Annotated in this window: 193 protein-coding genes, 3 tRNA genes, 5 pseudogenes and 1 riboswitch; of the genes and pseudogenes, 99 read left to right on the top strand and 102 right to left on the bottom strand. The window is 56.9% G+C overall.

Annotation, left to right across the window (positions count from 1 at the left end; all coding sequences use genetic code 11):
* Positions 1 to 201: 201 nt before the first annotated feature.
* A complete protein-coding gene (locus ACTG20_RS16070) occupies positions 202 to 606 on the top strand; it encodes a hypothetical protein (protein ID WP_005359258.1) in 405 nt (134 codons plus the stop codon).
* Positions 607 to 824: 218 nt separating this feature from the next.
* Positions 825 to 1,553: an MgtC/SapB family protein gene (locus ACTG20_RS16075; protein ID WP_064336900.1), complete on the top strand. Its 729-nt coding sequence runs from the start codon at positions 825 to 827 to the stop codon at positions 1,551 to 1,553.
* 91 nt (positions 1,554 to 1,644) lie between these two features.
* Here the strand turns inward: ACTG20_RS16075 and ACTG20_RS16080 are convergent, their stop codons facing one another.
* From ACTG20_RS16080 to grpE, 8 genes are all read right to left on the bottom strand, one after another.
* Entirely contained in the window at positions 1,645 to 2,655 is a 1,011-nt protein-coding gene (locus ACTG20_RS16080) for a substrate-binding domain-containing protein (RefSeq protein WP_194495909.1), read from the bottom strand.
* A 27-nt stretch (positions 2,656 to 2,682) separates the two neighbouring features.
* Positions 2,683 to 4,098: a glycoside hydrolase family 32 protein gene (locus ACTG20_RS16085; RefSeq protein ID WP_194495908.1), complete on the bottom strand. Its 1,416-nt coding sequence runs from the start codon at positions 4,096 to 4,098 to the stop codon at positions 2,683 to 2,685.
* Positions 4,098 to 5,462, bottom strand: a complete 1,365-nt coding sequence (locus tag ACTG20_RS16090; RefSeq protein WP_043818633.1) for a sucrose-specific PTS transporter subunit IIBC — start codon at positions 5,460 to 5,462, stop codon at positions 4,098 to 4,100. Before ACTG20_RS16090 ends, ACTG20_RS16085 begins: the two co-directional genes overlap by 1 nt.
* Positions 5,463 to 5,545: 83 nt before the next feature.
* The gene (locus ACTG20_RS16095) at positions 5,546 to 6,502 is read right to left on the bottom strand and encodes an aminoimidazole riboside kinase (protein ID WP_194495907.1); all 957 of its coding nucleotides are present in this window, start codon (positions 6,500 to 6,502) and stop codon (positions 5,546 to 5,548) included.
* A 115-nt stretch (positions 6,503 to 6,617) separates the two neighbouring features.
* Positions 6,618 to 8,123: a carbohydrate porin gene (locus ACTG20_RS16100; RefSeq protein WP_194495906.1), complete on the bottom strand. Its 1,506-nt coding sequence runs from the start codon at positions 8,121 to 8,123 to the stop codon at positions 6,618 to 6,620.
* A gap of 264 nt (positions 8,124 to 8,387) precedes the next feature.
* Entirely contained in the window at positions 8,388 to 9,530 is a 1,143-nt protein-coding gene (gene dnaJ / locus ACTG20_RS16105; RefSeq protein ID WP_194495905.1) for a molecular chaperone DnaJ, read from the bottom strand.
* A 101-nt stretch (positions 9,531 to 9,631) separates the two neighbouring features.
* Positions 9,632 to 11,560 (bottom strand): molecular chaperone DnaK, encoded by a 1,929-nt coding sequence (gene dnaK / locus ACTG20_RS16110; RefSeq protein WP_076492355.1) that lies wholly within the window; start codon positions 11,558 to 11,560, stop codon positions 9,632 to 9,634.
* Positions 11,561 to 11,857: 297 nt separating this feature from the next.
* A complete protein-coding gene (grpE, locus tag ACTG20_RS16115; protein WP_005338036.1) occupies positions 11,858 to 12,433 on the bottom strand; it encodes a nucleotide exchange factor GrpE in 576 nt (191 codons plus the stop codon).
* Positions 12,434 to 12,724: 291 nt separating this feature from the next.
* On the opposite strand from grpE, the gene nadK reads away from it, so the two are divergent.
* The 6 genes and pseudogenes from nadK (at position 12,725) to ACTG20_RS16145 (ending at position 21,471) form a co-directional block, all read left to right on the top strand.
* On the top strand, positions 12,725 to 13,609 hold the full coding sequence (gene nadK / locus ACTG20_RS16120) for an NAD(+) kinase (RefSeq protein WP_005338038.1): 885 nt from the start codon (positions 12,725 to 12,727) through the stop codon (positions 13,607 to 13,609).
* Positions 13,610 to 13,860: 251 nt separating this feature from the next.
* Positions 13,861 to 15,525: a DNA repair protein RecN gene (recN, locus tag ACTG20_RS16125; protein WP_439987803.1), complete on the top strand. Its 1,665-nt coding sequence runs from the start codon at positions 13,861 to 13,863 to the stop codon at positions 15,523 to 15,525.
* Positions 15,526 to 15,831: 306 nt separating this feature from the next.
* Positions 15,832 to 16,722: a manganese-dependent inorganic pyrophosphatase gene (locus tag ACTG20_RS16130; protein ID WP_194495903.1), complete on the top strand. Its 891-nt coding sequence runs from the start codon at positions 15,832 to 15,834 to the stop codon at positions 16,720 to 16,722.
* 249 nt (positions 16,723 to 16,971) lie between these two features.
* A complete protein-coding gene (gene macA / locus ACTG20_RS16135) occupies positions 16,972 to 18,135 on the top strand; it encodes a macrolide transporter subunit MacA (protein WP_194495902.1) in 1,164 nt (387 codons plus the stop codon).
* Positions 18,132 to 20,105, top strand: coding sequence for a MacB family efflux pump subunit (locus ACTG20_RS16140; protein WP_194495901.1), 1,974 nt, complete (start codon positions 18,132 to 18,134; stop codon positions 20,103 to 20,105). Before macA ends, ACTG20_RS16140 begins: the two co-directional genes overlap by 4 nt.
* A 2-nt stretch (positions 20,106 to 20,107) precedes the next feature.
* A pseudogene (locus ACTG20_RS16145) lies at positions 20,108 to 21,471 on the top strand (efflux transporter outer membrane subunit).
* A gap of 537 nt (positions 21,472 to 22,008) precedes the next feature.
* On the opposite strand, the gene ACTG20_RS16150 reads toward ACTG20_RS16145, so the two are convergent.
* The 37 genes from ACTG20_RS16150 to ACTG20_RS16330 form a co-directional block, all read right to left on the bottom strand.
* A complete protein-coding gene (locus ACTG20_RS16150) occupies positions 22,009 to 22,419 on the bottom strand; it encodes an H-NS family histone-like protein (protein WP_005344269.1) in 411 nt (136 codons plus the stop codon).
* 556 nt (positions 22,420 to 22,975) lie between these two features.
* Positions 22,976 to 24,631 carry a PglL family O-oligosaccharyltransferase gene (locus ACTG20_RS16155; RefSeq protein ID WP_234915330.1) on the bottom strand — a complete coding sequence of 552 codons (1,656 nt, stop codon included), beginning with the start codon at positions 24,629 to 24,631 and terminating at the stop codon, positions 22,976 to 22,978.
* Positions 24,632 to 24,809: 178 nt separating this feature from the next.
* Positions 24,810 to 26,921 carry a YjbH domain-containing protein gene (locus ACTG20_RS16160; protein WP_194495899.1) on the bottom strand — a complete coding sequence of 704 codons (2,112 nt, stop codon included), beginning with the start codon at positions 26,919 to 26,921 and terminating at the stop codon, positions 24,810 to 24,812.
* Entirely contained in the window at positions 26,921 to 27,667 is a 747-nt protein-coding gene (locus ACTG20_RS16165) for a capsule biosynthesis GfcC family protein (RefSeq protein WP_439987804.1), read from the bottom strand. The genes ACTG20_RS16160 and ACTG20_RS16165 overlap by 1 nt, the downstream gene beginning before the upstream one ends.
* Positions 27,664 to 28,308 (bottom strand): YjbF family lipoprotein, encoded by a 645-nt coding sequence (locus ACTG20_RS16170; RefSeq protein ID WP_439987805.1) that lies wholly within the window; start codon positions 28,306 to 28,308, stop codon positions 27,664 to 27,666. Before ACTG20_RS16170 ends, ACTG20_RS16165 begins: the two co-directional genes overlap by 4 nt.
* 57 nt (positions 28,309 to 28,365) lie before the next feature.
* Positions 28,366 to 28,629: a hypothetical protein gene (locus tag ACTG20_RS16175; RefSeq protein ID WP_042080343.1), complete on the bottom strand. Its 264-nt coding sequence runs from the start codon at positions 28,627 to 28,629 to the stop codon at positions 28,366 to 28,368.
* Between the two features lie 280 nt (positions 28,630 to 28,909).
* Entirely contained in the window at positions 28,910 to 31,084 is a 2,175-nt protein-coding gene (locus ACTG20_RS16180; protein ID WP_440008047.1) for a polysaccharide biosynthesis tyrosine autokinase, read from the bottom strand.
* Positions 31,085 to 31,146: 62 nt separating this feature from the next.
* A complete protein-coding gene (locus tag ACTG20_RS16185; protein WP_042018640.1) occupies positions 31,147 to 31,575 on the bottom strand; it encodes an arsenate reductase/protein-tyrosine-phosphatase family protein in 429 nt (142 codons plus the stop codon).
* Between the two features lie 233 nt (positions 31,576 to 31,808).
* Positions 31,809 to 32,924: a polysaccharide export protein gene (locus tag ACTG20_RS16190; RefSeq protein ID WP_439987807.1), complete on the bottom strand. Its 1,116-nt coding sequence runs from the start codon at positions 32,922 to 32,924 to the stop codon at positions 31,809 to 31,811.
* A 321-nt stretch (positions 32,925 to 33,245) separates the two neighbouring features.
* Positions 33,246 to 34,412 (bottom strand): nucleotide sugar dehydrogenase, encoded by a 1,167-nt coding sequence (locus ACTG20_RS16195; protein WP_346201129.1) that lies wholly within the window; start codon positions 34,410 to 34,412, stop codon positions 33,246 to 33,248.
* A gap of 110 nt (positions 34,413 to 34,522) precedes the next feature.
* Complete coding sequence (locus tag ACTG20_RS16200) at positions 34,523 to 35,701, bottom strand: hypothetical protein (protein ID WP_346201128.1); 1,179 nt, start codon at positions 35,699 to 35,701, stop codon at positions 34,523 to 34,525.
* Positions 35,702 to 35,703: 2 nt separating this feature from the next.
* Complete coding sequence (locus tag ACTG20_RS16205; protein ID WP_439987808.1) at positions 35,704 to 36,834, bottom strand: hypothetical protein; 1,131 nt, start codon at positions 36,832 to 36,834, stop codon at positions 35,704 to 35,706.
* Positions 36,831 to 37,916 carry a glycosyltransferase gene (locus ACTG20_RS16210; RefSeq protein ID WP_439987809.1) on the bottom strand — a complete coding sequence of 362 codons (1,086 nt, stop codon included), beginning with the start codon at positions 37,914 to 37,916 and terminating at the stop codon, positions 36,831 to 36,833. Before ACTG20_RS16210 ends, ACTG20_RS16205 begins: the two co-directional genes overlap by 4 nt.
* Positions 37,917 to 37,924: 8 nt before the next feature.
* Positions 37,925 to 39,337: a lipopolysaccharide biosynthesis protein gene (locus ACTG20_RS16215; RefSeq protein WP_439987811.1), complete on the bottom strand. Its 1,413-nt coding sequence runs from the start codon at positions 39,335 to 39,337 to the stop codon at positions 37,925 to 37,927.
* Positions 39,330 to 40,304: a glycosyltransferase gene (locus tag ACTG20_RS16220; RefSeq protein ID WP_439987812.1), complete on the bottom strand. Its 975-nt coding sequence runs from the start codon at positions 40,302 to 40,304 to the stop codon at positions 39,330 to 39,332. Before ACTG20_RS16220 ends, ACTG20_RS16215 begins: the two co-directional genes overlap by 8 nt.
* Positions 40,297 to 41,109 (bottom strand): glycosyltransferase, encoded by an 813-nt coding sequence (locus tag ACTG20_RS16225; protein ID WP_439987902.1) that lies wholly within the window; start codon positions 41,107 to 41,109, stop codon positions 40,297 to 40,299. The genes ACTG20_RS16220 and ACTG20_RS16225 overlap by 8 nt, the downstream gene beginning before the upstream one ends.
* A 2-nt stretch (positions 41,110 to 41,111) precedes the next feature.
* The gene (locus tag ACTG20_RS16230; RefSeq protein ID WP_227016188.1) at positions 41,112 to 42,134 is read right to left on the bottom strand and encodes an exopolysaccharide biosynthesis polyprenyl glycosylphosphotransferase; all 1,023 of its coding nucleotides are present in this window, start codon (positions 42,132 to 42,134) and stop codon (positions 41,112 to 41,114) included.
* Between the two features lie 771 nt (positions 42,135 to 42,905).
* A complete protein-coding gene (locus ACTG20_RS16235) occupies positions 42,906 to 44,891 on the bottom strand; it encodes a polysaccharide biosynthesis protein (RefSeq protein WP_439987814.1) in 1,986 nt (661 codons plus the stop codon).
* A complete protein-coding gene (locus ACTG20_RS16240; protein ID WP_439987904.1) occupies positions 44,888 to 45,913 on the bottom strand; it encodes an MraY family glycosyltransferase in 1,026 nt (341 codons plus the stop codon). The genes ACTG20_RS16235 and ACTG20_RS16240 overlap by 4 nt, the downstream gene beginning before the upstream one ends.
* Positions 45,913 to 46,863 carry a UDP-glucose 4-epimerase family protein gene (locus ACTG20_RS16245; RefSeq protein WP_439987906.1) on the bottom strand — a complete coding sequence of 317 codons (951 nt, stop codon included), beginning with the start codon at positions 46,861 to 46,863 and terminating at the stop codon, positions 45,913 to 45,915. Before ACTG20_RS16245 ends, ACTG20_RS16240 begins: the two co-directional genes overlap by 1 nt.
* Positions 46,864 to 46,882: 19 nt before the next feature.
* Positions 46,883 to 48,055, bottom strand: a complete 1,173-nt coding sequence (locus tag ACTG20_RS16250) for a glycosyltransferase family 4 protein (protein WP_429089278.1) — start codon at positions 48,053 to 48,055, stop codon at positions 46,883 to 46,885.
* On the bottom strand, positions 48,007 to 49,149 hold the full coding sequence (locus ACTG20_RS16255; protein ID WP_429089098.1) for a glycosyltransferase family 4 protein: 1,143 nt from the start codon (positions 49,147 to 49,149) through the stop codon (positions 48,007 to 48,009). Before ACTG20_RS16255 ends, ACTG20_RS16250 begins: the two co-directional genes overlap by 49 nt.
* Positions 49,146 to 50,126, bottom strand: a complete 981-nt coding sequence (locus ACTG20_RS16260) for a GDP-mannose 4,6-dehydratase (protein WP_429089097.1) — start codon at positions 50,124 to 50,126, stop codon at positions 49,146 to 49,148. Before ACTG20_RS16260 ends, ACTG20_RS16255 begins: the two co-directional genes overlap by 4 nt.
* Positions 50,086 to 51,120 carry a GDP-mannose 4,6-dehydratase gene (gene gmd, locus ACTG20_RS16265; protein WP_429089096.1) on the bottom strand — a complete coding sequence of 345 codons (1,035 nt, stop codon included), beginning with the start codon at positions 51,118 to 51,120 and terminating at the stop codon, positions 50,086 to 50,088. Before gmd ends, ACTG20_RS16260 begins: the two co-directional genes overlap by 41 nt.
* A 35-nt stretch (positions 51,121 to 51,155) precedes the next feature.
* Positions 51,156 to 52,499 carry a glycosyltransferase family 4 protein gene (locus tag ACTG20_RS16270; RefSeq protein ID WP_429213897.1) on the bottom strand — a complete coding sequence of 448 codons (1,344 nt, stop codon included), beginning with the start codon at positions 52,497 to 52,499 and terminating at the stop codon, positions 51,156 to 51,158.
* Between the two features lie 28 nt (positions 52,500 to 52,527).
* The gene (locus tag ACTG20_RS16275; RefSeq protein WP_439987815.1) at positions 52,528 to 53,754 is read right to left on the bottom strand and encodes a glycosyltransferase; all 1,227 of its coding nucleotides are present in this window, start codon (positions 53,752 to 53,754) and stop codon (positions 52,528 to 52,530) included.
* 34 nt (positions 53,755 to 53,788) lie between these two features.
* Positions 53,789 to 54,730, bottom strand: coding sequence for an FkbM family methyltransferase (locus ACTG20_RS16280; protein WP_439987816.1), 942 nt, complete (start codon positions 54,728 to 54,730; stop codon positions 53,789 to 53,791).
* Positions 54,727 to 55,950 (bottom strand): ABC transporter ATP-binding protein, encoded by a 1,224-nt coding sequence (locus tag ACTG20_RS16285; protein ID WP_429089092.1) that lies wholly within the window; start codon positions 55,948 to 55,950, stop codon positions 54,727 to 54,729. Before ACTG20_RS16285 ends, ACTG20_RS16280 begins: the two co-directional genes overlap by 4 nt.
* Positions 55,950 to 56,747, bottom strand: coding sequence for an ABC transporter permease (locus tag ACTG20_RS16290; RefSeq protein ID WP_429089091.1), 798 nt, complete (start codon positions 56,745 to 56,747; stop codon positions 55,950 to 55,952). The genes ACTG20_RS16285 and ACTG20_RS16290 overlap by 1 nt, the downstream gene beginning before the upstream one ends.
* Positions 56,748 to 56,751: 4 nt before the next feature.
* Positions 56,752 to 58,113, bottom strand: a complete 1,362-nt coding sequence (locus ACTG20_RS16295) for a phosphomannomutase CpsG (RefSeq protein WP_194495878.1) — start codon at positions 58,111 to 58,113, stop codon at positions 56,752 to 56,754.
* Between the two features lie 21 nt (positions 58,114 to 58,134).
* Positions 58,135 to 59,538 (bottom strand): mannose-1-phosphate guanylyltransferase/mannose-6-phosphate isomerase, encoded by a 1,404-nt coding sequence (locus ACTG20_RS16300; protein ID WP_194495877.1) that lies wholly within the window; start codon positions 59,536 to 59,538, stop codon positions 58,135 to 58,137.
* A gap of 38 nt (positions 59,539 to 59,576) precedes the next feature.
* A complete protein-coding gene (gene rfbC / locus ACTG20_RS16305) occupies positions 59,577 to 60,122 on the bottom strand; it encodes a dTDP-4-dehydrorhamnose 3,5-epimerase (RefSeq protein WP_194495876.1) in 546 nt (181 codons plus the stop codon).
* 60 nt (positions 60,123 to 60,182) lie between these two features.
* A complete protein-coding gene (gene rfbA / locus ACTG20_RS16310) occupies positions 60,183 to 61,061 on the bottom strand; it encodes a glucose-1-phosphate thymidylyltransferase RfbA (RefSeq protein WP_421298306.1) in 879 nt (292 codons plus the stop codon).
* Between the two features lie 113 nt (positions 61,062 to 61,174).
* The gene (rfbD, locus tag ACTG20_RS16315) at positions 61,175 to 62,062 is read right to left on the bottom strand and encodes a dTDP-4-dehydrorhamnose reductase (RefSeq protein ID WP_194495874.1); all 888 of its coding nucleotides are present in this window, start codon (positions 62,060 to 62,062) and stop codon (positions 61,175 to 61,177) included.
* Positions 62,062 to 63,168, bottom strand: a complete 1,107-nt coding sequence (rfbB, locus tag ACTG20_RS16320; RefSeq protein WP_194495873.1) for a dTDP-glucose 4,6-dehydratase — start codon at positions 63,166 to 63,168, stop codon at positions 62,062 to 62,064. The genes rfbD and rfbB overlap by 1 nt, the downstream gene beginning before the upstream one ends.
* Positions 63,169 to 63,749: 581 nt before the next feature.
* The gene (locus tag ACTG20_RS16325) at positions 63,750 to 66,899 is read right to left on the bottom strand and encodes an efflux RND transporter permease subunit (protein WP_058059856.1); all 3,150 of its coding nucleotides are present in this window, start codon (positions 66,897 to 66,899) and stop codon (positions 63,750 to 63,752) included.
* A gap of 17 nt (positions 66,900 to 66,916) precedes the next feature.
* Positions 66,917 to 68,110: an efflux RND transporter periplasmic adaptor subunit gene (locus ACTG20_RS16330; protein WP_194495872.1), complete on the bottom strand. Its 1,194-nt coding sequence runs from the start codon at positions 68,108 to 68,110 to the stop codon at positions 66,917 to 66,919.
* Positions 68,111 to 68,250: 140 nt separating this feature from the next.
* Between ACTG20_RS16330 and ACTG20_RS16335 the strand changes: the two genes are divergently transcribed.
* The 6 genes from ACTG20_RS16335 (at position 68,251) to ACTG20_RS16360 (ending at position 72,263) form a co-directional block, all read left to right on the top strand.
* Complete coding sequence (locus ACTG20_RS16335) at positions 68,251 to 68,889, top strand: TetR family transcriptional regulator (RefSeq protein ID WP_040065945.1); 639 nt, start codon at positions 68,251 to 68,253, stop codon at positions 68,887 to 68,889.
* A gap of 176 nt (positions 68,890 to 69,065) precedes the next feature.
* On the top strand, positions 69,066 to 69,545 hold the full coding sequence (locus tag ACTG20_RS16340; RefSeq protein WP_376787909.1) for a hypothetical protein: 480 nt from the start codon (positions 69,066 to 69,068) through the stop codon (positions 69,543 to 69,545).
* Between the two features lie 192 nt (positions 69,546 to 69,737).
* Positions 69,738 to 70,919 (top strand): dicarboxylate/amino acid:cation symporter, encoded by a 1,182-nt coding sequence (locus tag ACTG20_RS16345; protein WP_005359180.1) that lies wholly within the window; start codon positions 69,738 to 69,740, stop codon positions 70,917 to 70,919.
* Positions 70,920 to 71,142: 223 nt separating this feature from the next.
* The gene (locus ACTG20_RS16350; protein ID WP_144712327.1) at positions 71,143 to 71,457 is read left to right on the top strand and encodes a DUF134 domain-containing protein; all 315 of its coding nucleotides are present in this window, start codon (positions 71,143 to 71,145) and stop codon (positions 71,455 to 71,457) included.
* Positions 71,454 to 72,035: a NifB/NifX family molybdenum-iron cluster-binding protein gene (locus ACTG20_RS16355; RefSeq protein ID WP_194495870.1), complete on the top strand. Its 582-nt coding sequence runs from the start codon at positions 71,454 to 71,456 to the stop codon at positions 72,033 to 72,035. Before ACTG20_RS16350 ends, ACTG20_RS16355 begins: the two co-directional genes overlap by 4 nt.
* A 42-nt stretch (positions 72,036 to 72,077) precedes the next feature.
* Positions 72,078 to 72,263 carry a hypothetical protein gene (locus tag ACTG20_RS16360; RefSeq protein WP_005338109.1) on the top strand — a complete coding sequence of 62 codons (186 nt, stop codon included), beginning with the start codon at positions 72,078 to 72,080 and terminating at the stop codon, positions 72,261 to 72,263.
* 163 nt (positions 72,264 to 72,426) lie between these two features.
* Here the strand turns inward: ACTG20_RS16360 and ACTG20_RS16365 are convergent, their stop codons facing one another.
* The gene (locus ACTG20_RS16365; RefSeq protein ID WP_106842517.1) at positions 72,427 to 73,551 is read right to left on the bottom strand and encodes an HD-GYP domain-containing protein; all 1,125 of its coding nucleotides are present in this window, start codon (positions 73,549 to 73,551) and stop codon (positions 72,427 to 72,429) included.
* Positions 73,552 to 73,843: 292 nt separating this feature from the next.
* Between ACTG20_RS16365 and rimO the strand changes: the two genes are divergently transcribed.
* Positions 73,844 to 75,172 carry a 30S ribosomal protein S12 methylthiotransferase RimO gene (gene rimO / locus ACTG20_RS16370; RefSeq protein ID WP_005338111.1) on the top strand — a complete coding sequence of 443 codons (1,329 nt, stop codon included), beginning with the start codon at positions 73,844 to 73,846 and terminating at the stop codon, positions 75,170 to 75,172.
* An 80-nt stretch (positions 75,173 to 75,252) separates the two neighbouring features.
* Here the strand turns inward: rimO and ACTG20_RS16375 are convergent, their stop codons facing one another.
* Positions 75,253 to 75,834: a DUF1349 domain-containing protein gene (locus tag ACTG20_RS16375; protein WP_194495869.1), complete on the bottom strand. Its 582-nt coding sequence runs from the start codon at positions 75,832 to 75,834 to the stop codon at positions 75,253 to 75,255.
* 225 nt (positions 75,835 to 76,059) lie between these two features.
* Positions 76,060 to 76,437: a hypothetical protein gene (locus ACTG20_RS16380; protein WP_005350251.1), complete on the bottom strand. Its 378-nt coding sequence runs from the start codon at positions 76,435 to 76,437 to the stop codon at positions 76,060 to 76,062.
* A 91-nt stretch (positions 76,438 to 76,528) separates the two neighbouring features.
* Between ACTG20_RS16380 and ACTG20_RS16385 the strand changes: the two genes are divergently transcribed.
* The 3 genes from ACTG20_RS16385 (at position 76,529) to ACTG20_RS16395 (ending at position 79,357) form a co-directional block, all read left to right on the top strand.
* Entirely contained in the window at positions 76,529 to 76,783 is a 255-nt protein-coding gene (locus tag ACTG20_RS16385; protein WP_194495868.1) for a hypothetical protein, read from the top strand.
* 253 nt (positions 76,784 to 77,036) lie between these two features.
* Complete coding sequence (locus ACTG20_RS16390) at positions 77,037 to 77,552, top strand: REP-associated tyrosine transposase (RefSeq protein ID WP_194495867.1); 516 nt, start codon at positions 77,037 to 77,039, stop codon at positions 77,550 to 77,552.
* A gap of 338 nt (positions 77,553 to 77,890) precedes the next feature.
* Positions 77,891 to 79,357, top strand: a complete 1,467-nt coding sequence (locus ACTG20_RS16395) for a DUF5677 domain-containing protein (protein WP_194495866.1) — start codon at positions 77,891 to 77,893, stop codon at positions 79,355 to 79,357.
* Between the two features lie 320 nt (positions 79,358 to 79,677).
* On the opposite strand, the gene thrC is transcribed toward ACTG20_RS16395, so the two are convergent.
* From thrC to ACTG20_RS16415, 4 genes are all read right to left on the bottom strand, one after another.
* Positions 79,678 to 80,952, bottom strand: coding sequence for a threonine synthase (thrC, locus tag ACTG20_RS16400; protein ID WP_194495865.1), 1,275 nt, complete (start codon positions 80,950 to 80,952; stop codon positions 79,678 to 79,680).
* Positions 80,949 to 81,929, bottom strand: coding sequence for a homoserine kinase (gene thrB / locus ACTG20_RS16405; protein WP_194495864.1), 981 nt, complete (start codon positions 81,927 to 81,929; stop codon positions 80,949 to 80,951). The genes thrC and thrB overlap by 4 nt, the downstream gene beginning before the upstream one ends.
* Positions 81,930 to 81,931: 2 nt before the next feature.
* Positions 81,932 to 84,391, bottom strand: a complete 2,460-nt coding sequence (gene thrA / locus ACTG20_RS16410; RefSeq protein WP_194495863.1) for a bifunctional aspartate kinase/homoserine dehydrogenase I — start codon at positions 84,389 to 84,391, stop codon at positions 81,932 to 81,934.
* Between the two features lie 250 nt (positions 84,392 to 84,641).
* A complete protein-coding gene (locus tag ACTG20_RS16415) occupies positions 84,642 to 85,349 on the bottom strand; it encodes a tRNA/rRNA methyltransferase (protein ID WP_100654199.1) in 708 nt (235 codons plus the stop codon).
* Positions 85,350 to 85,555: 206 nt separating this feature from the next.
* Between ACTG20_RS16415 and aceK the strand changes: the two genes are divergently transcribed.
* Entirely contained in the window at positions 85,556 to 87,283 is a 1,728-nt protein-coding gene (gene aceK / locus ACTG20_RS16420; protein WP_194495862.1) for a bifunctional isocitrate dehydrogenase kinase/phosphatase, read from the top strand.
* A 78-nt stretch (positions 87,284 to 87,361) separates the two neighbouring features.
* Here the strand turns inward: aceK and tesB are convergent, their stop codons facing one another.
* Complete coding sequence (tesB, locus tag ACTG20_RS16425; RefSeq protein WP_019445657.1) at positions 87,362 to 88,228, bottom strand: acyl-CoA thioesterase II; 867 nt, start codon at positions 88,226 to 88,228, stop codon at positions 87,362 to 87,364.
* Between the two features lie 190 nt (positions 88,229 to 88,418).
* On the opposite strand from tesB, the gene ACTG20_RS16430 reads away from it, so the two are divergent.
* The gene (locus tag ACTG20_RS16430; RefSeq protein ID WP_194495861.1) at positions 88,419 to 89,147 is read left to right on the top strand and encodes a transporter substrate-binding domain-containing protein; all 729 of its coding nucleotides are present in this window, start codon (positions 88,419 to 88,421) and stop codon (positions 89,145 to 89,147) included.
* 153 nt (positions 89,148 to 89,300) lie between these two features.
* Here ACTG20_RS16430 and rluB read toward each other — a convergent pair whose 3' ends face one another.
* The 5 genes from rluB to rnm form a co-directional block, all read right to left on the bottom strand.
* A complete protein-coding gene (gene rluB, locus ACTG20_RS16435) occupies positions 89,301 to 90,224 on the bottom strand; it encodes a 23S rRNA pseudouridine(2605) synthase RluB (RefSeq protein WP_005347347.1) in 924 nt (307 codons plus the stop codon).
* 134 nt (positions 90,225 to 90,358) lie between these two features.
* Positions 90,359 to 90,931 carry an SMC-Scp complex subunit ScpB gene (scpB, locus tag ACTG20_RS16440; RefSeq protein WP_005350230.1) on the bottom strand — a complete coding sequence of 191 codons (573 nt, stop codon included), beginning with the start codon at positions 90,929 to 90,931 and terminating at the stop codon, positions 90,359 to 90,361.
* Positions 90,915 to 91,784, bottom strand: a complete 870-nt coding sequence (locus ACTG20_RS16445) for a segregation and condensation protein A (RefSeq protein WP_005347349.1) — start codon at positions 91,782 to 91,784, stop codon at positions 90,915 to 90,917. The genes scpB and ACTG20_RS16445 overlap by 17 nt, the downstream gene beginning before the upstream one ends.
* A complete protein-coding gene (locus ACTG20_RS16450; protein ID WP_005338129.1) occupies positions 91,777 to 92,397 on the bottom strand; it encodes an L-threonylcarbamoyladenylate synthase in 621 nt (206 codons plus the stop codon). Before ACTG20_RS16450 ends, ACTG20_RS16445 begins: the two co-directional genes overlap by 8 nt.
* A gap of 106 nt (positions 92,398 to 92,503) precedes the next feature.
* Positions 92,504 to 93,385 (bottom strand): RNase RNM, encoded by an 882-nt coding sequence (rnm, locus tag ACTG20_RS16455; protein WP_194495860.1) that lies wholly within the window; start codon positions 93,383 to 93,385, stop codon positions 92,504 to 92,506.
* Between the two features lie 435 nt (positions 93,386 to 93,820).
* On the opposite strand from rnm, the gene ACTG20_RS16460 reads away from it, so the two are divergent.
* The 7 genes from ACTG20_RS16460 (at position 93,821) to ACTG20_RS16490 (ending at position 102,930) form a co-directional block, all read left to right on the top strand.
* Entirely contained in the window at positions 93,821 to 95,455 is a 1,635-nt protein-coding gene (locus tag ACTG20_RS16460; RefSeq protein ID WP_194495859.1) for an anthranilate synthase component 1, read from the top strand.
* Complete coding sequence (locus ACTG20_RS16465; protein ID WP_005359135.1) at positions 95,448 to 96,047, top strand: aminodeoxychorismate/anthranilate synthase component II; 600 nt, start codon at positions 95,448 to 95,450, stop codon at positions 96,045 to 96,047. Before ACTG20_RS16460 ends, ACTG20_RS16465 begins: the two co-directional genes overlap by 8 nt.
* Positions 96,048 to 96,057: 10 nt before the next feature.
* On the top strand, positions 96,058 to 97,101 hold the full coding sequence (gene trpD, locus ACTG20_RS16470) for an anthranilate phosphoribosyltransferase (RefSeq protein WP_194495858.1): 1,044 nt from the start codon (positions 96,058 to 96,060) through the stop codon (positions 97,099 to 97,101).
* A complete protein-coding gene (gene trpCF / locus ACTG20_RS16475; RefSeq protein ID WP_194496048.1) occupies positions 97,101 to 98,597 on the top strand; it encodes a bifunctional indole-3-glycerol-phosphate synthase TrpC/phosphoribosylanthranilate isomerase TrpF in 1,497 nt (498 codons plus the stop codon). Before trpD ends, trpCF begins: the two co-directional genes overlap by 1 nt.
* A 47-nt stretch (positions 98,598 to 98,644) precedes the next feature.
* On the top strand, positions 98,645 to 99,853 hold the full coding sequence (gene trpB, locus ACTG20_RS16480) for a tryptophan synthase subunit beta (protein ID WP_194495857.1): 1,209 nt from the start codon (positions 98,645 to 98,647) through the stop codon (positions 99,851 to 99,853).
* A complete protein-coding gene (gene trpA / locus ACTG20_RS16485; RefSeq protein WP_194495856.1) occupies positions 99,850 to 100,656 on the top strand; it encodes a tryptophan synthase subunit alpha in 807 nt (268 codons plus the stop codon). Before trpB ends, trpA begins: the two co-directional genes overlap by 4 nt.
* Positions 100,657 to 101,316: 660 nt before the next feature.
* Positions 101,317 to 102,930, top strand: a complete 1,614-nt coding sequence (locus ACTG20_RS16490) for an anti-phage dCTP deaminase (RefSeq protein WP_194495855.1) — start codon at positions 101,317 to 101,319, stop codon at positions 102,928 to 102,930.
* Between the two features lie 67 nt (positions 102,931 to 102,997).
* Here the strand turns inward: ACTG20_RS16490 and ACTG20_RS16495 are convergent.
* Positions 102,998 to 103,188: pseudogene (locus ACTG20_RS16495) on the bottom strand (IS481 family transposase); the annotation flags it as partial.
* 119 nt (positions 103,189 to 103,307) lie between these two features.
* On the bottom strand, positions 103,308 to 103,841 hold the full coding sequence (locus tag ACTG20_RS16500) for a metal-dependent hydrolase (RefSeq protein ID WP_194495854.1): 534 nt from the start codon (positions 103,839 to 103,841) through the stop codon (positions 103,308 to 103,310).
* 348 nt (positions 103,842 to 104,189) lie between these two features.
* On the opposite strand from ACTG20_RS16500, the gene ACTG20_RS16505 reads away from it, so the two are divergent.
* A complete protein-coding gene (locus tag ACTG20_RS16505; RefSeq protein WP_194495853.1) occupies positions 104,190 to 104,966 on the top strand; it encodes a BPL-N domain-containing protein in 777 nt (258 codons plus the stop codon).
* A 183-nt stretch (positions 104,967 to 105,149) separates the two neighbouring features.
* On the opposite strand, the gene ACTG20_RS16510 is transcribed toward ACTG20_RS16505, so the two are convergent.
* A complete protein-coding gene (locus ACTG20_RS16510; RefSeq protein WP_005338159.1) occupies positions 105,150 to 105,299 on the bottom strand; it encodes a hypothetical protein in 150 nt (49 codons plus the stop codon).
* 443 nt (positions 105,300 to 105,742) lie between these two features.
* On the opposite strand from ACTG20_RS16510, the gene ACTG20_RS16515 reads away from it, so the two are divergent.
* On the top strand, positions 105,743 to 107,494 hold the full coding sequence (locus tag ACTG20_RS16515) for a hypothetical protein (protein ID WP_439987821.1): 1,752 nt from the start codon (positions 105,743 to 105,745) through the stop codon (positions 107,492 to 107,494).
* A 45-nt stretch (positions 107,495 to 107,539) separates the two neighbouring features.
* On the top strand, positions 107,540 to 107,842 hold the full coding sequence (locus ACTG20_RS16520) for a hypothetical protein (protein WP_234915321.1): 303 nt from the start codon (positions 107,540 to 107,542) through the stop codon (positions 107,840 to 107,842).
* A gap of 77 nt (positions 107,843 to 107,919) precedes the next feature.
* Here the strand turns inward: ACTG20_RS16520 and ACTG20_RS16525 are convergent.
* From ACTG20_RS16525 to ACTG20_RS16555, 7 genes and pseudogenes are all read right to left on the bottom strand, one after another.
* A pseudogene (locus ACTG20_RS16525) lies at positions 107,920 to 109,127 on the bottom strand (NupC/NupG family nucleoside CNT transporter).
* A 358-nt stretch (positions 109,128 to 109,485) separates the two neighbouring features.
* A complete protein-coding gene (arsC, locus tag ACTG20_RS16530) occupies positions 109,486 to 109,911 on the bottom strand; it encodes a glutaredoxin-dependent arsenate reductase (protein WP_160880705.1) in 426 nt (141 codons plus the stop codon).
* A 75-nt stretch (positions 109,912 to 109,986) separates the two neighbouring features.
* Positions 109,987 to 111,051 carry an ACR3 family arsenite efflux transporter gene (arsB, locus tag ACTG20_RS16535; protein WP_019445633.1) on the bottom strand — a complete coding sequence of 355 codons (1,065 nt, stop codon included), beginning with the start codon at positions 111,049 to 111,051 and terminating at the stop codon, positions 109,987 to 109,989.
* Positions 111,052 to 111,160: 109 nt separating this feature from the next.
* Positions 111,161 to 112,924 carry an arsenical pump-driving ATPase gene (arsA, locus tag ACTG20_RS16540; protein ID WP_194495852.1) on the bottom strand — a complete coding sequence of 588 codons (1,764 nt, stop codon included), beginning with the start codon at positions 112,922 to 112,924 and terminating at the stop codon, positions 111,161 to 111,163.
* A 27-nt stretch (positions 112,925 to 112,951) separates the two neighbouring features.
* On the bottom strand, positions 112,952 to 113,320 hold the full coding sequence (arsD, locus tag ACTG20_RS16545) for an arsenite efflux transporter metallochaperone ArsD (protein ID WP_005347398.1): 369 nt from the start codon (positions 113,318 to 113,320) through the stop codon (positions 112,952 to 112,954).
* Positions 113,321 to 113,324: 4 nt separating this feature from the next.
* Positions 113,325 to 113,693 carry an ArsR/SmtB family transcription factor gene (locus ACTG20_RS16550; protein ID WP_042054961.1) on the bottom strand — a complete coding sequence of 123 codons (369 nt, stop codon included), beginning with the start codon at positions 113,691 to 113,693 and terminating at the stop codon, positions 113,325 to 113,327.
* A gap of 254 nt (positions 113,694 to 113,947) precedes the next feature.
* A complete protein-coding gene (locus tag ACTG20_RS16555) occupies positions 113,948 to 114,346 on the bottom strand; it encodes an META domain-containing protein (RefSeq protein WP_139746412.1) in 399 nt (132 codons plus the stop codon).
* 157 nt (positions 114,347 to 114,503) lie between these two features.
* Between ACTG20_RS16555 and ACTG20_RS16560 the strand changes: the two genes are divergently transcribed.
* The gene (locus ACTG20_RS16560; protein WP_005359117.1) at positions 114,504 to 114,983 is read left to right on the top strand and encodes a hypothetical protein; all 480 of its coding nucleotides are present in this window, start codon (positions 114,504 to 114,506) and stop codon (positions 114,981 to 114,983) included.
* 1 nt (position 114,984) lies between these two features.
* Here the strand turns inward: ACTG20_RS16560 and ACTG20_RS16565 are convergent, their stop codons facing one another.
* Entirely contained in the window at positions 114,985 to 115,464 is a 480-nt protein-coding gene (locus ACTG20_RS16565) for a putative 4-hydroxy-4-methyl-2-oxoglutarate aldolase (RefSeq protein ID WP_194495851.1), read from the bottom strand.
* A 42-nt stretch (positions 115,465 to 115,506) separates the two neighbouring features.
* The gene (locus ACTG20_RS16570; protein ID WP_194495850.1) at positions 115,507 to 115,914 is read right to left on the bottom strand and encodes a DUF3293 domain-containing protein; all 408 of its coding nucleotides are present in this window, start codon (positions 115,912 to 115,914) and stop codon (positions 115,507 to 115,509) included.
* A 396-nt stretch (positions 115,915 to 116,310) separates the two neighbouring features.
* Here ACTG20_RS16570 and arcA point away from each other — a divergent pair, with 396 nt between their 5' ends.
* Positions 116,311 to 117,030, top strand: a complete 720-nt coding sequence (gene arcA, locus ACTG20_RS16575) for a two-component system response regulator ArcA (RefSeq protein ID WP_005338193.1) — start codon at positions 116,311 to 116,313, stop codon at positions 117,028 to 117,030.
* A 173-nt stretch (positions 117,031 to 117,203) separates the two neighbouring features.
* Here the strand turns inward: arcA and ACTG20_RS16580 are convergent.
* Together ACTG20_RS16580 and ACTG20_RS16585 are read right to left on the bottom strand one after the other, a co-directional pair.
* Positions 117,204 to 117,278, bottom strand: a tRNA-Gly gene (locus ACTG20_RS16580).
* Positions 117,279 to 117,293: 15 nt separating this feature from the next.
* A tRNA-Gly gene (locus ACTG20_RS16585) sits at positions 117,294 to 117,367 on the bottom strand.
* Positions 117,368 to 117,568: 201 nt separating this feature from the next.
* Between ACTG20_RS16585 and cydD the strand changes: the two genes are divergently transcribed.
* From cydD to ACTG20_RS16605, 4 genes are all read left to right on the top strand, one after another.
* Positions 117,569 to 119,338 (top strand): heme ABC transporter permease/ATP-binding protein CydD, encoded by a 1,770-nt coding sequence (cydD, locus tag ACTG20_RS16590; protein WP_194495849.1) that lies wholly within the window; start codon positions 117,569 to 117,571, stop codon positions 119,336 to 119,338.
* Positions 119,331 to 121,061: a heme ABC transporter ATP-binding protein/permease CydC gene (gene cydC, locus ACTG20_RS16595; protein ID WP_439987822.1), complete on the top strand. Its 1,731-nt coding sequence runs from the start codon at positions 119,331 to 119,333 to the stop codon at positions 121,059 to 121,061. Before cydD ends, cydC begins: the two co-directional genes overlap by 8 nt.
* Before the next feature lie 174 nt (positions 121,062 to 121,235).
* On the top strand, positions 121,236 to 121,607 hold the full coding sequence (rcsF, locus tag ACTG20_RS16600; RefSeq protein ID WP_013723982.1) for an Rcs stress response system protein RcsF: 372 nt from the start codon (positions 121,236 to 121,238) through the stop codon (positions 121,605 to 121,607).
* 9 nt (positions 121,608 to 121,616) lie between these two features.
* Positions 121,617 to 122,003, top strand: coding sequence for a DUF488 domain-containing protein (locus ACTG20_RS16605; RefSeq protein ID WP_194495847.1), 387 nt, complete (start codon positions 121,617 to 121,619; stop codon positions 122,001 to 122,003).
* A 160-nt stretch (positions 122,004 to 122,163) separates the two neighbouring features.
* On the opposite strand, the gene ACTG20_RS16610 is transcribed toward ACTG20_RS16605, so the two are convergent.
* Positions 122,164 to 123,162, bottom strand: coding sequence for an NAD-dependent epimerase/dehydratase family protein (locus ACTG20_RS16610; RefSeq protein WP_439987824.1), 999 nt, complete (start codon positions 123,160 to 123,162; stop codon positions 122,164 to 122,166).
* A gap of 213 nt (positions 123,163 to 123,375) precedes the next feature.
* Between ACTG20_RS16610 and tsaA the strand changes: the two genes are divergently transcribed.
* Positions 123,376 to 124,080 (top strand): tRNA (N6-threonylcarbamoyladenosine(37)-N6)-methyltransferase TrmO, encoded by a 705-nt coding sequence (gene tsaA, locus ACTG20_RS16615; protein WP_439987825.1) that lies wholly within the window; start codon positions 123,376 to 123,378, stop codon positions 124,078 to 124,080.
* Between the two features lie 288 nt (positions 124,081 to 124,368).
* The gene (locus tag ACTG20_RS16620) at positions 124,369 to 124,917 is read left to right on the top strand and encodes a cytochrome b (protein ID WP_265784195.1); all 549 of its coding nucleotides are present in this window, start codon (positions 124,369 to 124,371) and stop codon (positions 124,915 to 124,917) included.
* Between the two features lie 87 nt (positions 124,918 to 125,004).
* Here ACTG20_RS16620 and ACTG20_RS16625 read toward each other — a convergent pair whose 3' ends face one another.
* A complete protein-coding gene (locus ACTG20_RS16625) occupies positions 125,005 to 125,685 on the bottom strand; it encodes a bactofilin family protein (RefSeq protein ID WP_265784196.1) in 681 nt (226 codons plus the stop codon).
* A gap of 199 nt (positions 125,686 to 125,884) precedes the next feature.
* On the opposite strand from ACTG20_RS16625, the gene ACTG20_RS16630 reads away from it, so the two are divergent.
* The 6 genes from ACTG20_RS16630 (at position 125,885) to ACTG20_RS16655 (ending at position 130,320) form a co-directional block, all read left to right on the top strand.
* Positions 125,885 to 126,559: a response regulator transcription factor gene (locus ACTG20_RS16630; protein ID WP_041201856.1), complete on the top strand. Its 675-nt coding sequence runs from the start codon at positions 125,885 to 125,887 to the stop codon at positions 126,557 to 126,559.
* Positions 126,559 to 127,944 (top strand): ATP-binding protein, encoded by a 1,386-nt coding sequence (locus ACTG20_RS16635; protein ID WP_005338217.1) that lies wholly within the window; start codon positions 126,559 to 126,561, stop codon positions 127,942 to 127,944. The genes ACTG20_RS16630 and ACTG20_RS16635 overlap by 1 nt, the downstream gene beginning before the upstream one ends.
* 386 nt (positions 127,945 to 128,330) lie before the next feature.
* A complete protein-coding gene (locus ACTG20_RS16640; RefSeq protein ID WP_236290036.1) occupies positions 128,331 to 128,861 on the top strand; it encodes a hypothetical protein in 531 nt (176 codons plus the stop codon).
* A 251-nt stretch (positions 128,862 to 129,112) separates the two neighbouring features.
* Positions 129,113 to 129,394: a putative quinol monooxygenase gene (locus tag ACTG20_RS16645; RefSeq protein ID WP_194496460.1), complete on the top strand. Its 282-nt coding sequence runs from the start codon at positions 129,113 to 129,115 to the stop codon at positions 129,392 to 129,394.
* Between the two features lie 137 nt (positions 129,395 to 129,531).
* Positions 129,532 to 129,960 (top strand): N-acetyltransferase, encoded by a 429-nt coding sequence (locus tag ACTG20_RS16650; RefSeq protein ID WP_194496461.1) that lies wholly within the window; start codon positions 129,532 to 129,534, stop codon positions 129,958 to 129,960.
* Positions 129,961 to 130,071: 111 nt separating this feature from the next.
* Positions 130,072 to 130,320, top strand: a complete 249-nt coding sequence (locus ACTG20_RS16655) for a DUF3297 family protein (protein WP_005338226.1) — start codon at positions 130,072 to 130,074, stop codon at positions 130,318 to 130,320.
* Between the two features lie 127 nt (positions 130,321 to 130,447).
* Here ACTG20_RS16655 and ACTG20_RS16660 read toward each other — a convergent pair whose 3' ends face one another.
* Both ACTG20_RS16660 and puuR read right to left on the bottom strand, forming a co-directional pair.
* Entirely contained in the window at positions 130,448 to 131,725 is a 1,278-nt protein-coding gene (locus ACTG20_RS16660; RefSeq protein ID WP_439987827.1) for an NAD(P)/FAD-dependent oxidoreductase, read from the bottom strand.
* 45 nt (positions 131,726 to 131,770) lie between these two features.
* Complete coding sequence (puuR, locus tag ACTG20_RS16665) at positions 131,771 to 132,373, bottom strand: HTH-type transcriptional regulator PuuR (RefSeq protein ID WP_194496462.1); 603 nt, start codon at positions 132,371 to 132,373, stop codon at positions 131,771 to 131,773.
* Between the two features lie 416 nt (positions 132,374 to 132,789).
* Here puuR and ACTG20_RS16670 point away from each other — a divergent pair, with 416 nt between their 5' ends.
* The 7 genes from ACTG20_RS16670 to ACTG20_RS16700 all read left to right on the top strand — a co-directional run bounded on the left by ACTG20_RS16670 (position 132,790) and on the right by ACTG20_RS16700 (position 141,635).
* Entirely contained in the window at positions 132,790 to 134,253 is a 1,464-nt protein-coding gene (locus tag ACTG20_RS16670) for an NAD-dependent succinate-semialdehyde dehydrogenase (protein WP_194496463.1), read from the top strand.
* A 124-nt stretch (positions 134,254 to 134,377) separates the two neighbouring features.
* The gene (gene gabT / locus ACTG20_RS16675; RefSeq protein ID WP_194496464.1) at positions 134,378 to 135,667 is read left to right on the top strand and encodes a 4-aminobutyrate--2-oxoglutarate transaminase; all 1,290 of its coding nucleotides are present in this window, start codon (positions 134,378 to 134,380) and stop codon (positions 135,665 to 135,667) included.
* Positions 135,668 to 136,033: 366 nt separating this feature from the next.
* The gene (locus ACTG20_RS16680) at positions 136,034 to 137,383 is read left to right on the top strand and encodes an APC family permease (protein ID WP_005359067.1); all 1,350 of its coding nucleotides are present in this window, start codon (positions 136,034 to 136,036) and stop codon (positions 137,381 to 137,383) included.
* A 538-nt stretch (positions 137,384 to 137,921) separates the two neighbouring features.
* Positions 137,922 to 138,188: a hypothetical protein gene (locus tag ACTG20_RS16685; protein WP_021230505.1), complete on the top strand. Its 267-nt coding sequence runs from the start codon at positions 137,922 to 137,924 to the stop codon at positions 138,186 to 138,188.
* Positions 138,188 to 139,534 (top strand): APC family permease, encoded by a 1,347-nt coding sequence (locus ACTG20_RS16690; RefSeq protein ID WP_021230506.1) that lies wholly within the window; start codon positions 138,188 to 138,190, stop codon positions 139,532 to 139,534. Before ACTG20_RS16685 ends, ACTG20_RS16690 begins: the two co-directional genes overlap by 1 nt.
* A gap of 307 nt (positions 139,535 to 139,841) precedes the next feature.
* A complete protein-coding gene (locus ACTG20_RS16695) occupies positions 139,842 to 140,990 on the top strand; it encodes a sodium:phosphate symporter (RefSeq protein WP_005338243.1) in 1,149 nt (382 codons plus the stop codon).
* 174 nt (positions 140,991 to 141,164) lie between these two features.
* A complete protein-coding gene (locus ACTG20_RS16700; RefSeq protein WP_005338245.1) occupies positions 141,165 to 141,635 on the top strand; it encodes an FKBP-type peptidyl-prolyl cis-trans isomerase in 471 nt (156 codons plus the stop codon).
* 144 nt (positions 141,636 to 141,779) lie between these two features.
* Here the strand turns inward: ACTG20_RS16700 and ggt are convergent, their stop codons facing one another.
* Together ggt and rdgC are read right to left on the bottom strand one after the other, a co-directional pair.
* The gene (ggt, locus tag ACTG20_RS16705; RefSeq protein WP_194496465.1) at positions 141,780 to 143,561 is read right to left on the bottom strand and encodes a gamma-glutamyltransferase; all 1,782 of its coding nucleotides are present in this window, start codon (positions 143,559 to 143,561) and stop codon (positions 141,780 to 141,782) included.
* A 191-nt stretch (positions 143,562 to 143,752) separates the two neighbouring features.
* A complete protein-coding gene (gene rdgC, locus ACTG20_RS16710; protein WP_005347467.1) occupies positions 143,753 to 144,664 on the bottom strand; it encodes a recombination-associated protein RdgC in 912 nt (303 codons plus the stop codon).
* A gap of 177 nt (positions 144,665 to 144,841) precedes the next feature.
* Here rdgC and ACTG20_RS16715 point away from each other — a divergent pair, with 177 nt between their 5' ends.
* The 3 genes from ACTG20_RS16715 (at position 144,842) to ACTG20_RS16725 (ending at position 150,349) form a co-directional block, all read left to right on the top strand.
* The gene (locus ACTG20_RS16715) at positions 144,842 to 145,270 is read left to right on the top strand and encodes a GNAT family N-acetyltransferase (protein WP_005338252.1); all 429 of its coding nucleotides are present in this window, start codon (positions 144,842 to 144,844) and stop codon (positions 145,268 to 145,270) included.
* A gap of 103 nt (positions 145,271 to 145,373) precedes the next feature.
* Positions 145,374 to 146,600, top strand: coding sequence for an exonuclease SbcCD subunit D C-terminal domain-containing protein (locus ACTG20_RS16720; protein WP_194496466.1), 1,227 nt, complete (start codon positions 145,374 to 145,376; stop codon positions 146,598 to 146,600).
* Positions 146,597 to 150,349, top strand: a complete 3,753-nt coding sequence (locus tag ACTG20_RS16725) for an AAA family ATPase (protein WP_194496467.1) — start codon at positions 146,597 to 146,599, stop codon at positions 150,347 to 150,349. Before ACTG20_RS16720 ends, ACTG20_RS16725 begins: the two co-directional genes overlap by 4 nt.
* 72 nt (positions 150,350 to 150,421) lie before the next feature.
* Here the strand turns inward: ACTG20_RS16725 and ACTG20_RS16730 are convergent, their stop codons facing one another.
* Both ACTG20_RS16730 and ACTG20_RS16735 read right to left on the bottom strand, forming a co-directional pair.
* Complete coding sequence (locus ACTG20_RS16730; protein ID WP_194496468.1) at positions 150,422 to 151,186, bottom strand: DODA-type extradiol aromatic ring-opening family dioxygenase; 765 nt, start codon at positions 151,184 to 151,186, stop codon at positions 150,422 to 150,424.
* Positions 151,187 to 151,353: 167 nt separating this feature from the next.
* Positions 151,354 to 151,596: a hypothetical protein gene (locus ACTG20_RS16735; RefSeq protein ID WP_167572342.1), complete on the bottom strand. Its 243-nt coding sequence runs from the start codon at positions 151,594 to 151,596 to the stop codon at positions 151,354 to 151,356.
* Between the two features lie 308 nt (positions 151,597 to 151,904).
* On the opposite strand from ACTG20_RS16735, the gene pykF reads away from it, so the two are divergent.
* From pykF to ACTG20_RS16760, 5 genes are all read left to right on the top strand, one after another.
* Positions 151,905 to 153,317: a pyruvate kinase PykF gene (gene pykF / locus ACTG20_RS16740; RefSeq protein ID WP_031227651.1), complete on the top strand. Its 1,413-nt coding sequence runs from the start codon at positions 151,905 to 151,907 to the stop codon at positions 153,315 to 153,317.
* A gap of 150 nt (positions 153,318 to 153,467) precedes the next feature.
* Positions 153,468 to 156,797: a mechanosensitive channel MscK gene (mscK, locus tag ACTG20_RS16745; protein ID WP_194496469.1), complete on the top strand. Its 3,330-nt coding sequence runs from the start codon at positions 153,468 to 153,470 to the stop codon at positions 156,795 to 156,797.
* A gap of 348 nt (positions 156,798 to 157,145) precedes the next feature.
* A complete protein-coding gene (locus ACTG20_RS16750) occupies positions 157,146 to 157,550 on the top strand; it encodes a hypothetical protein (RefSeq protein ID WP_194496470.1) in 405 nt (134 codons plus the stop codon).
* A gap of 54 nt (positions 157,551 to 157,604) precedes the next feature.
* Positions 157,605 to 159,635 carry a M13 family metallopeptidase gene (locus ACTG20_RS16755; RefSeq protein WP_439987829.1) on the top strand — a complete coding sequence of 677 codons (2,031 nt, stop codon included), beginning with the start codon at positions 157,605 to 157,607 and terminating at the stop codon, positions 159,633 to 159,635.
* A 339-nt stretch (positions 159,636 to 159,974) separates the two neighbouring features.
* A complete protein-coding gene (locus tag ACTG20_RS16760; RefSeq protein ID WP_042083675.1) occupies positions 159,975 to 160,907 on the top strand; it encodes a GGDEF domain-containing protein in 933 nt (310 codons plus the stop codon).
* A gap of 98 nt (positions 160,908 to 161,005) precedes the next feature.
* On the opposite strand, the gene crr is transcribed toward ACTG20_RS16760, so the two are convergent.
* The 4 genes from crr to cysK all read right to left on the bottom strand — a co-directional run bounded on the left by crr (position 161,006) and on the right by cysK (position 164,998).
* Positions 161,006 to 161,515: a PTS glucose transporter subunit IIA gene (crr, locus tag ACTG20_RS16765; protein WP_005338264.1), complete on the bottom strand. Its 510-nt coding sequence runs from the start codon at positions 161,513 to 161,515 to the stop codon at positions 161,006 to 161,008.
* 42 nt (positions 161,516 to 161,557) lie between these two features.
* Positions 161,558 to 163,285 carry a phosphoenolpyruvate-protein phosphotransferase PtsI gene (gene ptsI, locus ACTG20_RS16770; RefSeq protein WP_019446785.1) on the bottom strand — a complete coding sequence of 576 codons (1,728 nt, stop codon included), beginning with the start codon at positions 163,283 to 163,285 and terminating at the stop codon, positions 161,558 to 161,560.
* Positions 163,286 to 163,331: 46 nt separating this feature from the next.
* Positions 163,332 to 163,589, bottom strand: coding sequence for an HPr family phosphocarrier protein (locus ACTG20_RS16775; RefSeq protein ID WP_005338266.1), 258 nt, complete (start codon positions 163,587 to 163,589; stop codon positions 163,332 to 163,334).
* A 440-nt stretch (positions 163,590 to 164,029) separates the two neighbouring features.
* Positions 164,030 to 164,998 carry a cysteine synthase A gene (gene cysK, locus ACTG20_RS16780; RefSeq protein WP_005338267.1) on the bottom strand — a complete coding sequence of 323 codons (969 nt, stop codon included), beginning with the start codon at positions 164,996 to 164,998 and terminating at the stop codon, positions 164,030 to 164,032.
* A 159-nt stretch (positions 164,999 to 165,157) separates the two neighbouring features.
* Between cysK and ACTG20_RS16785 the strand changes: the two genes are divergently transcribed.
* The 18 genes and pseudogenes from ACTG20_RS16785 to exeN all read left to right on the top strand — a co-directional run bounded on the left by ACTG20_RS16785 (position 165,158) and on the right by exeN (position 184,091).
* Positions 165,158 to 166,000 carry an AAA family ATPase gene (locus ACTG20_RS16785; RefSeq protein ID WP_194496472.1) on the top strand — a complete coding sequence of 281 codons (843 nt, stop codon included), beginning with the start codon at positions 165,158 to 165,160 and terminating at the stop codon, positions 165,998 to 166,000.
* 3 nt (positions 166,001 to 166,003) lie between these two features.
* Positions 166,004 to 167,167, top strand: a complete 1,164-nt coding sequence (locus tag ACTG20_RS16790) for a vWA domain-containing protein (RefSeq protein WP_194496473.1) — start codon at positions 166,004 to 166,006, stop codon at positions 167,165 to 167,167.
* A 54-nt stretch (positions 167,168 to 167,221) separates the two neighbouring features.
* The gene (locus ACTG20_RS16795; protein WP_194496474.1) at positions 167,222 to 168,343 is read left to right on the top strand and encodes a beta-ketoacyl-ACP synthase III; all 1,122 of its coding nucleotides are present in this window, start codon (positions 167,222 to 167,224) and stop codon (positions 168,341 to 168,343) included.
* Positions 168,344 to 168,392: 49 nt separating this feature from the next.
* Positions 168,393 to 169,838: an HD domain-containing phosphohydrolase gene (locus ACTG20_RS16800; protein ID WP_194496475.1), complete on the top strand. Its 1,446-nt coding sequence runs from the start codon at positions 168,393 to 168,395 to the stop codon at positions 169,836 to 169,838.
* A 327-nt stretch (positions 169,839 to 170,165) separates the two neighbouring features.
* A complete protein-coding gene (locus ACTG20_RS16805; RefSeq protein WP_194496476.1) occupies positions 170,166 to 171,734 on the top strand; it encodes an ExeA family protein in 1,569 nt (522 codons plus the stop codon).
* Positions 171,734 to 172,429, top strand: a complete 696-nt coding sequence (gene exeB, locus ACTG20_RS16810; protein WP_194496477.1) for a GspB family T2SS assembly factor variant ExeB — start codon at positions 171,734 to 171,736, stop codon at positions 172,427 to 172,429. Before ACTG20_RS16805 ends, exeB begins: the two co-directional genes overlap by 1 nt.
* Positions 172,430 to 172,656: 227 nt before the next feature.
* Entirely contained in the window at positions 172,657 to 173,490 is an 834-nt protein-coding gene (gene exeC, locus ACTG20_RS16815; RefSeq protein WP_129504515.1) for a GspC family type II secretion system variant ExeC, read from the top strand.
* A gap of 21 nt (positions 173,491 to 173,511) precedes the next feature.
* Positions 173,512 to 175,551, top strand: coding sequence for a GspD family T2SS secretin variant ExeD (exeD, locus tag ACTG20_RS16820; RefSeq protein WP_194496478.1), 2,040 nt, complete (start codon positions 173,512 to 173,514; stop codon positions 175,549 to 175,551).
* Entirely contained in the window at positions 175,551 to 177,056 is a 1,506-nt protein-coding gene (gene exeE, locus ACTG20_RS16825) for a GspE family T2SS ATPase variant ExeE (protein WP_005338295.1), read from the top strand. Before exeD ends, exeE begins: the two co-directional genes overlap by 1 nt.
* A gap of 1 nt (position 177,057) precedes the next feature.
* Positions 177,058 to 178,278, top strand: coding sequence for a GspF family T2SS innner membrane protein variant ExeF (gene exeF, locus ACTG20_RS16830; RefSeq protein WP_005338296.1), 1,221 nt, complete (start codon positions 177,058 to 177,060; stop codon positions 178,276 to 178,278).
* Positions 178,279 to 178,375: 97 nt separating this feature from the next.
* Positions 178,376 to 178,807, top strand: coding sequence for a GspG family T2SS major pseudopilin variant ExeG (exeG, locus tag ACTG20_RS16835; RefSeq protein ID WP_005338297.1), 432 nt, complete (start codon positions 178,376 to 178,378; stop codon positions 178,805 to 178,807).
* A 38-nt stretch (positions 178,808 to 178,845) separates the two neighbouring features.
* Complete coding sequence (gene exeH / locus ACTG20_RS16840; protein ID WP_194496479.1) at positions 178,846 to 179,418, top strand: GspH family T2SS minor pseudopilin variant ExeH; 573 nt, start codon at positions 178,846 to 178,848, stop codon at positions 179,416 to 179,418.
* The gene (gene exeI / locus ACTG20_RS16845; RefSeq protein ID WP_021229089.1) at positions 179,415 to 179,774 is read left to right on the top strand and encodes a GspI family T2SS minor pseudopilin variant ExeI; all 360 of its coding nucleotides are present in this window, start codon (positions 179,415 to 179,417) and stop codon (positions 179,772 to 179,774) included. The genes exeH and exeI overlap by 4 nt, the downstream gene beginning before the upstream one ends.
* Positions 179,771 to 180,418 (top strand): annotated as a pseudogene (gspJ, locus tag ACTG20_RS16850) (type II secretion system minor pseudopilin GspJ); the annotation flags it as partial. The gene exeI and the pseudogene gspJ, both read left to right, overlap by 4 nt.
* Before the next feature lie 112 nt (positions 180,419 to 180,530).
* A complete protein-coding gene (gene exeK, locus ACTG20_RS16855; protein ID WP_216951476.1) occupies positions 180,531 to 181,532 on the top strand; it encodes a GspK family T2SS minor pseudopilin variant ExeK in 1,002 nt (333 codons plus the stop codon).
* 122 nt (positions 181,533 to 181,654) lie between these two features.
* Complete coding sequence (exeL, locus tag ACTG20_RS16860; RefSeq protein WP_429032117.1) at positions 181,655 to 182,839, top strand: GspL family type II secretion system protein ExeL; 1,185 nt, start codon at positions 181,655 to 181,657, stop codon at positions 182,837 to 182,839.
* Positions 182,836 to 183,327: a GspM family type II secretion system protein ExeM gene (gene exeM / locus ACTG20_RS16865; protein ID WP_005338305.1), complete on the top strand. Its 492-nt coding sequence runs from the start codon at positions 182,836 to 182,838 to the stop codon at positions 183,325 to 183,327. Before exeL ends, exeM begins: the two co-directional genes overlap by 4 nt.
* A complete protein-coding gene (gene exeN / locus ACTG20_RS16870) occupies positions 183,324 to 184,091 on the top strand; it encodes a GspN family type II secretion system protein ExeN (protein WP_194496483.1) in 768 nt (255 codons plus the stop codon). Before exeM ends, exeN begins: the two co-directional genes overlap by 4 nt.
* 138 nt (positions 184,092 to 184,229) lie before the next feature.
* Here exeN and ACTG20_RS16875 read toward each other — a convergent pair.
* A tRNA-Ser gene (locus ACTG20_RS16875) sits at positions 184,230 to 184,317 on the bottom strand.
* A gap of 208 nt (positions 184,318 to 184,525) precedes the next feature.
* Here ACTG20_RS16875 and ACTG20_RS16880 point away from each other — a divergent pair.
* From ACTG20_RS16880 to ACTG20_RS16890, 3 genes are all read left to right on the top strand, one after another.
* Positions 184,526 to 185,182, top strand: coding sequence for a Bax inhibitor-1/YccA family protein (locus ACTG20_RS16880; protein WP_005338308.1), 657 nt, complete (start codon positions 184,526 to 184,528; stop codon positions 185,180 to 185,182).
* A gap of 164 nt (positions 185,183 to 185,346) precedes the next feature.
* Positions 185,347 to 187,500 (top strand): YccS family putative transporter, encoded by a 2,154-nt coding sequence (gene yccS, locus ACTG20_RS16885; RefSeq protein ID WP_194496484.1) that lies wholly within the window; start codon positions 185,347 to 185,349, stop codon positions 187,498 to 187,500.
* Between the two features lie 24 nt (positions 187,501 to 187,524).
* The gene (locus ACTG20_RS16890) at positions 187,525 to 187,875 is read left to right on the top strand and encodes a TusE/DsrC/DsvC family sulfur relay protein (protein ID WP_019446869.1); all 351 of its coding nucleotides are present in this window, start codon (positions 187,525 to 187,527) and stop codon (positions 187,873 to 187,875) included.
* A 113-nt stretch (positions 187,876 to 187,988) separates the two neighbouring features.
* Here ACTG20_RS16890 and ACTG20_RS16895 read toward each other — a convergent pair whose 3' ends face one another.
* Positions 187,989 to 188,903, bottom strand: a complete 915-nt coding sequence (locus ACTG20_RS16895; RefSeq protein ID WP_194496485.1) for a Gfo/Idh/MocA family protein — start codon at positions 188,901 to 188,903, stop codon at positions 187,989 to 187,991.
* 128 nt (positions 188,904 to 189,031) lie between these two features.
* Entirely contained in the window at positions 189,032 to 189,913 is an 882-nt protein-coding gene (locus tag ACTG20_RS16900; RefSeq protein WP_194496486.1) for a LysR family transcriptional regulator, read from the bottom strand.
* A gap of 105 nt (positions 189,914 to 190,018) precedes the next feature.
* On the opposite strand from ACTG20_RS16900, the gene ACTG20_RS16905 reads away from it, so the two are divergent.
* From ACTG20_RS16905 to ACTG20_RS16930, 6 genes are all read left to right on the top strand, one after another.
* Positions 190,019 to 190,627 carry a short chain dehydrogenase gene (locus ACTG20_RS16905; protein WP_194496487.1) on the top strand — a complete coding sequence of 203 codons (609 nt, stop codon included), beginning with the start codon at positions 190,019 to 190,021 and terminating at the stop codon, positions 190,625 to 190,627.
* A gap of 354 nt (positions 190,628 to 190,981) precedes the next feature.
* Positions 190,982 to 191,611, top strand: coding sequence for a hypothetical protein (locus ACTG20_RS16910; protein WP_194496488.1), 630 nt, complete (start codon positions 190,982 to 190,984; stop codon positions 191,609 to 191,611).
* A 287-nt stretch (positions 191,612 to 191,898) separates the two neighbouring features.
* Positions 191,899 to 193,398 carry a histidine-type phosphatase gene (locus ACTG20_RS16915; protein ID WP_194496489.1) on the top strand — a complete coding sequence of 500 codons (1,500 nt, stop codon included), beginning with the start codon at positions 191,899 to 191,901 and terminating at the stop codon, positions 193,396 to 193,398.
* 392 nt (positions 193,399 to 193,790) lie between these two features.
* Entirely contained in the window at positions 193,791 to 194,711 is a 921-nt protein-coding gene (locus ACTG20_RS16920; protein WP_194496490.1) for a hypothetical protein, read from the top strand.
* On the top strand, positions 194,708 to 195,160 hold the full coding sequence (locus ACTG20_RS16925) for a hypothetical protein (RefSeq protein WP_194496491.1): 453 nt from the start codon (positions 194,708 to 194,710) through the stop codon (positions 195,158 to 195,160). The genes ACTG20_RS16920 and ACTG20_RS16925 overlap by 4 nt, the downstream gene beginning before the upstream one ends.
* Positions 195,150 to 197,225: an AAA family ATPase gene (locus ACTG20_RS16930; RefSeq protein WP_194496492.1), complete on the top strand. Its 2,076-nt coding sequence runs from the start codon at positions 195,150 to 195,152 to the stop codon at positions 197,223 to 197,225. The genes ACTG20_RS16925 and ACTG20_RS16930 overlap by 11 nt, the downstream gene beginning before the upstream one ends.
* 59 nt (positions 197,226 to 197,284) lie before the next feature.
* On the opposite strand, the gene ACTG20_RS16935 is transcribed toward ACTG20_RS16930, so the two are convergent.
* From ACTG20_RS16935 to ACTG20_RS16945, 3 genes are all read right to left on the bottom strand, one after another.
* Positions 197,285 to 199,657, bottom strand: a complete 2,373-nt coding sequence (locus tag ACTG20_RS16935) for a YgiQ family radical SAM protein (protein WP_194496493.1) — start codon at positions 199,655 to 199,657, stop codon at positions 197,285 to 197,287.
* 185 nt (positions 199,658 to 199,842) lie between these two features.
* Positions 199,843 to 202,959 (bottom strand): efflux RND transporter permease subunit, encoded by a 3,117-nt coding sequence (locus ACTG20_RS16940; protein WP_194496494.1) that lies wholly within the window; start codon positions 202,957 to 202,959, stop codon positions 199,843 to 199,845.
* Positions 202,959 to 204,008: an efflux RND transporter periplasmic adaptor subunit gene (locus tag ACTG20_RS16945; RefSeq protein ID WP_219263352.1), complete on the bottom strand. Its 1,050-nt coding sequence runs from the start codon at positions 204,006 to 204,008 to the stop codon at positions 202,959 to 202,961. The genes ACTG20_RS16940 and ACTG20_RS16945 overlap by 1 nt, the downstream gene beginning before the upstream one ends.
* Positions 204,009 to 204,205: 197 nt before the next feature.
* Between ACTG20_RS16945 and ACTG20_RS16950 the strand changes: the two genes are divergently transcribed.
* Complete coding sequence (locus tag ACTG20_RS16950; RefSeq protein WP_194496496.1) at positions 204,206 to 205,744, top strand: sensor domain-containing diguanylate cyclase; 1,539 nt, start codon at positions 204,206 to 204,208, stop codon at positions 205,742 to 205,744.
* A gap of 46 nt (positions 205,745 to 205,790) precedes the next feature.
* Positions 205,791 to 206,666, top strand: a complete 876-nt coding sequence (locus ACTG20_RS16955) for a patatin-like phospholipase family protein (RefSeq protein ID WP_005338362.1) — start codon at positions 205,791 to 205,793, stop codon at positions 206,664 to 206,666.
* A 72-nt stretch (positions 206,667 to 206,738) separates the two neighbouring features.
* On the opposite strand, the gene ACTG20_RS16960 is transcribed toward ACTG20_RS16955, so the two are convergent.
* Together ACTG20_RS16960 and ACTG20_RS16965 are read right to left on the bottom strand one after the other, a co-directional pair.
* Complete coding sequence (locus ACTG20_RS16960) at positions 206,739 to 208,079, bottom strand: APC family permease (RefSeq protein ID WP_005338365.1); 1,341 nt, start codon at positions 208,077 to 208,079, stop codon at positions 206,739 to 206,741.
* 204 nt (positions 208,080 to 208,283) lie between these two features.
* The gene (locus ACTG20_RS16965) at positions 208,284 to 208,550 is read right to left on the bottom strand and encodes a helix-turn-helix domain-containing protein (protein ID WP_026456659.1); all 267 of its coding nucleotides are present in this window, start codon (positions 208,548 to 208,550) and stop codon (positions 208,284 to 208,286) included.
* Positions 208,551 to 208,809: 259 nt separating this feature from the next.
* Here ACTG20_RS16965 and ACTG20_RS16970 point away from each other — a divergent pair, with 259 nt between their 5' ends.
* From ACTG20_RS16970 to ACTG20_RS16985, 4 genes are all read left to right on the top strand, one after another.
* Positions 208,810 to 209,406, top strand: a complete 597-nt coding sequence (locus ACTG20_RS16970; RefSeq protein ID WP_194496497.1) for a hypothetical protein — start codon at positions 208,810 to 208,812, stop codon at positions 209,404 to 209,406.
* Positions 209,407 to 209,714: 308 nt separating this feature from the next.
* The gene (gene ompA / locus ACTG20_RS16975) at positions 209,715 to 210,734 is read left to right on the top strand and encodes a porin OmpA (RefSeq protein WP_115521314.1); all 1,020 of its coding nucleotides are present in this window, start codon (positions 209,715 to 209,717) and stop codon (positions 210,732 to 210,734) included.
* A gap of 307 nt (positions 210,735 to 211,041) precedes the next feature.
* A complete protein-coding gene (gene ompA, locus ACTG20_RS16980) occupies positions 211,042 to 212,040 on the top strand; it encodes a porin OmpA (RefSeq protein WP_194496498.1) in 999 nt (332 codons plus the stop codon).
* Positions 212,041 to 212,272: 232 nt separating this feature from the next.
* Positions 212,273 to 213,310: an OmpA family protein gene (locus ACTG20_RS16985; protein WP_194496499.1), complete on the top strand. Its 1,038-nt coding sequence runs from the start codon at positions 212,273 to 212,275 to the stop codon at positions 213,308 to 213,310.
* An 85-nt stretch (positions 213,311 to 213,395) separates the two neighbouring features.
* Here the strand turns inward: ACTG20_RS16985 and ACTG20_RS16990 are convergent, their stop codons facing one another.
* Positions 213,396 to 215,090, bottom strand: coding sequence for an NAD-dependent malic enzyme (locus ACTG20_RS16990; protein ID WP_005338379.1), 1,695 nt, complete (start codon positions 215,088 to 215,090; stop codon positions 213,396 to 213,398).
* Between the two features lie 69 nt (positions 215,091 to 215,159).
* On the bottom strand, positions 215,160 to 216,017 hold the full coding sequence (locus tag ACTG20_RS16995; protein WP_194496500.1) for a helix-turn-helix transcriptional regulator: 858 nt from the start codon (positions 216,015 to 216,017) through the stop codon (positions 215,160 to 215,162).
* Between the two features lie 120 nt (positions 216,018 to 216,137).
* Here ACTG20_RS16995 and ACTG20_RS17000 point away from each other — a divergent pair.
* Positions 216,138 to 217,516: pseudogene (locus ACTG20_RS17000) on the top strand (MATE family efflux transporter).
* 123 nt (positions 217,517 to 217,639) lie between these two features.
* Entirely contained in the window at positions 217,640 to 217,888 is a 249-nt protein-coding gene (locus ACTG20_RS17005; RefSeq protein WP_005338382.1) for a YciN family protein, read from the top strand.
* 33 nt (positions 217,889 to 217,921) lie between these two features.
* Here ACTG20_RS17005 and ACTG20_RS17010 read toward each other — a convergent pair whose 3' ends face one another.
* The gene (locus ACTG20_RS17010; RefSeq protein WP_005349944.1) at positions 217,922 to 219,043 is read right to left on the bottom strand and encodes a GGDEF domain-containing protein; all 1,122 of its coding nucleotides are present in this window, start codon (positions 219,041 to 219,043) and stop codon (positions 217,922 to 217,924) included.
* 246 nt (positions 219,044 to 219,289) lie between these two features.
* Here ACTG20_RS17010 and ACTG20_RS17015 point away from each other — a divergent pair, with 246 nt between their 5' ends.
* Both ACTG20_RS17015 and ACTG20_RS17020 read left to right on the top strand, forming a co-directional pair.
* On the top strand, positions 219,290 to 220,687 hold the full coding sequence (locus tag ACTG20_RS17015; protein ID WP_194496501.1) for a nucleobase:cation symporter-2 family protein: 1,398 nt from the start codon (positions 219,290 to 219,292) through the stop codon (positions 220,685 to 220,687).
* Positions 220,688 to 220,785: 98 nt separating this feature from the next.
* Positions 220,786 to 221,502, top strand: a complete 717-nt coding sequence (locus tag ACTG20_RS17020) for a lipoyl protein ligase domain-containing protein (protein WP_194496502.1) — start codon at positions 220,786 to 220,788, stop codon at positions 221,500 to 221,502.
* A gap of 114 nt (positions 221,503 to 221,616) precedes the next feature.
* Here ACTG20_RS17020 and ACTG20_RS17025 read toward each other — a convergent pair whose 3' ends face one another.
* Positions 221,617 to 222,993 carry an alanine/glycine:cation symporter family protein gene (locus ACTG20_RS17025; RefSeq protein WP_005338391.1) on the bottom strand — a complete coding sequence of 459 codons (1,377 nt, stop codon included), beginning with the start codon at positions 222,991 to 222,993 and terminating at the stop codon, positions 221,617 to 221,619.
* 109 nt (positions 222,994 to 223,102) lie between these two features.
* A riboswitch (glycine riboswitch) is annotated at positions 223,103 to 223,218 on the bottom strand.
* 507 nt (positions 223,219 to 223,725) lie between these two features.
* Between ACTG20_RS17025 and ACTG20_RS17030 the strand changes: the two genes are divergently transcribed.
* Positions 223,726 to 224,892 (top strand): type III PLP-dependent enzyme, encoded by a 1,167-nt coding sequence (locus ACTG20_RS17030; RefSeq protein ID WP_058056704.1) that lies wholly within the window; start codon positions 223,726 to 223,728, stop codon positions 224,890 to 224,892.
* Between the two features lie 88 nt (positions 224,893 to 224,980).
* On the opposite strand, the gene ACTG20_RS17035 is transcribed toward ACTG20_RS17030, so the two are convergent.
* Positions 224,981 to 225,949, bottom strand: coding sequence for a calcium/sodium antiporter (locus ACTG20_RS17035; protein WP_005343920.1), 969 nt, complete (start codon positions 225,947 to 225,949; stop codon positions 224,981 to 224,983).
* Positions 225,950 to 226,075: 126 nt separating this feature from the next.
* Complete coding sequence (locus ACTG20_RS17040) at positions 226,076 to 226,549, bottom strand: peroxiredoxin (RefSeq protein WP_179903355.1); 474 nt, start codon at positions 226,547 to 226,549, stop codon at positions 226,076 to 226,078.
* A gap of 155 nt (positions 226,550 to 226,704) precedes the next feature.
* Between ACTG20_RS17040 and ACTG20_RS17045 the strand changes: the two genes are divergently transcribed.
* Positions 226,705 to 227,631 (top strand): phenylacetate--CoA ligase family protein, encoded by a 927-nt coding sequence (locus tag ACTG20_RS17045; RefSeq protein ID WP_194496503.1) that lies wholly within the window; start codon positions 226,705 to 226,707, stop codon positions 227,629 to 227,631.
* A 91-nt stretch (positions 227,632 to 227,722) separates the two neighbouring features.
* Here ACTG20_RS17045 and yfcD read toward each other — a convergent pair whose 3' ends face one another.
* Positions 227,723 to 228,205 carry an NUDIX hydrolase YfcD gene (gene yfcD / locus ACTG20_RS17050; RefSeq protein ID WP_005338401.1) on the bottom strand — a complete coding sequence of 161 codons (483 nt, stop codon included), beginning with the start codon at positions 228,203 to 228,205 and terminating at the stop codon, positions 227,723 to 227,725.
* 203 nt (positions 228,206 to 228,408) lie between these two features.
* On the opposite strand from yfcD, the gene ACTG20_RS17055 reads away from it, so the two are divergent.
* A complete protein-coding gene (locus ACTG20_RS17055) occupies positions 228,409 to 228,627 on the top strand; it encodes a DUF1107 family protein (RefSeq protein ID WP_005338403.1) in 219 nt (72 codons plus the stop codon).
* Positions 228,628 to 228,679: 52 nt separating this feature from the next.
* Here ACTG20_RS17055 and ACTG20_RS17060 read toward each other — a convergent pair whose 3' ends face one another.
* The 3 genes from ACTG20_RS17060 to ACTG20_RS17070 form a co-directional block, all read right to left on the bottom strand.
* Positions 228,680 to 228,994: a DUF2845 domain-containing protein gene (locus tag ACTG20_RS17060; protein WP_005338404.1), complete on the bottom strand. Its 315-nt coding sequence runs from the start codon at positions 228,992 to 228,994 to the stop codon at positions 228,680 to 228,682.
* Positions 228,995 to 229,182: 188 nt separating this feature from the next.
* Positions 229,183 to 229,794 carry an FKBP-type peptidyl-prolyl cis-trans isomerase gene (locus ACTG20_RS17065; RefSeq protein WP_005338405.1) on the bottom strand — a complete coding sequence of 204 codons (612 nt, stop codon included), beginning with the start codon at positions 229,792 to 229,794 and terminating at the stop codon, positions 229,183 to 229,185.
* 150 nt (positions 229,795 to 229,944) lie between these two features.
* Complete coding sequence (locus tag ACTG20_RS17070; RefSeq protein WP_194496504.1) at positions 229,945 to 230,670, bottom strand: copper homeostasis protein CutC; 726 nt, start codon at positions 230,668 to 230,670, stop codon at positions 229,945 to 229,947.
* Positions 230,671 to 230,686 lie beyond the last annotated feature (16 nt).

The raw sequence follows: 230,686 nt of genomic DNA on the forward strand, positions 1-230,686 counted from the left end.
GACAGTTGTAGACCGACCCTCATCGTCGGTACCAAGGTCGCGAGCTAGCCGCAGGTCTTTCTCTGCCGCAACTCGCAACCCTGCGAGAAGCGGAAATCCACTCCCCTCTTCTCCCTTTTTACACTTGACGTCTGGCAACCAGAGGCCAATCGCCACGGTCGCCATGCCTGCATAGTTTCTGCTTCCCACAAGGAGGCTGCTATGCGTTTTATCTCAATCAAACCGGCTGCGGATCGCGCGGTAGCAACAGGTTCTGTTGCTACCCGTGCTCACCCCCTGTTGAGCCGGCTCGGCCGTGGCATGTTGCCACGCTGGCTGGGCGGCAAACAGCGTCAGCACCACTACCGGCTGCAGATCCGCTGTGAGGATCGCGCCGATATGGAGCAGGTGCTGGATATGGTGAACCACACGTTGCAACCAGCGGGGCTGCAACCGATGCAATCGATGAAGCCGGGTCGCGGCGGCGGGCGAGAGCTGGTGCTCAACCTGCAGTGCACCCCGCCCCAGCGCCGCTATCTGGTGCAGTTTGTTCATCAGGTCGGGGTGGCACATCCGGTGCGCTGGCAACTGCGCCCGCGCATCGACTGCGATCCCGAGCTCAACTGAACGCTCATCTGCGTTAACCACAGTGAAAGGGGCCAGCCACGCTGGCCCCGCTTGTTGCGTCCTCTCCGAGCGTCAGGGCATCTGATGATGCTCGCGCCCCGGGACGCCGCGTTTTTGTTTTTCTGCTGGCCAGCCGCGCAATCATCCCCTGATCCATCCGCCTCCCGGCGTTTCATCATGGATTGCGCCAAGCCAGCACTTATCGGAAGGAGTACGCCATGAAGATGTGGCAACAAATTGACATGATCTCCCTGCTCGACACCCTGGCCAGCCTGCTGCTCGCCTTTGTGCTCGGCAGTCTGGTCGGGCTGGAGCGCCAGTACCGCCAGCGTACCGCGGGTCTTCGCACCAACGTGCTGGTCGCCGTGGGGGCCGCCCTGTTCGTCAGTCTGGCCCAGCGCATCTATGACCTGCACGGCGGCAACTACAACGTGGTCCATGTGGTGGCCTATATCGTCTCCGGCATCGGCTTTCTCGGTGCCGGCGTCATCATGCGCGAATCAGGCAATATCCGCGGCATCAACACCGCCGCAACCCTCTGGGGTGTCGCTGCTGTCGGCGCCGCCTGTGGCGCCGGGCTGGCCATGGAGGCAATTCTGGGCGCCCTGTTCGTGCTGGCCGCCAACACTCTGCTGCGACCGCTGGTCAACCAGATCAACCGTCGCCCGGTGGACAATACCGACACCGAAGTGACCTACAAGGTGACGGCCCTGACCCAGCGCGAGCATCAAAAAGAGGTGCTGCACTGGCTCGAAGAGATGCTGGAGCAGGCCAACTACCCCTTGAGCGAACTCGATATCGAGCCGTTTGGCGCGGGGGATCTGGAGATCTCGGCGGTGCTGCTGGCTACCTCCATCGATGGCGACGAGCTGGATGCCCTGATGCAAAAGCTGGCCATCCACCCCCATATCAAGCAGGTGTTCTGGCGCACCAGTACCACCGACTGAGCTGCCGGTCAGAGGAACGAGCCATCCGCCCGCAGCAAAAAGCCCCGCCAGCAATGGTGGGGCTTTCTCATATGGGATGGGCGAAGAGTGGCTAGCGGCGACTGCGCCAGCGCACCCTGGGGGTGATCACCTGGGCAGTCTGTGCGGGAGGACTGCCCGCAATCAGTTGCTGCATCAGCTCGAAAGCGGCGTGGGCCAGCGCCGGACAATCCTGCGCCACCGAGTCGATGCGCATGGGAATGCAGTCGAGCAGGTCGTGATCGTCGAAGGTGCACAGGCGCATGCCTGTCTCCATCAACCCCGCCTCGTTGAGGTAGCGCAGTACCCCTTCCAGCAGGGTAAAGGAGGCGGTAAAGAGCCCCCTGGGGGGCGCTCCCAGCTCGGCCACCAGCTCAGCCATCAGCTGATAACCGGAGCTCGGCTGATAGTCGCGATGACGCACCCGGGCAGCATCGGCTTCAAAACCGGCGCGATGAAGCCCCAGTTCATAGCCCGCCAGCCGGTGACGGCTGGGGGAGAGATCCAGCAAACCGCCGAAGTAGTAGATCTCCTCGCCGCACTCGCTGGTCATGTCCCGCACCAGCTCGGCGGTGGCCTTGCAGGCATCGGAGATCACCATGGGCAGGCGCGACTCGCCAATATGGCGGTCGAGCTGTACCACCGGCAGGCGGTCGTGGATGCGGGCATAGATGTCATCGCTGTGGCCGCTGGAGGCGACAATCAGCCCATCCACCTGGCGGCTGATGAGGTTGTCCACCACCCGCTGCTCGAGAGCGGGATCATCCTCGGAACAGGCGATCAGCAGCTGGATGCCCGCCTCCCGGCAGTGCGCCTCGAGGGCGCGGGCGATGCGGGCAAAACCGAAGTTGGTGAGATCGGGGATCACCAGTCCCCAGGTGTAGCTGCGGGTCTCGCGCAGGGAGCGGGCATGAAAGCTCGGCAGGTAGTGACACTCCTCCGCCACCGCCTGAATGCGCTTGCGGGTATCGTCGGCAATCCGGTACTCCGCACTCTTCCCATTGAGCACCAGACTGGCGGTCGCCTTGGACACCCCCGCCAGTTCGGCGATCTGGGCAATCGTGATCCGTTTCTTCTTCTCCACCTGGCCTCCCGGCTAACTAGAACCGGGCTATTGTACTAGGCACGCCGACAGCGGCCAGTGATTGAGGCAAATTTTGCAGCCATCATCGCCGTTACCTGATGATAGTTGCGGCTTTTCCCCTGGGAAGTAGCGCGCCGACAGGCTGTGACGACCCTCATCGATGAAACACTCCAGACTGGAGCGATCACACAGCACGGTGATCCGCCCGCCAGCCCATGGGCTGCTGCGGGTCTCCCACGCTCCGCTCTGCCAGTTCTGGCGCCGCAAGATGAGGCGCCCCGGCTGCCACACCAGCTCGGCCACGGCGCCGAACCAGAGACTCCCCTCACCGCAGAGATCCAGATCGAGCCAGGCCGAGTCGATGGCCAACCCCGGAAACTCGCCAAGCGTCCCCTCGAAGCGGGTCAGCTCTCCCTTCAATGCCGCCAGCTCCGCCACCGGTCGCTGGCAGAGCCACTCATCCTGCCAGAACAACTCCCGCGGGCAGCTCATCTGGTGGATCCAGCCGTGAGCGACAGTAGGTTGGCTCATCTCGTTCTCCTCCGGCAGTCCCAGCCAGCCAAACAAGAGGCGGCGCCCCTGACTGTCTCGGGTGGTTTGCGGCGCATAGAACTCGAAGCCCCGATCCAGCTCGTGGAAAGCCCCGTGCTCGAAGCGCTCGCCGTCGAAGTTGCCAGAAAGCCAGCCGCACTGGTAGAGGTTGCGATAGTCCTCGCCTGCCGGGGCAATCCCCTGCGGGCAGCTGATCAGCACATGGCGCTCCCCCAGCGGGAAGAGATCCGGGCACTCCCACATATAGCCAAACTCACCCAGCCCCCCTCGCCCGCTACCGGCGATGGGGCCCACCCGCTGCCAGCTCTGCAGGGTGTCGCCGCGATAGAGCAGCACTTCCCCCTTGTCATCCAGGGTGCGGGCTCCCAGCACCATCAGCCACTGCTGGCCGTCGTGCCACACCTTGGGGTCGCGCACGTGGCCGCTGTAGCCTTCTGGCAGATCCAACACGGGCCCCAGCTTGGCAAAACCACCCTCACCGTCGGCGCGGGCCAGACACTGATAGGCGGTGCGGCTGCCATCCGGGTATTTGACATTGCCGGTGTAGATAAGGGTCAGACGCCCCTGCTCGTCGCTCACCGCAGAGCCCGAATAGCAGCCGTGGCTCTCATAGGCTTCGGTGGGCAACAGCGCCACCGGCTCGTGCTGCCAGTGCAACAGATCGGTGGAGGTGACATGGCCCCAACCCTTGTTGCGGTGCTCGCAGCCCAGCGGATTCCACTGGTAGAAGAGGTGGTAGCGCCCGTCGTGCTCGATGAAACCGTTGGGATCGTTGAGCAGCCCCACCGGGGCTGCCAGATGCCAGCGGGGCCGATGGGGATCGGCCGCCGCCTTGAGCTGTCCGGCCAGCAGCGACCGGACAATCTGGTTGAGAAGATCGCTTTCCTTCATCACTCCACCTTGTACTTGAGCAGGTAGGAAGCGGCGAAAGCGGCGCCAAAGGCGATCACCAGCCCAATGATGTAATGAATAAGGCTCATGGGCTGGACGATGGCCATGCCGGGAATACCGGTCAGCCCCACAGCCGTCATCCCCACCTTGGCCGCCACCACGTAGGCGCCGCCGCAGGCCCCGCCAAACAGACCGGCGAGGAAGGGTTTGATGTAACGCAGGTTCACCCCGAAGATCGCCGCTTCCGTGATACCCAGCAGGCAGGACATGGCAGCCGGTACGGTAATGGCCTTGATCTTCACGTCGCGAGTCTTGAAGTAGACCGCGAGGCAAGCCCCACCCTGTGCCACGTTGGCCATAGCCCAGATGGGCAGCAGGAAGTTGACGCCAATTTGCGGATTGGCCAGCAACCCCGCCTCGATGGCGTGGAAGCTGTGATGGATGCCGGTGATGACGATAAGCGAGTAAGTGCCACCAAATACCAGCCCCGCCAGCCAGCCTGCCTGCTCATAGAGGGCGCTCAGACCGAACGAGATGCCATCCCCCAGCACCCGACCCGCCGGGCCGATAAAGAGCAGCGCCACAAAGCCGGTGATGATGACGGTGAGGAACGGCGTGAGGATCAGATCCAGCGCATCCGGAATGCGCTTGCGCAGCTGTTTCTCCAGATGGGACATAAACCAGACCGCCAAGAGCACCGGGAAGACGGTGCCCTGATAGCCGATCATGGCGACATCGAGCCCGAAGAAATCCATGGTCTTGAAGCCACCGGCCACGCCCCAGGCGTTGGTTAGCGCCGGGTGGGTGAGGATGCCGCCAAGGGTCGCCCCGAGGTACGGATTGCCGCCAAACTCACGTGCTGCCGTAAAGCCGATGAGGATCGGCAGGATGATAAAGGCCGCCGAGCTGAACATGTCGAGCATCACAAACAGGGCGCTGTCGGCATTGGCCCAGCCGTAGGTGCGCACCATGCCGAGCAGCCCCATCAGCAGGCCCGAGGCGACGATGGCCGGAATGATCGGCACGAAGATGTTGGAGAGGGTTCGCGCCAACCGCTGGGCCACGTTGAGCTTGGCCGCCGCCATGTCGGTCAGCTCCGCCTTGCTGGCGGTGCCGGTACCGGTCAGCGCCACAAACTCCGCGTAGACCTTGTTGACCAGACCGGTGCCGAAGATCACCTGAATTTGGCCCGCGTTGCTAAAACACCCCTTTACCCCCTCCAGCTTGTCGATGGCGGCCTTGTTCACCTTGCTGTCATCGGCCAGCACCAGCCGCAGCCGGGTGGCGCAGTGAGCAGCGCTGACGATGTTCTCCTTGCCCCCGAGCAGGGGCACCAGATCCTTGGCTATCGCACTGATATTCATATTCTTCCTCTTATGACCCGCCACGCTGGCGGGCCCTTGTCACATGAGAGTAGGGGCTGTCGAGCCGGGCTTCTAGCCGCAGATCAACAGCCGCTTGCGCCTGATCGCAAAAAGGCATCCAGTTCGGTGCGGGTCGGCAGCGCCGTCATCGCCCCCTTGGCGGTGGTGGCGAGCGCCCCGCAGCCGTGGGCCTGAGCCAGGATGGCGGGTAGCTCGGCCAGAGTCGGCAGCGACGAGCGCCCGGCCAGCGCCGCCAGCAGACCGGCGACGAAGGCATCCCCCGCCCCCGTGGTATCGATGGGCGTCACTTTCTGCCCCACCCACTCCAGCAACTCGCCATCAAGGTGAGCCACCACCCCGGCCGCCCCTCTGGTCACCAGCATCAGCGCCGGGCCAGAGAGAGTTGCAAGCCCAGCGACCAGTTCATCCTCGCCGCTCAGCAGTTGCAGCTCCTCAATGGAGAGCTTGACCACATCCGCCTGTGCAATGGCCTGACGCACCAGCGGCAGCATCTCGGCGGGGTTGCCCCACACTTCGGGGCGCAGGTTGGGGTCGAAGCAGACCCGCCCGCCGGCCGCCTTGATGGCCGCCATGGCCTGCAGGCAGCTGGTGCGTACCGGCTCGTTGGCGAGCGCGATGGAGCAGGTGAGCAACCACTGACCGGCATCGAAGCGGGGCAACTCATTTGGGGTGAGGAACTGGTCGGCACTGGGGCGCACCATAAAGGTGAAGCTGCGCTCCCCCTCGTCATCCAGTTCTACCAGCACGGTCGAGGTGCGATGGTCAGGATCGAGCCGCAGCGCGGCCACATCCACCCCCTCCCCGCTCAGGGTGTCGGCCATAAAGCGGCCGAACGGGTCAGCACCAACCCGACCGATAAAGGCCGCATCGCCGCCCAGCCGTACCACGCCAACCGCCACATTGGCGGGCGCGCCACCCGGACACTTGAGGTAGTGCAACGCCCCTTCCGGGATCAAGTCCACCACCGCATCCCCCATTACCCACACACGATTCGTCACCTTGCTACTCCACTGCTGCATCGGATCCTCGGTCAAACCCGAACTCTGTTCTGTTGGCTGGCATTATCAGCTAAACCGTTTTAGCCAACCAACAGATCTCGGCACCGTCTGCCATTTTTGTGATCGGGATAACGAACTAGAACCAGGTTTCCATCTGTACGCCAAAGTTCCACTCGCCACCGGCGGTGAAGTTGCTCTGGCCCATGGCATCGTCGCTGGCGTAGTTGTCGAGCTCGGAGGACCAATCCATCCAGCTGGCGAACACCCGCAGTTCGGGCCGCTCGAAGAATCCGGCGGTCTGCGCCTTGAAGGTGGGGGCGAAGGTGAGCTTGGTGAAGTTGCCGTTCACCGCCTGACGTCCCTTGTAGCCCTTGGGATCGAGATCCATGTACTGCCAGGCTGCCTCGTAGACCAGCTCGACGTTCTGGCTCAGCACCTGCGCCACCCGGGTATTGACGGTGAGCCAGCGGTACTCGTCCCCTTTCACGTAGCGATCCTGACTCTGCTCGGCCAGTAGGGCTGGGGCAAAACGCCAGCGCGAGTTGAGATCGGTGGCGCCAAACACGGCGACCCGCACCGCATCGGCGTCCGGCAACAGCTCGCTGTCAGAGCCCAGCCCCTTGACCTCGGCCCCCAGCCCATGACCATACAACACCGCCGCCTTGGCAAAACCGGGGTTGATGCCGAAGAAGCTCTCGCCTTGGTAGGCCAGCAGGGTGTGTGCCCCCTTGTCCGCCGCCTCGCTGCCCGCCCCCTTGTCATTGATGCGGGCGTCATTGTCCTTGGCCGAGAGACCATTCACCATCCACTGCCAGTTGCCCACGCGGTTGTTCATGGTGAGGATGTAGCTCTCGATATCGGAGAGACCGCTGGCGCTGATATCGCCGTAATCGCGGCCATAGAGGGAGAAGTTGGCCTTCCAGCTATCGGCCAGCTGCACGTCATAGACACCGCCACCGGTACCGGCCAGGAACACCACGTCGGAGTCGAGCCAGTGGATGTCAAAGTTGTCCCGGTCAAAGCGCTTGCCCGCCCACAGCACCGCATTCTTGAACGGGCCGTCGAAGCTCGCCAGATTGCCGATCTCGGCAAACACCTGACGGGTATTGAGGCTTGAATCGCTGGCGGTCCAGTCGTTGCTGGTCTCCACCCCGTCCGCCAGCATCAGCTTGTAGCGGGCCCAGCTGCCATCCTCGAAGGTCTGTGTTTTCAACAGGTTGGCCTCCATATAGGTGTCATCCTCGTTGCCAAGGCGACCGACAGCCCCGCCCACGGATCCTGCCGGGGTGAGGTAGGGGCCGCCGCGCCCGCCATTGCCATTGCTGTTGACCAAGAGGCCCGAGCGGGCGTAGCCGTGAAACTCGAAACCCTGGGCGCCGGCGGTCTTCGCATCCACCTTCTGGCTTCGGTTGTCGGCCACCTGCGCCTGCTCGCTGGCCGCGCTCGCCTTCACTTCCGCCTGACTGGCACGGCTCTCTGCCGCCTCAGCTCTCGCTTCGGCCGCCTGCACCCGCGCCTCCAGCGCCGCCAGTCTGGCCTCGACACTCTCTCCTCCGACACTCCCCTGCGCCGCCCACAGCGGGCTGCTCATCCCCAATCCCAGCGCTACCGCCAGCGCCAACTTGCTCTTGAACATCATCATCTTCCTCACCTGTCATCTGTGGCCCGAACGGGCGCTGTTGTTATCGACAACCAGAGCATAGCTAAACCGCTTTAGCTAACTCAATATGACAACTAAACCGTTTCAGCAAACGTGTGAGCGGGATAACATTTGTACAGCAGGAATTGGTGGGAGTTGTGAGGAAGATCCCTCATCAGGATCCACTCAATAGGGCGGATCCTGGCTAAATGACGGGCAAAAAAAGAGCCGGCGCAGGGCCGGCTCTGTTTATTCGGGTGGCTGAAATCAGCGGGTCAGATCGTCGAAGAAGCGTTTCACCCCTTCGAAGAAGCCTTCCGATTTCGGCTTGTGGGTCTTGGCGGCGGCGCCGCTGAAGGATTCGTCCAGCTGGCGCAGCAGCTCTTTCTGCTGCTCGGTGAGGTTGACCGGGGTCTCGATCACCACCTTGCACATCAGATCCCCTACCTGACCGGAGCGCACGGACTTCACGCCCTTGCCACGCATGCGGAACATCTTGCCGGTCTGGGTCTCCGGAGTGACCTTGAGCTTGACGCGGCCATCCAGGGTCGGCACTTCAATCTCGCCACCCAGCGCAGCTGCGGTGAAGCTGATGGGCACTTCGCAGTAAAGGTTGTTGCCGTCACGCACGAAGATCTCGTGCTCTTTGACGTGCACCTGTACGTAGAGATCCCCTGCCGGAGCCCCTGCCTCCCCCGCTTCCCCTTCGCCGGAGAGACGGATGCGATCGCCGGTATCGACGCCCGCCGGAATTTTCACCGACAGGGTCTTGGTCCGCTGGTAGCGGCCTTCACCGTGGCACTTGCGGCACGGATCCTTGATGATCTTGCCGCGACCGTGACAGTGCGGGCACGCCTGCTGCACCGCGAAGAAGCCCTGACGCATCTGCACCTGGCCGGAGCCGTGGCAGGTCGGGCAAGTCTGGGCACTGCTGCCGGTGTGGGCACCGGAGCCGTTACAGACTTCGCAGTGAACCAGGGTCGGTACCTTGATCTCCTTGGAGACCCCGCGTACCGCCTCTTCCAGCGTCAGCTCCATGGTGTAACGCAGGTCGGAGCCACGGGCCGGGCCACGACGAGCACCACCACGGCCACCGCCGAAGATGTCACCGAATACGTCACCAAACATGTCGGCGAAGTCGGCACCGCCGCCAAAGCCACCGTGGCCACCGCCACCCTGGCTCGGGTCGACACCGGCATGGCCGTACTGGTCGTAACGGGCACGCAGGTTGGCATCGGTCAGGACCTCGTAGGCTTCCTTGACCTCTTTGAACTTCTCTTCGGATGCGGCATCACCCTGATTACGATCCGGGTGATACTTCATGGCCAGGCGCTTGTACGCCTTCTTGATCTCGCGATCGTCGGCATCTTTCGCCACACCCAGTACTTCGTAGAAATCGCGCTTCGACATACTCATCCTGTGGTTACGCAGACGGGCGTTGGTTACCCAACGCCCGTGAATTCATTGACCAAGCCGATGGGCGAAGCGGACTCCGCCCATCTGGGTAGGGCTTACTTCTTGTCGTCTTTCACTTCTTCGAACTCGGCGTCGACTACGTCGTCGTCAGCCTTGGCAGAAGAGGAGGACTGACCGGCATCAGCACCGGCTGCACCCTGGGCCTGAGCCTGCTGCTGGGCAATTTCCATCAGCTTCTGGGACGCTTCCAGCAGAGCCTGCTGTTTGGCTTCGATAGCAGCCTTGTCGTCACCCTTGATGGCCGCTTCCAGCTCGCTCAGAGCGGTTTCGATCTTGGTCTTGTCGTCGGCAGGCAGGGCTTCACCGGCTTCGGTGATCTGCTTGCGTACGGAGTGGACCAGACCATCAGCCTGGTTGCGAGCCTGTACCAGCTCTTCAAACTTCTTGTCTTCGGCCGCGTTGGCTTCGGCTTCGCGTACCATGCGCTCAATCTCGTCATCAGACAGACCAGAGGAGGCCTGGATGGTGATCTTCTGCTCTTTGTTGGTCTCTTTGTCTTTCGCAGAGACGTGCAGGATACCGTTGGCATCGATGTCGAAGGTCACTTCGATCTGCGGCAGACCACGCGGTGCCGGACGGATGCCTTCCAGGTTGAACTGGCCCAGAGACTTGTTGTCGCTGGCGCGCTTGCGCTCACCCTGCAGCACGTGAATGGTCACGGCAGACTGGTTATCTTCGGCAGTGGAGAACACCTGGGACTTCTTGGTCGGAATGGTGGTGTTCTTCTCGATGAGCGCAGTCATCACGCTGCCCATGGTTTCGATACCCAGAGAGAGCGGGGTCACGTCCAGCAGCAGTACGTCGGTCTTGTCACCGGACAGTACGGCACCCTGGATGGCAGCGCCCATGGCCACGGCTTCGTCCGGGTTGACGTCTTTACGCGGCTCTTTGCCAAAGAACTCGGCAACGGTCTTCTGAACCAGCGGCATACGGGTCTGACCACCAACCAGGATCACGTCGTCGATCTCACCAACGGCCAGACCGGAGTCTTTCAGGGCAACACGAACCGGCTCCAGAGAGTCCTTCACCATGTCTTCCACCAGGGATTCCAGCTTGGCGCGGGTCACCTTGATGTTCATGTGCTTCGGACCGGTGGCATCTGCAGTGATGTACGGCAGGTTGACGTCGGTCTGCTGGGCAGAAGAGAGCTCGATCTTGGCTTTCTCGGCGGCATCTTTCAGACGCTGCAGCGCCAGCTGGTCGTTGCGCAGGTCGATGCCCTGCTCACGCTTGAACTCGTCTACCAGATAGTTGATGACGCGGTTGTCGAAGTCTTCACCACCCAGGTGGGTGTTACCGTTGGTCGCCAGTACTTCGAAGGTGGTTTCGCCTTCCACTTCGTCGATCTCGATGATGGAGATATCGAAAGTACCGCCACCCAGGTCATATACGGCAACCTTGCGCTCGCCCTTGACCTTGTTCACGCCGTAAGCGAATGCAGCAGCAGTCGGTTCGTTGATGATGCGTTTTACATCCAGACCGGCGATGCGACCGGCATCCTTGGTAGCCTGACGCTGGGCGTCGTTGAAGTAGGCCGGAACAGTGATAACGGCTTCGGTTACCGGCTCACCCAGGTAGTCTTCAGCGGTCTTCTTCATCTTTTTCAGCACTTCGGCAGAGATCTGCGGCGGTGCCATTTTCTTGCCCTTCACTTCAACCCAGGCGTCGCCGTTGTCAGCTTTGGCGATGGCGTACGGCATGATTTTCAGGTCACGCTGCACTTCTTCATCTTCAAAACGACGACCGATCAGACGCTTGATGGCGAACAGGGTGTTTTTCGGGTTGGTGATGGCCTGACGCTTGGCCGGCTGACCAACCAGGATCTCGCCATCATCGGCATAGGCAATGATGGACGGAGTAGTACGATCGCCTTCTGCGTTCTCGATCACGCGAGCAGTGTCGCCATCCAGAATAGCGACGCAGGAGTTGGTAGTACCCAGGTCAATACCGATGATTTTACCCATTTGACGAATCTCCAAATACTTTGAATAAACTGGCGAGGAACTCGCCTTAATGCGTTAACGGCTAGGTGGGGGCTGCCAATCTGGCTTTCAAGCTCCCGGCATCAAATTTTTTGTGCCGCCGCGGCCTTGCTACCTATATGGGGTCGCCAGACGCAGCTTCAAGCCCCAACCCTAAAAAACCACACCCTTTGTCATTGTTGCGCGGTCACGTTGAGCCGTAAACCGGGCAAGATGAACAGGTGCTGCACTGCGAAACAAAAAGCCCGCCACAGGGCGGGCTCGGGCACCCACAGCCAATCAGTCGACCGCTTTGGCGATCATCACCATGGCAGGACGGATCACCCGACCGTTGAGGTCATAGCCCTTCTGCATCACGGCAATGACGGTGTTCGGGGCCACATCGGCACTCGGTACCATGCTCATCGCCTGATGGGCGTTGGGGTCAAACGGCTGGTTGATCGGGTCGAGCGCCACCAGACCAAACTTGGCCACGCCGCTCTGCATGGATTTCAGGGTCAGCTCGACACCTTCGATCATCGGCTTGAGGGCTTCGTTCTCCTTGTCGGCCAGTTCGATGGCACGCTCAAGGTTGTCCAGCACCGGCAGCAGTTCATTGGCGAACTTCTCCAGAGCGAATTTGTGCGCCTTCTCCACATCCAGCTCGGTACGACGGCGCAGGTTCTCCATCTCGGCGGCGGTACGCAGGGCGCGTTCACGCTCTTCCGCCGCTTTTTGGATGGCGGTTTCCAGCTGCGCTTCCAGTTCGGCAATGCGGGCCTGCTCGGCTGTCACTTCACTGTCTACATCGGTCGGCTCGACTGGCTGGGCTTCCACTTGCTCCATCGCTTCAACCTTTTGCTCTTCGTGGTTCATGACATCTCCAATTCCGGGGTTACTTATGAGGGCCCTGACGTCTGGTTGAGCGACCGGACGACAACAGACCGACTATGTTGGCGCTATTATGGGGATGCATCCCCGGCTTTCAAGGGGTAAAGGGCAATCTGGGTTGCTGAATAGCTGCAACCGTCGGTTTATCCGGGTTACCGCTCACCGTTTAACCATTAGCCTCAAGGGGATAGCCGGCCCCGTCACACGGGAGAGCGTCACAAGCGGAGCAAAGCACTGTATACTGGCCCGCAATACCCATCCCAGACCTGACTGACTATGGATTCTCCGTTCAAAACCATCGCCCTGATTGGCAAACCCCACCATGAGGGGGCTAACCAGACGCTGACCGGCCTGCATCAATACCTGACCGCCCGCGGCTTTCGGGTACTGGTGGAGAGCCGGGTCGCCCAGACCCTGAGCATCCTCGATGAAAACGTGATGGATCTGGTGCAACTGGGCCAGCAGGCCGATCTCGCCATCGTGGTCGGCGGCGACGGCAACATGCTGGGGGCGGCGCGGGTGCTGTCACGCTTCGATGTAGCAGTGATCGGGGTCAACCGGGGTAACCTCGGCTTTCTGACCGATCTCTCGCCGCAGGATTACCTGCTGCCACTGGAGCAGGTGCTCTCCGGCCACTACAAGAGCGAACACCGCTTCCTGCTGGAAGCCTCGGTCTATCGCCACGGCGAGCGCAAGTCGAGCAATCTGGCGGTCAACGAGGCGGTACTACACCCGGGCAAGATCGCCCATATGATCGAGTTCGAGGTCTATATCGATGGCAGCTTTATGTATAGCCAGCGCTCGGACGGCATCATTGTCGCCACTCCGACCGGCTCAACCGCCTACTCCCTGTCGGCAGGTGGCGCCATCCTCACCCCCAAGCTCAACGCCATCACGCTGGTGCCCATGTTCCCGCACACCCTGAGTAGTCGCCCCATCGTGCTCGATGCCGACAGCGAAGTGCGGCTGCTGGTCTCGCCGGACAATCAGGACGATGCCATGCAGGTGAGCTGTGACGGCCAGGTGACGCTGGCGGTCCACCCGGGGGACGAGATCCTCATCAAGAAGAGCCACCACCAGCTTCATCTGGTGCATCCCCTCGACTACAGCTACTTCCACGTGCTGCGCAACAAGCTCGGCTGGGGCAGCAAGCTGTTTTAATCGGCGCTGACCGACAACGGCATTGCCAGAGAAGGGCGCCAGAATTGGCGCCCTTCTCTTTTCTGTCGTGGCAACGTCCCCTGCACTCTCATACCCGTACCGCGTACCAATGGCCAGTACCGCATTTTCATAGCCATACCACACTGGCTCGGCTTTCCTGTGTTAAAAATAGCGGCGCCCTCTTTACTGTATATAAGACCAGTATATACTGGATGCATACACAGTAATGTTGACCTATACAGGATGAGACCATGCTGACCCAGCTGACCGTCAACAACTTCGCCATCGTCAAGTTTCTCGAACTCGATCTGCAACCGGGCATGACCTGCATCACAGGTGAGACCGGTGCCGGTAAATCCATCGCCATTGATGCTCTCGGTCTCTGTCTCGGAGAGCGGGCCGAAGCGGGCATGGTGCGACCCGATAGCGATAAAAGCGAGGTCAGCGCCCGCTTCCTGCTGGACAACAACCCGGCCGCCCGCGCCTGGCTCGCCAACAACGAGCTGGAAAACGAAGGTGAGTGCATCGTGCGGCGAGTCATCTCCGCCGAGGGGCGCTCACGCAGCTATATCAACGGCGTGCCCGTCCCCCTCACCCAGCTCAAGAATCTGGGCCAGCTACTGGTCAACGTGCACGGTCAACATGCCCACCAGATGCTGCTCAAACCCGACTACCAGCTCGCCCTGCTCGACGGCTATGCCGGTCACCATCTGCTGCTCGACGAGGTGCGCCAGCACTATCAGCAGTGGCGTCAACTGCAAAACGAGCTGAACCGGCTCAAGGCCGAACAGCAGCAGCGGGAAGCCCGCCGCCAGCTGATCGAGTATCAGGTGCAGGAGCTGGACGAATTCGCCCTGCAACCGGGGGAGTTCGAAGAGATAGAGGAGGAGCACCAGCGTCTCGCCAACGGCACAGAGCTGATGCAAGAGTGTGGGGCTTGCCTCGATCTGCTCTATGACAACGAAGAGACCACTATCGCTGGCCTGCTGCAATCAGCCGTCGATCGGGCCGAGGGGCTGGTCAGCATGGACAGCCGCCTCACCCCGGTACTGGAGATGCTGAACGAAGCACTGATCGGCGTGCAGGAGAGCCACAGCGAACTGCGTAGCTACCTCGATCGGCTAGAACTGGATCCCGAGCGTTTTAACGAGCTGGAGGCCCGCCTCTCCAAGGCGATCAATCTGGCCCGCAAGCACCATGTCAAACCGGCAGATCTGGCTCAGTACCATCAGGAGCTGGCCTCTGATCTTGCTCGCCTCAACTCCGATGAAGAGCGGTTAGAGGGGATGGAAGATGAGCTGGCCGAGGCCCGTCAGGCTTTTGTCCAGGCCGCCGAGGCCCTGAGCCAGAGCCGTCAGCGTTACGCCCAGGAGCTGAGCGCCAAGGTAACCAGCAGCATGCACGAACTGGCGATGCCCGATGGCCGCTTTGCCATCGAGGTGCGCCCCGATGCCCAGAGCAGCCTCTCTCCGCTGGGTATAGATCGGGTCGAATTTATGGTCACCACCAACCCAGGTCAGCCCATTCAGCCACTTGGCAAAGTGGCCTCAGGCGGTGAACTGTCGCGCATCAGTCTCGCCATCGTGGTGATTAGCGCCCGCAAGATCTCCACTCCGACCCTGATTTTCGATGAGGTGGATGTGGGGATCAGCGGCCCGACCGCCGCCGTGGTAGGTCGCCTGCTGCGCCAGCTCGGGGAGTCCACTCAGGTGATGGTGGTCACTCACTTGCCTCAGGTGGCAGGCAACGGCCACCAGCATATGGTGGTGAGCAAGCATACCGATGGCAAAACCACCGAAACCCAAATGAGTGCCCTTGATGAGGCTGCCCGTCTCAATGAGCTGGCACGCCTGCTCGGTGGCGACCAGATCACCGACAACACCCTGGCCAATGCCCGCGAGCTGCTGCGCCGCTAAATCAGGCGATAAGCCGATTTGCAGCGATGGCGACTGATAGCGCTGACAGAACATGCTGACTGCACAGGCACGAACGAGTGCCATAGCCTGCACAGTCAGCAATAGCCAATAGCCAATAGCCAATAGCCAATAGCCAATAGCCAACTGTGAGAACCGAACTCGCGTCAGGATTACCGACCCAGATCAATAAAATGGCGAGTTAGGCGAAGCTGGCAGCAACATGGGCGTGGATCCGGTTGCCTTCATGTGGCGGATTTCGCATAGTGTTGCCCCCCTTTATGGGTATCCAATTGTGAGGCTTTGTCTATGATCCACGTTTTTGGTCACAAGAATCCTGATAGCGACAGTATCTGCAGTGCGCTGGTTATCACCGACTGGCTCAATGGCCAGGGCCGTCAGGCCACCCCATGGCGTCTGGGTGACCTGCGCACCGAAACCCGTTTTATTCTGGAGCAGGCTGGCGTCAGCGAACCCGAGTTGCTGACCAAAGATCTGACCGGTGAAGATGTCTGGCTGGTGGATTTCAGTGATCTGGAACAGGGCCCCGCCACACTGGCACAAGCCAATGTATTGGGTCTGGTGGATCACCACCGTCTCGGTACCCTGGTCACCCAGTCTCCGCTGGATGCCTGGATCCGGGCCGTCGGCTGCACCTGCACCATCGCCTTCGATCTGCTGAGCCAGCAAGGCACCGTGACCCGCAGCCAGGCTCGCCTGATGCTGGGCGCCATCATGAGCGACACCCTCTGTCTCACCTCGCCGACCACCACCGAACAGGACAAGATCGCCTGTGAGCGTCTGGCACCGCTGGCCGAAGTATCGCTGGCCGAATTCGGCCAACAGCTGCTGATGGCGAAAACCGACCTGAGCGGCCTGACTCCGGCTCAACTGCTGCAGCAGGATGAGAAGGCATTCCAAGCCGAAGGTCTGAACTTCATCATGAGCCAGATTGAAGTGGGCAGCGAACAACAGCTTGCCGACAAGATCGAAACCCTGCAGCAGGAGATGGCCCTGCGCGTGGAGAGCGAAGGGCTCGACTTCTTCGTGCTGATGGTGACTGACCTGACGGCCGCAGCCAGCCGTATCTACTTTACCGAGCACGCCAAAGTACCGGCAGAGTCCAGCTACCACCCGGGCTTTGTCAGCCGCAAGAAGCAGGGTCTGCCCTGGGTGATGGATCTGCTGGCCAAGGCCTGATCTTCCCTCGCCATCACCTATTTCAAAGCCCTGCCTCTGCGCAGGGCTTTTTCATCGCCACCACCAGCCGCCCCCCCCCCCTCTTGCTGATCATGTTGCTCACGACTGCGGCCTCTCGCTTACTCCTTTCTCGGCTTATTGACAGTTAACGCCATAACTTTGCTTACATATTTGCGGCTGTTATTTATCAGGGCTTTGCTGCAGGATAATCGCCGCGCACAACCTTTTCCGTTTCCATTCAGGTGATCGATGAACATAACCCCCAAGCAGAGAACCCTGGCCATCACCATGTTGATCGCCGGGGTGCTCCTCGGCTGGCTACTCTGGCCCAGTCAACCACCCAAGGCGATGCTGACCGCTCAGGTGACCCGCGAGGATATTGCCCAAACTGTACTGGCCAGTGGTGTGCTGCAGGCCGTGGAGCAGGTGGATGTGGGGGCCCAGGTCTCCGGTCAGGTTACCAAGCTGGCCGTCGAGGCTGGTGATCAGGTCAAGCAGGGAGACCTGCTGGCCGAGATCGATCCCCTGATTGCCCAGAACAACCTCAAGACGGCCGAGGCGGAGCTTGCCAGCAACCGCGCCCAGCTCAAGATCAAGCAGGCGCAACTCAAACAGAACGAGCTCGCCTGGCGGCGCCAGCAGCAGATGTTCAAGCAGGAGGCGAGCTCACGGGCCGATCTGGAGAGTGCCGAGGCACTGCTGGCTGTCACCCGCGCCGAATTACAAAACAGCCAGGCCAATATCGACAACGCCCTGATCAAGGTTGATCGGGCCAAGACCGAGCTGGGCTACACCAAGATCCTGGCGCCGATGGATGGCACCGTTATCAGCATTGTGACACGTCAGGGCCAGACCCTGGCTGCCAGCCAGACGGTGCCGACCGTACTCAAGCTGGCCAACCTCGAGACCATGACGGTCAAGGCGCAGATCTCCGAAGCAGATGTCACCAAGGTAAAAGCCGGCATGCCGGTCTACTTCACCCTGATCGGCGATCCGGATACCCGCTATCAGGGTACGCTTCGCGCCGTGGAGTTAGCGCCTACCAACATCAACGATCAGGCCACCACAGGCACCACCACCAACAATGCGGCTGTCTACTACTACGCCCTGTTCGATGTGCCCAATCCCGACCATACCCTGCGGGTGGCAATGACTACCCAGGTGACCATAGTGCTCGGCGAGCGCAAGCAGGTGCTCACTGTGCCGCAAACCGCCCTCGGCAAGTCGCTGGGTGACAACGAGTATGAAGTCACCGTGATCAAGGACGATGAAACAACCGAAACCCGCCATATCAAGACTGGTATGAAGGACGAGATCCGCATTGAGGTGATCAGCGGGCTGAGTGAGAAGGAGGAGGTGCAGCTCAATCACGGAGCCCCCGCCGACAATGATGAGATGGCGGTGATGCTATGAGTGAGCCCCTGAACCAGCTGCCGTTGATCCAGCTGAAAGGGGTCGAGCGACGCTACCAGAGCGGCGACAGCGAAGTCACCGTGCTCCACCCTCTTGATCTCACTATCACGGCAGGAGAGATGATCGCCATTGTCGGCGCGTCCGGCTCCGGTAAGTCGACCTTGATGAACCTGCTGGGTTGTCTCGATAGCCCGAGCGGCGGCCAGTATCTGTTTCGCGGTCAGGACACCGCCACCATGGATGCGTTGGCGCTGGCCCGGCTGCGCTGCCACCACTTCGGCTTTATCTTTCAGCGCTACCACCTGCTGCCCCATCTCGATGCCGCCGCCAACGTGGAGATCCCAGCTGTCTATGCCGGTACCAGCCGCCCGGATCGCCAGGCGCGCGCGCGTCAGCTGCTGGACAGACTGGGGCTGGCCGATCGCAGCCACCATACCCCGGGCCAGCTCTCCGGCGGTCAGCAGCAGCGGGTCAGTATCGCCCGGGCGCTGGCCAATGGCGGCGAAGTGATCCTCGCCGATGAACCGACCGGCGCACTGGATAGCCAGAGCGGCAAGGAGGTGATGGCGATCCTCAAGGAGTTGCACGCTCAGGGCCACACCATCATTCTGGTCACCCACGATATGAACGTGGCCAGCCATGCCGACCGTATCATCACTCTCAAAGATGGTCGGATTGAACAAGATAGCGGCCCCTGCCAAACGGCCGTGTTGGCTCCGGCCACCGCCGTAGCCCCTAAAAAAATAGTGCCCACTAAAAGTGCCATGGGCCACGACTGGGATCGTTATCGGGAAGCGGGACGGATGGCGATGCATGCCATGCTCGCACACCGGATGCGCACCTTCCTCACCATGCTCGGCATCATCATCGGCATCGCCGCCGTAGTGAGCGTGGTCGCCCTTGGTCAAGGGGCACGCGCCAAGGTGATCGACCAGATCAATGCGATGGGCACCAACACCATCGAAATCTTCCCGGGCAAAGGATGGGGCGATGAGAAGATGGCCAGCATCCAGACCCTCAACAAGGGAGATCTCGATGCTCTGCTGGGGCAACCCTATCTTGCGGGCGCCAGCCCCGAGATCGGCAGCTCAGGCCAGTTGCGCTATCGCAACAAGACCAACAGCGGCAACGTGACCGGGGTCGGCAACGACTATTTCAAGGTAAAGGGGATGACGCTGGTCAGTGGTCGCTTACTGGAGTGGCAAGATATCCAGCAGCGTGCCGCCGTCGCCGTGGTGGACAAGAAGAGTATCACCAGCCTGCTTGGCAAGGAGGAGCCGGTCGGCAAGGTGGTACTGGTCGGCACCTTGCCGGTGCGGATTGTCGGTGTGGTTTCGCAGGAGACCGGCTTTGGCCCCACCAGCCAGTCAGTCAATATCTGGCTGCCCTACAGCGCGGTGATGAGTCGCCTCATCTCGCAGCACCACTTCAGCCAGATCACCATCCGGGTCAAAGACGGGGTACAACCGGCACTGGCCGAGCAGGCGGTGATCGAGCTGATCACCAAGCGCCACGGGGTGAAGGATTTCTTCACCTTCAGCAGCGACAGCATCATCAAATCGGTAGAGAAAACCACCGCTACCATGACCCTGATGGTCTCGGCCATCGCGGTGATCTCGCTGATCGTCGGCGGGGTGGGCGTGATGAACATCATGCTGGTGTCGGTGGTCGAACGCACCCGCGAGATCGGCATTCGCATGGCCGTGGGCGCCCGCCAGTCAGATATTTTGCAGCAGTTCCTGATTGAGGCTGTGATGGTGAGCCTGCTGGGGGGGATCTTCGGCGTTGGCCTCTCGCTAGGCATTGGCGCGCTCTTTTCACTGTTGGTGGACTCCATCAAGATGCAGTTCTCGCTCTTCTCCATCCTGATGGCCTTTGGCTGCTCGTCACTCATCGGGATCCTGTTTGGTTACCTGCCGGCACGCAATGCGGCGCGGCTCGACCCTGTTGTCGCACTGGCGAGGGAATAACAATGCACAAACTCTCCTGGCTGGCTCTCTCTATGGCCCTCAGCGGCTGCAGTCAGCACAGCACCTATCAAAGACCCGAGCTGACGATTGCCCCCACATGGCAACAGGCAGAGGGCACCCAACTGGCTACGCAGGCTGGCCCCTGGTGGCGGAAATTTCATGATCCCCAGCTCGACAAATTGGTCGAGGCGGTTCTGGCCGCTAACCCGGACATGCGTGTGGCGGCCCTCAAGCTCAAAAGCACCCGACTTGGGGCCGAGCAGGCCGATACCAACCTAACCCCCTCGGTCAATGGCACTATCGCAGCCAGTGGCAACAAGGATCTGAAAACCGGCAAAGACACCAACAGTCTGGGCCCCTCGCTGAGCCTCAGTTACGAAGTGGATTTGTGGGGCAAGCTTGCCTCGGTGCGAGATCAGGCAAGCTGGGAGGCGGCGGCAAGCGAGCAGGATCTCGCCAGCACCCGACTACTGCTGATCGGCAATACCCTGGAGCAGTATTGGCAGCTCGGCTATCTCGGCTCTGCCATCGCACTCGGAGAACAGCAGCTGGCCAACCTGACGCGAACCAAGCAGCTGACCCAAACCAAATACCAGGCTGGCGCCATCACCCGGCTGGATCTGGCGCAGGCACGCCAGCAACTGGCAGGAAAACAGGCTGAACTGGCCTCACTCAAGGCGCAGCGGGAGCAGGCTCGCAATGCCCTGCGTCTGTTGCTGGGCCGCAGCAGCGGGCCGCTGGAGTATGCACCCGCTTCCCTTGCAAAGCAGAGCATTCCTGAACTTGCGGTGGGTATTCCAGCCGATGTGCTGGCTCGCCGCCCCGATGTCAAAGCGGCCGAATTGCGGCTGCGCAAGACGCTGGCAAAGGGGGACGAGATCCGCACCAGCTTCTACCCCAGCCTGACCCTGACCGGCAGCGCCAGCACCGCATCCGATAGATTGGCGCAGGTGCTGCAAAATCCGGTAGGTACGCTGGGAGCCAGCCTCGCCCTCCCCTTCCTTGAATACAACCGCACCCAGCTCGCCATCGAAAGCTCAGAGCTGGATTACCAGATTGCTGAAACCGAGTTTCGCAAACAGCTCTACACCGCACTGGTGGAGGTGGAAGACAACTGGCCGCACGCCACTATGGCCAGCAGCGACTCGATTATCTGCAGGAACAACTGAGTTATGCCCAGGAGGCCGAACGACTGGCCAAGGCTCGCTTCCAGGCGGGTGCGACCGGCGTGCAAGCCTGGCTTGATGAGCAGAACCGACTGTGGGATGCCCAGCAGAGCCTGCTGGCCCAGCAAAAAGAGCAGCTCACCACCACAGCCAAAATCTATCGCGCCCTGGGTGGCAGCGATAGTGTGACGCCCCGATAGCGCTTCACCTGGCTATTCCCCACTCTGCCTACAGAGTGGGGAATATCATCGCCATAGACCATACCGAATTTCCTCTCCCACACTGCTGCCGAACTTCATTACCCATTATCAGGGGCAGTCATGGCAGCGCAGCCAATTACATGCATCGGCGACCCTGAATATCCCGGCCATACTTTGCGACTCTCTCTATCCCTCACGCCCCCTGATCGGAGATAACGGTTACCGGATATTCCATCAGCAGAGAGCTCGGCTCTTGCCAAGCGGCGCCCCGTGAATCATGAGAGACATATCCGAAGCGCATATCTGCACGACGCATACAAAAAGCGATATCACGCAGTTAATCCTGCACGACAAAATTAATCGCAAACAATGAGTGATATTGAGCAAAGTAACAGTGCTGTGAAACGACGGTAAAAAGGATACAAGCGAGGATGTTGATAACAGTTGGATGGAGAGGCGGATTGGATAACCACGAGTGAAAAGGCAAAAAATAATGCCGCCCAAGGGCGGCATTATTCAATCTCTGAACCTGACGAATTAGATCAGGAAATCGTTCAGGTCTTTACCCAGTGCTACTTGAGCAGCAATGGCTTTCGGCATACGGCCTTGACCGGTCCAGGTTTTTTCCTGACCATCTTCTTCGTACTTGTATTTAGCCGGACGCGGAGCACGCTTGCTCTTGGCAGCGCCAGTCGCAGCAGCCGGAGCAGCGGCAGTCGCCAGCAGCTCGCGAGGATCAATACCAGCCTGCTGCAGCATTTCGGTGAATTCATTCAGCTTGCGCTGACGCTCTTCCTGTTCAGCACGCTCCTGTTCAACAGAATCGGCGCGCTCTTGGTAAACCAGATCAAACTTCTCTTTAGCTTCCAGCAGTTGCTCAAACGGCAGCTCACGAATAGCCGCACGCAGACTGCGAATGTTCAGCAGAACTTTCAGAAACTCGTTCATTATTTCCTCACAAAAAAGTCGGTTACAGGGATAACTGTTTCAGAATAGCATGGACAATTCATAACTACATGCAATTTTTACTATCAGGGCATACTTGGAAAGAATATGAAAATAAACTTGCCAACAAACTCACGCTTTCACCCATTAAACCTATCTCGCCTAGACATCTCTTTTGATATCACCACCAAATCGAACATACACATCTGAAACTATTAATATGAGGTTCAGGGTAATTGCCATCAACATTTTTCAGAAAATACAACTAGTGCGTCAAACGATTCCTGAGCAGTACCTGCATAAAAAAATAGAACGATGCCTGCTCGCATCATGAGCAGATTAAGACCATGCGTCATATTACCCAATCGATCGCGACAGAGATTAAAGCCGTTTAAAAACAACAAGTTAAAACCAGTCCAATGAACATAAAAAGGCGCGCGACTAAAGGTGTGTTTCCCCTCTACCTTACCTTTTGCACGGAAACCACAGGTTCATTCCTACAGCTATAACGGGATAGAGACAAGCCGCTATGATTGCCTCATATCCCATTTTCCAGGCCTTAGTTGGCTGCTCCAGTAGGTAACGTATCCACACCACTGACCATTGGTTTAGAGGTTGCCTCAATCAGCAATGGTTCTTTTGGATACCAACGGAGCGCTTCGGCTCTTAAATTACGAGCCTCGTCAGGGCGCCCCAACGCATTCAATGCAACGACCATGTTCGCGTAGATATTTGCTCTGGGTGTATGGCGAACAAAATCTTGCCCCCATGCCAGGTAAGCTTCCAGTTCGGTCTTATTCTGAGTCTGTAAACCCACCATCAATCGTACCGCATTTACATCAAACTCAACCCGCGTCAACCAAGCCATTGGATTAATAATATCCAGCAACAATGATGGCTCCTTATACCCACCCCGTTCGTATTTGGTGACGACCCAGGCAGTATGAAGCGCAGTCAACATGAATGGTACGATAAACAAGGGGATGGAAACCGCCAGAAAGCGTAACAACAACTTATGGGGGTAACGGTATACGGCTATCCCTCTGGCAGCGTCTGCCCCACAGGTTTCATCGATATACCAGACCAACATCAATAAAAAAATCCAGTGAGCAATGGAGTGATAGAGGGGATATTCGACCTGGGTATGAAGTGTAATGGGTACGACTAATGCCAATAAGGCCAATCCATGCGACCAGGATTGACCCGCTACACGCCATATCACAGCGGCCCCCATCACCAAGAGCCCGATGACAGGCAAGATACCGCCTTCAACAGCCCAATAGAGCAACTCATTATGAGGATGATCAAGGTTGTACTCAATCTGTGGCATTGCCGGATTCAATAACTTATCTGCCATATAGTTATGCAGGAATACAGATTCGAAAGAACCATACCCCCATCCGGTAAAGGGATGTTGTGACAGCAGGTGCAATGCATACGACCAATAAATCGTACGATATCCCCCCGACTGATAGACAGAAAGACCCCGCTTGACCCCTTCCACACCATACAGAGATGCGAGTCCAAACAGCACGCCCAATAAGACACATGAAAGAGTCACCTTCAAAGCGTGGTTTCTCTTCAACCAGGGAAGCATCATCAGCAAAGCCAATATTCCACCCAATTGCCCAACTCTGGATTGAAGAACAATCAGCAACACCACTGAACCAACGATCACATAACCCTGAAGTGCCTTCAGCCATCGATGTTGGTTGAGGGTATTTAGCCAAGCAGCCAGAGACAAACCGGTGGCCATAAAACTGGCCATCACATTGGGTTGCTGAAAAATGCCATAGGGACGATTTGCTTTGGTGTCATAGCCAAGCCAATTGCCCGGTGTTAGCAGGTAATACTGCACCAGACCCAAAGTCATTTCGATAGCTATCGCGACCAGCATAAGCGTCAATAGCTGTTGACGCGCCTTCGGTGCAAGACGGAACTGATAGAGCGAGAAGAGAAATAATCCGCCGCCGACAAGACCACCGAGGCGAGGAAGTGCGTAATCACGCAAGGTGGCGTCAGACCACGCCATGGGTAGCAGCATCAATACAATCGCGCCCCCCCAAACTTGCAAGAGCCTGCTGGACACCAATTCGCCTTTCGACGTGATATGCCACAACCCCAGACAGATCATCAAAGAAGCAAATATCCATCCCCATGCGTTGAAAGGAAGATAGAGACCTGCCCCACCCGGGTTATGCATGAAAAAATGCATTCCAAGTCCCAGCCAAAGTATGCTTATCCCCCAGAAGAGAAAAAATACTCGCTTTTCCCGATGGGCTGATAGCACTGATGACCCGGTGGACGGAAATGTAGGCATAAAAAAAGCGCTCTGAAAAAATGGTGTTTCATACAACCATATTCAGAGCGCTTTACTCAAGCTATAGCATTAATTAGTCAGGAAATGACGCGTTGCTACTCAAACTGTAAAGACTGTATTTTCTGGCCAACATCTGGCCCCCATCTCTGGTCAATGGCATCCAGCCAATCGAGCCTTTGCTGGTTGTCGGGCGGAGCAGCATCAAGTCGAAGGGAATCGTCACATAGATACCTTTAGTGAAACTCCCCTCTCCATACTCATCAGCAGACACATCAGTCAGCGTTGCAAACACCCCTGCCACAACGCCGGATGAGAAGCGTTTGGACAGATCCAGTGTCGCCCCGACATCCCCTGCCAGATAACGGCCAATAGAGAGCTGGGCAGTCACATCATCAACATAGGGCAGTTGCCAATAACCGGTCACATGGCCTGTTGCCACATCGTAATCGGCCATCCGCAAGGTATTGTTCCAATCCCGTTGCTTGACCCAGTTCACATCAGCCGCAATCGCCCATGAACGACCAAAAGGACGATACAGCAGTTCGGCACCACCACCGGCGTACATCATCTCCAGATAACCGGCATAAGCCTGACCATACCACTCAGGTGAGAACTGCTCGAAATGGGTCGCTTGCAGGTTGTTAAGCAATACATCGGAGGAGCTGACATATTCCCGGATCCAGGTTCTCACCCTGGGCAAAGCATCCCCGTCCAGGGGTGGATTCTTGTAATTGAACTTGTCGTAGTTATCGGCCAGGTTCACAAATACCGTGCCCCCCAGCCAGTTCTTCTCGGTCACCCGCCAATCACCATTGAAGTTGAGACCAAGCTGATACATGTAGAAAGACTCCGGCCCCCCAACAGACTGGTTCAACACAGGATCCACGCTGTAACTCAGCGCCGAGCTGCGACTTTCATGACGAACTGGTGCCGACGGTGCATTGGCTGCGATGACATCCGACTTATAAGTAGTCTCTTGTCCCAATGGAAGGTCACTGTTTGCCAACCGTACAGAGTCCATGTCCACTACAGTCTCACGGATATCGAGCCCTTTCTTCTGCTCAACGATATGCAGAGAGTGAACCGAAGCGGGCAACGCATTCGCGGCCAATAATGACATTCGATCTTCGGCTTCATCTGGCTTGCGATACTTCAGCTGCTCACCGCTGACAAAAACACGATCGTCCTTGCCATACCAGACCAGATCACGATATCCGGCATTGCTTTTCGTCTGCGCACTGAGTGCAGCCCAATCGACATCATCCAGTTGGGCCGGACTCTTTTCCGGTTGATACTCAGGCCGGGGCTCATCCAGATGGGCCTGCTGCAACTCATTAAAGTTGGTCCGCATAGTAATACCCCACATCAGGGTATTCCCGCGCTGATAGCTGAGATGAGTATCCATATTATCGAAAATACGATACACGGCACCTATGTTGACAGGTGAGCTATGCGGCAAGGCTCCATAGCCGCCTTTGCTGTTACGGGCCGCATACTCGCGGCTGTAATCATTACCGTCATATTCCAGTTTCAGACGCAAAGGGCGCCATGGTGTCTGATACTCGATACCGCCAAATAAGGCCGCCGGGCCGTGGAACAGACTATCGACCTCAAATTTGCCGCCATTGCCCGCATAACCATCATTACGCTGGCACCAACTCTCTTTGTATTCACAGAAGGGGTTCTTGATATTGCCGCTCTCGGCCATATTCCCCCAGCCCATTCCAAGGGTGAAATCAAACGGGCCATAACGTTTACTGGCAACAACGTACTCGCTATCGAACAGGCCAGTCCCCATCAAGTCTCTGAAGCCCAATGATACTTGGGGTAAATAATCAGACTCTTGCCAAAGTCGGAATTTAAAATCCATCGACTTGTCTTTGTAAGTCTGATCCCCGCTGAACTGCTCGTAAGGGCTATACAGGCGAGTTCTGACATCGGTATAACGCAGCGTGGCCTCAAACCAGTCAAAGGGCTGCATGGAGATCGACCAGCGTCGATACTCTTCGTTATCCATGTAGTTGAAACTGAACTCGCCTTCTGCGGCCATTCTGGCGCTGGGCATCTGCAGCAGACCTGCCCCACCGAAATCACTTTGCGATGGGCCATAGGGATCATTCACCCCGGGTGCAGCAACACAAACGGTCGAGACGGCCAGGGCAATATATGAAAGTTTTGGAATCATTAATGAGGCACCCTGTTTGCAATTATCTCGGCGATCCGCTGATTTATTCCGGTAAATGAAGAGGGCAACAGGTCAGGATCAAACCCGACCAGCAGTGCAGCCCCTGCCATGGGTTCACGATGAAGCTTGTTCCAGACGGCAACGGGGACCATCTCGATATCACCGGTTGGCTGGATCAACAGCAGATGAGCCGAGTCGGCCCCCTCCAGCAGCGCATCACGCTTCCAATATTCATCAACACCTGCACCGGGAACCAGAGGCAACGTGGGGAGTGCCTCCATCAGGCCAAACATGGCAACCTGAGGCTGGCGGGCAGCAACAAACAGTCGGTAGCTACCTTCCAGGCGAGGGTTATCCTGCGGGGAGCGCTGGGCATTGTCAGGATCAACTATCACAGGCAAGCGGCCGGTAACGGTGATGCCTTCGAGTTGATGTGCAAGACGAGTAGCAGAAGAGGCACGTTGAGCCTCACCTTCGCTACGCCATATGCTCGCCAGACTCTCCAACTCACGGATCACCGCCGCCTGCTTGAGCTCAAACTCATGTTGACGGGCCGGCGTCGTAATCTGGGCAGAGCGCCAATAGATGGGGGATGGCAGCAGCTTGTTTCTCAGCAAGGCATCAAGGCGTGTCCCTTCACTCAAGGTGATGGGATCTTGAAGATGCCCCTGATAGTAAATGCTGACACTGGTATCCGCGAAGCAAGCTCCGGACAGCAATAAAAGAGATAGGGTCAGTTTTTTCATGACGAGAATGGCTTCAAAATGGTGAGTTCAATGACCGGCAGATCAGGGCCGAGATGTTGCTGGGTTTTTACTACCTGTCCATTAACCGGATCTCGCCAGAAAACGTTGGTCCAGGATTTCCCCCCGGGGAACATTGAAACCGTCTCTTCAAAACGCGTAGCTGAAATTCGGCGCGTCACCAGATCCAGCTCATCCTGTCCGGCACGGACCATCTTCCCTTCAAGACGGTAGCCGCTGAGATAGCGCTGTTCCCACTCTGACAAGGCACTCCAGTTGGCAGATGAAGTAGCAGCCATCGACAGTGGGTCGGCAGAACCACTCTCGCTCATGACCAGGTCATTTTCCATACCGACAGTTTTAATGACCCGACCGTGGCGGGTAATAATCATGACCCGATCGGCTGTCAGCCAAGAGAGTTCATCTCCATTGACATAAGCCAATACCACGAAGATCCGCGGGTTATCACCGATTTTCAGATAAGCGCTTGCATAAGGCAGTTTATTGACATGCTCGGCACTGACGGTCACATCATCAGCCCCCAACACGGCATATTTGATAGTTTCGCTCGTCACAGAAGCAGTATTTGAACAACCGGTGAGAGATAACAAACTAAGAAAAACAAGATTGCGCGATAAAGACATAGAGTGACCACAGTGACATATAAAAAAATAAGGCTGCCAAAGCAGCCCTATATCATATTAACGAGTACTGGTTGTGGTTCCGGTACCACGGCCGGCATCATCGTTGGAGTTGGCATTTGCAATGGCAACACCAGCAACAACCGCAGCACCTACACCAACGGCAACAATGGTGCCAGTCCCGATGGCAGCAGCACTGGCAGCACCAGCACCTGCGGCACCGGCAGAACCGGTGGATGCAGTAGCAGCAGCAGCTTCTTCAGCAGCCATCACACCATGAGAGAATGCCATGGCAGCAGCCAGAATCAGGGCGGTTTTTTTCATTTCATCTTTCCTTGTTTATTGTCTACTTGTGGCTCGGAGAAAATATGGCATGACAACAATGCTATTACCATATATCCCTTTACCAGCGCATTGCCATGTTCACAAAAAGTTAAGTAACTCATTGTAAACATAGATAATTACAAATATAGCATACCATCGGGACGCTATTATTGCACTGAAATACAGGTTGCATTCGAAAACTATTTTATGGTGGTCATAAAAAAGGTGCGCCATGAAGACGCACCCTGCATTCACCTATTGCGGTTATCCAAACAGAATGTCAGGCTTTTTCCTTGCTGCCATAACTGTATTGATAATATCCGTAGTTACCGTAATAACTGCTCGCCTTCTTCTCGACCGCGTTGAGCAAGATCCCCTTGATAGCGACCCCGTTTTGCTCGAAGCGGCGAATGGCCACCTCCACCTCTTTGACCGCAGTCTTGGCGAAGCGGGCAACCAGCAAGGATGCGCCCACATGCTGACCAACAATGGCAGCATCGGTGACCGCCAGGATGGGAGGGGAGTCAACGATGACAAAATCGTAGTGCTCGCTCGCCCAATCCAGCAGCGCTTTGAAACGAGGATGCATTAACAGCTCGGAAGGGTTGGGTGGCACAGCCCCACGACAGACAAAATCAAGGCCATCAAACCCGGTCTGACTCACAACGTGTGCCAGCTCTGTTTGACCCGCCAGATAGGCACTCAGGCCAGCGCCCATCTCCTGCCCCATAACCTTCTGCATATAGCCTTTGCGCAAGTCGGCATCGATAACCAGCACCTTCTTGCCGCCCAGAGCCAACGTGGCAGCGAAGTTGGTCGACACGAAGGTTTTGCCAAGACCCGGGCCGGGGCCCGAGATCATCACTATGTTGTTTTTGGCTTCCATCATGGCGAAATGGAGGCTGGTTCGCAGACTACGCAGTGACTCCATCGCCAGATCGGCCGGATTTCGCGCAGCCAGCAAGGCCTCGTTGAGAGGCATTGCCTGCCGCCGCTTCTTCTGCTGTTGCTCGATGGTGGCCTGCTCAGAGGAGTAGGGGATGGTGGCATAGACCGACAGCCCCATCTCTTCCAACTGTTCCGGGCTTTCCACACCACGGTGGAAGGCAGCGCGCACCAGGATCAACCCCACTGACAGCATGCCACCCAGCAGTGTCGCCAGTACCACGATCAGCGGTTTCTTAGGCTTGACGGCACGGGTTTCAACGGCGGCATCATCGATGATCCGCACATTGCCGATAGTGCCCGCCTTCATGATATTGAGCTCCTGCTGCTTGTTGAGCAGCTGGACGAAGATCTCCTGACCGACCTGTACATCACGGGTCAGACGCAAAATCTCCTGCTGGGTTTTTGGCAGACGCTTGATCGACTTGTTGATCGCATTTTTGGTATTCATCAAGGTCTGGCGCTTTTCCATCAGGGCGATGTAAGCGGGGTGCTGGCGGGTATAGCGTTGCTGCAACTCTGCTTCCCGGAAGGTCAGCTCATTGAGCTGCTTCTCGAGGCCCACCATGGTATCCAGTGCGGCTTTCGCTTCCAGCGACAGATCGACCGACTCATTCTGCTGGCGATAAACATTTAACTGCTCTTCAGAACGATTCAGCTCCTCTTTAACCTGAGGCAAATGTGTCTGCAAGAAATCCAGGCTCTTCTGGGCCTCTTCGGTCTTGCGTACCACATTCTGCTGCAGATAGTTCTGGCTGATGTTGTCGAGCACAGCACGAATGCGGCCCTTGTCATCCCCTTCCAGCGCCAGCGAGATGATCCCGGTATTTTTGCCCTTTTCACTGACCTGAAGATCGCGCTGCAACTCGGCAATCACATCCAGAGCCGGTTGCTTGACCAGCGTGAAGACCTGCCCCTCAGCGGCTGCCACATCAGACAACAGCAGGGTGACATCCTCTTTCTCAAGCAACTTGCCTACCTGACCTTCCAGCACCCGCCCCTCAACCTCAAGGGTAAAGTGTTTGTCTGCGTCGACCGTCAGCGTCAGCGGCGTCCCCAGCAATTCAGGCGCCACCTCAAAGCGGCTTACCGCCATCTTGGGATAGGGATGCCCCATCAGCCGTGACAGACCACGGCCAACCAGCGGGAAGAAATTAGGAGTCACTACGGTATCGAGGTGAAGCTCTTGTACCGTACGGCCAAGCACCATACGAGAAGTCAGCAGCTCAATTTCGGCGGCCGCATCGGGCTGTTCACCGCCCAATACATCAGCCATATCCCCGAGCAGCGCAGCACCACTGGCTTTTTTCTCCACCTGCAGCAAGGCGTTTGCCTTGAAGACCGGGGTCGCCAACAGAGCGTATGCAGCGCCAAGAACCATAAACAGAGCGGTGATCGTCACAATCCACCAACGGCCATCGATCAGGTAACCCAGCAGGCGCCCCAGATCGATCTCGTCATTCTCCACCGCGGCACTGCTCTGCCGGGACGAAACAGAAGAAGTCGTCATTAAACACAATCCATTTTTATTGTCAGATACAACCCAAACACCACCAGACGCTGCGGATGTCGTTACAGTTTTTTCGCCCACCCATCGGCGCTACGCACCAACAGCTGGTAAACATGTTCGTAAGCTTCCCGACTCAGACGATAGGGATCGGGCACTTCACTCTCCCCCTGCCAGTGGCCAAACAGCATGGTTTTGCCACGAGCCCCCGGGTCGATAGCCGTGACGGCAGAGATATGCCCTTTCTCCATCACCAGGATCAGATCGGCATCCTGACAGAGCTCGCGGGTCAGTTGGCGCGCCGAGTGTCCCTCAAGGGAAAGCCCATGCTGCTGTGCCACCTCGCTCGCGACCTTGTCGGCCGGCTTGTCAACCAGGGCACTGACCCCGGCAGAACTGACCTGACGGCCGGGCAAACGCTCACGAAGCAGTCGTTCACCGGTTGGGGAGCGGCAAATATTGCCCACACACACCACAAGAATTTTTTCAAACATATCGCTGTCGCTCTTTAAAAATAAAATCTGCAGCCACCGCCCCTCACTACGTGCATCTTCCTAAAGGAAGGCGGATAGAGGGCATACTGCCCTATCCTCCCCGTTTGTCACCGTATCAAGGCAACAAACAACCGGAAATAAGGGAGGCATCAGCCCCCCCCCTCAATGCCGTCTCCCTGAAGGAGTGCGGCTACACGTCAATCCAGCGGGAGAGGTTAAGCAACATCACGGTCTTACCAGTTGCGAACCCGCAGCATGCCTTCGGTCAGCTCATTAAAGCCGTTGATGGAGGGCACCAGCTGACTCAACACGCGATTCCAGCGCGTCACCGGCGCCGTGGTGACATAGACCACGTCGTAAGGTTGCAATGCAAACTCGGTCCCCATCACCAGCGCGGTGGCATCACTCAGGTCGAGCTGATAAATGGCGGCTTTCTCTTGGGCTTTCGCGGCGGGGCGCAATACGAAAATGCCGGTCGCATTGGCGGCATTCTGGTTAAGGCCCTCGGCACTGCTCAGTGCTTCGGTCAGGCTCATCCCCTCACGACCAATGGTCAGGGTCGATGCCTTGTTAACCTCACCCATCACAAAAACTTTCTGGGCATCGTTGCGCGGCACATAGAGCATGTCGCCGTCACGCATCAACTGATTGTGAGAGAGATCCCCATACTGCAGCAAATCCTGCATGGAGAGCGGGAACTCCTTGCCCTGGCGGGTCAACACCACATGGTGCCAATCTGCGGTCGGGGTCAGCCCGCCAGCCAGATTGAAGGCATCGAGCAGGGTCATCGGCACATTGGTGATAGGCTGGGCGCCCGGCTTGGTCACCTCACCGGAGATATAAACCTTCTGGGAGCGGAACGCCGCAATGCTCACATCCACCTGCGGGCTCTCGATAAACTGGGCCAGGCGCTTGGCGATATCGGTACGGATCTCCGCCACAGTTTTACCCACCACGGCCACCTTGCCGATATAGGGGTAGAAGATGGTGCCATCGGCATGCACCCAGTTGCCCGCTTCGCTGGCACTGCGGTAAGAACCGGCCGGAATGGTCAACTCGGGGTGATCCCACACGGTGACATTGAGGATGTCGCCCACACCAATCCGGTACTCGTAACGGCTGATCTCGCTATTGAGCTCGGGGTTGGCCTTGCCCACCACCGGCGCCTTGCGCAGTTGGCTGATCAACGCGGGGGTAACCGGATAGACATCTGCCAGCTGATCAACATCAACGGAACCTGTAGCCACCTCGGTTTTGCCACTGGTGGAAAGATTGGTACCGGGCACCACAGTGCATGCACTGAGCAGGGCCACGGCCGACAACAGAGGAATGAACTGAATCCTTTTCACTACCACACCTTATTAAGCTTGCCATCAAGAACTGAACGGAAAAATCGCCGTATGATAGCGGAAAACACGGAGAATTCTGAGATAAATTTACGGATAAAATCACAGCAACAATGGAACCGCTCAATATGAGCAGAACACTAACAACTCAATGGATATATACCCATCTTCAAGCACACTATCTTTAGTGCTGATATTAAAATCAGCCCTGATTTGCCAACAGATTGAATCAGATATGTGATTGAATCGTACCAACGTGATATTTAACGGCTTATTTACAATATAATGCGGTTCCCCCTGCTTGAGGGAACCGCTGTCGACATATTAGTCACTACCAAACAGATCGCGGGTATATACCTTGTCTGTTACATCGCTCAGCTCTTCAACCATACGGTTGGCCAATATCACATCACAACTCTCTTTGAATTGCGCCAGATCGGTCATGACTTTAGAGCGGAAAAACTCGGGCTCGTTCAAGGTGGGCTCATAAATAACCACTTCAATCCCTTTCGCCTTGATCCGCTTCATGACCCCTTGAATGGCAGAAGCACGGAAGTTATCGGACCCCGCCTTCATCACCAGTCGATAGACACCCACTCGTTTTGGATTCTTGCGGATCACCGAGTCGGCGACAAAATCCTTGCGCGTGGTATTAGAATCAACAATCGCCCGGATCAGGTTATTCGGTACCTTGTTGTAGTTGGCCAGCAGCTGCTTGGTATCTTTCGGCAAGCAGTAACCGCCATAACCAAATGAGGGATTGTTATAATGGCTGCCAATACGCGAGTCCAGACAAATACCATCGATAACCTGACGACTATCGAGGCCATGGTGCTGGGCATAGGTATCGAGCTCATTAAAAAAGGCAACCCGCATCGCCAGATAGGTATTGGCAAACAGCTTGATCGCCTCGGCCTCGGTGCTGTCGGTAAACAGCACAGGCACATCTTTCTTGATCGCCCCTTCCAATAGCAAATTGGCGAACACGTGAGCCCGCTCGGAACGTTCACCCACTACAATACGAGATGGATGCAGGTTGTCGTAAAGGGCGCGCCCTTCACGTAAAAACTCCGGCGAGAAAATAAGATTGTCACACCCCAACTCTTCACGCAGCCGAGCGGTAAAGCCAACCGGAATGGTGGATTTGATCACCATCACCGCATCGGGATTAATCGCCATCACATCCTTCACCACAGACTCCACCGTGCTGGTATTGAAGTAGTTGGTTTCAGGATCGTAATCGGTAGGCGTCGCAATAATAACGAAGTCTGCCCCTTGATAAGCCTCTTCTTTATTAAGGGTGGCACGCAGATTCAGATCTTGGCTGGCCAGATAGCTTTCAATCTCTTTATCGACGATAGGGGAACGGCGCTGATTGATCAGCTCAACCTTGCTGGCAATCACATCGACGGCCACCACTTCATGGTGTTGCGCCAGTAAAACAGCATTTGATAAACCGACATATCCCGTGCCAGCTATAGCAATTTTCACAATAAACCCCACGTATTACCATAAGTAGAAATTGGTAAAAAACATTATGAGACACTACAAAGTCACACGATTAAAATGAAACTATTGTACATAACTTTTAAATACCCCTGTCATACTTCTCTTAAAGCCAATCTTCTTGCACAATAAACATGCAATACAATAACGAATGACATAAGATACATAAATATATTATCAAATAAGTAATTCGTACAAGCTAAAAAAAGAACCATTGGGAACGTTAACCCTACTAAATTGATATAGAATGAGACAAGCAATACTATTGTAACAAAAAAGAACACCCCATTATCGAATAACATTTGCAAATATGCGTTGTGCAAAACCCTACCAAAAAGAGCTACTGAATTACCAGACCCATAACCTGCCAAAAAATAAGTGTAATCATGACTAAAAATATCAAATATAGATATTTGTGCCTTTATTCTCATTAATAGTGAGTTTATTTTAAATGAAACCATATTTGTTTCATAATCTGGTAGCAGCTGAATATCTAAAGTATGATATGTTATAAATAAAATTGTTGGATAGAAAAAAGCAAGAATCAGGTAAGTATAATTTAATTTAGTATGGCAACACCTAAGGTAATTAATATTTCCATTCTTTACTTTCAGATATAACATCAACATACACATTGATGTCACCGCCGTAAATGACTGAGATAAAAAAATCATAAAAACCACAAAGCTCGTAACAAATAGATAGCTTCGTGCCTTTAGATCTTTTTCGAAGAATAAAAACCATAAAATTACGACGCACACTAGAGCAAAATAATTTGCATCATAAAAATAACCACTAAATCGTGGAACTCCATATAACCCACTTGCGGAACCGATAAGGAAAAAATAAAAAAAACCAAAAATTAATGAAGATGTAATAAATGATACAGCTAAATCCCTAACATTAAATCTGCAACGTTCTAGATTTAGATTAAAAATAAATGGAAAAAAAACAAGAATAACTTTAAGCCACTTTCCGAGCGCTTGCCACATTGTGGCATTATTCATACTAGACAGTAAAGTGAGCACCATAATTAAAATTGCAAAGAGATAAAAAAATATTATTTTCCTTTCATTTAAAACCAACCGCCCTGAAAGGAACAAAATAATGAAAGACAAAAAAATAAGCACAACATTAATATTTAGCGATCCCAGTACTGTCATACTAGAGAGAAAAGAGCTAGTTAAGGCTGATAAGCCGATATCATTTTTAAAAACAAATACCATCATAAATAAAAATGATAAAATACCAAAAGAAACTATTAAATAGTCCATTTTTAATCTACGCTAATTATATGTATGATTTTATCCAAAAGCATTGAGGCTTTATATTTAGAGATATCAAAAAATGAATCAGAATAAAATTCGTGCGGCATCAACACATTCTTTTGGTCTTCAACACTTATATAATCAATTCGATATTTACAAGATATGCTTTTATTGGTTGTAAATACTCGCTTTCCTGTCGCAATTGACTGGTATATTTTGGCAGGACTTACTGTCTCCATAAAGCGAGTGTTTTTATATGGCAGTATAATAAATTCACCTGAAGCTATCAATGTAACAAGATGATTCATATCTGCTGTTGCTTGAGTGTAATGTATATTTTTATGCTCATATTTTAACCTTTGATTGGTTATCATAAGAATTCTGAGTTCATCATCAGCTAGAGAATAAATAATCTCATCATCAATATTCTCATGAATGCTACCGAAATAGACAAAATCATACTTAAATTGACTATTTGTATTTACGGTTGCGGAATAAAAAACGTCAGGAACAGGAGGTGGAACAATAAAAAAACGGCACCCGCGTTCCACTTCGTTAAGTATACTTAAAGTATCGTAGTCAGATATATTAACAATTTTTCCAGTATAGTTAGCATCGGCAGCTAATCTAGAAATAACGATTTCATTATCACAAAATACAAAGTCAGCTTTTTTTGATAGCTCTATTTCATATTTTCTATGCCTACCATGATAAGATTGTTGGAGTGAGTCATGAACACAATAATAAATTAACTTTCTGTATTTCTCAAAATGATACTTAAGTGACATTGATGGAGTAAATGTTATAGCAGATCGCTCACTTAGCCCACCCTCAACTTGATAAGTTACATAAAATGAATTTAATAAATCCATTGCCATGTTTAAAGATGGAAAATTATTTATCTTAATAACATTTGGCAAATCATTTCTCAGAGATACCACGCAGTTATTATTCACCTTACGCTCTGCTGCCCTCCGATATGAAAACCATCTTTTGAAAATTTTAATAGATGGCATATTCATATAGAATCTATGGTAAAACTTGGCATTCAAGCCCCTACTGCTCAATTCATTGAAAAGCATTTGATTAACATGTTGATAACCAGAATAATCTATGTCACTATAAATATCAAAACTCATGAACACTTCCCTTCATTTATTTTTTCAATAAGTGCTAACCATAAATCATCGACATAACTCATTTCGGTTTCTTTTGCTTTTATTAGTGCAGCCAGTGAGAACATACTGTATGTTGTTTCATTATCAGTAATTCTCTTGATTGCTGAGATGAATGAACTATTATCACCATATTTTACTGCATACCCATTTACACCATCATCAACTATCCATCTAAATGAGGGGTATGTGTCAAAACCAACTATTGGTAACCCTTGTGAGCGAGCTTCAATCAAGGTCTGGCCAAAACCTTCAAATGTTGAAGTTATAAGGAACACAGCATACTCAGAAAGTATTTTCTTAACGTCAGTAGCAGCACCTAAGTATCTAATACGCGTTGAGTTTTTTATTCGTTCCTTCAGCTGTAATACTTCACTTATTTCACCATCTCCATATATATCTAACGAGTAATTATCACCCAATTCTTCAACTATAGATATCATAGTGGAAAAATTTTTCTGCTTTTCTTCTATTCTTGCTATAGTAACCAGTTTTTTCCTTTCAGTTACTATGTTATCAGTTTTCTTTCTACAGATAGTATCTAGACGGCATCCTCTCGGGATGACATTTATCTGTTCAGATATATCATGATACAAGTCTATAAGATTGTTCTTATCACTCTCTGTGTACACAGTATATGCATATATTCTACGTTTAAATAATAGCATCCCGAGCCTTGCTGCTGGTGATGCAAAGACCCTGTCAAAACTGTTTGTTTGTACAACAATTGCTTTTATTTTTCTAAACAGAAATGGAACAGATAATAGTGCAGCAGGTGAGTATACTATTATCACATCAGGTCTAACTTTCATGAGATATAGAAAAAGATTAATCTTTCTTGCTATCTTCGAAAAGAACTTAACAGGACCATCATTTAACAAAAATCTCTTGTTCTCGTATTCATCACTACTATGAGCTTCACCATAAACGTCGCTATAAACCTCAATAAAATCATGCTTTTTAAATATTCGGTGAAACTGTCTTATTAAGACCTCAACGCCACCAACTCCAGTAGATTTGTACCCGTGATAAGATAATATTTTCAAAATTAACCTCACAACCTTTTACGATAATACATTACTCTGCTTCTAAATAAAGTCATAAATACAATAAAGTACGCAGAAGCCCCTAGGATTACAACCCCAAAAAGCTCAATCATTGAATGTAATACCGGATAATAGGTTTTTATTACAACGATCCCCACCCCCATAAAGAGTGATGAAATTATCGATGGAAAAATCGTGCCAAAGAGCTGCTTAAAATTAGACTTTAGTATATCCAGCAAAAAATAAAATACAAAAACAAAATTAATGACATTAGCAATGAAATAACACATAACAAAAGTGGAAACCGAAAAATTTGCACCAATCAGAAACGATGTCAAAAACAATAAAGCCCCAACAATTCCCATTTGACGCATTTTTCTTGCATACCCTAATGCCATAAAAGCAACACCTGTTGTTGTTACAACAGACTGCAAATAGCCGATGGGGGCAAGCCATGTTAACAACGGCGATACAGCCATCCAAGACTCACCAAAAAAATAATAAACGACTTCATCTTTTAAAATAAACAACCCCATCATCATGGGTGCAGTTATTGCAGAGATAATAAATACAACATCAAAAAACAATCTTTGACATTCATTAATATCACCTTGACTTCTGCTCATTTTAGGAAACAATGTCCTCGTAAATATCACAGAAAGACTTTGTAACGGGAAAAGCATTAACCTATATGCAAGGCTATATTCACCCAATGTTGTTGGTGAAAAGCACTTCCCAACGATTAAATTATCAAAATTTCTGGATATATAATTTACAATATTAAACGCAGTAACATTACCAGTAAATGAAACGACCTCTTTAAAATGAGAATATGAAAAACTAATGGATGGTTTCCATGGGCTAATAAATATTAATAGAATTGATGAGATCAGTGATATAGAAACCACTTGAGCGACAAGGCTATACACACCCACATTGTTTACTGCAAGTATTAAAGCAATAAAAAAACTACTTACATATGAAAAAACTTCTATCTTTGCTACTAACTCGAATTTTGACTCTCTTTCTAGCAGAGCTTGCTGTACACAGGTAATGCTAGCAATTGGAAAACTTAACGCTAGGGCAATAAGGACATAGATAATCTCTTTTACTTCATAAACATAAGAAATTATAGGTGAAAGCAATGACACGAAAATAAAGCACCCAATACCAACACTTAAGCTAACTACAAAGAGAGTATTATTTAGCTCTTCATTGATATTCTTTTTCTGAATGATCGCAGAGGATATTCCTATATCCCTGATTACAAGAGCAAAGTTCGTTATTGCTGTTGCAATAGCCATAATACCATATTCATTGACTGATATATATTTAGTCAAGATAAGCAAGCTAGCAACTTGAGTAATAACTTTTATAGATTGCGACAACCCGACCCATTTTATCGAAGATAATTCAATCATATTTATTTCGCATACGTCTCTTTATGGTCAACATCTCAGGAAAGAATGATATCAATGTTATTTTGATCCTTTTGAGATGACATGGCAATCTAAATGAATCGCGAATAAAACGCATTCTAAGAGAAAAAGGAATAAATAATGGATATATCAGTGATGCTGTATTAACAGCTCCTCCCAGCAAATCCTGAATATAATAGGAGAATTCTTTCTTCCCACCAGATATAGCATCAGCATTTAATTCTTTCAGCAATTCAAGATAGCATGTCATATAGCCATTCATATGTTCAATCGTCTTATCTTTTGTCATTATCGAACCAGGCCTTAATCTCCTAATAAAGAAAGCCTCTTTTACACTAAAGACACGCTGTGCTTCCTTAATTAAGGCTAAAGTTGTAAACAAATTATCCTCATGGAGAGTATCTGGTAAAAAACGTAAATTCTCATATACTTCCCTACGAGCAATATAACAGCATGGTGATACTATATACTTCCTCTCGGTTATTGAACGTTTAAAGAACTCTAAGCCTGTAACAACGTCTCTAGTCACAGGTCTTTCGTACAGGAAATCCCCTTTAACACTATTTTGACTTACCTGATATAATACTGTAGCCTCAAAAAATAACATATCTAGATTTTTTTTACTCATTAGACTAACACAAGATTCTAACGCTGTTGGATCAAGCAAGTCATCACTATCAAAAAAATATATGTATTCCCCAGATGATGCATCTATTCCTACATTCCTTGCAATTGAAACACCACTATTTTCTTGGTTTATTAACTTTACAGATTTAAAGCTAGACATATACCTGTTTATAATATCAGCGCTATTATCTGTAGATCCATCGTTAACAAATATAACTTCATAGTTTTTATATGATTGATTTAATATGCTTGCAATCGTTTCTTCAAGAAAATTTTCAACATTATATACAGGAACAATAATACTAACTAAAAAATCATGCATAAGTGCGACCGCCTCGAAGGTAATCATATATTTTGCCAACAAAATATGGCGGCAGCAGCCTAGCTATACTACGCACAAAGCACACTTTAAATGCATTAAATGCTGGTTGATTCAAATACTTAATTTTATGCCGCATTAATAAAAATTCACTTCTGACATACCTTAAACCAAGGCGCCTCTTAACCATATCTTGACCAACTCGAGCTTTCACTAAAGAAATGTCAAGATTTTCACAAATATAGTCTTTTGCTATTAGCCTTATCCATAGGTTATAATCCTCCATGAAATGATGGTCCCTATAACCGCCTACAGCTTCAATTATGTCACGTTTAAACATTACGCTCATATGATTAAATGGATTTCTGTACAACGCAACTTTCTTGATTGTGTAAAAGTCTAATGGAACTTTTTTAGATGCTGTAGTTTCACCATCAAACTCTGTCACATATCCCCCAAGAAGCGATAAGTTCTTATTCTCAAAAAATCTATCTAACTGTATTTTAAACCTATATTTTTCACATATATCATCTGTATCCATTCTAGCAATTAGATTATGTTTACAGTGCTGAATACCAATATTAAGTGCCTTGCCAAGCCCCACATTCTCAGCCAATCTAACAACATTAATTGGTAGTTTTTCTTGCCATTTCTTAATGACTAGCTCCAAACATTCCCCAACAGGACCATCAAACACAATAACTATATCATCAGGAGTTACCGTTTGTTCATATAAGCTGTTAAGGCAAAGTTCTAAATACTCTGCCTTCTCCTTAAAATAAAGAGACATTAACACTGAGAATTTCATTTTCACCGCCCCATCCCAAACAGCACAGTCTTGACTGTCAGCAGCAGGATCTTGATATCCAACATCAGGCTTTGATGCTTGATATAGAAGATATCGTATTTATGCTTCCACACGGCATCTTCAATAGATGCCCCGTAGGGGTATTTGACCTGGGCCAGGCCGGTAATGCCGGGCTTGACCGCATGACGGAAGCGATAGTACGGGATAACAGCTTCCAGCTCTTTTATAAATACTTCCCGCTCGGGTCTTGGGCCAACCAGAGACATTTCCCCTTTAAAGACGTTGATCAGTTGTGGTAGTTCATCAATACGGGTCTTGCGAATGAAACGGCCAACACGAGTGACTCGGGCGTCGTTCTTGCTTGCCCATTGAGCACCATTTTTTTCGGCATCGTTTCGCATAGAGCGGAACTTGATTACGTCGAATTCCTGGTTGAACAGGCCAACCCGGGCTTGACGATAAAAGATGGGACCAGGTGATTCCAGTTTGATGGCCAGCGCAGCAAGCAAGCCAATGGGAATGGCAACCAGACTGAGCGCAATGGCAGAGACCAGATCCAGCGCACGCTTGACAATGCGATTGGATGGACGGGAGAGGATGGAGAAAGATTTCATGTGCAGGAAGTAGCCGCTGTGCAGCAACTCCACTTCAGTGCGGCCGAAACGACGGTCCAGATAACTGACCAGCGGTTCAACGTAGGCGCCATATTTGGTGGCCAGCACCAGCATTGCGGCCAGTTCATCGGGAAGGTCACCACTCTTGTAATGCACAAGGGTTTTGCCTTTCAGGGCCGAGAGGTCTGTCACATTGAAGTTCAATGTGAACGGATAATCAGCAAGCACCCGTTCGATAAGCTTTTTGTCATTGTCACTGCAGTAAACATAAAGCTCATCACTTTTCATGTGAACCCGCTTAAGCTCATACACCAGATTACCAATATCCAGTGAATGGCTCTCGGCCGTCAACTGTTCATTCGCAGCAATCCCGAAGGCTGCACTACTGTCTATTTTATTATGCATTCCCATAAGCTCTCTTCATGTCTATACCCAGAGAAACAACCATCGAGGTTTGTCTCATCGGCATTCGACTGCCACGTCACGTAGATTTTGTGTTTCCCTCCGGCAGCTTGTCGAAACGAGCCGCAGCGAGAAACGAACAAAGAAAAGAGATTGATTTTTATTTGAAAGCGAAGGGCTGGACAGGAGGAGCTCGGCAAACTCGTCGAGTTGACGAGTCCGGCAGTAAAAACATTTCAATTACAATCGATTGCCAACCAGTGACAGACAGCCGAATAATCACATTCCGGCGTTGTCACACTCTCTATCCCGTGCCATGTATCTGGGGACTACTGACGGTCCCTCTTGTATCGATATCATCGCTATCGCTAAAGCGCCGAATTGACTACAAAGAAGTCAGTAACGGACTAAAAAACAATCCAATCTATAAAAAAAATAATGGCTACCGCCCCTGAGTTACAGCTCCCAGTGTGCATGCAGTCTTTTTTATATTGTTAAAAGAGTTAGTAAATGGCGTAGTGATTTACAATCATCAACCTCTGGCAAGAGGGGCGACAAAACCAGTCGCCACGCCAGCTATTCGCCATAGCCCCTACACTGTGCACCAATATTTCACGCCAAAATGTAGGATAATTCCGAAATAGCGGGGGGGGATTGTACCTATGGTTCATCGAAATGAGTAGCCAATCTAGTCCGCGACTGGCTCGATCGATTAAAAAACAAACAAATAGGTAGAGAAGCAAAAAAAAAGCGCCCAATAATGGGCGCCTATATAAAAACTCAGTGATTGGCAAGCAAAAAATCTATGTTATGTGAGGGCAATTTAACAACATTATCACTTGGTGGTAGCTGCTGCTTGGCCAGCCACACCAGATCACAAATACCATCCGTCGGTTCAAAGGCAGCCGGAGCATGCATCAGGATGTCGCGCACTTGCTGTTGATCAAAACGGTGACAAGCATCATCCAGTGAGGCCAGCAAGGGGCGCAGTCGCGACCAGGGCAGCCAACTCTCTTGTGCCACCATGATCCGGGGATGCTCGGTTCCTCTGGCATCATCACCAATCAGTAACTCTTCGTAGAGCTTTTCACCCGGCCGCAATCCCGTCACCTCGATGGCGATATCACCATCGGGCCGCTGCTCATCACGCAGTGTCAGGCCGCTGAGGCGTATCATGCGTTTGGCCAGCTCCATGATCCGTACCGGTTGACCCATATCGAGCACAAAGACATCGCCCCCCTCCCCCATGGCGCCAGCCTGGATCACCAGCTGGGCAGCTTCAGGTATCGTCATAAAGTAACGGATGATATCGGGGTGAGTCAGGGTGATGGGCCCACCTTTATCTATCTGCTGTCTGAATAACGGCACCACAGAGCCGGAAGATCCAAGAACATTGCCAAAACGCACCATACAAAAACGGGTGCTGTGCTTCTCGCGGGTCAAGGCTTGCAAGATCAACTCGGCCAGACGCTTGCTGGCCCCCATGGTGTTGGTTGGCCGCACGGCTTTATCGGTAGAGATCAGCACGAATGTTTCCACCCCTGCCTCAATGGCCGCCTGTGCCGCATAAAGAGTGCCGAATACGTTGTTACGTACCCCTTCAATGATGTTGAACTCAACCAGCGGGACATGTTTGTAAGCAGCCGTATGGTAGACGGTCTGGATCCTGAAACTCTGCATCACCGTCTTGAGACGATGCTGGCGCTGTACTGACCCCAGTAACGGCACCAGATCCGTTTCGATTTCTTCACGCTGACACTGCTCCCGCAGGTTCTTGTGCAGGACATAGAGGGCGTATTCGGATAGTTCGAACAGTACCAGAGTGGATGGCCGGCACCGCAAGATTTGGCGACAGAGCTCAGAACCAATAGAGCCACCGGCACCTGTCACCATGACCGCTTTGCCTGTGATATTGGCTTCCATCAAGGTGGCCACAGGCTCTACCGGATCTCTGCCCAACAGATCGTCGATGGAGACCTCATTGAGCTGATCTATGCGGGCAGAGCCATTGACCAGATCGGCCATCCCCGGGATAGAGAGCACTTCGCAAGAGAGGGGCTCAAGTGCATTAATCACCTCCTGACGGCGAGCCCGGGTGCTGCTCGGCATGGCCAGCAAGATCTTCTGCACCCCATGGTGGTCAATCAGGGTTGGCAGCTGAGCACTGTGATAAACGGTACAGCCCTGGATCACGCATCCCTGTTTGGCGGGATCGTCATCAATAAAGGCGACGGGATAAAACTCATTGCCTTGCAACAAGGCCATTTGCAGTTGTCGACCCGAAGAGCCCGCGCCATAGATCAATACCTGGGTACGAGCCAAACGGGTGGTATTAAGGAGCGCCCGGAAAAACAGCCGCACACCACCAACCAGTAACACCAAAAAGGAGAGATAGATAACCGAGACCGTTCTCGGCAGAAAGATATCGAAATAAAACGCAGAGAGAACAAAGAAGCAGGTTGAAAGAAATGCCCCTAGCGAGATTGTCCATAGCACCCGAAAGCTGACATATCGGAGCACTGCGCGATAAAGCCCAAGCCTTACAAACAGACCGATGCTGACAATGATAATTGCGCCAAGCAGTGCCCAGTGATGCGGGCTATCGATTGGCCAGTTGTGTTCAAGCCGGATCCAGTACGCTCCCCAATAGGTCATGGTGATCAGGATCATATCAACGGTGACAGATACGGCACGCTTGCTGGCTCGTGACAGGGAGCCCAGGCAAGTCAGTAGCCAGCTCCCACCGGGTAAAAGCCCATTTCTCATTCTGGTACTCCTGCATTCAGGTGATACGCAAGAAAAGCTAACGGCAAGTAGGCAATGACCAGACCGCTCACACCATCGAGCAGGCCCAATACAATCATGACAGCGATCGGCGCAAGCCAGAGGCTATTTATAAGAAGCACAGCCAAGGTCACGTTTCGATGACTTTGCCAACGTCTCGCCAGATATTGATAGCCATGAGTACGATGAGCCTCGCTCAGACGACATTTCAGACGAAAGCGATTCAGCAACGTCCAGGTCGCATCAACCACAAAGACTCCGAGCATGACAAGCCATGCCCATAGGAATTGAGGTGCAGAAGCAGCATCCAGCAGCATCAGGGAAGCCAGCATCAAGCCAAGAAATCCGCTGCCACCATCTCCCATAAAGATCCTGGCGGGTGGAAAATTCCAGCACAAGAAGCCCGCCGCCGAAATCCCCAGTAGAAGGATCAAACTGGCAGACGACCACTCCCCCCCAATCAGATAGTGAAATAACGTCATGAACAGACAGACGACAACGGCTTCACCTGCTGCCAAGCCATCGATGCCATCCATAAAGTTGTACAGGTTGATAAACCAGATCACCCCCAGCCAGGCCATCAGGTAACCAAACCAGGCCAGATCGAGCTGCCAACCAAAGAAGGTCAGCGCTGGCAAACCATCAACCGCAGAAACCACCAAAGCTGCCGCCATGCTCTGCACAATCAGGCGGGTTCGGGGCTTGAGAGAGATGTGGTCATCGATAAAACCAACCAAGGCAATCCCCAGCGCCGCAGCCCATATCAATGCGAAGCTGCTCTGGGATATGCCGGAGGGCAGTGGGATCAGGGTGACAAACAACGGGGCTGCCAGCAGAAAGGTCGCCACGATAGCCATGCCACCGCCTCTCGGGGTTGGCACCTGATGCGAACTGCGATGATTGGGTTGGTCAAGCAAGCGGGTCTGTGCGTAGCGCCTGAGCAGGCCGGTCATGGTGATTGAAAGAAAAAGACAAAACATCGACAACAAAACAAATGCCAGCATCAAGACGACTCACTATGGATTGACGCCATCAGAGATAGGGTCTGAGAGAGCGAATAGGGTGCCGACCATTGTAATCGGCTCTGAGCCTTGCGGGTATCCATTTCCAGAGAGCCATAAATCCGTTGTAGCTTGGCATCAATCCCCAAACAGCGTCCAAGCACTCTTATTACTCCTGGTGGGAGATAAAAGAGCCGACAGCTAACCCCTTCTGCTTCTGCTATCGCCGCCAATAACTGAGACGTCGACACTGCGACAGGATCTGCGACTAAAAAGACCTGATTCACTGCGGCAGGGTGCACCATCGCATGGGCAATAAAGTCACACAGATTAGGTAACGCCAACAGGCTACGCGCATTGGTCAAACGGGCAAAAGGGAGCGGGATCCCTTTGCGCACCCAGGTCATCATGCTGGCAAAGTTAGCCTTCACCCCTTCCCCGTAAATAAGAGGAGGACGGATGATGGTGACAGCCATACCACACTCTTTCGCGAGTGCCATCAGCCCCTGTTCCGCCTCATACTTCGAGCGTCCATAGGGATCTTCTGGCGGACTTTGCACATTCTCATCAAATGGCTTGCCTGGCTCGGTCTGCTCGCCATTCACTTTGATCGAACTGATAAAGATGAAGCGCTTCACCCCTGCCTCAGCAGCCTGCCGAGCAAGAGCGAGGGTGCCCTCTGTATTCACCGCTCGAAATGCAGCCAGCGGATCTGTCGCGGTATCCGACATTACATGCACCCTGGCAGCACAGTGAACAACCACATCCACATGCTGCAATTGGGCTATCCAGTTGGCATCCGCAGTCAGAGAGGGAGCATGAACATGGTAAGAAGCCAGCGGGTGACTTCGCACCGCACCTTTAACATTCACCCCCAGCGCCAGCAAGTGTTCACAGACCGCTTTGCCTACAAATCCGTTGGCACCTGTGACAAGAATTCTAGGTATGGACATACAATTTGAGATAGGCATTTCAAGATGAATAATAATTTGAGATAACTTTTTCATATAACGTCATATATTTATCAATCATGACGTCGGCAGTAAAGTTATGTTCAAATCTAGCCTTTGCATTTTTCCCCATACGCTCAGCTTCATCTTGATCATCCCATAACTTTTTCATTGCAGATGATAGAGCTTCACTATTTGCTGGCTCAACTGCCAAGCCGGTTTCACCATGCATATTTATATATGTAGTGCCTGTACCAATTTCGCAAGTAATCATTGGCTTCCCATACATTGATGCCTCTAACAAAGTCATACCAAACGCTTCAGAGCGCAGATGAGATGGGAATACCACAGCGTAACACAAGGTCAATAACGCATTTTTATCTTCGTCGGGCACAGGCCCGACAAAATGAATATTTTTAAGTTGCAGTTTTTCCGCCTGTTGTTTTAACTCCAGCTCACACGGCCCCTCACCGATGACCACCAAGGGATAATCTAGCTCTTTCAGTGCTTCCAACAGAAAAGACAACCCCTTATAATAACGCAAAAAGCCAATAAATAAATAAAACTTTTCTGGCAGTTGGGTTTTCCACTTGCTTAAGGTACTCAAAGCGGGTTGGCTATATGACTTTTCATCTAAACCATATGGAATAACTTCAATTTCTCGATCAAGTGATTGCAGCACCGAGCTGGTTTGTACGTAATTTGGTGCTGCAGCAACTACGGCATCCACCTTTTTGAGAAAATGCATCATTAAAGGTTGATAAAGCTGCAACAGATATTTTTGCTTGACGATATCGGAATGGTAGCTCACTACGCAGGGTTTATTCGGGCGAACCAGCTGGTGAACCAAATCCATATAAGGCCATGGAAAATGATAATGGATCACATCAGCCTGCGCTGCGAGCTCTTTAAACTGCGTTATCGCAGACCACGATAAGCCCGTTGAAGCCACATAAATATCTTGCTTTGCTGTGTGCACTGTGTGGTTGGCAATATCATATGTTTGCTTAGGATTTTTAGCACTTAAGGTTAATACATCAACATAGGCACCAGCTTGCACCGCCCCTTCAGCTAATTGATAAATAACCTGCTGGATACCACCAAAGGCATCCGGGTAATATGTTTTAAAAAAATGAAGGATTCGCATTAACTTTTTAATACCTTTTGATAAACCGCTAGCGTTTGCACGGCACACCTTTGCCAAGAAAATTGCTGTGATTGCAATAATCCGTTAGTGATCGCTTGGCTACGCCAAATGTCGTCTTCCAAACTGGTTAGCAATAACTCACTAAACGTGAACGTATCTTGCGGGTCGCACATCAAACCGGCCTCACCAACCACTTCGGGTAATGAAGAAGAATTAGAGCAAACCACAGGCACACCAGAAGCCATCGCCTCTAATACCGGCAGGCCGAACCCTTCATAGAGAGAGGGGAAACAGAATGCTTTAGCGCCAGAAAATAGAATAGGCAAATCGGCAGCAGGTAAAAATCCAAGATAACGTGCCCATCCCTGTTGCTGCGCTTGGCTAATTTTCTCCATAATCTGTTCATTTTGCCACCCCTGATAACCAGTCAATATCAAGGGATAACACCGACGAGTGGCTAATGGCAATCTGGAATACGCGTCGAGTAATACCATTAAATTTTTACGCGGCTCTATAGTGCCTACATACAACGAATAGCCTTGATAACGAAGGTTATATCGTTGTAACACCGTTTGACATTGCACCGAACTCCTAGGTTGAAAGTCTGCCGAATAGGCCAACGGCACGGAAAAAATACGCTCAATAGGCCAGTTAAAATAATCGGCTAACTCTTGCCGAGTATAACGCGAATCGGTGATCAGGGCATCGGCAGTGGCAAGGGTATTTAAACACTCCTTTTGAATGAACCTGATCCGCTGAGGGGTATTGCATTGCGTCCAAGTAAATGGAGAAAGATCATGGAAGGTGGCGACTTTTTTACCCGCAAAGGGAGGCAAAAAGAAATTAGGACCATGATAGAGAAAGTCTTCATGTCCTTTTAATACCTGCTTACGTAAAAAAGGCATCAATAACCGATAAGATTCAGATGCAAAATGGCTAGATTGCACCCAACGTTTTAGCGAATGGCTCTTGGCCGCCTTTTCTTGTGCTGTTGGCAGTTCTTGCAAAAAACGCCTGCCGACAAAAAAGATCAGCTCTTTTAGTGCTGGAGTGTGTTGCAGGGCATTGGCAAGCTCCCATGTGTAACGGCCGATTCCAGTCAATGGAAAGCGGATCGGTTCGACAGATAAAATCACTTTCATGCTTGCTCTAACATCCAGCGCAATGTGTCGGCCAAGTCAGGTGTTTGCCAGTCTCCAATTAAAGAGCGCAATAAACTGGCATCACCACACAAGGTTTTTACTTCGTTGGCGCGCACGAAAGCGGGGTTAACTTGAATGCTCATGTTGTGTCGGGTGATCTGCTCGCACATGTCCATTACTTCTCGCAGGCTGTGGGTTGTACCAGAACACACATTCACAGTTTGGCCAAATGCCTTTGCTTCAATTAAACGGCGATAGGCATTTACCAAAGACCGTACATCACTAAAATCTCGCCATACATCAAGATTACCCAATTCAATTACATCAGCCTTTCTCTTGAAGTGCGCAGCGATTTTAGGCAGCAAGAAGTTCTCAGTTTGCCCAACACCAGTGTAGTTAAATGGGCGGGTAATGATAATCGGCAGGCGATCCATCCACAGCCTAGCCATATGCTCCATGGCTAATTTACTTACAGCATAATCATTGGCGGGATCAGGTAAGGTTTGTTCAGAGAGCATTCCTTCGGATCGATTACCGTAAATATTGGCACTGCTTGCTAACAAAACGGCTTGTGGTTGGTGGTTAGCACTGGCCAACACTTCAAGTAAATTTCGGGTACCAAGCAAATTGACCTGATAAAAACCATTAGCATCCCCATGGCCGACAAAGGCCAAGGCAGCTAAATGGATCACTACATCTGGTTGTATCTGCTCGAACACCTTAGCCAGCGTGGTTTTATCATTTAAATCTGCTTGAAAATAATTTTTAGCGTCACAAGGATTAACACCTAAACCAAAAACCTCATAATCTGCGTTAGTCATCTCCGCAGACATATAGTGGCCAGTGAAGCCCTGAACACCGGTAATTATAACTCGTGACTTGTTCATTATCGACCTTGGAAAAATGCCAGCGATAATTACATCGCTGGCTTTTAAATTAGAAACTAAACCCTTGCTGATTGCGGCGCAGATCGTCATTCACCATCATCTGGCACAACTCTTCCAGCGTGGTTTTTGGTTCCCACCCTAACACTTCTTTGGCTTTGGCAGGGTTGCCGATCAGTAATTCAACCTCCGCAGGGCGGTAGAACTTTGGGTTAACCTTGACTAACACTTTACCAGTGGCAACGTCTATACCCACTTCTTGTTCAGCTTCTCCCTCAAAGCGCAACATAAAACCAGCAGCTTTAAATGCCATGGCCACGAAGTCCCGCACGGTTTCGGTGCGGTTGGTGGCAAGCACAAAGGTATCTGGCTCATCGGCTTGCAGCATACGCCACATGCCTTCAACATACTCTTTAGCAAAGCCCCAATCACGTTTGGCATCGAGGTTGCCCAATTCGAGTACATCCAGCTTGCCGAGCTTGATCTTGGCGACTGAGTCGGTGATCTTACGAGTTACAAACTCCTGGCCACGCAGTGGGGATTCGTGGTTAAACAAAATACCGCTGCAACCGAAAATACCATAACTCTCACGATAGTTAATGGTGATCCAGTGTGCATACAACTTGGCAACACCGTAGGGGCTGCGCGGATAGAATGGCGTATCTTCCACTTGCGGAATGGCCTGCACCTTGCCAAACATTTCAGAGGTTGATGCTTGATAGAAACGGATCTTTGGATTAACGATACGGATCGCTTCCAGTAAGTTCAGTGGCCCGATACCTGTAATCTCTGCAGTGGTAGCTGGCTGATCAAAAGAAACCCCAACAAAGCTTTGTGCCGCCAGGTTATACACCTCAGTTGCCCCAGTTGATTGCAACAAACGAATACTGGCTGACAAATCGGTCAGGTCATATTCTACCAAATGCAGGTTAGGGTGCTTGGCAATACCCAACTCTTCAATGCGCCAAAAGTTCACTGAACTAGTGCGACGGTAAGTACCATATACTGTATAGCCTTTTCCTAACAATAACTCAGCCAGATATGCGCCGTCTTGACCAGTGATACCAGTGATGATTGCAGATTTCATATAAACATCTCCTTTTAAATTATTTAAATTACTACTCAAACATGTTTATCAATAACACTTTTAACTTGTAGCGCTGCATTTTCCCAAGTTCTTTTCTTGTAACCACTTAATATTTTTTTTGATAGCTCACAGCGGTAATCATTATCAGTTGACAAACGATATATTTGCTGAGCCCATGCAGCAGTATCCCAAGGGTCCATGTATACAGCAAAATTCCCACCCACTTCAGGCAATGATCCTCTATTAGAGCATAAGACAGGTTTACCTAAGGCTAATGCCTCACCAACGGGTAGTCCCCAACCTTCATAAAGAGATGGGAAAACACAGAAAAGAGTTGCATCATATAACTTTCGCAGCTCTGCATCATTAACATGATTTAATATCTGTATTTTACCTTTAACAAAAGGATCCAATTCAATATCTTTTAATAATTCACTTACGCCCCAGCCAGGCATTCCCACAAAAACCATTATAGGCAACTCTTTTGATTTACCTTCTTGGCAAAGTAGATGATATGCTCTATAAATGACCTCATGATTTTTTCTTCTTTCAATACTAGAAACAAAAAGAATAAAATTTTCATTTGCTAATCGATGCACTTCATCTGAAATATCATCTTGTGATGATGGTACATTGTCACCAAGTTCAAAAACAGATGTCTCAACTAGCCTAGCGCCAGTTCTATTCAATAAGTTATTAAGGTCTCTTTGACTTTGTTGTGAGATACACAATATTTCATCAGAACCATCTGCCAGTTCAATAAAGTATGATGCAAACAAATTTGCAACGTCAGCCACACAGTATTGTGGATACAACACTGGAATTAAATCATAACAACATGTAATTATTTTGACATCTGAATCGGTTCTCAGTGTATAAAAATCCTTATAAAATTGATGATCCCAATCTAATCCAATTGATATAAGAACATCTCCACTCGAAAAGATACTTTCATTTTTTATTGCGGATGATACTTTTTTGTTATCAACACCACAATGATTAGCATTATTTGATTTGAAGAACTTTTTAAGCTTAATCGGTGACACTTGTTTTTGTAAGGAAAACCAATTAATAGCACGGATAACTTTAGGTTTAACCCAAAAAATAACTGAGTTTATTTGTGGTCTAATAATACTTGGTGATATTGAAAGGATGGCTTGTGCAATATTCAAAAGCGCCTGTCTCTTTGACACTATTGGAAATAATAATTTATCCGCACTAACCTCTTTTTTCTCTTTTAAACTCACATTGTTTATTTTTTCTTGCGTTAACTCTATAAATTGCTTCCCATCCCAGATGCAATCTTTAAATGCCCCATCTGGATATAACCCTTTGAGTTTTTCTGCAAGTTCCGTTTCGACTCTAACAATTCCGACCACAGGTCGATTCCAGTTATACGATGTGGTTCTATTGATCCAAATAGTTGGCTTGCTCATTTCGTTTATCATTCCAAAAATAATTTATTGTCGACAATAAAGATTGTAGGCACTGGTTCCACAAAACCGAACTACGTTTTTTCACCTCATCATCGCTAAGAGATAAGTTTGGCATACTCATGATATCTCGTAGCCTTTTTTTGAATAAAGCTGGATCGTCTTCAACAAAAACTCCGGGAGAAGATATAAACTTCTCGAATCCTCTCATTGCTACACTTGTTGCAAGGATATATTTTCCCGACCACAACGCTTCAGCAGTTTTTAAATTTGTCCCTCCACCTTGTGTTAATGGTAGAATAATACAGTGTGCTGTATCTATAAGCCCGTATAACATCTCACTGCTGACGATCCCTGCTATATCAATTTTTTCAGCTAACTTCGCTGACTCATGCACTCGTGGATCTCCACCAATAGCATTTCCCGCGCCACCGACAATAATTAACCGCTGATCTGGTGTCAATGAACCAAAGCCACCACCAAACATATGGAAAAAACCAGTCACGTTTGGTGGGTGGCCGCTTGCACAATAAAGTACAAATTTTTTATTTTTGGAAATAGTATTCGCAAGAATATTTTGACTTTTTGAGTGTACCCAATCAGCAACACCATTACTTGCTAAAACAGAATGTTTTGGTTTAAATGAATTTAGAGTTTTACCATCCGATTCGGATACATAAATCACAAGATCGGAATTTTCAATTGCATAAACTTCAAGATCCTTTATTAATTCTGATGCATGAATAACCTCATCCTTATTTTTATAGTTTGATAGTATTTTTTCTTTTAACTCAAACTCTATATTTTGAGAACCATATATTAGTTTTGGCGACCAACTATCATCTGAATCAATAACTTTTTTAATAAATTTAAAAAGCCATGGCTGTTCGACATGAATGATATCAGCATCTCTATCAACTAGAGTTGAAAGCTTATTAAAAAAATGTGTGTTATTGTAGAAAAGCTCCCCAAGCGCATAATCTTCCATGAGAAATGGTGAAGGATATACAGATTCAAGTACCTTATATCCAGGGAATGATAGAAAACCCTCTTCACGTGGGTAACTATCACTCCCCAAAACACCGATGACTTTGACGTTGTAGCCGTCTTTTCTATACATCTCAACAATATTTTTAACTCTTAATTGCCCACCATGACATGCGTGAGAAATAGGATAAGTACATAAAACAAGTATTTTCATATCAACCACACAGGAAAAAACATCTAATAAACTTTTAGAGAAATTGAGCTATTTTTCTAAACGGTGCTGTAAACCGCCAGGATTTACTTAAGTGAATAGAACGTAACTGCTGATGAAACTGCTCAGCAAGCTCTTGTGCAACTTGTACCTGCTCTTGTGCTTCCCGAGCCTGTTCTTGTGCTTCCCGAGCATGTTCTTGTGCTTCCCGAGCATGTTCTTGTGCTTCCCGAGCATGTTCTTGTGCTTCCCGAGCCTGTTCTTGTGCGGCATTTAGATTTTTCTGCAAGTTAATTTTATCTGCTGTAGTGAATTCATCAAATATATTGGGTGGGTACTTTAACTCAGCAAGCAACTCTGGGTGTTCTGCCGCCACATAAAAACGATTCAAACCATCACAATATGCAAATATATAGTCAGATGATAATAGAATATCCTCCCACTCAATATGATTAAACTCTTGTGAATTTGGTTTAGTGGCTTCAATAACTAGGACCCATGGTCTGCATATAGAAAAATCCATACCTGACAACACTGTTTTCTCAAAGCCCTCTACATCAATTTTCATGAAGTGTACAGTTTTTACATCATATTTATTACAGACATCTTTTAGTCTATATGCCGGAACGTCTAGCCACTCCCCTTTATGCCCATTGGCCTCGTGTTTAACCACAACATCTGTATTAGCCGTAGCCCAACCGCGAACCTCACTCTGCCAAACTTTTAAAAAACCATCACTATCGCTAGCAGCTGCATTGATATTTATATCTCTCACCCGCTGCGCCACAAGGTCTTCGAAATGAATCTTCAATGGCTCAATATTTATTCCTGACCAGCCATTATCGTAAAAATATTTTGTTACGGAATCAACAACAGGATCATTTGCGCCAACATCAATATAAAAGCCATTTTCAATATGCTTTAATGCCCGCCATAACATGACATCTTCAAAATTTTGTGCATAAGAGATAAAGCTCATAGTGTTTTAATTCCAATCTGTGGATCAAGCCAAGCTACACCCGCAAAATGTGGCTTATCCATGTTAATAACTTCAAACATCAAGGCCAAATCGCGCCATTCATAGTTATTCACCAAATGCGTATCGGTACTGACTAACGCGGTTTGCACCGAAAAATGGCCGGGGCCAAGATTGGCAAAAAACTCACAAGTAAACTCAATTTTCTGCCCCTTTTTAACCTGCTCAACCGGTTGTTTTTTCAAATCTGTGTTGGTGCCGTAAATTACCTGCCCTAAGCGGTCTTTAATGCCATAACCCAGCACTAAACGTGGCATATCTTGATGAGCCTCAACCACCACCCGCAATATAACTTTTTGGCCAACATTAATACATTCAACTATCTGCCCGGTTTCATCCCGCAAATCAATTTCAATAACCTTGGCTTCACCAGTGCCAGAGATTGTTTGCATTTTGCCATCGGCCATCTCAACCTGTTTTATGTTCTGGTTTTGCCTGTCGGCGAGCAGTGCATTGTAATAATCCATCACGGCTTCCGGTTCGCCTTCCATCGCCACTCGCCCGGCATTGAGCAAGATAGCACGATTACAAATACTTTGAATCGCCTGCTTATCATGGGAAACGATCAACAACGTTGTGCCCTGCTTACTATATTCACGAATGCGCTCAAAGCTTTTATGCTGGAAATAGGCATCCCCCACCGACAGGGCTTCATCCACAATTAAAATATCTGGGCGCACTGCGGTGGCCACACTAAATGCAAGGCGCATTTGCATGCCACTGGAATATACCCGAACAGGGCTATTTATATATTCCCCTATTTCGGCAAAGGCTTCAATGTCAGGCATTAGCCGCGAGATCTCGGCCATCGTCAAACCAAGAAGTTGGCCCGCAACATAAACATTTTGTCGCCCAGTAAAATCAGGGTGAAAGCCCATGCCCAATTCCAACAAGGCTGCAACTCGGCCCTGTAAAGAAATGGAACCCGTGGTGGGTTGCGTGGTGCCAGTGATCATCTTTAGCAAGGTGCTCTTGCCCGCGCCGTTGATGCCGATAATCCCCACCGCTTCGCCGGGTCGCACGGTAAAGCTCACATCTTGCATTACCCACTTCAAACTGTGCCTGGGCTTTTTACCCGGCAAAATCCATTCAGCCAAACGCGACCAGCGTGTCGGATATTGCTTATACGCCTTACCCAACCGATTAACCGTGATCATCCCCATTACAGTTCATCCACCATTTCACCCGCATGCTTGCGGAATAAAGAAAAACCCAGCGCAGTCAATAAAGCACCGATTAATGCCACTGGCCACAAACTTTGCCACTGCGGCCAAGCCCCCTGCACTAGAATCTGCTGACAAGCCGCCACCACCGAAGCCATCGGATTTAACGCCATCAATGGCTTAATCGCCTCAGGCAAAATATCCGCAGGGTAGACAATTGGTGTAAGCCAAAACCAGAACTGCAAGGCGATACCAAAAAATTGGCCAACATCGCGGAAAAACACATTAAGAACTCCGAGCGTCATCCCCAAGCCAATGGCAAACAAAATCAAGACAGCCAACACCGGGAGTAAAGCCAAATAGGGTAAACCGGGAAAATAACCGACGATCAGCAAAAACAGTGAAAAAAGACCAAAAACAATCGCAAAGTTAAGCAAAGCATTGCAGATCACCGTTACAGGTAAACACAAACGTGGGAAGCTTATTTTTTTCAATAAGTTAGCGTTATCCAAAAATACATTCTGACTACGCCCGACAATTTCAGAAAACAACCCCCATGTTAATACCCCGGCACACAAGTAAATGCTATAGGCAAAGGAGTGGTCCACACCCGGCAACTTGGCACGCATCACACTGGAGAAAATCACCGTATACACAATAATCATCGCCAGTGGGTTGATGATGTTCCATACTGCGCCCAACAAAGTATTCTGATACTTAACTTGAAATTCGCGTTTAACATTACCGAGAATAAACCCCCGGTAACTCCACAACGCCTTTACCATTGCAACGGACATTCCATCATTCCTTAATCAAGGCTTCAACTTCTGATACCGCTTGCCACATCAGCGCTTGATCTGCTCGGCTTTCGATATTTAAACGTAATAATGGTTCTGTGTTTGAGGTACGCACATTTAGACGCCAATCTTTCATTTCAATACTCAAACCATCAGTGTGATCCACCGCCAAGGCTTGCGGTGTATATTTAGCTTCAATACGTGAGATAATCATAGCAGAATCACTAACCCGATAATTAATCTCTCCGCTACATGGATAAGCAGCCATGCGCTCATCGACCAAGCTTGACAAGCTGGCTTGCTTTACAGTCAACAATTGAGCGACCAACAACCAGGGGATCATGCCGCTATCGCAATAACCGAAATCACGGAAATAGTGATGTGCACTCATCTCGCCGCCGTAAATGGCATTCTCCAACCGCATGCGCTCTTTAATAAAGGCATGTCCAGTTTTACTTTGCACGGGAATCCCACCTGCTTGTTTGACCACATCGATTGTATTCCAAGTCAGACGTGGGTCATGGATAATTTTCTCACCGGGTTGACTAGCCAAAAATGCTTCAGCCAACAACCCGACAATATAATACCCTTCGATAAACTCGCCATGCTCATCAAACAAGAAACAGCGGTCAAAATCGCCATCCCACGCTATCCCCATATCTGCGCCATGCTCCTTTACCGCATCTGCTGTTGCAGAACGATTTTCTGGTAGCAATGGATTGGGAATACCATTAGGGAAGTTGCCATCTTCTTCGTGATGAATTTTTATAAACTCGACGGGGGCATTAAGCGTTTTAAATCGCTGTTCAATAGCATCGATAACATGGCCCGCGGCACCATTACCGGCATTCACAACCAATTTTAGTGGTCGTAATTTCGATGGCTCAATATAAGTCAATAAATGTTCAACATAATCATCGAGAATTGACAATTTTGCCAAAGAGCCGAGTTGTGGTGAGGCAGAAAATTTCCCCGATTCAGCCAATGCGCGGATATCATGCAAACCACTATCACCACTAATCGGACATGCACCACGCCCTACCAGTTTCATACCATTATAGTCCATTGGGTTATGACTGGCCGTCACTTCAATAGCGCCATCAATATCCAATGTAAACGCGGCAAAATAGGTCTCTTCAGTGCCAGTCATCCCTAAGTCAATCACATCACAACCGGCATCCATAATGCCATTAGCAAGCGCTTGTTTTAACTCAGCACTGGTCAGGCGTACATCACCGCCCACCGCAATGGTCTTGGCACTCAAGTGTTGTGCTGTGGCGCGGCCAATCCGATATGCAATCTCAGTGTTTAACTCATCACCCAATTTTCCGCGAATATCATATGCTTTAAAACAAGTCAAGTTCATCGCTATATCCTTCAATAATTATTATTTGTTAAAATCCACAATATCATCTTCGCCAAGATAATCCCCGGTTTGAACCTCAAGCATAACTAAATCGATCAATCCGGGGTTTTTTAACTGATGCCGATGACCAGCAGGAATATAGGTAGATTGATTTGCAGTTAATAACTCATCTTGTCCATCATAATTCACTTCTGCAACACCAGATAGCACCACCCAATGTTCATTGCGATGATGATGCATTTGCATGGTCAGACTGGCACCCGGTTTAACCTCTAGGCGCTTAATTTTGAAACGCTCGCCAATTTCAAGAAGGGTATAACGTCCCCATGGACAATACACAGTACGGTGATTTTTATATGCGCCATGATTGTTTTTCTTAAGTTTATTAAAAATCACTTTAACATCTTGACTATTATTTTTGTTCGCCACCAGCAATGCATCTGCAGTGTCCACAATCACCAAATTATCAACACCAACAGTGCCAATAACGCGCTCTTCACTGGTAACATAACAATTTGTGGTATCGTGCAAAATGGCATGGCCTTGCACTGTATTTCCATTTTTATCTGGTTGATGTAGATCGCTCATCGCTGACCAAGAGCCAATATCACTCCAACCAATATCACAGGGAACTACCGATACGTTTTCTGATCTTTCCATCACGGCATAATCAACGGAAATATCAGGAACCTGATTAAATGTCTCAGCATCCAAATCGATATGTTTTATCTTTTTATTCTGGATTAAATCTGATCTATTGATGCATGATTTTGTGGCTGCTAGCACCTCTGGGCAGTGTATTTCCATTTCTGCTATCATTGTACTTGCTTTGAAGCAAAACATGCCTGAATTCCAAAAAAAACGACCACTTTCTAGATACTCTTTTGCTCTATCCAAAGTTGGTTTTTCAACAAAACGCAAGACATCAGAGCCCTTTGCTTCAATGTAACCATAACCAGTCTCTGGGGTATTAGGTTTTATGCCGAATGTTACCAAACGTCCTGTTTTAGCTAATTCAATCGCGCGGGATACTGCATCAGCAAAAGCAGTTTGCTCTGTGATTAAGTGATCTGCGGCTAACACTAGCACAATCGCATCATCACCATATGTATCGCAAACATAAATTGCGGCAGATGCTACTGCTGCTGCAGTGTTACGGCCATAAGGTTCAAGAATAAATGAAGTCTGAATTTCATTACTATTTACTTCTTTAAATGAATCTAGTGTTTTGAAATAAAGATCTCTATTAGTAATAGTCAATACTTCACTGATATCTGATAATTTTGCGCCACGTAAAAATGCTTTTTGTAAAAAACTTTGATTATCCGATAGTTTAATGAATGGCTTGGGATGTTGTTCACGCGAAACAGGCCACAACCTTGAACCGCTTCCACCACACATAATTGCAGGAATTAAGACAGTCATAGATACACCATAATATATTTAATGTGTTAATGTTATTTTTAGAAATGTTTAGCTACCATAAATGGCTTCGCATTTTTATCTTTAAGAGATAATATAGGGAGCATATCACACTCCCACTCTATTCCTAGTTGCTGATCATTCCAACATATTGTGTGTTCAAAGTCAGATCTATAATAATTCGTTGCTTTATATAAAACTTCTGCTGTTTCTGTTTTAGTTATAAAGCCATGGGCAAACCCTTTCGGGATCCACAATTGCCGCTTATTCTCAGCTGATAGATGAACACCGTCCCATTTTCCAAAGGTTGGCGAACTTTCACGAATATCCACTACCACATCAAATACCTCTCCCACTACACATCGCACCAGCTTTCCCTGAGCATGGGGAGGCAATTGATAATGCAAGCCACGCAATACCCCTTTCGACGATTTGGAATGATTATCCTGCACAAATTTAACCGGATATCCTACCGCCTCTTCAAACAGCTTGTGGTTGAAACTCTCAAAGAAAAAACCACGCTCATCACCAAATACTTTGGGCTCAAAAATAAGCACATCAGGAATCGCAGTCTTGATTACATTCATCTGTCTATCCACATTTGATTCAATTTTTATGGGGGAGCAACTTCCCTCCCCCCAATCACATCAGGCTTTGGCAACCATTCTTAGCAAATATTGGCCATACGCATTCTTTGCCAACGGTGCAGCAAGAACACGGACCTGGTCGGCAGTAATGAATTTCTTGCGATAGGCGATCTCTTCAGGACAAGCGACTTTCAACCCCTGACGCGTCTCGATGGTCTGAATAAAGTTGCTCGCATCTATCATGCTTTCATGGGTACCGGTATCCAGCCAAGCATAACCACGACCCATCATGGCCACCGACAGATTGCCTTGTTCCAGGTAGATGCGGTTCACATCCGTAATTTCCAGCTCACCACGGGGCGACGGCTTCAGGCTCTTGGCGATATCCACCACGCTGTTGTCGTAGAAATAGAGGCCGGTGACCGCATAGTTGCTCTTGGGCTCCAACGGCTTCTCTTCCAGAGAGATCGCGGTTCCTTTTTTATCAAATTCCACCACTCCATAGCGCTCGGGGTCGTGCACGTGGTAGGTAAAGACAGTGGCGCCACTCTCTTTGACCGCTGCCGCCTCCAACTGTTTCTGCAGGTCGTGGCCGTAGAAAATGTTGTCGCCCAACACCAGTGCACAGGGGTCTGACCCGATAAACTCTTCACCCAGAATAAAGGCTTGTGCCAACCCGTCCGGACTTGGTTGTACCTTGTACTGCAAACTCAAGCCCCACTGGCTGCCATCACCCAGCAATTGCTTAAAGCGAGGAGTATCTTGCGGCGTGCTAATGATCAAAATATCTCGAATACCGGCTAGCATCAGGGTGCTGAGCGGGTAGTAGATCATCGGCTTGTCATAAATGGGCAGCAACTGCTTGCTTACCGCCATGGTGACTGGATAGAGGCTGGTGCCTGAGCCACCAGCCAGAATAATGCCTTTACGTTTGGCCATGATGCTTGTTTCTTATTTTAAAAATGCAAAAGAAAAGGGTTGCTTGAAGCCACACCTTTCTGTTTTATCCCTTGCCAGCCAAGGATACGCTCAACACATCCCTGACCAGTGATTTACTTGCCGAGGATCTCGGTCAACATCCGCTCTACACCAACCGTCCAATCCGGTAGCACTAGATTAAAGGTGCGCTGGAATTTGCCGGTATCAAGACGGGAGTTATGGGGGCGTTTGGCCGGAGTCGGGAAGGCACTGGTCGGCACCGCATTAAGTTGCGTGACCGCCAGTTCAACCCCGGCCTCTCTGGCTTTGGCAAACACCAGCTGGGCGTAGTCAAACCAGGTAGTGATTCCAGAGGCAATCAAGTGATACAGTCCGGCGACCTCGGGCTTGCTCTGCGCCACACGGATCGCATGGGCGGTGCAATCGGCCAGTAACTCGGCACCGGTCGGAGCGCCGAACTGGTCATTGATAACCGACATCTCGCAACGCTCTTTGCCAAAACGCAGCATGGTCTTGGCAAAGTTGGCGCCACGGGCAGCGTAGACCCAGCTGGTGCGGAAGATCAGGTGACGAGTGCAGAGGGCGGCGCCTTGTTCCCCTGCCAGCTTGGTTTCGCCGTAGACGTTGAGCGGTGCAGTTGCATCGGTTTCCCCCCAGGGTTGCTCGCCGCTGCCATCAAACACATAGTCGGTGGAGTAATGCACCAACCAAGCCCCCAATGCTTCCGCTTCTTTGGCAATCGCCGCCACGCTAGTGGCATTGAGCAGCTCGGCAAACTCCCGCTCGCTTTCGGCCTTGTCGACTGCGGTATGGGCCGCGGCGTTGACAATCACATCCGGTTTTACCAGACGTACCGTTTCGGCCACCCCTGCCGGGTTGCTGAAATCGCCGCAATAGTCGGTGGAGTCAAAATCAACGGCGGTGATACGCCCGAGCGGTGCCAGTGCGCGCTGCAGCTCCCAGCCGACCTGGCCGTTTTTGCCAAACAGCAAAATATGCATCAGGCACGCTCCCCATCTTTCTGTTCAATCGCGGAATAGTGTTGCTCAATCCAGGACTGGTAGGCACCGCTCTTGACGTTGTTGACCCACTGCTGGTTATCCAGATACCACTGCACGGTTTTGCGAATACCGGATTCAAAGGTCTCTTGCGGTTGCCAAGCAAGCTCACTGCTCATCTTGGTCGCATCGATGGCATAGCGGCGATCGTGACCGGGGCGATCCGCCACATAGGTGATTTGATCGCGATAAGAGCCCACTTTCGGCACCATCTCGTCCAGCAAATCACAGATGGTGTGTACCACCTCCAGATTCTGCTTCTCGTTATGACCGCCGATATTGTAGGTCTCCCCCACCAAGCCCGTGGTCACCACCTTGTAGAGCGCGCGCGCGTGGTCCTCCACATAGAGCCAGTCACGGATCTGGTCGCCCTTGCCATAGACAGGTAACGGCTTGTCATCCAGCGCATTGAGGATCACCAGCGAGATCAATTTCTCGGGGAAGTGGTACGGGCCGTAGTTATTGGAGCAGTTGGTGACGATGGTTGGCAGGCCGTAAGTACGGCGCCAGGCGCGCACCAGATGGTCGCTGGAGGCCTTGGAGGCGGAATAGGGGCTGCTGGGGGCGTAGGGGGTGGTCTCGGTAAAGAGCGGCAATGGTTCACCGACGGCTACTTCATCCGGATGGGGCAGATCACCATATACCTCGTCAGTGGAGATATGGTGGAAGCGGAAAGCCGCCTTGCGTACCTCGTCCAGACCGTTCCAGTAAGCGCGAGCCGCTTCCAGCAACATATAGGTGCCGACGATATTGGTCTCGATAAAGTCAGCCGGGCCTGTGATGGAGCGATCAACATGACTCTCGGCGGCCAGATGCATCACTGCATCCGGCTGGTGCAGGGCAAACACCCGATCCAGCTCGGCGCGATTGCAGATATCCACCAGCTCAAACACATAACGCTCGCTTGACGATACATCGGCCAGGGATTCCAGATTGCCGGCATAGGTGAGTTTATCGAGATTGATAACGGAATCTTGGGTATCACGGATGATATGGCGCACCACAGCAGAGCCGATAAAACCAGCGCCACCGGTAACGAGAATTTTCATAGATAGGTTATCTCTTGCAAAGAGCTGATATGTGATAGGTGCAGACTGAAATGGAGTAAAACGCTGAAGAGCTGAAACAATCTCTAAAATTCACTCAATATCCGAGGGCTGACATTTTAGACAAAGCAAAAGTTACATTGATGACAGGTAAACATCATGGCTACCGCCCCTAGGTTACAGCCCCCAGTTTGCTGCTTTTTACCATATTGCTCACGCCTTTGGTCATCATGCCTCCAGCATCGTTATGTCTTGGCAACGTTGATCGCAACCCGCTCTCACGGGCACGCCGCGAGGTGGCACACTGCACCAGCCCGATTTTATAGGGAATTCTATCCCGTTTTTCCCAAGGATGAACAGTTGAAAGTAATTCGTGATGGGTGCAACTTGAGGCTCATCACAACCTCAAGAGCGCGAAACGCCTACTCGTATCTCGCATTTTCAATTACAACCACGCAATTTTTGCTTACATTTTTCACAAAAAACAGGGCAACCCATGGGGTTGCCCTGTTTGATTGTCAGCCAGACCAAAGCTGGCTGGCGATTTATTGAACTCTGTTCAAATTAGCTAAACCTGCATGCCATCAGTCACCTTTTGACTCAACTGCTGCAGCCATGCGCGCCTCTTTACTCTTGTGGCTAGTGAAGTAGCGCATCACCAATACAAAGAAGAGCGGCACGAAGAAGATGGCCAGCACGGTGGCGCTGATCATCCCCCCCATCACGCCGGTACCGATGGCGTTACGGCTGCTGGCACCGGCGCCGGAGCTGATCACCAGCGGCAGCACCCCGAGGATAAAGGCAAGCGAGGTCATCAGGATCGGGCGCAGACGCAGGCGTGCCGCCTCCACCACCGCTTCACCCAAGCCCATCCCCTTGTCATAGAGCTCTTTGGCAAATTCCACGATCAGGATCGCGTTTTTCGCCGACAAGCCTATGGTGGTGAGCAGGCCCACCTGGAAGTAGACGTCGTTCTCCAACCCGCGCAGGGTGGCAGCCACAATGGCCCCCAGAACCCCGAGCGGTACTACCAGCATCACCGAGAACGGAATGCTCCAGCTCTCGTAGAGGGCTGCAAGACAGAGGAACACCACCAGCAAGGAGATGGCGTAGAGCGCAGGTGCCTGTGAACCGGCCTGCCGCTCCTGGAAGGAGAGCCCGGTCCACTCGATGCCCACCCCTTCCGGCAGCTGTTTCACCATCTGCTCAATCGCCGCCATCGCATCACCGGTACTCTTGCCAGGCGCCGCTTCACCGACGATCTCCATCGCCGGCACGCCGTTATAACGCTCCAGACGAGGCGAGCCGAAGCTCCACTCGGTGCTGGCAAAGGCGGAGAAGGGCACCATCTGACCGGCACTGTTGCGCACATACCAGAGTTTCAGATCTTCCGGGTTCATCCGGAAAGGGGCATCCGCCTGCATGTAGACCTTCTTGATCCGGCCACGGTCAACGAAATCATTGACGTAGGACGAGCCCCAAGCGGTAGCCAGGGTGTTGTTGATATCCGCGATGGATAGCCCCTGCGCCAGTGCCTTCTCGTAGTCGATCTTGATATCGAGCTGCGGCGTATCTTCCATCCCGTTCGGGCGTACCCGCACCAGAGTGGGATCCTGCGCCGCCATGCCGAGCAGCTGGTTACGCGCCGCCATCAGCTTGTCGTGACCAATACCGCCGCGATCCTGCAGGAAGAAGTCAAAACCGGTCGCCGTACCCAACTCCGGGATCGGAGGCAGGTTAAAGGCGAACACTTGCGCCTCCTTGATGCTGAACAGATAGCCCATGGCGCGGCCGATGATGGCATTGGCACTGCGATCCGGGCTCTTGCGCTCGCTCCAGTCCTTGAGCTTGATAAAGGCCATACCCGCGTTCTGGCCACTACCGGCGAAGCTGAAGCCGGATACGGTCAGTACGGAGTCAACGTTATCCTTCTCGTTTTTCAGGAAGTAGTCGCGCATGTCTGCCAGCACCACCTCGGTGCGCTGCTTGGTCGCCCCCACCGGCAGTTGCACCATGGACATGATGACCCCCTGATCCTCTTCCGGCAGGAAGGAGGTGGGCATCCGCATAAAGAGCACTGCCAGTACCGCCAGCATGGCGCCGTAGATCAGGCTGTAGCGCACACCCTGCTTGATCACCTTGCGCACACCGCTTTGATAGCGGTTGGTACCGGCATCAAAGGCGCGGTTGAACCAGCCAAAGAAGCCGCGCTTGGCACCAAACTCGCCATGTTTCATCGGCTTGAGCAGGGTGGCACAAAGGGCCGGCGTCAGGATCAACGCCACCAGCACCGACAGCACCATGGCCGAGACGATGGTCAGCGAGAACTGGCGATAGATGGCGCCGGTCGAGCCGCCGAAAAAGGCCATCGGCACAAACACGGCGGAGAGCACCAACGCGATCCCCACCAACGCACCGGTGATCTGGGTCATCGACTTGCGGGTCGCTTCCAGCGGGGAGAGATCCTCCTCACTCATCAGCCGCTCCACGTTCTCCACCACCACGATGGCGTCATCCACCAGCAGGCCGATGGCCAGCACCATACCGAACATGGTGAGGGTGTTGATGGAGAAGCCGAACGCCGCCATCACCCCGAAGGTACCGAGCAGCACCACAGGCACCGCAATGGTCGGGATCAGGGTGGCGCGGAAGTTCTGCAGGAACAGATACATGACGCAGAACACCAGGAAGATCGCCTCGATCAGGGTCTGCACCACCTCTTCGATGGAGATCTTCACAAACGGCGTGGTGTCGTAGGGGTAGACGATCTCCATGTTGGCCGGGAAGTAATCCGACAGCTCATTGAGCTTGGCACGCACCTTCTCGGCGGTATCCAGCGCGTTGGCGCCGGTCGCCAGCTTGATAGCGACCGCGGCGGTAGACTGACCGTTGTAGAGCGCATCGGCGTCATAGCTCTCGCCAGCCAGCTCGACCCGGGCCACATCTTTCAGCCGCACCTTGGAGCCATCCTGATTCACCCGCAGCAGGATGTCGTTGAACTGCTCCACGGTAGAGAGACGGGTCTGCCCCATGATGGTGGCGGTGAACTGCTGATCTTCCACCGATGGTGTGCCACCCAGCTTGCCGAACGCCACTTGGGCGTTCTGCGCCTTGATGGCTGCCTGCACATCACCCGGGGTCATCTGCACCCGGTTGAGCTTGTTGGGATCGAGCCACACCCGCATGGAGTACTGGCTGCCGAACAAGGTGATGTCCCCTACCCCGTCCAGACGACTCAGGGGCTCCTTGATGTTGGAGACCACATAATCCGCCAGATCGTCGTTGTTCATCGAGCCATCGCTGGAGATGAAGGCTGCGACCATCAGGAAGCTGCTGGAGGTCTTCTGTACCCGGATCCCCTGCTGCTGCACCTCTTGCGGCAGCAACGACATCGCTTGCTGCAGCTTGTTCTGCACCTGCACCTGGGCGATATCGGGATCGGTCCCCGGCTGGAAGGTGAGGGTCACCGACACTCGCCCCGCGGAGTCAGACTGGGAGGACATGTAGAGCAGGTGATCCAGCCCGGTCATGTTCTGTTCGATGATCTGGGTTACCGAGTCTTCCACCGTTTTGGCGGATGCGCCCGGATAGCTGGCAGAAATACCGACAGCGGGTGGCGCAATGCTCGGATACTGGGCGACCGGCAACTTGATGATGGCCAGGCTGCCCGCCAGCATGATCACCAGCGCGATCACCCATGCAAAAATGGGTCTGTCTATAAAAAATCGAGCCATGAAGCGACTACTCCATCCTACTTGTTGGCCGGGGTGTTGGACGCAGCTTGAGCAGACGGTGCATCAGCACCCTGCTCGGCGGGATTGACCACGGCGCCCGGTCGTACTTTCTGCAAACCAGCCACGATCACCCGCTCGCCGGAGGTGAGCCCTGACTCCACCACCCAGTTGCTGCCGACGACCCGGCTCAGCTGCACGTTGCGCAGCTCCACCTTGTTGTCAGCGGTTACCACCATCACGGTGGCGCCGCCATTGGGGGTGCGAGTCACGGCAGTTTGCGGCACCAGCAGTCCTTGCGCCCGTTCTCCCTCTTGCAGGGTGGCGCGCATAAACATGCCGGGCAGCAGCAGCTGGTGAGGATTGGGCACAATCACCCGCAGGGTCACCATGCCGGAGGTCTCATCCACGGTCACATCGGAGAACTGCAGCGAGCCCTCTTCGCCATAAGTGGAGCCATCTTCCAGCTGGAAGGTCACCTTGGCCCCTTTCTGCTCGTCCTGGGTCAGCTTGCCCTCGGCGACCAGTCGCTTGAGGCGCAGCAGATCGGCGGTGGACTGACGCACATCCACATACATGGGATCGAGCTGCTGAATGGCGGTCAGGCTGTCAGCCTGCTGGGCAGTCACCAGCGCCCCCTCGGTCACCGCGGATTTACCGATGCGGCCACTGATGGGGGCGGTGATGCGGGTGTAACCGAGATTGATCTCGGCAGTGCGCAGGGCCGCCTTGCTCGCCATGATCTCCGCCTTGGCCTGCTTCCAGCTGGCGTCGGCGTCGTCATAGTCCTGACGGCTGATGGATTTGACCTTGAGCAGCTCCTGATAGCGCTGCGCCTTGAGGCGGGCACTCTGCTCGTTGGCCTCGGCCTTGGCCAGATTGGCTTTGGCGCTGGCGACTGCCGCCTGATAGACAGCCGGGTCGATCTGATAGAGCAGCTCGCCCGCCTTCACATCGCTTCCCTCGGTAAAGAGGCGCTTGAGGATGATGCCGCTCACCTGCGGACGCACTTCGGCCACCCGCAACGGGGCGCTACGGCCGGTCAACTCGGTGGTCAACATCAGCGGACCGCTCTGCAGGGTCACCACGTTGACCGCCGCGGGGGGCATGTCGCCCTGTCCCTGAGGTGCGCCCCCCTTGTCACCACAACCTGCCAGCAAGCCTGTAGCCAGCAAGGCAAGACCAACTGAACGAGCAAGAATATGTTTATGCATGAAACACCTGAGCCTTTGCCAGTCAATGAACAATCAGGGCCGCATGGGCCCTGTTGGTAAATAGTCGAAAGATGAGGCAATATACATACATTCATAAATGTATGTAAGTGACTTTTTGCTTGCATGAGGCACAAATTTCGATGGCCAGACGAACCAAAGAAGAGGCGCAGCAAACCCGCTGCCACATCATGAGCACGGCGCTGGATCTGTTCTGCTCTCAGGGCCTGGCCAAGACCAGCCTGACCGACATCGCCAGGGCGGCAGACCTGACCCGCGGGGCCATCTATTGGCACTTCAAGAACAAGGATGAACTCTTCATTTCGCTCTGGCAGGAGCTCTGCAGCCCCCTCGCCCACCAGCTCGATGCCTGCCTCAATCCAGATGAGCCGGACCCTCTGGGACAACTGCGCCTCTTCTTCGAAGGGGTGCTCCACAGCTTCATTCACAATCCGGCCCAGCGGCAGATGTTCACCATCCTGTTCAATCTCGAATCGCTGGAGGGGGAAGCCATCTCATTGCGCGAGCATATCCGCAGCCAGTCCGCCAACTTCTTCCGGGACCTGGAGACCACCCTGGCCAACGCGGTACGGCGGGGCCAACTGCCCGCCAACCTCAACCTGCAGCGCGCCGCCACCCTGCTCCACTGCACTCTGGATGGCTACATCATCAACTGGCTCCACTTTCCGGGGCGGATCGACCTGCAGGGCGAATCCGCCTTCCTGATAGAGAGCATGTTCACCATGCTGGCCCAGCCCCACGGGCCTGCCTGCGGCCGCTAACCGGCTCCGGCAACTCCCACCCATCCAAATCGGGGCCTGACCGCCGCTTTGGCAGTCAGGCCCCGATTTGTTACCCTGTGCGCCCCCTGCTTGAGGTAACCCCTGTGCCACACTCTGACGCCATCCCCGCTTCCCGGCCATTTAACGACCAGCACGCCCACGTTCGAGCTGCCTTTGTGGAATGTCTCAAACCCGGTGCTCACCTGCTCAATGGTCAGTGCGGTACGGGGGAGGATCTGTGCTGGCTGCGTGCAGAAGGGTATGTGGTCACCGCCTGCGAAGCTGTGCTGGTTGACGCCAGAGTTGCCTCGCAGCAATCCGGACAAGCAGTGCGAGTCTGCCCGCTGGCGAAGATGCACTCGGTGCTCCCTTACGATGGCATCTGGCTGAGCCGCCCGCTTGATAGCGACGTGGCCACCCTTGTTCCCCAGTTGAAACAGCTGGCGACCCTGCTCAAAGCGGGTGCTCCGCTCTGCTTCCCCCTGCCGCCAAGCGGCAAGATTAGTCACGATGAGCTACAACAACTGGTCACCACATCCGGGATAGCGCTGCAACTTGCGCCGATGGAAACCGCCTCGACCAACACGCCATCATGCACAAGTCAACACGCCAGCCAGTACGTCATGTTGCTGCGTGGCGATCATCAGGCCACCTAATGGGCTAATTCATCACGGATTTTCCAGTTCAACGCCAAGCCGACAGCTAGTCGGCGATCTTGACCTTCGACAATATTTAACTCGGCGTTAACGCAGAAAAGGCAGACATAACACGGCTTACGTGTTAAAAAGTGTGATTAATATCAAATTTTAATAACAAAACAGACAATACAACCAACTCCGGATTTCCTTATGAAACTTGTCCTGAAACTCATTGCTGGCATCCTTGCCGGTCTCTTGCTCGGTCTCTACGCCCCTGAGTGGGTGGCGCGCGTGCTGTTTACGGCCAAGACAGTGATAGGTCAGCTGATCACCTTCACCATTCCGCTCATCATTCTGTTCTTTATTATGAGCGGCATTGCCAGCCTGCCGAAAAACTCCGGCAAGCTGCTGGGCAAAACCGTGGCCCTCTCCTACTGCTCCACCATTCTGGCGGGGCTGTTCGCCTTTACCGTGGCGAGCCACCTGATCCCGCAGTTCACCACCGCCGCCGAGCCCACCACGGCCACGGCTATCAAGCTCGCCTCCTACGTCAATCTGGAGATCCCGCCGCTGTTTGGCGTGATGTCGGCACTGGCCGCCGCCTTCGTGTTCGGCATTGGCATCAGCGCCACCCAGGCCACCGATCTGCGCCGGGTCGCCGATCAGGGTCGTGACATCATCGACCGCCTGCTGGCCAAGGTGATCATTCCGCTACTGCCGTTCTATATCGCCGGCGTCTTTGTCGAGATGACGGTAGAAGGCACCGTATTCGCCACCCTGAAAACCTTCGGCGTGGTGCTGGTGATGGCGATCCTGATGCACTGGATCTGGCTCTCCGTACTGTTCGTGGGTACCGGTCTGGCCCTTGGCCGCTCACCGGCCCAGCTCATCAAGAACATGCTGCCCGCCTACTTCACCGCGCTGGGGACCATGTCGAGCGCCGCCACCATTCCGGTTGCCCTGCAATCGAGCAAGAACAACGGGGTGAGCGACGGTATCGCCAACTTCACCGTGCCGCTGTGTGCCACCATTCACCTCTGTGGCTCCACCATTACCCTGGTCACCTGTGCCACCGCGGTGATGTTCCTCTCCGAGCATCTGGCCATTCCGGGCATCGAGACCATGCTCCCCTTCATCATGATGCTGGGGGTGATCATGATTGCAGCTCCAGGCGCGCCGGGTGGTGGCGTGATGTCGGCGCTGGGTCTGCTCACCTCCATGCTCGGTTTCGGTGAAGCCTCCATCGCCCTGATGATCGCCCTCTATCTGGCGCAGGACAGCTTCGGCACCGCCTGCAACGTCACCGGTGACGGCGTGATTGCCCTGTGGGCGGATCGCTTCGCCAACGGTAGCGAGAGCGCAGCTCCAGTGGCCGAGGCCGAACAGGCGTAAGCTCGCCGGGATAGCCCGACCATCCTCTGCAAAACCGCAGGCCCGAACCTCTGTTCGGGCCTGCGTCGTTTCTGCCACCTTCCCTGCTTTTGTACGTCTTTCTCTTTCCCCCTTTACCCCTCGCTACCGTAAACAGCACTCGCGCTACCCTCTGCATCAGACAAAATTATTGGCATATGCCACATATGAGCGTATAAATGGCTTATGCCAATTAGGAGCCACCATGCCAAGACCCAAGATTGCCCGCCAGATCTGTGGCCGCCCCGCCAACAGCTGCTTCAAACCCAACGGCCGCCCCATGCATCAGCTGGAACAGGTCACGCTGGCCCCTGACGAGTTCGAGGCACTGCGCCTCGTCGACCTTCGAGGAATGCAGCAGCAGGAGGCCGCCCTGGTGATGGGGGTCTCCCGCCAGACCCTGGCCAATATTCTGAAAAAAGGGCGCTATAAAGTGGTGGAGTGTCTGAGTCTGGGCAAGGCATTGATGATGCAACCCGCCGAGCCCGACCACCCAACCAGTGGAGAAGAGCCGACATGAATGCTGTCACAACCATGACCACCCCCCTCTGCAACAGCGCCCTGATGCTGAGTCAGGGGTTGCTGGCTGGCCACTTTACCCGTGCCGAGCAGCTGCAAATTCTTAACCCCGAAGGGAACGTTATCGCCACCCTGGCTAACCCGGCCGCCGCCGAAGGCTGCCACGGCAAGCAAGCGCTGCTCGACGCCCTCGCCCATCATCAGGTGGGTCAGGTGGTGGTGCGCAATATCGGCGAGCGGATGCTGGGTCGCCTACTGGCGGTCAATATCCGGGTGCTGCAGTGCCGCTCTGCCCGCCTGCCGCTGCCCGCGCTGCTGGCCCCCGCTAATCTGCAACCTCTCACCGATGCCAGTCAGGGGCGTCCGTCTCGCCGTCATCAGAGCAAATCGGCGATCCGTGCCATCCAGCCCGTCGGCGCAGGCCAGAGTCATAGCCATTGTCATGGTGGTTGCAACAGTGGCTCCGATCACTGTTGCGCCAGTAGTGGCAATCAGGCAGAGAGCTCACGACAAGGCCATACTTGTTGCCACGGCAGTGAAGGCGCCAACCAGCAGGGCGGTTGCTGCCATCATCACTGATGCCATCGCCGTGCATGTCATCACCATCAAGGAGAAGAGATCATGTCCATCTGGTTGTTGAGCCTGCTCGCCTCGTTCGTGCTGATCCTGGCCATGGGCACCATCATCTGGTGGCGCCAATACCAGCTTGCTCAGAAGCGGGAAGATAAAGAGGTGCGCCCCTGTGGCTGCTCCAGCGCCTGCGCGGATCACCTCTACCAGATCAGCGAGCCGACGCCCAAAAAGTAACCTGACCGCAAACGCCATAGCCGCAGATAGAAGGTCGGCAAAATAAGGGCGCGTGGAATCGAGAAGAGCATAAAAGAGAGGGGGCACCTGCTGGTGCCCCCTCTCTATTTACTCCTCGTCATGCTTGAACCGCCTCTTTCCCCCTTACCCTCTTCACTCGCGCTCAACCCGGCTCTGCGCCGCTGGCCGCCGCACTCGGAGTGCAGGCCGGATCCTGATACTGCTGATAGATGGCATAAAACTCGGCCTTGTTGTGCAGGGCCGCGGCGACACAGGCGGGATCAAACTGGCTGCCGGCATGCTCCTCCAGATAGGCAAACGCCGTCTCGAACGGCCATGCCTTCTTATAGGGGCGCTCGCTGGTCAGGGCATCAAACACATCGGCCACCGTCACGATGCGCGCCGCCAAAGGGATCGCCTCCCCCGCCAGCCCCAGCGGATAGCCGGTTCCGTCGAAGCGTTCGTGATGGCTGGCGATGATATTGGTCAGCATGTCAGTGTGATGAATGCCATCGAGACCAAACTCGTTGATCATCAGGCTGATCATCTCCCGCCCCTTGCCGGGGTGGATCTTCATGATCTCGAACTCTTCCGGCGTCAGCTTGCCCGGCTTGAGCAAAATGGCATCCGGCACCGCGATCTTGCCGATGTCGTGCAGCTCGGAGAAGAGGTAGATAAACTCCACCTCCTCATCGCTCAGCCCGCAAGTCGGGGCCAGCGTCTTGGCAATCAGCCGGGAGTAGGCCGACATCCGGTGCAGATGGTTGGCGGTCTCCTCATCCCGATAGCGGCTGAACTCCCGCGCCGTGGTCAGCGCGCCGCCAAGGGTCTGGATGGAGAAAAACTCCACCGCAATGATGGCCGAGAGCGCCTGGGCATAGGCCGACAGCTCGCTGCGGATCGGCTCCTCGAAATATCCCGGCTCCATGGCATCACAAAACAGAAAGCCAAACAGTTTGCTGTTGAACAGCAGCGGCTCGGTATAGCTGGAGGCATAACCCGCCTCCAGCACCTTGCGGCTGTGCTCCGACGCAGAGCCACGCAGGGCATCAAGATTACCGAGTACCCGGGGCTGCTTGTGCTCCGCCAGATAACTCAGGGAGGGGACATCGCTCAGCTTCACCTCATACTGCACCAGCGGCGAGGGCCCCTCGGTGCTGTGGGCAAAGGTCTTGAGCTGATCGGTATGGGGATCGTAAATCGCGATGGCTACCCGACTCAGCTTGTCAAAGCGCTGCCTGAGCGTGGCATGTACGCTCTGCATTTTTTCGCCAAATGAACTTTCCATCGCCTTCTCCAACGGGATCCCGTACTGGGAGTATAGTGACTCCCGGTGTTCTCCTCTCTGTCACCAAATCAATATTGAGAGGAAAATCAACAAAGCAGCGTCCCCACAACAAGCCTGCATGGCAGAGGCAATAGCCCTACCAAGGGCGCGCCATCACCGGCTGCTCGTGCGGCCCAATCTTGCCTGGTCGGAGATATTGTTCGGTTCTGCCATGCTGGCTGTATAGTTTTTGGTTAACCATTCCGGTAAAATCCGCGCCCTTAAAGAAGAGCCACCTAAGAGTGATTGAGCGATGTCCAACACAAAACAGGCCCCCAAAGTAGGATTCGTCTCCTTGGGTTGCCCCAAAAACCTGGTCGATTCAGAACGCATCCTGACCCAGCTGCGTACCGAAGGGTACGATGTGGTGCCCAGCTATGACGATGCCGAGCTGGTCGTCGTCAACACCTGCGGCTTTATCGACAGCGCGGTGCAAGAGTCGCTGGAAGCGATCGGCGAAGCGCTGGCCGAGAACGGCAAGGTGATCGTCACCGGCTGCCTTGGCGCCAAAGAGAATCAGATCCGCGAGATCCACCCCAAGGTGCTCGAGATCACCGGCCCCCACGCCTATGAAGAGGTACTGGGCCACGTCCACAAATATGTGGAGAAGCCGCAGCACAACCCCTTCACCAGTCTGGTTCCGGCCCACGGCGTCAAGCTGACCCCGCGCCACTACGCCTATCTGAAGATTTCCGAGGGCTGCAACCACCGCTGCACCTTCTGCATCATCCCCTCCATGCGTGGTGATCTGGTGAGCCGCCCCATCGGCGACGTGCTGGCCGAAGCCAAGCGCCTGAAAGAGGCGGGCGTGAAGGAGCTGCTGGTTATCTCCCAGGACACCTCCGCCTACGGCGTCGATGTGAAGCACCGCACCGGTTTCTACGACGGCATGCCGGTCAAGACCAGCATGGTCGCCCTGTGCGAAGAGCTGGCCAAGCTCGACATCTGGGTGCGTCTGCACTACGTCTACCCCTACCCGCACGTAGATGACGTCATCCCGCTGATGCGCGATGGCAAGGTACTGCCCTACCTCGATATTCCGTTGCAGCACGCCAGCCCGCGCATCCTCAAACTGATGAAGCGCCCGGGTACCGTCGAGCGCACCCTGGAGCGGATCCAGAAGTGGCGCGAGATCTGCCCGCAGATCACCCTGCGCTCCACCTTTATCGTCGGCTTCCCGGGCGAGACCGAGGAAGATTTCCAGATGCTGCTGGACTTTATCGACAAGGCGGAGCTGGATCGGGTCGGCTGCTTCAAATACAGCCCGGTCGAAGGGGCACTGGCCAACGAGCTGCCGGATCCGGTACCGGAAGAGGTTCAGGAAGAGCGCTTCCAGCGCTTTATGGAGCTGCAACAGCAGGTCTCCATCCGCAAGCTGGCCCGCAAAGTGGGTCAGGAGATGACCGTTATCATCGACGAAGTGGACGAAGAGGGCGCCACTGGCCGCTCTTTTGCCGATGCACCGGAGATCGACGGTCTGGTCTACCTCAACGGCGAGACCGGCCTCAAACCGGGGGACATGGTCAAGGTGCGGATCGACGAATCTGACGAATATGACCTGTGGGCCAGCCTGATCAGCTAATTGAGGCCTTACCAGCCAAATGAAAAAAGCGCCTGCGGGCGCTTTTTTATTGGCTTAATGTTGCAGGCAAAACCGCTGGCCTAGCTCAAATCATGGAGCGCCTTGCCAAGAGGCGGCGTGAGGCGCAGGTCAGAGAAGTGCACCGCCAGCCCCTGCCGCTCCGGCGTGCAGCACATCACCCCGATAAAACAGCGTTCGCTTGGCGGGAACGGGGCGAGGCGCAGCAACGGCCACACCTTGCCATCGGTGGAGTATTGCAAACGCAGGCAGTCCGCCAGCCGGGTCAGCCGCAGCCAGAAGCGGCGCGGATTGCCGGGGAAAATACCGGTGGCCCAGTCAGAGCGCGGATTGGTCAGCACGCTGCCGATCATCGGCTGGGCATCGTTGTACTCGATCCCCGCTTTCAGCCAGTGCGCCTCGTCTTGCAGCAGCATCAGCCCCGCCTGATCGTAGAGGGTGGTGAACTCCCCCTCGACGCAGACCTGAAAGGTAAACTCACCCGCCACCTCGCAGCCATAGAGATGGCCGCTGTGGCGCTCGAAGCCATACCAGGTGCTGCGCCAAAAATCGGTCTGCTGGTCCGTTACCACCTGCAAACCGTCGTCTGTCTGGTGCCACTGGGCCGGTTCATTGAGCCAACGCCACGCCGTCACTTCCATCATCCTGCTCTGCTCCTTTTTATCCCGCATAATCCCACACAAATGCAGCTCGCCAACCCCTAGTCCGGTCACGGCAGGTTATGGCTGCGCCTCTGCGGAACCCAAAAAGGAGTCAATAGTGTCGCTATTGCCGCCCCGATACAAGGCTTGTGCGTTGCGCCATCAGTGCGCCCAAAAAGCGCGGGGGGCCTGATGGCCCCCCGCAAACACACCGGATGAGAAAATGCCTTACTTGGCGGCGCTATCCTTCACGCACTTCTGGACAAAACTGTTCTTGGCCGCGCCAGCCAGCTTCTTGTCGGCCGCTGCCTTCTCGCACTTGGCCGCCGGATCCACCGCCGCGCCCGTCTTCACGCACTTCTGGATAAAGCTGTTCTTGGCCGCTCCGGCCAGCTTCTTGTCGGCGGCCGCCTTCTCGCACTCGCCGCTCGCAGCGCCCGCTGCATCTTTCACGCACTTGCCGACAAAGCTGGTCTTGGCGGCGCCGTTAAGCTTTTTGGCCGCGGCCTGCGCCTCGCACTGCAACTGGGCTGCGTCGTTGGCAAAGACCGGATTGGCCAGCAGCACGCTGCCGCAAAGCAGGCCGAACAGAATGGTACGCTTCATGGGTGATCTCCTCTCTATCTGGTGATGTGTTTGCATGGTCATATTTGCATGACGATGTGTTGCAAATGGCTGTGATTGCAACAGCTGATTGTTGCCGAAGACCCCCCGCCTCGCCAGCTTGGGAGACGGCGCAGAGGCCAACCAGCGCCCGCACTATAGCGCCGATTACCGGAGCGGGATTGTCCCCAGTCAGCCCTTCCTCAACGGCAAGACGGCCCACAACTTCCTCGCCACGCCCATCAACCTCAATCAAATCAAGGGCCATGGGAATCCTGCCTCCTGTCACACCCTTTTATTGAGCCAGCTCAAAAAATCAGTCATTACTGACACTTACGTCATTTTTTGACTGGTGTGGCCAGATTTGATTGGCTTAACATAGCCATCCGGTGCCTATTCATCAGTGATTGGTTGCTACCCGCGCTGGTTAATGGAGCATATTGGAAGCTGTAATCCACGGGCGGTAGCGTGGGTTTTGCACAGTGATTGATGCATTGCGTAGGTTGGCGCTGAGCGCAGCGAAGCCCAACACGTATGCCCTCGGTCAGTTGGTGGCCATTCGGTGCAATCGAACAGACTGGATATTTCCGGAAAGGAGAACCATGCGCTATCGCCGAGCAACAACCAGTGGGGCATATTGGTTCTTCACCGTCAACCTAGCTGACCGAAAGCAGGATCTGCTGGTACGTCATATCGACCTGCTGCGCGAAGTGCTCCGCCACGTCAAACAGCAACACCCCTTCGAGATTGTTGCCATGGTGGTGATGCCGGATCATCTTCATGCCATTTGGCAACTACCGCCGGGTGACAGTGACTATCCCATGCGCTGGTCTCTAATCAAGGCCGGCTTTTCACGAAGTCTCGCCAAAACAGAGCGGATACGGGAGAGCCGACTCAGAAAACGGGAACGCGGTATCTGGCAACGCCGTTATTGGGAGCATCTGATCCGGGATGACAAGGATCTGCAAGCCCATGTCGATTACATCCATTTCAATCCGGTCAAACATGGTTATTGTGCCAAACCGGTCGATTGGCCTTACTCCTCCATTCATCGCCATATCGCCGCAGGATGGATAACGCCAGATTGGGCCATTAATAGTGACTCGGGTCGGGAATAATCGGCTCGGAATGTGTTGTAGGTTGGCGCTGAGCGTAGCGAAGCCCAACAAACGGGATATATGACTTTCCAAACAAGATGAATTTTGACCATATAAAATCAAAAACCGAATTTAGCTTTCTCGGTAAACGTTGGGCTTCAGTTCGTGTAGGTTGGTGCTGAGCACTGCGAAGCCCAACAAATGGGAGAGGTAATTGCCAAAATACGATAGAAATCGTGGCAATATAAAACCAACAACCTAATTTAGCTTTCTCGGTAAACGTTGGGCTTCACTTCGTTCAGCACCAACCTACGATGGGTAGCCCAACCGATTAAATGTAACACTTCAGAGGTAAAATCATGCCTATTAGTAAAAACAAAAGAAAAAATTCATCAAAAAGTGGAAAGAATAGAACTCGTCTTTTAGACCACAAAAAAGTTGGCAAACAATTACAACCTGGCTTTGCTCAATTATCAGATAAAATCACATTCTCATCATGGTCAGATGAAAGATTGCCAGAGATGCTATGGGCTGCCATAATAAGAGTTATAATCGATCAGGATTATGCCATATCCGAATTTAGACGAATAATTTCCTTTGTCACCAATCACAAACACAAGGAAAAACTACATGATCTTACTTTTTCAGGGATTGCGAAATTAGAGGGCGACATAAAAGATGAATTTATTAAGTTCTTACTTCAGAATCAAAAAACCGCCAATGCACTTACTGTATTACGACTTTTTGAGACATTACCAGCACGTGACTCATGGTTGAAATTTCTACCTAATACAGAACCTGATCTTGAACTACTAATGCGCTCTGTCGGCATGTGCTTACCTCATCAATCACAAGAGGCTACAGACTGTCGTTGGTTAAAAGTCATGATTGGAGTCGCATCAGGTAAATTCCATGTTCCTGATATGATGGTTAAAGATTGGATTGGGTATCCCTATGAAGGCGATCAAAGATCGATAAGGCCATCTATAAGGGCTTGTGAAATGGCACAAAATCCACTTGTTGAACATGATCTCAAATGGGCTACAGACTTTTGGCAAGATGCATGGCAAAACTCACCATGTTTGGAAATAGTTTCACATAAGACTCAACCACTTGATGATTCGATATGTACGAAAGATGAACTATATATTATTCGAGACAGATTAGAAGCGCATTGGTCTGAAACGCATTCAACAACAGCGATTGATGCTAAGCACGATGGTATTTTCGGAATAGCATTCTATGTATTGACTGTTTTAGATGAACTAGTACAAGGTGAAAATAGGAATGGCATTCTTGGACGACTAGCTTTAAGAACTATTTTAGAGTGTCATATCAACCTTAGACATTTAATCAGCGAAGACAATGATGAATTATGGAGAAAATGGAGAACATATGGAGCCGGGCAAGCAAAGTTGAATGCGCTAAGGTTTGATGAACTAATAGAACCACCGAAATTCATAAATACAGAAACCATTGAAGCTATCGCTAGCGAAGATTTATGGGAAGAATTTATAAACATCGAACTAGGTAATTGGAGCAACTTGGACTTAAGAAAACTAAGTGAGAAAGCAAAGGTGAAAGATAAATATGATCAGTTTTACTCATGGACATCTGGATATTCACATGGCACATGGGGCCCAATAAGAGAAGTATGCTTTGAAACTTGCGGTAACCCACTTCATCGCCTTCATAGATATCCCAAAAAGAAAGCATTGCCAGATACACTATATGATGCATGCAATTTAGTTAATGAAGTTTTAAATGATCTAAATGCAATTTATCCAGGTTTTACACTCAGACTATTAGAACCTAAAAACAGCTAACTTTACAGCTCGAGTTATCACCTGAAACCGCCCTCAAAGCGATGTTTTTTAACGCGAAATCTGAAGCCTAGGACTATCACCTTTCTAGCCAGCCATTACTCGGCTGGCTGGCTTCTAACCCCCCACCCAACAATTCACCTGCTCTACCCCCACTCCTGCCATAAAATCGTGACCGTGGGAGACCAGCAGCAAGGTGCCCAAGTAGTAGACCAGCATTTGAACAAACAACAGCACATGCTTGCCCCCCTTTACCAATACACCAAAAAAATCCCCCGTTACCGGGGGATTTTTATTTCTATTGGTTAGCTCGCGGCTAAGGCTCAAGCCAGCAGAAACGCCCTTAACCGGGCAAACTCCGCCGGCAGGTTGTGGGACAAGAGCGGCAGCACGGCGTGCTTGGCGAGCGGGCCGGGCAGCGGTACATCCAGATTCAGGATCTCGTCCACCGACTCCTTGAACTTGGCGGGATGGGCGGTGCAGAGAAACACGCCGACTTCATCCTCGGCCAGCTGTTCACCCAGCAGATCCCAGGCAATGGCGCCGTGGGGTTCGCACAGGTAATCCAGCTGGTGCAGCCGTTTCAGCGCATCGCGGGTCTGGGCATCGTCACGCATACCGGAACCCAGGGTCTCCAGCGCCCAGCCTTTACGACGGCAGAGCTCTTCTACCCGCGGCCAGTTGTTGGGGCGGCTCACATCCATGGCGTTCGACAGGGTTGCCACTGTCTGGTGCGGCTCCCACTGACCGGTTTTCAGATAGCGCGGCACAGTGTCGTTGGCGTTGGTGGCGGCGATAAAGCGCTTCACCGGCAGCCCCAGCGCCTTGGCGATCAGCCCCGCAGTGAGGTTGCCGAAGTTGCCGGACGGCACGCTGATCACCGCCTTGGCGCGGTCAGCCTTGGGCAGCTGGGCTACCGCTTCGAAGTAGTAGCAAACCTGCGCCAGCAGACGGCTGATATTAATGGAGTTGGCGGAGTTGAGGCCAATGGCCTTTTTCAGCGCCTCGTCGTCAAAGGCCTGTTTTACCAGCGCCTGACAGGCATCGAAGTCGCCATCGATGGCGATGGTACGGATATTGCCGCCGAGGGTGCAGAAGAGCTTCTCCTGCAAGGGGCTGATCTTGCCCTTGGGATAGAGGATCACCACCTCGATCCCCTCCAGCCCGTAGAAGGCGTGGGCCACGGCGGCGCCGGTATCGCCCGAGGTGGCGGTGAGGATGGTGATTTTGTCGTTGGTTCTAAAGGCCGCGAGGCACTGGGCCATAAAGCGGCCACCGAAGTCCTTGAATGCCAGGGTCGGGCCGTGGAACAGCTCAAGGGCATAGGTGCCATCCTTGAGTTTCACCAGCGGCGCCGGGAAGGTGAAGGCGGCGTTGATAAGCTCGCTCACTTTCGCTGCAGGCACTTCGTCCCCCAGCAGGTGGCTCAGGATGCGGGCGGAACGTTCGGCCAGCGGCAGATCCAGCAGGGCATCCACATCGGCGAGCGGTTCGAGTTGTTCGGGGAAGAAGAGCCCCTGTTCGCGACCCAAGCCCTGACGCACCGCCTGAGCGAAGCTCACCTGTTCGCTGTTGTCCTTGATGTTGTAGAGATTCATAGCTCGCTTCCTGTTACCCGTGCCCCGGCCATGTCCAGTTTGCAGACCCGGGCAAATCCATCTTCGTTCCGCACAAAATGTGCTTCCATCCAATCCTTCATCCGCTCGGCCTGCGCCAGATCCTTCATCACCACAAATACGGTGGGGCCGGAGCCGGAGATGCCGGTAGCCAGCGCCCCGTTCTGGGCCGCCTGCGCCCGCACCTCGGCAAAGCCTTCGATCAGCGCCGCGCGGTAGGGCTCGGCAATCACGTCTTTCAAGACGCTCGCGGCCAGCCCCTCCTGCCCGGTGTAGCTGGCGTGAACAAAGGCAGCCAGGCGACGACCATAGGTGAGGCAATCCTGACGGCGATATTGGGCCGGCAGAATGGCGCGGGCAGCAGCGGTCGAAACCACGGTACCCGGGTAGCAGACCACCCAGTACCACTGATCGAACACCGGAATACCCTGACTGATAACGCCGTGCTCTTCCAGCACCAGCTGCATGCCGCCGAGATAACAGGGGGCCACGTTGTCGTAGTGAACGGAGCCGGAGATCTTGCCTTCCATCTCCCCCATCAGCAGCAGCATGTCGTGCTCGTTGAGCGGCGCGCCGTGAAAGGCGTTGAGCCCTTCAAGGGCCGCCACCACGCTGCAGGCGCTGGAACCCAGACCCGAGCCCACCGGCAGGTTCTTCTCCAGCACCATTTCGAGGGGCTTGAGTTTAAGGCCCCGCTTCTCCAGCGCCTCGCCATAGGCGACCCAGCAGTCATGGAGGATATTCTTTTTCGGATCGTCCGGCAGCTTATGGGCGTAACGGCCCACGGAGGAGAGGGCAAACGGCACATCAGCCGCTTTTACCTGCACCCGATCGCCGAGCAGAGAGCCATCAACGGGGGCGAGCGCCGCCCCCAGTACATCGAATCCCACGCTCAGGTTGGCGCTGGAGGCGGGGGCATAGGCGACGACGCTACTGCTCTGGTACATGTCTGAACTCATGCTTATAGCTCCTGCTTCCAGTTCTGGGTGCGCAGCACGTCGGCAAAGACGCCCGCCGCGGTCACTTCGGTACCGGCACCGTAGCCGCGCAGCACCAGCGGGATCGGCTGGTAGTAGGTGGAGAAGAAGGCAAGCGCGTTCTCCCCGTCTTTGACCTTGAACAGCGGCTCGTCGCCACCGACCGCCTTGATGGCGACCTTGCACTTGCCACCCTCGATGGAACCCACATAGCGCAGCACCTTGCCTTCACGCTGGGCGGCGGCGAACTGGTCGCGGAACCAGCCGTCGGCTTCGGGCAGGCGGGCCATAAAGGCTTCCACGTCGCCGCTGGCGTCAAATCCGGGCGGCAGCGCCTGCTCCACTTCCACATCGGAGAGCTCCAGCGCCATGCCGGCTTCACGAGCCAGAATGAGCAGCTTGCGCGCCACATCCATGCCGTTGAGATCGTCGCGGGGATCCGGCTCGGTAAAGCCGTTGCTGCGGGCAATCTTGGTGGCTTCAGAGAACGCCATCCCCTCATCCAGCTTGCCGAAGATAAAGGAGAGGGAGCCGGACAGAATGCCGTCGAAGGCACGCAGCTTGTCACCGGCCTTGATAAGATTCTGCAGGTTCTCGATAACCGGCAGACCGGCGCCCACGTTGGTCTCGTACAGGAACTTGCGGCGAGTCTGGCGGGCAGTGCGACGCAGCGCCTTGTAGTAATCGAGCGAACCGGTGTTGGCCTTCTTGTTCGGAGTCACCACGTGGAAACCGGCGGCGAGGAAGTCGGCATACTGGACGGCCACCGCCTCGGAGGAGGTGCAGTCGACGATCACCGGGTTGATGATGTGGCTGTCTTCCACCAGCTTTTTCACCCCTTCCAGCGAGAAGCTGTCACGGGCTTCCACCAGCTGTTCACGCCAGTTGGCGAGGTTCAGGCCATCCTTGTTGACCGCCATCTGGCGGCTGTTGGCGATGCCGACCACGCGAAGGCCAGTGCCCTGCTCGGCCAGTACCGGTTGCTGGCGGGCAATCTGATCCACCAGCGCCGCACCGACGCCGCCGACTCCGACCACAAAGAGATCGATAAACTGCTGGCTGCCAAAGAAGTTCTGGTGACACGCCTTGATGGCTTCCGCCACCTTGCGATCCCGCACCACCGCCGAGATGGAGCGCTCACTGGAGCCCTGCGCGATGGCGACGATGTTGATGGAGGCTTGCGCCAGCGAGGTGAAGAAGCGGGCTGCCATCCCCTTGCTGGTGCGCATGCCGTCACCGATGAGGGAAATGATCGCCAGATCGCTGATGATATCCAGCGGCTCCAGCAGTTGGTTTTTGAATTCGAGCTCGAACTCGCGCTCCAGCACCTTGCGAGTCTTATCCTGGTCGTAGCTGTGGATACAGAAGCTGACGCTGTACTCGGAAGATGACTGGGTGATCAGCACGATGCTAACCCCGGCGCGGGAGACGGCGGAGAAGATGCGACCGGCCATGCCGACCATCCCCTTCATGCCGGGGCCGGAGACGTTGAACATGCACATGCCGGAGAGATCCGAGATGGCCTTCACTTTCAGGTCATCGTCGCCGCTCTCGGGGCCGATCAGGGTGCCCGGCCCTTGCGGGTTGAAGCTGTTCTTGATGAGGCAGGGAATATGGAACTGGGCCACCGGTGCGATGGTTTTCGGGTGAAGCACCTTGGCGCCGAAGTAGGAGAGCTCCATCGCCTCCTTGTAGGAGAGGGTTTTCAGCAGATAGGCATCCGGTACCAGACGGGGGTCACAGCTGTAGCAACCCTCGACGTCAGTCCAGATCTCGCAGCACTCGGCATCGACGCATGCCGCCAAGACGGCGGCGGAGTAGTCGGAGCCGTTGCGACCCAGCAGCACGGTCTCGCCCTTGTCGCTGCCACCGGTAAAGCCCGGCATCAGATAAAGACAGTCGCTACGCAGCCCCTTGGCGGCAAAGCGCAGGCGGGAGGCTTCGATATCGACATGGGCTTCCAGATAACCGCCGTCGGTGACCAGCAGCTCTTCCGGCACGATCAGCTCCAGATCCAGACCGCGCACCCGCAGCAGTTCGTGCATAAAGGCGATGGAGAGGTTCTCGCCACGGCTCAGAATGCGCGCCTGCACGTTGTCCGGGCAGAGCCCCAGCAGACGGATGCCTTGCATCAGCCGCTCAACCTGATCCAGCTCGGCGGTGAGACGGGCCAGCAGCGCCTTGTCATCCAGCGCCGGATAGGCCGCCTTCAACCCGGCCAGCAGGCGGGAGAAGATGCCGTTCACTTCAAACAGGGTGGAACTGGCATCCATGCCGCGGCTGGTCTGCTCCACCAGCGCCACCAGATGATTGGTCACCTTGGCAGGTGCAGAGAGCACCAGGGCTACCTGAGATTGGCCGTGGGTGTTGACCGCGATATCGGCCACCCGTAAAAAACGTTCTGCATCGGCCAGTGAAGACCCGCCAAATTTCAACACTCTCATCGCTTTCTCTCCCTGTAAATCTATGAAATTCAATCTAAAAACCAATCCAACAAAAAGGCCCGTACTGGGTGGGTACGGGCCTTTTCTGATTTCTGTGCTTGTTCGTCAGCGCATCAACCGGCCCCAGTGCCACCTGTGGTGGTACCGGTAATAATGGTGGTGGTGATGACGTTGGTGAATAACTGCATGACGAACACTCGTTGACGAAGCTGGCTTTTAGCAATACCGCGGCTGGCCTTGGGCTGTCAACTTAAACCTCTTTGCCAAGTTTGCGCGCAAGGTCTTTGCAGAGCAGGTGGAGCATGTTCAAATCCCGCTGCGGCAGCATGGGCACCCGGTCCATCACCCATTGATGCAGTTTTTCATCCTGCGAAACTCCGAGTTCACCCAGCAATTCTGCTGTTTTGCTTTTCAGCACCCGAACCTGCCCGGCGTTATCAAAATTTTCTGCTACCGCAGCGCCGCCGTCGGCGTTCAGCTCATCCATCAGCTGACTCATCTCATAGGCGTAGAGCATGATCGCCTGCCCCAGATTGAGGGAGGGGTAGCTCACCTTGAGGGGCAGATAGCTGATGAGATCGACTTCGGCCAGCTGCTCGTTGGAGAGCCCCGACTCCTCGCAGCCAAAGACGATGGCCACCTTGTTGAGTGAAGGTTTGCTGCGGATCTGCTCGCGGATCTCCCCCGGGGTGAGGTAGTGCTGGTAGCGACCACGCTCACGGGCAGTGGTGGCGATCACCAGATCCATGTCGGCCAGCGCCTCGGGCAGGGTATCGAACGCTTCGGCCTGAGTCAGGATCTCCTGGGCGCCGTGAGCCACCCAGCTCGCCTCCTCCTCTTCGTGTACCCGGCTCGCCACCAGTCGCATGGCATCGAATCCCATGGTTTTCATGGCGCGGGCAGCCGCCCCCACATTCGCAGGTCGGGCAGGTGCCACCAGGACAAAATAGAGCTTCATCGGGTTTCCTCGCAGGCCAAACGGCCTCTCAAACAGACAGCAAACAGTCGCTAAACCATCACCAAAACAGGGGCGCAATCTACCGTTTATCCCCGAAAATTGCCACTTGAACAGACGTTTGAATGTTGCGATAGTGGCCAGACGTGTGAACAAATTACCCCCAATCCTTCGCGCTATCGGCCCGACAGATCACAAGGAAGAGAGAGATGCAGCAGCCATTGGAACAGGCCGTCGCCGAGACTATCCTGCAACGCTTCGAGTCGTTTTACAGCCGGTTTCTCGAGATAACTCAGGGCAGCAAGAGCCGCTTCGAGAACAGTGACTGGCTGGGGGTACAGCTGGCGGGGCGCGAGCGCATTCGCCTCTATGACCACCATGTGGGGGCCACCGCCAGCTCCATCCGCCAGATGATGGGGGAGCACCACGCCACTCAGGAGCTGCTCAAGCGGGTGAAGGGGGCCTTCAGCGATCTGCTGCCCAAGTGCGAGAACTTCGAGGTGGCGGAGTCCTTCTTCAACTCCGTCTATCGCCGCATCTTTCGCCATCGCAATATCCGCGACGAGAACCTCTATATCCACCCCTTCGTCAGCCGCGGCGACAAGCCCGATCTCGGCGCATTGCTGCGCATCTATCGCACCGATCTCGCCCACCTGCCGCAGACCCTGAGCCAGCTGCTCGGGGATTACAGCTTCACCCTCCCCTACGAGGACAAGCAGCGGGATATTGTCGACATCCACCGCCATCTTGCCGAGAACGGCCCGCAAATCCTCCATGATGAACCCTTTGCCATCGAGCTATTGAAAGAGGTGTTCTACCGCAACAAGGGGGCCTATCTGGTGGGGCTTATTCGGGTGAAGGATCAGGTCTTCCCCTTTATCCTGCCCCTGCTCAGCACCGGCCAGAGCATCTATGTGGACACCGTCATCTTCGAGCCGGATCTCGCCTCCATCGTCTTTGGCTTCGCCCGCGCCTACTTTATGGTTTATGCCCGCGAACCGGCGCTGTTTGTCGCCTTTCTGCGCCAGATCATGCCCCACAAGCCCGATTACGAGATCTACAACGCCATCGGCTGCCAGAAGCACGGCAAGACCGAGCTCTATCGCCACTACCGCCACCATCTGGCCCAGAGTCGGGATCAGTTCATCATCGCGCCGGGCATCAAGGGGATGGTGATGAGCGTGTTTACCCTCCCCTCCTACGATGTGGTGTTCAAGGTGATCAAGGACGAGTTCACCCCGCCCAAGGAGGTGAGCCACGAGCAGGTCAAAGAGAAGTACCGGCTGGTTAAACAGCACGATCGGGTTGGCCGCATGGCCGATACCCAGGAGTTCACCAACTTCGAGTTTCCCCTCGATCGCATCTCGCCCGAACTGCTGGCCGAACTCAAGACGGTGGCCCCCTCGGCCCTCACCATCACGGACGACAAGCTGGTGATCAAGCACCTCTACACCGAGCGCAAGATGATCCCCCTCAACCTCTATCTCGACAAGGCGGACGAGCAGCAGACCCGGCTCGCGCTAGAGGAGTACGGCAATGCCATCAAGCAGCTGGCGGCGGCCAACATCTTCCCGGGGGACATGCTGTTCAAGAACTTCGGCGTCACCCGTCATGGCCGGGTGGTCTTCTACGACTACGACGAGATCTGCTACATGACGGAGTGCAACTTCCGCCAGATCCCGCCGCCCCGCTACCCCGAGGATGAGTGGAGCGCCGAGCCCTGGTACTCGGTGGCCCCCAACGACATCTTCCCCGAGGAGTTCGCCACCTTCCTGCTGCAAAAGCCGCAGGTGCGCGAGATCATGCTGCAACTGCACAAGGAGATGTTCGACGCCAACTACTGGAAGATGCTGCAGAGCAACATCAAGGTGGGGGTGTTCGAGGATGTCTATCCCTACCGGCGCAAGAAACGCTTCAAATACCAGCGCGGCGGCTGATCCCACAGAGTCCGCGCACATCGCAGCTACGAAAACGGGGTGGCCCAAGCCACCCCGTTTTGCTATCCGCTTTGCGCCTTAACTGCCGCGACGACGGATCACCCCCTCCTGCATGGTGCTCGCCACCAGCATGCCATCACGGGTGAAGAACTGACCGCGTACCAGACCGCGACCGCTGCTGGCGCTCGGGCTGTCTACCACGTAGAGCAGCCAGTCGTCGAAGCGGAAATCCCGGTGGAACCACATGGAGTGGTCGATGGTGGCTACCTGCATATCCGGCTCCCAGTACGACACCCCGTGCGGCTGAAGCGAGGTGAGCAGGAAGTTGAAGTCGGAGGCATAGGCCAGCAGGTATTTGTGCACCCGCAGATCGTCCGGCATCTGGCCGTTGGCCTTGAACCAGACGTGGCGCACCGGATCCTGCACTGTCGGGCGAATAGGGTCGACCAGGGTCACCGGGCGCATCTCGATGGGCTGCTCACAGAGGATCTTGTCCCGCAGGGAGGCCGGGATCAGGTTCTCGTAGGGGCGCACCAGCTCCAGCTCGCTCTTGAGCTCCTCCGGCGGAGTGATGCCGGTCGGCATCTGCGCCTGATGCTCGAAGCCGTCGGCCGGCACCTGAAACGAGGCGTTGAGATAGAAGATGGGCTTGCCGCCCTGAATCGCCTTGACCCGGCGGGTGGAGACGGTCTGGCCGTCACGGATATTCTCCACGTCATAGACGATGGGACGGGTCACATCCCCCGGACGCAGGAAGTAGGAGTGAAAACTGTGGACCTGACGGCCGGTCTCGACCGTCTGCTTGGCGGCTGACAAGGCCTGCCCCATTACCTGTCCGCCAAACACGGCCCGCAGACCGAGATCCTGGCTCTGGCCCCGAAACAGGCCCTCCTCGATTTTTTCCAGCGCCAGCAACGCCAGCAGCTCATCAAGTACCTTGCTCATCGTTCACTCCTCTATCAGAGCCGCACAGGCTAACAAGCTCACCGGAGCAGAGCAACCGCCACAACCCCTTCCGCCCGCCAAAGGGAACTTCAAGGGCCATACACCGCGACCAGCAGCATTTATCGAGTCTGTTTTTTCCTTGCCAGAACCGCTACGCTGTCAGCAATCGATAGAGGTGAGGTCACCCGCCATGCACATCCGTTATCCGGTCACGCCCTCTGCCACTTATCGCCCCCGCTCGTCCCTTCGCCTTCTTGCCACCCTGTTTGCTCTTTCGCTGCTCCCGGCCGCCACTGTGCAGAGTGCGGTAATTATCACCGGCGAATTACCCCCCTACTCTTCGGCGACGCTGGCCGATGGCGGCGAGCTGGCGAGCAAGGTGCTCACCACTCTCAAAGCGGCGGGCCACCCGGATCTGCGGGTCTCCTACCAACCCTGGCCGAGGGGGCTTAAAAACATCGAGCTGGGCAACGCCATCGCCGCCTTCCCCTTTACCTGGACCAACGAGCGCAGCAACAGCCTGCTGTTCAGTACCCCCATCGCCTTCGATATCCAGTCCTGGTACACCACGCCCGACAAGAAGGGACTGGAATCCCCGCCCTGGCAGCAGAAAACCGCCTGCGTGCCCAAGGGGTGGTTCTCCGACGCCATCGAGCGGGTCATCAACGATCAGGGGCTGATCGTCAGAACCACCAACCGCCTCAACCAGTGCGTCGAGCTGCTGAAAAAGGACAAAGTCGATCTGGTGCCCATCAACGACACCTCGAAAAAGAACCTCTCGGAGGAGGACAACGCCGCTCTCTACCGTCTCTCGCTGTTTCGCCAGAACGTCACCTTCTATCTGGTCACCGCCCGCAACGAAGAGGGAAAGATGTTTATACGTGACTTCAACAAAGAGTGGATGACTCCGGCCAACTGAGGAGTGTGAGAGCAATCATTGCCACATGACCAGAGCCAGCCTGCAGCTGGAGGTCACCCGCTAGAGATGAAAAAGGCCCGCACCAGTTGGTGCGGGCCTTTGCTTGGCCGACTGCGCACTTGAACGGCACGCAGTTCGCAACGGGCTATCAGCTTACTTGCTGCCGGTGCCGGAGTTGCGGGTAGAGGCTTGCGGCTTGCGACGGGCGGTGGTGGCGCGAGCGCGCGGCTCTTTGCCCTGCATCTCTTTGTGACGCTGCACGGCGCGACGGATCTGGGCGGCCTGCTTGTGACGGCTGGTTTTGCCATCCTGCTGCAGATCGACCTTGGATTCGGTCTCCGGCGGAAGGTTGACCAGACCGCGCAGGTAGTTTACTTCCGGCAGTTTCAGCTCTTGCCAGCCGCCGCGCGGGATGCCGCGGTCCAGCTTGACGTCGCCGTAGCGGATACGCATCAGGCGGCTCACCTGCACTTCCTGGGATTCCCACAGGCGGCGCACTTCACGGTTTCGACCTTCGGTCAGGGTGACGTTGAACCACTGGTTCAGACCCTCACCGCCAGCCGGTTTGATCTTGTTGAACTTGGCGGTGCCATCTTCCAGCTGCACGCCCTTGCGCAGACGCTGCAGCATGGCTTCGGTGATTTCGCCAAAGACACGTACCGCGTATTCCCGCTCCACTTCGTGGCTCGGGTGCATCAGGCGGTTGGCCAGCTCACCGTCGGTGGTGAACAGCAGCAGACCGGAGGTGTTGACGTCGAGGCGGCCGACCGCGATCCAGCGGGCACCTTCCATCTTGGGCAGACGATCAAACACGGTGGGACGACCTTCCGGATCGTGACGGGTACACATCTCCCCTTCCGGCTTGTGGTAAGCCAGTACGCGGCAGATCACTTCCTCTGCGGCACGGGTCTTGACCTGGTGACCATCCACCCGGATCACGGCGTTCACTTCGACGCGATCCCCCAGTGTGGCGACCTTGCCATCCACACTGACCCGACCTGCGGTGATCAGGGCCTCCATCTCACGACGGGAGCCGTGACCCGCGCGGGCCAACACTTTTTGCAGTTTTTCACTCATCGGGGTTACCTGATTGTTGATCGCTGCCCACTGGTAAAAGAGGCAACGGGGTTAACTGTAACAAACGCCGGTTGGAGCACTCGCCACAGTTGAAAAATGTATATCTCGGTGACATCGGCACGCTTGGGCGCCATTCACCGGGCATCGCTCTCCCCGTCCACCGCAGAGGGCAACAGGGGTTGCAGCTCCGGATCCAGCTCGGGGAGCTGCTCCAGACTCTGCAGATTAAAGTAATCCAGAAACTCTCTGGTGGTGGCGAGCAACTCGGGGCGACCGGCCACCTCTTTGTGGCCTATGCTGCGCACCCAGCCACGTTCTTTCAGGGTATTCACTATCTGGCTCGACACCGCCACCCCGCGGATCGCTTCGATCTCGGCCCGGGTGATGGGTTGGCGATAGGCGATCAGGGTCAGTGTCTCCATCACGGCGCGCGAATAACGCGGCGCCCGCTCGCTCCAGAGCCGCGAGAGCTCTTCGGCATACTCCTGACGCGCCTGAAAGCGCCAGCCGGAGGCGACCTCTTTGAGCTCGACGCCTCGCGAGCTGTAATCTTGCCTGATCTCGGCCAACAGCAGCTGAACATAACGACTGGTCACCGGATAATCGGCCAGCACGCTGCTTTTCAGCTCGCTGACATTGAGCGGACGACCGGCCACGAACAGCGCCGCTTCGATCAGGGTCTTGAGTCGTTCAGTGGGCAGCGCCACGGTTGCCCTCCTCGCTCTGCTCGGCCAATGCGAAATGGATTGGGCCAAGGGGTTCTGCCTGCAGGATCCAGATCAGTTGCTCCTTGCACAGCTCCAGCAGGGCCAGAAACGTCACCAGCACCCCCATGCGCCCCTCTTCGGCGCGCAGCACCTGCTCAAGGCGCAGGGTCTGTCCCAGGGTGAGCATGGCAAGGATCTCCGCCATGCGCACCCGGGTCGGGATCTGTTCGCGGCGGATCTGGTGATGTTCGAAATGAGTCGCGCGTTTTACCACACTTTGCATGTAAAGGGCGAGCTCAACCAGCGAAACATCGGGCGCAAGTGGCTTGAGGGCACCAAAATCGGGGGGCAAGGCGGCTGCGATATAAATCTCCCGCTCCACCCGTGGCAGCTCATTGACCCTCTCCGCCCCTACCTTGTAACGCTCGTACTCCTGCAGGCGGCGAATAAGGGTCACCCGCGGGTCTTCTCCCTCATCTTCATCCTCCAGCTCCGGCGCCTTGGGCAGCAGCAGGCGGGATTTGATCTCCGCCAGCCAGGCCGCCATCAGCAGGTATTCGGCCGCCAGCTCAAGGTTGAGCCCCTGCATCAGCTCCACGTACTCCATGTACTGGGCAGTGATCTGAAGGATTGGCAGGTTGAGGATATCGAGCTGCTGACGCCGGATAAGGTAGAGCAGCAGATCGAGCGGCCCCTCGAAGGTATCGAGGAACACCTCCAGCGCATCGGGTGGGATGAACAGGTCCTGAGGCAGCTCGTGATAGGGCTGCCCCAGGACTTTCGCGATGGGTAGCGCGGCGCCAGTCCCCGTCTCGGCGGAAGGAACTGTCACCGGTTCAGCGACATCACTCAAACGGAGTCGGGTCTCCGGCGCCGCGACGACGCAATACCGGCTCGTCGTCAGAGAAATCGACCACTGTGGTGGGCTGCTCGCCCAGATAACCGCCGTTGACCACCAGATCGATCTGCTTGCCCAGCTTGTCGAAGATCTCTTCCGGGTCGAACTCGGCCATCTCGGAGTCCGGCAGGATCAGAGTGGTGGAGAGCAGCGGCTCGCCGAGGGCTTCCAAGAGCGCCTGAGCAATCTTGTTGTCCGGCACCCGGATGCCGATGCTCTTCTTCTTCTCGTTCATCAGGCGGCGCGGCACCTCTTTGGTCGCCTTGAAGATGAAGGTGTAGGCGCCCGGGGTGTTGTTCTTGATCAGGCGAAACGCGCTGTTGTCGACCTTGGCGTAAGTGGAGATCTCGGAGAGATCGCGACACACCAGGGTGAAGTCGTGGTTGGCATCGAGGCGACGGATGCGGCAGATGCGCTCCAGCGCGCCCTTGTCACCCATCTGGCAACCCAGCGCATAACCGGAGTCGGTCGGATAGACGATAACGCCGCCGTTCTGGATGATCTGTACCGCCTGACCGATCAGTCGGGCCTGGGGGTTTTCCGGATGTACGTAAAAATGCTGACTCATAACTTGTTCTCGCAATGGGGGCAGCAATACCTGCCCGCTCGTATGGTCACGGGCCAAAGACCCATGACACTACCTTAACCTGTTTGTGGCCGCTTCGCTGATGCCGTTACCGACTCGCCAGCAGCTCGGCATGTTGCTCGGTGGTGAGCCCAAAGTGACCGGGATAGGCCAACCAGACGGGCATTCCCTCTTTGGGCAGCCAGAGGTGGCGGCCCAGTTCGGTCCAGTTGGAGGGGAAGTGAAAATCCGATCCCACCGAGATATAGAGGTCGTGCTCCTTGGCCCACTGGCCCAGATTGGCCCGCTCCTGCGGGCTCTGCTGAGGCAATGAGACCTCCATGGCATCCCCACCGGCCACCTTGAAGGCCACCAGCAGCCGCTTGATCCACTTGGCGGTGAGATCGTAACGGCTGGGGTGGGCCAGCACCGCCAGCCCACCGGCGGCGTGAATGGCCGCGATGGCTTCACTCATCTCGGGCCACTCGGCCGGGGCATACCCTTTATTGCCACGGCTCAGGTACTTTTTGAATACCTTCTGCATGTTGTCGGCTACCCCGCGTGCCACCAGCACCCGGGCAAAGTGGGCGCGGGTCACGGCGGCGTCACCGGCGAGCGCCTTGGCCTCTTCATAGGTGCCGGGGATGAGGCACTTCTCCAGACGACGCCCGATTTCCAGCGCGCGCGCTTCGCGACGGGCCAGCTGACTGGCCAGAAAGTCGGTCAACTGCGGATTTTTTTCATCCACCCCCAGTGCCACGATATGAATTTCGTGATGCTCCCAGCCGGTGGAGATCTCGACCCCGCTCACCAGTCGCAGCGGCAGTTGCTCTGCATCGATGGTGCGGCGCACCTCATCAAGCCCGGCAAGGGTATCGTGGTCAGTAACTGCTAACACCTCGACCTGTTTCTCGGCGGCGCGGCGCACCAGTTCGGCTGGGCTCAGCACCCCGTCGGAGGCAGTGGTATGGCAGTGAAGATCGAATCTCATCAGGTTATTCCGCTCTCGTGGTCAGGTCACCATTCATGGCAAATCGGTGAAAGAAGGCTAAAAAGCGACTTGACTTGGCCGCGGCTTTATCGTTTTCTGTAGGCACTTCATTGCAAACATCTTTTTACAGGACTTTATCATGCAAACGACTTCCATCCTGACCATCTGGTGGTGGCACACTCCCTGACATGCGGGCGTGTGGTCGTTGCTGTACCTGTAATCTGACAGCAAATTAAGAACCCAAAGAAAAAGCCCGCTGACCCCAGCGGGCTTTTTTATTATCCGGCAAATGGACCTGTGATGAAACCGAGAATTCAGACAAGCAAGCTGACCTGGCGATGGCGCCCCTGATGAAACCGCCTAAACCAATTTAATTTTCAAGGAATTCAATGTCATGAACATCGGTAAAACGCATCACACGCAAGGGAATGCACTATGACAGCCACACATCGCCTTCCTCTGGGTGAATTCGATACCCTCAAGCTCAACGCCCCCTATGTGGCCGATCCGCTGGCGCTCTATACCCGCCTCTGTCAGGGCCGCCCCAACAACCTGCTGCTGGAATCGGTGGAGATCGACTCCAAGGCGGGCAAACAGAGCCTGCTGCTGGTAGACGCCTGCCTGCGCATCGAGTGCCGTGGTCGCACCGTGCGGGTTCGCAGCCTGAACGACAACGGCGCCCAGTTGCAAAGCCTGCTGGCCGAGCGCTTGCCTGTGGTGGTGGCTCGTTCGCTTGTAGATGACGAGCTGCAGCTCGATTTCCCGGCCTCCGATCGGGAGCTGGACGAAGATTCCCGCCTCAAGGGGAGCAGCGTGCTGGACGTGCTGCGCACCCTGCAGCGGGAGCTTGATTGCCAGCTCGGCAAAGAGGCCCTCTTTATGGCGGGCAGCTTTGCCTACGACCTGATCGCCTCTTTTGAAGATCTGCCCGAAGTGCCACAGGGGAGCAACGACTGCCCCGACTACTGCTTCTATGTGGCCGAAACCCTGATCACCATCGACCATATCGAGCGCACCACTCAACTGCTGGCCTGCATCTTCGGCGGCGACAGCGACGAGAGCCTGGTGGAAGACAGATACACCCGCCTGACCGAACGGCTCACCGACTTTAAACAGATTTGCCAGCAACCTCTAAGCGCCGAGCTGACCACCCAGCCCCTGACCGGTGGCATGAGCGTGGACAAGAGCGACAAGCAGTTCTGCGCCGAGGTGGAGAAGCTCAAGGGCTTTATCCGCCGTGGCGACATCTTCCAGGTGGTGCCGTCCCGCTGTTTCTCCCTGCCCTGCCCCAGCCCCTTGGCCGCCTATCGCCGCCTCAAGCAGACCAATCCCAGCCCCTACATGTTCTACGTGCAGGATGAGGGCTTCACCCTGTTTGGCGCCTCGCCGGAGAGCGCGGTGAAATTCTGCGCCGCCAGCCGCGACGTGGAGATGTACCCCATCGCCGGTACCCGCCGCCGCGGCTTCAACCCCGATGGCAGCATCAACCGGGATCTCGATGGCCGTATCGAGCTGGAGCTGCGTCAGGACGAAAAAGAGGTGGCCGAGCACCTGATGCTGGTGGATCTGGGCCGCAACGACATCGCCCGCATCTCGGAGCCCGGCACCCGCTACGTCAAGGAGCTGCTGAAAGTGGATCGCTACAGCCACGTGATGCATCTGGTCTCCAAGGTGGTCGGCACCTTGCGCTCTGACCTTGACGCCCTGCACGCCTATCAGGCCTGCATGAACATGGGCACCCTCACCGGAGCCCCCAAGATCCGCGCCAGCGAGCTTATTCGCATGGTGGAAGGCAAGCGCCGCGGCAGCTACGGCGGCGCGGTCGGCTACATCAACGGTGCCGGCGAGATGGATACCTGCATCGTCATCCGCTCGGCGTTTGTCAAAGATGGCGTGGCCCATGTACAGGCCGGTGCCGGGGTGGTCTATGACTCCAAGCCGCAAGCCGAAGCGGACGAAACCCGCGCCAAGGCGGCCGCCGTGCTGGCCGCCATCGCTGCCAGCCATGGCACCTCCCTGCAAGCCCTGAGCGCCCAGCAGGAGCAACATAAGGACGTGAGCCATGACTAACATCTTTCTGCTCGATAACTTCGATTCATTTACCTACAACCTCGTCGACCAGTTCCGCTCCCTCGGTTATCCGGTGCGGATCTACCGCAACAGCCTGCCGGCCAGCCGCATCATGAGCGAGATCGCCGCCTGCGAAGGGGATGCCGTGCTGGTGCTCTCGCCGGGGCCGGGCGCCCCCCACGAGGCGGGCTGCCTGATTGATCTCATCAAGCTGGCCCGCGGTCAGGTGCCCATCCTCGGTATCTGCCTCGGTCATCAGGCCCTTTGCGAAGCCTACGGCGGCACCGTCGGTGCGGCAGGCGAGATCGTCCACGGCAAGCGTTCGCTGATTGAGCACAACGGCCACGGCGCCTTTGCCGGTCTGCCGAGCCCGCTGCCGGTAGCCCGCTACCACTCGCTGGTGGCCACCTATGTACCGGAAGAGCTGACGGTGATTGCCCACTATCAAGGCATGCCCATGGCCATCGAGCAGCAGGATGAGCGGGTACTGGGCTTCCAGTTCCACCCGGAATCCATCATGACCTCGGAAGGGGCCCGTCTGCTGACCCAGGCGCTCGCCCATATCACCCGTCCAGAAAGCAGTGTGCGGTAAGGAGACCAACATGCATCAACATCTCAACACCCTCTATCAGGGTCAGTCTCTGAGCCGTGAAAGTACCCGCGACGCCTTCGGCCAAGTGGTACGTGGCGAAGTGGACCCCATCGTGCTCGCAAGCCTGCTGACTGCCCTCAAGATCAAGGGAGAGACCCCGGAGGAGATCGCCGGCGCCGCCGAGGCTCTCTTGGCAGAAGCGCGCGACTTCCCGCGTCCGGACTATGCCTTCTGCGACATCGTCGGCACCGGTGGCGATGGCCTCAACACCATCAACGTCTCCACCACTTCGGCACTAGTCGCCGCCGCCTGCGGCCTGAAAGTGGCCAAGCACGGCAACCGCTCGGTCTCGAGCAAGTCGGGTTCGAGCGATCTGCTCGATAAAATGGGCATCAAGCTCGACATGAGCCCGGCGCAGGCGCGCCGCTGTCTGGATGAGCTAGGCATCTGCTTCCTGTTCGCCCCCCAGTACCACGCTGGCGTGCGCCACGCCATGCCGGTGCGCCAAGCCCTCAAGACCCGCACCCTGTTCAACGTGCTGGGGCCGCTTATCAACCCCGCTCGCCCCACCTATCAGCTGATGGGGGTCTATGCCCCCGAGCTGGTGCGCCCCATCGCAGAAACCCTGCTGGCACTGGGGCTGAAAACCGGTATGGTGGTTCACGGCGCCGGGCTGGATGAAATTGCCATCCACGGCCCGACCCAGGTTGCCCAGATCCGTGACGGCGAGATCCGCGAGTTTCTGCTCACCCCGGCTGACTTTGGCCTCGAGACCTATCCGGTGAGCGCCATTCAGGGTGGGGAGCCTGAAGAGAACCGCGCCATCACCGCCGCCATTCTGGAAGGGCGTGGCACCCCGGCCCACAACGCCGCCATTGCCGCCAATGTGGCGCCGCTGCTGCTGATGGCGGGCAAGGCGAAAGATCTCAAGAGCGCGGCGGCCGAGGTGCTGGCGGTGCTGGCGAGCGGCAAGGCTGCGGAGCTCGCCGCCCGGCTCGCCACGTTGAGTCATCAGGGAACGAGCCATCAGGACGCGGGCCATCAGGAGGCATGATGTCAGCCACCATGTCGCACAGCAGTCATTCAGAACGCCCACAGGGCAAGAGCCAGTTTCGCAAGGATAACGAGATGTCAGACCTTATTGCCCCCCATGCTTTTCTGAACATGGCCCCCATCAGCCAGACCATTCTCGGCAAGATCGTGGCGGCCAAACAGGAGTGGGTTGCCGCCCGCAAGCTGGCCCAGCCGCTGGAGAGCTTCCAGAGCGCACTGACCCCCAGCGATCGGGATTTCGTTGGCGCGCTCAAGGCGGGCTCCACCCGTTTTATTCTGGAGTGCAAGAAGGCCTCCCCCTCCAAGGGCTTGATCCGCGACGATTTCAGCCCGGAGGCGATCGCCGACATCTATGGCAAATACGCCACCGCCATCTCGGTACTGACCGACGAGAAGTTCTTTCAGGGGGATTTCGCCTTCCTGCCGCGGGTGAGAGGTCGCGTATCGCAGCCGGTGCTCTGCAAGGATTTCATGATTGACCCCTATCAGGTCTATCTGGCTCGCCACTATCAAGCGGATGCCATCCTGCTGATGCTCTCGGTGCTCACCGACGAGGGCTATCGCGCCCTGTTCGCGGTGGCCAAGGAGCTGGGCCTTGGTGTGCTGACCGAGGTGAGCAACGAGGAGGAGCTGACCCGCGCCATCGCGCTAGGGGCGCCGGTGATCGGTATCAACAACCGGGATCTGCGCGACCTGAGCGTCGATCTCGCCCGCACCAAACAGCTGGCTAAAGATATCCCGAACGATCGGGTGGTGATCAGCGAGTCTGGTATCAACCACCGCGCTCAGGTGGCGGATCTGCGCCACCACGCCAAGGGCTTTCTGGTGGGCTCATCCCTGATGGCCGAGCCGGATCTGGAGGCTGCGGTGCGCAAGCTGGTACTGGGCCAGAACAAGGTGTGCGGCCTCACCCGCGCCGAAGATGCCGCCGCCGCCCATCAGGCGGGCGCGGTATTTGGCGGCCTGATCTTTGTTTCCAAAAGCCCGCGCTATGTGGACATTCCCGCCGCCCGCGCCGTGATGGCGGGCGCACCGCTCTCCTACGTCGGGGTATTTCGCAACGCCCAGCCCGCCACCATTGCCAAGACGGTGGATGCGCTGGGGCTCGCCGCTGTGCAACTGCACGGGGATGAGGATGCCGCCTATATCGATACCCTGCGCCCACTGCTGCCGACTGGCTGCCAGATCTGGAAAGCAATCGGAGTCACAAGCGGCGAGCCGCTGCCCGCCCTCGACTATCCGGCGGATCGCCTGCTTCTCGATACCAAAGTAGGCAGCCAGAGCGGCGGCACCGGTCAGGCGTTCGACTGGGCCCTGCTGGCCACGCTCGACAAGAGCAAACTGATGCTGGCGGGGGGCCTCAATCCCGACAACGCCCTGCAGGCGGCACAAGTGGGCTGCCTCGGCCTTGATTTCAACTCCGGGGTGGAGAGTGCCCCGGGCCAGAAGGATGCGCACAAGATTGCAGCCGCCTTCGGCGCACTGCGCAACCTGTAACGCAACCCTTTTCGATGTTTCGATTTAGCTAATACAAGGAAGAAACCATGACCCTGCTCAACCCGTTTTTCGGTGAATTTGGCGGCATGTACGTGCCCCAGATCCTCATCCCGGCCCTGCTCCAGTTGGAGAAGGCCTTCGTCGATGCCAAGGATGATCCGGCCTTTATCGCCGAATTTCAGTCCCTGCTGACCGAGTATGCCGGTCGCCCGACTCCGCTCACCCTGACCCGCAATCTGACCAAGGGCACCAAGACCCGCCTCTATCTGAAGCGTGAAGATCTGCTGCACGGCGGCGCCCACAAGACCAACCAGGTGCTGGGTCAGGCGCTGCTGGCCAAGCGGATGGGCAAGAGCGAGATCATCGCCGAAACCGGTGCCGGTCAGCATGGCGTGGCGACTGCGCTGGCTTGCGCCCTGCTCGGCCTCAAGTGCCGGGTCTATATGGGCGCCAAGGATTGCGAGCGCCAGAAGCCCAACGTCTTTCGCATGAAGCTGATGGGCGCCACCGTTATTCCGGTGCACTCCGGCTCCAGCACACTGAAAGATGCCTGCAACGAGGCGCTGCGCGACTGGGCTGCCAACTACGAGTCGGCCCACTACCTGCTCGGCACCGCCGCCGGCCCGCACCCCTTCCCCACTATCGTGCGGGAGTTCCAGAAGATGATCGGCGAAGAGGCCAAGGCCCAGTGTTTCGAGAAGGAAGAGCGACTGCCCGACGCAGTGATCGCCTGCGTTGGCGGCGGCTCGAACGCCATCGGCATGTTTGCCGACTTTATCGATGAGCCTTCAGTGCGCCTCATCGGCGTCGAGCCGGGTGGTCATGGCATCGAGAGCGGCGAGCACGGTGCGCCGCTCGGTCACGGCAGCAAGGGAGTCTTCTTTGGCATGCACTCCTACCTGATGCAGGACAATCAGGGCCAAATTCAGGAGTCCTACTCCGTCTCGGCGGGGCTCGACTTCCCCTCCGTCGGCCCGCAGCACGCCCATCTGGCCGCCATCGGCCGCGCCGAGTACCCCTCGGTGACCGACAAGGAGGCGCTGGACGCCTTCCAGGAGCTGGCCAAATCCGAAGGCATCATACCTGCGCTGGAGTCCTCCCACGCGCTGGCCCACGCCCTCAAGATGGCCCGCAGTGAACCGGAAAAAGAGCAGGTGCTGATCGTCAACCTCTCCGGCCGTGGCGACAAAGATATCTTCACCGTGGCTGACATCTTGGAAACAAAAAGCATCGAGAAAGAAGGAACCTTGTCATGAACCGTTACGCACAACTCTTCTCCCGTCTGGATGAAGCAAATCAGGGCGCCTTTGTGCCGTTCGTGATGCTGGGTGACCCGACTCCCGAATTGTCGCTGGCCATCATCGATGCGCTGGTCGCAGGGGGCGCCGATGCCCTCGAGCTCGGCATTCCCTTCTCCGATCCGGTGGCAGACGGCCCCACCATTCAGGGCGCCGCCCTGCGTGCCTTTGCCAGCCACACCACCCCGGACGACTGCTTCGAGCTGCTTGGCCGCATCCGCGCCAAGTACCCGCAGCTGCCCATTGGCCTGCTGGTCTACGCCAACCTGGTCTATGTGCGCAAAATTGACGGCTTCTACGAGAAGTGCCAGCAGGCGGGCGTGGATTCGGTGCTGGTCGCCGACGTGCCGGTGCAGATGTGCGCCCCCTACAAGGCGGCCGCCGACAAGTTCGGCATCGACAGCATCTTTATCGCCCCGCCCAATGGCGACGCCGAGACCCTGAAACAGGTGGCGGAGCTTGGCAATGGTTACACCTATCTGGTGAGCCGCGCGGGCGTGACCGGTGCCGAGACCAAGGCCGGCATGCCGGTGGAGGGGCTGATCAATACCCTGCGCGAGTTCAAGGCGCCCCCCGCCCTGCTCGGCTTTGGCATCAGCGAACCGGCTCAGGTGCGTGAAGCCATCGCAGCTGGCGCCGCCGGAGCCATCTCCGGCTCCGCCGTGGTGAAAATCATCGAGACCCACTACCAGAACCCGGAACATATGCTCACTCGTCTGAAAGAGTTTGTGGAAGGGATGAAGGCTGCGACCAACCGCTAAGGTCGGATAATTGGGTCAGCTGCCTGTGGCCCTGATGGTCCAGCTTGCGTATCAACACCACGTATAGCGATATAGCTGCAATCACTGCATCAAAGGGAGCCTGACCGGCTCCCTTTCTTTTTATCTCGCTTGCCCCCGCTTACAACTCTGGGCGTCTTGCCCCTTCTCCCTCCGTGAGAGGGCTGGGGTGAGGGTAGCTTTGCATTCCCAACCAAATGAGTTGCTCTCTCAACCCACACCTTAATAACTAATTTATTGATCCAACACAGATTCCCACCAAAACACGCTTCTCAACCCTCTCCCCTCCCCCTTAAGATACCCGAATGACAATCAACCTCTCGGAAGAACGCCATGACAGCGATTGTTGCAATCTCGCAGGTTAACAGCAGCGGACTGGGAGCTGTCACTCAGGGGCGGTAGCCTTGTCCAAGCGTTCCATAGCTGACTCCGAACAGTGTTTTTCTACACAGTCTCTATTGGTAGCGTTAAGAGGAGAAGTCAGTGAATACGCTCAGGTATCAGAGTAGGGTGTAATATTATTTTTTAATTTATTGTGGCTACTATCCGAGTTGGGTGAAGTTATATAAAAAACGCGTTTATTTTTTTCACAGCCTTTCCATATAATCAATTCGATAATTTTTAATATATAACGAGATAATCATGGATAAAGATTTTGAATTTGAAATTAACGATGGTGAAATTTGCTTTGGATTAGTCTCTCCGGTTGGAGTTGATCTTGATACAATATCGACGAAGTTAGAAAACCTAGTAAAACAATATAAATATTCCATCAAAAGAATCCACTTAAGTACACTAGCTGAAAAATATAACATCCAAGATAAAAAACCGTCTAACACATTAGATAAAATTCACGAGGGAATGCAAAATGGCGCAAGACTAAGACAACAGAGTCAAAGAGACGATTTCTTTGCTATTTTAACTGCCAATGAAATCCATAAATCAAGGAAAGATAAAAGTACAAATAGAAATGCATATATTGTCAGGTCATTCAAACGCCCTGAAGAAATAGATACTATGCGAAGGATATATGGTTGTGGGTTTTATTTGTTAGGAATTACATCAAGTAAAGAAACTCGAGTTAAATTTTTAAAAACATCACTCGACATTACAAACCCTGAAGATGTTGAAAATCTAATAGATCGCGATTACTCTGAAAATCATGAACACGGACAGAGAACTCGAGATGCATTTCAACTAGCTGATGTTTTCATCAACCTTGACAATCATGATCTAGATTCAACATTAAGTAGATTTATCGATCTTATTTTTGGCAGTCCCAATATAACCCCTACCGCTGAAGAACACTCTATGTTTATGGCATATATGTCTGCAATTAGATCTGGTGACCTTTCGAGACAAGTTGGTGCAGTGATAACTAGTGAAAATAATGACATTATTTCCACAGGAGCAAATGATGTTCAAAAGTTTGGAGGTGGGCAATATTGGCCCGGCCCAGATGACATGCGTGATCACGCAATGAAGTCTGATGCTAATGAGAAAAAAAGAGACGATATAATTTTAAATGTCCTAAAGGCAATCGAAGGAGAAGATTCGCCAGATGAAAGTGATGTAAATAAAATTTCCAGAGGTAAAAAGTTATTAAAAAACACAGGCATTTTAGACCTTACTGAATATGGTCGAGCTGTACATGCTGAGATGGATGCCATTTTAACTTCAGCTCGGAATGGTGTAGCGATTAAAAATACAATTTTATACACCACAACATTTCCTTGTCATAATTGTGCTAAACATATCGTAGCAGCGGGGATAAAAATAGTAAAATTTATTGAGCCATATCCTAAAAGTTATGCGACCATCCTTCATAACGACTCCATTGATGTACTAACGTCGTCCAAAAATATCAATCTTCCTCAGACCAAGGTTTATTTTGAGCCATTTGTTGGTGTTGGTCCCAGACGTTACATGGATCTCTTTTCTATGTCATTATCGTCTGGCAGAAAGATTAAAAGAAAAAAAGATGGTGATGTTATTGAATGGCGTCGAGGAGAACATCCCCCAAGAATGCCATTGAACGTAATTTCATATATTGATAAGGAAGAGAAATATAGTGACTATTTTGATAGCTATATAGCTGAAGCAATTAAACCATCAGTGATATATGAAAAACCCATTTGTATTAAGTGTGGTTCGGTGATGGATTTAAAGACTGCAAGAAAAGGAAAGAACATAGGCAAAAAGTTTTGGGGTTGCATTAACTATCCTGATTGTACATATACAAAATCAGCTGAATAATATAATCTCAACAACGTGTGTACAGATCTAGTTATCACCTGACACGGCCTCAAACCGGTGTCTTATTTTACGCTACTTTAGAGCGAGAGCGCACTTCCTTCGGTATCAATTCCAGATTCTTCTTGAACATGCTGTAGGAGTCTGCCCTTCCATCATCCGGCCCTGATGTGGCTGATGGGTGTTGTAGTGCTCTAGGTAGCGATCTAAGTCTGTCTGCATCTGCTCTAGCGACTCATACCAGATCGTTCTCCCTTTGACAAAATTCAGGGCACCCATCTTTCTGAGCAAGCCGTAGCATTGCCAGGCCCAAAAGATGGGTGTCCAAGTTTTTATTTTTTTGCTCCGCCACGATATATCCCCCCTTTCCAATCCCACACCTACTGCTCTCTTCCCCACCCCCGCCACCCCATCAACATCAGCATCAATGCAACCCCCGGCAACCAGACCCAGTAGAGCTCGGAGAGGATCACCGCTTCACCTCGGGCAGTGAGATAGGCCTCCAGCTTGAAGGGGGCAACCCGGATCACCTGCCAGGGGGCAAAGAAACGCTCGTCACGCCACGGCCAGAGCCAGCCAACCCCCTTGCCGCCGGTAGTGAGGGAATCGAGCAGGCTATGGGAGAGTAGCGAGACCAGCAGAAACGACCAGACGGTGGCGGCGCTGGCCCGAAATTGGCGGTGAAACAGCATGGCCAGTGTGGGGAGAGCAAAGGCGAACAGCAGTGAGTGGGTAAAGCCTCGGTGGCCAAAGACATGGCCGTAGGCGACCCCCAGTTTAAAGGCGAGCACATCGGCATCGGGCAGCATGGCGATGGCGACCCCCGCCAGCAGCAGGCGCGGCGGGATAATCCGGCTGCCAAGCCCGAGTCCAAGGCAGAGAGGGACGGCGGCGTGAGTGACTATGGTGGGCATAGAATAAAGCTCCAACTGAAAACGTTAGCCTACCCTACCCCCGCTCGGTGAAGTGAAGGTGAAGTGCACTTTCTTTTGTTGTTGGATATCCCCCTCGAATCCTTCTCCATCAGCCATAAGAGGCGTCACTCAGAAAGTGATGAAAACGGCTGTTATACGAGCCCCCTAAGCCGGAGCCGAGCTTCTGTCGTTTGTCCCTTCTGTATTGGCTCGTTCGTTGTGTATCGAACGCAGGCCCAATCAGCGTTGGCACGTTAACTTGAAATGTTCATTTAACAGCGGCTGACATGCAGAACGGGATCGTGATAAGTAGTCTCTTCGGTTCACATCACAGGGATAGTGGCAGCGATGAATGTATCAAAAAGCGTCATGCGGATTGCGAGCGTTATCAGCCTTTGGTTAATGACAGGATGCATGGCTGAGGCCACCTCTGCGCAGCCGAAACAAGAGCCGTACGCGCTGATCTATAACGGGCCGGTTTCTGACGGGGATAGCACCAAAGCGATTGCGGATGTGATCAAGCAGGTGGGCTTGCCGGTCAGGTATCTCTCCAATATCGGGACGCTGCCTGCAGAGCTCGATAATGCCAGGCTGTTTATCGTTGGCGGCACTGAGGACGATGTTGAGCCGCTGCTCAACGCCTTCACCGCGGACGCTCGTTCGGCGTTAAAAACCTATTTGCAGAATGGTGGCCGCTACCTCGGGATCTGTGGGGGTGCCTTTGTGGCATCCGCCGGCTGGTCTGAGGATGAAGGCTTTGTGCCGGCGCTGGGCCTTGTTCCTGCGACATCCGATGATTATGACGGCGACTTTAGCGCCAGGATCTTCCCGATCAGCTGGCTTGGTGAAGAGCGCCAGATGTATTACCAGGCCGGCCCGCAATTTACGCCGGTGCCAAGCCCCGAGCAGGTCAAGGTCATCGCCCATTTTCAAAACCATCATATTGCCGCGCTGATCAGCTCATACGGCAAAGGCAAGGTGGCCGTTTCCGGGCCACATCCCGAAGCCCCCGAATCGTGGAAAGAGAATGCGGTGGACGGCGACAAGATGGGGTCGAATATTCATCTAGCCACAGGACTCGTTAACGAGTTGCTCTCCGAAGAGCCCGTCACCCATTCGAAGTAGTCGCGTCTCTACGCCCCTGGATGTGACCCCATTGCTCGGCCCGGAAGTCAGGCCATCCAATCGGCAGCCATCCATAAAAAAAACCACCGACCTGCAAAAGGTCGGTGGTTTTTTTATCGGTGGCAGATCACGGGTAGCCGATACGAAGCGTTCGCTACCTCAACTTTCGCCCGGGAGCGAGCACTACTCTTCCTGCTCCTCCGGTTGTCTCTCCTCACCCCGTATCTGTAGCAGCTCTTCGACCCTGGCTTGCCACTTGTCGTGGGCCTGTTTGCGCTCTTGCTGCATAAATGCTTCTCGCATGGTGTCGATTTTCTGGTCAAGTGTTTCCATCAGAGTGTCTCCTTGTGTGACCGCGTAAAGACTGGCTGACGGCGCGTTGGCCAACCTGCTCCCCTAATCTGACACCGCTAATGCCGTTACTGCCCAATCAAATAATCGATTGGAAATAGTAAAACCAATCTAAAAATTCTTTTTCGTGTTTGTTCCACCACGCCAGCGCAAGGGAAACAGGCCGTTCAGAACGGGATAATCCGGCACGCGGCCAACACATGATTGAGTGCAGTCGTCCCCCTTTTCAGGAGAATGGGGCGCCGTTGCCCCATCCGTCCGTTGAGGAGTAGCGGCAGATTTCCAGGGTGTTGCTGTGCCCATGATCACACAGTCACAACTCTCGCCCTCCTCTCACCGCGCCCCCGCTTTTTATCATCTAGAGTTAGCGGGCAGTGCAAAGCTGCTGATTTATATACATTCGCCGCCAAGAGGGATCTTTTTTCATGACCGAGCATATCGATCTGCTACCTATCAACACGGATGATGAGCAGGACGCAGGCAACCGTTACCTCTACTACACCGAAGGGGATCTGGCCCGCATTCTTGCCAATCTGGAACAGCTGCGCCACGCGGTGTTTCCGGCCGCCATCGGAGAGAGTGAAACGGGCGCCACCGTGCCCCACAACTTTCCCTCCGTCTGTCTGGTGGGGCTGGGGCGCTGCGGCTCCAACATCGCGCAGGATGTGGCCTCGCTGGTCTACAACGCCCGCAGCTTTTATCTCAATGAGTTCAATAGTGAAGAGCAACGAAAGCGGGAGAAGGAGTTTGGTCCGGTAAGCTGGATCCGGCGCAATCTGCGACTGCCAAACAACGGGGCCCGACCGGTCTTTCTGATCGAGCCCATGGTGATGCTGGGGGATCTGGACAAGGACATCGATGGCCGCATCCGCCACTCCAATCGCAGCGGCGAAGGTGGCTCCTTGCGTGACTACGCCAAGATGCGGGTGATGGACTTGTCGGAGATCCATGCGGGAGGTGCGGGTAACGCCCCCATCCTTGGCCAGTATCTGGCCAAGATCATCCTCAACAAGAGCCCCCACTACTTCGCCAACTCCGAGTGGCAGGCCATTCATACCTATCTGGTCGACTCCTGCGGCATCAAGGCCAACCAGTCCCGCCTCTATTTCTACATCTTCAGCGCCGGGGGCGGCACAGGCTCCGGCATGGCCTCCGAGTTCGGGCTGGCCCAGCAGTACTCCTACATGAGCAAGACCTTTTCACCCCCGTCAGAAGAGGAGGAGCACCTCTCCCTCGGGGAGCACTTCATGTTCGACCCCATCTTCACCAGCGGCATCTGCATCCTGCCCAATATCTGTGATCGGGGTATCGAGATCTCGGAAGCACTGCACATCAACGCGGGGCGTTTGCTGTGCAAGTATCTGGCCGAGGAGTGGGACTTCTCCTATCACTTCGACAACGAGCAGGCGTGCGATGCCAGCATGCTCAAGCGGATCAGGCCCTGGAATGCCATGATGCTGATCTCCAACGACATCATGCGCTACGCCGAAGAGAGCGACGATGGCGAGATCCAGCATGTTGACGTCAACACCATGGAGAAGTACGCCAACCAGTACATCTCCCAGCAGATCTTCAACATTCTTACCGCCCAGGCCGTCACCACAGACTACGACGAGAACTACTTTCGCCGGGCAGGCATCGACATCAGCGAGACCATTCAACTCGATGCCAACGACCTCTTTATGAGTTTGGCGGGGCCGGTGGCGGTGGCGTATGCCGAGTCCATCTCGCCCCCCGGCGGCCTGTTTGACAAGGAGGACGGGCTCAATGTGGACGATCTCTTCACCCGTTCCATCGAGCTGCCCCACTTCAACAAGATGACCCAGGCCATCGAGGGGATCAGTCTGCTGCCCATCGAGGCGGGCAACTATCGAGAGTATCTGGACGACTATGTGAAAAGTGGCCATGACCCGGCCCACCTCAACGAGCTGCACTTCTTCAAGAACTGCTCCTCAGTGGTGTCGATCATCTCCCTGCCCAAGGAGTACAAGCTCTCCTATATGGATCTCAACCGGCTCAAGTCTCACCTCAACGGGCTCTTCCCCAATACCACCCTCAAGCGGTATGCGCTGGTCATCGGGGCGTCGGCCAACATCTCCCTCACCACCCTGATCGTCAAGAGCCCCTGCCTGAGCGATGACTTCCTGACCCTGATCGTGGCCTTTATCAAGCGCTGATTTGCCAAGGATCACTATCGCTTCGATGAGCATCTGGACAAGGCGGTGATCGAGATGATCTGCAATGAGGAGTGGAACGATGCGCTGCTCGACAGCATGCTCAACGAATTCGAGAACCCGGCCAAGATCCTCGATACCAACTGGTACGCCATCAAGCCCATGTATGAGAAGAAATATCGGGAGCTTATCCGCGAGAAAGAGAAGTTCGTCTCCATCAACGATATTCGCCTCAGCCGCGAATCGGTGAAAAAGGCGCTGCTCTATCTGCGGGAGATCTATCGCCACCGGGTCAGCAAGACCCGGATCCTCTCCCTCAACCCACGGCTGGGGGAAGCGAACGCTCGCTAGCACCCTGCCCATAAAGCAAAGCGCCCGCCCCAGATGGGGCGGGCGCTTTTTTACTGGCGCAGCCTGGCTTTATCTCATCAGAGGGAGACAAAGATCCCGGCCAGGGTGGCGCTCATCAGGTTGGCGAGGGTCGCCGCCAGCACCGCCTTGAAGCCCATATTGGCCACATCGTGACGGCGCTCCGGTGCCATGGTGCCGATGGAGCCGAGCTGCACCGCAATGGAGCCCAGATTGGCAAAACCGCACAGCGCAAAGGTGATGATGATCTGGGTGTGGGCGCTCAGATCCGCCTTGATATTGGCAAAGTCCAGATAGGCGACAAACTCGTTCATGATCACCTTCTGACCAATCAGGGAGCCTGCCGCCATCATCTCGCTGGCGGGCACGCCAATCAGCCAGGCCACCGGAGCAAACAGATAGCCCAGCAGCTGCTGCAGGGAGAGATCGGCCCAGCCGAACCACTCGCCGACGGTGGTGAGACCGGCGTTGATCATGGTGATCACGCTGACAAAGGCGAGCAGGATGGTGCCGATGGCCACGGCGATCTTCATGCCGCCCATGGCGCCGCCCGCCAGCGCATCGATGGCGTTGCTGTAGTCGCTCTTGTCGAGGGTGATCTCGGTCTGATCGCTCACCTGCTGCTGCTCCGGCACCAGCAGTTTGGCCATCAGCAGGCCACCGGGCGCAGCCATAAAGGAGGCGGCAATGAGGTATTTAAGATCCACACCCAGACCGGCGTAACCGCCCAGCACCGAGCCCGCCACCGAAGCCATGCCACAGGTCATCACCGCAAAGAGTTCAGAGCGGGTCATACCGGCGAGGAAGGGACGGATCAGCAGCGGCGACTCCCCTTGCGACAGGAAGATGTTGCCGGTGGCCACCAGAGATTCGGCGCGGCTGGTGCCGAGCAGGCGATGAATGGCGCCACCCAGCACCCGGATCACCCACTGCATGATGCCGAAGTGGTAGAGCACGGCGATCAGCGCGCTGATAAAGATCACCAGCGGCAGCACCCGCACGGCGAAGATAAAGCCGTTGCTGGCGAGATCGCCAAACACGAAACGGATGCCGCTGTCGGCAAAGCCGAGCAGGGCGGAGACGCCATTGCTCATGGCACCGAGCATGATTTGTCCGGGGGGAAATAGAGCACCAGGGCAGCAAAACCGGTTTGCAGGGCGAGCGCACCCAGCACGGTTCGCCAGCGGATGGCTCGGCGGTTTTCACTCGCCAGCCAGGCGATAAACATCAGGGCCAGCATACCGACCAGACTCAATAACAGTGTCATCTTGCACCTATGAAGAGAGGAGTTTCATATGGCAAGTCTGCAGACAGGCGTCGCGGGAGATCCGGCGAGAGAAATGCCGACCCACGCGACACGCAGACCACAAACCTACAGGTTAGTGGCGGGTCCCATCCTGGGGTCATTCACGTTCCGGGTGACAGCATGTATCGGGTGACGCCAGCGCCGTCGCAGGGGGAGATGCGGCCGGGTGGCAGGTCGGGCGGCGATGGTACAGTGATCATCGTCACAGAAAAAGCGGTAAAACGATTGGCCGGAATAACTTTTTCAACTTGTTCACACAACGAAACAGGGCCAGCGTGACGCTGGCCCTGTTTCAATCCGTACTTGAGCGTTCAGATGATTACTTGAGGCGCTTGCCGCTCGCATCCACCACCTGCTCGCCATCCTCCTTGGCGAAGGCCCCTTTTTGCTGATCGGGCAGAATATCGAGCACTACTTCCGACGGACGGCACAGCTTGGTGCCAAGAGGCGTGACCACGATAGGCCGGTTGATGAGGATGGGGTGGGCCAGCATGGCATCGATCAGTTCATCATCGCTGAAACGATCTTCCGCCAGCCCGAGCACCTCGTAGGGGGGCACGTTCTTGCGCAGCAGATCGCGCACCGGCATGGCCATGGCGGCGATCAGCGCCACCAGCTGGTCGCGGGAAGGGGGCGTCTCCAGATAGTGGATGACAGTGGGCTCCACGCCGCTGTTGCGGATCAGCTCCAGGGTGTTGCGGGAGGTACCACATTCCGGATTGTGATAGATGGTGATTGCACTCATTTGCGTGTCTCTCATTAATCAAGTGAATAGAAAATGGATAGCATCAGTTCGCGGCCATCTGTTAGCGGCCATCAGTTAACGGCCCAGCCCCGCTTCGTACCAGGGTTTGCTGGCGTTAACCACCCGCACCACCAGCAGCATGACCGGCACCTCGATCAGTACCCCTACCACGGTGGCGAGCGCCGCGCCGGAGTGAAAGCCGAACAGGCTGATGGCGGCGGCCACCGCCAGCTCGAAGAAGTTGGAGGCGCCGATCAGGGCGGAAGGACAGGCAACTGAGTGCTTCTCCCCCACCTTGCGGTTGAGCCAGTAAGCCAGCCCTGAGTTGAACAGCACCTGGATCAGAATGGGCACCGCCAACAGGGCGATAACCAGCGGCTGCTCAATGATGGCGTTGCCCTGAAAGGCAAACAGCAGCACCAGAGTGAGCAGCAGGGCCGCCACCGACCAAGGCTGGATGCGGGTCATAACGCCGTCAAAATGGGCCTCTCCCTTTTTCAGCAAAGCCTTGCGCAGCAGCTGGGCGATGATGACCGGGATGACGATATAGAGCACCACAGAGGTGAGCAGGGTATCCCACGGCACTATGATGCTGGAGACTCCGAGCAGCAGCGCCACCAGCGGCGCGAAGGCAAACACCATGATGAGGTCATTCACCGCCACCTGCGACAGGGTGAAGTAGGGATCGCCGTTGGTGAGGCGGCTCCAGACAAACACCATGGCGGTGCAGGGGGCCGCCGCCAGCAGGATCAGCCCCGCCACATAGCTGTCGAGTTGATCCGCCGGCAACCAGTCGGCAAACAGCACGCGGATAAAGAGCCAGCCGAGGAAGGCCATGGAGAAGGGTTTGACCAGCCAGTTGATAAAGAGGGTGACCCCAATCCCCTTCATGTGCCCCTTCACCTGATGCAGGGCGCCAAAGTCGATCTTGAGTAGCATGGGGATGATCATCACCCAGATCAGCAGCCCCACCGGCAGGTTGACCTTGGCCACCTCCATGGCGCCGATCGCCTTGAAGAGATCCGGCAACCCCTGCCCGAGGCCAATCCCCACCAGAATGCAGAGGGCGACCCAGGCGGTCAGATAACGTTCAAAAAAGCCGATGGCAGGCACGGCCTTGGCATCACATGTTGCAGACATCACAGCTCCCGATGCGGCGCAATTCCGCATCTTCTATTGGTTCAAAACAAAGGGTTATAACAAGTAACGGCATATTCAAGCCGCCCCGGCAGCAGACCGGGGTGGCGACTCAATGGTGCTGGCAGAGGCGGCGCAGGGCATCGGGCCCTACCGGCTCCTCGGCGAGCAGCGGCACCACGGCGTAGCGGCTGGCGTGTTGCTGCTCGACCGCCTCGATATGGGGCAACTGGCGCTCGGCCCGCAGTTGCAGCAGCGGTGAGCTGACCGCGGCTTGCTGCAAGCTGTGGTTGATGAGCCAGCCCCAGGGCTCGATGCCGGCCCGGCGCAGATCGGATTGCAGATTGGCCGCCTCCTGCACTGGCGTCGGCTCGGGTAGGGTCACAATCAACACCTTGGTCTGTTTGGGATCCTGCAACTGCATCATGGGGGTAGTGAAGTGCAGCCCCTTGTTTCCCATCTGGCGAGCGATCTCCCTGTGGTAGGCGCCAGTGGCATCGAGCAGCAGCAGGGTGTGGCCGGTGGGGGCGGTATCCATCACCACGAAGCGCTTGCCCGCCTCGCGAATGATGCGCGAGAAGGCCTGGAACACGGCGATCTCCTCGGTACAGGGGGAGCGCAAGTCCTCCTCCAGCAACGCCCGCCCCTGCTCGTCCAGGGCCGCCCCCTTGGTGGCCAGCACCTGGGCGCGGTAACGCTCGGTCTCGGCGTGGGGGTCGATGCGGCTCACCTCCAGATGGGGCAAGCTACCTGCCAGCGTCTCGCTCAGGTGCGCGGCGGGATCCGAGGTGGTGAGGTGCACCGGCAGGCCGCGGCTCGCCAGCTCCACCGCCACGGCGGCCGCCAGCGTGGTTTTGCCCACCCCGCCCTTGCCCATCAGCATGATAAGGCCGTGACCATCGGCGGCCAGCTCGTCCACCAGCGAACTCAACTCGGGCTGGGCTGGCAGATGGGCTGACGTTGCCAGTGATACCTGCGCACCAGCATCCTGTGGTTGCAGCAGCTGGCGCAGGCTCTCGACCCCCACCAGATTGGTGGCCAGCAGCGGGATATGATCCTGCGCCAGCCCCTTGATCCCCTGCGGCATCTGGGCGAGAGCCTGTTGCTCGCGCTGCCAGATCGCCATTGCCAGCGGATCTCCGGCAATGGTGCCTTCGGGGAAGAGGCCATTGATCACCAGTTGCTGATTCAACAAGCCGATGGCGGCCAGCTCCTCATGGGTGCGGGCCACTTCCCGCAGAGTGGATTGCTGAGCCCGCGCCACCAGCACCAGACGGGTGCGGGCAGCATCTGCCAGGGCGGCGACCGCCTCGCCATACTGGCTGCGCTGCTTCTCCAGCCCCGCCAGCGGGCCAAGGCAGGAGGCATCCCCCTTGCCCTGCTCCAGAAATTCGCTCCAGGCGCCCGGCAGTTGCAGCAGCCGGATGGTGTGACCGGTTGGGGCCGTATCAAAGACGATATGGTCATACTCGGCCAGCAGCGTTTGGTCGGTCAGCAGGGCGGTGAATTCGTCAAAGGCGGCGATCTCGGTGGTGCAGGCGCCGGAGAGCTGCTCCTCGATGCTGCGCACCACGCTCTCGGGCAACTTGCCGCGCACCGGCCCGACAATCCGCTCCCGATAAGCTTTGGCCGCCGCGGGGGGATCTATCTCCAGCGCCGACAAACCGGGCACAGCGGCGATGGTGGTGACGCGATTGCCGATCTCGGTGGCAAACACCTGCCCCACGTTGGAGGCAGGATCTGTGCTCACCAGCAGCACCCGCTTGCCAATATCACACAGCGCCACCGCACTGGCGCAGGCCAGCGAGGTCTTGCCCACCCCGCCCTTGCCGGTGAAAAAGAGAAACGGCGGTGGATTGGTCTGAAAATGGTACATAGCCTCTCCCGAATGGTGCATCGCGACTCAGCAGCAACCGCTGCCAGAGCAGCAGCCACCCTTGACGATCCCCTTGATGGCCGCTTGCGGCGCTGGCAGCCCGGCATAACGAGCCAGCTCGCTGCGGCTCGGATAACGGCCGGTCAACACCACCTGTCCCTCCACCAGCACCAGCGGCAACCCCTCCTCCCCGGCGTGGGTCAGAAAAGCGCTGACGGCAGGCGTCTCGGCAAACTGCATCGGCTGCTGGGCCAGATTGAAACGCTCGATGGCAACGCCCTGCTCCTTGGCCCAGGCGAGGTCTGCTGCGAAGGTGACCAGTGCCTGATCAACCTCGGTACCGCAGACACCGCTGGAGCAGCAGAGGGCGGGATCAAAAATCTGAATGGAGGACATGGCATTACTCCTTGTTGCAGCAGGGCTGCACAGGCAGAACATGGGGGGAGCAGGCTGACTCGGCACGCATCACGCCGCACGCCTCGGGATGACCGGCGCAGCACTCCTCGGTGAGGTAGGCGATCACATCCAGCATCAGGGGAATATTGGCGCGGTAGCGCAGAAAACGCCCCTCCTGCTCCACCGACAGCAGACCGGTGTTGAGCATCGCCTTGAGGTGAAACGAGAGGGTATTGGGGGCAATATCGAGCTCGCTGGCCAGTTCACCGGCGACTCGCCCCTCCAGCCCCGCCTTCACCAGCAGCCGCCACACATCGAGCCGGATGCCGGATGCCAGCGATTCAAAGACCTTGGTGGCCATCTCTTTGTTCATCTTCACTCCCCTTGGTGCGACCTTTCATTTCAACTATACAAGAATTATTGAAATGATCAAGATACGTACTGAAACGAAGATCCGAAGTGCTGGCATCAAACCGGGCAGAAAGGGGGCTACGAGTGAACAACCGTTGAGGACGACCACACAGGGCTCATCGCAGATAAACAGACGCCCTCCAGAGGGAGGGCGTATCAGAGCGTTTGACCGGCAGCACTGTCAGCACTGTAGGGGCAATCAGACAAACGCGTGCCTTATTTGGCAGCTGGCACAGCGTTGAAGGTGAGCAGGGCCGCCTTGTTGGCATCGCTCAGAGTCAGCTGGTTGCCGTTGATGGAGTAGGTTGCCACCTTCTCCAGCTTTTGCAGGAACTCGGTCTCTTTGTTCATGGCGTCGCCGATGCACATCATGCGAGTGGAGCCCATAGCGCCCAGCGTCAAGACACCGTCCCCCTGCTTGGTGATACCGCCAAAATAGCGGTTGCAGCCACCCTTGCCCGCCACCTTGCCGTCGACCACTTGCAGGGTGAAGGTATCGCTGGTGGCGCCTTGCAGCTGCCAGCTGGATGCTTGCAGTTGAGCCATGCTGGAACCTGTTGCCATTGCGCAGCCTCCCAGTGCCAGCGCGGCCAGCAGAGTCAGTTTCTTGTTCATGGATTCACCTCTTAATTATTAGAGCCATCAATACGGCAGCCTGTTTATCATGGCTGGCGCCCATGCCAAAGGATTTTATTGTGATCTCCCTTCACTTTACTACCAGCTGGCATGTGCCATGCTTAGGCTCAGTTCCGGACCCAGGGAGGGGAAACGAATGGTCAAATCACTCATCATCACACTGCTTGCAACCTGCGCCAGCATGGCCGCACAGGCCGCCGACTGGGCAGTGGTTCAGCCGCAATCCAACCCGTCTCTCTATGTCAAAAGTTACTCGGGTGTGCTGCTCAATGGCCATAGCCATCACAGCGACAGTTTTGATCTCTGGCTGGTCAATAGCGGCTATCAGTATCCGGTGGTGGATGATGTGACCCTCTTCATGGAAGCGGGCCCGGCGGTGGCGGATCAGAATCGCACATCCGGTTTCAATATGAGTTCGGGGATACGCTACCAACTCTCTCCGGCATTCAATATCGGCAGCCAGATCAAGCATCTTGATCTCAACAAGGCCAGCACCCTGCTGGAGCTCAACTCCAACCTGCTGCTGACACCGAGACTCTCCCTCACCGCCAACTACGGGGTCAGCGCCATCACAGCCGATCAGGCGCTGAGCCTGGGGGTCGGTTTCAACTTCTGAATCAGATCAGCGGCGTGGCACTCACCACCACGCCGTTGCGATCCGCATAGACGTAATCCCCTTCGTGGATGGTCACACCGGCAAAGCTGACCACGGCCCCCAGCTCTCCCAATCCTCGCTTCTCGGTCTTGACCGGACAGGCTGCCAGCGCCTTGACCCCGAGCGCCAATGTCGCCAGGGTGCCCACATCCCGCGCCGCGCCGTGGATCAGGATACCCTCCCACCCCTGATCCACCGCCTTGACCGCCAGTTGATCGCCAAGCAGCGCACGGCGCAGCGAGCCGCCGCCGTCGATCACCATCACTTTGCCGTGACCGGGGCGGGTCACCAGATCCCGCACCAGGCTGTTGTCTTCATAACAGGAGAGCGTTACGGCGCGACCATAAAAGAGGGCCTTGCCGCCAAAATCCTGAAACACCGGGTCGGCCACTTGCAGCAAGTCGCCATGTTGATCGCAGAGGTCGGGCAGGAGATCCAGCATGATTTGATTCCTTTCAGATACATGAAGGTGTTCATTCTTTCATCAGGCAAGGTTTCTGGCAATCCAGAAGGATTCAATATTGCCCAGATAAACTGCTGATTTATCCGTCAATACTGGTGTCAACCAGAGCTGGCCATCCTCCACCCAGTAGAGAGCATTCTGGCCAAAACGCGCTGCCAGCTGACGGGCTTTTGGCAGGGATAGCGCCACCGCCAGCGATGACTCCTGCCAGCGTTCGTCCGGGTCAGATCCCCAAAATGGCCCCACCACGGGCACGTGCAAATCCACGGTCAGATGGCGCCACAGCGCCCGTTCCCGCCGCATATTGCGTCGTTCTGTGACCCACTGGCTGGCCGGATTCCAGGCTGTGATGATGGCAAAGGCAGACCAGTCTGGTGGCTCAAATGGCGCGATAAAGCAAATTTTCTTGTAGTTTTCCCACAAATTCATGTCAATCACATGTTACATTCCATTACATTTTGTAGGGGCGAAAACACGGTTCAGGCCAAGTATGATGCAGCTGTACCAGGGTTTGACCTATATCAAATCAGAGTTAAAAAGTTGCTATCTGACGGCAAAGAGTGTTGTTATGCTCCTGTTAACTGATAAAATGCGGCCACTTTCGTAATGGACGACCTTTCCAGGCTCTACTCGACCAGACTTGTCGGGAACCTATAAGTGGCACAGGGATACTTGCCGGTACTGATGCCTAATTCGCGATATTCCGACCTGACTCTCATACCCAGGATGACGTAATAAATTTTCAGGATCAGTCAGGAAATCGGTTTGAAACGCCAAAGAGTGTTAAATTTAAGATAATTAACTGATAAGAATCTGGGAATACTCATGCAAACACCACACATTCTGATCGTCGAAGACGAGCTGGTCACACGCAATACCCTGAAAAGCATTTTTGAAGCCGAAGGCTACATCGTGCTCGAAGCCAACAACGGCGACGAGATGCATCAGGCCCTCACTTCCCACACCATCAATCTGGTGATCATGGACATCAACCTGCCGGGCAAGAATGGCCTGCTGCTGGCCCGTGAGCTGCGTGAGAACGACAACATCGCCCTGATGTTCCTGACCGGTCGTGACAACGAAGTGGACAAGATCCTGGGTCTGGAGATCGGCGCCGATGATTACATCACCAAGCCGTTCAACCCCCGTGAGCTGACCATCCGTGCCCGCAACCTGCTGAGCCGCACCATGAACGTGGCTGCCGGTGGCGAAGAGAAGAAGCTGGTTGAGCGCTACCTGTTCAATGGCTGGGCGCTGGATATCAACAGCCGCGCACTGGTCAGCCCGACTGGCGACATGTTCAAGCTGCCGCGCTCCGAGTTCCGCGCCATGCTGCACTTCTGCGAAAACCCGGGCCAGATCCAGACCCGTGCCGAACTGCTGAAGAAGATGACCGGCCGTGAGCTCAAGCCCCACGACCGTACCGTCGATGTGACCATCCGTCGCATTCGCAAGCACTTCGAAAGCGTCAACGATACTCCGGAGATCATCGCCACCATCCACGGCGAAGGCTACCGTTTCTGTGGTGAGCTGGAGCAGGAATAAGCTCCCGCTACGCTGTTGATCTGAAAAGGCGCCTCGGGCGCCTTTTCTGTCTCTGCGATTTGCCTTAAAAGCTGAGAAACCGTGAGCGTGACGTCGAACGGCGCACAAGACACGCACAAGACAGATGAAAAACAAAAAGCCCACTCGCAGGAGTGGGCTTTTTGTTTTGAAGCTGGAGCGGGCAGCGGGAATCGAACCCGCATCATCAGCTTGGAAGGCTGAGGTAATAGCCATTATACGATGCCCGCCTGGCATCTGAAATTTGGAGCGGGTGATGGGAATCGAACCCACGTATGCAGCTTGGGAAGCTACCGTTCTACCATTGAACTACACCCGCGTCAGGGCTCCTACTATATGCATTTTGCCGCCGAGCGCAATGGCGCCTTTGCCACTTTTTTCAATAAATCAATCTGTTCGGACAAGGATTGAACAGACGGTTGCTTTTTCAATCAAACATTTTCAACACAGATAATTTACAAGGTTGCCAAGGCCAAACGGCAAGGATAGTCTTGCGCCACTCGACGCGAGGATGGTGGTAATGGATAAAAAAACGCAAAAACGTCTCTATGGCTGGTTGCGCAAGCAATCGAGTCACGGTCGCCGCTGGATCACGATATCCATCGCTTTTGGCCTTGGCCAGGGCATTCTTATGGTGGCGCAAGCCTGGCTGCTGGCGACCCTGTTGCACGGCTTTATCATCGAAGGCTCAACGCCTGAGCAATCCATCACGCTCTTTATTACCCTGCTGCTGGTGACGCTTGGCAAGGCGGCACTGGCCTACGGCCGGGAAGTGGCCAGTTTCAAGGCGGGCAGCGCGGTGCGCCAGACCATCCGCCAGCTGGTGCTCACTCGCTTGAGTCGCCTCGGCCCTGCCTATATCCAGCGCCGTCCGGCCGGTAGCTGGGCCAGCCTGTTGCTGGAACAGATTGAAAACATGCAGGATTTCTTCTCCCGCTATCTGCCGCAGATGGCCATCGCCGTCTTTATTCCGGTGGTCATTCTGGTGGCCGTGTTCCCGGTCAACTGGGCGGCTGGTCTGATCCTGCTGGGCACTGCCCCCCTCATCCCCATCTTTATGATCCTGGTGGGTGTGGGCGCCGCCGATGCCAACCGCCGCAATTTTCAGGCGCTGGCCCGTCTTTCCGGCCACTTCCTCGATCGCCTGAAGGGGCTGCGTACCCTGCAACTCTTTATGCGTACCCAGGCAGAAGGTGACGCCATTCGCGACGCCTCGGAAGATTTTCGCGAACGCACCATGGAAGTGCTGCGCCTGGCGTTTCTGAGCACCGCCGTGCTGGAGTTCTTCGCCGCCATTTCAGTGGCGCTGGTCGCCGTCTACTTCGGTTTCTCTTATATCGACCATCTGAACTTTGGTAGCTATGGGGTCAAAGTCACCCTCTTTACCGGCCTGTTCGTGCTGTTTCTCGCCCCCGAGTTCTACGCCCCGCTGCGAGAACTCGGTGCCCACTACCACGCCAAGGCGCAGGCCATTGGCGCTGCCGAGCAGCTGCTGGAGTTCCTTGAAGCCGAGGTGAGCGAACCGGCCGCAGGCACGGCGCCGTTCCATGCCGACAGCCCGGTCAAGGTAGAAGCAAAAGGCCTTGAAGTGCTGAGCGCCGAAGGCAAGGTGCTGGTCGGCCCCATCGACTTCACTTTGGAAGCCGGTTCGCGCACCGCCCTCATCGGCGTCAGCGGCGCAGGCAAAAGCTCGCTGGTCAACGCCCTGCTTGGCTTTGCCCCCTATCGCGGTGAGCTCAAGGTCAACGGGCAGGAGCTTGCCACCCTCGACATGAGCCAGTGGCGCCTGCAACTGGGCTGGCTCTCGCAAAACCCGCAGCTGTTCCACGCCTCCTTGCGCGACAACCTGCTGCTGGCCAAGCCAACGGCCAGCGATGCCGAGCTGGAAGATGCCCTGAAACGGGCACAGGCGTGGGAATTTGCCATGGAGAAGGGGCTCGACTATCCGGTCGGCGATCAGGCCGGCGGCCTCTCGGTCGGTCAGGCTCAGCGCCTCGCCCTGGCGCGAACCCTGCTCAAATCAACCCAGCTGATGGTACTCGATGAACCGACAGCCAGTCTGGATCGCCACTCCGAGCGCGCCATCATGACCACCCTCGAGCAGGCGATGGCTGGCCAGACCCTGCTGATGATCACCCACCGCCTCGACCAGCTCACCAAGATGGACAAGATAATGGTGCTGGCCCACGGCCAGCTGGTGGAACAAGGCAGCTTCCAGCAACTTAGTTCTGGGCAGGGGCCTTTTGCCCGCCTGCTCTCCCAACGTTCCGGAGGTTCTCTCGATGAGTGATCTGTTGCCGTTTCTGCGCCTCTATCGCCAACACTGGCTCAGCCTCACCATTGGTTTGCTGCTGGCGCTGGTGACCCTGGCCGCCGGCATGGGGCTGCTCTCACTCTCCGGCTGGTTCCTCTCCGCCGCCGCCGTGGCAGGGATGACAGTTGCGACGACCCATGCCTTTAACTACATGACCCCCGCGGGCGGGGTACGCTTCTTCTCCATCGTCCGCACTGCCGGTCGCTGGGGTGAGCGGGTCGTGAGCCACGACGCCACCTTCCGGGTACTGACCCGGTTGCGGGTCTGGTTCTGGCAGAAACTCTCGCCGCTCTCCACCGGTACCCTGGCCGGTTTCCGTCAGGCGGATCTGCTCAACCGACTGGTGGCCGACATCGATGCGATGGACCACGTCTATCTGCGGCTGATCACCCCCATAGGTGCGGCCCTGCTCAGCACCGCCGGACTGGTCTTCTTCTTGTCGTTTTTTGACAGTCGCCTCGCCCTTACCCTGGGTGCCATTCTGCTGTTTGGCATGATTGCACTGCCGCTGGTGTTCTACTTCCTCGGCCGTCGCCCCGGTCAGGCGCTGATTGCGGAAAAATCAACCCTGCGTACCCGGATGGTGGACTATCTGGATGGTCAGGCCGAGCTGCAGATGTTTGCCGCCGCCCCCAAGGCGCTGGTTGAGCTGCAACAAGCCGAACAGGCTCTGCTTGCCGCGCAGGCCCGCATGGCCAAGGTGAGCGGGCTGGCCAACTTCTCGGTGCAACTGCTGAGCGGCTGGACCCTGACTCTGATGCTCTGGCTGGCCGGTCATGGGGTAGCGGGTGCGGCGCCCGACCCCATCACCGCACTGATGGTCTTTGCCACCCTGGCAAGCTTCGAGGCACTGATGCCGCTGGCGGGGGCTTTCCAGCACCTCTCCACCAGCCTCACCTCGGCACGCCGCCTGAACGAGATCCTGCAAGAGGCCAAAGCCCCCGTGTGGGGCGACGAGCAGACCCATGCCACCGTTGGTGCGCTGCAGATCAATGACCTCTATTTTGGCTACCCCGGCAACCCCCAGCCGGTGCTGCGTGGCTGCACCCTGCAACTGCACGCCGGTGAGAAGCTGGCGCTGCTGGGCCAGACCGGCTGCGGCAAATCGACCCTGATGGGGCTGCTGGCCCGGGAGTGGAGCCCGCAGGCTGGCAAGATCCTGCTCGATGGCAAGCCGCTCACCGACTACAGCGAAGGGGCGCTGCGCGCCTCCATCTCGGTGGTGAGCCAGCGGGTGCATCTGTTTGCCGATACCCTGCGGGGCAACCTCAAACTGGCCGCCCCGACCGCCACTGACGAGCAGCTGATTGCGGTGCTGACCCAGGTCGGGCTGGCCAATCTGCTGGAAGATGAGGCGGGCCTCGACGCCTGGCTCGGTGACGGCGGCCGCCCCCTCTCCGGTGGCGAGCGCCGCCGTATCGGTATCGCCCGCGCCCTGCTGCACGATGCGCCGCTCTGGCTGCTGGACGAACCGACCGAAGGGCTAGACAGCCAGACCGAGCGGGAGATCATGGAGCTGCTGTTCCGGCTCGGGGCAGATCGCACCTTGCTGCTTATCTCCCACCGCCTGCTGGGGATGGAACAGATGGACCGGATTGCCCTGATGGAAGAGGGACAGATCCGCCTCTGCGCCCCTCACAACGAGCTGCTGGCGGATGATTACTACCGCAGCCTCTATCAGCGACTGGCTCCTGTTTGATATCAGGCTGATATCAGCCTGATGGGGGTCACACCCTGACAAACGGGCGCAAAACGGGGCTGGTCGCCGCAGGCGGCTGGCCCCTATAATGTCCCCCTCATTATTCAACAAGATGCCGACATGGAGCGCCTGCGCATTTCTACTGTCCTCATCACCGACACAAGATACGAGACGATGAAACGCCTGATCCTGATGATGCCCCTGATTGCCTCCGGCTGTGCCAACTACGCCTTCAACAGCAATCTGGATAAAGAGAACTTCGACGAATACTTCAAACCCGGTAGCGTGCGCATCTATGAACAGGATGAGCTGGCTGACCTCAACTACCTCTACCTCGGCACCATCGAGGGGGAATCCTGCCAGGCCGATGCCAACCAGCCGGTGCCCAACGCAGGTGAAGCGCGCACCCTGGCCCGCCGCCGCGCCGCCGACATGGGTGGCAACGGCGTCACCATCGACAAGTGCGCCGAATTCAGCGACACCCCGGGCTGCCTGAAACAGGTGATCTGCTACGGGCAGGCGCTGAAAGTGGCCGAAGAGAAGTAACCCGCTGTCATGGCCCTCGCTATCGTTCGCCTTGGCAGCCCGCGCCTGCCCGATGAGGGGCTGCGGATCGGCACGGTGCGCCGCCCACCCCGCGGCGTCCCCAAAAGCGAATTTGCCAGCCAGCATTGGTACGATGTCTGGTTTCCCAACCTTGCTCCCAGCAGCGAGACCATGAAGCTGGGGCAGGCAGCCGAGACACCCGCCCAGTGGGCAGCGTTTGGCAAACAGTACAAGGCCGAGATGGCGCAACCTGCCGCCAGGCATGATCTGGCGCTGCTGGCCGCCCTCTCCCACACAGCCAATCTGTCGGTGGGTTGCTACTGCGAGCAGGAGTCCCGCTGCCATCGCACCATTTTGAAAGAGCTGCTGGTAGCCGCGGGGGCCGCCATCCGCTAACTCGGTGAGCGACAACGATGGGATGGGGAATCGCGTCAGCCTGTATTCGGCAACCATCAGACATTGGATAGACAGAGAGGGCATCCCGCGGGATGCCCTCTCTCGTTGTATTCACACCTGCCGCGCCACGCTCGGCAGCAGCGGCTCGATGCACCCTCTCCTATTGCAGACTGGGCTCCAGCAACTGCTGCCGTAGCGAAGTCTCCTCGGCCTGAGTCATGGCATTCTCCGCCACCCCGGCGGCAGGCTCGATGGCCAGCCAGTGGGCAAGGTCGGCGGCGGTCTCCTCCAGCGGCCGAAAGTTCAATCCCTTCACGATGGCCGCCTCGGCGCTTATAGAGCCGTAACCGGCAAATTCCGCCTGCGCGCAGGGCAGCAGGGTGGGATAGCTCTGCCAGGGTTCGATTCCAGCCGCCATCAGGGTCGACCAGGGCAACCACTCGGGCTGGATGGGGCAGGCGGGCTGCAACCGGGCGCTCAGCCGCTCCAGCCAGTCGCAGAGGGTAATGCCGGGTTTGAGCAGGTTGAAGATGCCCGATAGCTGCTGCTCGGCCGCACGCAACACAAACTCGGCACAGTCGCGCACATCGAGATACTGCAAGCGATCCTCGCCACTGCCCGGCAGCAACCAGGGCCCGCCCTGCTGCACCCGCTTAATCCACCAGGCCATGCGCCCGGTAGGATCATGGGGGCCGCACAACACGCCCGGGCGCAGGATGCAAAGCCGCTCGCCCCAGCGGGCACGATACGCCTGCTCGCACAACACCTTGAGCGGGCCATAGTCAGTGGGCATTTCCCCTTCGGGGATAGGGTGCAGCGGCGCCGACTCATTCATCTCGGGCATTGAGAAATCGCGATAGACGCTGATGGTGGAGATAAAGATGAGCCGCGCGCAGCGCCCGAGCAAAGCTGCCGAGAGGCTCGCCGCCTGCTCGGGGCGATAGCAGCAGGTATCGATGACGAGATCCCACTGCAAACTGGCCCCTTGCAGGGCGATCAGGCTCTTGTCCCTGTCGCCGGTGAGCTGCACCAGATCGCGCCAGTCCGGATGCTGGTGCAGGCCGCGATTGAACAGCGTCACTTCATGGCCCCAATCCAGCGCCAGCGCGGTGAGGTGGCGCCCCAAAAAGCCGGTGCCACCGATAATCAGCAGTTTCATCCCTCTCCCTCCCCCTTCGGCGCATGTGCGCACATTTCATCCTGACACGCCAGTTGCCTCCACCCTACGCAACTTGGCGCGCGGGCACAGCCCCCGACTGGCCGGGATGGGACAGGGATCACGGCAGCGCCGCAGAAATTGGCGTAGCGAGGCCAAGCCTGCGTTTTGGGGCCGCCTGTGCTAAATTGCCGGGGTTTTCAGTCAGGATCCGCCATGAAGTTCGAAATCGACACCCTCGGGATCATCCGCTCTCCCTACAAGGAGAAGTTCGCCATCCCCCGCCAGCCCGGTCTGGTCAAATCGGCCCGCGCCCGCCTCGAGCTGCTCCCCCCTTACGATCAGCCGGATGTGCTGCGCGGCATCGAGCAATTCTCCCATCTGTGGCTCAGCTTCGTCTTTCACCAGACCATGGCGCAGGGCTGGCACCCGACGGTGCGCCCGCCGCGCCTTGGCGGCAACGAGCGGGTCGGCGTCTTTGCCACTCGCTCCACCTTCCGCCCCAATCCGCTAGGTCTCTCGGTGGTCGAGCTGCACGGGATCGGCCGTGAGCGGGGCAAGCTGTGGCTGGAGCTGGGGGCAGTGGATCTGCTCGATGGCACCCCCATCGTCGATATCAAACCCTACATCCCCTATGCCGACAGCCTGCCGGATGCCCGTGGGGGCTTTGCCCCCGACGCCCCCACCCCACCACTGGCGGTGAGCTTCACTGCCGAGGCCGAACAGCAGTTGCAACCCTGGCTCAAGGCCCATCCCGAGCTGCGCCAGCTGGTGAGCGAAGTGCTGGCGCAAGATCCGCGCCCCGCCTACAAGAAGGGCAAACCCGATGAGAAGGAGTACGGGGTGCGGCTGTTTGACTGCAATGTCCGTTTTCGCATCAGCGAGCCGGATTGCGTGGTGATGGCCATCGAGCCCGCCTGAACCTGGGCGGGCCGACATCACTGATGCTATTTCACGCCTTCTTCACGTCACAAGGGGCTTAATGAGCCTGTAAATTGTGTGGCATTGATCAGACTATCCACCCGGTTGCCAGTGATACCATGCAGACAGCAGAGGGCATCTCCTCTCTGACTGATGCCAGCAGCAGGCTATCGATGTATGGCAAGCATGGTAGCCCGGCTGTTGCCGCCAAAGGATCTGGCCTCGCTCCGACACGTTTGAGTGCGGGGATGCCACACGGATGTGACAGCACTTCGAAGGAAGAAACCTATGCTGATGAACAGTGAACAACGTTATGGCACCCTGAATATCGGGCTGCACTGGCTGACCCTGTGGGCCATGATCGCCGTCTACGCCCTGATCGAATTTCGCGATATCTTCCCCAAAGGGGACCCTGGCCGGGAGCTGATGAAGGAGTGGCACTTTATGCTGGGGCTGCTTATCTTCGCCCTGGTGTTTGTCAGACTGGCCCTGCGCTGGATGAGCCCGACGCCGCGTATAGTGCCCGAGCTCTCCCCGATCATGCACAAGCTGGCAAAACTGGCCCACCTCGCCCTCTACGGTTTTCTGATTCTCACCCCGCTGTTTGGCTGGCTGCTGCTGAGCGCCGCGGGCAAACCCATCCCCTTCTTCGGGCTTGAGCTGCCTGCCCTGCTCTCCCCAAGTCCAGACCTCAAGGGGCTGATCAAGGAGGTGCACGAGACCCTGGGTAATATCGGTTACGCCCTGATAGGCCTGCACACGGTGGCGGCCCTCTATCACCACCATATTCTCAAAGACAACACCCTCACCAATATGCTGCCGCCGCGCCGCAGCTAACGGGTGACGGGGAAATGCAGAGGGGGCCATCGTGGCCCCCTCTCTGTTTTCCTGAACAACCGTCATCTGCACCGCTGGCAAACGACATCACGCCTGCTTGGCCAGCTCCTCGGTCGGCTTGCCTTTCGGCTCGTGCGGCAGCTTTTTCACATTGCTCTTGCTCTCCGGCTGCTTGCTCCCGGACGCACTGTTTTCAGACAAGGCTTGCAACACGGGATCGGCCTTGCTGGCCACGGTGGGTTGGGACTGGCCAACAAAGTTGCCGCCCTTGCATATGGAGAGACTGCCCCCCTTGAAGATCCCCTGCATCTTGCCGCTCTCCAGGATCTCCACCTCGGCGGAGGTGCACGTCCCCTCCAGCAGGCCATTGATGATCACGTGGGGCGCACTCACCTCTCCCTCAACGCTACCACCCTGCATGATGCGCAGCACACCACCGATGAGCTGGATGGTGCCATTGATCTGACCGCGCACCTCCAGATCCCCCTCCACCTGCAACTCGCCCTTGAAGCGGGCACCGGCTGCAATCACAGTGGCCCCGGCCGACCCAGTAGCCGCACCACCTTTGTTTCTTCCAAACATCCGTACTCTCTCCACCAACCACACAAGCAGAACCAGCGGCATCGGCGCCACTGGCCACAGAAAACAGGGCGACCCCAGCACGTAGAGCAGCAAGGCTGCCCCCCAGCAGAGCCAGACAATATAGAGGAGGTCGCTGCGCTCACGCTGTTGCAGTCGCGCCAGCAGCCTCCCGGCCATCTCTCTCATCACATCAAACCTTTCGCAACATGGCTGCCGACCAGCATGCCATCGACAACCCGGACCATGGTTAAACGACCAGTTGGCGCGAACACTGAAGTCCCGTTGATTCAGTCCCGATACAGCCGGGATGCATTAGGATTCGAATTGACTCGAAGCGACATACACTTTCTAATTGACAGCCTGGATCCCTATGACCGCTCACATCATGAAAATTCTGTTGGTCGAAGACGACAAGCTGCTCAATCACCACCTCTCCTCTCTGCTGACCGAAGCCGACAATCAGGTCTACAGCACCGACCAGGCCGGGATTGCACTGCACTACGCCGCCGACTATCCCATTGATGTGGCCATCATCGACCTCGGTCTGCCCGATATGGACGGCCTGCAACTGATCCGGCAACTGCGTGAACGGCAGATCCCCTTCCCCATCATTGTGCTGACCGCCCGTGGCAACTGGCAGGACAAGGTCGAAGGACTGGAAGCAGGTGCTGATGACTATCTGGTCAAACCGTTCCAGAAAGATGAGCTGCTGGCCCGACTCAATGCGCTGGTGCGCCGCAGCGCCGGTTTTATCTCGCCCAGGGTGAAGGCCGGTGATTACGAGCTGGATCTCTCCCGCAAGGAGCTGACTATCGCCGGTGAAGTAGCGGTGCTCACCAGCTTTGAATACCTAATTCTGGAGTACCTGATGCGCAATGCCCGTCAGGTGGTCTCCAAGCAGCAACTGCTCGACCAGCTCTACGGCGACGGTGAAGGGGACCCCAACACCATCGAGGTGATGGTGAGCCGCCTGCGCAAGAAGCTGGATCCGGAAGGGACGATTCAACCCATCTCCACCATCCGGCGTCAGGGTTACATCTTCAACCTCTCCTGTAACTGATGCAGTTTCATCTGCCGCGCCCCATCAAGATGATCCGCAGCTCACTGCACATCAAACTGCTGCTCAGCTCGCTGCTGGTCATCGCGCTGATCATGGGGTTTGCCGTCTACGCCCTCTATCTTGGCCACGTCGAGGAGCAGACCCAGAAGGCCAGCGCCCGGATGCAGGAGAACCTGGCCAAGCTGTTTTCCTCCACCGAGCCGGATGACAAGGGGTCGAACGTCGAGCTGGGGCGGATATCCCGTGGTGCTGGGGATCGCAACCTCGATACCCTGATCTGCCGCGCCGATGGCGATCTGGTCTGGTCGAGCCTCCATATGCCAGAGGTGATCAAGGCCAAACAGACCATCTGCGGCGACCTGATGAAGTATCTGGGGGGGATGGATCTCGACTACTTCTTCAAGAAGCACACCATCAAGAACGGAGAGAGCTACTTCGTCTACAGCCTGCGGTTTATCCGCAATCCCGGCAGCGGCACCACCGCCTACTACGTGGTGATGATCGACTCGGCCAAACGCTATCACGAAGAGTCCCGCACCTATCTCTACCAGACCGCCAAACAGGCGCTGCTCGCCTACATGCTGCTGGCCGGGCTGCTGCTGCTCACCACCTTCTGGAGCCTCAGCTCCCTGCGCACCATCGCCCGTCAGATCGACGATATCCGGGCTGGCAAGCGCGATGACCTCTCGAGCGATTTTGAACGGGAGCTGGCCCCGCTGACCGACTCCATCAACCAGCTGCTGGAGAACGAACGCCAGCAGACCCAGCGCTACCAGCACGCCCTCAACGATCTCGCCCACAGCCTGAAAACCCGGCTGGCGCTGATCCAGATCACCACCCGTGAAGTGAAGCTGGGGCGGGAGATCCACGACAACATCAACGAGCAGATCCTCACCATGGATCAGATGATCCAGTATCAGCTCAGACGGGCCGTGACCGGCCGCCAGCGCCTTGCCAGCAAGGGCACCGAGCCGGTGCCGCTGATTGAAAAACTGCTGGCCAGCCTGACCAAGGTCTATCGCCACAAGAAGCTGCAAACCCACTTCAAGTTCGACGATGACGCCCTCTTCCACGGCGAACAGGGCGACCTGATGGAGCTGATGGGTAACCTGCTCGACAACGCCTGCAAGTTTGCCATCAGCGAAGTGAAGGTGACGGTGCGCCGTCATCTCGAGCGGCTGCGCATCGAAGTGGAAGATGATGGCCCGGGTATCGATCCGGCCAAATCGGAACAGATCTTCCAGCGCGGCGTGCGGGCAGACAGTTCACCCGGTCAGGGCATAGGACTGGCGGTGGTGACCGAAATTGTCCACAGCTACGGCGGCCAGATCCGGGTCGATGAATCCCCCCTCGGCGGCGCCCGCTTTACCCTGGACTTGCCCTGATCGGCATTGCCCTACCCAGCCTAGCCAGTGATGGCCCCACCACAAGGCCCCCAACCTCGGGGGCCTTGTCGTTTCTGCCACCCAAGTTGTTTTAATTTATTGATCCGGCATTGATTCTCGCCCCTCTACCCTTCCACCACCGGCTTCAATCGGTATCATGGTAGCGCGGCACAAAGCTGCTTCCGGAGCCACACCATGAGCATTCGCTGTCAGAAGGGAGTTATCCGCAGAACATGGGTTAAAAGCAGCACACCGGGAACTGTAACTTGGGGGCGGTAGCGTTTCGAATAGAAAATATGAGCGACCTCAAATGAAAACTAGAAATACATACAACTTATTAGTGATAACTTAATGTAAGCTCCTATCTTTAGCTTATGAGGAAAGTAATGGACGCAGAAAAAATAATATTATCAAGTGGTGACCACGAAATATTATTATCTATTTCTCCTGATTGGCCAATGATTATCATTACCGGTTTAATTGGTATTGGTAGTATTTTTACTTCTATCTTAGTCGGCCGAATAAGCCGACAAAATCAGCAGGCTCAAAACCTAGCAAAAAAAGCAGAATTAAGGCAGGCATGGATAAATGAGTTACGACAAAACATATCTGATCTTATTAGCATAGCTGCAATGATTGCCGTTAGGAAAAATTTGGATGATGATTTTCAAAACAATGAATCGTTTTATCAATATCACTCCCAATTAATTTCTGTCAGAACAAAGATACATCTAATGCTTGACCCCAATAAAGAATACTCTAAGATAATAAAATCTTTAATTAAAGATGTGTATTCTGAATCAGTAAAAAAAGACGGTACAACTAAAGATTTAAATGTCTATCGTATTGCACTTGAAGAACAATCACAAAAGGTGCTTGAAAAAGCATGGATGGATATTAAGTCTGAACTAAAATGAGATGTTTTCCACATGTAAAACCGAATTAAAGTATTCATTTTAGAACCATGAAATTAATTCATTTGTGCCGAATCGTTTAAATCCATGATAATTAAACATATAACCAACAAACATTAGTTACATATTTATATAGTATTTACGACTCAGGCAATCTTTGCATTTAATAAAAATATTGTGAGGTATATTATCTCGTTAACATGCCGAAAGCCAATTTTCAATTATTATAAATATCCACAACTCAGGGATAAAATATGGGCAAAGTGATTTTACAGGGATTTATTATTGTGCCTCTCTCCGAGCTTGCGATAGTCAAGAGCGAGCTTGATGCCCATATTCGTTTAACTCGTGCGGAAAAAGACTGCCTGATCTTTGAGGTGACTCAAGACCCTCTCAATCTCTGCAGATTCGATGTCTATGAAGAGTTTACTGAGCAGGCGGCTTTTCAAGCGCACCAAGCCAGAGTCAAATCCTCCCGCTGGGGGAAAATAACCGTCAATGTCGAGCGACACTATACGGTAACAGGGATTGCATAAATCACAGCCTTGCCATTTTGGCCAAGGTGGCGAACCGGGAGTGGTGCAGAACTCTCCCCCCTCTCGCTACCACGAATGCCGATTACGCTGCGCTGATCGAGCCTGCGTTACTTCCACCCTTTGTTATTAAGGCCACTATGATCCGCCCATTATTAACAACCGATCTGGATGCCGCCGTCGAGCTCTGGTATCAGGCATCGGTACAAGCCCACGACTTTATTCCCGCCGCCTTTTGGCATGAGCAACGGGCAGCGATGCGGGACATCTATCTGCCCGCCAGCAAGAGCTGGGGTTATGAGGAGGATGGACAGCTACTGGGCTTTATCTCTTGGTATCAAGGGTCTATTGCCGCCCTGTTTATCTCCCCAACTCACCAATCACACGGGCTGGGTCGCCAACTGCTCGAACACCTCAAAGCCCAATATGATCGACTCGAGTTGACGGTCTACGCCGAAAATAAGCAGGCGCGGCGCTTCTATTCCCGCAACGGTTTCAAAGAGGGTGAGCAGCAGTTGTGCGAGCATAGCGGCCACCCCGAGCTGGTGATGCATTGGCAACGGGGATAAGCGGAGCGCCAACATAGATGGCCGCCCGCCTTGGCCGGTATTGGGCCGCCTTGAATGCCATGGCGGCATTCTCTACAATGACCCACTTTTTATTCATTTCGGGTTATATCGATGAGCGATACCAGCACCAAACCGGCTCTGCCGGATCACCTCTCCTGCAATCCCCGCAGCCCTCACTATGTGGCCGCCTGCTTCGAGCACCCGATCGGTATTCGCCTGAACGGCAAAGAGCGCACCGATGTCGAGGAGTACTGCATCAGCGAAGGTTGGGTGAAGATCCCCTCCCCCAAAGCGCTGGATCGCCGTGGTCAGCCCATCCTGATCAAGCTCAAGGGCACCGTTGAAGCCTTCTACAGCTAATCAGCGCGCTGCTGCTTGATAAACAACAAGGCCACCCTCGCGGTGGCCTTGTTGTTTCCGGTATTGGTGCTGGCGTCAGCGTTATCTAAGCGGCACCCACCAGCCCACATTTCTCGCTGGGTAGCTCTTATACCCCCAAGCGGTCGCGCAGGGTGTACCAGGCGGCGCCCGCAGCGGTGAAGGGGATGCGGAACAGGCGGCCACCCGGGAAGGGGTAGTGCGGCAGTTTGGCAAAGGCATCGAAGCGCTCCGCCTGACCGCTCAGCACCTCGGAGAGCAGCTTGCCCGCCAGATGGGTACAGGTGACGCCGTGGCCGCTGTAGCCTTGCATGTAGTAGATGTTGTGACCGATGCGGCCAAACTGCGGCAGGCGCGACAGGGTGAGCAGGAAGTTGCCGGTCCAGGTGTACTCCACCTTGACGTCGGCCAACTGCGGGAAAGTCTTGAGCATCTTGGGGATGATCAGCCGCTCGATGTCCGCCGGATCCCGCGCCCCGTAGACCACGCCGCCGCCATAGATGAGCCGGTGATCGCCGGAGGTACGGTAGTAGTCGAGCAGGTAGTTGCAATCCTCCAGACAGTAGTTCTGTGGCAAGAGTGAACGGGCCCGCTCCTCTCCCAGCACCTCGGTGGCGATCACCTGGGTGCCGCAAGGCATGCTCTTGCTGGCCAGTTCCGGCACCAGATTACCGAGGTAGGCATTGCCCGCCACCACCACAAAGCGCGCCTTCACCGCCCCCTTGGCGGTCTTGACCAAGGCTGGCAGCCCCGGGGTGATACTGGTGACGGCGGACTGCTCGAAGATCTGCCCCCCCTGGATGCGGATGGCTTCAGCCTCCCCCAACGCCAGATTGAGGGGGTGGATATGGCCGCCGCTCTTGTCGAGCAGGGCGCCGACGTAGCGATCGCTCGCCACCACCTCGCGCACCCCCTTGGCATCGAGCAGCTCCAGCTGCTCATTGCCCCACTTCTCCCAGCGCGCCTTCTGCGCCTTGAGCTCGTGGAACTGCTTCTCGGTCTCGGCGGCAAAGACGCCCCCCTCCTGCAGATCGCACTGGATGTTGTAGCGCTTGATCCGCTCACGGATGATCTGGCCCCCCTCAAACAGCATGGAACCGAGCAGCCTGGCCTGATCCGGCGGGCAGTTCGCTTCTATGGTGTCGATGTCGCGGCTGTAGGAGTTGACGATCTGGCCGCCGTTGCGGCCGCTGGCGCCAAAGCCGACTCGCGCGGCCTCCAGCACCACCACCTTGTAGCCCTTCTCTACCAGATGCAGGGCGCTGGAGAGGCCGGTATAGCCCGCCCCGATGACACAGACATCGCACTCCAGCTGTTCGGTCAATGTCGGGTAGGGCGCGTGTTTATTAGCACTGGCTGCGTAGTAACTGTTTACATGTTCGGTCATGATCCCTGTTTCCTTACCGGTTCGGTTGCCAAACTACTGTCAGGATTAAAAGCTCGTTGGGGTGTGGGCGCTGACGATGCGACAGGTCTCCCCCGACGGATTGCTGAAGCTGTGGGGCTCGCCGGTGTCGATCACATAGCTGTCGCCCGCCTCCAGCTGATAACTCTGGCCCGCCACCGTCAGGATCACCGACCCCTCCAGCACGGTGCCGACCTCTTCCCCCTGATGGGTCACCTGACCGCCGGTGTCGGTGCCGGGGGGATAGGTCTCCAGCATAAAGCCGAGCTGGCGGCGGTTGTTGCCGTTGTGCACCAGCTTGAGGGAGACCCCCTGACTGCCCAGCTCGATAAGCTGATCAGCCTTGATCACCACCTCCGGAGTGCGGCTCTCCTCCTCGGCGAAAAAGCGCGACAGCGGCAGGCCATAGATGGTGAGCAGCTTTTGCAGGGAGGCGACCGAGGGGCTCACCTTGTCCTGCTCGATCATGCAGATGGCGCCGTGGGTAAGGCCGCTCAACTCGGCCGCTCGCCGCTGGGAGAGCCCCAGCTGATGGCGTACCGCCGCCAGCCGTTCCCCCATGGTGCGCGCCCCGGCGTCAGCCGCACTCAACGGTCGAGCCACGCTCTCCCGGCTCTGCGGCCCGCTCACCGCAAGCCTCCTCTTGCTGCGCTATCTCTGCATCCTTGCATCATCAGCCTCTCCTGCTTGCGCGTGATCGCATCGGATCAGGCGCTGCCTGTTTACCCTGCTGGTTAAAATAGCCAACCAGCTTTCCCTTGCCGTTCACTATGTTACACAGCACAGCCGTTCATTATTTTGCACACCTGATTTACCATCTCCCGGTCGTCTGCCCACATGCCGCCTGCAAGCGAACCGGAGAAAGCGCGCTACACAGCCCATTTTCTAGCATGGCGCCCCCCAGCAATTCAAATATATTTAACACTTGAAAAACATTTCAGCTCAAATTATGGTCTTCTTGTGCTTATTATTTTATACGGCAGCGGCGCAGGAAGGGTCGGCTCACTCCGGCAACCAGCTGCTCTGACCCACACTCGAGGCTTCTCATGTCAGGAACAACATCCCACTCCAGCTTGATCACATCCCGCGCCTATATAGATGGACAGTGGTGCGAGGCCGCCAGCGGCCGCACCTTCGAGGTCACCAACCCCGCCAGCGGTGCCGTCATTACCCAGGTGCCCGACATGGATGCCGAGGATACCCGCCGCGCCATCGCAGCCGCCCACGCGGCGCAACCCGCCTGGGCGGCGCTGACCGCCAAGGAGCGCAGCAACAAGCTCTACGCCTGGTTTGCCGCCATCACCGCCCACAGCGACGAGCTGGCCCGCATCATGACCTGCGAGCAGGGCAAGCCGCTGGCGGAAGCAAAGGGCGAGGTGGCCTATGGCGCCAGCTTTATCCAGTGGTTCGCCGAGGAGGGCAAGCGCGCCTATGGCCGCACCATCCCGGGCTTTAGCGGCGATCGCCGGTTGGCCACCATCAAGCAGCCGGTCGGGGTCGTCGCCGCCATCACCCCGTGGAACTTCCCCATTGCCATGATCACCCGCAAGGCGGGCCCGGCGCTGGCCGCCGGTTGCACTATCGTCATCAAGCCAGCCGCCGAAACCCCGCTCTGTGCGCTGGCGCTGGCGGTGTTGGCCGAGCAGGCGGGCATCCCCGCCGGTGTCATCAATATCGTCACCAGCCATCAGGCGAGCGCGGTGGGCAACGAGCTGTGCAGCAATCCGGTGGTGCGCAAGCTCTCCTTCACCGGCTCTACCCGCATAGGCAAGCTGCTGATGCGCCAGTGCGCCGACACCATGAAGAAGCTGTCGCTGGAGCTGGGCGGCAATGCTCCCTTTATCGTCTTTGACGACGCCGACCTCGACGCTGCGGTGGCCGGGGCGCTCGCCTCCAAATACCGCAACGCCGGGCAGACCTGCGTCTGCGCCAACCGCATTCTGGTGCAGGCCAGCGTCTATGACGCCTTCGCCGAGAAGCTGACTGCCGCCGTCAAAGCCTTCAAGGTGGGAGATGGCATGGCGGAAGGCACCCAGATCGGCCCGCTCATCAACCCCGCCGCCGCCAGCAAGGTGGCCGAGCTGGTGCAGCAATCGGTCGCCGCCGGTGCCGAAGTGCTGCTGGGGGGCGAAGCTCACCCTGCCGGCCCCCTCTTCTACCAACCCACCATTTTGGGCAAGGTGGATAAAACCAACCCCATCCTGCAGGAGGAGATCTTCGGCCCGGTCGCCCCGCTGGTGCGCTTCGAGACGGAAGCCGAAGCCATCGCCATTGCCAACGACACCCCTTATGGCCTGGCCGCCTACTTCTATGGCCGCGATATCGCCCGGGTGTGGCGCGTCGCCGAGCAACTGGAGTACGGCATGGTCGGCATCAACGAGGGGATCATCTCAACCGAGCTAGCCCCCTTCGGCGGGATCAAGGAGTCGGGTCTGGGTCGGGAGGGTGCCGCCGAGGGGCTGGAGGAGTATCTCGAGACCAAATACCTCTGCTTTGGCGCCATTCGCTAGGGCTGCAACAGAGAGACAAGGCGCCGCCGATCTGGCCCGATGGGCTGATCGGCGGTGATGGGCGCCAAAACGCCTGCCACATTTTCAGGGAATATCGGGGGCTGCGGCCCCTCAGGGAGGAAAGATGAGTCAGTCAGAATCAAACAAGGCGTGGCAAGCGCGCCGCGAAGCGGCCGTGGTCAACGGCGTTGGCACCCTGCTGCCGGTCTTCATCGACCGTGCGCAAAATGCCGAGTTGTGGGATGTGGAGGGCAACCGCTACATCGACTTTGCCTCCGGCATCGCCGTGCTCAACACCGGTCACAACCACCCCAAAGTGGTGATGGCGGTGCGCGATCAGCTGGAAAAGTTCAGCCACACCTGCTTTCAGGTCACCCCCTACCCCGGCTATATCGAGCTTGCCGAAAAGCTCAATGCCCTGGTGCCTGGCCCGACCCCGAAACGCACCCTGTTTCTCTCCACCGGCGCCGAGGCGGTCGAGAACGCCATCAAGATTGCCCGCGCCCACACCGGCCGCAGCGGCACCATCGCCTTCAAGGGGGGCTTTCACGGCCGCACCATGATGGGGATGGCGCTCACCGGCAAGGTGGTGCCCTACAAGACCGGCTTTGGCCCCTTCCCGGGGGAGGTCTACCACATCCCCTTCCCCGCCGATTATCTGGGGGTGAGTGAAGAGGATGCCCTGCACGCCCTCGAGCTCTGCTTCAGCGCCGATATCGAGCCGAGCCGGGTGGCAGCCATCATCATCGAGCCGGTGCAGGGCGAAGGGGGCTTCTATCCCGCCTCCCCGAGCTTTATGCAGAAGCTGCGCAGCGTCTGCGACCAGCACGGTATTTTGCTCATCTGCGACGAGATCCAGAGCGGTTTTTGCCGCACCGGCAAAACCTTCGCCACCGAATATGCCGGCATCGAGCCGGACATCATGACCCTGGCCAAGAGTCTGGCGGGTGGCTTCCCCCTCTCCGCCGTGGTGGGCAAGGCGGAGATCATGAACGCGGCCAAACCGGGTGGTCTGGGTGGCACCTATGCCGGTTCCCCCATCGCCTGCGCCGCCGCGCTGGCGGTCTTGCAAGTGATCGACGAGGAAAAACTCAACCAGAAAGCGCTGGATCAGGGGGAGCAGATCAAGGCGGGGCTGGAACGCATAGCCGAGCGTTTTGACTGCATAGGTCAAATTCGCGGCCCCGGTGCCATGGTGGCCATGGAGCTGGTGAAACGGCGTGATGCCAGCCAGCCCGATCCCGACCTCACCAAACGTCTGGTGGCCGAGGCGGGCAAACGCGGTCTGGTCCTGCTCTCATGCGGGGTGCGCGCAAATGTCATCCGTTTTCTCGCCCCCCTGACAGCCCCTGCGGCAGTGATTGACGAGGGGTTGCAACTCCTTGAAAAATCACTGGAGGCCGTGCTGGCCTGACCAGCAGGAAAGTGACCACTCACCTGTGCAAATAAATGCAATTTTGCCCCCTTTTTTTCTTGTCAAGGGGGCCCTGCAAATGCACAATGCGCCGCCACTGAAAGAACCGATGTAAAACAACGGCATCGGTTCTTTTTTAGACAGTGAACACACCCATAAACGAGGCCGGATCACCCCCGGAAAAGATAGCGAGATTGGCAGCAGTCTCCCGACACCAAGTCTAGTGAGGAACAACATGGGGCATCTCAATGCTTTCCAACCGGCCATGGCCGGTGTGCGCCGCCCTGGCGCCCTTGATTCCCGGGCCTCTCTCCCGGTTTCGTTGATGGACCGTGCCACTCTGGCACTGCATGAGGAACATGCATAATGGCGGCCCAGCAGGTTGGTCTGAAAAAGACCCTCAAACTGTGGCAGGTCGTGGTTATGGGACTGGCGTACCTCACCCCCATGGCGGTGTTCGACACCTTCGGCATCGTTACCGAGATCACCGAAGGCCATGTGCCGACTGCCTACCTGTTTGCCCTCATCGGCATGCTGTTCACTGCCCTGAGCTACGGCCATCTGGTGCGCAAGTTCCCGTCAGCCGGCTCTGCCTATACCTATGCCCAGAAGGTGTTTCACCCCTATGTCGGCTTTATGGTGGGCTGGACCTCCCTGCTCGACTACATGTTCATGCCGATGATCAACATGCTGCTGGCCAAGATCTATCTGGAAGCCCTCTTCCCGAACGTAGAGCCCTGGACCTATATTTTCGGTCTGGCGGCGGTGATGACCGCCCTCAACCTGCGCGGCATCAAGCTGGTGGCCAACTTCAACAGCCTGATCGTGGTGATGCAGTTCAGCATCATCGCCATCTTCATCGGCCTGATCGCCTGGGGCGTTCACAATGGCGAGGGGCTGGGGACCGTGGCCAGCAGCCGTCCCTTCTTCTCCGAGCAGATCCAGGTGTCACCGCTGTTGATGGGGGCCTCCATCCTCTGTCTGTCGTTCCTCGGTTTTGATGCCATCAGCACCCTGTCGGAAGAGACCCCGGACGCGGATCGGGTGATCCCCCGCGCCATTGTGCTGACGGCGCTGATCGGCGGTGTGCTGTTCGTCACCACCTCCTACTTCCTGCAGCTCTACTTCCCGGACATCTCCCGCTTCCAGCATCCGGATGCGGTACTGCCGGAGATCGCCCTCTATGTCGGCGGCAAGCTGTTTCAGGCGGTGGTGCTGGTCTGCACCACAGTAGCGGTGCTGGCCTCGGGGCTCGCCTCCCACGCTGGTGTATCGCGCCTGCTCTACGTGATGGGTCGTGATCGCGCCCTGCCTGCCCGCTTCTTCGGCTACATCCATCCGAAGTGGCAAACCCCGGCGTTCAACGTGCTGCTGGTCGGCCTGCTGGCCCTCTCTGCGGTGTCGCTGGATCTGGAGATGGCGCTGGCGCTGATCAACTTCGGCGCCCTGGTGGCCTTCACCTTCGTCAATCTGGCGGTGATTGCCCACTTCTATGTGAAGCTTGGCCGCAACAAGTGTCTCAAGGATCACCTGATGTACCTGCTGTTGCCGCTCTGTGGCGCCGCCTGCATCGGGGTACTGTGGCTCAACCTCGAGCCCTCCTCCTTCGAGCTGGGGCTGATCTGGGCGGCGCTGGGGGCCATCTACCTGTTCCTGCGCCTCACCGTGTTCCGCATCCCGCTGCATACCGCCGACAAGGTGGAGATCGCCCAGTAACCGCTGGCGCCCCTCCCCCCGATAGAGAACAAGGAGCCTGCGGGCTCCTTGTTGTTTTTGCGGTGCTCTGGTGGCCAGCAGCACGGGTTGCCAGAAATGCGGTTTCTGCAGGAAGTGTGACTGATTTCAAATAACTACCCAGCCGGACTGCTCCCCGTGCCATGGCCCGAGCCGCGTCGCCTCTTATCCTCAGTCATTAATATGAATGGATATGCAACCACTCTTTTTCCACTTCACCCCCTCCCATCCCCCGCCAGCCGATAAGCTCGCAGGACTCGAGCCCGGGGGAACACCGCCAAATATGATCAGGATCAATGTTGAGGCGCTATGCACCCTGCAGCCCCGATTTGCCGATTTTTCATACGCCATGACAGGGTTCTCTTCCCCCCCGAAAAAGGGGGAGCGGCTCGGGGACGGCTGCAGGGGGAGAGTGACCACTTACCTGCCCCGTGTGTATGCAAAAAAATGCGTTAATCCGCCCTTTTTTGCTTGTCAAGGGGGCTGACCGAATGCACAATACGCCGCCAATAAAGGACCGATGTTCACTGCGACATCGGTTTTTGTATTTTTGAAGTGCAGTACAAACCCACCACAAGAGGCCGGAACGTTTCCGGAAGTGATATTCGAGATTGCCAAACAATCTCCCGACGTTGAGAGGATAACAATGGGGCGTTTTAATGCTTTCCTGCCGGTACAGCCCGGTATGCGCCTCCCCGGCGCCCTTGATGTACAGGCTTGCGAATCCATCGTATCCCTGCGCTCGTTGCAAGCACGTGCTGCGGCACTGATTGAGGAGAAAGCGTAATGGCATCGCAAAACGCCAAGCTGCTCAAGACCCTTACCCTGACACAAGTGATTGTGATGGGTCTGGCCTATCTGACCCCCATGGCTGTCTTCGACACCTTCGCCATCGTCGGTGACATCACCGATGGCCGGGTCGCCACCGCCTATCTGCTGGCTCTGGGTGGCATCCTGCTCACCGCTTTCAGCTACGGCCATCTGGTACGCAAGTTCCCCTCTGCGGGCTCTGCCTATACCTATGCCCAGAAGGTGTTCAACCCCTACGTCGGTTTCATGGTCGGCTGGTCATCCCTGCTCGACTATATGTTCATGCCGATGATCAATATTCTGCTGGCCAAGATCTACCTGACCGCCATGTTCCCGGGCGTCGAGCCCTGGGTGTTCATCTTCGGTCTGGTGACCGTGATGACTTTCCTGAACCTGCGTGGCATCAATCTGGTCGCCAACTTCAATGGTCTGATCGTGGTGATCCAGCTGGCCATCATCACCCTCTTTATCGGCCTGATGGCGTGGGGCATCTACCACGGTGAAGGGGCTGGCACCCTGATGAGCAGCCGTCCGTTCCACTTCGAGTCAGCACAGCTGGTACCGCTCTTTACCGGTGCGACCATCCTCTGCTTCTCGTTCCTGGGCTTTGACGGTCTGAGTTCCCTCTCCGAAGAGACTCCGAACGCTGGCAAGGTGATCCCCAAGGCGATCGTGCTGACTGCCCTTATCGGCGGCATCATCTTCGTGGTGGTCTCTTACTGCCTGCAGCTCTACTTCCCGAGCCTCGCCCGCTTCCAGCATCCGGATGCGGTACTGCCGGAGATCGCCCTCTACGTTGGCGGCACCTTCTTCCAGTCCGTGGTGCTGGTCTGCACCACGGTCGCGGTACTGGCCTCCGGCATGGCGGCTCACGCCGGTGTGTCGCGCATCCTCTACGTGATGGGGCGTGACCGGATGATCCCGGAGCGGGTGTTTGGCTACATCCACCCGAAATACCGCACTCCGGCCATCAACGTGCTGATGGTGGGCGGTCTGGCCCTCTCCGCCGTGTCGTTTGATCTGGATACCGCACTGGCGCTGGTCAACTTCGGCGCACTGGTGGCGTTCAGCTTCGTCAACCTGTCGGTGATCGGTCAGTTCTGGGTGCGCGAGAAGCGCAACAAGACCCTCAAGGATCACGTCATCTACCTGTTGATGCCGCTGCTCGGCGCCGCCACCATCGGTGCTCTGTGGATCAACCTGGAGCAGAGCTCGCTGGAGCTGGGCCTGATCTGGGCGGGCCTCGGCGCAACCTATCTGTTCCTGCGTCTGGCGGTGTTCCGTATCCCGTTCCGTCAGTACGAAGAGGCGGCTGACGCCTGATCCTTTGCGGATAACGGATAGACAGAAGGGGAGCCATGGCTCCCCTTCTTGCTATTTGACGGGCTGAATATGGGGTTCGACTATTGCCACTCTCCCGCACTTGCTTGGTCGGCAAGGAACAGACAGGGTGGATGGCGCCACCAGCCATATTTCTCGCCATCCCCATCATCTATTGACGAGCAAACCACCAAAGCAAGTCATAAAACCATCATAAAAGTGTCACCTTGTCATATTTCTGTCATTAACCACTGATTAAATGCGCGGGTCATCAACAACCCAAGACGGAACGACCGTCTCAAGAGGCTTTATGCAACACCATCACTCCTTGTCACAGCCGCCCGCGACCCGCGCCCTGTTCAACTGGATGAGTGTCATCGTACTGGTCTACCTGATCCTGGTTGCCGTGGGCGCCATCTCCCACGGCTTCAAAGATTTCTCCGGCGGCGCCGAGGGCGCAGCCCAGATCTTCGCCTTTGCCAACAACCCCTTTGTCGCCCTGCTGCTGGGTATTCTCGCTACCGCGCTGGTGCAATCCTCCAGCACCGTCACCTCGGTGATCGTTGGTCTGGTGGCTGGCGGCCTGCCCATCAGCATGGCCATCCCCATGGTGATGGGTGCCAACCTCGGCACCACCATCACCAACACCATCGTCTCCATGGGCCATGTGCGGGATCGCGCCGAGTTCCGCCGCGCCTTCGCCGCCGCCACCGTGCACGACTTTTTCAACCTGCTGGCGGTGTTCATCTTCCTGCCGCTGGAGCTGATGTTCGGTCTGCTGCAACACAGCGCCGAGTGGCTGGCCAACCTGCTGGTAGGCTCCGCCAACATGTCGATGAAGGGCATGGATTTCATGAAGCCGCTGACCGCACCGGCCCAGCAGCTGATTGACAGCGCCGTTGCCTTCCTGCCGGGCAAGGGTGCCGCCATCGCGACCATCATCATCGGTATCCTGCTGATCCTCGCCTGCGTCACTTATCTCGGCAAAGTGCTGCAACAGGTACTGGTTGGCCGTGCCAAAGAGGTGCTGCACAAGGCGCTGGGCCGTGGCCCGCTGACCGGCATCACCTCCGGTGCACTGGTGACCATCATGGTGCAATCCTCCTCCACCACCACCAGCCTGATGATCCCGCTGGCCGGCGGCGGCGTGTTCAGCACCCGTCAGCTCTACCCCTTCACCCTGGGGGCCAATATCGGGACCACCATTACCGCCCTGCTGGCTGCCACCGCCATCAGCGGAGCCGGTGCCCAGCTGGCCCTCACCATCGCGCTGGTCCACGTGCTGTTCAACCTCTTTGCCGTGGTCATCATCTATGGCATCCCCTTCCTGCGCGACCTGCCGGTGCGCGCCGCCGAGGGGCTGGCCCGGGTAGGCAGCGAGAACAAACTGCTGGCTCTGGGTTATGTGACGGGTCTCTTCTTCGCCCTGCCCGCCCTGATGATGGTGGCCGCCAAGTAAGCGCTGCCGCCATGACAAGGGGCGAGTCACCGACTCGCCCCTTTTTGCGTCTGCGTCTCCGAGCTTTGCCTGCCCGCTCACATCCTCCCACCCTGTGGCTCGCCATCAGGGGCGGTGCGCGATAAGATGGCGCCCTCATTGCACTTTTTACATTTCATGGAACAGGAAAAACCGATGAAATTCATACTGATCGCGCTGCTCATCGCCGGTGTGGCCTACTACTTCTACTCCAGCAGCAACAACAAGAAGCTGGCGGCCGACAACGTGCGGATTGGCGCCGAGTTCCTCGCCAGCAACAAGGACAAACCGCTGGTGACTACCACCGCCTCCGGCCTGCAGTACGAAGTGCTGACCCCGGGCACCGGCACCGTTCACCCCACCGCCACCAGCAAGGTGAAGGTGCATTACGAGGGCAAGCTGCTGGACGGCACCGTCTTTGACAGCTCGGTCGCCCGTGGCGAGCCCATCGAGTTTGGCCTCAATCAGGTGATTGCAGGCTGGACCGAAGGGGTGCAGCTGATGGTGGAAGGTGAGAAGACCCGTTTCTACATCCCTGCCAACCTCGCCTACGGCGACCGTGCCGCTGGCAAAATCCCGCCGGGATCAGTCCTGATCTTCGACGTGGAACTGTTGGGTATCCAGTAACCACGCAGGATGCTCCAGTGGCAATATCCCACTGAGATCCGTCCTGATCTTTGACGTAGAGCTGCTGGGTATCCAGTAACTCGCTCTGCCATGCATCATCAGCAACAAGGCCAGCATCATGCTGGCCTTGTTGCTATGGGAACCTCACTCCCCCTTGGCGATCCCTTCCCGGCGCGGATCAGCTGCGCCAAACCAGCCGCCAGCGTTGCGCTCAACCCCTTGCAGGCCGGAGGTCTGCTCATTCAGTACCACCTCATGTCCCCTCGCCTTCAATCCCTCGACCACCGACATGGGGGTGCGTCCCGCTTCCAGCTCGGTGGGGCCGTTGCGGCTGCCAAAGTTGGGCAGGTTGATGGCCTGTTGCAGGTTCAGACCCCAATCCTGGGTGCCGAGCAGGGTCTTACCCACGTAGTTGATGATGGCGGAGCCCCCCGGCGAGCCCAGGGTCATGGTCAGCTCGCCGCTTGGCTTGTCAAACACCAGCAGGGGTGACATGGAGGAGCGGGGCCGCTTGCCCGGCTCCACCCGGTTTGCCACTGGCAGACCGGCGGCATCTACCGAGGTGAAGGAGAAATCGGTGAGCTGGTTGTTGAGCAAGTAGCCGTTGACCATCTGACGCGATCCGAAACCATCCTCGATGGAGCTGGTCATGGAGATGGCCATCCCCGCCTTGTCGACAATCGAGACATGGCTGGTAGAGGGGAGTTCCGGAGTCGCATCCTTGCCCCGCGCCAGCGCCAGTGGCGGCGTACCGGGCTTGGCAATCCCCATGGAGTGCTGACCGACAAGCTTGCCGCGCTCGGCCAGATAGCCCTTGTCCAGCAGCCCCTGCACCGGCACGCTGACAAAATCGCTGTCGGCGACGTACTGGTTGCGATCGGCGAAGGCCAGACGCGCCGCTTCACTGTAGAGATGGATAGCCTCGCTGGAGGCAGCCAGTCCCCCCTCCTTCGTGGTGATCGGCTTGAGGGCTGCCATATCGCGGCTCTCCAGCATGCCGAAGATCTGGCCTAGCGCCAGGGTGCCGGACGAGGGAGTGGGAAAGCCGCAGATCTTGCTCTGGCGATAGTCAAAGCAGAGGCCATCCCGCACTTTGGCCTGATAGCTGGCCAGATCGGTGGCCGCCAGTACCCCGGGATTGGTGGGATGTTGGCGTACCTTGGCCACCATGGCATCCGCCAGCGGCCCCCGATAGAAGGCATCCGCCCCCTCCGTTGCCAGAGTGCGCAGCACCTTGGCCAGCGCCGGATTGGTCAGCCGGGTACCCGCCGTTTTGGGGCTGCCATCCGTCTGATAGAAATAGGCTCGCGCCTCCAGATCCCGTGCCAGATAGGGATCCTTGGCCAGCAAGGTGGCCAAGCGAGGACTTATCACAAATCCTTGTTCTGCCAGCGTGATGGCGGGCTCGAACAGCGCAGCCCAGGGTAGCTTGCCATAACGTTGATGGGCCAGTGCCAGAGCGCGCAGGGTGCCGGGAACGCCGACCGAGCGGCCCCCGACCACCCCGTCATAAAACGCCAGCGGCTTGCCATCTTGCATAAACAGCTGGTCGGTGGCGGCAGCCGGCGCCGTCTCGCGGCCATCCACCGCACTCACCTTGCGGCCATCCCACACCAGCAGCAGCGTCCCGCCACCGATCCCGGAAGATTGCGGCTCCACCAGCGTCAGCACCAGCTGCACCGCAATGGCGGCATCGACGGCACTGCCACCGGCCTTGATGATTTGGTAACCCGCATCCACCGCCAGCGGGTTGGCGGCAGCCACCATGAAGTCATGGCCCTGCCAGCCCTGTTTGTCGGTCCAGCCACTGGCGGCTTCGGGTGCGATCAGGGTCTGGGCTGGCGGGGTGTAGTGAAAACCGTTGTCACTGGCACAACCGGCCAGCAGGGCAAGGGCGACAGCCAGCCCCAGAGGTTTGCGCAACATGACACTCTCCTTGTCTGTTTTATGACCATAAAGAGGGACTATGTCACGATTGGCGCTGATAGCTCAAGTTATTGAACAAGATCAATATCTTACTCATCTATCAATAATGGCTATCCGTAACAGACATAAAAAAACCGCCCGAAGGCGGCTTTTACGATGGGATGGCAGAGGCCAAACAGGCGCAAGTCCGGTTAGATGGACTGCTCTTCGCCACCCAGGGCGGCAAACAGCGCCGGGATAAACTGGGACAGCTCAGCGGTGACCAGCGCGAAGTCGGCATCCAGACGGGCGGCAGGATCTTCGCTGGTGACGTCGTCGTTCTGCTCGCGCAGCTCTTCGCTGAATTTCAGACGCTTGATGGAGAGATCATCCCCCAGCACGAAGCTGACGGTCTCGCCCCAGTTGAGGGCCAGCTTGGTCACCAGCTTGTCATTGGCCAGGTGGTTCTTGATTTCATCCGTCATCAGATCCTGCTGCTTGCAGCGGATAATACCGCCGTGCTCCATGGCACTGCGCAGCTCGGCTTCATCTTCCAGAGTGAAGGAGGCGGGCAGGTTGCCCTCGTTCAACCACTCGGTCATGGTGATCTCGGGCGGGTTCTTGAGGGCCACCGGCACCACCGGCAGGGAGCCGATGGATTTGCGCAACAGTGCCAGCAGGTCGTCCGCCTTCTTGGCAGAACCTGCGTCCACCACCATCAAATTGTCGGCCGGATTGATCCAGGCGAAGGTCTGGCTGGTACGACTGAAGGCACGGGGCAGCAGGGTGTGGAGGATCTCCTCTTTCAGCGCTTCCTTCTCTTTTTTCTTGAGGGCGCGTCCCTGTTCGAACTCGATCGCCTCTACCTTCTCGGCCAGCATCTCCTTGACCACGGTACCGGGCAGCATCTTCTCCTCTTTGCGGGCGCAGATGAGGATGTGGCCGGAGGCTGAGTGGGTCAGGGTTGAGCCGAATTTGCCAAGGGGCTTGACCCACCCGAAACGGGAGATGTCCTGACTGCCGCAAGGGGTGAAGGCACAGGCTTCCAGCTGGGTTTCCAGCTGATCAACGGTCAGGTCAAAGGGGCGGGTAAAGCGATAAATCTGCAGGTTTTTAAACCACATGGCGTCCTCGGTCTCTAGATTGTCCGGCGGGCATTGTACTAGAGAGGCGCTTTGTGATCAGCCAATCATTCTCGCTAAATAAAGGGCGATCGACCTCACAGGGTCTCATTTATGTCACCAGTTTGTTCATCAAGTTCTCCTAGACTGCGAAAGTAAATTGTTAATAAGGATGAAGGTATGTTGCGGCCCAGTCGCCCGGAAGACATGGAAGAGATCGTCGAAATCTGGTTGCTGGCCTCCCTGCAGGCCCACGATTTCGTCGATGCCTCCTGCTGGTGGCAGGCCCAAGAGGATCTGCGTACCCGCTATCTCGATCGCGCCGCCATCTGGGTGTTCGAGGAGCGCGGCGATCTGCTCGGTTTCATGGCACTGGTGGACAACTATCTCGCCGCCCTGTTCGTACGCCCCGACCGTCAGGGCCGCGGCGTCGGCCACGCCCTGCTGCAGGAGGCCAAGCGTCAGGGGGCGTCACTCCACGCCCGGGTCTTTGTCGAGAACGATCAGGCGGTGCGTTTCTATCGCCGCCACGGCTTCGTCATCGAGGCCGAGGAGTCCGATCCCCTTACCGGCCACCCCCAATACCGGATGTGCTGCGAACCTGCCTGAATCGATGCCAGCCCCCTGTTTTACTTGAAAAAAGCACGGGGCATCCTCATCTTGTCCTCATCGGGTGCCCCAGGCACCGTCCCTGCAACCGGGCTGCTTTCCAATGAAAATCCTCCATACCGCCGACTGGCACCTTGGCCATCAACTTCATGGCCATGACCGCCGTTTTGAACACGATGCCTTTCTCGACTGGCTGAGTGACACCCTCAAAGCGCGCGAGATCGACGCCCTGCTGGTGGCGGGCGATCTGTTTGATACCGCCAATCCCCCCGCCAGCGCCTGGCAACAGCTCTACCGTTTTCTGGCGCGGCTGCGCGCCGAGATGCCCCGCCTCAACATGGTGCTGATCGGCGGCAACCACGACTCCCCCTCCAAGCTCGATGCCCCCCACGAGCTGCTGCGTGCCTTTGATCTGCATCTGGTGGGCAACATCAGCCGCGACAGTGAGGGCAAGCTCGAGACCGACCGTCTGCTGGTACCGCTGCAAGACCGGGAGGGCAAGATCGCCGCCTGGTGCGCCGCCGTGCCGTTCCTGCGCAGCAGCGATCTGCGGGTGGAGCAGTTGGCAGAAGGGCAGGACAGGCTGATCGAAGGGGTTCGACAGGTCTACGCCGAGGTGCTGGCCGAAGGGCGCGCTCGCTGCGGGGAGGCGCTGCCACTGATTGCCATGGGCCACGCCTATCTGGCGGCGGGCCAGCTCTCGGAGCTGTCGGAGCGGCGGGTGCTCGGCGGCAACCAGCACGCCCTGCCCGCCGAACTCTTTGCCGGTGCTGACTACACGGCGCTCGGTCACCTCCATCTGGCCCAGAGCCCGGCCGAGGGAGTGCACTACAGCGGCTCGCCGCTGCCGCTCTCGCTTGCCGAAGCGAACTACAACCATCAGGTGCTGGAAGTGACCTTTGCGGAGGGGAAACTGGCTGGGCTGGAGCGGATCCCGGTGCCCCGCGCGGTGGAGATGATCCGCCTGCCCCAGAGCACCCTCGACGACGCGCTGAACGCCATCGCATCGCTCGAGCTGGTTGCCTGTCCACAAGAGGCACAACCTTTCCTCGAAGTGCGACTGCTGCTGCCCAAGCCCGAGGCCCGCATCCGCGAACGCATTCTGGCCGCCATCGCAGACAAATCGGTGCGTCTGGCCCGCATCAGCACCCAGTATCAGGGCTCGGGCGAAGGGCTGGCCGATGGTTGCGAGCGGCGCAGGCTCGATGAGCTCTCCCCCACCGAGGTGTTTCGCCTCTGCTATCAGCGCCAGTTTGAAGGGGAGCCCGAGGCTGGGCTGGTTGCCTCGTTTGAAGAGATCCTGGAGCAGGTGAAGGAGTCAAACCAATGAAAATCTTGTCTCTGTCAGGTGAGAATCTGGCCAGTCTGACCGGCCCCTTCACCATCGACTTTACCAGGGGGGCGCTCGGCGCCGCCGGTCTGTTTGCCATCACCGGCAACACTGGCGCGGGCAAGAGCACATTGCTCGACGCCATTTGTCTGGCCCTCTACGACGAGATGCCGCGCTTTATTGCCAATCGCAAGAACGTGGCCGAAGTGGGCCGCATGGATGACGAAGAGAAGCTCAAGGCCAACGACGTGCGTGGCATCCTCAGTCGCGGCCACGCCAGCGGCTTTGCCGAGGTGCAGTTTCGTGGCTGCGATGGCCGCATTTGGCTGGCCCGCTGGGCGGTGCGCCGGGCGCGAAACCGCTCGGAGGGGCGTTTTCAGGCGCAGGAGCGAACCCTGACCGATGTGGAGTCAGGGCAGGTTTTCTCCGGCAGCAAGCGGGAGCTGCAGGATCGCATCGACGAGCTGGTGGGTCTCTCCTGGGAGCAGTTCCGCCGCGCGGTGATCCTGCCGCAGGGGGAATTTGCCGCCTTCCTCAAATCGGATGCCAACGAGCGCTCCGCCCTGCTCGAACGGATGACCGGCACCGAACTCTACTCCGCCATCTCCATCCAGACCTATGAACGGGCGCGGGAAGAGCAGCAGAAGCTGGCCACTATTGCCCAGCGCCTCGGCGACGTGGCGTTGATGGACGAAGCGACCCGCGAACAGTGGGTGAACCAGCAGGTGAGCCTCTCCACCACCCTCAAGCATGAACAGCAACAACAGCAGCTGATGCAGGACTTGCGCGATCTCAACAGCCGCATTGCCGCCCAGCTGCAGGGCTGCGCCGAGGGACAGGCGGCGCTCGATGCCGCCCTGCAGGCCCACGGCGCCGCGGCCCCCGAGCGCGAGGAGTTTGCCCGTGCCGAACAGGCCCAAGTAGCCCGCGCCGATCACGACGAGCTGGCCCGCCTCACCCTTGAGGTGCAGCAGCAGGAGAAGGTGATCGCCGAGCTGGGGCCGGAGCTGGCCAAACTCGAGGAGCAGACCCAGCAGAGCGCGCTGACCGAGCAGCAGTTGCAGGCGGAGAAGATCGCCGCCGAGCGGGAATGGGGCGCCCTGCAACCCGAACTCAAGCGGGCACAAGAGCTCGATACCCGCATCAGGGAGAAAGTGCAGCAGTTGCAGAAGATCCAGCAGGAGGGGGCACAGGAGCGAGAAGTGCAACTCACGCTGGAGCAGGGCTGGCGCGAGCAGAGCCGACAGGTGGAGCTGCTCAAGCAGCAGCACCAGCAGTGGGGCCTTTGGCTCGAAGAGCACAAGGAGCTGGCACCGGTGGCCCGTCAGTGGCAGCCCCTGCTCACCGCCATGCAGGATTGGGCCGGGGATGCCGACAAGCTGCAACAGCTGCTCACCCTGCGGGATCACAAGCTGCGCGCGCTGCAACAGTTACAGCGCCAGCTAGAGCAAGGCCAGCAAGAGCGCGACTACTGGCAACATGAACAAGACCGGCTGCAACAGCAACAGAACGAGCTGCAGGAGCAACAGTGGGAGAGCCGCCTCGCCAAGGCGCAGGAGCAGTGGCAGCAGCAAACCGAACAGCTGGGTCAGCTGCGCCAGTTGCTGGAGCTGGCCGATTACGGCCGCAACCACGGCGAGCAGCATACCCGCCTGCAGCAGGAGATTGCCCAGCTGGAGCAGGCGCTGGGTAAGCTCGCCACCCTCGGCGAAGAGCTGGCCCCCGCCCGCGAGCGGCTCGCCCTGCAGCGGGATGAGGCGCGCCACGCGCTGGAGCAGTCCCGTGCCATCGCCAGCTTCGAGCAGTATCGTCATATCCTGAGCGATGGCGAACCTTGCCCGCTGTGCGGTTCCGGGGAGCACCCCTACAGCCAGAGCCAGCCGCAGGTAGCGGGGATCCTGGGTCAGCTGGCGGAGCGGGCCCGCAGTCTGGAACTGGAGTGGGAACGGCTCAACCATCAGTACATTCAGTGCGAGAGCGAGCGTCAGGAGCTGGCCCGCCAGCTGGCGGTACGCCAGCAGCACCTGCCAGAGCTGGAAACCCGCGCCGAGCAGCTGACCCTGCGCTGGCAACAGCTGGGGGGCGATACCCTGCTCGGCCATCCGCTGCCGCTGCGCCAAAGCCCCATTGAGTGGAACGAGCTGATGAGCACACTGCTTGGCCGTGGCCAGGCGCTGGAGCAGGGGTTGGCCCAGAGCCAGCAGCAGCTGCGTCAGGCCCAGCTTGGCCAACAACAGCTGCAAGGGGTGCGTCAACAACTGAGCCAACTGGCTGCCCAGCACCAGCAGTTTGACCAGCAGTGGCAAGAGGCCGACCGCCAGCGCATCGCACTGGAAGGGGAAGTGAAGGGGATGGGCGAGCAGGAGGCGACCCTGCGCCAGCGTCTGGAACAAGGCGCCCACCGCCTCGATGAGCAGATGGGCGGCCAACCGTGGCGCCAGTGGCTCGGCAGCCAGCAGTGGCACGAGTGGCAGCGAGCCTGCGAAGCCTGGCTGCACGGCCAGAGCGAGTGGGAGCGGCTGGCCAGCGAGATCGCAAGCCTCACCCCGGCCCTGAGCGCACAGGAGGCGCGCCTGCAGACCCAGCGCGAGCTGCTGCACAAACTGGAGCGGGACTACAAGGAGCACGAACAGCAGCGGCAGGGGCTGCTCACCAGCCGCAGCGGTTGTCTCGGTGGCGAGGAGATCCCGCTGGTCGAGAGCCGCTGGCAACAGCGTCTGCAACAACTCGCCAGCGAACTGGAGCTGATGCAAAGCGGCGCCCGCGCTCTGCGGGAGCGGCAGACCGAGCTCAAAACCCGCCTCACCCATGTGGAGCAGGAAAAGCAGACCAGCAGCCGCCGCAAGCGGGAGGTGCTAGGCCGCTGGGCCGCCCACGCCAGTACCCTCGGCATCGCCGAATACGACCTTCGCCGCCTGCTCGCCATCAGCCCCGATGAACTCAAGGCTCGCCGCTCTGCCCTGCAAGGGTTGGAAGATGCCCTTGGCGAGGCGCGCACCCGCCTTGCCGAGCGGCAACGGGCGCTGGCACTGGAGGAGAGCAAGCGGGATCGCTATCGCGAGCACCACCCCGAGCTGGCCGCCCTGCCGGATGCAGAGCTGAGCGATCAACTGGCGGCACTCGATGCCCGCTGTCGCGCCCTTGAAGAGCAGCAGTTCGAGTGCAAGAGCAAGCTTGCACAGGCCGAAGCCGCAGCGCTCAAGGCGGGCAGCCTGCAACAGGAGCTGGCCGCCCAGCAGGCGGTGGCCGACCACTGGCAGCAGCTGTGCGATCTGATCGGGCAGGCCAACGGCGCCAAGTTCCGCACCTTCGCCCAGAGCCTCACCCTCGAGCGTCTGCTGCTGGAGGCCAACGCCCAGCTCGCCGAGCTATCACCGCGCTACCGGCTGGAGCGGGTACCCGGCACCGATCTGGCGCTGCAAGTGGTGGATCTCGACATGGGGGATGAGGTGCGCTCGGTGGACTCCCTCTCCGGTGGCGAGAGTTTTCTGGTGTCGCTGGCGCTGGCGCTGGCCCTCTCCAGCCTCTCGTCACGGCAGACCCAGGTCGAGTCGCTGTTTATTGACGAAGGGTTTGGCACCCTGGATCCGGACAGTCTGGATCTGGCGCTCGCCAGCCTCGACTCCCTCCAAGCCGCCGGTCGCCAGATCGGGGTCATCTCCCACGTTCAGACGCTTGTAGAGCGGATTGGCGTGCAGATCAGGGTCGAAGCTCTCGGCGGCGGCGAGAGCCGGGTAGTGGTTCCCTGAGAGCCTTCGGCTCACCCCCCACACCGTAAATAACAAGACCCCGCCAATTGGCGGGGTCTTGTTGAGAGGCTATCAGCCGAAGCGGTAGGCGCCCATATAGAGGCTGCCGCCATCCCAGCTCTCGTGCAGCCGGGTGGGCGCCGCACCATCGGCTGCCCCCAACGCCACAAAGAGCGGGCGCAGATGGTCGTCGTGGGGATGAGACTCCACCGCGCCTGGAGCCTGCTGGCGATAGTCGAGCAGCGCCAGCCGATCCTCGTCGGCCATCTTCTGCTCCAGCCAGTCGACAAACTGGCTGGCCCACTCTGGCACTGGCGAGCCTTCCGGTGCCAGCGCCCGCAGATTATGGGTGATGGCACCGGAGGCGAGGATACCAATCCCCTGACTGCGCAGCGCCCCCAATACCTCTCCCAGTTGCCACAACTGGGCCGGGGTGAAGCTCGCGGGAATGGAGATCTGCACCAGCGGGATCTCGCTGTTTGGGTCGATCAGGGAGAGCGGCGACCAGACTCCGTGATCCAGCTCGCGCCGCATCGGGGTGGCGGTCAGTCCGGCCAGTGCCAGCTGGTCGCTCACCCCTTGTTGCAGCCACTCGGGGCTGCTGGCAGGCCAGCGCATCCGGTAGAGGGGCTCGGGAAAGCCGTAAAAGTCGTACATCAGCTCCGGTTTGGGCTCGACGTTGATCTGCAGCTCGCGGCTGAACCAGTGGGCGGAGATGACCACCAGCCCCTTGAGCTCACCCAGACGCAGGGTTCGCAGAAAGCGGGTGGCGGGTTGCTCACGCAGCACCAGATCCGGTGCGCCGTGAGAGATAAACCAGACAGGGGCGAGGGACATAAAGCGGACTCCAACAAAGTATCAGGGGGCGATACCGGAGGGGATATCGCTGTTGGAATCGATTATCCTCCCGCCATGAAAGGTGGACAATCCAGCAAGATAGATAAGAACTATCAACCAATGGTTGATAATTTCACGCCTTCACGACCGGTAAGCAGCAATAGATATCAAGGCTGCGGCGCTTCCGGCTGCAGTCGGACTGCGCGAAGCGCCATCCGGGTCGCTGCACTGTGATCCTGCCACTCTCGCCACGCCAATCCCTCGGCGGCCGCCTCCCCTTTCACCGGATGGGAGAAGATCGCCAGCATACCGGCATTGTCAGGCCAGTAGCGGGCTGGCAGCGTCTGAACCAGCAGCAGGGCCGCGCCCAGCAAGAGCAGAGCCCATCCGGTTTCATGGCTGTTTTTCATCCCGGCCTCCTTCACCCGTGCGCCAATGAACTAACATTTTTGCGCAAGCCGGTGACAAGACGGTGACAGCGGACGGGTGGTCATTTTACAACATCTGAACCTCAACCCGGCCAAACAACCACAGATGGCAACATTTGTATCCCTTCAGCCCGAACCTGTGGCCGTATGCTCTAAAATGTGACTCACAGGAAAACGTTATCCCTGAAAAGAAAACGTTATCTGGTCAAAACGTTGTTTCTGGATCATAAAAAGATTCCAAAAACTGGTGTATATTGCTCGGCGGAAATTCCTTAACCATGAAGATTGACATGAAAAAGACCAAAATTGTCTGCACCATCGGTCCGAAGACCGAATCCAAAGAAATGCTGGCCAAAATGCTGGACGCCGGCATGAACGTCATGCGCCTGAACTTCTCCCACGGTGACTACGCCGAGCACGGCAGCCGCATCAGCAACCTGCGCGCTGTAATGGCCGAGACCGGCAAGCACGCAGCTATCCTGCTGGACACCAAGGGTCCGGAAATCCGTACCATGAAGCTGGAAGGCGGCAACGACGTCGCGCTGGTCGCTGGCCAGACTTTCACCTTCACCACCGACCAGACCGTGGTTGGCAACAAAGACAAAGTGGCTGTGACCTATGCAGGTTTCGCCAACGATCTGCGCGTCGGCAACCGCATTCTGGTTGATGACGGCCTGATCGGTCTGGACGTTATCGAAATCACCGAGCGCGAAGTTATCTGTAAAGTGCTGAACAACGGTGACCTGGGCGAGAACAAAGGCGTTAACCTGCCGGGCGTCTCCATCAAGCTGCCGGCCCTGGCCGAGAAAGACAAGCGCGACCTGATCTTCGGTTGCGAGCAAGGCGTTGATTTCGTTGCTGCTTCTTTCATCCGTAAGAAAGAAGACGTTCTGGAAATCCGTGAGCACCTGAAAGCCCACGGTGGCGAGAACATCCAGATCATCTCCAAGATCGAAAACCAGGAAGGTCTGGACAACTTCGACGAGATCCTGGCTGTTTCCGACGGCATCATGGTTGCTCGTGGCGACATGGGTGTAGAGATCCCGGTTGAAGAAGTTATCTTCGCCCAGAAGATGATCATCGCCAAGTGCAACAAAGCCCGCAAAGTGGTTATCACTGCCACCCAGATGCTGGACTCCATGATCAAGAACCCGCGTCCGACCCGCGCCGAAGCTGGTGACGTGGCCAACGCCATCCTGGACGGTACCGACGCAGTCATGCTGTCCGGTGAATCCGCCAAGGGTAAGTACCCGCTGGAAGCCGTGACCATCATGGCCACCATCTGCGAGCGTACTGATGCCGTGATGCCGTCCAACCTGTCTGCTGCCAACGACAGCAACAAGCTGCGCATCACCGAAGCCGTATGTAAAGGCGCCGTAGAGACCTCCGAGAAGCTGGACGCCCCGCTGATCGTGGTTGCTACCGAAGGCGGCAAGTCTGCCAAGGCCATTCGCAAGTACTTCCCGAAAGCCTGGATCCTGGCTATCACCACCAACAAGAAAACTGCTGCCCAGCTGGTTCTGACCAAGGGTGTGGTTGCCCACGTGGTTGACAGCATCGCCTCTACCGACGATTTCTATCGCATCGGTAAAGAAGCCGCGCTGGAAATCGGCATGGGTCTGAAAGGTGACGTGGTTGTGATGGTCTCCGGTGCTCTGGTACCGAGCGGCACCACCAACACCGCTTCTGTTCACGTTCTTTAATCAGAGCTGAACGAGTTGAAAACGGCGCCTGCGGGCGCCGTTTTTTTTGTCCCTCCCCCCTGCTTACCTGACAAGCCCGGTGTTAGAATCCACGCGAATTTAATCTATGCGGGAAATCTCCCGAATATCGCGTAATAACCCGGAAGTTATATGCCCTCAATACGTTTTAAAAGAGTCTCGGCCACCCTGTTGCCGCTGCTCTGTCTCCTCGCCAGCCTCTGCGTCCCGCAAGCCATGGCGCAAGATGTCCCCTCTCGCAACGCAGTTCAGCGAGCGCTGGATGGTCTGGGTAAATCAGAAACCCTGACCGTCAGTCAACAAGCGGATCAGAAGTTGCTGACCGAAACCCTCGCCCTGCTCGACAGCATCGACAAGGAAGAGGCAAAGGCCAAGACCCAGGCCCAGCGGATCCGCAACCTGCCCACCGAACTCAGAGAGATCAGCGCCAAGCTCGATGCTCTGACCAAGGGCAAGAGTGCCGAGCAGATCAAGAGCGAATACGCCAGCATGAGTCTGGCAGAGCTCGACAGCCGTCAGCCGGAAGTGCTGGCCAACATGCAGGCGGCCCAGGAGGCCCTCGGCGCCATCGGCAGCCAGCTCACCAGCTTGCAGACCCTGCCGGAGCGGGCCCAGGCCAGCATGAGCCGTGCCTACCAGCGCAGTCAGGAGATCCGTACCCGCCTCAACGCCGGTGAAAGCGTCTCCAGCGCCGAGAAGATGAAGCTCGGTGCCGAGCTGGCCCTGCTCGACCTGCAACTGGCCCACCTGCAAAAGGAGCTGGATAACCGTACCAGCATGCAGGACCTGGCGATCAAGCAGCGCGACTACCAGAGTGCCCGTCTCGCCAGCGAAGAGCAGAAACTGCAGCTGTTGCAGGATCAGAGCAGCGCCAAGCGCCTCGGCGACACCGAAAAAACCGCCGAGCAGACCGGTGAACTGGTGGCGACCGAAGACAGCCCGCTGGTGCAAAAAGAGCAGGAGCTCAACCACCAGCTCAGCCAGCAGCTGATCGGTGCCACCACCAGCCTCAACTCGCTGGTCCAGAAAAACCTGCAAGCCAAGAGCTGGCTGGAGCGCGGCATCCAGACCGAGCGCAACCTCAATGAACAGGTGCAGATGCTCAAGGGCAATCTGCTGCTGTCGCGCATCCTCTATCAGCTCTACCAGCAGCTGGAAGCGGCCCCCACCATCGCCGTCAAAAACCTGGAAGAGCAGATCGCCGATCTCCATCTGGCCCAGTTTGAACTGAGCCAGCAGCGTGACCAGCTGTTCCAGAAGAACCTCTATCTGGACAATCTGATCGCCGGCAGCAAGGATCCGGTCAGCGAAGAGGACAAGGAGAACCTTGCCAAGCTGCTCGATACCCGCATCAATCTGCTCGATCAGCTCAACCGCCAACTCGACAGCCAGCTCACCAACGCCATCAGCCTGCAGCTGACCCAGCAGCAGCTGGCGCGGGTCTATGCCTCTATCGAATTTACCCTGCAGCAACACATCTTCTGGGTAAGCAGCAACAAGCCCATCGACAGCAAGTGGTTTATCAGCTGGCCCGCCCAGGCCTACAAACAGGCCTCCGACTGGGTATTGAAACCGGACTGGAAACGCTGGCGTGAAGAGCTGCTCGGGATCTCCCTGCTTGCCTTCCCGCTGCTGCTGATCGGCGGCCTGCTGGTCTGGAAACGTCCGGCGCTGGTTGAGCGCGAGAAGAAGATCACCAAGGACCTTGGCCGTTTCCGTCAGGACAGCCAGTGGCACACGCCGCGCGCCCTGCTCTATACCGTGCTGCAACGCCTGCCGGGCAGCATGTTCATTCTGGCTGGCGGTCTGCTGCTCACCTACTGCGGTCTGCTCAGTCCCAAGCTGATGTTCCAGATCACCCTGAACCTCGCCCTCGGTTATCTGGTGTTCAGCGTCTATCTGGCGGTGATGCGCCCGGGCGGCATCGCCGAAACCCACTTCCGGATCCCGAAAGCGGAGCTGCAGGCCAAGCGCAACAGCATGCGCTACATCTGGTTACCACTGCTGCCGCTCATCATGCTCGCAACCAAGGCGGTGGTTGAACCCTCCACCCTGGGCAACGACGTGATCGGCCAGGCCATGACCCTGACCCTGCTGGGGCTGGCCGCCTATCTGGTGTTCCCCATCTCCCGCGCCCGCATCAAGGGCGAGGCGAGCATGCAGAAGTCGCTGATCGCCATTGCCCTGGCGCTGGCACCGGTGGCGCTGATCGTGCTGGCCGTGCTCGGTTACTACTACACCGCGCTGAAGCTGACCGGTCGCCTGATCGAATCCTTCTACCTCATCATCATCTGGAGCCTGGTCTACCGCACCGCCCTGCGTGGTCTGGAGCTGGCAGCCCGTCGTCTGGCCTACCGTCGTGCGGTGGCCAAGCGTGAGCACAAATCTTCGGAAGATGCGGAAGGGGGCGAGTCCATCGAAGAGCAGCCCATGGATCTGGAGGATGTCAGCCAGCAGTCCCTGCGTCTGACCCGTACCGTGCTGATGCTGATCTTCGGCGTCGCCTTCTACTGGCTCTGGTCCGATCTGGTCGCGGTATTCTCCTACCTCGACAGCATGGTGCTGTGGCACCGCAGTGAAGGCACCGGCGCCAACGCCGTGCTCTTCCCCATCAGCCTCAGTGACGTGCTGATCGGCTTCCTGCTGCTCGGCGGTGCCTGGTCATTGGCGCGCAACCTGCCGGGCTTGCTGGAGGTGCTGGTGCTCTCCAAGCTCAACCTGGCTCAGGGGACCGCCTACGCCATCACCACCATGCTCAACTACGTGCTGATCGGCTTTGGTTCCCTCACCGCTCTCTCCATGATGGGCGTGCAGTGGGACAAGCTGCAGTGGGTAGCGGGTGGTCTGTCAGTCGGTATCGGTTTCGGCATGAAGGAGATCCTCTCCAACTTCGTCTCCGGCATCATCATCCTGTTCGAACGTCCGGTGCGGATCGGTGACACCGTCACCATCGGCTCCTTCTCCGGTACCGTCTCGCGGATCCGCATTCGCGCCACCACCCTGACCGACTTCGACCGCAAAGAGGTGATCATCCCCAACCAGCAACTGATGACAGAACGGCTCATCAACTGGTCGCTGAGTGACACCGTCACCCGGGTGATCGTACGGGTGGGCGTGGCGTATGGCTCGGATCTGGAGCTGACCCGCACCCTGCTCAAACAGGCGGCCGACGAAAACAGCCGCGTGCTGAAAGACCCGGCCCCCATCGTCTACTTCCTCACCTTTGGCGCCAGCACTCTGGATCACGAGCTGCGCTTCTTCGTGAGCGAACTGGGAGACCGCAACCCGGCGGTGGACGAGTTGAACCGCAAGATCGACCAGCTGTTCCGCGAGAACGGCATCGAGATCGCCTTCAACCAGATGGATGTCTACATCAAGAACATGCAGGGCGAAGAGCAGAAGGTGGAGTCCAACTCCGCCGCCCTGCCGCCGCCCACAGAAGATGGCAAGCAGCCAGCCTGATAGCGAACTGCACTGATCTGATGACAACAGCCGCTCACCCAGGTGAGCGGCTTTTTTATGCCAGTTTATGGCGATAGAGACAGTTATCCATTGCCTACATGGCTGGCCGCCGCACAACAGGCAGCCATCGCCCTTGATAAAATATAAAGAGAAATAAAAGTATAAAAACAAACACTTGCCCCATACCGCGCTCGCTCCGGCTCCCGGACTTTTATAACTTTTTTTAATTTTATTTGAGTGTCCTCTTCATCCTGACCATTGCAAAGTGGCGCCATTCCAGCCTGGGCCCTGTGACCACCGCCCGGCTGACACCGACTTGCTCATTTGATAATTGAAAGGATCCGAGAGATGAAACATTCCTTGATGGTAATGGGGTTGGCCGCCTGTCTGGCATTGAGCGGCTGCCAGAATATGGATACCAAGAAAGTTCTGATAGGTGCAGCTGCGCTGGGGGCCATCGGCGCCGCTGGCTATTACGCCGGGAAAAAGCACAGCGATAACAAACACGAGCATGATGGCCAGCATGACGATAGCGATGACCAGCATATGGCCACCAGCAAGATGCCCCGTTACTGCTCGGGGGAAGCGGCCAGCAAATTCCATGTTTCCCCGCGCGATATCACCACCGAGTCGGCAGAAGAGAGTGGCCAGAGATACAAGGTCTATGGCCAGTACGAGACCGACGATGATCTGGTCGACTTTACCTGCACCTTCAATCACGACGGTCGCTTCCTCTCGGTCGTTCGCAGCTGATTGGCCAGCGGTTACAGCCAATTCACCACAGGCTCCCCATACAGGACACTCTCGATGAAACAGCAACGCAGCATGATCGCCAGCCTGATTGCGCTGGCCCTGATTGGCCTCGCTCCATGCTCCGGTGCCACCAGCGGCCACTCCGGGGTGGATCTGGCCAGCATGGATAACAGCGTGCGCGCGGTGAACGATCTGTTTCGCCACGTCAACGGCAACTGGCTGGCCCAGACCCAAATACCGGATGACATGCCGGGGCAGACCATCGGCAATCTGTTGGCGGACAAGTCGCTGGAGGATCGCAAGGTGTTGCTGGAGGAGCTGCTCAAGCGCCCGCAACAAGCCGGAACCCCTCGCCAGCAGATCGCCGACCTCTACGCCAGCTATCTGGAGCAGGCCGGACGGGATGCCAAAGGACTGACCCCCATTCAGCCACTGCGCGACGAGATCATGGCCATCCATGATGGCGCCTCGCTAGCCACCTACTTTGCCCGGGTTAACAAGCTGGGCGGCGGTACTCCCTTTGGTATCGGGTTCATGGCCGACAAAAAACAGCCTGACAGCTACGGGATCTATCTGCAGCAATCCGGTCTCGGTCTGCCGGATCGGGACTACTACCTGAAAGCAGATGCCGCCAGCAAGGCTCTGCGGGCCAGCTACGAGCAGTTCATTACCGCCCTGCTCAACCATGCCGGCGTCGAGGGTGCGAGCGAACAGGCCCATCGCATTCTGGCGCTGGAGACCCGGCTCGCCAGCCTGCAGTGGGACAGAGTCAAGCGGCGGGATGACAACCTCACCTACAACAAACTGCCCATCGCCCGCCTCAGTCAGTTGCTGCCCACCCTGGATTGGCAACGCTACCTGACAGAGGCCGGTATCGCCGGGGAAACGGAGATCATCGTCAGTGAGCCGGACTATCTGGAGAAGCTGACCGCCGTGATGCAGGAGACCAGCATCGCGCAGTGGCAATCCTACTGCCTGTTCCATCTGCTACGTACTTATGCGCCCTATCTCGACAGCCAGAGCAATGCCCTGCACTTCGCTTTCTACGGCACGACCCTGAGCGGCATCCCCCGTCAGCGGGAGCCCTGGAAGCAGGCCATGGAGGTGCTGGACGACTATCTGGGTCAGGCGGTGGGCAAACTCTACGTGGAGCGCTACTTCTCGGCCGAAGCCAAGGCACAGATGGCAACCATGGTGCGCAATCTGATCGCTGCCTATCGCCAGGAGATCGGTGGGCTCGACTGGATGTCTGCCCCGACCAAACAGCAGGCGCTGGCGAAACTGGAGAAGGTACGGGTCAAGATCGGCTATCCGGACCAGTGGCAGGATTACAGCGCAATCGAGATCCGTCCCGATGATCTGGTCGGCAATGCCCAGCGAGCGGCCACAGTGCGTTACAACGAGCACCTTGCCCGCCTCCATCAACCGGTGGATCGGGAGGAGTGGTTCGACAATCCGCAGACGGTGAACGCCTACTACAACCCGAACAACAACGAGATCGTCTTCCCGGCAGCCATACTGCAACCACCCTACTTCGATCTGAAGGCGGATGATGCGGTCAACTATGGCGCCATCGGCGCGGTCATCGGTCACGAGCTGAGCCATGGTTTCGATGATCAGGGGGCCAAATTCGATGGCAACGGTGCCTTGCACAACTGGTGGGCTCCGGCCGATCTCAAGGAGTTCACCGCCAGAGCGCAAAAACTGGCGAAACAGTACGACCGTTTCGAGCCCATCAAGGGGGAGCATGTCAACGGCCAGCTGACCCTTGGCGAGAACATCGGCGATCTCGGTGGCCTGACCATCGCCCACAAGGCGTACCAGCTCGCCCTGGGCAACCACCAGCCAGCGGTGCTCGATGGCTTCACCGGCGAGCAGCGCTTCTTTATCGGCTGGGCGCAGGTGTGGAAAGGGAAGTATCGGCCCGAGCTAGCTGCCGTTCTGCTCAAGACAGATCCCCACTCACCGCTGGAGTACCGGGTCAACGGCGTCGTCGTCAACATACCGGCCTTCTACAGTGCCTTTGCTATCAAACCGGGAGACAAGCTCTATCTGCCACCTTCCGAGCGTGTGAAGATTTGGTGACCACCAGCAGGGGCCCTGGCCCGAAAAGCTCCAGCAGATGGACCACCTCCACCTGAGCTGAAGATGACCGACACAGGGAGTATCTGTTTTACCCTGCCTGGTTTTTCCCGACCCACATGTGCCTGACCATGTGGGTTTTTTTGACCCTTTTGCCCCGCCGCTTCTCCTCAGCCTGCCCAGCTTTCACCCGATACGGCCACGGCAAACAACCCCGCCATTTTCTCGCCTTTGCCATTGGCTGAAAAACCGGCGGCGGAACCGCTATAAATCGGTTTACCACCAAACAGGTCTGACCTATGGTAAAGCATGTAAAAGATGCATCGTGGAGCCGCTTTTCCTATGAATGACCGAGAACTGCAACAGATCCTGTTTCGCTCCTTCGATGTGATCCCGCTGCCTATTCTGGTGTCCGAATCCATTGCCCGTCACGATGGCTGCTCACCCGACATGATCCCGCAGCGGCGCCACCGCTTTCTGAATAAAGCCTTCATTGAGCAACTGGGCTACAACCTTGACGATCTGCCGGACATGGCTTCCTGGTTTCAGGTCGCCTACCCGGATGAAGGGTATCGCCGCACCATCATCGACTCCTGGCACTCCCAGGTGGAACAGAGCTTGTCGCAAGGGCTGGAGGTTGCCGAGATGCCTGCGCTGATCCGCTGCAAGAGCGGTCAGTCGCGCTGGTTTATCGTCACTGCCCAGCTGGGAGCCGATGCCATCCCGGATGGCCATATCGTCACCTTTCGCGATATCCACGACCTGCAGTGCATGGTGGAAGAGGTGAGCCGCCTCTCCTGCACCGATCCGCTCACCGAACTGACCAACCGGCGCGGCGCCCAGCAACAGCTGCAGGCCCTTTGGTTGCAAGGTGAGCCCCTCTCGGTGGTACTGGGAGATATCGACCATTTCAAACAGGTCAATGACCGCTACGGCCACCCTGCGGGCGATGCCGCGCTCTGCGCCGTCGCCCACGCTATGGCGGGCCAGCTGTTGCCGGGGGAGAGTCTGGCCCGTTGGGGCGGAGAGGAGTTCCTGCTGATCCTGCCTGGTTGCGATATTGAACAGGCAGCACGGCGCGCCGAACAGCTGCGCCAGCATGTCAGTACCACCCGCTTGCCATGGCAGGGGAAGCAGCTATCCCTCACCATCAGTCTGGGGTGTGCCAGCATGAAGGGACAGGAGGGCATCGACTATCTGCTGATGATGGCAGACCGGGCCCTTTATCAGGCCAAGGATCAGGGCCGTAACCGGGTTGTCATCTCGACGGAATAGAGTGATCACCAGAAAGAAAAGCCGGCTCGCGGCCATAAAAAAACCGAAGCACAAGGCTTCGGTTTTTTACTGCGCAACTGGCGTGAGCCAGCCGGGCATTACTTCTTGATACGGATAACCGGGGTCTCGCCCACAGTCACGGCACCAGTCATTTTGATCAGCTCTTTGATCTCGTCCATGTTGGAGATGACAACCGGAGTCAGGGTAGACTTGGCTTTCGCTTCCAGAACGGCCAGATCGAACTCGATGATGGTGTCGCCGCGCTTGACCTGCTGGCCTTCCTGAGCGATACGCTTGAAGCCTTCGCCTTTCAGTTCAACGGTGTCGATACCGAAGTGAACGAACAGCTCGATACCGGAGTCGGATTCCAGAGAGAACGCGTGGTTGGTCTCGAAAATCTTGCCGATGGTACCATCGCACGGCGCAACCATCTTGTTGCCAGCCGGCTTGATGGCGATACCGTCACCAACGATCTTCTCGGCGAAGACAACGTCAGGCACATCTTCGATCGGCACGATTTCGCCAGACAGCGGAGCAAAAATTTCGATGCCGCCGGTGTCAGAGCTATCGTCGGAAACCAGTTTCTTCAGTTTATCAAACAGACCCATATAAAGCTCCTAGAGATGATTTGTCGCTGTTTGCAGCCGATCTTAGCAGACTGCTTTCTGCTTAATAAAGTTATCTACGCATGCTTCGATTTCAGCGGCGGTGGCAAAGCTCAGTGCTTGATCAGCCATTGCCTTCACATCTTCGAAGTTGGTGTTGCGGATAAGCTTCTTGATACGCGGTACAGAGATGGCGCTCATGGAGAACTCATCCAGACCCATACCCAGCAGCAGCAGGGTAGCGCGCTCGTCACCAGCCAGTTCACCACACATACCGGTCCACTTGCCTTCGGCGTGGGACGCATCGATAACCATCTTGATCAGGGTCAGGACGGAGGGTGACAGCGGGTTGTACATGGCGGAGATCATCTCGTTACCACGATCGACAGCCAGGGTGTACTGGGTCAGGTCGTTGGTACCGATACTGAAGAAATCCACTTCCTTGGCCAGATGATGAGCCATCACGGCAGCGGCCGGGGTCTCGATCATGATACCCACTTCGATGGATTCATCAAAGGCTTTGCCTTCGGCACGCAGTTCGGCTTTCAGCGTCTCTACGGTCGCTTTCAGGCTACGGAACTCTTCGACAGAGATGATCATCGGGAACATGATGCGCAGTTTGCCGAAGGCAGACGCACGCAGAATGGCCCGCAGCTGAGCATGCATGATGTCTTCGCGGTCGAAGAAAATACGCACGGCACGCCAGCCCAGGAAGGGGTTCATCTCTTTCGGGAAATTCATGTACGGCAGCTCTTTGTCGCCGCCAATGTCCATGGTACGCACGATGATCGGCTGATCCGGCATCGCTTCGGCCACTTCTTTGTAGGCTTTGAACTGCTCTTCTTCGGTCGGCAGCGCGTCACGGTCCATGAACAGGAACTCGGTACGGTACAGACCCACGCCTTCGGCGCCATTGCGGATGGCACCTTCGGTATCCTTGACGGTACCGATGTTGGCGCACACTTCGACCTGGTGACCATCCAGCGTGATGGCGGGCAGATCTTTCAGCTTGGCCAGCTCATCTTTCTCGGCCTGGAACTGAGCCTGGAACTTCTTGGCTTCAGTCAGTTGTTCCGCGGTCGGATTGATGATGATCTGGTTGTTGATCGCATCCAGCACCAGCATGTCACCGTTCTTGACGCGCTCGGTGATGTCGTTGGTGCCTACCACGGCCGGCAGCTCCAGGGAGCGGGCCATGATGGAGGTGTGAGAGGTACGGCCACCGATGTCGGTAACGAAACCCAGCACATATTTCAGGTTGATCTGAGCGGTTTCAGACGGGGTCAGGTCTTTGGCGACCAGGATCACCTCTTCGTCGATGGTGCTCAGGTTGACAACGGCGATGCCCAGTACGTTCTTGACCAGACGGGTACCGATGTCACGGAAGTCGGTAGCGCGTTCGCGCAGATAAGGGTCATCCAGCTCGGCCATCATCTTGGCGTACTGTTCGATCACCTCATAGATGGCTTTGTCAGCGGAAGCCTTGTTCTCTTTGATGAAGGATTTGATATCCCCTTCCAGCTCCTCATCTTCGAGCAGCATGATGTGGCCTTCGAAGATGGCCTCTTTTTCCTCACCGAAGGTGCGACCGGCCATCTCTTTGATGGCTTCCAGCTGGGTAGCTGACTTGGTACGAGCTTCGAGGAAACGGTTGATCTCGGCATCAATCTGGTCAGCAGAGATTTTGCCCTGATTGATAACGATTTCATCTTCTTTAAGAAGAAGCGCCTTACCGAATGCGATACCGGGGGACGCAAGAATGCCAGATATCATAATCCTTCCTATTAAAACGACTGTGGGGGAGGAATCTAAAGCTGGATTACTCCAGCTCGTCCATCAGGGCAACCAGCTTCTCAACAGCTTGCTGAGCATCCGGGCCGTCAGCCTGGATAGTTACGTTGGTACCCTTGGTCAGGCCCAGGGTCTGCAGCTTGAACAGACTCTTGGCGCTGGCGGACTTGCCACCGGAGACCACAGTGATCTCGCTTTGGAATTCTTTGGCTTCTTTCACGAACTGAGCTGCCGGACGGGTGTGCAGGCCGTTTTCAGCAGTAATAACAACAGACTTCTCGTACATGGTTTCACCCCATATTATTGATATTTTTTGGTGGATTGGTCGTTTTTGAAGCAACCTGACCCACCGTGTCAGTATGGATATGTTGTAAAGTAACGAAAGCAGACCCGCAATGGTTTAATCCAGGTCAAGTTTCTGTGCAGTAATCGGCGCGCTGGTTGGCAATTTTCAGTTATTGGGCTACAAGCCGCATCAGGACTGGCCTGAAATTATTTTATAACGAAAAATAACACTTTGTTACTTTGTGATACCGAGCCAGCAAACACCGCGTGACGCCGCACAGGATATGAGATTTAGAGCGGAATGTCTGCTTTTTTTCTCACTCCGGAACTTGTTATTTTACCCCAAAAAATAAGGATCAAGTGACACTAACAGGGGTTGAGTCTAGCCCATAAAGAAGCGGCGCTCCTGGGAGCGCCGCTGTTTTGAAAGATTCCGATCAGTTACTGCTGCAGCTCCTGCTCGCTGAACACCCCGGCAAACAGGGCGCTGGAGAGGTAACGCTCCGCCGCACTCGGCAGGATGACCACAATGGTTTTGCCCGCAAATTCCGGCAGCTCGGCCAGACGGCTGGCAGCCACCACCGCAGCACCGGAGCTGATACCGGCCAGGATCCCCTCCTCCTCCATCAGGCGACGGGCCATCTCGATGGCTTCATCGCTGGTCACCTTCTCCACCCGATCGATGAGGGAGAGGTCCAGGTTGCCCGGGATAAAGCCGGCGCCGATCCCCTGGATCTTGTGGGGGCCCGGTTTGATCTCTTCCCCGGCCAGCTTCTGGCTGATGACCGGCGACTCGGCCGGTTCGACCGCGACAGAGACCACCGCCTTGCCTTTCGTCTGCTTCAGATAGCGGGAGACCCCGGTAATGGTGCCGCCGGTACCGACCCCGGCCACGAACACATCCACTTCGCCGTCAGTGGCATCCCAGATCTCGGGGCCGGTGGTCTTTTCGTGGATCTCCGGGTTGGCCGGGTTTTCAAACTGTTGCAGCAACACATACTTGCCCGGCTCGGATTCGAGGATCTCGTTGGCCTTGGCAATGGCCCCTTTCATGCCGAGCGGCCCTTCGGTTAACACCAGATTGGCACCGAGCGCCTTGAGCAACTTGCGGCGCTCCAGGCTCATGGTGGCCGGCATGGTCAGGGTGATGGGATAGCCGCGAGCCGCCGCGACAAAGGCCAGAGCAATACCCGTGTTGCCGCTGGTGGGCTCGATGATCTCCTTACCCTTGGTCAGGATGCCGCGCTTTTCGGCATCCCAGATCAGGTTGGCACCGATCCGGCACTTGACGCTGAAGCTGGGGTTGCGGCTCTCGATCTTGGCCAGCACGCGACCTTTGGTAACACGGTTGAGACGAACCAGCGGGGTGTGACCGATAGTCTGGCTGTTGTCCTCAAAAATTTTGCTCATGGCGCTATCCCTGTGTTTGTTACGACGATGAAACAAGATTACCCTGTGGTTTCTGAATGAGAAGTGACTATTCGTTATAACCATATGGTATTACAACATATAGAGCTTATTCTCTCTGGCCCCTGACTCCGGGAGCCAATCGTCAAAGGAACCGACGTTATGGGATTTTCAGGAAGCAGCCAGTATCTCGCCTCCGATGCATTGAAGATGGCGGTCAATGCCGCCATCACCCTCGAAAAACCGCTGCTGATCAAAGGGGAGCCGGGCACAGGCAAGACGGTGCTGGCGGAAGCGGTCGCCGACCATCTCGGCACCGATCTCATTGCCTGGCATATCAAGTCCACCACCAAGGCCCAACAGGGACTCTACGAATATGATGCGGTGGCCCGGCTGCGGGACTCCCAGCTCGGCGACCCCAGAGTGGCCGATATCAGCCACTACATTCGTCAAGGCAAGTTGTGGCAGGCCTTCAGCGCCGAGCAGCGACCTGTGTTGCTGATCGACGAGATAGACAAGGCCGACATCGAATTCCCCAACGATCTGCTGCTGGAGCTGGATCGGATGGAGTTCGACGTCTACGAGACCGGCGAGCGAGTCAAGGCGCGCCAGCGTCCGGTGGTCATCATCACCTCCAACAACGAAAAAGAGCTGCCGGATGCCTTCCTGCGCCGCTGTTTCTTCCACTACATCCGCTTCCCCGACAAGGCCGAGATGCAGGCCATCGTCAAGCTCCACTACCCCGACCTCAAGGAGAGCCTGCTTGCCGAGGCAATGGATCTCTTCTTCGAGCTGCGCGAGGTAGAGGGACTGCGCAAGAAACCCTCCACCTCAGAGCTGCTGGACTGGATCCGCCTGCTCTTGGCCGATGATATCGCCCCCGAGGCGATGCGTGCCCGCGAGCCCGGCAAGCTAGTGTCCGCGCTATATGGCGCCCTGCTCAAGACCGAGCAGGATCTGCATCTCTTCGAGAAGCTCGCCTTTTTGGCCCGGCGCGGCAGCTGACCCATGCTGATCGACTTTTTTACCCACCTACGCCGCCACAAGCTCCCCTGCAGCCTACGCGAGCTGCTGGACTTGCACGCCGCACTGGCGGCCCGGCTGGTCGCTGTCGATATGGACGAGTTCTACCAACTCTCCCGCTGCCTGCTGGTAAAAGACGAGGCCCACTACGATCGCTTCGATCGCGCCTTCGCCGAATACTACGAAGGGCTGGAAGCCACTCCCCTGCTGCCGGAGAGCCTGCCCGAGGAGTGGCTACGCAAGGAGTTCGAACGGCTATTGAGCCCAGAGGAGAAGGCGCTGCTCAAATCCCTCGGCGGACTCGACAAGCTGCTGGAGACCCTTAACCAGCGATTAAGCGAGCAGAAAGAGCGCCACGCCGGCGGCAACAAATGGGTGGGAACCGGTGGCAGCAGCCCGTTTGGCCACGGCGGTTTTCACCCCGAGGGGGTGCGCATGGGTGGAGAGGGGCAGCACGGTAAGGCGGTCAAGGTGTGGGAGGCCCGACACTATCGCAACTTCAGCGATGACTCGCCGCTCGGCCAGCGCGCCATCCAGCTCGCGCTGCGCAAACTCAGGCGCTGGGTGCGCAAGGGCAACCCGGACGAGCTGGATCTCGACGACACCATAAAAAGCTCTGCCCGCCAAGGGTGGCTCGATGTAAAGCTGCGACCCGAGCGCCACAACGGGGTGAAGCTATTGGTCTTTTTCGATGTGGGAGGCTCCATGGATGCCCACGTGGCCGAGGTGCAGCGCCTCTTCTCGGCGCTGCGCCACGAGTTCAAGCATCTGGAGTACTTCTATTTTCACAACTGCCTCTACGACTTCGTCTGGAAGGATAACGCCCGCCGCTTTGAGGAGCGGTTCGATACCCTGCGGCTGCTGCGCACCTACGGCAGCGACTACCGGGTGATCCTGGTGGGGGATGCCACCATGGGCCCCTACGAGATCACTTGGCCGGGCGGCAGTGTCGAGCAGTGGAACGAGGAGTCGGGTCAGGTGTGGCTTACCCGATTGCAGCAGCACTTTCCCAAACTGGTGTGGATCAATCCCACCCCGCGGCGGGAGTGGCTCTGGCATCCCTCCATCAAACTGATGAATGACGTGGTTGGCGGACGGATGCATCCGCTGACCCTGGCGGGTCTTGCTGCGGCGATCGACCAGCTGTAACCCTCTCTACCCTATAAACCGACAAGCCGGGAACGCACCCGGCGAGGAGCAAAGATGACCTCTATCGTGATCAGTGGCTCAGGCCTCTATACCCCACCCTTTGCCGTCAGCAATGAAGAGCTGGTGGCCGCCTTCAACCAGTATGTGGATCTCTACAACGAGGAGAACGCCTCCACCATCGATGCCGGCCAGCTCCCCGCCAAGCAGCACTCCAGTTGCGAGTTCATCGAGAAGGCCTCCGGCATCAAGAGTCGTTATCTGGTGAGCCGCGAGGGGGTGCTCAACCCAGACATCATGCAACCGCTGCTGGCGGAGCGGCCCGACGAGATGCCCTCCATCATGGTGGAGATGGCGGTGGCCGCCGCCGAGCAGGCGCTGATCGCCGCCGGTCGCGAGCCCGGCGAGATCGATTTGGTGATCGTGGCCGCCTCCAACATGCCGCGCCCCTACCCAGCGCTGGCCATCGAGCTGCAGCACTATCTGGGGGCGAGCGGCATGGCCTTTGATATGAACGTGGCCTGCTCGTCTGCTACCTTCGGCATCAAGACAGCCGCCGACATGCTGGCGGCAGGCACCGCCAACGTGGCGCTGGTGGTCAATCCGGAGATCTGCTCGGGACACCTCAATTTCCGGGACAGAGACAGTCACTTTATCTTCGGCGATGCCTGCACCGCAGTGCTGCTGGAGCGGGAGACCGATTGCAAGGTGGCCAATCCGTGGCAGCTGGTAGCCAGCAAGCTGGTGACCCAATACTCCAACAACATCCGCAACAATTTTGGCTTTCTGAACCGGCTGAGCCCGCGTACCCGCTACAGCGACGACAAGTTGTTTCGCCAGCAGGGACGCAAGGTGTTCAAGGAGGTATTGCCGCTGGTGTGCGATCAGATTGTCAACCAGCTCGATGAGCAGGGCTGGCCCGCCGAGAGCCTGAACCGGCTCTGGCTCCATCAGGCCAACCTCACCATGAACCAGTTCATCGGTCGCAAGCTGCTGGGCCACGATGCCAGCCAGCAGGAGGCGCCGGTCATTCTTGATAGCTATGGTAATACCAGCTCGGCGGGTTCCATCATCGCGTTTCATCTGTACAATCGCGACCTTCCTGCGGGGGCTCGCGGCGTACTTTGCTCATTTGGCGCTGGCTACTCCATCGGTAGCCTGCTGCTGCGGCGCCTGTAATGGCGGGCCTCCCGCCGACATAACAATAACCAGCAACATGGGTGGGAATATGCAGAGGATCACGGGGCGCTGCGCCCTGCACTACGGGGTAACCCTGTCACTATTTTGTCTCTATGGCTGGCAGGTTTGCCCGTTTCTCGAGAGTCTCACCCTGCCCCAGTTGCTGGGGCCAACCCTGGTGACCTTCGCCATCATGTTCGCCGTGCGCAATTGGCTGCTCTCAAGGCGGCCCTTGGCGCGCAACGGGCTGGACGGGTTTGGACTGGAGGTCGGTTTCTACCTGCTGGGAGCACTGCTGCTCTCTGGCTACAACGCACTGGCTCACGACTTTCCGCTGGAGAGTCACCTCAAGGTGCTGCTGGGGATGACTACCCTCGGCTTTCTGGTGGCGGCCGATCTGACTCTAGAGCGGGACTTGCATCGGGCCAGAGCACGGCAAGCCGAGCAGAGCCTGGCGCTGAGCCACCCGCTGGCCATGCCGCTGCCACGCAAGTTCACCCTCTTTACCCTGGCGACCCTCACCCTGCTGGGGGGCGTCTTCTTCTTGCTGTTCAACAAGGATCTGGAGTGGCTGGTGACGGTGGGGCGCAGCCTGCCGAGGGTCGATGCCCAGCACTACATCCTGTGGGAGATCGCCTTCGTGATGACGGTGACCTTCTGTTATCTCGCCCTCATCATTCACGGCTACGGCCGCAACCTTGGCCTCTCCCTGCGCCACCAGACCAGCACCATGGCCAGAGTGCAATGCGGTGACTTCGATGCCCGGGTGCCGGTCACCCGGGATGACGAGTTCGGCCTTATCGCCGCCAGCACCAATCAGATGATCGGCGAGCTGAAATCCCGCAGCGACGAACTCAACCTGACCCGTGATGTGGCCATCCTCGGCCTCGCCTCGCTGGCGGAGACCCGGGACAACGAGACCGGCGCCCATATCATTCGCACCCAGCACTACGTCAAGGCGCTGGCGCAATACCTCAGTCGCAGCGATTGGGATCGCTATCCGCTCGATGACGCCACCATCGACCTGCTGTTCAAGTCGGCCCCGCTGCACGATGTGGGCAAGGTGGGCATTCCCGATGCCATCCTGCTCAAACCGGGCAAGCTGACCGACGAGGAGTTCGCCATCATGAAGCGCCACCCGCAGATCGGCGCCGATGCGCTGGCGAGCGCCGAGGCGCAGCTGGGCTCCAACTCCTTCCTGCGGCTGGCCCGGGAGATCTCCCTCACCCACCACGAGAAGTGGGATGGCAGCGGCTATCCGGCAGGGCTGGCGGGGGAAGACATTCCCCTCTCCGGGCGTTTGATGGCGGTCGCGGATGTCTACGATGCCCTCATCTCGAAACGGGTCTACAAACCCGCCTTCAGCCATGAGGAAGCGAAGGAGATCATCGTGAAGGGGAGCGGCAGCCATTTTGATCCCGGCATTGTCGCGGCGTTTCTCGCCTGCGAAGCGCAGTTCAGGGAGATTGCCGCGCAGTTTCAGGATCACCACTGAGCAAGTACATTCCGACCAGCTTGCCCTGATGGCTGACAGAGCAACAGGCGTCATAAATTGTACACAAACAGGTCTGACCATGGCCGACTCAGCGCCATGCTGACGGCCTTTGCCAGGCCGCGCCCATATTGATATTTCCCTTTATTTACAGCTATTTTTTGTCATTTTGTGATCCGGACTTGTGCCAATGACGCAACCGGGATCACAAGATGGCAGGAAAAGGCCGCAATTTGCCCTTCGGCGCCAATGATGGCTTCCAATGAAAGCGAGGTTTGCTATCATCCGGAGACATTTTTCATCTGTCGCCGGCTACAAAAGAATACCCTCATGTACACACAGTTCTTCGGCCTCTCGGAACACCCGTTTTCCATCTCGCCCAATCCCAAGTACCTCTATATGAGCGAGCGCCACGGCGAAGCCCTTGCTCATCTCAACTATGGATTGCAGGATGGCGGCGGCTTTGTGCTGCTGACCGGCGAAGTGGGCACCGGCAAAACCACCGTCTCCCGCTGCCTGCTGCAACAGCTCCCCGCCGAGACCGAGATCGCCTATATCCTCAACCCCTCTCTGACCGAACGGGATCTGCTGGCCGCCATCTGTGACGAGTTTCAACTCCCCTATCCCGAAGATGCCGGGATCAAGCGGCTGTTCGACCTTATTCGCGATCACCTGCTGGCCAACCTGGCGGCAGGCAAGCGCAGCGTGGTACTGGTGGATGAGGCGCAGCACCTGCTGCCCGGCGTACTGGAGCAGCTGCGTCTGCTCACCAACCTCGAAACCGACGAACGAAAACTGCTGCAAGTGGTGCTGATCGGTCAGCCCGAGCTGCAACAGATGCTGCGCCAACCCCTGCTGCGCCAGCTGGCCCAGCGCATTACCGCCCGCTATCACCTGCTGCCGCTCTCTCACAGCGATGTGGATGCCTACGTCCGCTTCCGGCTGCAAGTTGCAGGCTGCGTACAACCCATCTTTACCCCGCGCGCCATCAAGACGCTCCATCGCCTGAGTGGCGGCATCCCCCGTTTCATCAACCTCATCTGCGACCGCGCCCTGATCGCCGCTTTCGCCCGTGGCAGCTACAAGATTGTCCACAGCGATATCAGCCAGGCGGCCTTCGAGGTCAATGGCGTGCGGGACGAAGGGAGCTGGGCCTCAGGTCTGATGGTGACGCTGGCGGGCGCCCTGCTGGTGGCCGCAGGCTGGTGGGGTTGGCAATTTTTCGGCGTGTTCCCTACCCGTCCGGTAGTCAAGGTCGAGGTGCCGGTCACCATCGACGAGACCGCAGAGCAGCAGGAGCAACTGACCGAGGCGATCAATCAGGCCATCGACCCCGACAGCGCCATGCAGAATCTCTATCGGGTCTGGGGTTATGAACCGGAACCGTTCGAGGCAACCTGTGACAACGCGCCCCGTGCCGGTCTGCGCTGTCAGGAGGGAGAGGCAAGCCTCGCTGAGCTGCGCGCCCTGCAGTATCCCGCCATGATCACGCTCACTGACCAGACTGGCGGCCTCTACTACGCGACTCTGGTCAATCTGGGGCCGAACAAGGCCAGCCTGATGATCGGCGACCAGAGCTGGCAGGTGGATCGCCAGTGGCTCAGCGACAACTGGGGCGGCAGCTACACCCTGCTCTGGCGCATGCCGAAAGGGGGCGTCAGCCTGATCGCCAGCAATGCGGGTCAGACCCAGATCCAGTGGCTCGACAACGCCCTGAGCCGTGCGCTGCAACAACCCGAGCGCAAGGTGCGCCGTTTCGATGGCGAGCTAAAAAACAAGCTGCAGCAGTTCCAGCGGGATCAGGGGCTCACCCCTGATGGCATCGCGGGCAGCAACACCCTGCTGCGTCTCAACGCCCTCTCCGGTGAACCCATGCCCAGACTGGAGGAGGCCTCCTGATGTCTACCCTGCTCAAGGCGCTGCGCCGTGCGCAGCAACCGCAACTCTCCGCCCATATTCCGGCCATGGGCTTGCCCATGCCCCGGGAAGAGGAGCGCAGCCCTCGTCGCATCGGCTGGCTGCTGGCCCCCCTGGCCCTGTTGCTGGGGGCGGGCGCCAACTATGGCTGGCATCTGATCCACCTGCGCCCCATCGAGGAGAAGGTAGAGGTGAAAGAGGTGATCACCCCGCCCTTCGTGCGGGTCGAACCCAAGGCGATGGTGACCCGTCCGCTGCCCCCGCCCCTGCCGGAGCCGGTGGCCCAACCCAGAGCAGTAGCCAAAAACGAAGGGACCAGTCAGGAGAATACCCCCGCGCTGAGTCTGGCCGAGCAGCTGATGAAAGCCCTCAATGAAACCCCATTGCAGGAGACGCCACACGCCACCGGCCAGAACAACGTGCAACCAGCCCAGTTGATGGCGCTGGGCTCGGCACCCCAATCGGTGCGCCAGCAGGTCCCGCAATTGAGCTATGGCTCTCATGTATTCTCCTCCAACCCCGCCAAGCGCGCCGTGGTGCTCAATGGCCGGGAATACCGGGAGGGGAGCGAAATCGCCCCGGGAGTCGTGCTCGCTACCATCGACCAGCAATACATAGTGCTGCAGGTCGCCGGACAGAGCGTGACCCTCAAGGCGCTGCAGGATTGGCGAGGGTGAGTACGCACCGTACCCTGATGTTCGCTGGCAAGCAGGATGCACCTCACCTGAGTGCCACTTTTGTGAGCATTCAAAGGTTTACGGTGTGATGAAATATCCAATTTTACGGTTTGGCACGCCCGGACCCGTTGTGTCACAGCACTCCGCCGTACACAATACGCAGCCGCCCCAGAGCCTGGAGTTTGTTGATTAATATGACGCTACGATTCAGGGATGACATCTTGACCATGCTGCTGGCCCAGTGCCGGCGGCTTCCCATGACCAGAGTCACCCAGGTGGCCTTTCTGGCGCTGCTGATCATGCTGGCCCAGCAGAGCGCCGCCCTCACCTGGCGTCTGCTCACCCTGGCAAGCCCGCAAACCAGCCAACCGTGGCAACCCTCCGCCGTGGCGGTCAACGGCCAGAGCAACCCGCGCCTTGAACTGGGCGAGGTAAGCCGACTGGCGCTGTTTGGCAAGGCGATCCCCAAGGCACAGGCCAAAGCCGCCGTGGCCGCCAATGCGCCGCGTACCCAGCTCAATGCCCAGCTCAACGGAGTGTTGGCAAGCTCGGATCCCGCCAAATCCATCGCCATCATCGCCATGTCCGGCATCCAGAACTCCTACGGGGTCGGTGACATGATTGACGGCACCCAGGCGCGGATCCGGCAGGTCTATCCGGATCGGGTGATCATCGAACGGGATGGCCGCGACGAGACCCTGATGCTGGATGGCGAGGAGTATGGCAAGCCGCTGCCGCAGACCAACACCGCCCCCCTTGGCTCCCTGCGCAGCGAGCTGATGGCCGATCCGGGCAAGATCACCGATTACCTCAATATTTCACCGGTTCAGGTGGATGGCCGCATGACCGGCTATCGCCTCAACCCGGGCAGCAATCCTGAGTTTTTCAACCAGAGCGGGCTGCAGGCCAATGACCTGGCCATCAGCATCAACGGGCTGGATTTACGGGACAACATGCAAGCCATGCAGGCGATGCAGCAGATGGCTGGCGCAACGGAAATGACAGTGACCGTCGAGCGACAGGGCGAACAGTTCGACATCTATGTGCGCTTGTCAGAATAATGATTTGGAGTCGTACCAATAATGACCACTAAAGGGAAAAGCTGGCGTCTGGCCACTATCGCAGCGGCACTGATGATGGCGGGCTCAGCCTGGGCCACCGAATACTCTGCCAGTTTCAAGAACGCCGACATTGAAGAGTTCATCAATACGGTGGGCAAGAACCTCAATAAAACCATCATCATAGAGCCCTCGGTGCGCGGCAAGATCAACGTGCGCAGCTACGACCTGCTCAATGAGGAGCAGTACTACCAGTTCTTCCTGAGCGTGCTCGACGTCTACGGCTTTGCCGTGGTGCCGATGGACAACGGAGTGCTCAAGGTGCTGCGCTCGCGGGATGCCAAGACCTCGGCCATTCCGGTGGTGGATGGCAGCAACCCGGGCATGGGCGACGAGATGGTGACCCGGGTCGTGCCGGTGCGCAACGTCTCGGTCCGTGAACTGGCGCCACTGCTGCGCCAGCTCAACGACAACGCCGGTGGTGGCAACGTGGTGCACTACGAGCCCTCCAATGTGCTGCTGATCACCGGCCGCGCCGCCGTGGTCAATCGTCTGGTAGAGGTGGTGAACCGGGTCGACCGCGCAGGCGATCAGGATGTGGACATCATCAAGCTCAAGTTCGCCTCGGCAGGTGAAATGGTGCGGCTGGTGACCAACCTCAACAAGGATGGCAACCCCCAGGGGGGCACCGCCTCCCTGCTGCTCTCCCCCAAGGTGGTGGCCGACGAGCGCACCAACTCTGTGGTGGTGAGTGGTGAGCCGAAAGCGCGCACCCGCATCATCCAGATGGTGCGCCAGCTCGACCGCGACCTGCAGAGCCAGGGCAACACTCGGGTCTTCTACCTCAAATATGGCAAGGCCAAAGACATGGTCGAGGTGCTCAAGGGGGTCAGCTCCAGCATCGAGGCCGACAAGAAGGGTGGCGGCGCAACCACAGGTGGCGCCAGCATCGGCGGTGGCAAGCTGGCCATCTCAGCCGACGAGACCACCAATGCGCTGGTCATCACCGCCCAGCCGGACGTGATGTCCGAACTGGAGCAGGTGGTGGCCAAGCTCGATATCCGCCGCGCCCAGGTGCTGGTGGAGGCGATCATCGTCGAGATGCAGGATGGCGATGGCCTCAGCCTTGGCGTCCAGTGGGGCAATGCCAACGGCGGTGGCACCCAGTTCACCAACTCAGGTCTGCCTCTCGGCAGCGCCATTGCGGCGGGCAAGGATTACCAGAATGGCAAGACCGACACCGCTGCCGGTCTGCTGAAAGAGTTCAACGGCATGGCCGCCGGTTTCTATCACGGCGACTGGGCCATGCTGGCCACGGCGCTGGCCTCCAATACCAAGAACGATATTCTCTCCACCCCGAGTATCGTCACCATGGACAACAAGGAGGCCTCTTTCAACGTCGGTCAGGAGGTCCCGGTCCAGAGCGGTTCGCAAAGCTCCACCACCAGCGATCAGGTGTTCAACACCATCGAGCGCAAGACGGTGGGCACCAAGCTGGTGGTGACCCCGCAGATCAACGAAGGGGATTCGGTGCTGCTCAATATCGAGCAGGAGGTCTCCAGCGTCGCCCAGACCCAGGCGACCGGTACTGCCAACCTTGGCCCCACTTTCGATACCCGTACCGTCAAGAACGCGGTGCTGGTGAAAAGTGGCGAAACCGTGGTGCTGGGCGGTTTGATGGACGAACAGACCAAGGAGCAGGTCTCCAAAGTGCCCTTGCTTGGCGATATCCCGGTGCTGGGCTATCTGTTCCGCTCAACCTCCAACACCACCTCCAAGCGCAACCTGATGGTCTTTATCCGGCCGACCATCTTGCGTGATGCGGACGTCTATACCGGTGTCTCCAGCAACAAATACAGCCTGTTCCGCGCCGAGCAGCTCAATGCCGCCTCGCAGGAGGGGTATCTCACCTCCCCCGCCCGTCAGGTATTGCCTGCCTATGGCCAGGATGTGATGGTGTCGCCCGAGCTGCAAAAAGAGATCCAGAAGCAGATCAACGAGATGCGGAGCAGACAGCAAAGCACTGTCGAGACCACCACCCCGTTTGTGCAGAGTAAGCCCTGATGAGTGCCTACCATCTGGATGGAAGCGTCGGGCCTGCGCCACTGCCCGAGCTCCCCTTTGTCTTTGCCCGCAATTTCGGGGTGATCCTGATTGAGCGGGACGGCGCCCCCGTGCTGCAGTGCCGCCCCGGCGTCACCCCGCAAGCCCTGCTGGAAGTGCGGCGGGTAGCGGGTTGCAGCTTCGCGGTGGAGCAGCTCGACAACGAGGCCTTCGAAGAGCTGCTGATGGCCCACTACCAGCGCGACTCCTCCGAGGCGCGCCAGCTGATGGAAGATCTCGGCAACGAGATGGACTTCTTCGCCCTGGCCGAAGAGCTGCCGCAAAGCGAAGATCTGCTGGATGCCGATGACGACGCCCCCATCATTCGCCTCATCAACGCCATGTTGAGCGAGGCGATCAAGGAAGAGGCCTCCGATATCCATATCGAGACCTTCGAGCGGGCACTGGTGATCCGTTTTCGTATCGATGGGGTACTGCGGGAGATCCTGCGCCCCCATCGCAAGCTGGCATCACTGCTGGTCTCGCGGATCAAGGTGATGTCGCGGATGGATATCGCCGAGAAGCGGGTGCCGCAGGATGGCCGTATCTCGTTGCGTATCGGCGGCCGCGCCGTCGACGTACGGGTCTCCACCATGCCGTCCAGCTACGGCGAGCGAGTGGTACTGCGTCTGCTCGACAAGAACAACGTGCGCCTCGAGCTCAAGCAGCTGGGGATGACCGCGGCCAACCGCACCATCATCAGCGAGCTTATTCGCAAGCCCCACGGCATTATTCTGGTCACCGGCCCGACCGGTTCCGGTAAATCCACCACCCTCTATGCGGCGCTGTCAGAAATCAACTCGCGGGATCGCAACATTCTGACGGTGGAAGACCCTATCGAATATGACCTCGAAGGGGTGGGCCAGACCCAGGTCAACACCAAGGTGGACATGACCTTCGCCCGCGGCCTGCGCGCCATCCTGCGTCAGGATCCGGATGTGGTGATGGTGGGGGAAATTCGAGATCTGGAAACCGCCCAGATTGCGGTGCAGGCGTCGCTGACCGGTCACCTGGTGATGTCGACCCTGCACACCAACACCGCCATCGGCGCTATCACCCGGATGCGTGACATGGGGATCGAACCCTTCCTGCTCTCCTCGTCGCTCTTGGCGGTGCTGGCCCAGCGACTGGTGCGCACCCTCTGCCCCGATTGCCGCGCCCCGCGCCCCATCACCGAGCAGGAGCGCCTCGCCATGGGCATCGAGCTGGCCCCCGATCAGCAGGTATGGCGCCCGGTCGGGTGCGAGCTGTGCAACCACACCGGCTACCGTGGCCGGACCGGCATCCACGAGCTGGTGGTGATCGACGAAGCGGTGCGTGAAGCCATTCACAGTGCGAGCGGCGAGCTCGCCATCGAGCGGCTGATCCGCGGCCACACCCCCAGCATCCGCCGTGACGGCATCGACAAGGTCCTCAAGGGGCAGACCAGCCTCGAAGAGGTACTGCGCGTGACCCGGGAAGATTGAGATGGCGGCATTCGAATACAAGGCCCTCGACAACAAGGGGCGCAGCAAGAGCGGCGTGATGGAGGGGGATTCCGCCCGCCAAGTGCGCCAGCTGCTGCGCGAGCAGGGGCTCACCCCCCTCGAGGTGAACGAGACCACCGAGAAGGCAAAACGGGAAGCGACCCGCTTCGCCCTGTTTCGGCGCGGTGCCAGCACTGCCGAGCTGGCCCTGATCACTCGCCAGCTGGCCACCCTGGTGGGGGCCGGTCTCACCATCGAAGAGGCGCTCAAAGCGGTGGCCGAGCAGTGCGAAAAGGCCCACTTGCGCTCTCTGGTGGCGACCGTGCGCAGCAAGGTGGTGGAAGGCTATTCGCTGGCCGACTCGCTGGGGGCTTTTCCCCATGTGTTCGACCAGCTGTTTCGCTCCATGGTGGCGGCCGGTGAAAAGTCGGGTCATCTGGAGAAGGTGCTCAACCGCCTCGCCGACTACACCGAGCAGCGCCAGCATATGCGTACCAAGCTGCTGCAGGCGATGATCTACCCCATCGTGCTCACCTGTGTCGCTATCGGGGTTATCTCGATCCTGCTTACCGCCGTGGTACCCAAGGTGGTGGCCCAGTTTGAACACATGGGCCAGCAGTTGCCGGGCACCACCCGCTTTCTCATTGGCACCAGCGAGCTGATGCAAGCCTACGGCCTCTGGTTCCTGCTGCTGATCTTCCTTGGCAGCTTTGTCTGGCGCTGGTGGCTCACCGATGAAAAACGCCGCCGACGCTGGCATCAGGTGCTGCTCGGTCTGCCGGTGATTGGCCGGGTCAGTCGCGGTCTCAACACCGCCCGCTTCGCCCGCACGTTAAGCATCCTCAACGCCAGTGCGGTGCCGCTGCTGGAGGGGATGAAGATCTCCGGCGAAGTGCTCTCCAACGACTTTGCCAGAATGCGCATTCTCGAGGCCGCCGAACGGGTGCGCGAGGGGACCAGTCTGCGCAAGTCGCTGACCGAGACCAAGATTTTCCCACCCATGATGCTGCACATGATCGCCTCCGGCGAGCAGAGCGGCGAGCTCGACAGCATGCTGGAGCGGGCGGCAGACAACCAGGATCGGGAGTTTGAATCCCAGGTCAATATCGCCCTCGGGGTGTTCGAACCCATGCTGGTGGTCTCCATGGCCGGGGTGGTGCTGTTTATCGTGATGTCGATCCTGCAGCCGATCCTCGAGCTCAACAATATGGTGAATATGTAAGTTTCCGGTGTTCGGTGGCGCCGCTGGCGGCCCGTCGAACCCACCCAGTGATCACTCTCTGATGGGCCATCCCATCTCATTCGTTACGGAGCAACTCATGAACAAACGTCGTCAATCCGGTTTTACCCTGCTGGAAGTCATGGTGGTCATCGTGATCCTCGGCATTCTGGCCAGTCTGGTGGTGCCCAACCTGATGGGCAACAAGGAGAAGGCTGACCAGCAGAAAGCGGTCTCCGATATCGTGGCGCTGGAAAACGCCCTCGACATGTACAAGCTGGACAACAACCGCTACCCGACCACAGAACAGGGTCTGGACGCGCTGGTGACCAAGCCTTCTATCGATCCGGCGCCGCGCAGCTACCGCGATGGCGGCTACATCAAGCGCCTGCCGCAAGATCCCTGGGGCAACCCGTACCAGCTGCTGAGCCCGGGCCAGTTCGGCAAGATCGACATCTTCTCCATGGGTCTGGATGGTGAAGCCGGTACCGATGACGACATCGGCAACTGGAACCTGAAGGATTTCCAATAAGTGATGTGCCGCCACCACACGCCTTGTGAGCTGACTGCATGAAGCGGTCTCTCTCCTTTCATCGCCAATCCGGCTTTACCCTGCTGGAGGTTCTGCTGGTCGCCATGCTGATGGGGCTGGTGGCCACCGCCGTCACCCTCAGCATGGGAGGAGCCAAAGGAGATCGGGAGCTGGATAAGCAGGCGCGCCGCCTGATGGCGACCCTGCAGCTGGCGCAGGAGTATGCGGTGATGGATGGTCGGCTGGTAGGCATTCGCATCGAGGATAACGGCTGGCAGTTTATGCAGCGTCAGGCCAAGGATCGCAAGTGGCTGGCCCTGACTGGCGACAAGCAACTTGGGCCGGTGCAACTGGCCGAGAACATGACGCTGGCGCTGGAGCTGGAAGGCTTTGGCTGGCAGCCAGACTCCGACGAGAAAACCGAACAGAAGCGCGACGAGAAGGAGCGCACGCCGCAGTTGCTCATCTTCCCGGGCGGTGAGCTGAGCCCGTTCGTGCTCACCTTCAGCCAGCGGGATGAGGATGCCCGCTACACCCGCATCGTCAAGGGAGACGAGTTCGGCCGCCTCACCCTGCTCACAGGCGATGAAGATGAAGAGGTGAGCGAATGAAAGCCCGGGGCATGACACTACTCGAAGTCATGGTCGCACTGGCCGTCTTTGCCATCGCGGGTCTCGCGGTGATGAAGACCGCCAGCGAACACCTCTCGGCCCTCAACTATCTGGAACAGAAGACACTCGCCACCTGGGTGGTAGAGAACCAGCTGGTGCAACAGAAGCTCGAGAACAAGTGGCCCGGTGACAGCTGGGTGGAAGGGGATGAGCAGATGGCGGGCAGCACCTGGTACTGGCGCTATCGCGGCGTCGCCACCGCCGACAACAACTTCCGGGCGCTCGATATGGAAGTGCGTACCGAGGCCAAGGCCGAGAACCCGGTCGCCATGATGCGGACCTATATCAGCCGATGACCCAGCTATCCGCCCGCACGCCTCGCCCCGTCCGTCACGCCGGTTTCACCCTGCTCGAAATGCTGGTGGCGATCGCCATCTTCGCCACTCTCAGCATGGGCGCCTATCAGGTGCTGCAGGGGGTGCTCACCAGCGACGAGGTGGCCAAGCGCAAGGAGGCCCGCCTCAACGAACTGCAACTCGCCTTCACCCTGCTGGAGCGAGACATTACCCAGATGGTGCCGCGCAGCGGTCGTATCGAGGGGGAGAACAACAAGGTACTGCTGGCGGCTTCCCGCTTCGGCCAGCAGAGCGATGACTGGGGCATGGCCTTTATGCGCAGCGGCTGGCTCAATCCAGACGGCATGCTGCCCCGCTCCCATCTGCAGCGGGTCGGCTGGCGTCTCAAGGATCAGAAGCTGGAGCGCCTGAGCTACCTCTATCCGGATCCGGTGATCGGCACCGAGCCGCGCATCCAACCGGTGCTGACAGGGGTCACTGCGTTTCGCCTCTACTTCTTCGACAAGGGCAACTGGAAAGAGGAGTGGAGCCAGCGCAGCGTGCTGCCCCACGGGCTGGCAGTGGAGCTGGATCTGGAGGATTACGGCACCATTCGCCGTCAGTTCCTGATTGGCGCCGGTGGCCAGCGCGCCGAAGAGAACAGCCAAAGCAGCAACCCCGACCAGGGGGGCGGCAACAACAGCAATAACGGGAACAACGGCGGCAACGGCAATACCAATGGCGGTAATGGTGACAGCCAGAACGGAGGGGGCGCCAATGCGGGCTAATCTCGCCGCCCCCGGTCACCAGCGCGGTATGGCGTTGCTGGTGGTGCTGCTGATCCTCTCGGTGATGGTGATCATCGCCAGCAATATGAGCGGCCGCCTGCAGCTTGAGCTGCGCCGCACCGCCAACATCACCACAGGCAAACAGGCGTGGTGGTATGCCCTCTCGGCAGAGGCGCTGGTAAGCAAGGTGCTGACGCAGGATTTCAAGGACAACCCCGAGGTGGTCAACCTCAGCCAGAACTGGGCCCGCAAGAACACTGTGTTTCCGGTGGATGATGGCCAGCTCAAAGGCGAGGTGACCGACCTGCAATCCTGCTTCAACCTCAACAGCCTGAGCGTGGCCTCCAAGGCGGGGAGCGGCGAGGAGCTGGCGCAGCAGCCCTATCCGGTGCAGGTGTTTCGCGAACTGCTCAAACAGCTGGCGATGGATGATTACGAGGCGGCCCAGCTCACCGATGCCATCCGTGACTGGACCGACAAGGATACGGTGCTGGTCTCAAGCCTTGGCGCAGAGGACGCCTATTACGAGGGGCTCAAGCCACCCTACCTGACCGCCAACCAGTGGATGCTGGGCAAGGACGAGCTGAGGGCGGTGCGCGGGGTGACGGCCCGGGTCTATGCCAAACTGGCCCCCTACGTCTGCACCCTGCCCAGCGACAAGTTGAAGATCAATATCAATACCCTTGCCCCCCAGCGCCCCGAGCTGCTGGTCGCCCTCTATCTGGGCACTATCGGGCTGGATGACGCCAAGCGAGTACTGAACGAGCGGCCACAGAAGGGGTGGAAAGAGAGCAAGCTGATGACAGACATGCTCGCTCCGGTCGATTCGGTGAAAGGGCTGAAAGAGGCGCTGGTGGTCAAGAGCGACTTCTTCGAAGCCCGAGTCGTGGCCGAGGTCGGCGACAACCGGGCCTGGCTCGAAACCCTGTTCCAGCGGGGCAAGGACAATAAACTGGTGATGCTGCGCCGTCTCAGTAGCGGCGCCGAATAAACAGCGCACCTGCAGGCCATCGCCTGCGGGTACGAGAGATGTTGGATGCAGCCTGCGGGCTGCGCACCGGTTGCCAGGGCGCACAACGCCCTTTGCAAACCGGTATCGCAGGAGAGAGATGCGTGAGCGAAAGTCTGGTCATCCGACTGGGGACCAATAAACAACAACCTGTGGCCTGGCTGGTCTGGTCCGGTCAGGAGCAGGAGATCATCGCCTCCGGCACCCTGCCTTCGGCCGATGCCCTGGGCGAGCTGCAGGAGCGGGCCGGTGGCCGCCCCGTAGTCACCCTGGTGCCGGGCAGCGATCTGATCTTCCGGCGCGTCACCCTGCCGGGTCGCTACAACCGCCAGTCGGCGGCGGCCCTCCCCTACCTGCTGGAGGAGCAGATCGCCTCCGACGTGGACGAGCTCCATCTGGTGGTGCTGGCCCACGAAGGGCAACAGGTCGACCTGATGGCGGTGGATCGGCAGAAGATGGCCGAGTGGCTCGGCTGGCTCGATGCCGCTGGCCTCAAGAGCCTGCAACTGCTGCCCGATGTGCTGGCGCTGCCACAGGCCGCTGATGGCTGGTCTGCGCTGCAACTCGGCAATGAGTGGCTGGTACGCCAGGGGCCCTGTCAGGGGATCGTCGCCGACGAACCGCTGCTGGCCATCTTGCTGGCAACCGAAGTCGAGCCAGTCACCATCCACAGCCACACCCCGCTGCCCGCCATTGCCGCCGCCAACTGGCAGGCGGCGGAGCCCGAGCTGCCCATGCTGCTGCTGGCCAAGGGGGCCCTCACCTGCCGGGCCAACCTGCTGACCGGCCCCTACCGGCCGCAGACCGAATATGCCCGCTATTGGTTGCAGTGGCGCAAGGTGGTCATCACCGCCGGTCTGTTGCTGCTGGTGGCCCTCGGCCAGCGCGGGGTGCAGCTCTATCAGCTCACCGAGCAGGACAAGGCCCTCAAGGCGGAGATCCGCGCCGTCTATACCCGCATCTTCCCGGGTGAGAGCCGCATCGTGAACGTGCGCAGCCAGATGAACCAGCATCTGCAACAGCTGGGACAAGCCCCGCAAAACGGCGTGCTGCTGATGCTCACCGAGCTGGCCCCCACCTTTGCCGAAGTACCCGGTCTGAAACCACAGGTGATGCGCTTTGATGCCAGTCGCCGCGAGCTGCGGCTGCAGGTGACCGCCCCCGGCTTTGCCGAGATCGAGCGGTTCCGTGAGCTGGCTGGCAAGCAATTCGAGGTACAGCAAGGCGAGGTGCGCAGCACCGAGGGCAAGGTAGAGGGCGCACTGGTGCTCAAGGGTAAATCATCATGATGGAAAAATTGCAGAGCTGGTGGCACGGCATCACCGCACGGGAACAGCGGCTGGTGGTCGCAGGCGGCGTTCTGCTGCTGGTCGGTCTCTTCTATTGGAGCGTCTGGCAGCCCATCGCCAACCGCATCGCAGAGCGGGAGCGGCAGGTGCAAAACCAGCAGCAGACCCTCGCCTGGCTCAAGGAGAAGGGGGAAGAGGTGCTGGCCATGCAGGGTGGCTCGGGTCGCCAGATCGATACCAGCGGCACCCTTGAAGGGGTGGTCAACCGCACCGCCTTCAACCACAAGATCAAGATTGCCCGGCTGCAACCCCAGGCGCAGGAGCTGCAAGTGTGGATCGACACGGTCCAGTTCGATGACTTGCTGCTCTGGCTCTCCACGCTGGTGGAGCAGCACGGCATTCAGGTTCAAATCATCGAGATCGCCCGCGAGGATCTGGCCCCGGGTCTGGTCAAGGTCAGACGTTTGCAGTTGAGTCGTCCACAATGAAAAAACGCATCCTGATTGCCAGCCTGTTTCTGGCAGCCTATCTGGTTTTCCTGCTGGCCACCCTGCCCGCGGCACTGGTGGCTCGCCATCTGCCGCTGCCTGCCAATGTTGCCAACCTGCTGAAACTGGAAGGGGTGAGCGGCACCCTCTGGAACGGCCAGATCGCCCGACTGCAATATGCCAGCGAATCGGTGAACCAACTGCGCTGGGATCTCAACGGCTGGTCGCTACTGCGCTTCGCCCCCGAAGTGGCCATACGCTTTGGCGATCGCAACGGGCTGAACGGGCAGGGCGTTGTCGGCTGGAATGGCGTAGCCTTCGGCCGGGATCTGACCCTCAACGCCCCCGCCCCCTGGTTGCTGAGCCGGGTGCCGATGCGCCTGCCGATCCCGATCATCGTCACCGGCCAGCTGCAGCTCAAAGTGGAGCAGTTTGCCCAGGGCAACCCCTGGTGTGACAACCTCTACGGCAACCTCGACTGGTACAACGCCAGCGCCGATACCCCGGCGGGCAAGCTGGATCTGGCCGATCCTGAGCTGAAGCTCACCTGCCTCGACTCCAAACTGGTGGCCGAACTCAAGCAGGGCTCCGATGCGGTGCAGACCATGGGTCGCCTCGAGCTGCAACCCAATGGCCAATACCTGTTCCAGGGCACCCTGAAACCGGGCCCGGCACTGCCACCGCAGATGCAGCAAGGGCTCCCCTTCCTCGGCCAGCCCGACAGTCAGGGCCGCTTCCCCCTGCGCTATCAGGGGCGGATCTAAGCCATCATTCAAGGTGAAAATGGCTCAGGGACAACCCGAGCCATTTTCATCGTCCATGTGACGTGTCCGTTGAAATGCCAAATACGGCAGATACAAAAAAGCCCAAGCGGGTGACCGCTTGGGCTTTCTCTTTGAATATGGCGGAGGAGGTGGGATTTGAACCCACGGATGGTCGCCCATCGCCGGTTTTCAAGACCGGTGCATTCAGCCGCTCTGCCACCCCTCCGAACGGCGTGCATACTACGCTAAGCCCTTGTTCATATGCAATACATATTTCCTGTGGGATAGTGTGCGGGAGCAAAATGGCAGGTGGCTTGAAATTGTTCCTCGTCATCCCTATTTGTTCTACATACAATGCGTAAACATGCAGTAACAAACAGCGATCACGAGGCGGCTGCTCGCCGTCTCACCCGGACATCAAGAGGACACCCAAGATGGATACCCGTTCTATCTACACTGGCACCCAAAGTGCCGTACGCGATACCAACAAGGTGCTGCGTAACACCTATATGCTGCTCTCCCTCACTCTGGGCTTCTCTGCCGTGGTGGCGGGGGTCGCTACCGTGATGAACATGCCGCCGCTGCACTGGGCCGTGTTCCTGATCGGTGTCTACGGTCTGATGTTCCTGACCGAGAAGAATCGCAACAACGGCATGGGGCTGGTCTTCACCTTCGCCCTGACCGGTCTGCTGGGCTATAGCTTGGGCCCCATCATCAACATGTACATGAACAATGGTGGTGGCGAGATCGTGATGACCGCCCTTGGCGGCACCGCGCTCACCTTCTTCGGTCTGTCGGCCTATGCCCTGACCACCAAGCGTGACCTCTCTTTCATCGGCGGCATGCTGTTCGTCGGTTTCTGGGTACTGCTGGTGGCCATGATTGCCAACATCTTCCTGCAGATGAGCGCCCTGAGCCTGGCTCTGTCCGCCATGTTCATGCTCTTCTCCTCCGGTGCCATCCTGCTGACTACCCAGCAGATCGTGCGCGGCGGCGAGACCAACTACATCTCTGCCACCGTCACCCTGTATGTCTCCATCTACAACATCTTCCTGAGCCTGCTGAGCCTGCTTGGCGGCAACCGCAACTAATCAGAAACCCCGCTTCGGCGGGGTTTTTATTGGCGCCGATTTTTGTCAGGATAAGTTGTAAATCAAGGATATGAAGCGAAGTGGCCCTGATTTGGATCAGGGCCACTTCGCGCTTGGCGGGTTACTATCTCGCTCTCGTTTCGATCAAGGGTTTCACCTGTCTCATGCCGATGGATCTCTCTGGCCTGCTGCGCCGACTGCTGACCGATAGTCACATCTACTTCGCTCTCAAGGTGCTGCTGGCCATTCTCGGTCTGCTCGCCTTCACCCTGGCCACAGGCAATATCCAGCTCACCGTGCTGCTCTCTCTCGGGGTCGTGGCGGGCGCCATCGCCGAAACCGACGACAGCCTGTGGGGACGGCTCAAAAACCTCGCCATGACGCTGATTTGCTTCATGTTTGCGTCCCTGTGCGTGCAGTATCTCTACCCCACCCCCTGGCTGTTTGCCATCGGGCTGGCCAGCTCCACCTTTATCTTCGTGATGGTGGGGGCGCTCGGCGCTCGCTACGCCACCATCAGTTTCGGCTCGCTACTCATCGCCATCTACACCATGCTGGGTGCCGCCAAGGCGCCGGATCTCTTCTACCAGCCGCTGGCCCTCGGTGCTGGCGCCCTCTGGTACGGGCTGGTCTCGTTTATCTGGCTCTGGCTGCTGCCCTACAAGACCCTGCACGAGCAACTGGCCCAGAGCTACTTCGCCCTTGGCCGCTACCTGCTGGAAAAGTCCCGCTTCTTCCCTGCGGACGAGCACGGCGCTCAGGCCATTCGCCACAATCTGGCCCAGCTAAATATCAATCTGGTGAGCGCGCTGACCCTCACCAAGTCGGCCCTCAACGCCCGCCTGAGCCGCCGCCATCCGGCGAGCCCCGAGCTGGCCAGCCTGCTGCACCTCTACCTGCTGGCGCTGGAGATTCACGAGCGTGCCACCTCCAGCCACTACCCCTACAGCCGGCTGGAAGCGGAGCTCAAGCAGGGCATCGTACTGGAAGGATTTCAGGAGGTATTCCTGCAACTCTCCGAGGCGTGCCAGCGGCTCGGTTACGCCATTCTGGTGCACAAGCCCTACGCCCATAACAAGCGCATCCACTGGACGCTGGAGGCCCTCGGCGATCAGCTGGAGTTCACCAATCTCAAGCAGCACTACCCGAAAACCCTGCTGACGCCGATGAAGTTCCTGCGCCGCAATCTGGCCAGCATCAACCAGCTGCTGGGCAGCGCCGAAGTGTTGCAAAACCCCGAGCAACCAGAGCAGGAGCTGCCCGCGCTGGCGCGGCCGCCCCGCCTGCCGCTGCTGACCCAGCTCAAGCAGCACCTCACCTTGCACTCCATGGTGTTTCGCCACGCGCTGCGTTTGTCACTCGGGCTGGTGATCGGCTACGGCATACTGCAAGCCTTTGATCTGGAAAAGGGCTACTGGATTTTGCTGACCGTGCTGTTTGTCTGCCAGCCCAGCTACAGCGCCACCCGCCGCCGACTGGTGCAACGGATGCTCGGCACCTTCGCCGGTATTCTGGTGGGCATTCCGGTGCTCTGGCTGTTCCCCGAGCTGCACGTCCAGCTGGTGGTGATGGGGCTCGCCGCCTTCCTGTTTTTCACCCAGGTGCGCAACAACTACAGCGCCGCGGTCTGCTTTATCACCCTCTACGTGCTGATGGCGTTCAACCTGCTCGATGGCATCGGCTTTGCGATCCTCGGGCCACGGCTGCTCGATACACTGCTCGGCTGCCTGATCTCCTACGGGCTGGTGGCCTGGCTCTGGCCTGACTGGCAGTACAAACGGCTGCCAACGCTTATCGCCAATTCGCTGTCTGCAAACGCCCGCTACCTCTCGGCGGTGCTGGCAAGCCTCAAGCAGCAGCGGGACGAGTCCATCGACTATCGGGTGGCGCGCAAGAGCGCCCATCTGGCGGACAGCGAGCTGGCTACCGCCTGGCAGAGCATGCTGGTGGAGCCGCAAAAACGCCGCCGCTTCCTCGATCTCTGCTTTACCCTCACCTGGCGCAACCACGCCCTGCTCTCCTACATCTCGGCACTGGGGGCCCATCGCGACAAACTGGAAGCCATCAGCGGGCTGGATGAGGTACGCCACCACATCTGCCACACCCTGGAGCAGGCCGCTGGCCATCTGGCGGGCAACCCCTCCAGCTCCATCGGCGGTCAGTGTCCGGTGATAAGTCCGGATAGCAGCGAGGAGCAGCTGATGCTGACCCAGCAGCTCAACCTGATCAGCGAGCTGGCGGATCAGCTGCTGCATCTGGCCAACGAGAGCCGGTTGCTCACCGGGGATCAAGGCGCTACCATGCCCGCCCAATCCTGATAGCCCCATTAGCGAGGAGCCCTCATGTCTGCGTCCGAAAAACATCAGCTGGAATTCAACGGCCAACTCATCGAGACCGATGCCAAGGGCTACCTGCTCAACAGCAACGACTGGAGCGAGGAGCTGGCGCTGGTGCTGGCCGCGCAGGAGGGGATCACGCTTGAGGAGCCGCACTGGGAAGTGGTGCGCTTTGTGCGCGCCTTCTATCTGGAGTTCAACACCTCCCCCGCCATCCGCGCGCTGGTCAAGGCGATGGAGAAGCAGTACGGCCCCGAGAAGGGCAACAGCCGCTATCTCTACAAGCTGTTCCCGGAAGGGCCCGCCAAGCAGGCGACCAAGATTGGCGGCCTGCCCAAACCAGTGAAGTGCATCTGATCCCATGCATCTCATCCCATAACAACGGGGGGCCGCAACTGCGGCCCCCCGTTGTGTTTGGTGCGCTATCTTCGTGCACCTCGTATTCATATCCCTCAGGCTTCCAGCCAGCCTTATTCCCGCTTGTCAGCCAGCGCCACCAGCTGCTCCGCCAGCCGATGACCGTGCAGGTAGGAGGCGATCAGCTCGCTGTCCGCCTTGCCCGATTCAATCTGCTGATACCAGTGCTCCAGCATGGCGGCAAAGCCGCGCTGGGCCAGCACCGGTTGCCAGTCGTTGGGGCTAAGCATCTGCGCCTGTTTGTCGCGGGCGATGATGCCGCGGGTGCAGTTCTCAAGGTGCAGGGAGAGATTGTCGCCGTAGGCATCGATGCGCTCCTCGGTGATCCCGGCGCTGCGGTTCATGCTGCCGCTGATGGCGCGATCCCCGCTCTGCCAGCTGACGCTTACCCCGGCCAACAGGCTGCTGTCCTTCGTATCCGGTCGCAATACCGCATGAAAGTCGCCATCCGGCACGCCGCCATAGAAGCAGAGGCTGTCGAGCACATGGATAAAGTCGTCGAACATAAAATCCCGCGCCTTGCCGGGCAGAGCAAAGCGGTGTTTCTGCCAGTTCAGCTCGGTAAGCGGCTGGGCCCGCGCAGCGTCCATGGCGGGCAGATAGCGGCGGTTAAAACCGGTAAAGAGGGCGCAATCTTGCGCGATGGCGAGGTTGGCCAACGCTTCTGCCTCGGCCAGATTGTCGCACAGGGGCTTGTCGACAAAGGTGGGGATCCCTGCGCGCAGGCACTGCTCGGCCAGCTCGCGATGCACCGCGGTGGCGGCGTGGATCATCACGGCATCGGGGCGGCTGGCCAGCATGGCCGCCACATCGGTAAAGCACTCGGCGACCCGATACTGGCGGGCCAGCTTCTCCAGCACCGCTAGATTGCGGGTACAGAGCAGCGGGGTGACCCGCTCGTCGCTCGCCAACAGCGGCAGATAGGCTTTTTGGGCGATATCCCCCAGACCAATCATGGCAATGCGCATCTCAACTCCTTTTCACTCGATAACGGGACAAGCGGATAACTGCCCGCACCATCGCAGGATTTCCCCCGCAGATCCAGCCTGCCGTTAGCGCGCTGACTGGCGTGTGCAGCTCTGTGCAAACGGCGGCGTTATCCGGGCATGGCAAGATCGCAGACCGACTTGATCACCTCGGCCAGCCACTCGATGGCCAGATTGCCCTGGCTTTTGCGGTGTCTGCCGACCACCACCTCGAACGGCTGCGGCGCCCCGGCCAGCTCCAGCACACGAAAATCACCGAGGGCGGCGATGGCCGACGGAATGCAGGCCGCCACGTCATTGACCGACATAAAGGCTTGCAGCGAGGTGTAACAGGGGAGCGTCGCCACCGCCGCGCTGGCAACCTGCTGCGGGCTCATCTGCCCTTCGAAATTGCCGACGCTGTTGGCAAACTGCACAAATGGGATGGCCGCCAGATCCTGCGGGGCGTTGTCCGAAAGATATCGGGAGTCGCGGCGCAGCACGCAGCAGTAGTGATCCCGGCGCAGGGTGGCGCGCAGCAACCCCGGGTCGAGATAGGCATCAAAACCAATCACCAGATCGACCTCGCCGCTGGCCAGCGCGTCCAGATGGAGGTCGGCCTGAAAATCCACCACATCGAGCCGGATGGAGGGCGCCTGAGTGCGCAGAGCGCTCGCCAACCTTGGGATAATGGCGAGCTGGGCATATTCGTTGGCCATCACCCTGAAAGTGCGCTGGCTGCTGGCGGGGTCGAAGGGCGCAGCCACAAAGACCCCGTCGATATCGGCCAGGATCTGCTCGAACCTGGCGGCCAGCTCGCAGGCGTAGTCGGTCGGCTGCAATCCGGCGCTCTGGCGGATAAAGAGCTCGGCGGGAAAGATATCGCGCAGCTTTTTCAGATGGCTGCTCACCCCCTGTTGGGAGATCTCCAGCAGCTCGGCCACCCGCGACACGCTCTTGTATCTGACCAGCAGCACCAGCACCCGCATCTGCCTGATATCGATCTTCTCCACCCTCACCTCACCAATTTCAGTTGTATCACATACAAATCACCAATGATTTACATTGTATCAGTGGCTCTCTAACCTTGCAGCTCTTCCAGCAAAGCGAGGTTAACGATGAAAACTGTCATTCTGATTGGTGCTCAGGGGAAAATGGGGCAAGCCGCCCTCAGTGGTCTGGGCAAGCACAAGGTCATTACCGCCAGCCGCTCCGGCGAGGGGTGTGATTTTCAGGTGGATATCACCAGCAGAGAATCCATCGAACGGCTCTACCAAAACGTGGGCTCCTTCGATGCGGTGGTCAATACCGCAGGATTTTGCGAATACGCCCCCTTTGGCGAGATGAGCGACGAGCAGTGGCAAACCACCATCCAGAGCAAGCTGATGGGGCAGATCAATCTGGTCAATATCGGCCTCAACTACATCAATCAGGGGGGCTCCTTCACCCTGATCTCCGGCATCCTCAATATCAAGCCGATCCCGCTGGCCATTGCCGATGCCACCACCAGCGGCGCCATCGATACCTTTGTCCAGTGCGTGGCCCACGAGCTGCCCCGCGGCATCCGCATCAATGTGGTCAACCCGACCGTACTGGAAGAGGCGTGGGACGTCTATGGCGAGATGATGCCGGGCTTCCAGCCGGTGCTGGGCGCCCTGGTCGGCAAGGCGTTTGAGCGCTCCGTCGATGGCTTTATTAGCGGCCAGGTGCTCTATGTCGATGCCTGATCCGGTTCAGGTGTGACCCAATGCCTTTGTAATTCCTTGTCGATGTTTTTCCTCTTCCCCGAAAGCTCTGCTCTCGGGGCTTTTTGCATAGAGGAACCGGAGTAGCGACAGAATATGATTTCATTTCGACGACAACCCACAGATTTATGTCATCCGGGTCACTGTCAGAGTGGCCTCGTTTGGCTTACTATGGCGCTCTTGTCCCTGTTGCCGAGCAAAGGGACTATTTCAGGCTATTTGCCGGAATGGATTACCGCTGACCAACGCCCTATTTGGCCGCTGCTTATTAGCGCGGCCACTATTGCCTGTGCGCTATCGGCACTTATAAAACGCGTTATTTATGGATGTATAACGATGAAATCATCAATTGCACTCAAAGCCTTGTCGCCCTATATATTCGCAATATTGTCAGTTGGGCTGATATCCAGCGGATATCATGCGCTGCCGATCTATTGCGGCCTGGCCATTGTCGTCTATCCGGTGCTGGTTGCCATGCTGGCGGACGAGTGGGAAAAACAGGGGCTGGTCTATCGCGAATCGACCCAGGTCGAGGTTGATGTCAATGTGCGCGGGATCCTTATCAAGGAGCAGAGACGGCATCTGGAGAATCTCTATTTTGTCTCGCCGGACGTGATGCAGACCAAACTCACCAGCCTCGCCCGTATCAAACTGCTGCTCTGCGGCGCCATGTTTGCCGTGTCGCTCTATGAACTCGCCCTGCAAGCCGAGGCTCAATTTGCCCTGCCCGCCGTCAATTTGCTGGATATATGCAGCCTGATGATCGGCCTTGGCGCCGTGCTGTTTCTCGGCCACTGCGCGAGAAAAAGCCTCTCCCTCTACGGGACCTGTCGCCACAAAAACTATCTGGTGCAGAGTCATAACGAACCAGGCGTCCAGCTCTATAGCGCAGCCATTTCTACCAAGGGGGCAAACCTGCAAGTGACCCATACCCGCATGTTCGATGCCTTATTGGCGTGGTATTGAGCAACCCTTAATTGGCAACCTTTAATTGCCCCCCCTTTGGATCAAGATGGCGGGGCAGGAGGTAAGACAATAAGCCCCCATCCCAAACGTGCTCACTGACCACTCTGCCGTGACAGGCACAGTGGTTGGTTGAGCCTCTATTGCCCTCCCTATAACCATCCTCTGCCCCTCCCCTTGCTTACTGCTTTATCAGAAGTCATCAGCCTGTCATCTGGCTGACATCCCGCGGTCATTTTCAAGCCATAGAGTTTTTCACTTATTTTTCATATGGATAGATAAGGAACATCATGACTTTCCCGCGCTCTTCTTATGTGGCTTTGGCCGTCTCGCTGGTCTTGCTTGGCGGCTGCCAGTCAGAGAACGAATCGTCTACCGACAGCCAGGGCAAAACCGCCTACCAATACAGCACCAAAGCGGTCTACAGCCCGCAGCAGCAGGCGGAGAGCTACGAGCCAGCGCCCCAGGGGTTCAGCCCGGTCTTTACCGAGATGGTGGCGCGCCACGGCTCGCGCTCCCTCTCCAGCCCGAAATATGACGTGCTGACCAAGCTGGTATGGGAAGAGGCGCAGCGTCAGGGGGCGCTCACTACCCTCGGGCAGGGGCTGGGAGGCAAGGTCGATCTGGTGACGGCCGCCAACCAGAAACTGGGCTATGGCCTGCTCTCGGCGCTGGGCAAGGAGGAGCACGCCAATCTCGCCACCCGGCTGGCGGCGCGGCTGCCGACCCTGCTCAATAGCAGCGAGCCCCACTGTATCAAGGTGGTTACCTCGGGCAAGGACAGGGCCAACGAAAGCGCCTTCTACTTTATGGAGAGCCTCAAGCGCGACGTGAACTATGTCAGCGACTCGGCGCAGTGCTACCTCACGCAGGATGACCCCTCGAAGATCGACAAAAAGCTGATCAACAAGTTCGAGCTCTACTTCCACAAGACCACCCCCGAGGGGGATTACGCCCGCTACCTGCCCGCCTATGAGAGCTACCAGCGCTTTATCGGCGACGAAGATGCCGCAATCGCGCCGGCCCCCGAGCTGGCCAGGGCGCTGGATCAGCTTAAAAACCTGAGCAAGACCAAAGAGATGGCCCGCAGCATGCTGGAGCGTATCTACAGCAAGGGGTTTGTCGACTATCTGGCGGGCGGCGTCGAGTTTGTCGCCGTCAACCCGGAAGATGGCGGCATGACCTACGTGCGCGACGAAGTGGATGCGGCCCTGATGCTCTACAACCTCTTTATCATCGGCCCCGGCATGATCCGCGAAGCGCAGGCACAGGGCAGCGAGCCCTGGGCGCTGGAGCAGTTCCTGACCCCGGAAGAGTCTGCCTGGTTCTCCTACCTCTCCGATGCGGAAGATTTCTACGAGAAGGGGCCGAGCTTTGCCAACCAGAGCGCCCCCTACGCCATTGCCCAGCCGCTGCTCGACGGCCTGTTTGGCGAGGTGCAACGTCAGGTGGTGGAAGGCGAGCAGAGCCGACGGGGCACCCTGCGCTTTGCCCACGCCGAAGCCATTATCCCCCTCGCCGCCCTGATGAAGCTGGAAGGGAGCCGTCAGGGGGCCAGCCCGGATCAACTGTTCAGCCAGCAGAACAACGAGTGGCGCGGCGGCTGGGTCTCCCCCTATACCGCCAATATTCAGTGGGATATCTACCAGAACGGGCAGCGGCAGGTGCTGGTCAAGATGCTCTACAACGAAAAGGAGATCGCCTTTAAAACGGGCTGCCAGCCCTACCAGAGCGGCAGCCACTACTACGACTTCGAGGAGCTCAAGCGCTGCTACGGCTATAACGGCTAACCCTTCGCACGCCGGATATGGCAATCACCAGGGGCGACCAGCAGGTCGCCCCAATTCACTCCCCTTCCCTGCCAGCCAAAGCGGGATATGGCTATAAAGCCGCCTTCCGGCTCCATTTGCTGATCAAGCTCAAAAAACGATTAATTTCTGATAGTTAGGTCACTTTAAGTCTCGCCTCGGCAGTTTCGTTTGGCTTACCATGGTCATTCAGAACCTGTTGAGCTGCGATGGGTTGCTGCCAACGCAGGTCAATGGAGCATATTGGAAGCTGTAATCCACGGGCGGTAGCGTGGGATTTTTACTTCGTAACCAATTGCTAAAGTCGGTACACCCATATATGCACAAAATACCATTAGTGACTCACTAAAAACTTTATATATTGGAATAAACGTATGTATATAAGCTCAATTGGACCGATGGATGGTGATAAATGGGAGTCATTGATTCAAGCTGTATTTAAAAGAAAATATGATACCTATCAAGAAATGCTCGCCTCTCCAGGTGATTTTGGTATAGAAGGTTTCGTATTAGCTGAAGGTATTGCTATACAATGTTACTGCCCAGACAAGCAATATGATACAGCAACTCTATATGATAAACAGCGTGACAAGATCACCACCGACCTAAACAAACTGGAATTATATGAGAAAGCAATAATTGCAAGAATTGGATGTTCAAAAATAAAAAAATGGATTTTCATAACTCCAGAAATATCTAAAAACGATTTACTTGCCCACGCTAGAACGAAAGAGATTGAGATGAGAAATAAAAACCTCACTCTTCTTGATAATACATTCACTGTGTTGATACATGATATTGGGTTTTACATTTTAGACATTAGAAATATACAACTTGCTCAAGATATAAAGATTCAATTCGCCACTAATAACACCTCACAACTAGGTGATCCTAAAAACACGACCGAATACGATAATAACATATATGACAAAAACAAAATCCGTAGCATTAAAAAAATGGAATATAATAAAGATACACACCTGAAATTAAATGAAATAACGAAAAGGAATTATTTTGATGGATACTCAATACTTAGAAGCATATACAATCAAACTCCTGAGCTTCATGAGAAAATATTAAGAATAATTAACACGTTCGAGGATTATGTCGAAGAAAACTCAGCCACATGGGAAGATAGTCCTAGAGAATTGATTACTCACATCCAAGATAAGCTCACTGAAAAACTTCGACAAGACCCTTCTATAAGCGCTATTGACAGTAATGATCTAACAAATATAGTCAATCATATGACAGCAAGATGGATTGCTGAATGCCCAATGAGAATAACTGAATGAGCAAAGTTAATTTCCAAAGAAGGAAAGCCTCAGTAATACCGGAGCTTAGACCTTTATATAAAATATCAAAAATTTTATTGATATTAAATTGTTGTTGCATTGGAAAAAAATCTAGCCTATTGAAACTTCATTTATTTAATTGGGCGATGTTAGATATGAAACGCTTAGATATGCTAAATATCTCGGCAATTCAAGGTGATTTAATTATAGGTATATGGGGTATTGATCCCTCTTTAAATATGGCAATAGAATTTGCAATATCAGAATCGTTAGTTGAAAAGCTATCTAATGGCGCATATAAACTATCAAAAAAGGGGGAATATTTCCTCTATCAGAGTGACTCAAAAGCACTATTTGAAGATGAATATCCAAAGCTACTTCAAATAGGGAACAAGATAACAGAAAAAATGGTTAATGCGGCAGCAAAAAGGTGGTGTAATGAAGTTTAAAAAACTATTGGTAAAGATCACCACAGAACATGATAAACACTTTGGTTATCATTTCAGTTTTTCCAGTGGCCTTAATATTATTCGAGGGGATAACTCCTCGGGTAAAAGTACTTTTGTTAACTCCTTAATTTATGCTCTTGGTATGGAGGAAATTATAGGAGCTAAGGGCCCTACAGCCCTACCTTATGCATTAAAAGATAAATTTGAATATGATGGTGTTGAAATATCTGTATTTGAGTCTGCCATATACTTAGAAATCGAGAACGACGAAAATAGAATAATAACACTGAAACGATATATAAAATCAAAAGATACTGATACGAAATTGATTCAAATAATTGAAGGTCCGTATCTTTCTAAAAAAGACAGCCAAAATTCATATAAAAATCATTTTACATTTGTTCATGACCCTGGCTCAGCACAAGATCCGGAAAGAGGATTCTATGCTTATTTAGAGCGTTTTATGAAACTATCTTTACCTGAAATTTCAGATAACAAAGGGAAAGGTGCAAAACTGTATCTACAGTCTGTTTTCTCCGCATTAATCATTGAGCAAAAAAGAGGGTGGACAGACTACATAGCTAACATTCCATATTATGGAATATCAGGCATGAGAGAAAAAGTGGCAAGTTTTCTACTTGATCTTGATACATTCAGAAACAATAAAAGACTAAGTGAATTATTAACATCAAGAGATAGGCTTTTCGCTCAATGGTCATCTAATATTACAGATATGAAATTAACGACCGAGTATAAGGGCATTGCATTTAGTGGTATCCCCAAAAACCCGGTTAATGACTTTGACTCCACACTTGTTAACATAGGCGAATGGGATAAATCTGAAATAAAAGATATTAGAAAGGTAAAAGAAGAGCTTCTTTCACAGTGGAATGAGATAAATAAAAAACCAGTAGAAGATGACTCATTACCAAATGAATCAGCTGCTGACATTTTGATATTGCAAAATAATATTGATGAGCTACTTATAGCCCTAAGCATGTGCAGTAGCCAAATTAAAATCAGTGAATCACAACTCATTCAATATAAAGAAAATCTAATCGATATTGAAAAAGATCTAAAAGCAAACAAACTAACATCTAAAATTATCAAGTTTGGAGCACAGCAGAGTAATCTAAGCATTGCCAAAGGAAAATGTCATACATGTATGCAGCCTGTCGATGACATTCTAATGCCACCAGATAGTCTGTCTATGCCCATGACTATAGATGAAAACATAGTTCATTTAGAAAACCAAAAAAACATGATTAAATCAATTTCAGCAGGGCTGGAAAAAGAGATCATGGCAAACAAAGAACAACTGATTACAATCACAAGAAAAATAACAGAACAAAAACAAATTCTAATTTCTCTAAAAAGAGATATGAAATCAACAAATCAAATAAAAGAAGCAGACATAAGAAAGAAAATAATAATAGAAAACAGAGTTAGCGAATTAGAACATGCAGAAAATGAAGTGGAAAAACAGGTAAGCAATTTCAATAAACTATCTGAAAGATATAAAAAAATACAAAAAGAAATCGCGCAACTATCAACTTACACACTCTCATTTTCAGACAAGAAAAAAGTCGATTTTTTAGAAAAAACATTTAAAGAACTAGCACAGAGCTTTGGTTATAGAAGCGCAAATATTAATGAAGTCAAAATTGAGCCTTCTACACTATTACCATATTTAATGGGAATTGAGCTACGTGAAAACATTGATACTCCAACTGAAAGGAAGCGCAACACTGCTGATATAAAATCAGATTCATCAGCAAGTGATTTTGTCAGACTAATATGGTCATACTTAATATCGATATACAAAACATCAGATACATATAATGGAAACCATCCAAGATTTATTATCTTCGATGAACCTGCGCAACATTCTATGGGCGTAAAAAGTATGAACAAATTGCTTATGGCATTATCTTCCACACTCAATTTGCAAAGTATTGTCTCTGCATCATTTGATGAAAGTGATGAAAACTACAAAGAATCCACTGAAGGCCTGACTGCATTTAACGTTGATATTTTACCAAGAAAACTAATAGGCCCATTATAAATAAAAAGGCGACCATCCGGTCGCCTTTTTATTTTCTATCGCTTTTCAGTCAGGAAAACTTACCTAGCCGGTCGCTTGGCACCATTCCCTTTAGCCGCAGGCTTGCCGCCTTGAGCAGCGGATTTGGCTCCCGGCTTGGCAGAGCCAGCGCGGGTCGGGGTTTTACCCTTATGGGCGGGTTTTCCGGCAGGTTTGCTCTTACCCGCATTCTGGCCCGCATTCTTGCCTTCGCCCTGTGCGGCCGGTTTGCCATTAGCCGCGCCTTTGTGCAGCTGGGAACCCACCGGTTTGCCACCGGTCGGCTTGTTGCCTGTGCCATTGCCACCATTACCACGCTGGTGACTGATGTTGCTGTGACGGGTCAGGGCCGGTTTCAGCCCCTTGCCGCTGGCGGCGCGCTCGTTGCGCCCTTCCGCAGGCACCAGACAGCCTGGGCCATTGCCAATCAGGTGGCCCTTGCCCATGGCGAGCAGGGCTTCGCGGATCATCGGCCAGCCAGCGGGGTCGTGGTAGCGCAGCAGCGCCTTGTGCAGGCGGCGACGGCGCTCGCCCTTGGCGACAAACACATCGCCACCGGTGCGGCTCACCTTGTTTAACGGGTTTTTCTCCGTGTAATACATGGTGGTGGCGTTGGCGAGCGGCGACGGGTAGAAGTTCTGCACCTGATCGAGCTTGAAGCGGTTCTCTTTGACCCAGAGCGCCAGATTGATCATGTCTTCATCCGTGGTGCCCGGGTGGGCAGAGATAAAGTAGGGGATCAGGTACTGCTGCTTGCCCGCCTCTTTGGAGTATTTGTCGAACAGCTCCTTGAACTGGTAGTAGCTGCCCATGCCCGGCTTCATCATCTTGGAGAGCGGCCCCTCCTCGGTGTGTTCCGGCGCAATCTTGAGGTAGCCGCCAACGTGGTACTTGGCCAGCTCCTTGATATAGCGGGGATCTTCCACCGCGATGTCGTAACGCACGCCGGAGGCGATGAGGATCTTCTTGATCCCCTTGAGGTCGCGCGCCCTGCGATAGAGGTTGATGGTCGGGCTGTGGTCGGTGTCCATGTGCGGGCAGATGGTGGGCCAGACACAGGAGGCGCGACGGCAGGTCTGCTCGGCCTTGGGGCTCTTGCAACGCAGCTTGTACATGTTGGCAGTGGGGCCGCCGAGATCCGAGATGACGCCGGTAAAGCCCGGCACCTTGTCGCGGATATCTTCGATTTCCTTGAGGATCGACTCTTCCGAGCGGCTCTGGATGATGCGCCCTTCGTGCTCGGTGATGGAGCAGAAGGAGCAGCCGCCAAAGCAGCCGCGCATGATGTTGACCGAGGTCTTGATCATCTCGAAGGCGGGGATCTTCTCGTTGCCATAGGCCGGGTGCGGCACCCGCTGGTAGGGCAGGCCGAATACGCCGTCCATCTCCTCGGTTTCGAGCGGGAAGGCGGGCGGGTTGACCCAGACGATGCGATCGCCGTGGGCCTGCGACAGGGCGCGGGCGCAGCCGGGGTTGGTCTCGTGGTGCAGAATACGCGAGGCGTGGGCGTAGAGCACCTTGTCCTCTTTCACGCGCTCGAACGCCGGCAGCTTCACATAGGTTTTTTCCCACGGCTTGGGCTTGGGCGGCTGCACCAGCACAGGCTGGGCTTCCTGCGCGGCAGGGGCCGATTCGGTCGCATCGTCAGAGCATGGGGCCCCTTCCATATAGGGGTTCATGATGGGATCGATGCGGCCAATCTGGTCGAGCTTGCTCGAATCCACCCCTTTCCAACCCGGCAGCGGCTCCTTGCGGATGACGGCAGTGCCGCGAATATCCTGCATGGTGTCGATGGTCTCCCCCGCTGCGATGCGGTGGGCCACTTCCACCAGCGGCCGCTCGGCGTTGCCGTAGATCAGGATATCGGCCTTGGCATCGAGCAGGATGGAGCGGCGGATGGTCTCGGACCAGTAGTCGTAGTGGGCGATACGGCGCAGGGAAGCCTCGATGCCGCCGATGACCACCGGCACCTCCTTGAAGGCCTCCTTGCAGCGCTGGGTATAGACCAGAGTGGCGCGATCCGGCCGCTTGCCCCCCACATCCCCCGGGGTGTAGGCGTCGTCGTGGCGCAGCTTTTTATCGGAGGTGTAGCGGTTGATCATGGAGTCCATGTTGCCCGCGGTGACCCCGAAGAAGAGGTTCGGTTTGCCCAGACGCATAAAGTCATCTTTGGATGACCAGTCCGGCTGGGCGATGATGCCGACCCGAAAGCCCTGCGCCTCCAGCATCCGGCCGATGACCGCCATGCCGAAGCTCGGGTGATCCACGTAGGCATCCCCCGTCACCAGAATGACATCGCAGCTGTCCCAACCGAGCTTGTCCATCTCTTTGCGGGACATGGGCAGGAAGGGCGCCGTGCCGTAGCACTCGGCCCAATAGCGGGGATAGGAGAAAAGGTTGGGTACCGGCTGCATTTTAACCACCTGGAACAATTCGGGTCGCGCATTATACCGGTTGCGGCCAAGGGGAGCGATGGCTTTTTGTCCCTATAGATCCCGCGGAATAGGCCGCCGCCCGCAATAGCAAGGGCGCCCGCAGGCGCCCTTGTGATGATGGAGGCTGATAACCGGCCCCGCTTGGGTTCTGATCAGGATGCTGGTCAGGGCGCCGGAGGTTGCGACTCCCCAGCCCCCTTGGCGGCCAGCGCTTCGTCTACCTGCTGATCCCGCGCCCCAGTCATTCCGGCGTGGCGGGCGATCAGATGATAGATGGCGGGCACCACCAGCAGGGTAACCAGGGTCGCCAGCGACAGCCCGAAGAAGACCACTGTCCCCACCGCCATCCGGCTCTCGTAGCCCGCCCCCATGGAGAGCATCAGCGGCACCGCACCGATAATGGCGGTCAGCGAGGTCATCAGGATGGGGCGCAAGCGGCGCACCGAGCCTGCGATGATCGCCTCCTCGAACCCTTCCCCCCGCTGGCGCAGCTGGTTGATGAACTCGACGATGAGGATGCCGTTTTTGGTCACCATGCCGATCAGCATGATCATGCCGATCTGGCTGTAGATGCTCATCTCCTGCCCCGTCAGCCAGAGGCCAAGCAGGCCACCGAAGATGCCGAGTGGCACCGTCACCATCACCACCGCCGGGGTCAGGGTGCTCTCGAACTGGGCCACCAGCACCAGATAGACCACCAGCAGGGCGAGGCCAAAGACCAGCACCATCTCCCCCTGATTGTCGCGGTAATCCTTGGAATCACCGGCGTAATCCACCGTCATACCGGTGGGCAGGTTGGCGTTGGCCCAACCATCGAGGAAATCGAGGGCCTCACCCAGGGTGTGATCCGGGTGCACATCGGCGGTCAGGGTGATCGCCTTCTGCCGCTGGTAGTGGTTGAGGCGGTTGGCGGTCGCCACCTGCTTGACGGTCGCCAGGGTCGAGAGACTGACCATCTCGCCATTAGCGGCTTTTAGATAGATGCGACCGAGATCCGAGATGCCGTTGAACTCGGTCTGATTACCGCGCAGGTAGACGTCATATTCCTCGCCCCTGTCCACATAGGTGGTCTTGCTCGCCCCGCCCAGCAAGGTCTGCAAGCTGTTGGCCACGGTGGAGACCGGAATGCCAAGCTGGCTGGCGCTGTCGCGATTGATGGTCACCTGCAGCTCGGGGGTCTTCTCGGCATAGTCGAGATCCGGGCTCAGCATCAGGCCGCTGCCCTGCGCCGCCTGTTGCAGCGCCAACCCTTGCTGGTAGAGCTCGGCATAGTCGTTACCCTGCAACACAAACTGCACCGGCGCAGTGGAGCCACCGCGGAAGCCGGGCTGGAAGGTGCGGATCATCACATCGGGAATGCCGGAGAGCTTGGCACCCAGCGAGCGGGAGAACTCGGTGGCGGTGACGTCGCGCTCCGCCCAGTCGGTGAGCTGGATGATCACCATACCGGTCTGATCGCCGCCACGGCCAAAGGCGGGGGTACTGAAGCTCAGCGCCTGCACCACCCCTTTGCCCAGCATCGGCATGATGGCGGACTCCACCTGCTGCATGTTGCGCTTCATCCGCTCGATGCTGGTCCCCTCCGCCCCCTTGACGAAGACATAGATGACGCCGCGATCCTCGGTCGGGGTAAGGCTGGTCGGCAGCTGGGCAAAGAGGGCGCCGATACCGCCCAGACAGAGCAGCAGCACCAGCGGCGTCCAGCGGGAGCGACGCAGCACCCACGCCAACAGGTGGCGATAGTGTCCCTCCAGCCAGCCGAGCCCGCGATCGAGCCCGGCGGTGAGTCGGTTCGGTTTATCCAGCGGGCGCATCAACCAGGAACCCATGGCCGGGGTCAGGGTCAGCGCCACCAGCGAGGAGCAGAGCACCGCCAAGGAGAGCAATATCGCAAACTCGGTAAAGAGCCGCCCCACCATGCCATCCATAAAGGCAATGGGGACAAACACCATCACCAGCACGGCGGTGGTGGCGATCACCGCAAAGCCCACCTCGCGAGTGCCGTGCCAGGCGGCCAGCAGGGGCGGTTCACCCCGCTGCAGATGGTGGTGGATGTTCTCCACCACCACGATGGCGTCATCCACCACCAGACCGATGGCGAGAATAAGGGCCAGCAAGGTGATGAGGTTGATGGAAAAGCCGAAATACCAGGCGCCGATAAAGGCGGAGATGAGCGACACCGGCACCGTAATGGCCGGAATGAGCGTGGTGCGCCCCTGCCCGAGGAACAGATAGAGCACCGCCACCACCAGCACGGCGCAGATGGCCAGGGTCTCGTACACCTCGTCAATGGCCTGTTTGATAAAGATGGTGGAGTCGTAATCCACCTCCAGCTTGGCCCCCTCAGGCAGGAAGCGCTGCATCTCGCCGAGTTTCTTCTCGATCCCCTGCGCCACCGCCAGCGGGTTGGCGGTGGACTGGGCGACGATGCCGATACCCAGACTCTCTTTGCCGTTGCGCTGATAGGCGCTGTCTTCGTTCTTGGCTCCCACCTCCACGTCGGCGATATCGGCCAGATAGACGCTCTGGCCGTTGGCGGCGGTACGCACCTGCAGCTGCTGGAAATCTTCCGCTGTGTGGTAGAGACGGGCGATCTGCACCGCCATGGTCATGGAGTTGTTGCGGATCTCGCCACCCGGCAGCTCGATATTCTCCCGCTTGAGGGCCTCTTCCACATCGCTCACCGTGATGCCACGGGCCGCCATGTCGGCAGGACGCAGCCGCACATACATCACCTGGGTGAGATCGCCGGAGAGCGCCACTTCGCTCACGCCGTCCACCAAGCTCAGGGGGTCGACCAGCACGCGGTTGGCGTAGTCGGTCATGGCGGTGCGATCCATCTGGCTGCTGCTGAAGTTGAGCCAGATCGCCACATCGCCGTTGCCGCTGTCCTTGGTCACCAGCGGCTCGTCCACATCATCGGGCAGCCGGGGCCGCGCGCGGGAGAGGGCATCGCGCACATCGGAGATCCCCTCCACCATGTTCCAGCCGAGCTTGAACTCGACGGTGATCATCGAGCGCCCCTTGCGGGTCATGGAGTTGATGTTCTTGATGCCGCTGATGCCGGAAAGTTGATCCTCGATGGGCTTGGTGACCTGACTCTCCATCACCGAGGGGGCCGCCCCCTCATAGGTGGTGGTGATGGAGACCGACGGGATCTGCACATCGGGCATCTCCCGCACCGTCAATTTGCTGAAGGCGACCAGACCAAACACGGTGAGCAGGGCGCTGAGCACCACCGCCACCAGCGGGCGGCGAACTGAGATATCGGAGAGCCACATCAGCCGTTCACCTCGGCCAGATCACGCACCAGCACCCCATCACGCAGATTGACCAGACCCTCGACCACGATGCGATCGCCGACCTTGAGCCCCTCGGTGACCCAGACGGTCTCCCCCTCGGTCTCGCCGAGCACTACAGGCACCCGCTTGACCCGGCCATCGGCCTCGAGACGGTAAACAAAGCGCTGCTCACCGGCGTACTCCACCGACTGGGCAGGGATCAGGGTGAGCTGCTGGGCGGGCAGCGCCAGCTCCACATTGAGCAGCATGCCCGGGCGCAACTGGCCGTTGCCATTGGGGATCATCACCCGCGCCTTGATGTTCTGGGTATCGTTGGAAATGCGGCTGTCGAGGGTGGTCAAAGTGCCGTTAAATTGCTGATCCGGCCAGGCAGTACTGGTGGCGGTAACCGCCATGCCCGGTCGCAGCAGGGAGAGGTAACGCTCCGGCACCGCCAGATCGAGGCGCAGTTTGTCCAGTTCATCGAGATGCAACAGGGTATCGCCGCTGTTGACCAGCGCCCCTTCGCTCAAGTCAATCAGGCTCACGGTACCGGCAAAGGGCGCCTGCAGGGTACGCAGGGAGAGCTCGTAGCGGGCGGCATCGAGGCGTGCCTGCACCTGGGCCACGGTGGCCTCCTGCCCCTCCAGCTCGGATTGGGTCACGGCGCCACGGGCCACCAGCTTGCGCATATCCCCCAGCTTGCGGTTCTCGTCGCGCAGGCTCGCGCTCTGCTCGGCCAGCTCCGCCTGCTGCTTGCCCGCATCGAGCGCGATCAGGGTCTCCCCCTTCGCCACGCTCTGACCAGATTGCACCGCAATCTTGACGATGCGACCGGTCACTTCGGGGCTGATGATGACAGAGCGATTGGCTGCCAGCTTGCCCACCAGCTTGAGGGTCGGCTCGGCCAGACTCTGCTTGACGGTTTGAGTGCGGATATTGACCTGTCTGGTCGGTGCTTTGGCGGCGGGTTCGCTGTGACGCAGCGCCCAGACGCCGGCAACCACGATTAGAAGAAGGCCCAAGCCGAGCCAGATACGCATTTTCATCGAACAGTCCATGAAGAGTGAGAGGGTAAATCCAGATTGGGGCCATTTTAGCCCCAGACTATGCCGTGACTATGTATAAATGTGACAAAACGTAACAAGAGCGGGATAAGCTCACTCTGTTTCAGGTCGCGCCGTTTGTTTTCACGCCACATCGCATACACTAACGACAATTTCCTTCGCAACCCGACTGACTGCCTATGCCCAAAATGTCTGACCACCGCTTTCTCACACGCCTGACCTGGCTCCTGTTTGCCGTGGTCATCCTGCTGATTGGTCTGACCTTGCGGCAAAGCCTGAAACAGATAGAACGCCTCTACCAGAGTGATACCCTCAACAGCGCCATCTACCTGCGGGATCGTTTCAAACAGACCGAAGTATTTCTGGAGGCAATGCGCGGGCAGGCCGAAGAGCGACTGCGCAGCGACCCCCAGTCGGTGCTCACCCGCCAGCTCTATCGCCATATCGAGGTACTGCCAGAGGGGCTGGCCCTCGACAAGCTCCCCGGGGATTTACCAGCCGGACTGGCGGGCAACCTCACCGGTGACGGCCCGCTGCCGCCCCCCGGCAGTGCGCGGGAGGCGCAACTTCATTTGGCCCTGAGCCTCTCCCCCTTGTTGTCCACCGCCAGCCAGCGCCTGGGCAGCGAGATCGCCTGGGCCTACTTCACCGGCGTGGACAACTTTATCTACCTCTATCCCTGGATCCCCTCCAGCCAGTTTCGTTTTGCCCGCAGCATCTATGACAAGCACTACTGGCAGGATGCACTGATGTCACCCAACCCCAGCCGGGACACCATTCTCTCCCGCCCTTACGAAGATTTTGCCGGACTGGGCACCATGGTCACCATGTCCCAGCCTCTCTACAAGGACGGCTCGCTGGTAGGGATGATCAGCATGGACATCCTGCTTTCACGCTTGCAATCGCAGCTCAATCAGCTGGCGCCAGCGCTGGGTGAGTATCTGCTGCTCAATCAGTACCATCAGGTGCTGGCCAGCAGCGCACACCAGCCCGTGGTGCCGCAAGACCCCGAGCCGACCGACGAATACCAGTGGCGGCAAGGGGCATTGCAACTGACCATGGCAATCCCCGATACTCCGTTGCGACTGGTGCACAACGTCACCCTGCTCCCGCTGGTGTGGGCCATGCTCTGCCAGTCCACGCCGACCCTGCTCGCCATCCTCTTTATGCTGCTGGCCGCCCTCTCCAACCTGAGATCCCATCGCCTCAACCAGCGGCTCAATTACCTCTCCTGCCACGATGCCCTCACCGGCGCCTTCAACCGCCACTATCTGGTGCTGCTGGAACAGGCGGGAGAGCTGTCCCGGTTGCAAGCGGGGATCCTGATGTTCGATGCGGATCACTTCAAACGGGTCAATGACAACTTCGGCCATGCCGTCGGCGATATCGTGCTGATCCGGCTGGTGCAGATCTGCCAGCAACAGCTTAGACCCACAGATCACCTGATCCGCTGGGGCGGCGAAGAGTTTCTGCTGCTGATTGGCCGCGCAGATGCAACGCAGCTCGGCGAGCTGGCGGAGCGGCTGAGAAAGGCGGTGGCAGATCACGACTGGGCCGCCATCGAACCCGGGCTGGAAGTCACCATCAGCCTCGGCTATCTGCCCCACCAGGAGAACCTTCCCCTGCACGAAGCGGTGCGCCGCGCCGATGTGGCGCTCTATCAGGCCAAGGCCAACGGTCGCAACCGCAGCGAAAGATGGCAGGGTGACGCCTCCTGACTCTCGGAGTAAGCTGAGCCCTCAACCCCTTTTTTGGAGGACTGTCGTGCCACGTAAACCCCGCGTAGGGCTCGCTCTCGGAAGCGGCGCCGCCAGAGGATGGGCCCATATCGGCGTCATCCGCGCCCTTGAACGTCTCGGCATCAAACCGGATTTGATCGCTGGCTGCTCCATCGGCAGCTTTGTCGGTGCCGCCTATGCCGCCGGAGAACTGGATCGGCTGGAAACCTGGGTGCGCGGCTTTACCCGCCTGCAGGTGGTCAGCCTGCTCGACCCGGCCCTCTCCGGCGGGCTGTTTCGCGGCGAAAAGGTGTTTGGTCTTGCCGCCAGCCATCTGGGGGATCCCGATCTCGAGAATCTGCCCATCCCCTTCGCCTGCATCGCCACCGAGCTCGATACCGGCCGCGAGATCTGGCTGCAACAGGGCCCGCTGCGCCAGTCGGTGCGCGCCTCCTGCGGCATGCCGGGGATCCTCACCCCGACCCGGATCAATGACCGCTGGCTGGTCGATGGCGCCGTGGTCAATCCGGTGCCCATCTCGCTGGCCCGCGCCATGGGGGCCGAGGTGGTGATTGCGGTCAACCTCAACACCGATATGCACCAACCCTGGACCGACGAGCCGGATCAACCCGGCAGCGGCGGCCTGCTCAGCCAGTGGCTCAATCGCGGCGAATCCGCGCCAGCCACCCCGGGTCTGTGGAGCGTGATGAGTGGCTCCATCAACATCATGCAGGAGCGGATCACCCGCGCCCGGATGGCCGGTGACCCGCCGGAGATCCAGCTCTGCCCGCGCCTTGGCAGCTTCTCCATCATGGATTTTCATCGCGCCAGCGATGCCATCAACGAGGGGGAAGCTTGCGTCGAGCGCAACCTCGATCAGCTCAAGGATGAACTGGGCCGCCTCGGGTTGCTGGGCAGTTAGTTGTCGACATGCTGCGGTTTACACATGAAAAAAGCGCCATTCGGCGCTTTTTTATTCAACTCACTTACCCGGTTACTCCTTACGGTAGAAGAGCAACCCGAGCAGAATCACCCCCACAGAGACCAGCAGATAGAGTCCCAGACTGGGATTGGTGATACCACCATACAGAATGATGAGCGCGCCCAGGGTGGCACAGGTCGGGATCACAAACCGCTTTATCCAGCCCAACTCGGTAAAGGTGCGCATGTACCAGACATAGAGGAACAGATAGAGGCCATAAATCAGTACGATCGGCATCTCGTCCAGGGCGATGTAACGACCGAATGTCTCGTTGATGCTGCAGTACCACAACACTGAGTAGATCACCGACAACAAGGCTGCTGCGAGGGCCGAGTTGATTGGCATGTGGTGATGCGGTTCGATACGGCTCATCCACTTGGGGGCAGGACCCTGATTGCGGATCGCCAGCGAGTAGGGAATGCGCATGGTCGCCAACACCAGACCATTGAGGGTGCCGAGGCAGGAGATAATCACGAACACGGTCAAAATGGTCGAGGCAGTCCCGCCAAACAGGCTGGTTGTCGCGAGATTTACCGCGTTATCCCCTTGCGCCACTATCTCGTCCGTCGGCAAGACGCTGGCGATCCCCAGAAAATAGGTGACATAGACCACAAAGACTATCAGGGTGCCAATCACCAGCGCTCTGGGCAGATTCTTCTTGGAATCGCGAATTTCGCTGTTGATGGTCACGGCGGCGATCCACCCCTCATAAGCGAAGGCGGTGGCAACCACGGCCGTGGCCAGCGTGCCTCCGGTGCTTCCTATCCCATCCATTGCCTGCACAAAGTTGGTCACGGTGACACCATTGAGCAAGCCTGAAATGGTGCCCACAATGGCAACCAGGATCAGCGGGATCAACTTGATCAGGGTAGAACCCACTTGCAGCTTGCCCGCCAGAACCGGGGTATAGAAGTTGATCAGATAGGTGACCGTCATATAGACAGCCGCCAGTATCCAGGTCGCACCAGAGTTGGTCGGATTATCACTACCGAGCAAGATCATGGTGTACAGAGCGGCGACCCAGGCAAGGATGGCGGAAAGAGGGGCGTAATAGAGTACGCCTTTAAACCACCCCACCAGATAACCAAACATTTTGCCGTATGCCGCTTCGGCATAATCGACGATACCGTTGGACTTTTCGATCCGCTGGGCAAACTCGGCAAACACCAGCGCGCCGAAGATCATCGAAAATGCCCCCAGCGCCCATGCCAGCAGCGCAATGGCCAGATTACCGCCAGTCAGACGCAGTACATCATCGGCCTTGAAGAAGACACCGGAGCCGATCACCACGCCGACCACCATCGCAATGGCAGTCATCAGGCCATAGCGTTTATCCAACTCATTACTGCTCATACCCATACTCCATACGATTGCTCATATCATCCTGAATGTAATAGTGCTCAGGTGGCCAGATACCACCAGGGGCCCACTTTTCGGGGCCGCTTATTCTCGTTGGCCTGCATGGATAATTCAAAGCGCGTTAGATCAAAATATCGATCGGCGACCCAAAAAAAATACCGCCCGAAGGCGGCATTTCTCTATCTGTCACAGTGACGATTACGCCTTGGCGAGATCGTCCGGACCAATCTGGCCGATTTCGGCGACTTTTTTGTCAGCCAGCAGCCAGAGAGTGAACTTGTGCAGTTCCGGGTGATGAGCCAGGGCAACCAGGAAGGCACCACCGACTTCACGATAACCCAGTTCGTAGTTCTTCAGGGTTGTGGGGGGAACACCCAGCAAATCAGCAAACTTCGGACGGCTCAAACCAACCGCTTCACGGATCTGACGGATCTTCTTGCCAACAGTGACGATATTTGAATTCATATTGTTCCATACTCCGTTTGGCGGATTTAATCCGCCTTTTATTTTTCGCGACGACTCGTAGTCAAGTGTATCAGTTTTGTACGGACTCGTTATGGTCGAGCCTCTATCTTTATGAGCGCCTTTCGGCGACAACCCTTGCCTTCAAGGGGGGATGGTAATCGCTCTGCCGCCTCAGGTAAACAGTCTCGAAAAGAAACCTTTATTGTTGCCATCCCAATAAACCGTATAATTCGCCGGCTACCCATTAAGAGGAATAAGTATGGCGTTTCCCGGCATTATCTCTCGCCTGCACCCCGTATCCAGCACAGAAGAACTGGCACAACAGCGCCTGCAAGGTGAACAATATCGCGCCGAAGCATTCTGGCTTCCGGCCTTGATGTCCAGCCACACCAGCGAACTGCTGGCTGCCCTGCCGGAGAGCTGCAGCCTGTTTCTTGAACAGGCATGCCCGGACCTGGCCTTGCGCAGCCACGACGGCACCCTGCATAACAATGAGCAGCTCATCACGGTAAACGGTCAGGCAATTGCTCTGGCAACCACCCCGGGTGATGGTGGTCTGGTGCCCGAATCGGGCATGTGCGAGATGGCCGACTGGCTGGAGGCGGGACATCGCCACTTCATCTGTTCAGCTGCGGTTCAGCCTGTGGCTCGCGCCATCCTCAACATCTGGCCCCTTGACCCCTATCTGGCCCGACATTTTTTGATGACATTTACCCCCCTGCTGCAGAGCGCAACCCAGGCAGATTACCTTGCGGTCTTTGCCGCCAGAGCGAATCCGGCCAGCCCGCATAGCGACTGGGTTCAGGCTTATATGAAGCTGGAGAAGAAACTGCACAGGGCCTATCTGGATCACTAATTAATCAAAATAAACAGCCAGTTAAGGGCACGACACAATTTGCCACAAGGCTCATTTGTGAGCTTGATCATGTTTTAAAATCGGCATAGAGTGCGCCTCGTCATCGGAATGACATCAGTTGCCTGGCAGTGGTTTCTCACGCATTGCGTGCCATGCCAGCGCACTCGACACACCAGGAGAGTGTGCAACCCGGTTCTGCCGGGTCATCTGCCAGACTCGACGCCAGCCGTACGGCGGAGCCTGCAGCTTACATAAATTACAAAGTGTGAAGCACGTGAATAACGTGCGATCTCAACGAGGATTTTTTTATGATGAAAATGGCTCCTTCCATGATCGCCATCGCCATGGCTGCTCTGGGTGCTACCGCTGCTCACGCCGCTGACGACATCTACTTCGGTGCCGGTGTCGGTGCTACTCACTTCAACGGCCTGAACAAGCTGGAAAACACCAATGTAGGCCAGGAAGACGCGGCTGCTGCCAACGCCTTCATGGGTTACAACTTCACCGAAAACTTCGGTACCGAACTGGGCTACCAGTACACCGGTCGTGGCAACACCGACGGCAACCGTTACGAGAGCCAGGGTGCCACCCTGTCCGGTATCGCCCGTATGCCGGTTGGCAACGACTTCTCCCTGTTCGCTGAAGGCGGCGCCTACTGGGGTCACACCGATGGTCTGGGCACCAGCGACACTAAAGTTTCCCCGCTGGCCGGTGCTGGTGTGACTTACAAGGTAAATGACGCGCTGGATCTGCAAGCTCGCTACCGCTACATGTGGGACGTGGCTGACCTGCACGCCAACGGTGAGCGTTACAAAGCCAACCAGAGCATCGCTACTCTGGAAGCGGTATACCACCCGTTCCGTACTTCCTACGTAGCTCCGGTAGCTGCTCCGGTAGTTGAAGAAGCGCCGGCTCCTGCTCCGCAAGTTGTAGAGAAGAACTTCGCCCTGAACTCAGACGTGCTGTTTGCCTTCGGCAAAGACACCCTGAAGCCGGAAGGCGTTGCAGCCCTGAACGGTCTGTATCAGCAAATCGTTGAGTTCCAGCCGAAAGATGGCAACGCTGTTGTTGTTGGTTACACCGACCGTATCGGTTCCGACGCTTACAACCAGAAGCTGTCTGAAGCCCGTGCCCGTACCGTTGCCAACTTCCTGGTGAGCAAAGGTATGGCTGCCAGCAAAGTTGCCATCGAAGGTCGTGGCGAAGCCAACCCGGTTACCGGCACCAAGTGCAACGGCGTAACTGCTAAAGCTCAACTGATCTCCTGCCTGGCTCCGGACCGTCGCGTAGAAGTTCGCGTATCTGGCGTACAAGAAGTTCAGCAATAATCTGACCTCGTTCAGATAGTGCGAAAAAAAGGGATGCTGCGGCATCCCTTTTTGTTTATCTAGTTCTCGCTTGCATCCCTCACCCCCCCCTCCCAGCCCTTGCCTGCCCCGTCTCGAAAGCATAAAGTAGTTGCGCCTGTAAGGTATTGGATAAGCACTAAAAAGCGCTTCTTGTCCGGTCTGTTGTCCATGACGCCACTGCATCATGAGAGTCCAAAGCCTTCGCTATCCACTTTGCTGGCGATTTTTCGCAGCAATAAAAACAAGTGCATTGCCCGACATGGGCTAACACAACGAGGATAAACCGATGAAACTCAAAATGGCTCCTACCCTGATTGCACTGGCGCTCGCCGCCGCAGGCACCACAGCTCAGGCTGCCGATGACTGGTACACCGGTGTTGGTGCAGGTTGGGCATATGCCCACGGTCTGGATGATTTTGGCAAAGACACTGACAAAGACGCCACTGCGCTAAGCCTGTTCGGCGGTTACAACTTCAACGACTACTACGCAGCGGAACTGGGCTACCTCTACGCCGGTAAAGCGGGCGTTGATGGTGCCGATTTCAAAACCCAGGGTGCCACCCTCTCCGGTATCGCCCGCCTGCCGCTGGGCGATATCTTCTCGGTGTTTGCTGAAGGCGGTGCCTACTTCAATCACGTCAACGGCAATGGCCACAGCGACAACGGCACTGCGCCGCTGGCGGGCCTGGGTCTGACTGCCAAGCTCTCCGACCTTATCGATGTGCAGGCGCGCTACCGCTATCTGTGGAATCTGGGTGACGAGCAGAAAACTTGGGAAAGCAACATGAGCGTCGCGACCCTGGAGCTGGTGATGCACCCGAACCGCACCTCTTATGTTGCCCCGGTTGCCGCCCCTGCGCCTGAGCCGGTTCCCGAGCCGGTACTGGTCGACAAGAACTTTGCCCTGAGCTCTGACGTGCTGTTTGCCTTTGGCAAATCCACCCTCAAGCCAGAAGGTGTCGCAGCGCTGAACACCCTGTATCAGCAGATCGTTGATGTTCAGCCGAAAGATGGCAGCGCCGTGGTCGTCGGTTACACCGACCGTATCGGTTCTGATGCCTACAACCTGAAACTATCCGAAGCGCGTGCCCGTACCGTAGCCGACTTCCTGGTTGGCAAAGGTCTGCCGGCTGGCAAAGTTGCCATCGAAGGTCGCGGTGAAGCCAATCCGGTCACCGGTACCCAGTGCAACAGCGTCAAGGGCAAGGCTCAGCTGATCTCCTGCCTGGCACCGGATCGCCGTGTAGAAGTACGCGTCACCGGCGTGCAGCAAGTACAACAGTAATCCTGCAGTCCGACATAACAAGGAGGCCACCTGGCCTCCTTTTTCTTGCCGCTTATTTCACCCACTTTGTAACCCTCTATTGCCCCCTTCCTCTTCCCGTCTCGCGCCCTAGTTCACGGCGTGTCGCTCCCCATACCTCTTTGGTGGTTAAAAACAGCCCGTCACCTATACATAAGTGTGGGGTTTGACCAGCAGGCAACCCTACTACACCAAACATCGACGAGGATACGCGATGAACATAAGAGTAAAACCTGTGTGGATTGCACTGGCATTGGCGAGCACAGGCGCACAAGCGGAACCGGTTCACGACTGGTATGCCGGGGTTGGCGGTGGCTGGGCCATTGCCCACAATTTGAATGATTTCAGTCAGGATGTCGGCAAGGATGCGACTGCGCTCTCCCTGTTTGGCGGCTACAACTTCACGGAAAACCTGGGGGCCGAGATTGGCTATCTCTCCACCGGTGACTGGGATATCAGCGGCCATGACTTCAACAGCAAGGGAGCCACGCTGTCAGTCATTGGCCGCCTGCCGCTCAGCGAGATGTTCTCGCTCTTTGCCGAGGGCGGTGGCTATATCTATCACGTCGAGTCGGTCAATGGCGGGGACGACAACCTGGCACCGCTGGCGGGTCTGGGAGTGACGGCCCGGCTCCATGACTGGGTCGATCTGCAGGCACGCTACCGCTACATAGTGCGCGTTGGCGATGACCCGGATAACGGCAAAGCCAACAGCGGCACCCAGCGCTGGGTCAGCGACATCAGCACCGCCACGCTGGAGCTGGTGATACACCCGAACCGCAGCCAACCCAAAGAAGCGGCCCCCACGCCAGCTCCGGTCGTGGTTCCCCCGCCACCGGCCGAACCGGAGGTGGTGGATCAGACCTTCAACCTCAGTTCCGATGTGCTGTTCGCCTTTGGCAAAGCGGACCTCAAACAGGAGGGGATGAGTGCGCTGGACGATCTCTACCAGCAGATCGTCGACGTGCAGCCCAAGGATGGCAGTGCGGTCGTGATGGGGTATACCGACCGTATCGGCTCGGATGCCAACAATCAGAAGTTGTCAGAAGCTCGGGCCCAAACCGTTGCCGACTTTCTGATCAGCAAAGGGTTGCCTGCCGACAAGGTGAGCATCCAGGGCAATGGCGCGAGTAATCCGGTCACCGGCAACCAGTGTGATGCCATCAAGGCGAAGGCGGCGCTCATCGACTGCCTTGGGCCGGATCGCCGGGTAGAGGTGCGTGTCACCGGTGTACAGGGCGGCAGCGAGTAGTTCATCTTGAGGCGATAACCATGTCAGACGTGCAGTAAAAAGGGATGCCGAGGCATCCCTTTTGCTTGGCCACTTCCCTCAGAAATCAGAACGAGGTGCGACGGTAGCGGCGATATTCCGGATGCCAGAAGTTGGCGTCGATGGCCTGATCGATCACCTCGTCCGGGGTCTGCACCGCTTTGCCCTGCAGCATGGCGGTCTTGGCCACCATCTTAGCGATGTAGCGGGAGACCTGATGGATATCCGCCAGATCCGGCAGCAGGGAGCCCTCCTCCCCTTTCACCAGCGGTGAACACTCCGCCAGCGCGCGACTGGCCGACATCAACATGGCGTCAGTCACCCGGGTGGCACCAGAGGCGATGACGCCAAGGCCGATCCCCGGGAAGATGAAGGAGTTGTTGCACTGGGCGATGACGTAGCGTTTTCCCTTGTGCTCCACCGGTGCAAACGGACTGCCGGTGGCCACCAGCGCCTGACCGTCGGTCCAGCGGATGAGGTCAGCCGGCGTCGCCTCGACCCGTGAGGTAGGGTTGGAGAGCGGGAAGATGATGGGACGGGCACAGTGCTTGTGCATGGTCTTGACCACCTCTTCGGTAAACAGCCCCGGCTGGCCGGAGACCCCGATCAGGATGTCCGGGCGACCATGCTCCATCACCTCCAGCAGGGAGATGTTGTCACCCACCGGCCAGTCGGCGATGCGCTCCACCGGTTGGGAGAGACGGCGCTGGAAGTCGAGCTGGTTGGGGATCTTGTCGGTGATAAGACCAAAGCGGTCCACCATAAATACACGGCTGCGGGCCTGGGCATCGGTCAGCCCCTCGGCCTTCATCTGTGCCACGATCTGCTCGGCGATACCGCAACCGGCACTGCCCGCGCCGAGGAAGGCAACCCGCTTCTCGGAGAGCTTGGCGCCGGAGGCCTTGCAGGCGGCGATCAGGCTGCCCAGCGTCACCGCCGCGGTACCCTGAATATCGTCGTTGAAGCAGCAGAGCTCGTTCTTGTAGCGGTTGAGCAGCGGCATGGCGTTGTTCTGGGCGAAATCCTCGAACTGCAGCAGGATATCGGGCCAGCGGCGCTTGACCGCCTGAATGAAGGCATCGACAAACTCGGCGTACTCATCCCCCGAGATACGCGGATTGCGCCACCCCATATAGAAGGGGTCATTCAGCAGTTGCTGGTTGTTGGTGCCCACATCCAGCACCACCGGCAGGCAGTAGGCGGGCGAGATGCCACCACAGGCGGTGTAGAGGGAGAGCTTGCCGATGGGAATGCCCATGCCGCCGATCCCTTGGTCACCCAGACCCAGGATCCGCTCGCCATCGGTCACTACGATCACTTTGACGTTCTGCTTGGTGGCGTTTTGCAGCATGTCATCGATCCTGTCTTTATCCGGATAGGAGATAAACAGGCCACGGGCGCGGCGATAGATGTTGGAGAACTCCTCGCACGCCTTGCCCACCGTCGGGGTGTAGATGATGGGCAGCATCTCGGTCAGGTGGTTGTGCAGCAGACGGTAGAAGAGCGTCTCGTTGGTATCCTGGATGTTGCGCAGGTAGATGTGCTTGTCCATGTCGTTGCCAAACGCCATGAACTGGCGATAGGCGCGCTCGGCCTGCTCTTCGATGGTCTCGATATTCTGGGGCAACAGACCTTCGAGGTTGAAGTTGCTGCGCTCTTCACTGGTGAAGGCGCTGCCCTTGTTGAGCAAAGGGGTCTCCAGCAGGGCGGGACCGGCGTAGGGAATGTAGAGAGGACGTTTCTGGTTATTATCTTCAAACATGGATCTTGGTACCTAAACGGTTAGCTAGACGCAGGGACCCGCCGATCCTAGGGGCTTGTCACATTAATTTCAAAGAGTTTGCACATCCGTTGCAAAAGGTTTGCGACCCAGTCGACGAAAGGCGCCGGGGGTCTGACCAGTCAGACGACGAAAGCGGTTGGCAAAGTTGGCCCCATCGCTGTAACCGACCCGGGCCGCCAGCTCGCCAAGTGGCCAGTTGGTATAGAGCAGCAGCTGGCGCGCCTTGTTCATTCTGAGCTCGGTCACCCTCGCCATCGGCCCCATACCGAACGCTTGCTGACAAAGCCGGTGCAGATGGGGTACAGAGCAAGCCATCTGTCGGGCCAGCAGGGCGACACTCCAGGGTTCGTCCAGGCGCGCCTCCACCCGGCGAAACAGTGCCTGCAATCTAAGTTCAGGGGTGCCGCGTACCTCCCCTTGCAGGGTGCGCTCCAGCAGCGCCAGCAACAGGCTGAGCAGTTGGGGTTGCAGCGAAGAGCGAACTCCTTCCCCCTGCATCAGGCTGAGCAGATGGTAGAGCTGATCGCCGCCATCCCCTTGCCAGATACGGTGCCCAAGACGATGCAGGTGCTGCCAGCGCGGCACGTCATCGAGCAAAATCCAGCTGATCTGCCAGCTTTCGCCAATCAGCTTGAGACCGCCAGGCACGGCGGCGGGCAGGAAAATCAGCGACCCGGCCGGAATGGCTTGCTCCCCCTCGTCGGTGAGCAGCGCCCCCCCCTCATCGTGACTCACCATCAGGATGTGAAACTCGGGGCGATTGCGACGGATGAGGTAGTGATCCTGCACCCGGGAGAGGCCGGTCAGGAAGATCCCTGCCTCGCCGAGCAGGGGCAGCCCTTCACGTCCCAACATCTGCTCTTCACAGGCTGGCGCTATCTCCAGACACTCGCTGGCAAATGGCATAACACCTCAACAGGATAGTTTTACACAAGAAAATCGAGAGCTACTCACAGTGAGAAGAGCCTCGCTAGCCCCTATCATACCCCTGACAAACCTTGCTTTTCTCATACCCGGTTAACAACTATGAATTATTGGCAAGCGATTTTAAAACAAACCACCGATCGCGAGTTCATGACCCGACTGTGGCGGCTGGCCCTGCCTGTCTCCTACAGTCCATGATGTTCTCCCTGCTCGGCCTCATCGATATCATGATGGTGAGCCAGCTTGGCACCACGGCTGTGGCGGCGGTCGGCTTGGGTAACCGGGTCTTCTTCTTCAATCTGCTGGTGATAGCGGGCCTCGCGGGCGGGGTCTCGGTATTGGCAGCACAATACTTCGGGCGCGGGGAGATGGCCGGGGTACGCCGCTCCCTGGCGCTGGCCATAGTGGGCGCCCTGCTGGTCACCCTACCCTTTGCCTTCATCTATGTGTTATCACCGGGCAGCGTACTGGGTTTTGCCAGTCAGGATCCGGCGCTGCGCGAGCTGGCGGATCAATTCTTGATGATCACCGGCGCCACCATCCTCTGTACCGCCATCGTAGTGCCGCTGGAATCAGCCTTGCGCTCGGTCGGCAATGCCGCCGCGCCAACCCGCATCGGCATTATCGCCATCATCGCCAACGTCATCCTCAACTACGCCCTCATCTTCGGTCACTTCGGCTTCGAGGCGATGGGGGTCGCCGGTTCGGCCTGGGGCACCACCATTTCCCGGCTGCTGCAGACAGCCCTGCTGCTGCTCTACGTAAAGCGTTATGAGGCGCGCCTGATCCCGCGTGCACCAGACTGGCTGGCCGCCTTCAAGCGCAAGGAGGTGGTGCGCTTTACCCTGATCGCCCTGCCGCTGCTGTTCCATGACGGCCTCTGGGCCTTCGGCATGCTGATTTACGGCTTTCTCTACGCCCATCTTGGCACCGATTCGCTGGCCATCATGACCACCCTCGGCACCCTGGAGAGCATCCTTATCTCCCTCTTCTTCGGACTGGCGGTGGCCTGCTCCACCCTGCTCGGCCACCGGCTCGGGGCCGAGGAGTACGAGGTCGCCTGGCAGCACTCCCAGCTCTTCCTGCTGCTGGCACCGATTGGCGCGCTACTGGTGGGGATCATCGTCTGGCTGCTGCAAGCCAACCTGTTGCAGTGGGTCGGCAACCTGCCCCCCGAGCTGATGACGGAAGCGGGTCAGGTGCTCGGCATCATGTGCCTCGGGATGCTGCTCAAGGTGTTCAACATGGTGGGGATCATCGGAGTGCTGCGCTCTGGCGGTGATGTGAACTACAGCATCTTTATCGACATCGTCGGCATGTGGTGCATCGGCATCCCGCTCGCCTGGGTGGCGGTCACGCTGCTCGGCTGGCCCCTCTCCTGGGTGGTGGCGGTGGTCTTGCTGGAGGAGCTCAGCAAGGTGTTGCTGGTGCAGCGCCGTATTCGCCAACGCTGCTGGTTGAAGAATCTGGTGATCGGATAAACAGCCACAAATCGGGGTCATATCAATGACAGAAAAACCCTGTTTGCAGTATGCTGGGTGCCTCTTCAATCAGAGACAGGGATCCACGATTTCCCTGTCCAGTAGTCGTTTAAGGAGACGAGCATGCAACCACAGAAAGAGCTGATCACCGAGACGGCCCTGCTTGAGATGGCCAACAAGATCATCAAAGAGCATGAAGACTTCATCCACGGTATGCGCGCCGACTCGGTGGAGCAGAAGGGGGATATTCTGGTGTTCAAGGGGGAGTATTTCCTGGCCGAAGACGGCACCCCGACCGGCAAGACCATGGCGGTCTTCAACATGTTCAAGCTGCTGGCCCAGCAGCTCTCCGGCAAGTACAAACTGGCCTGATCTCGCCAGCACATTGCCAACAGGATGCCGCCCTCAGGCGGCATCTGTTTTTGCGCGGTTCTGCCCCTCGACCACCACGCAGTTGCGTCCCGCCATCTTGGCCTGATAGAGACACTCGTCGGCACGGTTGATCAGAATATCGATGGTGTCATCGGAACGAGCCATGGCAATCCCGATACTCACCGTCACTTCCAGCAATTCGTCCGAGGTGGGGCTCTTCACCAGCCGCGCCTCGACGGCAATGCGCAGCCGCTCGGCCATTTTGCTCGCCAGCGCCGGATCGGCGCAGTTGTGCATCAGGATGGCAAACTCTTCACCACCATAACGCCCCAGCACCATGTCAGGCTCCAGCTGCTCCCCCAGGGTGGTAGCCACCTCCTTGAGCACCGCATCCCCCGCCAGATGGCCGTAGATATCGTTGATCCGCTTGAAGCGATCGAGATCCAGCAGCATCACCGCAAAGGGCTTCTTCTTGAGTTGCAGCCGGATTCTGGCCTGCTCCAGCTGCTTCATCAGCAGGCGGCGGTTCATCATGCCGGTCAGCTCATCGGTGGTCGATTCCCGATAGAGCCGCAGCAGCATGTTGAGCTGGCCGCACTGCACCCAGCAACTGGCCATGGTAAACATGCCGAGCACCCACACCTGATTCAGGGTGGCCTGACTCCAGATGCTCTGGCCCACCAGCAGCCAGTGACCCAGCAGCATGGTCACCAGCACCACGCCTGCCAGTTGCAAGCCGAGGGAGAGGGGGATGGGGAAGATGGCAAACAGGGTGATCAGCAGATAGGGAAAGGCCGCATAGCCCGCCTGCAACTCCTGTCCGGCGCCAAAGCTGTTCAGGCAGAAGAGGGAGAAGAGCATCATCACGGCCATCAGGTAGCCAAGGGCCAGCTTCATCCGTTCTCGCTTGAAGTGAATGAGGTACGAGAGCGGAATAAGTGGCGAGAGCGCCAGGGTGCAGAAGATCCTGGCCTGGAATAGCTGCTCGAAATGAACGGCGGGCAAGGTCAGCCAATCCACCACGGCCCAGGCGGGCAATCCGAGCATCAGCAAGCAGGTCAGCAGGCGCAAACGCACCGTCATAAAGCCCATGCGAGTACGAGTAAAGTCTTCGGAGTGAACCCTCGCACTCCAGAACTCTGACAACTTGAGCATCCAGAGTCTCCACGATGAATACTGAGGGCTCATTCTACACCTACAAAGTGGTAAAATTGTCATTAGCGGGGAGAATAAAAAGGAGAGGTCGGTCACACAAACCGACAGATGATAATCGCAGCGCGCAAACGTTTCAACCCATCAAAAAATAAACCTTTTTTTGCATAATTAGCGCTGGTCAGGCTCATTTCAATCACTACAATAGCGCCCAATTTTCTCCCCCTCCCCACACAATTCGAGGTACTTATGGAACAGGCTGCTGTCACACGCGCCAATCGAGAGGCACATCCACCCAGGCGAACCCATAGCGAACTGGTCTATGGCATAGAGGATGTCCCGCCTCTGCCCCAGACGCTGTTCGCCGCCCTGCAGCATATGCTCGCCATGTTTGTCGCCATCATTACCCCGCCCCTGATTATCGCCAATGCCCTCGGCCTCCCTGCCGCCGACACCCGTTATATCGTCTCCATGTCGCTGGTCATGTCCGGCATCGCCTCCTTCATTCAAACCCGCCGCTTCGGCCCCATCGGTTCCGGCCTGCTCTCGGTACAGGGCACCAGCTTCAACTTCCTCGGCCCCATCATTGCCTCCGGTCTCGCCCTCAAACAGGCGGCCATGCCCACCGAGGATCTGCTGGGCACATTGTTTGGCACCATGATGGTTGCCGCACTCACTATCGTGGTGATGAGCCGCTTCCTCCATCTGGTGAAACGGATCATCACCCCGCTGGTGACCGGCATCGTGGTGCTGCTGATCGGCCTGACCTTGATCAAGGTAGGTCTCATCAGCATGGGCGGCGGCTATGCAGCCCTCTCTGATGGCAGCTTCGCCAGTCACACCAACCTCTTCCTCTCCCTGCTGGTACTCGGCCTTATCGTGTTGCTGCAACGCAGTCGCAATCCCTGGCTGCGCCTCTCAGCCATCATGATCGCCATGCTGGCGGGCTATGCCGTGGCGCTGTTGCTGGGTAAAGTGAGCACCCCCACCTTCGACGGCCCGCTGGTGATGGTGCCCATTCCGCTCCACTACGGCCTCGGCTTTGACTGGCAGCTGTTCGTGCCGCTCGCCATCATCTTCGTGGTGACGGCGCTCGAAGCGATCGGCGACATGACCGCCACCTCGGATATCTCCGGCGAGCCACTGGAAGGGCCTGTCTATATGGAGCGGATCAAAGGCGGCGTGCTGGCCGATGGCGCCAACTCCATGCTGGCTGCGGTTTTCTCCACCTTCCCCATGTCCACCTTCGCCCAGAATAACGGCGTTATTCAGCTGACCGGGGTGGCCAGCCGCCATGTCGGGCTCTTTATCGCCGCCATGCTGGCGCTGCTCGGCCTGTTCCCGGCGGTCGCCAGCCTGGTACAGCAGATCCCCGAGCCCGTGCTGGGCGGAGCGACCATCGTCATGTTTGGCACCATCGCCGCCGCTGGCGTGCGCATCATTGCCCGCGAGGAGCTGGACAGACGCGCCCTGATGATCCTGGCAGTGTCGCTGGCCATGGGGCTGGGGGTCGCGCAGGTGCCGGAAGTGCTGCAACATCTGCCGGAGCTGGCCAAGAGCGTGCTCTCCTACGGCGTCGCCACCGGTGGCATTACCGCCATCGTGCTCAACCTGCTGCTGCCCAAGCGCGAAGCGCGCCACTCCTGAGACACAGCCTACAGATAGCAAACAGCCCCGCACTGCGGGGCTTTACCTTGCCAGTCGCCACGGGTAGTGTGCTGGGCAGCCTTTTTGAGGATGTCGCCATGCCCTATCGCCTGCTCTCCCCCCTCTCCAATACCGCTTCACCCGCACAGATACTGGCGCAAGAGCAGTGCTGGCTGCGCGACTGTGCCCATGACGGCCAGCCCCGCGCTCACCTGTGGCAGGCGCCCCAATGCCTGATTGTCACTCGCAAGGATACTCGCCTCCCCCGTTACGAAACCGCCTGCCAGCAACTTGCAGATGAAGGCTGGCCGGTACATGTGCGCGACAGTGGCGGTACCGCCGTGCCCCACGGGGCGGGGATCCTCAACCTATCCCTGCTGCTGCCCCGCACCACCACAGATCTCGCCCACTACTACCGGCTGCTGGGGACGCCGCTGCTGACCCTGCTGGCGGAATACGGCCTTGAGGGGAGCTATGACTTCGTGCCCGGCTCCTTTTGCGATGGTCAGTACAATCTGGTGATCGGGGGACGCAAGATCACCGGCACCGCCCAGCGCTGGCTGGCGCCGGGGCAGGATCACCAGGGCGCCGTGCTGGTGCAAGCCATGCTGCTGGTGGCGGGTGATGTGGATGAGGGAACCAGGATGGCGAGCCGCTTCTACGAGCTGGCTGGCGGCGAGCTGCGCTTTATGGCGGGAACCTCCACCACGCTGGCAAGGTGCATCGGCTGGCGCGGTAGCGATCAGGCACTGGTAGAGAAAGTGCAAGCACGTCTGGATAGCCTGCTGAGCGAGGGGCTATCCCCCTCATCCTGACCTTATCCCGAAGGGAGAGGGAAAGTCCTCATCCAGAGACACGGCGCACAAAAAAGCCACGACCGGAGTCGTGGCTTGTTCTTTTCAATGGGAGCGTGAAACGGGCTGAGGCGTTCAGGCCGTCTGCGGCTCCGGCTCGGCTTCGCTATCCAGATCCCGGCTAAAGTAGGCGCGGGTCTCGGCAATCACCACATGGCGCAGACCAATCAGGCCGATGAGGTTGGGCACCGCCATCAGGCCGTTAACGATATCGGCCAGCAGCCAAATCATGTCCAGATGGAGGAAAGCACCGCTCGCTACCAGCGCCAGATAGACCAGACGATAGGGCTTGATCGCCTTCACCCCAAACAGGTACTCGGTGCAGCGCTCGCCGTAGTAGTTCCAGCCAAGGATGGTGGTAAAGGCGAAGAACAGCAGGCCAATGCTCACCAGATACTGGCCAACATGAGCATCGAGCCCCTGGGCAAAGGCCAGACTGGTCATGGCCGCGCCGCTTGCATCGCCGCTCCACACGCCGGTCACCACCAGGGTCAGGCCGGTCATGGTGCAGATGATGATGGTGTCGATGAAAGTACCTGTCATGGAGACCAGCCCCTGCTCCACGCACGAATCGGTCTTGGCTGCCGCCGCCGCGATGGGCGCAGAGCCCAGACCTGACTCGTTGGAGAAGACCCCGCGCGCCACCCCGGACTGAATGGCCAGCATGATGCTGGCACCCACGAAGCCGCCGGTCGCCGCATGGCCGGTGAAGGCACTCTCGATCACCAGCATGACAGCGTCGGGCAGGGCGCTGGCGTTGTTCACCAGCACGCCCAGACAGGCGACGATGTAGAAGATGGCCATGAAGGGCACCACCTTGCTCGACACGCTGGAGATGGATTTGATCCCTCCCAGGGTCACCAGCGCCACGATCAGGGTCAGCACCACGGCGGTCGCTTCACGGGGCACCGAGAAGGAGAGACTCATGGCGTCGGAGATGGCATTGACCTGCGGGAAGGTACCGATCCCGAAGAAAGCCACGCCGATGCCAAACAGGGCAAACAACTTGGCCAGCGGCTTGGAACCGAGCCCCTTCTCCAGATAGTACATGGGGCCACCCGCCATCTGGCCGTTGGCATCCTGCTCGCGGTATTTGACCGCCAGCAGGCACTCGGCATACTTGGTGGCCATGCCGAACAGTGCCGCCATCCACATCCAGAACAGGGCTCCGGGGCCGCCGAGCTTGATGGCGGTAGCCACCCCGACGATGTTGCCGGTACCGATGGTGGCAGAGAGAGCGGTACAGAGAGCGCCGAAGCTGGAGACATCCCCCTGCTTGCCCTGGCCCTGATCGCGACCAAAGACCAGCCGCAGAGCGAGCGGCAAGCGCACGACCTGAAGCAGACCCAGACGCAGGGTGAGATAGATACCGGTCCCGACCAGCAGGATCAGCAGGGGCGGCCCCCAGATAAAGCTATCGATGGCGGTTAACGCCGATTGAATTGATGACATGCATCCTCCTTAAAAGAAACAGAAATTAAGGAGGAGAAGGATGATCTTCCCATAGGTGTCGCGATCGGCCAGAGGCGATCGGATGCGGGCCAAGCCCAGGTACAACCATCCCATCCCCTCTGTCCTTTTGCCTGAGAGTTTCCGGCGCCAGCCTGCCCTTGCGGGTAGTCATAGTGCCTTGCTCCTTCGGCGCCCGATTTAACGGGTCTCTCCAGAGTATCGTCCAGTAGCAGTCCACACCGGTTGCCCGGTACCTGAAAGATTCACTTCTTCGGTGGATGGTTGCCCATCGCTCTCCTGCTACCTTCATCCGAACTAGTTTGGATTAGGAAGTCGGCATGTTAATCCAAAAAATGTGAGCTGTCTCGCACTTGGCTGCCCCCATTTATATTTTTTTAGTGACCACCAGAATCGCAGCAAGAATGTTAAATGCTAGTTAACTATCAACAAGTTAGGCTCTCACGGATCAAATGTGGCCCAAACGGGAAAAATGGCGGATAGAGAACAGTGATCCCTCTCGTTTCGCCAAGAAAATCTTGCCGACATATCCAATCAAAATGCTTGCACACAGAATCAATAAGCCGATAATCCGCTGCATAACCAAGCACTTTGCTATCAATTTATGCACTGTGTTCGGTTGGTCCCACCGGACCGCTCGCCTGACCCGGCCGTCGCCGGTTCAATCGCATATGGCTTGGGCATATCACGCCCCCTAAGGATGACCAAAAGAGAATGAACGACGCCCTGGTTGCAAAAGATGTGGTCGCACAAGATTACCGTCAGCTGGTTGAACAATTCGGCTCCCCCCTGCTGCTGCTCGACAAGGCAGCCGTCCGCAAACAGTATCGGGCCCTGGCCGCCGCCCTGCCCGATGTACGATTGCACTATGCACTCAAACCCCTGCCCCATGAGGCGGTGGTCTCTGTCTTGAAGGAAGAGGGGGCCTGTTTCGATCTGGCCACCAATGGCGAAGTGGATCTGGTGCGCAGTCAGGGGGTTCGCCCGGGGCGTTGCATTCATACCCATCCCATCAAGCGCGACAGCGATATCCGTTACGCGCTGGAGTTCGGCTGCACCGTGTTTGTCTATGACAACCCGCTGGAGCTGGAAAAGTTCATTCCCTACAAGGACGAAGTGAAACTGCTGCTGCGGGTCAGCTTCCCCAACCCCGAGACCAAGGTCGATCTCTCCAAAAAGTTCGGCTGCACTCCGGAGCAGGCGCTGCCGCTGTTGCAACTGGCCCACGCCAAGGGGATCAAGGTGATGGGGCTGTCGTTTCACGTCGGTTCGCAAGTGCCTCATGCCCGTCGCCATGTGCAGGCCATCGACGCCTGCCGCGAGATCATGGAGCAGGCCTGGGCGCTCGGGCTCAAGCCCTGGGTGCTGGATATCGGCGGCGGTTTCCCGGTCGATTATGAGGGGGGCGAGTTCGATATCGACGGTTTCTGCGCGCCGATCCGCGAAGCACTGGCCAAGCTGCCCGCTACCGTGCAGAAGATTGCCGAACCGGGCCGCTTTATCAGCGCGCCGGCCATGACTTCGGTATCCAGCGTGATGGGCAAGGCCCACCGTGGCGACAAGATCTGGTACTACCTGGATGACGGTCTCTACGGCAGCTACAACGGCCAGCTCTATGACCACGTCACCTATCCGGTAAGCACGCCTTATGCCAGTGGCGAGCAACACAACTCGGTGCTCTCCGGCCCGACCTGCGACAGCGTGGATGTGATCCGCGATGGCATCATGCTGCCGGACCTGGCTATCGGCGAGTTGGTGGTTGGCAAGGTGATGGGCGCCTACACCTGGGCCTCCGCCTCCACCTTTAACTTCTTTCCCAAGGCCAGCATCCTCATTCTGGACAGCAGTCAGAAAGGGCAGAAACTGGTGGCAGTAGCCTGAGCACACCGCTCGCTCGCCAACAGGTTCACTGGGCAAAAACAAGAGGGGGAAGCTTGAGCTTCCCCCTCTCTCATTTCACCAACCCCTATCAGATAAACTGACTGGTCAGCAGCCAGCCGGTGTAGGCGACGAAGCAGGTCAGCAGCACGCCCCCCTCCAACCGGTTGATGCGGCCCTGCCCCTTGCGGCCCAGACACATCACCAGCAGCAGCAGGGTCAGCCCCATCATGATGCTCCAGTCACGGGTGAGCACCTCCGGCGCCACATCGAGCGGGTGGATGCCCGCCGCAATCCCCACCACCGCCAGGGTGTTGAACAGGTTGGAGCCGAGCACGTTGCCAAGGGCCAGATCATGCTCGTTCTTGCGAATGGCGATGAGAGACGAGGCCAGCTCCGGCAGGGAGGTCCCTACCGCGACTATGGTGAGACCAATCACCAGATCGCTGATACCAAGTGCCTGAGCGATGGTCACCGCCCCCCAGACCAGCAGACGGGAAGCGCCGATCAGCAGCACCAGCCCGACCACCAGCCAGAAGATGGCGCTCTTGAGGGACATCCCCTCGCTCTCGATATCCTCGGCGGTCTCGGTATCCAGCGCATCTCCCTTGCCATTCATGCCAGCCCAGATGGACCAGCCCATCAGGGCAACGAAGACGGCCCCCAGAATGACCGCATCCATCCGGCCCAGATGACCATCGATCAGCAGGGCGCCGGAGAGCAGGGTAATGCCGAGCAGGATCGGGATCTCCTTGCGTACTACCTGAGAGGCCACCGCGATAGGACTGATCAGTGCCGTCAGACCCAGGATCAGCGCGATATTGGTGATGTTGGAGCCATAGGCATTGCCGAGCGCCAACCCGGGATTGCCCTGGGACGCCGCCAGCGCCGAGACCACCATCTCCGGGGCCGAGGTACCAAAACCGATGATCACCATGCCGATCAGCAGCGGCGGCATCCCCGCATAACGGGCAGTGGCGGCGGCACCGTCGACAAACTTGTCTGCACTCCAGACCAGCAGCGCCAGTCCGGCAATCAGGGCAACAAAAGCCAGGGTCATAGGATCTTCATCTCTTGTTATCTGCAACGAAGCACCAGCCCAAACGGGCAGGCACCATGGGAAAGTGGCGCCAGTGTAGCTGTGCCACCTCCCATTTCAAGGGGAAATCAAACCGTGATTAACATTTCACAGTGCAGCCAGCAGGCTCGCGGCATCGGAGACCTCGAACTTGCCCGGCGCCTCCACAAACAGCTGCTCGACCACACCATCGTTGGCGATCAACGCAAAGCGCTGAGCGCGGATGCCGCCAAAGGCGCCGGTATCCTTGGCCAGACCCAGCGCTTGGGTCCAGCTGCCATCGCCATCGGCCAGCATGGTGATCGCCTCGGCATTCTGGGCCGTCTGCCAGGCTCGCATCACGAAGGCGTCGTTGACCGACAGACAGCAGATGGCATCCACCCCTTTGGCCATAAACTGATCGGCCAGCACCACATAACCGGGCAGATGAGCATTGGAGCAGGTGGGAGTAAAGGCGCCGGGTACCGCAAACAGCACCACTTTTTTACCGGCGAACAGCGTCTGGCTATCCCGCAGCTGCTTGCCCTCGGCGGTGATAAAGGTAAATTCGCCCGCAGGCAGAGGTTGTCCTACAGCAATCATGATTTCTCGTCCTGAGTCGTGATGGGAAGTCGCCAGTTTATCCGAGAGTGACGATGCCGCCTAACAGCGGCTCTGAGCCTGACCATGGATAGCGGCAGGCATTTTCCCCTTGGGCAGACTACTCTTGAGCTGGTTTCACGGCGCCAGGAGGCCCCATGCAACACTATTACGATGGTCTGGAAATTCGTCCCCCCGCCATGCGCGAACAGCAGCAACTGGACCAGCTCAATCATCAGCTTACCCATGCCAGTCAATATTGCGCCGGTTACTCCAGCGCCTATCGCCAGTGCCGCCTCGAGGATCTGGCAGAGCTGGCCACCCTGCCACTGCTCGACAGCAAAGAACTCTTTGCCGCCCAGCAGGCTCATCCCCCCTTTGCCGGTCTCACCGGCCGTCCGGCCAGTCAGGCGCTGCGGGTCTTCTCCTGTCCGGGCCAGCTGGCCATCCCCGAGTATGCGGGAGCTGACTGGTGGGGTGCCGCCCGGGCACTGTTTGCCGCCGGTTTCAAGGCGGGGGAAGTGATGCTCAACGGCCACGACTATCATGCTGGCCCTACCGCCTTTATCTTCGATAACGGCGCCCGCCAGCTGGGGGCTCCCGTGGTACCCTGCGGGCCCCACGATACCCAGCGCCAGCTGGAGGCACTGCTGCGCTATCAACCCACCGGCTATGTCGGCCCGCTGGTGACCCTGCTCGACCTGCTGGAAGCGGCCGAAGCAGCGGAGATCCCGAGCGACTCGCTGCGCCGCGCCCTGTTGTGCGAAGCCACCCATCCTGAAACGGCACCACTGCGCGCCATTCACGGCATTGCGGCCCTCAACTGTCTGGTGTGGCAGGATGTGGGGGTGGTGGCCTACGAGAGTCAGCCCGGTCAGGGCTTTATCGTCAACGAAAGCTGCATCGTCGAAATCATCGATCCCGCCAGCGGCAATCCTGTGAGTGGCGACGAGACTGGCCAGCTGGTGGTGACCCGGCTCGATCTGGAGTATCCGCTGCTGCGGCTAGCCACCGACTGGCAAGGTCACTGGCTCGCCAAGCCGAGCGCTTGCGGGCGCACCAACCGACGCCTCAAACTGGTGTAGCAGACCCAGTAAATGCACAAAGGCAGACGGGCAGCCATCAGGCTGCCCGTCTTGTCTCTGAACTGGAAAAGAAAATATCTAAAGAGAGACGTTAGCGCCTCGCCTGCCAGGTGGCGATGGCGAGCAGGGAATCGGGGGTAAATTCGCTGGCGCGCTCGGCAATCTCGGCCAGGCTCATCCAGTGTACCGCGCTCACCTCTTCGGCCTGCAACTGCAGCGGCCCCTGATAACGGCAACTGAAGAGGCCACCCCAGACCCGGTAGCCCTCCCCTTCCGCATAAAAGCTGCCAAAGCCCTGCAGGGGAACATCCATAATCCCCAGCTCTTCGGCCAGCTCGCGCCGGGCGGAGAGCTCCATCTCCTCACCGGTGGTGACCACGCCACCGGCGCAGGCATCCAGCATGCCGGGGCAGAAATCCTTGCTGAGGGTGCGCCGCTGCACCAGGATCCGATCCGCGTCGTCGAGCACCAGAATATAGCTGGCACGATGGCAGAGATTCTCCCGCCGCACCTTGGCTCGCTCGGCCACGCCAATCACCCGGTTGTTCCCGTCCACCACATCAACCCATTCCACGCACAGGCCCTTTTATTTGTTCCATTCAAGCCCGCAGTATATCGGTGCGGTGGTTTGTCATGGCACAACTTTTTCGATGACGCAGTCAATTTGCCGAACTCACTGGCAAAATAAGGATTCATGCAAATCTTTATAAACCGTCATATCAGTGTCATCGACCGACACCATAGTGTGCCCTGTCCAGGCAATCAGGGAACCGTGTGATGAAGGTATTCAAGCAGTTATCCCCACGGCAGATCGCTCGCTACATCAAGAGCTTTCATCGAGGCTATTTTGCCATCGAGTCGCTGGGGACATTTGAATTCAACGCGGGCAGGATCAGCCTCCATGGCCTGACCTGCCGCCAACGGCTAAGACTGGCTCGCCAGATCAATCTGGCTGTCAGACAACTTGGTCACCGCGACCCCTTGCCGGACATGTGAGTCAAAGGGTCTTGCCCTACTGTCTGTTGTGCATCCATGCTTTGCCCGCCGGCTACTGGCCGCGCGGGCCGTTTTCGATATCGGTAATGATGCCGTTGCGCACCGTCACAAAGCGCATGAACTCGTTCTTGCCGAAGTTGTAGGTCCAGCGTTCACCATATTTGACCTGCACCATGTTGCCAAACTGGTTCTCCTCGTTGCGGTTGAGCTCTTCACGCAACATCGGCTCACCGCACTTGAGCAGCATCTCGGCGGTGGTGTCTCCCTCGGTGATCAGGGCGTTCTTGCAGCGCATGGCATCAGCACTGGCCGGAATGCTAAGTAGCAACAGGGCCAGCCCCGCTACTTTCTTCATCTTCTTGCTCATCGGGTTCTCCTTATCCTCTCTAATGAGTCGCAGTATGCCTGTTCCCGTTTCTGAAAAAACCAGTCAATAGCGCAAAAAAGCCGCCCTTTTCTGCTCTCCAGCCCGCTGGTCGCGACAAATGCTGTCTATCACATAGCCCAAAAACAAACGGCGACCCGAGGGTCGCCGTTTGCATCAAGCCAGCAGGATCACAGGATGTCCAGCAGCTCGACTTCAAATACCAGTGCAGAGTAAGGCGGGATGGAGCCCGCGCCACGGGCACCGTAGGCCAGATCGTGGGGGATGTAGAGCTTCCACTTGGAACCAACCGGCATCAGCTGCAGCGCTTCAACCCAGCCAGCGATCACGCCGGTCACCGGGAATTCAGCCGGCTGGCCGCGAGCAACGGAGCTGTCGAATACACCACCGTGGGTGAAGGTACCGTGGTAGTGCACACGCACGGACTGACCGGCTACCGGAACGGCACCGTTGCCTTCTACCAGCACTTCGTACTGCAGACCGGAGTCGGTCACCTTCACTTCAGCGCGCTTGGCGTTATCAGCCAGGAAGGCTTCGCCGTCAGCAGCGGCGGCCTTGGCGGCGGCTTCCTGCTCTTCTTGCATACGCGCAGTGATCACCTGGAAGGCATCATTGATATCGTCACGGCTGACCGCGAACTCCAGACCATTCAGGGCATCTGCCAGACCTTGTTGCAGGGCCGGGATATCCAGACCGGCGAAGGCTTGCTGCGCCAGCTGATCACCCATGTTGCGGCCGATGCCATAGCTGGCCTTCTGTTCGATAGAGTCGTATTGGGACATTGAGATGTTGCTCCAGATCCATGTAGTAAAGAGGCGGGATAATATCAGACTTTTGGCCGGGGTGCTGCCGGGGGTGCCCCTGATTTCCCCGTCAGTGGGAGGAACTTCACACAAGATGCGGATGAACGCCGCCCAACGGCGGCGATCTGCTTAACCGCGATCCAGCAAGGCTCTGACCGCAGCCACCTTGGCGCCATCGGTGATATTGACCCGACCATCGTCCGAAGTGCCCATATTCACTCCGTGCGGCACCATGCCACCGCGCCAGCCCATGCCGGACATATGCACTTCGCTCACCCCGGTGAACTCGATGATGGTCCGCACGTTGTCGGCATTGACCCCGGCACCCGGCATCAGGCTGGCACGCCCCGCCAGCGCCTGTTGCATCTCTTGCAGGGTTTCCAACCCAGCCAACGCGGTCGGCGCATGGCCCGAGCTCAGAATGCGCTCGCAACCGGCCGCGACTATGGTCTCCAGATCGAGGCGCCAGTCGGAGGAGAGGTCGATGGCGCGATGGAAGGTAACCCCCAACGGGCCAGCGGCATCCACCAGCTGTTTGAGCTTGGCGGCAGGCACCCGCCCCTCCTCATCCAGCAACCCGACCACCACCCCTTGCAGCCCCGCAGCGCGTGCCGCCGCGATATCTTGCAGCATCATCTCGAACTCGCCGTCGTTGAAGCAAAAATCCCCGGCGCGCGGGCGGATCATGGCATAAACCGGCACTGTGGCATGGCGGGCCGCCTGCTGCATAAAACCGTAGGAGGGGGTCAGGCCGCCCAGACCCAGCGCAGAGCAGAGCTCGATGCGATCCGCCCCGGATTGCTGGGCGGTGAACAGGGATTCCAGGTTGTCGATACAGATTTCAAGATGGGTCATGAGGACTCCTTTTTCG

This window comes from Aeromonas sp. 84A (assembly GCF_051919345.1).
GTDB lineage: Bacteria > Pseudomonadota > Gammaproteobacteria > Enterobacterales > Aeromonadaceae > Aeromonas > Aeromonas veronii.

Coding starts and splice junctions, on each gene's coding strand:
- ACTG20_RS16070 (WP_005359258.1), top strand. CDS start 202: ATGCGTTTTATCTCAATCAAACCGGCTGCGGATCGCGCGGTAGCAACA.
- ACTG20_RS16075 (WP_064336900.1), top strand. CDS start 825: ATGAAGATGTGGCAACAAATTGACATGATCTCCCTGCTCGACACCCTG.
- ACTG20_RS16085 (WP_194495908.1), bottom strand. CDS start 4,098: ATGAAGGAAAGCGATCTTCTCAACCAGATTGTCCGGTCGCTGCTGGCC.
- ACTG20_RS16090 (WP_043818633.1), bottom strand. CDS start 5,462: ATGAATATCAGTGCGATAGCCAAGGATCTGGTGCCCCTGCTCGGGGGC.
- ACTG20_RS16095 (WP_194495907.1), bottom strand. CDS start 6,502: ATGCAGCAGTGGAGTAGCAAGGTGACGAATCGTGTGTGGGTAATGGGG.
- ACTG20_RS16100 (WP_194495906.1), bottom strand. CDS start 8,123: ATGATGATGTTCAAGAGCAAGTTGGCGCTGGCGGTAGCGCTGGGATTG.
- dnaJ (WP_194495905.1), bottom strand. CDS start 9,530: ATGTCGAAGCGCGATTTCTACGAAGTACTGGGTGTGGCGAAAGATGCC.
- dnaK (WP_076492355.1), bottom strand. CDS start 11,560: ATGGGTAAAATCATCGGTATTGACCTGGGTACTACCAACTCCTGCGTC.
- grpE (WP_005338036.1), bottom strand. CDS start 12,433: ATGAACCACGAAGAGCAAAAGGTTGAAGCGATGGAGCAAGTGGAAGCC.
- nadK (WP_005338038.1), top strand. CDS start 12,725: ATGGATTCTCCGTTCAAAACCATCGCCCTGATTGGCAAACCCCACCAT.
- recN (WP_439987803.1), top strand. CDS start 13,861: ATGCTGACCCAGCTGACCGTCAACAACTTCGCCATCGTCAAGTTTCTC.
- ACTG20_RS16130 (WP_194495903.1), top strand. CDS start 15,832: ATGATCCACGTTTTTGGTCACAAGAATCCTGATAGCGACAGTATCTGC.
- macA (WP_194495902.1), top strand. CDS start 16,972: ATGAACATAACCCCCAAGCAGAGAACCCTGGCCATCACCATGTTGATC.
- ACTG20_RS16140 (WP_194495901.1), top strand. CDS start 18,132: ATGAGTGAGCCCCTGAACCAGCTGCCGTTGATCCAGCTGAAAGGGGTC.
- ACTG20_RS16150 (WP_005344269.1), bottom strand. CDS start 22,419: ATGAACGAGTTTCTGAAAGTTCTGCTGAACATTCGCAGTCTGCGTGCG.
- ACTG20_RS16155 (WP_234915330.1), bottom strand. CDS start 24,631: ATGCATTTTTTCATGCATAACCCGGGTGGGGCAGGTCTCTATCTTCCT.
- ACTG20_RS16160 (WP_194495899.1), bottom strand. CDS start 26,921: ATGATTCCAAAACTTTCATATATTGCCCTGGCCGTCTCGACCGTTTGT.
- ACTG20_RS16165 (WP_439987804.1), bottom strand. CDS start 27,667: ATGAAAAAACTGACCCTATCTCTTTTATTGCTGTCCGGAGCTTGCTTC.
- ACTG20_RS16170 (WP_439987805.1), bottom strand. CDS start 28,308: ATGTCTTTATCGCGCAATCTTGTTTTTCTTAGTTTGTTATCTCTCACC.
- ACTG20_RS16175 (WP_042080343.1), bottom strand. CDS start 28,629: ATGAAAAAAACCGCCCTGATTCTGGCTGCTGCCATGGCATTCTCTCAT.
- ACTG20_RS16180 (WP_440008047.1), bottom strand. CDS start 31,084: ATGACGACTTCTTCTGTTTCGTCCCGGCAGAGCAGTGCCGCGGTGGAG.
- ACTG20_RS16185 (WP_042018640.1), bottom strand. CDS start 31,575: ATGTTTGAAAAAATTCTTGTGGTGTGTGTGGGCAATATTTGCCGCTCC.
- ACTG20_RS16200 (WP_346201128.1), bottom strand. CDS start 35,701: ATGGACTATTTAATAGTTTCTTTTGGTATTTTATCATTTTTATTTATG.
- ACTG20_RS16205 (WP_439987808.1), bottom strand. CDS start 36,834: ATGAGTTTTGATATTTATAGTGACATAGATTATTCTGGTTATCAACAT.
- ACTG20_RS16215 (WP_439987811.1), bottom strand. CDS start 39,337: ATGATTGAATTATCTTCGATAAAATGGGTCGGGTTGTCGCAATCTATA.
- ACTG20_RS16220 (WP_439987812.1), bottom strand. CDS start 40,304: ATGCATGATTTTTTAGTTAGTATTATTGTTCCTGTATATAATGTTGAA.
- ACTG20_RS16225 (WP_439987902.1), bottom strand. CDS start 41,109: ATGAAATTCTCAGTGTTAATGTCTCTTTATTTTAAGGAGAAGGCAGAG.
- ACTG20_RS16230 (WP_227016188.1), bottom strand. CDS start 42,134: ATGGGAATGCATAATAAAATAGACAGTAGTGCAGCCTTCGGGATTGCT.
- ACTG20_RS16235 (WP_439987814.1), bottom strand. CDS start 44,891: ATGAGAAATGGGCTTTTACCCGGTGGGAGCTGGCTACTGACTTGCCTG.
- ACTG20_RS16240 (WP_439987904.1), bottom strand. CDS start 45,913: ATGCTGGCATTTGTTTTGTTGTCGATGTTTTGTCTTTTTCTTTCAATC.
- ACTG20_RS16245 (WP_439987906.1), bottom strand. CDS start 46,863: ATGTCCATACCTAGAATTCTTGTCACAGGTGCCAACGGATTTGTAGGC.
- ACTG20_RS16255 (WP_429089098.1), bottom strand. CDS start 49,149: ATGAAAGTGATTTTATCTGTCGAACCGATCCGCTTTCCATTGACTGGA.
- ACTG20_RS16260 (WP_429089097.1), bottom strand. CDS start 50,126: ATGACGATCTGCGCCGCAATCAGCAAGGGTTTAGTTTCTAATTTAAAA.
- gmd (WP_429089096.1), bottom strand. CDS start 51,120: ATGAAATCTGCAATCATCACTGGTATCACTGGTCAAGACGGCGCATAT.
- ACTG20_RS16275 (WP_439987815.1), bottom strand. CDS start 53,754: ATGAAAATACTTGTTTTATGTACTTATCCTATTTCTCACGCATGTCAT.
- ACTG20_RS16280 (WP_439987816.1), bottom strand. CDS start 54,730: ATGAGCTTTATCTCTTATGCACAAAATTTTGAAGATGTCATGTTATGG.
- ACTG20_RS16285 (WP_429089092.1), bottom strand. CDS start 55,950: ATGGGGATGATCACGGTTAATCGGTTGGGTAAGGCGTATAAGCAATAT.
- ACTG20_RS16290 (WP_429089091.1), bottom strand. CDS start 56,747: ATGTCCGTTGCAATGGTAAAGGCGTTGTGGAGTTACCGGGGGTTTATT.
- ACTG20_RS16295 (WP_194495878.1), bottom strand. CDS start 58,113: ATGAACTTGACTTGTTTTAAAGCATATGATATTCGCGGAAAATTGGGT.
- ACTG20_RS16300 (WP_194495877.1), bottom strand. CDS start 59,538: ATGACTGTCTTAATTCCTGCAATTATGTGTGGTGGAAGCGGTTCAAGG.
- rfbC (WP_194495876.1), bottom strand. CDS start 60,122: ATGAATGTAATCAAGACTGCGATTCCTGATGTGCTTATTTTTGAGCCC.
- rfbA (WP_421298306.1), bottom strand. CDS start 61,061: ATGGCCAAACGTAAAGGCATTATTCTGGCTGGTGGCTCAGGCACCAGC.
- rfbD (WP_194495874.1), bottom strand. CDS start 62,062: ATGCATATTTTGCTGTTTGGCAAAAACGGCCAGGTCGGCTGGGAGCTG.
- rfbB (WP_194495873.1), bottom strand. CDS start 63,168: ATGAAAATTCTCGTTACCGGTGGCGCTGGTTTTATCGGCTCTGCTGTG.
- ACTG20_RS16325 (WP_058059856.1), bottom strand. CDS start 66,899: ATGGCTCGATTTTTTATAGACAGACCCATTTTTGCATGGGTGATCGCG.
- ACTG20_RS16330 (WP_194495872.1), bottom strand. CDS start 68,110: ATGCATAAACATATTCTTGCTCGTTCAGTTGGTCTTGCCTTGCTGGCT.
- ACTG20_RS16335 (WP_040065945.1), top strand. CDS start 68,251: ATGGCCAGACGAACCAAAGAAGAGGCGCAGCAAACCCGCTGCCACATC.
- ACTG20_RS16345 (WP_005359180.1), top strand. CDS start 69,738: ATGAAACTTGTCCTGAAACTCATTGCTGGCATCCTTGCCGGTCTCTTG.
- ACTG20_RS16350 (WP_144712327.1), top strand. CDS start 71,143: ATGCCAAGACCCAAGATTGCCCGCCAGATCTGTGGCCGCCCCGCCAAC.
- ACTG20_RS16355 (WP_194495870.1), top strand. CDS start 71,454: ATGAATGCTGTCACAACCATGACCACCCCCCTCTGCAACAGCGCCCTG.
- ACTG20_RS16360 (WP_005338109.1), top strand. CDS start 72,078: ATGTCCATCTGGTTGTTGAGCCTGCTCGCCTCGTTCGTGCTGATCCTG.
- ACTG20_RS16365 (WP_106842517.1), bottom strand. CDS start 73,551: ATGGAAAGTTCATTTGGCGAAAAAATGCAGAGCGTACATGCCACGCTC.
- rimO (WP_005338111.1), top strand. CDS start 73,844: ATGTCCAACACAAAACAGGCCCCCAAAGTAGGATTCGTCTCCTTGGGT.
- ACTG20_RS16375 (WP_194495869.1), bottom strand. CDS start 75,834: ATGATGGAAGTGACGGCGTGGCGTTGGCTCAATGAACCGGCCCAGTGG.
- ACTG20_RS16380 (WP_005350251.1), bottom strand. CDS start 76,437: ATGAAGCGTACCATTCTGTTCGGCCTGCTTTGCGGCAGCGTGCTGCTG.
- ACTG20_RS16390 (WP_194495867.1), top strand. CDS start 77,037: ATGCGCTATCGCCGAGCAACAACCAGTGGGGCATATTGGTTCTTCACC.
- ACTG20_RS16395 (WP_194495866.1), top strand. CDS start 77,891: ATGCCTATTAGTAAAAACAAAAGAAAAAATTCATCAAAAAGTGGAAAG.
- thrC (WP_194495865.1), bottom strand. CDS start 80,952: ATGAATCTCTACAACATCAAGGACAACAGCGAACAGGTGAGCTTCGCT.
- thrB (WP_194495864.1), bottom strand. CDS start 81,929: ATGAGTTCAGACATGTACCAGAGCAGTAGCGTCGTCGCCTATGCCCCC.
- thrA (WP_194495863.1), bottom strand. CDS start 84,391: ATGAGAGTGTTGAAATTTGGCGGGTCTTCACTGGCCGATGCAGAACGT.
- ACTG20_RS16415 (WP_100654199.1), bottom strand. CDS start 85,349: ATGAAGCTCTATTTTGTCCTGGTGGCACCTGCCCGACCTGCGAATGTG.
- aceK (WP_194495862.1), top strand. CDS start 85,556: ATGCAGCAGCCATTGGAACAGGCCGTCGCCGAGACTATCCTGCAACGC.
- tesB (WP_019445657.1), bottom strand. CDS start 88,228: ATGAGCAAGGTACTTGATGAGCTGCTGGCGTTGCTGGCGCTGGAAAAA.
- ACTG20_RS16430 (WP_194495861.1), top strand. CDS start 88,419: ATGCACATCCGTTATCCGGTCACGCCCTCTGCCACTTATCGCCCCCGC.
- rluB (WP_005347347.1), bottom strand. CDS start 90,224: ATGAGTGAAAAACTGCAAAAAGTGTTGGCCCGCGCGGGTCACGGCTCC.
- ACTG20_RS16450 (WP_005338129.1), bottom strand. CDS start 92,397: ATGAGTCAGCATTTTTACGTACATCCGGAAAACCCCCAGGCCCGACTG.
- rnm (WP_194495860.1), bottom strand. CDS start 93,385: ATGAGATTCGATCTTCACTGCCATACCACTGCCTCCGACGGGGTGCTG.
- ACTG20_RS16460 (WP_194495859.1), top strand. CDS start 93,821: ATGACAGCCACACATCGCCTTCCTCTGGGTGAATTCGATACCCTCAAG.
- ACTG20_RS16465 (WP_005359135.1), top strand. CDS start 95,448: ATGACTAACATCTTTCTGCTCGATAACTTCGATTCATTTACCTACAAC.
- trpD (WP_194495858.1), top strand. CDS start 96,058: ATGCATCAACATCTCAACACCCTCTATCAGGGTCAGTCTCTGAGCCGT.
- trpCF (WP_194496048.1), top strand. CDS start 97,101: ATGTCAGCCACCATGTCGCACAGCAGTCATTCAGAACGCCCACAGGGC.
- trpB (WP_194495857.1), top strand. CDS start 98,645: ATGACCCTGCTCAACCCGTTTTTCGGTGAATTTGGCGGCATGTACGTG.
- trpA (WP_194495856.1), top strand. CDS start 99,850: ATGAACCGTTACGCACAACTCTTCTCCCGTCTGGATGAAGCAAATCAG.
- ACTG20_RS16490 (WP_194495855.1), top strand. CDS start 101,317: ATGGATAAAGATTTTGAATTTGAAATTAACGATGGTGAAATTTGCTTT.
- ACTG20_RS16500 (WP_194495854.1), bottom strand. CDS start 103,841: ATGCCCACCATAGTCACTCACGCCGCCGTCCCTCTCTGCCTTGGACTC.
- ACTG20_RS16505 (WP_194495853.1), top strand. CDS start 104,190: ATGAATGTATCAAAAAGCGTCATGCGGATTGCGAGCGTTATCAGCCTT.
- ACTG20_RS16510 (WP_005338159.1), bottom strand. CDS start 105,299: ATGGAAACACTTGACCAGAAAATCGACACCATGCGAGAAGCATTTATG.
- ACTG20_RS16515 (WP_439987821.1), top strand. CDS start 105,743: ATGACCGAGCATATCGATCTGCTACCTATCAACACGGATGATGAGCAG.
- arsC (WP_160880705.1), bottom strand. CDS start 109,911: ATGAGTGCAATCACCATCTATCACAATCCGGAATGTGGTACCTCCCGC.
- arsB (WP_019445633.1), bottom strand. CDS start 111,051: ATGTCTGCAACATGTGATGCCAAGGCCGTGCCTGCCATCGGCTTTTTT.
- arsA (WP_194495852.1), bottom strand. CDS start 112,924: ATGTACCATTTTCAGACCAATCCACCGCCGTTTCTCTTTTTCACCGGC.
- arsD (WP_005347398.1), bottom strand. CDS start 113,320: ATGTCCTCCATTCAGATTTTTGATCCCGCCCTCTGCTGCTCCAGCGGT.
- ACTG20_RS16550 (WP_042054961.1), bottom strand. CDS start 113,693: ATGAACAAAGAGATGGCCACCAAGGTCTTTGAATCGCTGGCATCCGGC.
- ACTG20_RS16555 (WP_139746412.1), bottom strand. CDS start 114,346: ATGAACAAGAAACTGACTCTGCTGGCCGCGCTGGCACTGGGAGGCTGC.
- ACTG20_RS16560 (WP_005359117.1), top strand. CDS start 114,504: ATGGTCAAATCACTCATCATCACACTGCTTGCAACCTGCGCCAGCATG.
- ACTG20_RS16565 (WP_194495851.1), bottom strand. CDS start 115,464: ATGCTGGATCTCCTGCCCGACCTCTGCGATCAACATGGCGACTTGCTG.
- ACTG20_RS16570 (WP_194495850.1), bottom strand. CDS start 115,914: ATGAATTTGTGGGAAAACTACAAGAAAATTTGCTTTATCGCGCCATTT.
- arcA (WP_005338193.1), top strand. CDS start 116,311: ATGCAAACACCACACATTCTGATCGTCGAAGACGAGCTGGTCACACGC.
- cydD (WP_194495849.1), top strand. CDS start 117,569: ATGGATAAAAAAACGCAAAAACGTCTCTATGGCTGGTTGCGCAAGCAA.
- cydC (WP_439987822.1), top strand. CDS start 119,331: ATGAGTGATCTGTTGCCGTTTCTGCGCCTCTATCGCCAACACTGGCTC.
- rcsF (WP_013723982.1), top strand. CDS start 121,236: ATGAAACGCCTGATCCTGATGATGCCCCTGATTGCCTCCGGCTGTGCC.
- ACTG20_RS16605 (WP_194495847.1), top strand. CDS start 121,617: ATGGCCCTCGCTATCGTTCGCCTTGGCAGCCCGCGCCTGCCCGATGAG.
- ACTG20_RS16610 (WP_439987824.1), bottom strand. CDS start 123,162: ATGAAACTGCTGATTATCGGTGGCACCGGCTTTTTGGGGCGCCACCTC.
- tsaA (WP_439987825.1), top strand. CDS start 123,376: ATGAAGTTCGAAATCGACACCCTCGGGATCATCCGCTCTCCCTACAAG.
- ACTG20_RS16620 (WP_265784195.1), top strand. CDS start 124,369: ATGCTGATGAACAGTGAACAACGTTATGGCACCCTGAATATCGGGCTG.
- ACTG20_RS16625 (WP_265784196.1), bottom strand. CDS start 125,685: ATGAGAGAGATGGCCGGGAGGCTGCTGGCGCGACTGCAACAGCGTGAG.
- ACTG20_RS16630 (WP_041201856.1), top strand. CDS start 125,885: ATGAAAATTCTGTTGGTCGAAGACGACAAGCTGCTCAATCACCACCTC.
- ACTG20_RS16635 (WP_005338217.1), top strand. CDS start 126,559: ATGCAGTTTCATCTGCCGCGCCCCATCAAGATGATCCGCAGCTCACTG.
- ACTG20_RS16640 (WP_236290036.1), top strand. CDS start 128,331: ATGGACGCAGAAAAAATAATATTATCAAGTGGTGACCACGAAATATTA.
- ACTG20_RS16645 (WP_194496460.1), top strand. CDS start 129,113: ATGGGCAAAGTGATTTTACAGGGATTTATTATTGTGCCTCTCTCCGAG.
- ACTG20_RS16650 (WP_194496461.1), top strand. CDS start 129,532: ATGATCCGCCCATTATTAACAACCGATCTGGATGCCGCCGTCGAGCTC.
- ACTG20_RS16655 (WP_005338226.1), top strand. CDS start 130,072: ATGAGCGATACCAGCACCAAACCGGCTCTGCCGGATCACCTCTCCTGC.
- ACTG20_RS16660 (WP_439987827.1), bottom strand. CDS start 131,725: ATGACCGAACATGTAAACAGTTACTACGCAGCCAGTGCTAATAAACAC.
- ACTG20_RS16670 (WP_194496463.1), top strand. CDS start 132,790: ATGTCAGGAACAACATCCCACTCCAGCTTGATCACATCCCGCGCCTAT.
- gabT (WP_194496464.1), top strand. CDS start 134,378: ATGAGTCAGTCAGAATCAAACAAGGCGTGGCAAGCGCGCCGCGAAGCG.
- ACTG20_RS16680 (WP_005359067.1), top strand. CDS start 136,034: ATGGCGGCCCAGCAGGTTGGTCTGAAAAAGACCCTCAAACTGTGGCAG.
- ACTG20_RS16685 (WP_021230505.1), top strand. CDS start 137,922: ATGTTCACTGCGACATCGGTTTTTGTATTTTTGAAGTGCAGTACAAAC.
- ACTG20_RS16690 (WP_021230506.1), top strand. CDS start 138,188: ATGGCATCGCAAAACGCCAAGCTGCTCAAGACCCTTACCCTGACACAA.
- ACTG20_RS16695 (WP_005338243.1), top strand. CDS start 139,842: ATGCAACACCATCACTCCTTGTCACAGCCGCCCGCGACCCGCGCCCTG.
- ACTG20_RS16700 (WP_005338245.1), top strand. CDS start 141,165: ATGAAATTCATACTGATCGCGCTGCTCATCGCCGGTGTGGCCTACTAC.
- ggt (WP_194496465.1), bottom strand. CDS start 143,561: ATGTTGCGCAAACCTCTGGGGCTGGCTGTCGCCCTTGCCCTGCTGGCC.
- rdgC (WP_005347467.1), bottom strand. CDS start 144,664: ATGTGGTTTAAAAACCTGCAGATTTATCGCTTTACCCGCCCCTTTGAC.
- ACTG20_RS16715 (WP_005338252.1), top strand. CDS start 144,842: ATGTTGCGGCCCAGTCGCCCGGAAGACATGGAAGAGATCGTCGAAATC.
- ACTG20_RS16720 (WP_194496466.1), top strand. CDS start 145,374: ATGAAAATCCTCCATACCGCCGACTGGCACCTTGGCCATCAACTTCAT.
- ACTG20_RS16725 (WP_194496467.1), top strand. CDS start 146,597: ATGAAAATCTTGTCTCTGTCAGGTGAGAATCTGGCCAGTCTGACCGGC.
- ACTG20_RS16730 (WP_194496468.1), bottom strand. CDS start 151,186: ATGTCCCTCGCCCCTGTCTGGTTTATCTCTCACGGCGCACCGGATCTG.
- ACTG20_RS16735 (WP_167572342.1), bottom strand. CDS start 151,596: ATGAAAAACAGCCATGAAACCGGATGGGCTCTGCTCTTGCTGGGCGCG.
- pykF (WP_031227651.1), top strand. CDS start 151,905: ATGAAAAAGACCAAAATTGTCTGCACCATCGGTCCGAAGACCGAATCC.
- mscK (WP_194496469.1), top strand. CDS start 153,468: ATGCCCTCAATACGTTTTAAAAGAGTCTCGGCCACCCTGTTGCCGCTG.
- ACTG20_RS16750 (WP_194496470.1), top strand. CDS start 157,146: ATGAAACATTCCTTGATGGTAATGGGGTTGGCCGCCTGTCTGGCATTG.
- ACTG20_RS16755 (WP_439987829.1), top strand. CDS start 157,605: ATGAAACAGCAACGCAGCATGATCGCCAGCCTGATTGCGCTGGCCCTG.
- ACTG20_RS16760 (WP_042083675.1), top strand. CDS start 159,975: ATGAATGACCGAGAACTGCAACAGATCCTGTTTCGCTCCTTCGATGTG.
- crr (WP_005338264.1), bottom strand. CDS start 161,515: ATGGGTCTGTTTGATAAACTGAAGAAACTGGTTTCCGACGATAGCTCT.
- ptsI (WP_019446785.1), bottom strand. CDS start 163,285: ATGATATCTGGCATTCTTGCGTCCCCCGGTATCGCATTCGGTAAGGCG.
- ACTG20_RS16775 (WP_005338266.1), bottom strand. CDS start 163,589: ATGTACGAGAAGTCTGTTGTTATTACTGCTGAAAACGGCCTGCACACC.
- cysK (WP_005338267.1), bottom strand. CDS start 164,998: ATGAGCAAAATTTTTGAGGACAACAGCCAGACTATCGGTCACACCCCG.
- ACTG20_RS16785 (WP_194496472.1), top strand. CDS start 165,158: ATGGGATTTTCAGGAAGCAGCCAGTATCTCGCCTCCGATGCATTGAAG.
- ACTG20_RS16790 (WP_194496473.1), top strand. CDS start 166,004: ATGCTGATCGACTTTTTTACCCACCTACGCCGCCACAAGCTCCCCTGC.
- ACTG20_RS16795 (WP_194496474.1), top strand. CDS start 167,222: ATGACCTCTATCGTGATCAGTGGCTCAGGCCTCTATACCCCACCCTTT.
- ACTG20_RS16800 (WP_194496475.1), top strand. CDS start 168,393: ATGCAGAGGATCACGGGGCGCTGCGCCCTGCACTACGGGGTAACCCTG.
- ACTG20_RS16805 (WP_194496476.1), top strand. CDS start 170,166: ATGTACACACAGTTCTTCGGCCTCTCGGAACACCCGTTTTCCATCTCG.
- exeB (WP_194496477.1), top strand. CDS start 171,734: ATGTCTACCCTGCTCAAGGCGCTGCGCCGTGCGCAGCAACCGCAACTC.
- exeC (WP_129504515.1), top strand. CDS start 172,657: ATGCTGCTGGCCCAGTGCCGGCGGCTTCCCATGACCAGAGTCACCCAG.
- exeD (WP_194496478.1), top strand. CDS start 173,512: ATGACCACTAAAGGGAAAAGCTGGCGTCTGGCCACTATCGCAGCGGCA.
- exeE (WP_005338295.1), top strand. CDS start 175,551: ATGAGTGCCTACCATCTGGATGGAAGCGTCGGGCCTGCGCCACTGCCC.
- exeF (WP_005338296.1), top strand. CDS start 177,058: ATGGCGGCATTCGAATACAAGGCCCTCGACAACAAGGGGCGCAGCAAG.
- exeG (WP_005338297.1), top strand. CDS start 178,376: ATGAACAAACGTCGTCAATCCGGTTTTACCCTGCTGGAAGTCATGGTG.
- exeH (WP_194496479.1), top strand. CDS start 178,846: ATGAAGCGGTCTCTCTCCTTTCATCGCCAATCCGGCTTTACCCTGCTG.
- exeI (WP_021229089.1), top strand. CDS start 179,415: ATGAAAGCCCGGGGCATGACACTACTCGAAGTCATGGTCGCACTGGCC.
- exeK (WP_216951476.1), top strand. CDS start 180,531: ATGCGGGCTAATCTCGCCGCCCCCGGTCACCAGCGCGGTATGGCGTTG.
- exeM (WP_005338305.1), top strand. CDS start 182,836: ATGATGGAAAAATTGCAGAGCTGGTGGCACGGCATCACCGCACGGGAA.
- exeN (WP_194496483.1), top strand. CDS start 183,324: ATGAAAAAACGCATCCTGATTGCCAGCCTGTTTCTGGCAGCCTATCTG.
- ACTG20_RS16880 (WP_005338308.1), top strand. CDS start 184,526: ATGGATACCCGTTCTATCTACACTGGCACCCAAAGTGCCGTACGCGAT.
- yccS (WP_194496484.1), top strand. CDS start 185,347: ATGCCGATGGATCTCTCTGGCCTGCTGCGCCGACTGCTGACCGATAGT.
- ACTG20_RS16890 (WP_019446869.1), top strand. CDS start 187,525: ATGTCTGCGTCCGAAAAACATCAGCTGGAATTCAACGGCCAACTCATC.
- ACTG20_RS16895 (WP_194496485.1), bottom strand. CDS start 188,903: ATGCGCATTGCCATGATTGGTCTGGGGGATATCGCCCAAAAAGCCTAT.
- ACTG20_RS16905 (WP_194496487.1), top strand. CDS start 190,019: ATGAAAACTGTCATTCTGATTGGTGCTCAGGGGAAAATGGGGCAAGCC.
- ACTG20_RS16910 (WP_194496488.1), top strand. CDS start 190,982: ATGAAATCATCAATTGCACTCAAAGCCTTGTCGCCCTATATATTCGCA.
- ACTG20_RS16915 (WP_194496489.1), top strand. CDS start 191,899: ATGACTTTCCCGCGCTCTTCTTATGTGGCTTTGGCCGTCTCGCTGGTC.
- ACTG20_RS16920 (WP_194496490.1), top strand. CDS start 193,791: ATGTATATAAGCTCAATTGGACCGATGGATGGTGATAAATGGGAGTCA.
- ACTG20_RS16925 (WP_194496491.1), top strand. CDS start 194,708: ATGAGCAAAGTTAATTTCCAAAGAAGGAAAGCCTCAGTAATACCGGAG.
- ACTG20_RS16930 (WP_194496492.1), top strand. CDS start 195,150: ATGAAGTTTAAAAAACTATTGGTAAAGATCACCACAGAACATGATAAA.
- ACTG20_RS16935 (WP_194496493.1), bottom strand. CDS start 199,657: ATGCAGCCGGTACCCAACCTTTTCTCCTATCCCCGCTATTGGGCCGAG.
- ACTG20_RS16940 (WP_194496494.1), bottom strand. CDS start 202,959: ATGTGGCTCTCCGATATCTCAGTTCGCCGCCCGCTGGTGGCGGTGGTG.
- ACTG20_RS16945 (WP_219263352.1), bottom strand. CDS start 204,008: ATGAAAATGCGTATCTGGCTCGGCTTGGGCCTTCTTCTAATCGTGGTT.
- ACTG20_RS16950 (WP_194496496.1), top strand. CDS start 204,206: ATGCCCAAAATGTCTGACCACCGCTTTCTCACACGCCTGACCTGGCTC.
- ACTG20_RS16960 (WP_005338365.1), bottom strand. CDS start 208,079: ATGAGCAGTAATGAGTTGGATAAACGCTATGGCCTGATGACTGCCATT.
- ACTG20_RS16965 (WP_026456659.1), bottom strand. CDS start 208,550: ATGAATTCAAATATCGTCACTGTTGGCAAGAAGATCCGTCAGATCCGT.
- ACTG20_RS16970 (WP_194496497.1), top strand. CDS start 208,810: ATGGCGTTTCCCGGCATTATCTCTCGCCTGCACCCCGTATCCAGCACA.
- ompA (WP_115521314.1), top strand. CDS start 209,715: ATGATGAAAATGGCTCCTTCCATGATCGCCATCGCCATGGCTGCTCTG.
- ompA (WP_194496498.1), top strand. CDS start 211,042: ATGAAACTCAAAATGGCTCCTACCCTGATTGCACTGGCGCTCGCCGCC.
- ACTG20_RS16985 (WP_194496499.1), top strand. CDS start 212,273: ATGAACATAAGAGTAAAACCTGTGTGGATTGCACTGGCATTGGCGAGC.
- ACTG20_RS16990 (WP_005338379.1), bottom strand. CDS start 215,090: ATGTTTGAAGATAATAACCAGAAACGTCCTCTCTACATTCCCTACGCC.
- ACTG20_RS16995 (WP_194496500.1), bottom strand. CDS start 216,017: ATGCCATTTGCCAGCGAGTGTCTGGAGATAGCGCCAGCCTGTGAAGAG.
- ACTG20_RS17005 (WP_005338382.1), top strand. CDS start 217,640: ATGCAACCACAGAAAGAGCTGATCACCGAGACGGCCCTGCTTGAGATG.
- ACTG20_RS17010 (WP_005349944.1), bottom strand. CDS start 219,043: ATGCTCAAGTTGTCAGAGTTCTGGAGTGCGAGGGTTCACTCCGAAGAC.
- ACTG20_RS17015 (WP_194496501.1), top strand. CDS start 219,290: ATGGAACAGGCTGCTGTCACACGCGCCAATCGAGAGGCACATCCACCC.
- ACTG20_RS17020 (WP_194496502.1), top strand. CDS start 220,786: ATGCCCTATCGCCTGCTCTCCCCCCTCTCCAATACCGCTTCACCCGCA.
- ACTG20_RS17025 (WP_005338391.1), bottom strand. CDS start 222,993: ATGTCATCAATTCAATCGGCGTTAACCGCCATCGATAGCTTTATCTGG.
- ACTG20_RS17030 (WP_058056704.1), top strand. CDS start 223,726: ATGAACGACGCCCTGGTTGCAAAAGATGTGGTCGCACAAGATTACCGT.
- ACTG20_RS17035 (WP_005343920.1), bottom strand. CDS start 225,949: ATGACCCTGGCTTTTGTTGCCCTGATTGCCGGACTGGCGCTGCTGGTC.
- ACTG20_RS17040 (WP_179903355.1), bottom strand. CDS start 226,549: ATGATTGCTGTAGGACAACCTCTGCCTGCGGGCGAATTTACCTTTATC.
- ACTG20_RS17045 (WP_194496503.1), top strand. CDS start 226,705: ATGCAACACTATTACGATGGTCTGGAAATTCGTCCCCCCGCCATGCGC.
- ACTG20_RS17055 (WP_005338403.1), top strand. CDS start 228,409: ATGAAGGTATTCAAGCAGTTATCCCCACGGCAGATCGCTCGCTACATC.
- ACTG20_RS17060 (WP_005338404.1), bottom strand. CDS start 228,994: ATGAGCAAGAAGATGAAGAAAGTAGCGGGGCTGGCCCTGTTGCTACTT.
- ACTG20_RS17065 (WP_005338405.1), bottom strand. CDS start 229,794: ATGTCCCAATACGACTCTATCGAACAGAAGGCCAGCTATGGCATCGGC.
- ACTG20_RS17070 (WP_194496504.1), bottom strand. CDS start 230,670: ATGACCCATCTTGAAATCTGTATCGACAACCTGGAATCCCTGTTCACC.